The following is a 227,155-nucleotide window of genomic DNA, read 5'->3' on the forward strand; positions in this document are numbered from 1 at the left end:
CCCCTCCGTGCGCGTCAACGGCGGGACCATCCTCGACCTCATGCCGCTGAGCTACGCGGAACGCATGACGATGCTGCCCGGCTCCGCCGACAGCGCGGGGCACCCGGTCAACCACGTCTGCCTGTCGCTGCCCCGCGGCGACTTCGACGCCCTCCTCAGCCGTCTCGAAGAACGCGCGGTCCCGATGTCGGACCTCGCGCACGGCTCTTTCGGTGCCCAGGGCAAGGCAACGCGCAGCTTCTACTTCCGCGACCCGGACGGCAACGTCTTCGAGGCCCGGCACTACGACTGATCAAGCCGGAACCCATCGGCCTGCACAGGAGCGGCGGCTTCAGAAGAGCGGCTCGGGAAGCACTCCTTCCAGGGCGAGTAGCTTCCGCTTGGTCTCCAGGCCGCCCCCGAAGCCGCCGATGCCGCCGTCGCTCTCCACCACCCGGTGACAGGGCACCACCACCGGCAGCGGATTGGCGCCCATCGCCGTCCCCACGGCCTGGGCGGCACCCGGCTGACCGACGCGCCCGGCCAGGTCGCCGTATCCGACGACCTGGCCGTACGGCACGCCCGAGGCCAGTTCGCGCAGGACCGCCCGGTTGAAGCCGGAGATCAGCGACCAGTCCAGAGGCAGGTCGAAGTCGCGCCGCTCACCCGCGAAGTACGCCCCGAACTGACGTATCGCCTCGGCCAGCAGCGGGGAGCCGGGCGCCTCGACGGGCTCGGTGCCCAGCCGCGACGCCAGTCGCTCGACGGCCCGGTCCCGTACCGCGTCCGTGGCGTGGAACACGACGTTGACCAGCCCGCCCCGGCTCGTGGCCAGCAGCAACGGCCCGATCCCGCTGTCGACGACCGCCCACACGACGTGCGGCTCGACCTGCTCTCGGCTCTCCATGCGACCACAGTAGGACCCGCCACCGACAACGCCGCGAGAGCGGAACGCCGGATCAGCCGCCCACGGCCTTTCGCACCACGTCCGGCTTGTTCGTGATGACGCCGTCGACCCCGTAGCCGGCGACCCGCCGGGCCGTCTTCGCGTCGTCGACCGTCCAGGCGAAGACCTTCATCGGCTTGCCGTGCGGTCCGTCGAACGCCTGGACGGAGGACACGTATGCCGGGGTGAGCGAGCTGTAGGAGGGGTTGATCTGATCGACGAACTCGGCGCAGTCGAGCAGGTCCGGCACTCGTGGCGTCCCCAAGAGGCCGGTCTTCACCCCGGGCTTCAGCTCGTGCACCGTCCGCACGCTGTCCGCGCTGAAGCTCTGCACGATCAGCCGGCCCGTCAGATGCGACCGGTCGAGCCAGCCCTCGTTGCTGAGGACCTTCAGCGTCTGCCGCTCGATGCCCGGGTACAGCTCCGGATTCTTGATCTCCAGGAGCAGCTTCTGACGATGACGCTCCAGGCGGTGCACGAACTGCTCCAGCGTCGGCACGCGCACGCCCGCGTACGCGGGACCGAACCAGCTGCCCGCGTCCAGACGGGCGATCTCCGCGGCGGTGAAGTCCGACACCCTCCACGGGGCCCGGTCGGGAAACACCTCCTCGGCGTCGGTGGTGCGCCGGAGGTTGTCGTCGTGGATGACGACCAGCTCTCCGTCCTTTGTCCGCTGCACGTCGTTCTCCACCCAGCGGATGCCCAGCTCCGCAGCTCTGTCGAGGGAGGCCAGGGTGTTCTCGGGGGCGTACGCGGAGGCCCCCCGGTGCCCGATGACCAGCGGGGGCGTGCCATCACCCGCGGCGTGGGCGGGGGAGACGGGGAACAGGAGAGCGGCGGTCCCCAGGAGTGCGGTGGTCGAGGCGGCAACAGCGCGCGCGTGCATGCGTACTCCTCGCGACGAGCGGACGGCAACATCACAGACAGCACAACTGTGACAGCAGAGGGTCAACGCGAGAGGGGTGCAGGATGGCCACACGCTGAACGGAGATCGCCCAACTCCGCTCACTGGTACCGCACAACTGCGGCAAGCCCGTGTTTCTTTGCCGGAAAGTCGTTCGACCATTCCGGTGGGGGTCATACTCTCTGCGTCAACCCTGACCGCTCGTGCGGTCCTGGGAGGGGGCGCACATCAGGAATTCCGGGACGTACGAGGGCGGGAAGGGCAGCCGCGCATGCAGGGCACGGTCAACGGATTCAGCTACGGCCTGGTCACACCCCTGGTGGCCTACTTCATGGCCTGCCTCGGCGGCGCGCTGGGCCTGCGGTGCACCACGAGATCCATGCTCGTCGCCCAGTCCTGGCGCCCCGGCTGGCTCGCCCTCGGCTCCGCCGCCATCGGCTCCGGCATATGGACCATGCACTTCGTCGCCATGATGGGGTTCACGGTCCGCGGCACCCCGATCCACTACGACAAGGCGATGACCTTCGCGAGCCTGGCCGTCGCGATCATCATGGTGGGCATCGGGATCTTCATCGTCGGCTACAGGGGCGCGCGCGGTACGGCCCTGTTCACCGGCGGCACCATCACCGGCCTGGGCATCGCGTCGATGCACTACCTGGGCATGGCCAGCATGAGCCTGGACGGACAGCTGGAGTACAACACCGTCACCGTGGGCATATCCGTCGCCATCGCCATGGGCGCCGCGACCGCCGCCCTGTGGGCCGCAGGCCAGGTCAGGGGCTTCCTGTGGAGCGTGGGCGCCAGCCTCGTCATGGGGCTCGCCGTCAGCGGCATGCACTACACGGGCATGGCCGCCCTCAGCGTCCACCTGCACGGCACGGCCCAACCCGCCACGGGGGACTCGCCCGCGACACTGCTCGCGCCCATGCTGATCGGCCCGCTCGCCTTCCTGCTCCTCGCGGGGGTGGTGGTGATGTTCGACCCGCTGATGGTCATGGGGAAGCCCACCGTCGTCCCCGCCGAGCACAAGCCCGGCATCCCCGCCCACACCCACGTCCGCCACTCCGCCCACCGCCTGCGGTTCCGCCCCCGCCGCACCGTGGAGCACCGGGGGTCCCGCACCCCGCAGAACCGCTGATCAGAGCCCGCTGTCAGTGCGGGGTCGTACGGTGGAACCCATGCGGCCCGTTTCAAAGATCGAACGCACGGTGGCGCCCTTCGAGGTCGTCAGCCCCTACCAGCCGAACGGCGACCAGCCGACAGCCATCGCCGACCTCGCCCGGCGTATCGAGGCGGGTGAGAAGGACGTCGTGCTGCTCGGCGCGACCGGCACCGGCAAGTCCGCCACCACCGCGTGGATGATCGAGAAGCTCCAGCGCCCCACGCTCGTGATGGCACCGAACAAGACGCTGGCCGCCCAGTTGGCCAACGAGTTCCGCGAGCTGCTGCCGAACAACGCCGTCGAGTACTTCGTCTCGTACTACGACTACTACCAGCCCGAGGCCTACGTCCCGCAGTCGGACACCTACATCGAGAAGGACTCCTCGATCAACGAGGAGGTCGAGCGCCTGCGCCACTCCGCGACGAACTCGCTGCTCACCCGCCGTGACGTCGTCGTGGTCGCCTCGGTCTCCTGCATCTACGGCCTCGGCACCCCGCAGGAGTACGTGGACCGCATGGTCCCCCTCAAGGTCGGCGAGGAGATCGACCGCGACGAGCTGCTGCGCCGCTTCGTGGACATCCAGTACACGCGCAACGACATGGCCTTCACCCGCGGCACCTTCCGCGTGCGCGGCGACACGATCGAGATCTTCCCGGTCTACGAGGAGCTGGCCGTCCGCATCGAGATGTTCGGCGACGAGATCGAGGCGCTGTCCACCCTGCACCCGCTCACCGGCGAGATCATCAGCGACGACGAGCATCTCTACGTCTTCCCGGCCTCCCACTACGTCGCGGGACCCGAGCGTCTGGAGCGGGCCGTCAACGACATCGAGAAGGAACTGGCCGAGCGCCTGACGGAGCTGGAGAAGCAGGGCAAGCTGCTGGAGGCCCAGCGCCTGCGCATGCGGACCACCTACGACATCGAGATGCTGCGCCAGATCGGCAGCTGCTCCGGCGTGGAGAACTACTCGATGCACTTCGACGGCCGCTCGCCCGGCTCCCCGCCCAACACCCTGCTGGACTACTTCCCGGACGACTTCCTCCTCGTCATCGACGAGTCGCACGTCACCGTCCCGCAGATCGGCGCCATGTACGAGGGCGACGCCTCCCGCAAGCGCACCCTCGTCGACCACGGCTTCCGGCTGCCCTCCGCCCTGGACAACCGCCCCCTGAAGTGGGAGGAGTTCCAGGAGCGCATCGGCCAGACGGTCTACCTGTCGGCCACCCCGGGCACCTACGAGATGTCCCGCTCGGACGGCTTCGTCGAGCAGATCATCCGCCCCACCGGCCTCGTCGACCCCGAGGTCGTCGTCAAGCCCACCGAGGGCCAGATCGACGACCTGGTGCACGAGATCCGGCTGCGCACCGAGAAGGACGAGCGTGTCCTGGTCACCACGCTCACCAAGAAGATGGCCGAGGACCTCACGGACTACTTCCTGGAGCTGGGCATCCAGGTGCGCTATCTGCACAGCGACGTCGACACCCTGCGCCGCGTCGAACTGCTGCGTGAACTGCGCGCCGGCGAGTACGACGTGCTGGTCGGCATCAACCTCCTGCGCGAGGGCCTCGACCTGCCCGAGGTGTCCCTGGTGGCGATCCTGGACGCCGACAAGGAGGGCTTCCTCCGCTCCGGCACGTCCCTGATCCAGACCATCGGCCGCGCCGCGCGCAACGTCTCCGGTCAGGTCCACATGTACGCCGACAGGATCACCCCGGCGATGGAGAAGGCCATCGAGGAGACCAACCGGCGCCGCGAGAAGCAGATCGCGTACAACACGGAGCGGGGCATCGACCCCCAGCCGCTGCGCAAGAAGATCAACGACATCGTCGCCCAGATCGCCCGCGAGGACATCGACACCGAGCAGCTGCTCGGCTCCGGTTACCGCAAGGCCAAGAAGGACGGTGGGGGCACCAAGGCGCCGGTGCCGTCCCTCGGCAAGGCGGCCGGGAGCGCCAAGTCCGCCAAGGGCAAGGGCAAGGCCGCGGAGACCGTGCCGACCGACCGCCCCGCGGCCGAACTGGCCGGGCAGATCGAGGAGCTGACCGCGCGGATGCGGGCCGCCGCCGCGGAGCTCCAGTTCGAGATCGCGGCCCGGCTGCGTGACGAGGTCTCCGAGATGAAGAAGGAACTGCGCCAGATGAAGGAGGCGGGTCTGGCCTGACAGCGTGCCGCGTACGCGCAGTGTTGCAAGACCGACACAAAGTGCGGACCGGGGTACGTCGCTGTCAGTGCCTCTGCGTAGGGTTCTGGTCAACCGCGACCACGCGGCAACAGGGGACGTTGAGAGGGGAATCAGCGCGTGACCGTCAACATGACCAAGGGTCAGGCCATCAGTCTGCAGAAGAACGACGGTGGCAGCCTGACCGCGGTTCGCATGGGTCTCGGCTGGCAGGCGGCTCCCCGGCGCGGCCTGTTCGGCTCGCGCACGCGGGAGATCGACCTCGACGCCTCCGCCGTCCTCTTCGCGGACAAGCAGCCGGTCGACGTCGTCTTCTTCCGCCACCTGGTGAGCGACGACGGCTCGGTGCGCCACACCGGTGACAACCTCGTCGGCGGTGTCGGCCAGGGCGGCGACGACGAGGCGATCCTCGTCGACCTCGCGCGGGTCCCGGTCCACATCGACCAGATCGTCTTCACCGTGAACTCCTTCACGGGCCAGACCTTCCAGGAAGTGCAGAACGCGTTCTGCCGTCTGGTCGACGAGACCAACGGCCAGGAGCTCGCCCGCTACACGCTCGCCGGCGGCGGCCAGTACACGGCCCAGATCATGGCCAAGGTCCACCGCTCCGGCCAGGGCTGGACGATGACGGCCCTCGGCAACCCGGCCAACGGCCGCACGTTCCAGGACCTGATGCCGGCGATCCTGCCGGTGCTCTGAGCGCACCCGGGCCCCGGAGTCGCGGGGCCCGGCGAGCAGCACACGACTCCACACAACGACACAGGGGGACCAAGGCGATGACGGCCGAGCTGGTGCGGGGGCAGAACCACCCGCTCTCCCAGGCCCGTCTAGAGATCCGGATCTCGGCCGGTACGCCGATCGTGGCCGTGGCCGCACTCGGCGACGACAACGGCCGGATCCACGGCGTGGAGTGGGTGGCCCACCCGGGCGCACCCACCCAGCCGGGTCTCGAGGTCCCCCGGCAGGCCGCCGCCGACCACCGCCTCGCGGTGGACCTGGACGCCGTGCCGGAGGCCGTCCACCGTGTCAGCGTGCTGCTCGCCCTGCCCGTCGGAGGGACCGGACCGGCCCGTTTCGGCGCCGTGGCGGCCCCCTTCGTCGCCGTCACCGGTCTCGACGGCGGGGAGGTCGCCAGCTACACCATCACCGGCCTGGAGGCCGAGTCGGCCGTCGTCGCCCTGGAGCTCTACCGCCGGCAGGGCGCCTGGAAGGTGCGCGCCGTCGGCCAGGGCTACGCGGGCGGCCTCGCCGAACTCCTCACCGACCAGGGCCTGCCGCAGGCCCACCAGCTCGCCGGCAACATCAACGACGCGGTGGCCCAAGGGCTGGCCCGCTCGGTGCAGGCGCCCCTGCCCCGCACGGCGGACGGCGACCGCTCCCGGCAGGCAGCCGCCCCCGCCCTCGGCCCGGACCAGGGCGGCACCGCGCCTCAGCCCGGCCCCGTCCCACCGATGTCCCCGTACGGCGGTCAAGCGCCCGGCGGTCCCGGGCAGCCAGGCCCTCAGCAGCCGTCGTATCCCGGCGCCGCGCCGGACCCCAACGCCGTCACCCAGCCGTCCGCGTCCACGGCCGGCGCCCCGATCGACTACAGCCACCCGCGCCGCCAGAACGCCGCTCCGCCGCCGCCCCCGCCGACCGCGCCTCCGGCCGCACCCGGGCAGCCCGCGCAGCCCGTGGCGGGCGACGCGACCGGCTGGTCCATGGAAGAGCGGCTCTACAACCAGGTGTGGGGCATGTTCGAGGACCTGGCCCGCACCACCGCCGCCTACCGCAGCGCCGTCGACTTCGCCGAGTCACGCATGGACAAGGAGCTGGAGCAGGTCCTGTCCGACCCGCGCAGCCGGATCGGCGGGCAGGGCGACGCCGCCCGCGAGGCTGCCCGGACCCGCCACGCCGAGCTCGTCGCCCAGGCCCGGGAGGCCCTCGACCGGGATCTGACCCAGCTCGCCGCCGAGGCCGACGTCGTGGAACCGGCCCTGCCGCCGGCCTACGCCCGCTGGGACAACCCGGTGTGGCACGCCTACCGGGTGCCGATGGAGATCCCCATGGCCCTGCGCCTGGGCGACCTCCACCTTCCCGAGGCCGACCGGATCCGCATCCCGATGCTGGTCCGGCTGCCGCTGGAGCGGGGCCTGTGGATCGACAGCGGAGCGGCCGGAGTGTCCGACGGCTCGTTCACCGATTCCCACGCCATGAGCCGTCTCGCCATGGAGACGGCTGTCGCGCACGCGGCCCGGCTGCTCGCCGTCTACCCGGCGGGCGAGTTCACCGTCCACGTCATCGACCCGGCAGGCTCGGGGGCGCAGTCTCTGGCGCCCCTCGTGCAGGCGGGCGTGCTCGCGGCTCCGCCGGCGGGTGGAGCCGCCGGCGTGGCGGACGTGCTGGGCCGGCTCACGCAGCGGGTCGACCTGGTGCAGATGGCGGTCCGGGGTGGCGCCGCCGACTCCCTCCCGCCCGGCTTCGACACCTCCCAGCAGCTCCTGATCGTCAACGACTTCCCGCACGGCTTCGACGACCGGGCCGTGAACCAGTTGCGCTACCTCGCCGACGAGGGCCCCGCCTTCGGCGTCCACCTGATGATGGTGGCCGACCGTGAGGAGTCCTCCGGCTACGGGCCTTTGCTCGACCCCTTGTGGCGTTCGCTGCTGCGACTGACGCCGGTGGCAGACGATCACCTCGCCGACCCGTGGGTCGGTCATGCGTGGACGTACGAGCCGGCGCTCCTTCCGCCCGGCAGCCAGGTCCTCCAGCAGGTGCTCAGCCAGGTGGCCGCCGCCCGTACCAAGTTCATGTAAAGGACCCTGATCAGGGATTTTGGCCTTTCTTTTGCCAAGCGCTTTACCTTCTCTTGGTGATTGGGTACTGTTGACGGCACGGAGGGGAGTACTCCCTGTCTGCTGCGGCGTACCCGTCAATACGGATCAGGCCAGATCCCGGGGCGTCGGCCCATCTTGGGTGGAAGAGACCTCCGGCAGCGACGACGCTGACATTTGCCGTTACGACTGCCGGAGGCGCAGTGGATGTTTCCGTGACCCTATGGGTCCTGACGATCGTGGGCCTCGCCGCCCTCATCGCGGTCGACTTCTTCATCGGCCGCAAGCCGCACGACGTTTCGATCAAGGAAGCCGGAATCTGGACGGTCGTCTGGATCGTGCTGGCCGCGCTCTTCGGGGTCGGCCTGCTCCTGTTCGCGGGTGGTCAGCCCGCCGGTGAGTTCTTCGCCGGCTTCATCACCGAGAAGTCGCTCAGCGTCGACAACCTCTTCGTCTTCGTCCTGATCATGGCGAAGTTCGCGGTGCCGTCGCAGTACCAGCAGCGAGTGCTGCTGATCGGTGTTCTCATCGCCCTGGTCCTGCGAGCGATCTTCATCGCGGCCGGTGCGGCGATCCTCGCCAGCTTCGCGTGGGTGTTCTACATCTTCGGCGCGTTCCTCATCTACACCGCCTGGAAGCTCATCCAGGAGGCCCGGGCCGACGAGGAAGAGGAGGAGTTCGAGGAGAACAAGCTCCTCAAGGCCGCCGAGCGCCGCTTCGGTGTGGCCGACCGCTACCACGGCACCAAGCTGTGGATCGAGGAGAACGGCAAGCGGGTCATGACCCCGATGCTGGTCGTGATGCTGGCCATCGGCACCACCGATGTGCTCTTCGCCCTCGACTCCATCCCCGCGATCTTCGGCCTGACGCAGGACCCGTACATCGTCTTCACGGCCAACGCGTTCGCCCTGATGGGTCTGCGCCAGCTGTACTTCCTCATCGGTGGCCTGCTGAAGAAGTTGGTCCACCTCAGCTACGGCCTGTCGATCATCCTGGGCTTCATCGGGGTGAAGCTGGTGCTGCACGCCCTGCACGAGTCCGGGGTGCATGTCCCCGAGATCAGCATTCCGGTCTCGCTCGGCGTGATCTGCGCCGTCCTGATCGTCACCACGATCACCAGCCTGCGAGCGTCCAAGAAGCAGGCGGCGGCCGAGGCGGCGCAGGGCGGCAGCGGAAGCGCTCCGAAGGACAGCATCGACGTCTGACCTCGTCGGGCGGAGGAACAACCATCACCGGGACCGGTCTCGGCGAATTGCCGACCGCCGGTCCCGGTGCTTGCTTGTTTCCTGAGCGCGTTCCCCGGCCCGGGGGCGCCGTGGCCGGCTGGAGTGCCATGAAATTCGTGCAGATCATCGAGTTCGAGACCGAGCGTCTGGAAGAGATGCAGCAGGTGCTCGAAGAGGCGGGCCGGCGCAACGCCGACCGCACGAACGGCCCGACCCACAGCATGCTGCTGAAGGACCGGGACAAGCCCAGCCGTTATCTGGCGCTGATCGAGTTCGAGTCGTACGAGGAGGCCATGCTCAACAATGACGACCCCGAAACAAGCGCGATGGCGGGGCGGCTGGACGCGCTCAGCACGGGCGAGCGGGTGTTCACCAACTGCGACCTCCTGGACGCGCGTGACCTCAGGTAGCTCCTCAGGGTGCTCCCTGGGGCCCGGCACGACCGGAGTGCGGGGCCCCTGCCCGTCTGCGACGATCGCGTCATGATCGCTCGGCTCAGGCGGCTCGCGGCACGGTGGACGACCCTGGTGCCCCTGCTGGCGGTCGTGCTGCTGGTCCTGACCTGGGGGCGGGATCTGCCGGTCGCGGTCGTCGCCCTGGTGACCCTGGTCCTCGCGGGAGCCGTCCTGGCCGCTGTGCACCACGCCGAAGTGGTGGCTCATCGAGTCGGTGAACCGTTCGGCTCCCTCGTGCTCGCCGTCGCCGTCACGATCATCGAGGTCGCCCTCATCGTCACCCTCATGGCCGACGGCGGGGACAAGAGCTCGACCCTGGCCCGGGACACGGTCTTCGCGGCCGTGATGATCACCTGCAACGGCATCGTCGGCCTGTGCCTGCTCGTCGCCTCACTGCGGCACGGCACGGCCGTCTTCAACCCGGAAGGCACCGGCGCCGCACTCGCCACCGTCGCGACCCTGGCCACGCTCAGCCTGGTTCTGCCCACGTTCACCACGAGCAAGCCGGGACCGGAGTTCTCCACCGTCCAGCTGACCTTCGCGGCGCTGTCCTCGCTCGTCCTGTACGGCCTGTTCGTCACCACGCAGACCGTGCGGCACCGGGACTACTTCCTGCCGATCACCCGGCACGGCGAGGTCATCACCACCGAGGAGCACGCCGAGGCGCCGACCACCCTCACCGCCCGGATCAGCCTGGCCCTGCTCGGCCTGGCCCTGGTGGGCGTGGTCGGCCTGGCCAAGGGCGTCTCGCCCACCATCGAGTCGGGGGTGGAGGCCGCCGGGCTCCACCATGCCGTCGTCGGCGTGATCATCGCCCTGCTGGTGCTGCTCCCGGAGACCATCGCCGCGCTGCGTTCCGCCCGCCGCGATCGCGTGCAGACCAGCCTGAACCTCGCCCTCGGCTCGGCCATGGCCAGCATCGGCCTGACCATCCCCGCCGTGGCACTCGCGTCGTTGTGGCTCTCCGGCCCGCTCGTCCTCGGCCTCGGCGCCACGCACATGGTGCTGCTCGCCCTGACCGTGGTGGTGGCCTCGCTGACAGTGGTGCCGGGCCGGGCCACGCCGCTCCAGGGCGGAGTCCATCTGGTGCTGTTCGCGGCCTACCTGGAGCTGGCGATCAACCCGTGAGTACGCGCACCCGCTCAGGCACGCGTGTGTGTCTGAGCGGGTACGGCGACGGCACCAACGCGGCATCCGGCAGCACCGTCCGCGGCCGTGCGGGACAACGGCACCAACGCGGCATCCGGCAGCGCCGTCCGCGGCCGTGCGGGACAACGGCGCCAACGCGGCATCCGGCAGCGCCGTCCGCGGCCGTGCGGGACAACGGCACTACCGATTCACCCCGCAGCGGCCTCCGCGGCCCTGCCCACACGCACTGGGCGCGTCTCCGGCAACAACGCGAAGCACCCCAGGCTGAACAGCGCGATCACCGTCAGATACGCGGCCACACCCCACGGCACCCGCCCGCCGTGCTCGGCGAGCGTCGTCGCCACGATCGGTGTGAGCGCTCCTCCGAGGACCCCGCCGAGGTTGTAGCCGACGGCGGCGCCGGTGCAGCGCACCCGCGGCTCGTACAGTTCCGGCAGATAGGCGGCGATCACGGCGAACATCGTGATGAACGCGAGCATCGCCCCGAGGAAGCCGAGGAACATCGGCAGCGGCGCCCCGGTGGCGAGGAGCGCGACCATCGGGAACATCCACAGGGCTGCGGCCGCACACCCGGCCAGGCACAGCGGGCGCCTGCCGTAGCGGTCACCGAGCAGCGCCACCAGCGGCGTGAGAGCACCCTTCACGAGCACCGCGCCCATGATGCAGGTCAGCATGACGCTGCGGCTCACCCCGAGCCGCTCCGTGCCGTAGGAGAGGGACCAGGTCGTCACGGCGTAGAAGATCGCGTAGCCGATCGCGAGGCCGCCGCCGGTCAGCAGGAGGAGCCGCCAGTGGTTGCGGACGACCTCGGCGAGCGGCACGCGCGCGTGGTCCTCGATCTCGAGGAAGCTCGGGCTCTCGGTGAGGGACGATCGCAGCCACAGCCCCGCGACGGCCAGCACCCCCGCGGCCCAGAACGGCACCCGCCACCCCCAGGCGGCGAACTGCGCCTCGGTCAGCGTCGAGGACAGACCCAGCACCACACCGTTGGCGAGCAGGAACCCCAGCGCGGGCCCGACCTGCGGGAAGCTCGACCACAGCACCCGCCGTCGGGCCGGCGCATGCTCCACGGCCAGCAGCACCGCTCCGCCCCACTCCCCGCCGAGCCCCAGCCCCTGAAGGAAGCGCAGCACCAGGAGCAGCAGGGGAGCGGCCACGCCGATCGATTCGTACGTCGGCACGCATCCGACGGCGACCGTGGAGGCCCCGGTCAGCAGCAGGGAGGCGACGAGGACCGGCCGCCGCCCGCGCCGGTCCCCGATGTGCCCGAACAGGATCGATCCGAGCGGCCGGGCCACGAAGCCGACACCGAAGGTGGCGAAGGCGGCCAGTGTCCCGGCCATCGGAGAGAAGGTCGGGAAGAACAACGGCCCCAGGATCAGGGCCGCCGCAGTGCCGTAGACGAAGAAGTCGTAGAACTCGATGGCCGTGCCGGCGAGCGAGGCGGCCGCGAGGCGCGGCATGGAAGGTGCCCTTACGGTGCGTACGTCGTGCATGCCGCGTCAACTACCCACCGTGATCGCCGGTTACGGGGGCGCGTGGAGGGCCCGGGGGGCCTCAGCACGTGACCGTGATGCGCCGAGCAGGTCCGTCCACGGGATGAGGATCTCCCTATGGTCCCGGGTGACAGGGCCGCGCGCAGATTCGTGGTGTCGCTCACCCCGAAGAACGGCTTCGGGCCGGCCCGGATCAACTCCCGGTCCGGACACGGCAGCACGGTGATCTCAGCGGAGCGAGAGCGGCAGGCGCACACGGCCACGCGATCGGCGTGCTCAGGGGGGAGAGACCGGTGCGCGCGCCGTGATAAACCGGCTGTGAGCAGCGGTCCACCACGGGCCGCGCGACCCTCGACGGACCGGAGGAACCGTGCCCCGCACCCTGGCCCACGCCCCGATCATGATCCTCAACGGCCCGAATCTGAACCTGCTCGGCCAGCGCCAGCCGGAGATCTACGGCTCCGACACCCTCGCCGACGTCGAGGCCATGTGTGCCAAGGCCGCGGCCGCGCACGGCGGTACCGTCGACTTCCGCCAGTCCAACCACGAGGGCGAACTGGTCGACTGGATTCACGAGGCGCGGCTGAACCACTGCGGGATCGTGATCAACCCGGGTGCCTACTCGCACACCTCGGTCGCCATCCTGGACGCCCTCAACACCTGTGACGGCCTGCCGGTGCTGGAGGTCCACATCTCCAACATCCACCAGCGCGAGTCGTTCCGGCACCACTCCTACGTCTCGCTGCGCGCCGACGGGGTCATCGCGGGCTGCGGCGTGCAGGGGTACGTGTTCGGCGTGGAGCGCGTCGCGGCACTGGCCGGGGCGGGCAAGGCGGACGCGTGAGCCGTCGCCGGTAAGCCCCGCCGACCAGGGCGGACGTGTGCCCCGTCGCCGGTGAGCCCCGCCGACCATGGCGGGCGCCCCTTACCTCCCCGTTCCTACAGTCGCCCCGCCTCCACGATCCGCCGCAGGAAGCGCCGGGTGCGCTCCTGCCGCGGATCCCCGAAGACCTGCTCGGCGGTGCCGCGCTCCAGCACCACGCCGCCCTCCAGGAAGCACACCTGGTCGGCGACCTCCCGGGCGAAGCCCATCTCGTGCGTGGCCAGGACCATGGTCATGCCCTCGTCCTTCAGCCCCCGGACCACGGTGAGGACCTCGCCCACCAGCTCGGGGTCGAGGGCGGCGGTGATCTCGTCGAGCAGCAGCAGCCGGGGCCGTACGGCCAGGGCGCGGACGATCGCGACGCGCTGCTGCTGGCCGCCGCTCAGCCGGTCCGGGTACTCGCCGGCCTTCTCACCGAGCCCCAGCCGCTCCAGCAGCTCACGCGCGCGTGCCTCGGCCTCGGCCCGGGGCACACCGTGCACGCGGCGCGGGGCGAGCGTGATGTTGTCCAGGACCGTCATGTGCGGGAACAGGTTGTACGCCTGGAAGACCACGCCGATCCGGCGGCGCACGGCGTCCTGGTCGACGCGCGGGTCGGTGATCTCCTCGTCGTCGAGCCATATCGCCCCGTCGTCGATCTCCTCCAGCAGGTTCGCGCACCGCAGCAGGGTGGACTTGCCGGAGCCGGAGGCGCCGATCAACGCGGTCACCGTGTGCGGGGCGACCTCCAGGTCGACGTCCCGCAGGACGACCGAGCCGCCGAAGGTCTTGCGGACGGACTCCATGCGCAGCACGGGCGCCTCGCTCATGCGGTTCCTCCCTGGGCCTGCCGGCGGTCCATCCGTGCCGTCACCCAGTCCGTGAAGCGGGTCATGGGAATGGTCAGTGCGACGAAGACCAGCCCGGCGACGATGTACGGCGTGTAGTTGAGACTGCGGCCCACGATGATGTCGGCGGCCCGTACGGCGTCCACCGCACCGCCGATCGAGACCAGCCCGGTGTCCTTCTGCAGCGACACCAGGTCGTTCAGCAGCGGCGGCACCTGACGGCGCACCGCCTGAGGCAGCACCACGTACCGCAGCGCCTGGCGGTTGCTCAGCCCCAGCGAGCGGGCCGCGGCGCGCTGCGAGGGGTGCACGGACTCGATGCCGGCGCGGAACACCTCGGCGACGTACGCCGAGTACGTCAGGGTGAGCGCGGTGCCGCCGAGCAGCACCGGATCGACGGTCACCCCCTGGAGCCGCAGCGCGGGGACGCCCAGCACCACGATCATCAGGTTGATGATGAGCGGCAGCCCCCGGAAGAAGTCCGTGTACGCGGCGGCCAGGAAGCGCAGTGGGAAGAACACCGGCCCGCGCAGCGTGCGGGCCACGGCGATCAGCATGCCGAGGACGAGCACCGCGACCCCGCAGACCAGCAGCAGCCGGACGTTCAGCCACAGCCCTTCGAGAACCTTCGGGAACGCCTCGCGCGCGTATCCCGGGTCGAAAAAGGTCTCTTTGGTACGCGGCCAGCCCGGTGCGCCCACGACGACCAGGTAGAGGACGACCGCGGTGACGAGGGTCGAGAGCGCGCCGATCGCCGTCGCGCGCCGGGCGCGAACGCGCTTGTGGCGTTCCCGGTCCAGGCGCCGCTGCGACGGGACGTAGCCGTCTGCCGCATCGTGCTCGCCGGAGCCCAGTTCCTCCTTGTGCACGGTCACTTGAGCACCGGCGCGTCGACGGCGTCCGACAGCCACTGCTGCTCGATCTTCGCGAGCGTGCCGTCCTCGCGCAGGGCGTCCACCGCCCGTGAGACACAGGAGGTGAGTGCGCTGCCCTTGTCGAGCACGAGACCGAACTGCTCCGTGGTGCCGCCCTGGTTCTCGAACTGGCCGACGATCGTCGCGTCGGTGATCTCGGCGCCGGTGATGTAGAAGGCGGTCGGCAGGTCGACGACGATGGCGTCGACCTGGCCGTTCTTCAGGGCGGACTTGGCCTGGTCGTTCTTGCCGTAGACGGCCGCGGCCTGCTCGGGCTTCACCACGTCGTCGATGTAGTCGAGGCTGGTGGTGCCGACCTGCGCGCCGAGCTTCACGCCCCTCAGGTCCGCGATGCTCTTCGCCTTCGCGGCCTTGGAGCCCTTCAGCGCGACGACGGCCTGGCGTACGTCGTAGTAGCCGGTGGAGAAGTCCACGGCCTTCTTGCGCTCCTGGCTGATGGACACCTGGTTGATGTCGAAGTCGAAGGTCTTCTCGCCGGGCGCGAAGGCCTTGTTGAAGGGGACGGTCTGCCAGGCGACCTTGTCCTTGCCGTAGCCGAGCCGTTGGGCGGCGGCGTAGGCGACCGCCGACTCGTAGCCCTTGCCGTTGGCGGGCTTGTCGTCCTTGAACCAGGGCTCGTAGGCGGGCTCGTCGGTGGCGATCGTCAGCTTGCCCGAGGTTCGAGTGGCCAACTTTCCCTTCTCGCACGCGTCTCCGGCGGACGACGACGGCTTGCCCGCTTCCTCCGGCTGCGGAGCGCAGCCCACGGCGGCGGCGGTGAGGAGGACGACGGCGACGGCTGCGCGGCGCAGAGCACGCGGGGCGGGTTGCATGGCGGGAGATTGGCAGTCGAGGGCCTCGTTTGTCGAGGTCACGGCAACACATGTCCGGATAGTGGGAACGGGTGTTGCGGTGGTGTGAACGGGCACCGCTCGCCGTCGTGTCGGCATGCGCCGGGGCCGCCGGCCGAGGGCGGGGATCGACAGGCCGGCGGCCCATCCGCCCAGGAGCCGTCATCCTGTGCGGGGCTGAGACCAGTTGACTGCGCAACTACGTACGGGGGGAGCGCGCGTGCGACACCGGCGCGTGCGAACGATTCACACGGGGCGCGTGCGCGGCGCACCACTCAACGCGAGGGCGCCCGACTCGGAACGCCGAGCGCCCCACTCACTCCGAAGGTGCCCGCGCAACACTCAGGTCTCAACGCGCGTGCCTCACCACCCGCGCGCGTGCCACTCCGGCAGGTGCGGACGCTCCGCGCCCAGCGACGTGTCGTTGCCGTGTCCCGGGTAGACCCACGTCTCGTCCGGGAGGGCGTCGAAGATCTTGGTCTCGACGTCGTGAATGAGGCTGGCGAACGCCTTGGGGTCCTGGTGGGTGTTGCCCACACCGCCGGGGAACCCGATGTCGCCGGAGAAGGTCGCGCTGTCGAACCAGCGCCCTGGAAGGTCACGGAACCGAACTCGGCGTCGCCCTGGAAGGTTGCCGAATCGAACCTGAACAGCTGTCGTGTCTCCGTCCAGAGTGCCCGACTCTCCCGGTAGGGCCTGGTGTTGGCGCCTGGGTGAGTGCTCCTGGGCATGACCATGTCTTAAGCCTCCGGAGTGGAGTGCCGCTGTCACGGATTCTGGTGACGACAGCCTGGGCTGTCCGGGCATACGAGCTGCCGCATCTCCGTGCGAGCGGTTTCAACACCTGTGCGTGAACCCTCCTGGCCGCTTCGGACAACAGGGGGTGGAATGCAATCCACTCCTATTGCACGAAGAAGCGAGGGCCTCGTGGGGGAGCCACCCACCGACGACGCGCTGGTCATCCAGGAATCCCTGGAGCGGCCGGAGATATTCGCCAGGCTTTACGACAGACACGCCGCCGAGATCCACCGGTATGTGATGCGCCGGCTGGGCGACAGCCACGCCGACGACATCACGGCGCAGACCTTCCTCATCGCCTTCCGCAACCGCGCCCGTTACGACGTCGCGCGCGCCAGTGCCCGGCCGTGGCTCTACGGCATCGCGGGTAACCTCATCGGCAGCCACCGCCGCTCCGAGGTGCGGGCGCTGCGGGCGCTGGCCCGTACCGGCGTCGACTCGGTGGCCGAGTCCTGGTCGGAACGGGCCGACGAGCGGGTGACGGCCGAGGCCTCGCAGCAGGCGCTGGCCGGGGCGATCGCGGCCTTGCCCGGGAAGGACCGGCATGTGCTGCTGCTGGTCGCCTGGGCGGACCTCACCTACCAGGAGTGTGCCGACGCCCTCGGGGTGCCGGTCGGCACGGTCCGCTCCCGGCTGAACCGGGCGCGGCGCAAGATGCGGAAGGCGCTCGGCGCCGACCCCACCCTCGTAAGCGACCACAACGGGGCGGTAACCCATGGATGACATGACCAAGCTGCACGAGTGGCGCGCCGATGCGCCGACGCCGGACCGGGCGCGGTTGGTTCCCGGCCGCCAGAAGCTGCTGGGAGCAGCGCAGCAGGGCTCTGCCCGCAAGGTGCGGCTGGATTGGCGCGTGACGGCTGCGGGAGGTGCCGCGACGGTGATCACCATCGCGGTGATGGTGGCCATGCTCGTCGGTGGCGGTGGACCCGAGCGCGGCGTGCAGCCTGCCGGCCCCGACCTGACGTCCGCGACGGCACTCCTGAGGCAGGCGGCGGAAGTGGTGTCGCAGCAGCCGGATCTGCATCCGCGCGACGGCCAGTGGGTCTACCTGAAGACCGCGCAGTGCCGATCCGGAGCGTCGGACGCGGCGCCCGATGCCAAGCCCGAGGTGAGCGAGGAGTGGGTCCAGTACGACAGCCCCGTGAGGGAGGACGACAAGGACGGCGACACCGAGCCCTCGCAGCGGCGGCTGTATCGTCTGCTCGCCTCGCTGCCGGACGATCCCGCCGAGATCCGGAAGCAGGCGGCGGACATGTTCCCCATGGGCAAGGACACCGGCTTGACGCGTGAGCAGGTCGAGACCTTCGCGCTCCTGGCGACCCTCGACGAGGCCTATCCCGTGCATCCGCAGGGGATGGCCAAGCTGTACCGGGCCCTCGCCGCGGACCCCGGGATCGAGGTGGTGCCGCACCTGGTGAAGGACCCCATGGGGCATGACGCCATCGCCATATACCCGGACCTGGGCAGCAAGGCCGTTCAGCGCCGGGAGTACCTCCTCGACCCCGACACCTTCCAGTACCAGGGAACCCAGTCGGTCGCGGTGCGCGACTACGAGGAGAAGTATGAGGACGGCTCGTCGGCCGGGCGCTCGTACAAGAAGGGCGAGGTCACATTCTGCGAGATGAAGATGACCCAGTCCCTCGTCGACCGTGACGGTGAGAAGCCCTGAACCCGACCGGGCGGCAGTGGCCCAGTGCCCGTGAGCCTTGCGGCGGGCCGATCCGGCGGCGCCGAGCGGCACAGCCGCTGCGCAGAGGCGGAGGGGCCGCCTGGCCCGGCCCGCTCCGCCATCGCGAGCTCGCTGACCGGGCTGAAACCCTGGCGGCAGTCAGACACCTGCTCGTTGTTCTGGTCTTTGTCCAGCGCGCCGTCATGGAGCGGCGGCCCATGGCCACCAGCGCGTGCGGCCCGCCGTGGACGGGCCGCTGTGTTGGTGGGTGTATGGGGGGGCGTTCCCCTGCGTTCATGGGTGGCGGGCCACGGGGCTGGGATCCGCTCCAGGTCTCGGTTGGTGCTGAATGAGACGGAAGCGTCCCCGACGGCCCACTTCCTCCGTGCAGCAGGCCGGGCTGACCGTGGCCACGGCGGTGACCCTGGGCTCGGGTCCGGTACTGGTCACCATCGGAGCCCGGCTCACACTGGGCGAGCGCAGCGGCGCCGCCGGAACCGTCGTGGTGGCGAGCGGCGTCGCCGGTCTGGTGCTGCTGATGGGGGTGCGAACGGGAGCACCGGCGGCCCCGCCCCCCTCCTGGGTATCGGATACGCGCTGCTCTCCGCCGCCGGCTACGCGGGCGTGACGTTGCTGGGCCGCTTCGCCGGCCGAGAGAACGCGGGTGGCGCGTTCGAGTCCACGGTGACCGGCTTCGCGGTGGGCACGGTGTGCCTTCTGCCGATGGCTCTGCTGGAAGGCCTCCTGCCCGACATGGAGCGTCCGGCATGGACTGCGGGCCTGATCCTCTACCTGGGGGCCGTGCCGACGGCGCTGGCGTACCCGTTGTTCTTCGTCGGCCTCTGCGTCGTACGGGCGACCACGGCCTCCGTCGTCGCCTTGGTGGAACCGCTCACCGCGGCGGTCGTCGGCAGCCTGGTCTTCGGTGAGCGGCTCAACGCGATCGTTCTCACCGGCAGGGTTCTTCTGCCGCTCGCCGTGCTGTTCCGCGCCGCCGACGAGCGGGTCGGCCGAGCGGCTTCCCGAAGGGCGCCGAGTGCTGACCACGGCCAGCGCACGTGGCCTCCGGCCATACGGGCCGGGGACTGACGTCGAAGTGCCATGCACAGGGCGGGCGATGGGCCAGCGGCTTCTCGTGATCGCATCAAACCGGTGCGGATGCGCTCTGCCTCTGCCTCTGCCGGGGTGAGGCTGGCGGCATGGCTTCCGCCCGTGTTCGTACCCGCCCGACGAGGACGGCGGGCGGCGGGCCGGAAGAGCGGGGCTACCACCAGGGAGACAACCATGACTATCCGTACCTACGTCTCGACGACTGTGCGGAACGACCGTGTCGACGACGTTCTCCACGCGCTGGAGGATGTGGATCCGGATGCGATCGTAGCCTCTGTCAACCGATCGGAGGCCCCTGACGTCCCCGCCGGCGTATCGGTTTCGCTGACCGGCGATGTCCGTGAGGCGGTGAAGAACCAGCTCGATGTTATTGCCGATCTGGAGTGCGAGATTGACGTGCGGGACACTGCGGATCTGTGAGCCGGAGATGCGGATGGTCCCCCGCCCGGTCTTGGTGACCAAGCGGGGGCCATCCATCTGTGCGCCCGCCGGCAGACCCGGAGCTCTGGACGCAACCGTCCGTGGAGCATGGCGCTCATCGAGCGCCGACGGGCCTGAACGCGCGACCGCCCCCTCTTCGGTTCGAAACGGGGGCGGTTACCAGCCTCGTGCGCGCCACTCCGCGAGGTGGGGCCGCTCCGTGCCGATCGTGGTGTCGTTGCCGTGGCCGGGGTAGACCCACGTCTCGTCGGGCAGGATGTCGAAGACCTTGGTCTCCAGGCCGTCCATGAGGGAGTTGAACTCTTCCGGACGTGTTGTCCTGCCGGGACCGCCGGGGAACAGGCAGTCCCCGGTGAACACATGGGGGTGTCCGTGCGGATCGTCGTAGACGAGGGCGATCGAACCGGGCGTGTGCCCGACCAGGTGGCGCGCGGTCAGTTCCACGCGCCCCACCCGGACGGTGTCGCCGTCGTCGACCGGCACGTCGGTCCGTACGGGGATGCCGTCGGCGTCCTCCCGGCCCGCATAGGTGCGGGCGCCGGTGGCCGCCACGACCTCGGCGAGCGCCTGCCAGTGGTCGCCGTGCCGGTGGGTGGTGACGACGGACGCGATGCCGTCGCCACCGATCATGCCGAGCAGTGTGTCCGCCTCGTTCGCGGCGTCGATCAGCAACTGCTCGTCCGTGGCCCGGCAGCGCAGCAGATAGGCGTTGTTGTTCATCGGACCCACCGCGATCTTGGTGATCATCAGGTCCTTGAGCTCGTGCACATCGGCCGGTCCGCCGACCGTCACCTCTCCGCTGTACGTCATGTCGGCCAGCCTATAGCGGCGGCAGCGCCGGAAGCGGGCCGCCGGCCGAGGCCAGCGCGGATCCGTCGCGGCGGCCCGCGAGCCAGCCCAGCAGGTCGGCCGGGGGACCCGTGACGGTCACGTCGGGCCCCTGCCCGCCGGGCTTGCGTCCGGTGCTCCACGCGCGTGTGCCGTCCGTGACGCGGGTGGCGGGGACGTCGGGGTGCCCGGTGAACCGGTCGGCCAGGAAGTCGATCTCCCGCTCGGTGAAGTCCCCTGGGAGATCCTCCAGCTCATATCCGATCCCCAGGTCCACGTGGTGCAGCTCCACCTCCACCCACCGCCGGAACGGCACCCGGGAAGCGGAGTCCGTGACCCCGTTGCGCAGCTCCACCGTGCGCGACCAGTCCGCCGGAGCGTCCCCGGCCTCCTGGAAGCGGGCGGCGCTCTCGCGCAGGTCGGCGAGCTGGCCATCGAGGGCGCGCGGGGCGTCCCGCTCGATGTCGGCGTCCCGGGCCTCGCCGGACACGTACATGGGGCGCCCCTCGAGCACGTTCACGAGGGCGTCCGCGTTCCGGGCGAGGTGGGCCAGGACATGGCCGCGGCTCCAGCCGGGCAGCCGTGACGGCTCCGTCACAGAGGCGTTGTCCAGTTTGCCGACTGCGGTCAGCAGCCGCTCCGTCGCGTCACGTACAGACGCCAGGTCATGAGCGTGATCAATCATGGTGCTGACCCTAGCTGCGCCACTCCTTCGGGTGAAGGTGGTGAAGCAGTGCCGTAAATCGAAAGCACGTGCTATATGGTCGGACGTGGCGTCGGGCATGCTGGAGAGCCGGGGTTTTGTTGGCAACCCGTGAATCCGACCGGCGTTGTCAGTGGCTCCCCCTAGTCTGGGAAAGACGGGGGCCCCGCCCCTGTCACTTCTCTCAAGAAAGGTGCGGACCGGCGTGGCCGACCGTCTCATCGTTCGTGGAGCGCGCGAGCACAACCTCAAGAACGTCTCGCTCGACCTCCCGCGCGACTCGCTCATCGTCTTCACGGGCCTGTCGGGGTCGGGCAAGTCCTCGCTGGCCTTCGACACCATCTTCGCGGAGGGCCAGCGGCGCTACGTGGAGTCCCTCTCCTCGTACGCCCGGCAGTTCCTCGGCCAGATGGACAAGCCGGACGTCGACTTCATCGAGGGCCTGTCCCCGGCGGTCTCCATCGACCAGAAGTCGACCTCGCGCAACCCGCGCTCCACGGTCGGCACCATCACCGAGGTCTACGACTACCTGCGTCTGCTCTTCGCGCGCATCGGTAAGCCGCACTGCCCCGAGTGCCGCCGTCCGATCTCGCGCCAGTCGCCCCAGGCCATCGTCGACAGGGTCCTGGAGCTCCCGGAGGGCAGCCGCTTCCAGGTGCTCTCGCCGCTGGTGCGCGAGCGCAAGGGCGAGTTCGTCGACCTCTTCGCCGACCTCCAGACCAAGGGCTACTCCCGCGCGCGGGTGGACGGCGAGACGATCCAGCTGTCGAGCCCGCCCACGCTGAAGAAGCAGGAGAAGCACACCATCGAGGTGGTCGTCGACCGCCTCACGGTCAAGGACGGCGCCAAGCGCCGCCTCACCGACTCCGTGGAGACCGCCCTCGGCCTGTCCGGCGGCATGGTCGTGCTCGACTTCGTCGACCTCCCCGAGGACGACCCCGAGCGCGAGCGCATGTTCTCGGAGCACCTGTACTGCCCGTACGACGACCTGTCCTTCGAGGAGCTGGAGCCCCGCTCCTTCTCCTTCAACTCGCCCTTCGGCGCCTGCCCGGACTGCACCGGCATCGGCACGCGCATGGAGGTCGACCCCGAGCTGATCGTCCCCGACCCGGACAAGAGCCTCGACGAAGGCGCCATCCACCCCTGGTCGCACGGCCACACCAAGGACTACTTCGGCCGCCTGATCGGCGCCCTCGCCGACGCGCTGGGCTTCCGCACGGACATCCCCTTCGCGGGCCTGCCGCAGCGCGCCAAGAAGGCCCTCCTCCACGGCCACAAGACCCAGGTCGAGGTCCGCTACCGCAACCGCTACGGCCGCGAGCGCCGGTACACGACGGCCTTCGAGGGCGCCGTCCCCTTCGTCAAGCGTCGGCACAGCGAGGCGGAGAGCGACTCCAGCCGCGAGCGCTTCGAGGGCTACATGCGCGAGGTGCCCTGCCCGACCTGTGAGGGCACACGCCTGAAGCCGATCGTCCTCGCGGTCACGATCATGGACAGGTCCATCGCCGAGGTCTCCGCGATGTCGATCAGCGACTGCGCGGACTTCCTGGGCGAACTGAAGCTCACCGCCCGAGACAAGAAGATCGCCGAGCGCGTGCTGAAGGAGGTCAACGAGCGGCTGCGGTTCCTGGTCGACGTCGGCCTGGACTACCTCTCGCTGAACCGCGCGGCCGGCACCCTGTCCGGCGGCGAGGCCCAGCGCATCCGCCTGGCCACCCAGATCGGCTCCGGCCTCGTCGGTGTCCTGTACGTCCTCGACGAGCCGTCCATCGGTCTGCACCAGCGCGACAACCACCGGCTGATCGAGACCCTGGTCCGGCTGCGCGACATGGGCAACACGCTCATCGTCGTCGAGCACGACGAGGACACGATCAAAATGGCCGACTGGATCGTCGACATCGGCCCCGGCGCCGGTGAGCACGGCGGCAAGGTCGTGCACAGCGGTTCCCTGAAGGAGCTGCTCGCCAACACCGAGTCGCAGACCGGTCAGTACCTGTCGGGCAAGAAGGCCATCCCGCTGCCCGACATCCGCCGCCCCCTGGACCCGTCCCGGCAGCTCACGGTGCACGGCGCCCGGGAGAACAACCTCCAGGACATCGACGTCTCGTTCCCCCTGGGCGTGTTCACCGCCGTCACCGGCGTCTCCGGCTCCGGCAAGTCGACGCTGGTCAACGACATCCTCTACACGCACCTGGCCCGCGAGCTGAACGGCGCGCGGAGCGTACCCGGGCGGCACACGCGCGTGGACGGCGACGACCTCGTCGACAAGGTCGTGCACGTGGACCAGTCGCCCATCGGCCGCACCCCCCGCTCCAACCCGGCCACGTACACCGGCGTCTTCGACCACATCCGCAAGCTGTTCGCCGAGACCACCGAGGCGAAGGTCCGCGGCTACCTGCCCGGCCGCTTCTCCTTCAACGTCAAGGGCGGCCGCTGCGAGAACTGCGCGGGCGACGGCACCATCAAGATCGAGATGAACTTCCTGCCGGACGTCTACGTCCCGTGCGAGGTCTGCCACGGCGCCCGGTACAACCGGGAGACCCTGGAGGTCCACTACAAGGGCAAGTCCATCGCCGAGGTCCTGAACATGCCGATCGAGGAGGCCACCTCCTTCTTCGAGGCCGTCCCGGCGATCGCCCGGCACCTGAACACGCTGAAGGACGTCGGCCTCGGCTACGTCCGCCTCGGCCAGGCCGCGACCACCCTGTCCGGCGGTGAGGCGCAGCGCGTCAAGCTCGCCAGCGAACTGCAGAAGCGCTCCACCGGCCGCACGGTCTACGTCCTGGACGAGCCGACCACCGGTCTGCACTTCGAGGACATCAGCAAGCTGCTCACGGTCCTGTCCGGACTGGTCGACAAGGGCAACACGGTCATCGTCATCGAGCACAACCTCGACGTGATCAAGACCGCCGACTGGATCGTCGACATGGGCCCCGAAGGCGGCGCCGGCGGCGGTCTGGTCGTCGCCGAGGGCACGCCCGAGCAGGTGGCCGGGGTCCCGGCCAGCCACACCGGCAAGTTCCTGCGGGAGGTCCTCGGCGCCGACCGCGTCAGCGACGCGTCCTCGGTGAAGGCGCCGCGCAAGACGGCGGCCCGCAAGACGGTCGCGGCCAAGACCGCCTCGGCACGCAAGACCGCCACCAAGACGGTCACCGGCACGGCCGCCGCCAAGAAGACGGCGGCCAAGACCACCAAGGCCGCCGCGAAGAAGACGACCCGGTCCAGCAAGGGCTGAGGTATCCCGCCGAACGCGCCGAAAGACGCGCCGAACACGCCGAAACGCGCCGGGCCCCACAGGCAACGTCCTGTGGGGCCCGGCGCGTTCGCTGCCCGGTCAGGTGGTCTTCTTCGGCTCCACGAACTGCATGTCCAGCTGGATCTTGACCACCTCGCCGAGCAGCCCGGGGGCGAAGTCCAGCCCGAAGTCCCCGCGCCGGATCTCGCCCGTCGCCTCGAATCCGGCGTGCCGGCTGCCGTCCATGGGCACCTCGACCAGCCCGCCGAACTCCACGGCGAGCGTCACCGGACGGGTCACGTCACCGATCGTCAGCTCACCCTCCATGGTCCAGTCCTCGCCCTGGCCCGAAACTCGCGTCGAGCGGTACGTCATCGTCGGGCGCTTCGCCACGTCCAGCAGGTCGGAGGCGCGGACGTGCGCGTCCCGGTCGGCGTTGCCCGTGTTGATCGAGGCCAGGTCGACGGTCGCGGAGATCCGCACGTCCTCGACCCGCTGACCGACGAACAGTCCGGCCTCCAACCGCTCGAAGCGCCCCCGCACCTTGGCGATGCCCAGGTGCCGGATGGTGAAGTTCACGGAGGAGTGGAAGGGATCGAGGGCCCACTGACCGGGGGCCAGCGGCAGGGCGGTGAGAGCGGTGTCATTCGTCATGCCCTCCACCCTGAGGGCCGGGCCGTCCGCGAGGGAGACCGGCCGGAGCCTGGTAGTGACGGGGCCACCCTCCGCGCCCGCGCGCCCTGTACGTTCGGCGGGTGAGCGACAACGAGTTGGGCACGTTCCTGCGCACCTGGCGCGAAGCCGTCACCCCGGCCGAGGCGGGCCTGCCCGCAGGCCCCCGGCGCCGTACGCCGGGACTGCGGCGTGCCGAGCTGGCCACGCTCGCGGGCGTCAGCGTCGAGTACCTCACCCGGCTGGAACAGGGCCGCGACCGCAACCCGTCCGCCCAGGTGCTCGGCGCCCTGGCCGACGCCCTGAACCTCTCCCTCACCGACCGGATGCTGCTGCGCCGCCTGACCAAGGAGGCGGACGGCGGTGACCCGCTGGTCTGTGCGGCGGCCCCGCCGCTCAGCCGCGCGGCGCGCCCCACCGTACGGGCCGTGCTGGACCGCCTGGAGCCGACTCCCGCGCTGGTGGTCAACTGGATCGGCGACGTCCTCGCCCACACGGCCGGCTACGAACGGCTGGTCGGCCCGCTGGGCGTGCTCGACGGCGAGCGGCCCAACCTGCTCCGCTATCTGTTCACCGACGAGCGGGCACGCAGCGCCTACCGCGACTGGGACCGCGTGGCCGACGACCTCGTCGCCCGGCTCCGGCACGGCGTCCCCCTGCGGGACCCCTACCTCGCCGAGCTGGCCGACGAGCTGGCGGTGACGGCCGGTGCGGACTTCACCGACCGGTTCGCCGACCTGGCCGCGACACCGCGGCGGACGGGATCCCAGCACATCGAGCACCCGCAGGCCGGTTCCCTGCGGCTGCTGAACGAGACGCTCGCGCTTCCCGACGAGGGGCAGCACCTCGTCATCCACCTGCCCGCGGACGACGCCACGGCAACCGCCCTGGACCGCCTCAACGGCCGCCGTCCCGGAGCACTGCGGGCGGTGGCGGTGGGGGAGACCGGCTGAAGCGCCCGGCGGGGCACCCCGGGCGCCCCGCGTCAGCTCTCCAGCTCGTGCCCGTACGGCGGTTCCGCCCCGGCCCGTGAGCAGGTGATCGCCGCCGCGCGGGCCGCGAAGCCCAGCAGTTCCGTCCAGCCGTCGGAGCCCAGTTCGGCCAGGCCCCGGGTGCTGAGGGCGTCGCGCACCGCGAGCCCGTGCAGCAGAGCCGCGTTGACCGTGTCGCCCGCGCCGATCGTGTCCACGACCTCGATGCGTTCGCCCGGCACCGTGTACTCCCCGGCGGCGGTGAAGGCGGTCAGCCCGTCGCCGCCACGGGTGATCACGACCGCCGCCGGGCCGGACGCCAGCCATTCGCGGGGCGTGCCCCCGAGCCACTTAGCGTCCTCCACGGACAGCTTGAGCAGCGACACCGAGGGCAGCCAGCTCTTGAACCGCGCCCGATAGGCGTCCGCGTCCGGGATCAGCCCGGCCCGGATGTTGGGATCCAGCGCGGTGAACACACCCTGCGCCGCCGCCCGGCGCATCATCTCCTCGTACGCGCTCGCGCCCGGCTCCAGCACCAGCGAGCAGGTGCCGAAGGACACCGCCCGAGTGCCGGACGGCAGCGTGGAGGGCGCCTCGAAGAGCCGGTCGGCCGTCCCGTCGACGTAGAAGGAGTACGCCGCGGAGCCGTCCGCGCCGACCGTGGCGACGGCGAGCGTCGTCGGCTCGGTGCCCCGCTGCACCGCGGACACGTCGACCCCCGTCGCGCTCAGCCGGTCCAGCAGCGCCTGTCCGAAGGCGTCGGACGACACCCGGGAGCAGAAGGCGGCGGGGGATCCGAGGCGGCCCAGCGCCACGGCCGTGTTGTACGGGCCGCCGCCGAGTGCGGGCCGCAGCGCCGCCAGGGCACCCGTGCCCTGCGGTACCAGGTCGATCAGTGCCTCACCGGCGACGACGATCACGACGGGGTTCCTTCCTCGGACGGGCTGGGGCAGCCGCACGATGTGCGGTGGACGAAGGTGCAGGGCAGACGCACCGTCCGGACGGGCCGGTGCGGCTCGGCGAGACGCTCCAGGAGCACGCGGACGGCCCCGGCGCCGATGTCCTTGCCGGGCTGGGCGATCGCGGTGAGCCGGGGCGAGAACAGATCCGCCCAGGCGAAGTCGTCGAAGCAGCACAGGGCGATGTCGTCCGGGACGGACAGGCCGTGCCTGCCCAGGGCACGCAGCACCCCGATGGTCATGGCGTTGTTGCCGGTGACCAGTGCGGTGGGCGGCACCCCCAGCGACAGCAGGGCCTCGGTCGCCTGCTCGGCACCCGCGGACTCCGAGTCGCCGTGCACCAGCAGCCGCTCGTCGTACGCAAGCCCCGCGAACGCCAGGCCGCTGCGGTAGCCGGTGATCCGCTCGTTCGTGGTGCTGAGCCCCGGCCGCCCCGCCACCAGTCCGATCCGCCGGTGGCCGAGCCCGGCGAGATGGGTGACCAGCCGGGACGTCGGTTCGGCGTTGTCGGCGCACACCTGGTCGAAGAGCGGACCGCCGTCCTTGCCGGGCGCGTCCACCAGCCGGTCCAGGAACACCGCCGGTACGTCATGCCGCCCGAGGTAGTCGAGCAGCCCGCGCGGATCCGCGGAGGGCGCGACGATCATGCCGTCGACCCGGCGCTCGTGCAGCAGCCGGACGACCTTGCGCTCGTGCTCCGGGTCGTCGTGCGGATCTGCGATCAGCAGGCTGTATCCGGCGTCCAGAGCGGCGGCCTCGACGCCTTGCAGGATCTCCGTGAAGTACGGGTTGCTGATCGCCGACACCGCCAGCCCGATGGACCGGGTACGGGCCGTCACCAGGGAACGGGCCAGCGTGTTCGTGGTGTAGCCGAGCTCCTCCACGGCGTCCAGCACCGCCTGGCGGGTGTGCGGCAGTACCGGCCGGGTGCCGTTCAGGACATGCGAGACCGTGGCCACGGAGACACCGGCACTCCGCGCGACGTCGGCCATGGTCGCCATGAACGTTCCCCTCCTCCGCTTCCGGCGGGGAACGTACCGCATTCGGCGGCGCGCGTAAACGTTTGCGCAATCGCTTACGTCAGACACCGACCCGGGCTGCCACGGGACACCCCGGGCGGCTGCCATCGGACACCCCGGGCGGCTGCCACGGGACACACCGGGCGGCTGCCACGGGACACACCGGGCCCGGCCGGCTACTCCCAGTCCCAGCCGATCCCCAGGAACCCCGCCCGTACCCGAGGCTCGACCAGGTGCACCGACCGGTGTCGGCCGCTCAGCGCCAGGTCCTGGCATCCGCTGCGCGGCGCCGCCGCCGAGTGCTGGGCGAAGCGGTGGCACCGCACCGGCAGGGCCGCCGCGTCGAAGCGCACCTGGAGGGCGTACTGGCCGCCGGGGCAGTCGAAGCCGCGCACGTACTCGCGTGACAGCCCCGCCGTGCCGTCCTCGACGCCGTAACGGAAGAGGAAGGTGTCGCCGGCCCGCAGCCGGGTGTCGAAGAGCAGCTCGGCCGCGAGAATTCCGGTGTCACGGTGCCAACGGACCCGTCCGATGCGGCAGTTCTCCAGGGCGTGCACCCGCATGCGCTCCGGTGCGGCCCCCCGGTCGCCGTGGTGGACGGCCACGAAACGGTCGATGCCGTCCCGGTGGGCGCGCACGATGTGGTGCGACTCGCGCTCGGCCAGCTCGCGCCGCGCCCCGATCCGCAGCCGCTCGTGGTGGCCCAGGGAGTGCAGGCCCCCGTCCGGCGGGCAGTCCAGCTCCGCCAGCAACTGGTCCAGGACGCCGGACGCCTCGACGAGGGAGCGGTAGGAGCGGGCGGCGGACCGCGGTCCCGACGGGCTCTCCCCGGACTCGGCGAGCAGCCGGATCAGCGACTCCTCGGGAAGCTCCAGGATCTCCTCCAGCGCGCGCACGGCCCGCAGCGACTCGGGGCGCTGCGGACGCCGGGCCCCCTGCTGCCAGTAACTCAGGCTCGTGACGCCGACCTTCACACCGTGGCGGGACAGATGGTGCTGCACACGCTGCAGGGGCAGGCCGCGGGCGGCGATCGCGGCCCGCAGGGCGACGTGGAAGGGGCCGCCCCGCAGGGCCGAGTCCAGTTCCGCGGTGGCGACGTCCGCGTGCTGTGGGGCGTGCGGCATGCAGGGGCCTCTTCTCCGAGTCGGCAACGGCTGGTCAGACCGCTTGCGCGGGGCCCTCCGACCGGCGCGGGGCAGGTCTTCACATCCGTACGCCGTCGTTCAGGGCCCGAGTTCCCCCGCATTGAAGCGTGTTGACCCGGTCCCGACAACACCTGATGCCGGACAGTGGCTCACGTCCTGCCGGCCGGTCCGGTTCCGGACATGCGAACGCCCGGGGCGTGCGCCCCGGGCGTTCGCGGTGGACGTGTGCTGCTACGAGTGGTCGCTTCCGCCCTGTTCCCTCAGAGCCAGGCGCTTGGCCCGCACGATGTCGGGATCGCGCGGGTCCAGGGCGTCGGGCAGCGCGAACGGCTCGTCCGCGTACCGGCGGGCACGGACCGTCCGCCGGGTTTTCTCGATCCGCATCCGCTTCATCTGCGCAGCCCTCCGACCCGTGGCCCGCCCGCTCCCCACCGGAAACAGCCGGTCCGCACCGACAACCTGTGCCTGCACCGGCACGGACTCCGCCCGCCGGGCGTCGCCGTGTGCCGTGGGTGAGCCACATTCCCGCTACCGGTGGGCCGTAACCCCCGGGCGGCCCATGCCGTTGGAAACTGCCTGCCGCCGGGCCCCTGATCCTGCCCCTCCACCGCGCCTGACTGTCGGTGCTCGCCAGTAGGGTGTGAGACATGGCCGACCCCTCCAGCTACCGCCCCAAACCGGGTGAGATCCCCGACTCGCCGGGGGTCTACAGGTTCCGTGACGAGCACCGCCGGGTGATCTACGTCGGAAAGGCGAAAAGCCTGCGCCAGCGCCTGGCGAACTACTTCCAGGACCTGGCGGGCCTGCACCCGCGCACCCGTTCCATGGTCACCACGGCCGCGTCCGTGGAGTGGACGGTGGTGTCCACGGAGGTCGAGGCGCTCCAGCTGGAGTACTCGTGGATCAAGGAGTACGACCCCCGGTTCAACGTCAAGTACCGCGACGACAAGAGCTACCCCTACCTCGCCGTGACGATGAACGAGGAGTACCCGCGCGTGCAGGTGATGCGCGGTCACAAGAAGAAGGGCGTGCGCTACTTCGGGCCCTACGCGCACGCGTGGGCGATCCGCGACACCGTCGACCTGCTGCTGCGCGTCTTCCCCGTACGCACCTGTTCCGCGGGCGTGTTCAAGAACGCCGCCCGCACCGGCCGCCCCTGCCTCCTCGGCTACATCGGCAAGTGCTCGGCCCCCTGCGTAGACCGGGTCTCCGCCGAGGAGCACCGCGAACTGGCCGACGAGTTCTGCGACTTCATGACCGGCCGTACGAACACGTACATCCGCCGGCTGGAGAAGCAGATGGCGGAAGCGGCCGACGAGATGGAGTACGAGCGGGCGGCCCGGCTGCGCGACGACATCGGGGCCCTGAAGAAGGCCATGGAGAAGAACGCGGTCGTGCTCGCCGACGCGACCGACGCCGACCTGATCGCGGTCGCCGAGGACGAGCTGGAGGCGGCCGTCCAGATCTTCCACGTGCGCGGCGGACGCGTGCGCGGCCAGCGAGGCTGGGTCACCGACAAGGTGGAGGAGATCACCACCGGCGCCCTCGTCGAGCACGCCCTGCAGCAGCTGTACGGGGAGGAGACGGGCGACGCCGTCCCCAAGGAGGTCCTCGTCCCCGCCCTGCCCGACCCCGTGGAGCCGGTCCAGGAGTGGCTCACCGGGCGGCGCGGCTCCGGCGTCTCCCTGCGTATCCCGCAGCGCGGTGACAAGAAGGCCCTGATGGAGACCGTGGAGCGCAACGCCCAGCAGGCGCTCGTGCTGCACAAGACGAAGCGCGCCTCCGACCTGACCACGCGCTCACGCGCCCTGGAGGAGATCGCCGACGCCCTCGACCTGGACAGCGCCCCGCTCAGGATCGAGTGCTACGACATCTCCCACCTCCAGGGAGACGACGTCGTGGCCTCCATGGTCGTCTTCGAGGACGGGCTGGCCCGCAAGAGCGAGTACCGCCGCTTCCAGATCAAGGGCTTCGCCGGGCAGGACGACGTCCGCTCCATGCACGAGGTGATCACCCGCCGCTTCCGGCGCTACCTTGCCGAGAAGGAGAAGACGGGGGAGTGGGCCGACGGCGAGAACACCGCGGCTCCCGTGACGGACGACGAGAACACCGCGGCTCCCGTGACCGACGGCGAGAACACCGCGGCTCCCGTGACGGACGGCGCGGACGCCACGGCTCCCATGACCGACGGCAACGGCGAGATCGTCGGGACCGGTCCCACCGAGGACGACGGCCGTCCCAAGAAGTTCGCCTACCCGCCCCAGCTCGTGGTCGTCGACGGCGGTGCCCCGCAGGTCGCGGCGGCCCGGCGGGCCCTGGACGAGCTCGGCATCGACGACATCGCCGTGTGCGGCCTCGCCAAGCGCCTGGAGGAGGTCTGGCTGCCCGGCGACGACGACCCGGTGGTCCTGCCCCGCACCAGCGAGGGCCTGTATCTGCTCCAGCGCGTCCGTGACGAGGCCCACAGGTTCGCGATCACCTACCAGCGCACCAAGCGGTCCAAGCGCTTCCGCTCCAGCCCCCTGGACGACGTCCCCGGCCTCGGGGACACGCGCAAGCAGGCACTTCTGAAGCACTTCGGTTCGTTGAAGAAACTGCGATCCGCCACGATCGACCAGATCTGCGAGGTCCCCGGCATAGGCCGCAAGACGGCCGAAACGATCGCCGTGGCCCTCGCCCGCTCGGTCCCGGCCGCACCCGCCGTCAACACGGCGACCGGGGAGATCATGGAAGAGGAACCGGGCACCATGGGTTCCAGTGGGGAACCCGTGGCAGCGGGCGCCCCGGACGAACGACGGGGGCAGGAGACATGAATGTGAACGAGCACGACGGGCAACACGAGCAAGCCGGAGACGGAGCACAAGTGAGTACGGGCACGCCCAACGACAAGGCCCAGGTCCCGGACGCGGCCATCCCCGAGCTGGTGATCATCTCCGGCATGTCCGGAGCCGGGCGCTCCACGGCCGCGAAGTGCCTGGAGGACCTCGGCTGGTTCGTCGTCGACAACCTGCCGCCCGCGCTGATCCCCACCATGGTGGAGCTCGGCGCCCGCTCCCAGGGCAACGTGGCGAGGATCGCCGTCGTCGTCGACGTCCGCGGGCGCCGCTTCTTCGACAACCTCCGCGAGTCCCTCGCCGACCTGGAGGCGAAGAACGTCACACGGCGGATCGTCTTCCTGGAGTCCTCCGACGAGGCCCTGGTCCGCCGCTTCGAGTCGGTGCGCCGCCCGCACCCCCTCCAGGGCGACGGCCGCATCGTCGACGGCATCGCCGCAGAACGCGAGCTGCTGCGCGAGCTGCGCGGCGACGCCGACCTGGTCATCGACACCTCCAGCCTGAACGTGCACGAGCTGCGCGCCAAGATGGACGCCCAGTTCGCCGGCGAGGAGGAGCCGGAGCTGCGGGCGACGGTCATGTCGTTCGGCTACAAGTACGGCCTCCCGGTCGACGCCGACCTCGTCGTCGACTGCCGCTTCCTGCCGAACCCGCACTGGGTCCCGGAGCTGCGCCCCTTCACGGGCCTCAACGAGGAGGTCTCCGGGTACGTCTTCAACCAGCCCGGAGCCAAGGAGTTCCTCGATCGCTACACCGAGCTCCTCCAGCTCGTCGCCACCGGCTACCGCCGTGAGGGCAAGCGCTACGTGACCATCGCCGTGGGCTGCACGGGTGGCAAGCACCGCTCGGTCGCCATGTCGGAGAAGCTCGCGGCCCGGCTCGCGGCCGAGGGCGTGGAGACGGTGGTCGTCCACCGGGACATGGGACGCGAATGACACGACGTACTCCCCGGCTGAGCCGGCTGCGCCGGGTGGTGCCCGAAGGCAACGGCGACAAGGGCACCACCGGCCAAAAGGGCAGCCGGCCCGCCGAGGCCCGGGGCGGCAGACCGCGACGCCGGGGCACCCAGCCCAAGGTCGTCGCCCTCGGCGGCGGCATGGGGCTGTCCGCCTCGCTCGCCGCGCTGCGCCGGATCACGGGCGACCTCACCGCCGTCGTCACCGTGGCCGACGACGGCGGCTCCAGCGGCCGGCTGCGCGACGAGCTGGGCGTGCTGCCGCCCGGGGACCTGCGCAAGGCGCTGGCCGCCCTGTGCGGCGACGACGACTGGGGCCAGACCTGGGCCCGGGTCATCCAGCACCGCTTCCAGTCCCAGGGCGACCTGCACGAGCACGCGGTCGGAAACCTGCTGATCGTCGCCCTGTGGGAGCAGCTCGGCGACCATGTCCAGGCCCTCGACCTGGTCGGGCGCCTGCTGGGCGCCCAGGGCCGGGTGCTGCCGATGTCCGCCGTGCCGCTGGAGCTCCAGGCCCTGGTCAAGGGCCATGACCCGGAGCGCCCGGAGGAGGTCGACACGGTGCGCGGCCAGGCGACCGTCGCCCTCACCCCCGGCGAGGTGCAGTCCGTGCACCTCGTGCCGAACGACCCGCCGGCCGTGCCCGAGGCGGTCGAGGCCGTCCTGGACGCCGACTGGGTCGTGCTCGGCCCAGGCTCCTGGTTCTCCTCGGTCATTCCGCACCTGCTCGTGCCCGAGCTGCTGGACGCGCTCACGCAGACGAAGGCCCGCCGGGTACTCTCCCTGAACCTCGCGCCGCAACCCGGAGAAACAGAGGGCTTCTCCCCGCAGCGTCATTTGGAGGTTTTGGGACGACACGCCCCTAAACTCGCCCTGGACGTGGTGCTGGCCGACGAGGCCGCCGTGCCCGACCGTGACTCCCTGACCGATGCCGCCAAGCGGTTCGGGGCCGCGGTCGAGCTGGCGCCGGTGGCCAGACCCGACGGGACCCCGAGGCACGACCCGGAGCTGTTGGCCGCCGCGTACGACCGTATTTTTCGGATGCATGGAAGGATCGGCCCATGGCGATGACGGCAGCGGTGAAGGACGAGATCTCCCGGCTCCCCGTCACCCGGACCTGCTGCAGAAAGGCGGAGGTCTCCGCCATCCTGCGGTTCGCCGGCGGCCTCCACCTGGTGAGCGGTCGGATCGTGATCGAGGCGGAGCTGGACACGGCCATGGCGGCCCGCCGTCTCAAGCGGGACATCCTGGAGATCTTCGGCCACGGCTCCGAGCTGATCGTGATGGCTCCGGGCGGGCTGCGCCGCGGCTCGCGCTACGTGGTGCGGGTCGTGGCGGGCGGCGACCAGCTCGCCCGCCAGACCGGCTTGGTCGACGGGCGGGGCCGCCCGATCCGCGGCCTGCCCCCGCAGGTGGTCTCGGGGGCCACCTGCGACGCCGAGGCCGCCTGGCGTGGCGCGTTCCTGGCGCACGGCTCGCTCACCGAGCCGGGCCGCTCGTCCTCCCTGGAGGTGACCTGCCCGGGCCCCGAGGCCGCGCTCGCCCTGGTCGGCGCCGCCCGCCGGCTGTCGATCGCCGCCAAGGCCCGCGAGGTGCGCGGCGTGGACCGGGTCGTCGTCCGCGACGGTGACGCGATCGGCGCGCTGCTGACGCGCCTCGGCGCGCACGAGTCGGTGCTGGCCTGGGAGGAGCGCCGGATGCGCCGTGAGGTGCGCGCCACGGCGAACCGGCTCGCCAACTTCGACGACGCCAACCTGCGCCGCTCGGCCCGCGCGGCCGTCGCCGCCGGGGCGCGGGTACAGCGTGCCCTGGAGATCCTCGCCGACGACGTGCCCGAGCACCTCGCCGCCGCCGGCCGGCTGCGCATGGAGCACAAGCAGGCCTCCCTGGAGGAGCTGGGCGCGCTCGCCGACCCGCCGCTGACCAAGGACGCCGTCGCCGGCCGGATCCGCCGCCTGCTGGCCATGGCCGACAAGCGCGCCTCCGACCTCGGTATCCCGGGCACGGACGCCAACCTCAGCGACGAGCTGGCCGACAACCTGGTGGGCTGACCCCACACCACGTCAAAAAGCCGGTGCCGTTGCCCGTTTGGGTGACCGGCACCGGTTTTTGCGTGTCGCTGAGGCACCCTTGACTCGATCATGCTCTGTCATGAGCCTGGCATCTGTTCGCTGCTGTGGCGGACCCACGCTAGGGGGGTTCATGAGACGAAGAGCGAGATCGATCCTCGCCGTCGGCGCGCTCCTGATCGGCGGAGCGAGCTTCGCGCCCATCGCCCAGGCACAACCGGGGGGCTCGACCCCGTCCGACCCGGAGGAAGTCAAGGTCTTCCGCGCCGACGTCAACCAGAAGCAGGTACCCCTGCTGCTGGCGGCCGGCCAGGACGGCCACGAACTGAGCGAGCGGGTGCCCGAGAAAGGCACCGCGACCGTCGAGGTCTACCTGACGGACCAGCAGGCGAAGAAGCTGGAGAAACAGGGCGTCGAGCTCACCGAGCACGAACTCTCCACCCGGGCCGCGGCCCGGGTCGAGGACGCCGCCGAGGGCGTGTTCCGCCCGTACAGCGGCAAGGGCGGCCTGCGGGAGGAACTCCTGCGCACCGCCCAGGAGAACCCGGACCTCACCAAGGTCGTCTCCATCGGCAAGACGATCAAGGGCCAGGACATCCTCGCGCTGAAGCTCACCAAGGGCGCGAAGAAGACGAAGGACGGCTCCAAGCCCTCGGTCCTCTACATGTCCAACCAGCACGCCCGCGAGTGGATCACGCCGGAGATGACCCGGCGTCTGATGCACCACTACCTGGACAACTACAAGAAGGACCGGCGCGTCAAGAAGATCGTCGACTCCACCGAACTGTGGTTCCTGCTGTCGGCCAACCCCGACGGCTACGACTACACCTTCGCGGACCCCGCCAACCGCCAGTGGCGCAAGAACCTGCGCGACGTCAACGGCGACGGTGCCATCACCACCGGCGACGGCGTCGACCTCAACCGCAACTTCGCCTACAAGTGGGGCTACGACGACGAGGGCTCGTCCCCCAACCCCACCAGCCAGACCTACCGCGGCGCGGGCCCGGGCTCCGAGCCGGAGACGAAGGCCCTGGACGCCTTCCAGAAGCGGATCGGCTTCACGTACGGCATCAACTACCACTCCGCCGCCGAACTCCTCCTGTACGGGGTCGGCTGGCAGGTGGCCACCCAGACCCCGGACGACGTCCTGTACAAGGCGCTCGCCGGAACACCCGACAACTCCGCGATCCCGGGCTACCACCCGCAGATCTCCTCCGAGCTGTACACCACCAACGGTGAAGCGGACGGCCACGCGGCCAACGTCAACGGCCTGGCGATGTTCACCCCCGAGATGTCGACCTGCCAGACGGCCTCGGACCTCGACCCGAACGACGAGTGGAAGGCCTCCGACTGCCAGTCGGTCTTCACCTTCCCGGACGACGAGAAGCTGATCCAGCAGGAGTTCGCCAAGAACGTCCCGTTCGCGCTCTCCGTCGCCGAGTCCGCCGGCCACCCCGACCGGCCGTCCTCGTCGGTCGGTCTGAGCGCCGCCGACTTCACCCCGGCCGCGTTCACCACCTCGTACTCCCGCGGCGCCGACCAGGAGGTCTCCGTCGTCGTACGGAAGTCGGTGCGCGACAAGGAGCTCAAGTACCGCGTCAACGGCGGTCGCACCTGGGACATGGCGCTCAAGCCCTGGAAGGGCGGCGAGACCTACGGCGGTGAGGACAACCTCTACTTCGACGAGTACCGGGCCAAGGTCAAGGACGGCGAGCCGGGCGACAAGGTCGAGGTGTGGTTCACCGGCGAGGCGAAGAACGGAAAGAAGCTCTCCAGCGAGCACTTCACCTACACCGTCGCCGAGCGGCCCCGGGCGAACACCCTCGTGGTCGCCGAGGAGGGCGTCGCCGCCACGCAGGCGCAAACCTACGTGGACGCGCTCAAGGCGAGCGGCCGCAAGGCGGTCGTCTGGGACGTGGCCAGGCAGGGGGCACCGGACGCGCTGGGCGTGCTGGGCCACTTCGACACCGTTGTCCACTACACGGGCGCGAGCGTCCCGGGCAACGCCACCCAGCTCCAGCTGCGGGCCTACCTCAACGAGGGCGGCCGGCTGATCGAGGCCGGTGAGCAGGCCGGCGGCAACGTCGACCTCGGCGGCGGTGCGCTGTCGAACGACTTCAGCCAGTACTACCTGGGCGCCTACACCCGCACCGCCACCCCCGGGGCCACCGGCTTCACCGGCTCCGGCGACCTGAGCGGCGTCACCAGCCCGCTGGGCGCCGCCCCGGGCAACCCGCTGGACAAGGCCGGCACCTACGGCGTCACCTCCGACGAGCTGCGCACCGACACGTTCCCGCAGTTCGCGAGCAAGGGCGCCGGGCAGTTCGCGGGTACGGCCAGCCCGTACGGTCCGTACGCGGGCACCGCGATGGCCGCCGCCGTCCACACCGACGACGCCTACAAGCGGCTCACCCGCACCGTGGACCTCACCGGTACCACCGCGGCCGAGCAGCCGACCCTGCGCACCCAGCTCCTCTGGGACACCGAGCCCGGCTACGACCACGCCATCGTCGAGGCCCGCACCACGGGCGGCGACGACTGGACGACCCTTCCCGAGGCGGGCGGCGCCACCAAAACCGCCGTGCCGACGGAGTGCCAGGGCGGCTTCTACGTGGGCGAGCACCCCTGGCTGAAGCACTACCTGACCGTGGCGGCCGACGGCTGCACCCCGACCGGCACCACCGGCACGTGGAACAGCCTCACCGGCGCCTCCAACGGCTGGCAGCGGGTGAACTTCGACCTGAGCGCCTACGCCGGCAAGACGGTCGAGCTCTCCATCAGCTACGTCACCGACCCGGGCAGCGGCGGTCACGGCGTCCTCGCCGACGACGCCTCGCTCGTCGTCGGGGGCACGGCGAAGGAGACCGAGGGCTTCGAGACCTCGCTCGGCGCCTGGAAGGTGGCCGGACCGCCCGCGGGCAGCCCGGCCGTCCTCAAGGACTGGGCGCGCACCGGCGCCCTGTTCCAGACCTACGGCGCGGTCACCACGGACGACACCGTGCTGCTGGGCTTCGGTCTGGAGCACGTCACCGCCACGGCCGACCGGGCGGCGCTGATGAGGAAGGCACTCGCTTCTCTCGACGGGTGAGTTCCCTGGTCAACAGGGAACCCGTGAGGTAGCGAAATCGAGTGATCTTGCTCGCGGCGGTGGGCGGTCCGTACCCCTACTGGCGGGTACGGACCGCCCTGCCGTGTATGAGGCATCTGGATGTCACCACCAGCCCTTCAGGGAGGTAGGGTCGTAGGCGGTCGGGGACATCCCAAACAGAGCTCGCCGGCACTTCATGGCCGGCGTACCAACGAGGAGATCGGTTCGTGACGATCCGCGTAGGCATCAACGGCTTCGGCCGCATCGGTCGTAACTACTTCCGCGCGCTCCTGGAGCAGGGTGCAGACATCGAGATCGTGGCTGTCAACGACCTGGGTGACACCGCGACCACCGCTCACCTGCTGAAGTACGACACGATCCTGGGCCGCCTCAAGCAGGAGGTCACCCACACCGCCGACACGATCACCGTCGACGGCAAGACGATCAAGGTCCTGGCCGAGCGCAACCCCGCCGACATCCCGTGGGGCGAGCTGGGCGTCGACATCGTCATCGAGTCGACCGGCATCTTCACCAAGAAGGCCGACGCCGAGAAGCACATCGCCGGTGGCGCGAAGAAGGTCCTCATCTCGGCTCCGGCCAAGGACGAGGACGTCACCATCGTGATGGGCGTCAACCAGGACAAGTACGACCTGGCGAACCACCACGTCATCTCCAACGCCTCGTGCACCACCAACTGTGTGGCGCCGATGGCGAAGGTCCTCGACGAGAACTTCGGCATCGTCAAGGGTCTGATGACGACGGTGCACGCGTACACCAACGACCAGCGCATCCTGGACTTCCCGCACAAGGACCTGCGTCGCGCGCGTGCCGCCGCCGAGAACATCATCCCGACCACCACGGGCGCCGCCAAGGCCACCGCGCTGGTCCTGCCGCAGCTCAAGGGCAAGCTGGACGGCATCGCGATGCGCGTCCCGGTCCCGACCGGCTCGGTCACCGACCTGGTCCTGGAGCTCGGGCGCGAGGTCACCAAGGAAGAGGTCAACGCCGCCTTCCAGAAGGCCGCGGAGGGGGAGCTCAAGGGCATCCTGGAGTACACCGAGGACCCGATCGTCTCCTCCGACATCGTGAACGCCCCGGCGTCCTGCACCTTCGACTCCTCCCTGACCATGGTCCAGGAGGGCAAGAGCGTGAAGGTCATCGGCTGGTACGACAACGAGTGGGGCTACTCCAACCGCCTCGTGGACCTTACGGTCTTCGTCGGCAACCAGCTCTGATCAACCCAGCAGGCACGTCCATGTGAGAGCAGGGCTCGGGCGGCGCGCGGACGCGCCGTCCGAGCCCTGACTCACGTACAGATCAGAGCTGTTCGATCACGAGCGCTTACGAGCGATCACGAGCTCTTTCAGGAGTCCCCTTCATGAAGACGATCGACGAACTCCTCTCCGAGGGAGTGGCGGGCAAGCGGGTCTTCGTCCGCGCCGACCTGAACGTGCCGCTGGACGGCACGCGCATCACCGACGACGGCCGCATCCGCGCCGTGCTGCCCACGGTCAAGGCCCTCGCCGACGCGGGCGCCCGGGTCGTCGTGGCCTCCCACCTGGGCCGCCCCAAGGGTGCCCCGGACCCGGCCTTCTCCCTCGCCCCGGCCGCCGCGCGCCTCGGTGAGCTCCTCGGTTCGGACGTGGCCTTCGCGACCGACACGGTCGGCGAGTCCGCCCGGGCCACCGTCGCCGGCCTCGCCGACGGCCAGGTCGCCGTCGTCGAGAACCTGCGCTTCAACGCCGGTGAGACGAGCAAGGACGACGCCGAGCGCGGCGCCTTCGCCGACCAGCTCGCCGCCCTCGCGGACGTCTACGTCGGCGACGGCTTCGGCGCGGTGCACCGTAAGCACGCCTCGGTCTTCGACCTTCCGGCCCGCCTGCCGCACTACGCCGGCTACCTCATCGCCACCGAGGTCGGCGTCCTGAAGAAGCTCACCGACGACGTCAAGCGGCCCTACGCCGTCGTTCTGGGCGGCGCCAAGGTGTCCGACAAGCTCGCCGTGATCGACCAGCTGCTCGGCAAGGCCGACCGCCTGCTCATCGGCGGCGGCATGGTCTTCACCTTCCTCAAGGCCAAGGGCCACGAGATCGGCTCGTCCCTGGTCCAGGAAGACCAGCTCCCGGTCGTCCAGGAGTACATCGAGCGCGCCGAGAAGAGCGGCGTCGAGCTGGTCCTGCCCGTGGACGTCGTGGTCGCGCCGGAGTTCCCGGATCTCAAGACCAAGGCCCCTGCCCGGCCCAGCACGGTGGCCGCGGACGCCATGCCGGCCGGCCAGATGGGCCTGGACATCGGCCCCGAGTCCCGCAAGCTGTACGCCTCGAAGATCGTCGACGCGGCCACCGTCTTCTGGAACGGCCCCATGGGCGTCTTCGAGCACCCCGATTTCGCCGAGGGCACCAAGGCCGTCGCCCAGGCTCTCCTCGACTCGAAGGCCTTCACGGTGGTCGGTGGTGGCGACTCCGCCGCCGCCGTCCGCATCCTGGGCTTCGACGAGAACGCATTCGGCCACATCTCGACCGGTGGCGGCGCCTCCCTCGAATACCTCGAGGGCAAGACGCTCCCCGGCCTCGCCGCACTGGAGGACTGACCCCATATGAGCACGCGCACGCCGCTGATGGCGGGCAACTGGAAGATGAACCTCAACCACCTCGAGGCCATCGCGCACGTCCAGAAGCTCGCCTTCGCCCTGGCCGACAAGGACTACGAGGCCGTCGAGGTCGCCGTCCTGCCGCCCTTCACCGACCTGCGCTCCGTGCAGACCCTGGTCGACGGCGACAAGCTCAAGATCAAGTACGGCGCCCAGGACATCTCGGCGCACGACAGCGGTGCCTTCACCGGCGAGATCTCCGGCCCCATGCTGGCCAAGCTGAAGTGCACGTACGTCGCCATCGGCCACAGCGAGCGCCGGCAGTACCACGCCGAGACCGACGAGCTGGTGAACGCCAAGGTCAAGGCCGCGTACAAGCACGGCCTGACCCCGATCCTGTGCGTCGGCGAGGAGCTGGAGGTCCGCGAGGCGGGCAACCACGTCTCCCACACCCTCGCCCAGGTCGAGGGCGGTCTGAAGGACCTCCCCGCCGAGCAGGCCGAGACCGTCGTGATCGCCTACGAGCCCGTCTGGGCCATCGGCACCGGCAAGGTCTGCGGCGCCGAGGACGCCCAGGAGGTCTGCGCGGCGATCCGCGGCAAGATCGCCGACCTGTACTCGCAGGACCTGGCCGACAAGGTCCGCATCCAGTACGGCGGCTCGGTCAAGGCCGGCAACGTCGCGGAGATCATGGCCCAGGCCGACATCGACGGCGCCCTGGTCGGCGGCGCCTCGCTGGACGCCGACGAGTTCGTCAAGATCGTGCGCTTCCGCGACCAGTGAGTATGCGGTAGCGGCGATCCGTCGTACCCTTGCGGGGTCCAGCGCTGTGCTGGGCCCCGCGTCGTCCATCCGAATCCGAGGAAGTTGGTCCAGCCGTGGTTTTGGGGTTCTCGATCGCCCTGATCGTCTTCAGCCTGCTGCTGATGCTGCTGGTGCTGATGCACAAGGGGAAGGGCGGCGGCCTCTCCGACATGTTCGGTGGCGGCATGCAGTCCTCCGTCGGCGGCTCCTCGGTCGCCGAGCGCAACCTCGACCGGATCACCGTCGTGATCGGTCTGGGATGGTTCGCGTGCATCGTCGTGCTCGGCATCCTGATGAAGGTGAACAACTGACCGAGCCGCAATCCGCACGGAACTCGTACGTAGGGCCCCATGTCCGGTACGCGCAGCTGAGCGCGGCCTATCATGGGGCTTGCGTCTAGGTGTGAGGGTTGTAACTCCAATCACTGGACGCGCGTTGGGCCTTACGTAGACTGAGGCGCTCGCAGCGAAGCGGAACGCCGACTCGCTTCGCGGCACCATCACGCAGGGAGTTACGACCGTGGCAAGTGGCAACGCGATCCGGGGGAGCCGGGTCGGGGCGGGGCCGATGGGCGAGGCCGAGCGCGGCGAGTCCGCGCCGCGGCTGCGCATCTCCTTCTGGTGCTCCAACGGACACGAGACCCAGCCGAGCTTCGCCAGCGACGCGCAGGTGCCCGACACCTGGGACTGTCCTCGCTGCGGCTTCCCGGCGGGCCAGGACCAGGACAATCCGCCGGACCCGCCGCGCACCGAGCCCTACAAGACCCACCTGGCGTATGTGCGGGAGCGGCGCAGCGACGCGGACGGCGAGGCGATCCTCGCCGAGGCGCTCGCCAAACTGCGGGGCGAGATCTAGAAGTCGAGACCGGCCGGGCACCAGCGGGTGCCCGGCCGGAACTGCCTTCTCGGACACCGGCGTGTGCACGGCCGGGAATGCTTTCTCGGGTAGCGGCGATCGCCCGGCCCGTCTCGACTTCCCGGGCAGGAGCGATCGCCCGGGCCGTCTCGACTTCCCGGGCAGCAGCGATTGCCCGGCCCGTCTCGACTTCTCGGGTAGCACCGATTGCCCGGCCGGTCTTGACTTCTCGGGTAGCACCGATTGCCCGGCCGGTCTTGACTTCCCGGGCAGCAGCCGGTGCCCGGCCGTCAGTGCCTTCTCGCCGTCACCGCCGACCGATTGTCAGTGGTGCCCTCTACGGTTTGTGCATCGGACGAACCATGAGGGGGAGCGGTGGCGACGGTCGAGGTGGGGAGGGGGCGCGCGCCCGCGTGGCGCGGTGGCTTCGGGCGGCTGTGGGGTGCCGCCGTGCTCTCCAGCTTCGGCGACGCGCTGCGCACGGCCGCGCTGCCCCTGCTGGCCGTCACCCTGACCCACGATCCCATGCTCATCGCGTCCGTCACGGCGTGCGGCTATCTGCCCTGGATCGTCTTCGGCCTGCTCGGCGGGGCCGTCGCCGACCGGGTGGACCAGCGGCGGGCCATGTGGACGGTGGATATGCTGCGCGGGCTGCTGGTGGCCGCCTTCGCGCTGGCCGTCGCGCTCGGACACGCCTCGATCGGCCTGCTCATCGCGCTGGCCGTCGCGCTGACCACCCTCCAGACCCTCTTCGACAACGCTGCCACGGCGCTGTTGCCCGCCCTGGTCCACCGGGATGCGCTCGGCAGCGCCAACGCCCGGCTGATGACCGGTCAGCGCATCGCCGGCGGACTGCTCGGCGGCCCCGTCGTGCTCCTGCTGCTCGCAGCCGGGACCGCCGTGCCGTTCGCGGCCGACGCCGTGACCTTCCTCGCGGCCGCCGCACTGATCGCCTCCCTGCAGGCCGCCGGGCCCGACCGCGAGGCGAGACCCGCGGGCAGCACACTGCGCCGGGAGATCGCCGAGGGGCTGCGCACCCTGTGGCGCGACCGCGCCCTGCGCGCCCTGTGCACCGCCACGGCCCTGTGCAACATCGGCATGGGCACACAGCTCGCCATGCTGGTCGTCCTCGTCACCGACTGGCTCCGCGCGGGCCCCGCGGGATACGCGGCGGTGGGCACCGCCTTCACCCTGGGCAGTATGGCCGGGGGAGTGCTGAACGGCCGACTGGTGGCGCGGCTCGGCCGGCTGAGGTCGCTGCTGCTCGCCGGCTCGGTGCAGACCGCGCTGCTCGTCGTCATGGGCACCGTGCGCAGCCTCGCCGTGCTCGTGGGCGCGCTGGCCGTGTTCGGGCTCCTCGGCATGGTGTGGAACGTCAACACGACGACACTCATGCAGGAGCGCAGCCCCGCCGGGCTGCTGGGCCGGGTCGGTTCGGCCTTCCGGACCCTGGCCTTCGCCGGAGTGCCCCTCGGTGCCCTGCTGGGCGGGGCCGTCGCCGCCGCCTGGGGGCCCAGCACCCCGCCCCTGCTCACGGCCGCCTTCTTCGTCCTCGCCGTCATCGCGCTGATACCCGTGCGCACGGTGAACGTATCTGTTGTCGAGCCGGAGGACGGCGCCACGCCGGCCGACGTCACGCGCTGATCAACTAGGTTGGAATGGCAGCGGGGCAAGGTACGCAGGCAGGACAGGAAAGAAGGCTGAAGTCCGAGATGAACGCAGACGGCCGTACCAGACTCAACCAGACACCCGAGTGGACGGCACTGGCCAAGCACCGCGAGGAACTCGGCGACGTCGGGTTGCGCGAGCTGTTCGCCGCCCACGCCGGCCGCGGCACCGGGTACACCCTCCGGGTCGGCGACCTGTACGTCGACTACTCCAAGCACCTCGTCACCGACGACACCCTGCGCCTGCTGCGCGAACTGGCCGCCGCCACCGACGTCTTCGGGCTGCGTGACGCCATGTTCCGCGGCGAGAAGATCAACACCACCGAGGACCGGGCCGTGCTGCACACCGCGCTGCGTGCCCCGCGGGACGCGGTGATCGAGGTCGACGGCGAGAACGTGGTGCCCGATGTGCACGCGGTGCTCGACAAGATGGCGGACTTCGCGAACCGGGTGCGGTCGGGCGAGTGGACCGGCCACACCGGCCGGCGGATCCGGAACATCGTCAACGTCGGCATCGGCGGCTCCGACCTCGGCCCCGCCATGGCCTACGAGGTGCTGCGCGCCTTCACGGACCGCTCGCTGACGGTGCGTTTCGTGTCCAACGTGGACGGCGCCGACCTGCACGAGGCGGTCCGGGACCTGGACCCGGCACAGACGCTGTTCGTCATCGCCTCCAAGACCTTCACCACCATCGAGACGGTCACCAACGCCACATCCGCGCGCTCCTGGCTGCTGGACGCGCTCGGTGACGACGCCGCCGTCGCCAAGCACTTCGTGGCGCTGTCGACGAACGCCGAGAAGGTCGCCGAGTTCGGCATCGACACGGCCAACATGTTCGAGTTCTGGGACTGGGTCGGCGGCCGCTACTCCTACGACTCGGCGATCGGCCTGGCCCTGATGATCGCCATCGGCCCGGACCGCTTCCGCGAGATGCTCGACGGGTTCCGCATCGTCGACGAGCACTTCCGGACCGCGCCCGCCGAGTCCAACGTGCCGCTGCTGCTGGGCCTGCTGGGCATCTGGTACGGCAACTTCCACGACGCCCAGTCGCACGCGGTGCTGCCCTACAGCCACTACCTGTCCAGGTTCACCGCCTACCTCCAGCAGCTCGACATGGAGTCCAACGGCAAGTACGTCGGCCGGGACGGGCGCGAGGTCGAGTGGCAGACGGGGCCGGTCGTGTGGGGCACGCCGGGCACCAACGGGCAGCACGCCTACCACCAGCTCATCCACCAGGGCACGAAGCTGATCCCCGCGGACTTCATCGGTTTCGCGAGGCCCGTCGCCGAGCTGAGCGGGCAGCTGAAGGCACAGCACGACCTGCTGATGGCCAACTTCTTCGCCCAGACGCAGGCGCTCGCCTTCGGCAAGACCCCCGAGGAGGTGCGGGCCGAGGGAGTGCCGGAGGAACTGGTGCCGCACAAGACGTTCCAGGGCAACCACCCGACGACCACGATCCTCGCCCCCGAGCTGACGCCGTCCGTGCTCGGCCAGTTGGTCGCCCTCTACGAGCACAAGGTGTTCGTACAGGGCGCCGTCTGGGACATCGACTCCTTCGACCAGTGGGGCGTGGAGCTGGGCAAGGTCCTCGCCAAGCGCGTCGAGCCCGCGCTGACCGGGGGCGCCGAGGTCGAGGGCCTGGACGCCTCCACACAGGCGCTGGTCGCCACGTACCGGGAGCTGCGCGGCCGGCGGTGACCACCGCTTCACGGGAAGGCGGGCGGCGCCGCGCCGTCCGCCTCCCGTAGACTCCCGGACGATCATCACGGCGAGTGCTCGGGGGAGCGCGAAGTGGCACGCACACGCGGCAGTTGGACCGGCGGCACCCTGACGGCGGGGTCCGTCCTGAAACCCCAGGACGTGGCCCGGGCGGTGTTCCACCCCGCCTGGATCCCGCAGCCGCTCGACCCGTCCGTGGAGCGCCTGAAGCGGTTCCGTGTCATCGCCGGGGCGGTCGCCTCGCTCGGTGTCTACACCTTCCTCGAGGGCGGTTTCGACTTCACCGAGCTGCTGGAGAACGCGATGACGGCCTCCGTCGTCCTGCTCTTCCTCACCCCGTTGACGGTCGGGGTGATGCTGTGGGTCTGGCGGCGCGGCGGCACGGTGCGGCAGTTGCGGACGCCGCTGCTCAAGTCCCTCGCTCTGCTCGTGCTGTTCGTCGGCTGCGTGGCCGCCGTGCTGCTGCTCGTGCGGACGGTGAACGCGTCCGCGAACGTCGCCGTGATCATCGGTTTCGGCATGACGATGCTGTGGCTGCTCGCCTTCACCGCTTACGGAGCCGTGCGGGTCTCGGGCAACTTCTTCGGCACGGCCGCCGTGCACCGCTGTCTGCCGCCGCTGCTCGCCATGGTGACCAGCTGGCTGGTGGCCGTCCCGGACCTCGTGACCGGTGATCTGCACGGGCTCAGTCTCACCCTGGGCATCGTCTTCATCCTGGGCGCGCCGGTGACGGTCACCGCCATCGCGCTGCTGGAGATGCGGCGGCTGAAGCGGCGGTACGGAATCCGGCTGAACGCCCATCCGGCGACACACCCTCCCGTGCCCGGGCCGGTTCCGCCGATGCCCCCGGCGGGCTCGCCGTACCTGCCGCCGCAGGGGAACCCGTACGCGCACGGGCATCCCTACGCGCCGAGCGGGCAGCACCCGTACGCCCCGCACCCCCGGCCCCCGTACCCCCCCGCAGCAGCCCTACGGGGGCTGACCCCCGGGCGGTACCGGCGTCCGGCGGCGTCAGGCGACCGCGCTCAGCGTGTCCGCGAGGCGCCGTCGGGCCGCCCGGGCCGCGGGCAGGGCGGCCAGCGCGCCGGCGCAGAGCACCGCCGCCGCGCCGAGCAGCACCATGAGGATCGCGGAGGGCCCCTGGGCGATCCCGGAGCCGATGCCGCTGGACCTGCCCTGGGCGTCGATCAGCCACCGGGCGAGGGGCAGGCCGAGGGCGATGGCGGCGAGGACGGCCACCAGGGCCGTGAGGCCGGTGGCCGTGACGGTGATCGCCGTGATCTGCCGAGGGGACAGTCCGATGGCCTTCAGCGCCAGCAGGTCCCGTTCGCTCTCCCGGACGGTGCCGCCGATCGCGGTCAGCAATTCGATGAGCCCGATAAGGGCCAGGACGGCGATCAGCCAGGCGACGACCGCGCGCAGCGGGGACAGTCCGTCCGCCGGGTTGGCCACCCGGTGCACGTCCAGATGGCCGCGCCCCGCCGCGGCGAGCCGGTCGGCGACCTCCTGCGGGTCGGCGCCGGGGTCCAGGCGGAGCTCGTAGAGGGTCGGGCGGAGCCCCGGGTTGTTCTCGCGGAGGGTGTCGAGGGAGGTGGAGATGACCCGGCCGGCGTTCTCCGGCTCGATGCTGCGGCCCACGATGTGCAGGATCTGCGGCTGGTCACCGACGGTCATCCGGACCCAGTCACCCACGCGCACGTCCAGCAGGTCGAGCAGCCCCTGCCCGGCCACGGCCTCGTCGGCGCCGAGGGCCGGACGGCCCTCGGCGAGGGTGTAGGGGTAGGGGTCCTGCCGGGTGCCGAGGCCGCGCAGCGCGATCGTCGCGGTCTGGCTCGGACCCAGGGAGGCCGTCTCGACGCCCGGGTAGGCGGCGGCCACCTCCGGGTCGCTCTCCAGGAGGGAGCGGGCCTGCCGTTCGCCCACACCGGCGTCGGCGCGGACGCTGAGCGTGGTGGGCAGCCCGATCTGCTCGGGCTCGCTGTGGAAGCGGTCGAGAGTGGTCCAGGCGCTCATCGCCACGACGATCAGCAGCAGGGGCAGTGTGAGCCGGGCGACGGTGGCCAGGGACCGGGGGCGGCGGGTGAACGCCCGGTGCCATCCGAGCACCAGCGCGGGCGGAATCCGCATGCCGAGGGCCCGGCGCGCCACGCCGGACAGCCGTCCCCCCGAGGTCGCGGCGGATCTCGGCACCGGTACCGGCGGTACGCGCCCGGCCCGCCAGGCGGCCAGCCCGGTGGTCGCGCCGATGAACAGCACCGCGCCCACCGGCACCACGAGCAGCGCCGCGGTGTGGCCGGGCAGCCCCTGCCACACGCCGACCGCGTCCCCGAGCCGCCCGGGGATCCTGCTGCCCAGGGCCTCGGCCAGAGCGGCGGCGGCCAAGGCGCCCAGCAGGGCGTAAGCGAGGTGCTGGAGCAGGAAGATGCGGACCACCTGGCCGGGGGTGAAGCCGATGGCCTTCAGGACGGACAGGTCGCGCAGGTGTCCGCGGATGCGGGTGCCGATCGCCCCGTGCACGGCGAGTCCGGCCGCGACCAGAGCACCCAGCCCGAACAGGCCCAGCACCTGACCGAGCAGCCGGTTGTCGCCCTGCGCCTCGGCCCGCGCCTGCTGCCAGGTGGAGACCTCGCCGATCGCCCCGGAGCCCAGCACCGTCACCGCGCGCTGGACGATGTACGACGTGTCGCCCGGGTCCGTCAGCCGCAGCCCGATCACCTGGCCGCCGGGGTCCGGCACGGCCGACGGCAGTGCCCACACCAGGCCCGGCTGCTCACCGGGCCGGTAGCGCGGCTCGGCGCTGTCGGCGAGACCCACTACGGTCAGCTCGCGGGCGGTGCCGGGCACGTCGAGGGTGTCGCCGGGCCCGGCCAGCAGGGCACGGGCGAGGCGGCTCTCCAGGACCACACCGTTCGGATGCGCCGGGGCCGGCCAGTGCCCGGAGACCAGCGGCGGGCGGCCGTCGGATGATCCTTCCGGCATGCCCCGCAGCTCGACGGCGGCGCGGCTGCCACGCGCGGAGACGGTGGTGGCGGCGCTGGGGTAGGGGCCGACGACGGATGCCACGCCGTCCAGATCGGCCAGCTTCCCGGTGTCGGCCGCCGTGTCGGTGTGCAGCCACACGTGCGCGCCGTGCGACTGCGTGAAGACGCGCTGCCAGGGGTTGGTCGCGTAGCCGAACAGGGCCGTGGCCAGCAGCAGGGAGGCGACGATGCCGGCGGTGGCGAGGACGAGGAACAGCGCCTCGCCGCGGTGCGTGCGCAGATCGGAGTGGGCCCAGCGCAGGGTGGCTCGCATACGGGTCAGCCCTTCCGGGGATCGTCGTGCACCCGCATGTCAGTCCTTCAGCTCCAGCACACCGGATATGCCGGAGCGGCGCGGCGGGGTGGTGCCGCCGTCGAGCGCCGCGTCGTCGGCGATCTTGCCGTCGAAGAAGCTGATGACCCGGTCCGCTGCGCTCGCCAGCCGGGCGTCATGGGTGACCAGCACGATCGTCTGGCCGCGCTGGTGGAAGCGGGACAGCAGCCGCATCACCTCACGGGTGCCCTTGCTGTCGAGGCTGCCCGCGGGCTCGTCGGCCAGCAACAGCGGCGGGTGGTTGACCAGGGCCCGGGCCAGGGCGACGCGCTGCTGCTCACCGCCGGACAGCTCGCCCGGCATGCTGCGCTCCTTGCCCGTCAGGCCCAGCTCGGCCAGCAGCGCCTCGCGCTCGGTGCGCGCCTGCTTCGGCGGGGTCCCGGCGAGCAGGGCGGGCAGCTCCACGTTGTCGGCGACGGACAGGTTCGAGACGAGGTTGAAGAACTGGAAGACGATGCCGATGCGCTTCCTGCGCTCCACCGCCCAGCGGGCCTCGCCGTAGGTGTCGGTCGGCTCGCCGTCGAGCCACAGGTGGCCCGCGTCCGGCCGCTGGAGTCCGCCGAGCAGATGCAGCAGCGTCGACTTGCCCGCGCCGGACGGGCCGGTGATCGCCACGAACTCGCCCTGCCGTACGCACAGGTCGACCCCGCGCACGGCGTGGGCCGGGGCACCCTCGCCGTGGTGGGTCTTCACCAGCCCCTCGGCGCGCAGCACAGGAGCGGGACGCTCGTCGCTCACTCCAGCTCCTCCAGCTCTTCCTGGCACCGCTCCAGCCAGTCGAGGTCGGCCTGCAGGTGCAGCATCGCGCCCTCGATCAGCAGATGGGCGATGCGGTTGTCGCGGTCTTCGGCGGCGGCCAGCTTCGACATCTGCCGCATGGTGTTCAGGTACTGGCGCCGCTGCTGGTTGATCAGGGTGATCTGCTCGGCGAGGCCGGTCTGCGGAGCGAGCGCCAGCTTCATGAAGAACTCGTCCCGCACCCGCGGCTCGTCCTCGGGCTCCTCGAACCAGGCGCGCAGCGCCTCCCGCCCGGCGTCGGTGAGGTGGTAGACCTTTTTATTGGGCCGGCTGGACTGCGCCACATCCTCGCCCTCGATCAGTCCCGACTTCTCGAGGCGACCGAGGGTCACATAGATCTGGCCGACATTCGGCTGAGGGTACGCGGAGCCCAGCAGTTGCTCAAGGTCCTGCTTGAGCTCGTAGCCGTGGGCGGGTCCGCGGGCGAGGAGGGCCAGGAGGGGCAGGCGCACGCGTGCAGTCCTCCTGTCCGGTCCAATGTGCTCCAGGCCCTAGTATCGCCCATACCTAACAGGTATACATGGCCTCTGATTCCGGGCAAGGGTGCCCAGCGCCGGTGTACAGGGAGGAACCTATGCGGTGGATCCATGCCGCGGGTAGGGGCCTCCTCGTTCTCGTCGTGGTCCTGACCGGCTACGTCGCCGCCGGAGCGCAGGCGGGCGAGCCCTCCCGGGGCGGCCGCGGGCCGCTCACCCTGGCCACCGCGGGGGACCTCACCGGCTATCTCGGCCCTCTGCTGCAGGGCTGGAATCGTACCCACCCCGGTGAGAAGGTGACCCTCGTCGAGCTGCCGGACTCGGCCGACGAGACCCAGGCCCAGATGATCACCGATCTGCGCGACGGCGACCGCAGCCGGTTCGACGTGCTCAACATCGACGTCAACTGGACCCCGGAGTTCGCCGCGGCGGGCTGGATCAGGCCGCTGCCCCGGGACCGTTTCCCCCTGAAGACCTTTCTCCAGCCGGTCGTGGACACGGCGACCTACGACGGGCAGCTCTACGCCGTCCCGTACGTCACCAACGCCGGCCTGCTGCTGTACCGCAAGGACGTCCTCGCGAAGGAGGGCGTCGCACCGCCGCGCACCTGGGCGGAGCTGGAGCGGTACGCGAAGACCATCGCACCGAAGCACGGCCTCGACGGCTACGCCGGGCAGTTCCTGCCCTACGAGGGCCTCACCGTGAACGCGGCCGAGGCCGTCTACTCGGCGGGCGGCTCGATCCTCGGCGACGAGGGCGAGCGCGTCACCGTCGACTCGGCGGCGGCCCGCGAGGGCATCGGGTTCCTCGCGCGCGGGGTGCGCGAGGGCTGGATCCCCAAGGAAGCGCTGACGTACAAGGAGGAGGAGTCCAAGCAGGCCTTCCAGGACGGCCGGCTGCTCTTCCTGCGGAACTGGCCGTACGCCTACGTCGGTGCCTCCGCCCCCGGTTCGAAGGTCGCCGGGAAGGTCGGTGCCGTACCCCTGCCCGGGCCCGACGGGCCGGGGACCAGTGTCCTCGGCGGCTCCAACCTGGCCGTCAGCGCGCATGCGCGCCACCCGGACTCGGCGGCCCGCCTGATCGCTTACCTCACCAGTGAGCGCGTCCAGCGGCAGGTCCTCACGCGCGGCGCGCTGCCGCCGGTGCGGGCCGATCTCTACCGGGATCCCGCGCTGATCCGCAGGTTCCCCTACCTGCCGACCCTGCGGACGAGCGTCCTCGCGGCCGAGCCGCGCCCCAAGAGCCCCCGGTACGGCCAGGTGAGCCTGGTGGTGCAGGCGGTCGTGCACGACGCGATGACGGGGCACCAGACGCCCGCCGCGGCGGTGCGACGACTGGCGCGAGAGCTCGCCGTGATCTCGCGCGGCTAGCGCTTTCTACGACCCTTCCTACTTACTTGTTAGGTAACGCGGGCATCTCATCTCACTGATAATTGCCCCGGTATGCCCATATTTGGGCACCCCAACCGCTCGATATCTGCTGTCTTTTCATTGACACCCTCTCGACACGTCTACTTAACATGCATGCATAACCGCTGCCCTCCTCAGAGACAGGTCGATCGGTTGAACAGGCACCACTGGTGGCGTGACGCAGTGATCTATCAGGTGTACGTCCGCAGCTTCCTCGACAGCACCGGCGACGGCATCGGCGACCTCGCCGGCGTCCGGGCCGGACTGCCGTACCTCAAGAAGCTCGGCGTCGACGGAATCTGGCTGAGCCCCTTCTATCCCTCGCCGCAGCACGACCACGGCTACGACGTGGCCGACTACTGCGACGTCGACCCGCTCTTCGGCGACCTCGACGAGTTCGACCGGCTGGTGGGGGCCGCGCGGCGGCTGGGCATCAAGGTGCTGCTCGACATCGTCCCGAACCACTGCTCCAGCGAGCACCCCTGGTTCCGCGAGGCGCTCGCCGCCCCCGCCGGCAGCCCGGCCCGGGCCCGCTTCCACTTCGCCGACGGCCGCGGTCCGGACGGCGCCGAGCCGCCCAACAACTGGCACGCCATGTTCGGCGGCCCGGCGTGGAGCCGGGTCACCGAGCCGGACGGGACGCCCGGCCAGTGGTACCTGCACATGTTCACGCCCGAGCAGCCCGACTGGAACTGGCGCGACCCAAAGGTCGCCGCCGAGTTCGACCGGGTGCTGCGTTTCTGGCTCGACCGGGGGGTCGACGGCTTCCGCATCGACGTCGCCGCCGGCCTCTACAAGCACCCCGAGCTGCCCGACTCCGACGACCCGGAGGCCGACGCCCGCACCCGCGACTCGGTCAACCCGCTCGCCTGGAACCAGCCCGAGGTGCACGACGTGTGGCGCCGCTGGCGCTCCATATGCGAGGAGTACACCCAGCGCGACGACCGCGAACGCCTCCTCGTCGGCGAGGTGTCCGTCCCGACCGCCCGCGAGCACGCACGGTACGTCCGCCCCGACGAACTGCACCAGGCGTTCTTCTTCGACCTGCTCAGCGCCTCCTGGGACGCCGACGCCTTCCGCAAGGTCATCTCGGAGGCCATGCAGGACATCGCCGGAACCGGCTCGACCGTCACCTGGGTCCTCAACAACCACGACCAGGTCCGCACCGTCACCCGCTACGGCGAGGCCGCCACCGAGGGCAGTGGCCTCGGCGCCGCCCGCGCCCGCGCCGCCGCGCTGCTCATGCTGGCCCTGCCCGGCGCCGCCTACATCTACCAGGGCGAGGAGCTCGGGCTGCCGGAGGTCGTCGACCTGCCCGACGACGTGCTCACCGACCCGATCTTCCGCCGCACCGGCAGCCGCGCCCGTATCCGCGACGGCTGCCGTGTGCCCCTGCCCTGGTCGGGCCAGGCCTCACCGTTCGGCTTCACGCCCGGCGTGGAGAGCGCCAAGCCCTGGCTGCCACAGCCGGAGTACTTCGCCGAGTACGCCACCGACCGCGCCCTCGCCGACACCCGCTCCTTCTGGCACCTGTACCGCGACGGCCTCCAACTGCGCGCCGCACTGCCCCAGTTGGGTGAGGGCGCACTGCGCTGGCTGGACGCCCCGCCCGGCGTCCTGGCCTTCGAACGCGGCGACCTGGTGTGCGCCGTCAACTTCGGTACGGCCCCCACCCCCGCGCCGGTCCCCGGCGCCCCCCTGCTCGCCAGCGGCCCCTGCCCGCCCGGAGTGCTCTCCGGCTCGACGGCCGCCTGGTGGATCCGTTCCTGAACGACCCACGAGAGCACGTCCCGCAAGCGAACGCTTCGCAAGTCAACTCCCCGAAGGGACATCAACGATGATGCGACGACGTACCACCCTGCTCACCGGCTGCACCGCCCTCTCCCTGGCGCTCGGCGCGACCGCCTGCGGCGGCGGACCCGTCTCGGCCGGCGGTGGCGACAAGGCGCTCAGCGGCCAGTCGGTCACCGTGGCCGGCGTCTGGTCCGGCACCGAGCAGAAGAACTTCCAGAAGGTGCTCGACGCCTTCACCGAGAAGACCGGCGCCAAGACGCAGTTCACGTCCACCGGCGACAACGTCTCCACCGTCGTCGGCAGCAAGATCGAGGGCGGCAACGCCCCCGACGTCGTGATGGTCCCGCAGGTCGGCGTCCTCAAGCAGTTCGCCCAGAAGGGCTGGCTCAAGCCGCTGTCGAAGAAGACCGAGCAGGCCGTCGACGCCGGGTACGCCCCCGTGTGGAAGAAGTACGGCAGCGTCGACGGCACCCTCTACGGCCTGTACTTCAAGGCCGCTCACAAGTCGACCGTCTGGTACAGCCCCGACGCCCTCCAGCAGGCCGGTGTGAAGCCCCCGAAGAGCTACGACGACATGCTCAAGGCCGGGCAGACCGTGTCCGACTCCGGCCTCGCCGCGTTCTCCGTCGCCGGGCAGGACGGCTGGACCCTCACCGACTGGTTCGAGAACGTCTACCTCTCCCAGGCCGGCCCCGAGAAGTACGACGCCCTCGCCGCCCACAAGCTGAAGTGGACCGACGCGTCCGTCGTCGACGCCCTCACCACGCTCGGCAAGCTCTTCAAGGACAAGCAGCTCATCGCGGGCGGCCAGAAGGGCGCCCTGAACACCGACTTCCCCGGCTCGGTCGAGAAGGTGTTCGGCCCGGAGCCCGAGGCCGGCATGGTCTATGAGGGCGACTTCGTCGCCGGTGTGGCCAAGGACCAGTTCGGCAAGAAGGTCGGCCAGGACGCGAACTTCTTCCCGTTCCCGGCCGTCGGCGGCGGTGAGGCGCCGGTCGTCAGCGGCGGTGACGCAGCCGTCGTCCTCAAGGACGGCAAGAACCAGAAGGCCGCCCAGGCCCTCCTGGAGTACCTGTCGACACCCGAGGCCTCCGCGGTGTGGGCCGAGGCGGGCGGCTTCCTCTCCCCGAACAAGAAGGTCGACCTCGCCTCCTACGGCGACGATGTCACCCGCGCCACCGCCAAGTCCCTCGTCCAGGCCGGGGACTCGGTCCGCTTCGACATGTCCGACCAGGCCCCTGCTGCCTTCGGCGGCACGAAGGGCGCCGGCGAGTGGAAGCTCCTCCAGGACTTCCTGCGCGACCCGTCCGACCCGAAGGGCACCGCGGCGAAGCTGGAGGCCGCGGCGGCCAAGGCGTACCAGGACTGATACGCGATGACAGCGACCCTCGTGAAAGAGACGAGTTCCCCACCGCCCGGCCCGGTCGCCGACCGCACCCGGCGACTGCGTCGGCGGGGGAAGATCATCGCCCTGCTGTTCGTGCTGCCCGCACTGCTGCTGCTCGGCGCGCTCGTCGTCTACCCCGTGCTGTTCAGCATCGGCCGCAGCTTCTTCGACGCCTCGGGGACGAGCTTCGTCGGCGGCGACAACTACGCCGAGATGTTCCGTGATCCGGCGACCCTCAAGGCCGTCCGCAACACGGCCATCTGGGTCGTCATCGCCCCGGCCCTGCTCACCGGCCTCGGGCTGATCCTCGCCGTGCTGGTGGAGAAGGTCCGCTGGGCCACGGCCTTCAAGCTGCTCCTCTTCATGCCGATGGCCGTCTCCTTCCTCGCCGCCGGCATCATCTTCCGGCTCGCCTACGACGAGGACCCCGACAAGGGCGTGCTCAACGCCGCGGTCGTCTCCGTCCACGACGCCTTCAAGGGGGAGTCCTCCTACCCGACGGCCCGGGCGCGCGACGCCCACGGCCTGACGAAGGAGAAGGACGGCTCGTACCGCACGAGCACGAGCGTGGCGCCCGGGGACGCGGTGGCGCTGGGCCTGGTCGGCGTGCAGCCCGACGATCTGCCGGGCGGGGCCGAGTCGGCGTACGCGGCGGCGGGGCGCAAGGCCGGCCCCGACGAACTGCGCGGTGTCGTCTACCTGGACTTCACGCCCGGCGGCGGAGGGGAGCAGGGCAAGGTCGACCGGCGGGAGAGCGGACTGCCCGAGATGAAGGTCGAGGCGGTCCGCGACGGCGAGACGATCGCCACGACCACCACGGCCGCCGACGGCTCCTTCCGCTTCCAGGGCCTCGCATCGGGCTCCTACGAGGTGAGACTGCCGTCGTCGAACTTCGCCCAGCCCTACGAGGGCGTCTCCTGGCTCGGGCCGGCGCTCGTCACCCCGGCGATCATCGGCGCCTACCTGTGGATCTGGACCGGCTTCGCCATGGTGCTGATCGGGGCGGGCCTGTCGACGCTGCCGCGGGACGCCCTGGAGGCGGCGCGGATGGACGGCGCGAACGAGTGGCAGATCTTCCGGCGTATCACCGTGCCGCTGCTGGCGCCGGTGCTGTCGGTCGTGTTCATCACCCTCGTCATCAACGTGATGAAGGTCTTCGACCTCGTCTACATCATCGCGCCCGGCCCCGTGCAGGAGGACGCGACCGTCCTCGCGACGCAGATGTGGCTGGTGTCGTTCGGCGGCGGCAACAACCAGGGGCTCGGCAGCGCCCTCGGCGTACTCCTGCTGCTGCTGGTCGTCCCGGCCATGGTGTTCAACGTCCGCCGCTTCCGAAGGAGTCAACGATGAACGCGGTTCGGCGCGGGTTGGGCAACGGGGCCGTCCAAGCCTTTCTGGTGCTGATCGGCCTGGTGTGGATGACGCCCCTGGCCGGGCTGTTCCTGTCCTCGCTGCGGTCCGCCGAGGACACGGCCAAAGGCGGCTGGTGGACGGTGTTCTCCAGCCCCGGGCAGCTGTCCTTCGACAACTACTCGTCGCTGCTGGGGAACGCCGGGATCACGCAGGCGTTCTGGAACACGGTGCTGATATCGGTGCCGACGACGGTTCTGGTCGTGGTGATCGCGGCACTCGCGGGGTACGCCTTCGCGTGGCTGGACTTCCCCGGGCGGGAGACGGTCTTCCTGGTCGTCGTCGCGCTGCTGGTGGTGCCCGTGCAGATCGGACTGCTGCCGGTCGCGAAACTCTTCGGGCAGCTGGGCCTGTTCGGCACGATCCCCGGTGTCGTCCTCTTCCACGTGGCCTACGGCCTGCCGTTCGCGGTGTTCCTGCTGCGGAACTACTTCGCCGAGATGCCGAAGGAGATGCTGGAGGCGGCGCGCATGGACGGGGGCAGCGAGTGGCGTATCTTCACGCGGCTGGTCCTGCCCGTCGGGCGGCCGGCGATCGCTTCCCTGGCCATCTTCCAGTTCCTGTGGGTGTGGAACGACATGCTGGTGGCGCTGCTGTTCGCGGACAGCGCCTCCCAGCCGCTGACCGTGGAACTCCAGTCCCAGATACGCCAGTTCGGAAGCAACATCGATGTTCTGGCGCCCGGGGCGTTCGTGTCCCTGGTCGTCCCTGTCGTCGTGTTCTTCGCGTTCCAGAGGCACTTCGTGCAGGGCGTGATGGCCGGGTCGGTGAAGTAGCACATGCGTTCCGGGCCCCCACTCCGCTACGGAGTGGGGGCCCGAGGACGTTCACGGTGATGCCGGCGGATACAGCGAACGCGGCAGTTGGGAAGCCGCCGCGCCGTCCAGCAGCCACAGGGTCCGGCTCCTGCCGTACGCCCCCGCCGCCGGTGCCTGGATCTCCCCGGCTCCCGAGAGGGCGATCGCCGCGGCCTGGGCCTTGTCCTCACCCGCGGCCAGGAGCCATACCTCCCGCGCCGCCCGGATCGCCGGCAGGGTCAGCGTCACACGGGTCGGCGGGGGCTTCGGCGCGCCGTGGACGCCGACGACCGTACGCTCCGTCTCACGTACCGCCGGCAGCTCCGGGAACAGCGACGCCACATGCGTGTCCGGGCCGACGCCCAGCATCAGCACGTCGAACGTGGGCACGGGCCCGTGGTTCTCCGGGCCCGCCGCCGATGCCAGCTCCTCCGCGTAGGCGGCAGCCGCCGCGTCCACGTCGGTGCCGTGCGGCCCGTCCGACGCGGGCATCGCGTGCACCCGCTTCGGATCGAGCGGCACCGAGTCGAGGAGAGCCTCCCTCGCCTGGGTGACGTTGCGCTCGGGGTCGCCCTCGGGCAGGAACCTCTCGTCACCCCACCACAGGTCGAGCCGGCTCCAGTCGATGGCGTCCCGGGCGGGCGCGGCGGCCAGCGCGGCCAGCAGGCCGTTGCCGTTGCGGCCGCCCGTCAGGACCACGGACGCCGAACCCCGGGAGGCCTGCGCGTCCACGATCCTGGTGATCAGCCGGGCCGCCGCGGCCTGCGCCATCAGCTCCTTGTCGCGGTGGACGACCAGCTGCGGTGCCGTACTCACTTCGTCGTCGCCTTCCGTACCGGTTCCAGTGCGGGCGGTTCCTGCCTCACCGGTTCCTCCGCCGCCGCTTGTGAAGCGGGTGCTTTCGCAGCCGCTTCAACGGGAGCGGGGAGGGCGAGTCGTGCTCGCCCGTCACTTTTGGGCTCTCCGCGTTCTCCTTTGGCGACCGAGTCCCCGGGGACCCGCGGCGCCGGAGCCGACCAGGACGACTTCAGCCGGTCCACCCCGTACCGCAGCGCCGACGCGTACGTGTCGTCCGGGTCCAGCCGCCGCAGCTCCTCCGCCATCAGCTCGGCGGTCTCCCTGCGCTTGAGCGCGACGGCCCGGTCCGGCTGGCCCTCGATGGAGAGCGTCGCGAGCGAGCCGTCGGCCCGGTCCAGCTTGATCGGCCCGCAGTTGGTGTCCATCCGGACCGCCGTCAGACCGGGGCCGCTGGACAGCGAGCGCTTCACGGGCACGTCCAGCCGGTCCGCGAGCCACATCGCCAGCAGCTCACAACTGGGGTTGAACTCCTCGCCCTCCACCTCGACGGCCCGCACCTCGCAGGTGACCTGGTCGAGGGCCGCCGCCAGCATGGAACGCCAGGGCGTGATGCGGGTCCAGGACAGGTCCGTGTCGCCGGGGGTGTAGGCCCGGGACCGGGTCGCCAGGTCCCGTACCGGCTGCTCGGAGGCGTACGTGTCGGTGACGCGGCGCTGCGCGAGGGCACCCAGGGGGTCCTTCGCCGGGTCGAGTGGCGCGTTCACCGGCCACCACACCACCACCGGGGCGTCCGGCAGCAGCAGCGGCAGCACCACCGACTGGGCGTGGTCCGCGACCTCGCCGTACAGCCGGAGCACGACCGTCTCGCCGGTGCCCGCGTCCGCGCCGACCCGGACCTCCGCGTCCAGACGGGACTGCGTGCGGTCGCGGGGCGAGCGGGAGACGCGCTTGATGACCACGAGCGTGCGCGAGGGATGCTCGTGCGCGGCGTCGCTCGCGGCCCTCAGCGCGTCGTAGGCGTTCTCCTCGTCCGTCACGATGACCAGCGTGAGGACCATGCCGACCGCCGGAGTGCCGATCGCCCGGCGGCCCTGCACGAGCGCCTTGTTGACCTTGCTGGCCGTGGTGTCCGTGAGGTCTGTCTTCATGGCCGGCGCCAGCTCCGTCCGTGTCGCTCGAGCATTTCGTCCGCCTCTACGGGCCCCCAGGTACCGGCCGCGTACTGGGCTGGCTTGCCGTTCTTGTCCCAGTACTCCTCGATCGGGTCGAGGATCTTCCAGGACAGCTCGACCTCCTCGGTGCGCGGGAAGAGGTTCGAGTCACCGAGCAGAACGTCCAGGATCAGACGCTCGTACGCCTCCGGGCTGGACTCCGTGAAGGACTCGCCGTACGCGAAGTCCATCGACACGTCCCGGATCTCCATCGAGGTGCCCGGCACCTTCGAGCCGAAGCGGACCGTGACGCCCTCGTCCGGCTGGACGCGGATGACGATCGCGTTGGAGCCGAGCTCCTCGGTGGCCGTGGAGTCGAAGGGGGAGTGCGGGGCCCGCTGGAAGACGACCGCGATCTCCGTCACGCGGCGGCCCAGCCGCTTGCCGGTGCGCAGGTAGAAGGGGACGCCCGCCCAGCGGCGGTTGTCGATCTCCAGCTTGATCGCGGCGTAGGTGTCGGTCTTCGAGGAGGCGTCGATACCGTCCTCGTCGAGATAGCCGATCACCTTCTCGCCGCCCTGCCAGCCGGCCGAGTACTGGCCGCGCACGGTGTCGCGGCCCATGTCCTTCGGCAGCCGCACGGCGCCGAGCACCTTCGTCTTCTCGGCGGCCAGCGCGTCCGCGTCGAAGGATGCCGGCTCCTCCATGGCCGTCAGGGCCAGCAGCTGGAGCAGGTGGTTCTGGATGACGTCACGGGCGGCGCCGATGCCGTCGTAGTAGCCGGCCCGGCCGCCGATGCCGATGTCCTCGGCCATGGTGATCTGCACGTGGTCCACGAGGGACCGGTTCCAGATCGGCTCGAACATCGTGTTGGCGAAGCGCAGCGCCAGGATGTTCTGGACGGTCTCCTTGCCCAGGTAGTGGTCGATGCGGAAGACCTGGTCCGGGGCGAAGACCTCGTGGACGACCTTGTTGAGCTCCTCGGCCGAGGCGAGGTTGTGACCGAACGGCTTCTCGATGACCGCGCGCCGCCAGGATCCGCCCGTCTGGTCGGCCAGCTGGTGCTTCTTCAGCTGCTGGATGACCACGGGGAAGGCCGACGGCGGCACCGACAGATAGAAGGCGAAGTTGCCACCCGTGCCCTGTGCCTTGTCGAGCTCCTCGATCGTGGAGCGCAGCCGCTCGAACGCGTCGTCGTCGTCGAACGTGCCCTGCACGAAGCGCATGCCCTGGATGAGCTGCTGCCAGACCTCTTCGCGGAAGGGCGTGCGGGCGTGTTCCTTGACCGCGTCGTGCACCTCCTGAGCGAAGTCCTCGTGCGCCCACTCACGGCGGGCGAAGCCCACCAGGGAGAAGCCCGGCGGCAGCAGACCCCGGTTGGCGAGGTCGTACACGGCGGGCATGAGCTTCTTGCGGGACAGGTCGCCCGTGACGCCGAAGATGACCAGGCCCGACGGCCCCGCGATACGCGGGAGCCGTCGGTCCGCGGGGTCACGCAGCGGGTTGCTGCTCGACACCTGTTCAGCCCTCCGAGGGGGCGAGGCGCTTGAGCTCGGCCTCGGTCGACTTCAGCAGGTCGGTCCAGGACGCCTCGAACTTCTCGACGCCCTCCTCCTCCAGCAGCCGGACCACGTCGTCGTACTTGATCCCGAGCTTCTCGACCGCGTCGAGGTCGGCGCGGGCCTGCTCGTACGTGCCGGCGACGGCGTTGCCGCGGATCTCGCCCTGCTCCTCCGTGGCGAACAGCGTCGCCTCCGGCATGGTGTTCACCGTGTTGGGAGCGACCAGCTCGTCGACGTAAAGGGTGGCCTTGTACGCCTTGTCCTTCACGCCGGTGGACGCCCACAGCGGACGCTGCTTGTTGGCGCCCGCCTTCTCCAGGGCGCTCCAGCGGTCCGAGGAGAAGACCTCCTCGTACGCCTGGTAGGCCAGCCGGGCGTTGGCGACGCCGGCCTTGCCGCGCGCGGCCTTGGCCTCGTCGGTGCCCAGCGCGTCGATCCGCTTGTCGATCTCGGTGTCCACGCGGGACACGAAGAACGACGCCACGGAGTGGATCTGCGACAGGTCCAGGCCGCGCTCCTTGGCCTTCTCCAGACCGGTCAGGAACGCGTCCATGACCAGGCGGTAGCGCTCCAGGGAGAAGATCAGCGTGACGTTGACGCTGATGCCCAGGCCGATGGTCTCGGCGATGGCCGGGATGCCCGCCTCGGTCGCCGGGATCTTGATGAGGGTGTTGGGCCGGTCCACCAGCCAGGCGAGCTGCTTGGCCTCGGCGACCGTCGCCCGCGTGTTGTGCGCCAGGCGCGGGTCGACCTCGATCGAGACCCGGCCGTCCTGGCCACCGGTGGCGTCGAAGACCGGGCGCAGGATGTCGGCGGCGTCACGGACGTCCGCCGTCGTGATCATGCGGATGGCCTCTTCGACCGTCACCTTGCGGGCGGCGAGGTCGGTCAGCTGCGTGTCGTAGCCGTCGCCCTGCGAGATCGCCTTCTGGAAGATCGACGGGTTGGTGGTGACGCCCACGACGTGCTGCTGGTCGATCAGCTCGGCGAGGTTGCCGGACGTGATCCGCTTGCGCGACAGGTCGTCCAGCCAGATCGCCACGCCTTCCTCGGAGAGGCGCTTCAGTGCGTCTGTCATGGAAATTCCATCTCCTACGTGTCGTATATGAGCGTCAGCGCTGAGCTGCGGCGATCGATTCCCGCGCGGCGGCGGCCACGTTCTCGGGAGTGAAGCCGAATTCGCGGAAAAGGACCTTGCCGTCGGCCGAAGCACCGAAGTGCTCCAGGGAAACGATGCGGCCGGCGTCCCCCACGTACTTGTGCCACGTGAGACCGATACCGGCCTCCACCGCGACACGGGCCCGGACGGACGGCGGCAGGACGCTGTCCCGGTACCCCTGGTCCTGCTGCTCGAACCACTCCACCGACGGCATGGACACGACGCGCGTGGGCACGCCGGCGCCCTGGAGCTGCTCGCGCGCCTCGACGGCGACGTGCACCTCCGAGCCGGTGGCGATCAGGATGACCTCGGGCTCGCCGCCGTCGGCCTCGAACAGCACGTAACCGCCGCGCGCGGCATCCTCGTTGGGCTCGTACGTCGGCACACCCTGACGCGTCAGCGCCAGGCCGTGCGGCTGCCCCTTGCCGAACTCCTTCGTCCAGCGCTTGAGAATCTCGCGCCAGGCGATGGCGGTCTCGTTGGCGTCGGCCGGGCGCACGACGTTCAGGCCCGGGATCGCGCGCAGCGCGGCCAGGTGCTCGACCGGCTGGTGGGTCGGGCCGTCCTCGCCGAGGCCGATGGAGTCGTGCGTCCACACGTACGTCACCGGCAGGTGCATCAGCGCCGACAGCCGCACCGCGTTGCGCATGTAGTCCGAGAAGACCAGGAACGTGCCGCCGTAGATCCGGGTGTTGCCGTGCAGCGCGATGCCGTTCATCTCGGCGGCCATCGCGTGCTCGCGGATGCCGAAGTGGATCGTGCGGCCGTACGGGTCCGCCTCCGGCAGCGGGTTGTCCGCCGGGAGGAAGGAGCTGGTCTTGTCGATCGTGGTGTTGTTGGAGCCGGCCAGGTCCGCCGAGCCGCCCCACAGCTCGGGGATGACCCCGCCGAGGGCCTGCAGCACCTTGCCGGAGGCGGCACGCGTGGCCACGCCCTTGCCGACCTCGAAGACCGGGATCTTCTCCTCCCAGCCCTTGGGCAGCTCACCCTTGGCGACGCGGTCGTACTCGGCCGCACGCTCGGGATTGTTGTCCCGCCACTGCTGGTAGGCCTTCTCCCACACCGCGCGGGCCGCCTGGCCCCGCTCCAGAGCCTTGCGGGTGTGCGTGATGACCTCGTCGGAGACCTCGAAGGACTGCTCCGGGTCGAAGCCCAGGACGCGCTTGGTCGCCGCGACCTCGTCGTCGCCGAGCGCCGAGCCGTGCGCGGCCTCGGTGTTCTGCGCGTTCGGGGCCGGCCAGGCGATGATCGAGCGCATCGCGATGAACGACGGCTTGTCCGTGACGGCCTTGGCCTTCTGGATCGCCTCGAAGATCGCGGCCGGGTCCAGGTCGCCGTCGGCCTTCGGCTCGACGCGCTGCACGTGCCAGCCGTAGGCCTCGTACCGCTTTGCCGTGTCCTCGGAGACGGCCGTCTCGGTGTCGCCCTCGATCGAGATGTGGTTGTCGTCCCACAGCAGGATCAGGTTGCCGAGCTTCTGGTGGCCCGCGAGGGACGAGGCCTCGGAGGAGATGCCCTCCTGAAGGCAGCCGTCACCGGCGATGCAGTAGATGAAGTGGTCGAACGGCGACTCGCCCTCGGCGGCCTCCGGGTCGAACAGACCGCGCTCGTAGCGGGCGGCCATCGCCATGCCCACCGCGTTGGCGACACCCTGGCCGAGCGGCCCGGTCGTCGTCTCCACACCGGTCGTGTGCCCGTACTCGGGGTGGCCGGGGGTCTTCGAGCCCCAGGTCCGGAAGGACTTCAGATCGTCCAGCTCCAGGCCGAAGCCGGCCAGGTACAGCTGGGTGTAGAGGGTCAGGGACGAGTGGCCGGCGGACAGCACGAAGCGGTCCCGTCCGACCCAGTCGGCGTCCGCCGGGTCGTGCCGCATCACCTTCTGGAAGAGGGTGTAGGCGGCAGGCGCCAGGCTCATCGCCGTACCCGGATGGCCGTTACCGACCTTCTGTACGGCATCGGCGGCCAGGACACGCGCGGTGTCGACGGACCGCTGGTCCAACTCGGTCCACTCGAGGTCTGTGGTGGTCGGCTTGGTGCTCACCCTGGGTCAGGGCTCCTCTCCACATGTCGGATGCCGGTGTATCGGGGCGCCCACCGGCCGCAGCCGAGCCTACCCCCGTGGGACGTGCGTTTTTTCGAGTCACTCCAGAGTGCCGGGACGGATCCCGATCCGCTTCCTGACTGGGCCGTAGCGCATTCGACAGGTGAATACGGAGCCGCTCATCCGGGCGCTCAATCGAGCTTCGGCGCGCCCTTCGGAAGGCGCCCGCCAACACGAGTCGACCCCCGCGAATGTCCGAGTCTGGGCAACGTCTAAAGTGGCGTGGTACGCGCGAGCCTTTACCGGGACTTCACAGCGGTGAGGCTTGCTGGGATGTCTCTGTAGGGGTGTGCGTGACGGCCGTTGAATCCCGTCCAGCGGGGATGACCGGGACGGACCAGAGCCCGGCCCACCGGCCGCTCGGGGCCCGTGTCATGGCATTCGTGGCTCTCACCAAGCCGCGGATCATCGAGCTGCTGCTGATCACGACGGTGCCGGTGATGTTCCTGGCGCAGCAGGGCGTGCCCGACCTGACGCTGGTGCTGCTGACGTGTCTCGGCGGCTACATGTCCGCGGGCGGCGCCAACGCGCTCAACATGTACATCGACCGCGACATCGACGCGCTCATGGACCGCACCTCGCAGCGCCCGCTGGTCACCGGAATGGTCAGCCCGCGCGAGTGCCTGGCCTTCGGCATCACGCTGGCCGTCGCCTCGACGCTGCTCTTCGGCCTCACCGTGAACTGGCTGAGCGCCTGGCTCGCGCTCGGCGCGCTCCTCTTCTACGTCGTCGTCTACACGATGATCCTCAAGCGCCGTACCTCGCAGAACATCGTGTGGGGCGGCATCGCCGGCTGCCTGCCGGTGCTGATCGGCTGGTCCTCGGTCACGAACTCGATGTCGTGGGCGCCGGTCATCCTCTTCATGGTCATGTTCTTCTGGACGCCGCCGCACTACTGGCCACTGTCCATGAAGGTCAAGGAGGACTACGCGCGCGTGGGTGTGCCGATGCTGCCGGTGGTCGCCTCCAACAAGGTGGTCGCCAAGCAGATCGTGATCTACAGCTGGGTCATGGTCGGCGTCTCGCTCCTGCTGACCGCGCTGGGCTACACCGGCTGGTTCTACACCTCGGTCGCGCTGCTGGCGGGCGGCTTCTGGCTCTGGGAGGCGCACGGTCTGCAGAACCGCGCGAAGGCGGAGGTGACGGGCGTGAAGCTGAAGGAGATGCGCCTGTTCCACTGGTCGATCACCTACGTGTCGCTGCTCTTCGTGGCGGTCGCGGTCGATCCCTTCCTGCGCTGACACCCTGACGTACGTCACAGGCCCCTGCCCTCGCCAGTCGATCTACCGATGAGTAGCATCCTGGCCATGGCAGACACGCAGCAGGTTGACCCGAAGGCCGAGCGCAAGGTGGCCCGGCTGGCCAAGCAGATCTCCTCCTTCTCGAAGGCCCACGGCGGCGCCGAGGGCCAGGTCGCCTACCTCGGCGAGCGTGGCGCCCGCATCGTCCTGGTCGGCGAGGACGGCAACTGGGGCGACCTGGTCGCCCCGTCCCACGAGATCGCCGAGAAGGCCGTGGAGAAGTCGGGCATCACCCGCCACGAGTCCTTCGACGGCGAATTCGCCGCGAAGGTCAAGACGGGCCGCTACGAGTGGACGCGCATGGCGGGCATCCAGGTAGGCGGCCCGAAGAACGGCTGAGCGACTGGCCTTTTGTTTCTCGGGGGCGCGGGGCTGTATCGATGTGCGGCTCCGCCGCGTGGGCGCGATCAGCCACGGGCAACCCGCGGCCGCCCGCACACCCGCAGCCCTCACCGGGACCGCGACCTCGAACCCGGTTCACCCGTTAGGACCCGTGAGAGCAACAGGGTCCACACCGGGAGGCCCGGATGATCGAAACGCCGTCCTTAGTGGACCAGTACTGCCACGGAGTGCTGCGCACGGAACTGGGCCTCGGCACCTTCGAGGCCCACCTCAGCCGCACCGAGGGCCCACCCGCCCCCGGCACCACCCTCTTCGACACCCAGACCGGCTTCGCCGTGCGGCGCTGGTGCCCGCCCCTGCTCGGCCTCGAACCCCACTGCGCGCCCGCCCGCTACCTGGCCCGACGCCGGGAACTGGGCGTCCTGGAGTCCGGCCGCCGCCTCCTGCGCGGCAGCGGCATCACGACGTACCTGGTCGACACCGGCCTCCCCGGTGATCTGACCGAACCCGGCGAGCTGGCCGGCGTGGGAGCGGCGGAGGCCCGCGAGATCGTGCGCCTGGAACTCCTCGCCGAGCAGGTCGCCGACACCTCCGGAACCGTCGAGTCCTTCCTCGCCAATCTCGCCGAGTCGGTGCACACGGCCGCCGCGAACGCCGTCGCCTTCACCTCGGTCGCCGGCGTAGGGCACGGCCTCGCGCTCGCGCCGGAGCCGCCCGGCCCGGGGGAGGTGCGCGGCGCGGCGGGCCGCTGGCTCGCCGGGCGAGGCGTCGGCGGGGAGCTGAGCGACCCGGTGCTGCTACGGCATCTGCTGTGGAGCGCCGTCGCCTCGGGGCTGCCGCTCCAGCTGCACGCGGGGCTGGGCGGGCCGGGGCTGCGGATCGACCGTACGGACCCGGTGCTGCTGACGGACTTCGTACGGGCCACCGCCGGTCTCGGCACGGACCTGGTGCTGCTGCACGGCTATCCGTACCACCGGCAGGCCGCCCATCTCGCCGGGGTCTTCCCGCACGTCCACGTCGACTGCGGCGCCGCCCTGGTCCGCACGGGCGCCCGGGCCGCGACCGTCCTCGCGGAGATCCTGGAGCTGGCCCCCTTCGGCAAGATCCTCTTCTCCACCGGCGCGCAGGGGCTGCCCGAACTGCACGTGGTGGGGGCCCGGCTGTTCCGTGAGGCCCTCGGGCGGGTGCTCGGTACCTGGGTCGCCGAGGGCGCCTGGTCACTGGCCGACGCACAGCGAGTGGCGGGCATGCTGGCGTCGGGGAACGCACGCAGGGTGTACGGGCTCGACTAGGGGCTGTTCGTCCGGCTCAGGCCGCAGGAAACGGACAGACCCTAGGCCTTGGTCAGGGTGGCCTCGGCGGTGGGCCCGGGCAGGTCCACAGCGGCCTCCGGCCGCTCGCGCAGCGACAGCACCACCCGCAGCACCCAGATCCACATCACGGCCGACCCCAGCATGTGCAGGCCGACCAGGACCTCGGGCAGGTCCGTGAAGTACTGGACGTATCCGATGACGCCCTGCGCGAGCAGGATCAGGAACAGTTCGCGGGTGCGGTTCAGCGGGTTCCCCGGCGCGTCGACCGCCTTGAGGACGAACCACAGGGCGAACGTCAGCGTCACCACGATCCACGCCAGCACGGCGTGCAGCTTGCTCACCGTCTCCCAGTCGACCGGCATCCGCTCGACCTCGCTGGAGTCGCCCGCGTGCGGGCCCGCGCCGGTGACGACCGTGCCGACCAGGATGAGCAGGACGGCCGCCGCGACCAGGAACCACACCAGCTGCTGCACGGCCTTGCCGACCAGCGGTCGCGGCGCCGCGTCACCCTCCCGGGTGCGCTGCCACATCACCGTGGCCACCGCGATCAGCGCCGACGTCGCCACGAAGTGGGCCGCGACCGTGTACGGGTTGAGTCCGACCAGCACCACGATGCCGCCGAGCACGGCGTTGCTCATCACGATCCAGAACTGCGCCCAGCCCAGCCGCACGAGGCCTCGCCGGTAAGGCTTCTGCGAGCGCGCGGCGATGATCGCCCAGCCGACGGCCGCGCACAGCACGTACGTCAGCATGCGGTTGCCGAACTCGATGGCGCCGTGGAAGCCCATCGCACTGGTGGCGGTGAGCGAGTCGTCGGTGCACTTGGGCCAGGTCGGGCAGCCCAGGCCCGAGCCGGTCAGGCGTACGGCGCCGCCGGTGACGACGATGATCACCGACATCAGCAGTGCGGTCAGCGCCGCGCGCCGGACCGTCCGGGGTTCCGGGGTCCAGCGCTCGGCGATGAAGGCGAGCGGGTTGCGCAGGGCGGCCTGGGCGTCGGCGCGGGTCACGTGTGGCACGCGAACCATCGTAGGCCGCCGCTTGTGCATGCGTTCACGAGGGTCCGTCACAGGGCACCGTCCTACTCCCAGCGGAAGAACTTCCCGGCCGCCGCCAGGCCCACGACCGCCCACACGGCCAGGATCCCGAGGTCGCCCCAGGGCATCCCGGCGCCGTGCTGGAGCACGTCCCGCAGCCCGTCGGACAGCGCCGCGATGGGCAGCAGGCCGAGGACGTCCTGCGCGCCGGAGGGGAACTTGTCGAGCGGCACGACGACCCCGCCGCCCACGAGCAGCAGCAGGAACACCAGGTTGGCCGCGGCGAGCGTCGCCTCGGCCTTCAGCGTCCCGGCCATCAGCAGGCCCAGCCCCGAGAAGGCCGCCGTACCGAGGACCAGGAGCAGCGCGACGGCGACCGGATTGCCCCGCGGCGACCAGCCGAGGGCGAAGGCGATCACCGTCAGCAGGATCACCTGGAGGATCTCGGTGACCAGGACGGACAGCGTCTTCGCCATCATCAGGCCCCAGCGGGGCAGGGGCGAGGACGCGAGCCGCTTCAGCACGCCGTAGCGGCGCTCGAAGCCGGTGGCGATGGCCTGGCCCGTGAACGCGGTCGACATCACGGCGAGGGCGAGGATGCCCGGCGCGAGGAAGTCGACCGCCTCGCCGGCGCCGGTGTCGACGATGTCCACGGTGCTGAAGAGCACCAGGAGCAGGGTCGGGATGACGACGGTCAGCAGCAGCTGCTCGCCGTTGCGCAGCAGCATCTTCGTCTCGAGGGCGGCCTGGGCCGCGATCATGCGGGGGAGTGGCGCCGCGCCGGGCTTCGGCGTGTACGTCCCCGTGCCGGTGGCGGTCATGAGCGCGGCTCCTTGCCGGTCAGCTCCAGGCTGTGCTTTCCCGGGGGGCGACGCCCGGGCCCCCGGCCGACCTCCGTGTGAGGCGGAATCATGCGCGCAGCTCCTTGCCGGTCAGCTCCAGGCTGTGCTTTCCCGGGGGGCGACTCCCGGGCCCCCGGCCGACCTCCGTGTGAGGCGGAATCATGTGCGCAGCTCCTTGCCGGTCAGCTCCAGGCTGTGCTTTCCCGGGGGGCGACCCCCGGGCCCCCGGCCGACCTCCGTGTGAGGCGGAATCATGAGCGCAGCTCCTTGCCGGTCAGCTCCAGGAAGACGTCCTCCAGGGTGTGCCGCTCCACCGAGATCTTCTCCGGCATGACACCGTGCTGGGCGCACCAGGAGGTGACCGTGGCGAGCAGCTGGGGGTCGACCTTGCCGGCGACCCGGTAGGAGCCCGGTGTCAGCTCGGCGGCCGAGCAGTCGGCGGGCAGGGCCTTCAGCAGCGAACCGACGTCGAGGCCCGGCCGGCCCGTGAAGCGGAGTGTGTTCTCGGCGCCGCCGCGGCACAGCTCCTCGGGGGAGCCCTGGGCGATGACCCGGCCGGCGTCGATGATCGCCACGTCGTCCGCGAGCTGCTCGGCCTCGTCCATGTAGTGGGTGGTGAGGACGACGGAGACACCGTCGGCGCGCAGGTCGCGCACGAGGTCCCAGGTGGCGTGGCGGGCCTGCGGGTCGAGTCCGGCGGTCGGCTCGTCGAGGAAGACCAGTTCCGGCCGTCCGACCACGGCCATGGCCAGCGCGAGCCGCTGCTGTTGCCCGCCGGACAGCCGGCGGTACGTCGTACGGCCGCAGGAGCCGAGGCCCAGCCGCTCGATCAGCGCGTCCACGTCCAGGGGGTGCGCGTGCAGTCGGGCCACGTGGCGGAGCATCTCGTCGGCCCGGGAGCCCGAGTAGACGCCGCCGGACTGGAGCATCACGCCGACGCGGGGCCGCAGCTCCCCGGACTGCCTCACCGGGTCGAGGCCCAGGACGCGCACCGTGCCGGAATCCGGCTTCCGGTACCCCTCGCAGGTCTCGACCGTGGTCGTCTTGCCCGCCCCGTTGGGACCGAGCACGGCGGTCACACCCGTCCGGGCCACCAGGTCGAGCCCGTCCACCGCGGTCTTCGTGCCGTACCGCTTCACCAGGGCCTGGACCTGGATCACGGGCTCACTTCGCATGGGTCCAAAGTCTAGGGAGGCGGGCCGGAGCTCAGACCGGCGGGTGGCGGAATTCCTCATCACGGGGCCGGTGGACCGCCAGCCACTGCTCGGCGTAGGCCACCGCGTCCGCCACCGGGAACAGCCGCGCCTCGGCCGCGCCGACCTTTCCGCGCACCACGGGGCGGTCCCGTTCGAAGTCGTAGCCCAGCTCGTCGAAACGGTCCGAGCTGATCGACACCTCGGTGACCGTTTCCCAGCCCTCCGGCCCCGGCCGGCCCACGGCGACGCGCGGGGACGGTATCCGGTACTCGGCGAGGTGGAAGCTCGTGCAGGAGGCGTAACCGGCGCCGAGCAGCAGCACCCGGGCGCCCATCGCCTCCAGCTTCGCCAGCGGGCTGCGCTCACCGAGCCGGCAGTCGGGCGCATGCCCGTCGAGCACCTCCGCCGCGCGGGGGCCGAGCGCCGCGAACGAGGTCTGCGGATGCGCGCTGCGCAGGGCGCCGGGCCAGGTGCGCACGGTCTCGGGGACCACGCCGACCCCGCGGCTGGGTGTGATCCGCGGGTCGTAGGCGGGCATGGTGGCCCGGATGGCCGCCCACCATTCCGGGGGCACGGGCGGGTTGCTCCACAGGGCCGGGTCGGACAGGTCGCCGGTCTGGGTGGGGACCACGAGCGTGCCCTCCGGGCCGAGCGCGTCGAGCAGTCCCTGTACCACCGCGACGGCGCCGCCGTTGACCCAGCCGAGGGCGCTGAGCGAGGAGTGCGCGAGGAGGGTCTCGCCGGGGCTTACCCCGAGTTCGCCGAGCTGCGTCCGGAGCGTCTCGCGCGTGACAAGAGGGCCGGTCGGAGGGGGTGTGGGCATGGTTGTGGAGTGTCCCCGATGCGGCTGCCCCATGCCACCGGTTTGATCGATCAGAGATCGTTTCCGCAGGTCGGATTAGGTTTACCTAAGTGACGCAGGGCACCGCCGGGTGCCGTATGTGCGGCTTGCCCGGTCCGGAGGAATTACGCAACAATGGCGTTGTGAAAAACGTCGGCGAGGCACCCCACGAGGAGCTGGCGACCGGGGAGCGGTCCACCCGCAACCGAGTCGCCCGGTCCATCCTGGACCACGGCCCCTCGACCGTCGCCGAGCTCGCCGAGCGGCTGAGCCTCACCCAGGCGGCCGTGCGCCGGCACCTCGACGCCCTCACGGGCGACGGTGTCGTGGAGGCGCGCGAGCAGCGGGTGTACGGCGCGCGGACCCGCGGCCGGCCGGCCAAGGTGTTCGCCCTGACGGACTGCGGCCGGGACGCCTTCGACCAGTCGTACGACACGCTCGCCGCGGACGCCCTGCGCTGGATCGCCGACCGCGAGGGCGGCAACGAGGCGATCGCCGCCTTCGCCCGCGCCAGGATCGCCGCGCAGGCGGGCGCCTACCGCCGCGCCGTCGAGGGCGTGCCGCCCGAGAAGCGGACCGAAGCGCTGGCCAAGGCCCTGAGCGCCGACGGGTACGCTGCTACGGCGCGCAGCGCGCCCCACCCGCAGCAGGGTGAGCAGCTCTGTCAGCACCACTGCCCGGTCGCCCACGTCGCCGAGCAGTTCCCGCAACTGTGCGAGGCGGAGACGGAATTTTTCGCCGAGCTGCTCGGTACGCACGTACAGCGGCTCGCCACCATCGCGCACGGCGACGGCGTCTGCACGACGTTCATCCCCAAGATTTCCCACAACGCATCTGCAAGCACGGCCGGGAGGAACCCCGCATGACTCTCCCCACGGAGACTGCCCACCCCGAGCTCGAGGGCCTGGGCAAGTACGAGTACGGCTGGGCCGACTCCGACACGGCCGGCGCCTCTGCCAAGCGCGGCATCAACGAGGACGTCGTCCGGGACATCTCCTCCAAGAAGAGCGAGCCGGAGTGGATGACCAAGCTCCGCCTCAAGGGCCTGCGCCTGTTCGAGAAGAAGCCCATGCCGAACTGGGGCTCGGACCTCTCCGGCATCGACTTCGACAACATCAAGTACTTCGTGCGCTCCACGGAGAAGCAGGCGGAGTCCTGGGAGGACCTGCCCGAGGACATCAAGGCCACCTACGACAAGCTCGGCATCCCCGAGGCGGAGAAGCAGCGCCTCGTCGCCGGCGTCGCCGCGCAGTACGAGTCGGAGGTCGTCTACCACCAGATCCGCGAGGACCTGGAGGAGCAGGGCGTCATCTTCCTGGACACCGACACCGCGCTGAAGGAGCACCCGGAGCTCTTCAAGGAGTACTTCGGGACCGTCATCCCCGTCGGTGACAACAAGTTCGCGTCGCTCAACTCCGCCGTGTGGTCGGGCGGCTCCTTCATCTACGTGCCGCCGGGCGTCCACGTGGAGATCCCGCTCCAGGCCTACTTCCGCATCAACACGGAGAACATGGGCCAGTTCGAGCGGACTCTGATCATCGTCGACGAGGGTGCCTACGTGCACTACGTCGAGGGCTGCACCGCCCCGATCTACAAGTCGGACTCGCTGCACTCCGCGGTCGTCGAGATCATCGTCAAGAAGAACGCCCGCTGTCGCTACACGACCATCCAGAACTGGTCGAACAACGTCTACAACCTGGTCACCAAGCGCGCCGTCGCCTACGAGGGCGCGACCATGGAGTGGGTCGACGGCAACATCGGCTCCAAGGTGACGATGAAGTACCCGGCCGTCTACCTGATGGGCGAGCACGCCAAGGGCGAGACCCTGTCCATCGCCTTCGCGGGCGAGGGCCAGCACCAGGACGCCGGCGCCAAGATGGTCCACATGGCGCCGAACACGTCGTCCAACATCGTCTCGAAGTCCGTCGCGCGCGGCGGTGGCCGCACCTCCTACCGCGGTCTCATCGAGATCGGCGAGGGCGCCCCGGGCTCCAAGTCGAACGTGCTCTGCGACGCACTGCTCGTCGACACCATCTCCCGCTCGGACACCTACCCCTACGTGGACGTCCGCGAGGACGACGTGTCCATGGGCCACGAGGCGACCGTCTCCAAGGTTTCCGAGGACCAGCTCTTCTACCTCATGAGCCGCGGCCTGAGCGAGGACGAGGCCATGGCGATGATCGTGCGCGGCTTCGTCGAGCCCATCGCCAAGGAGCTCCCCATGGAGTACGCGCTGGAGCTCAACCGGCTGATCGAGCTGCAGATGGAGGGCGCGGTCGGCTGATCCCACCGCGGTCCATCAAGCCCTTACGTAACCGAAAGCGAGCACTACGACAGCCATGGCTGAGGCCCAGAACATCCCCGTGGGATCCACCACCGCGGGCTCGATCGCGGTCGCCGCGGAGTCGACCGTCGCCACCCGCATGAGCGCGCCCCCCTCGTTCGACGTGGCGGACTTCCCCGTCCCGCACGGCCGTGAGGAGGAGTGGCGGTTCACCCCGCTGGAGCGCCTGCGCGGCCTGCACGACGGCACCGCCGTCGCCACCGGCAACGGCGTGAAGGTCGAGGTCAAGGCTCCCGAGGGCGTCACCGTCGAGGCGGTCGGCCGCGACGACGCGCGGCTCGGCAAGGCCGGTACCCCGGTGGACCGCGTCGCCGCCCAGGCCTACTCGGCGTTCGAGAAGGCCGGGGTCGTGACCGTCCCCAAGGAGACCGTCCTCACCGAGCCCATCCGCATCTCGGTGCACGGCGAGGGCGGCACCGCCTTCGGCCACCAGGTGATCGAGCTGGGCGCCTTCGCCGAGGCCGTCGTGGTCATCGACCACACCGGTGACGCGGTGCTCGCCGCCAACGTCGACTACCTCCTGGGCGACGGCGCCAAGCTCACCGTCGTCTCCGTCCAGGACTGGGACGAGAAGGCCGTCCACGTCGCCCAGCACAACGCGCTCGTGGGCCGCGACGCCTCCTTCAAGTCGGTCGTCGTCACCTTCGGCGGCGACGTCGTCCGGCTGCACCCGCGCGTGAGGTACGCCGGCCCCGGCGGCGAGGCCGAGCTGTTCGGCCTGTACTTCACGGACCAGGGCCAGCACCAGGAGCACCGCCTCCTGGTCGACCACAACGTCCCGCACTGCAAGTCCAACGTCGTCTACAAGGGCGCGCTCCAGGGCGAGGACGCGCACGCGGTGTGGATCGGTGACGTGCTCATCGAGGCCAAGGCCGAGGGTACGGACACGTACGAGATGAACCGCAACCTGGTCCTCACGGACGGGGCGCGCGTGGACTCCGTACCGAACCTCGAGATCGAGACCGGCGAGATCGTCGGCGCCGGCCACGCCTCGGCGACCGGCCGCTTCGACGACGAGCAGCTCTTCTACCTCATGGCCCGCGGCATCCCGGAGCACGAGGCCCGGCGCCTCGTGGTCCGCGGCTTCTTCGCCGAGCTGGTCCAGCAGATCGGCCTCCCCGACATCGAGGAGCGCCTGATCGCCAAGATCGAGGAAGAGCTGGAGGCGGCGGTCGCATGACCTTCGTACGCGCCTGTGGACTGGGCGAGCTGGAGGAGGACACCCCGAAACGGGTGGAGCTCGACGGCACGCCCCTGTCCATCGTGCAGACCGAGGGCGAGGTGTTCGCGATCCACGACATCTGCTCGCACGCGAACGTCTCCCTGGCCGAGGGCGAGGTCGACGACTGCCACATCGAGTGCTGGCTGCACGGCTCGCGCTTCGACCTCCGCTCCGGCAAGCCCGACGCCCTACCGGCGACGCGCCCCGTCCCCGTATACCCCGTAAAGATCGAAGGGGACGACGTGCTCGTCTCCCTCACCCAGGAGTCCTGAGGCACCCATGGCAACGCTTGAAATCCGAGACCTGCACGTCACCGTCGAGGCCGACAACGCCACGAAGGAGATCCTCAAGGGCGTCGACCTCACCGTGAAGCAGGGCGAGACGCACGCCATCATGGGCCCCAACGGCTCCGGCAAGTCGACCCTCGCCTACTCCCTCGCGGGTCACCCGAAGTACACGATCACCGGCGGCACCGTCACCCTCGACGGCGAGGACGTCCTGGAGATGTCCGTCGACGAGCGCGCCCGCGCCGGCCTGTTCCTCGCGATGCAGTACCCGGTCGAGGTGCCGGGCGTGTCCGTGTCGAACTTCCTGCGCACCTCCGCCACCGCCATCCGCGGCGAGGCCCCCAAGCTGCGCACCTGGGTGAAGGAGGTCAGGGAGGCCATGGAGCGCCTCAACATGGACCCGGCCTTCGCCGAGCGCAACGTCAACGAGGGCTTCTCCGGCGGTGAGAAGAAGCGCCACGAGATCCTCCAGCTGGAGCTCCTCAAGCCCAAGATGGCGATCCTCGACGAGACGGACTCCGGTCTGGACGTCGACGCCCTGCGCGTCGTGTCCGAGGGCGTGAACCGCGTCCGCGAGACGGGCGAGGTCGGCACCCTGCTGATCACGCACTACACGCGCATCCTGCGCTACATCAAGCCCGACTTCGTCCACGTGTTCTCCGCCGGCCGGATCGTCGAGTCCGGCGGCGCCGAGCTCGCCGACAAGCTGGAGAACGAGGGCTACGAGGCTTATGCGAAGCTCGACGGAGTCGACACGAAGGGTGGCGTATCCGCGTGACACTGCTGCCGGGCCTCCTCGACACCGAGGCGATCCGCAAGGACTTCCCCATCCTGGACCGCCAGGTCCACGACGGTCAGAAGCTCGTGTACCTGGACAACGCGGCGACCAGCCAGAAGCCGCGCCAGGTGCTGGACGCCCTGAGCGAGTACTACGAGCGCTACAACGCCAACGTCCACCGCGGTGTGCATGTGCTCGCCGAGGAGGCCACGGCGCTGTACGAGGGTGCGCGCGACAAGGTCGCGGAGTTCATCAACGCGCCCTCGCGTGACGAGGTGATCTTCACCAAGAACGCCTCGGAGTCGCTCAACCTCGTGGCGAACATGCTGGGCTGGGCCGACGAGCCCTACCGCGTGGACTCCGAGACCGAGATCGTCATCACGGAGATGGAGCACCACTCCAACATCGTGCCGTGGCAGCTGCTCGCGCAGCGCACGGGCGCGAAGCTGAAGTGGTTCGGCCTGACCGACGACGGCCGCCTCGACCTGTCGAACATCGAGGAGGTCATCACGGAGAAGACGAAGATCGTCTCCTTCGTGCTGGTCTCCAACATCCTCGGCACCCAGAACCCCGTCGAGGCGATCGTGCGCCGCGCCCAGGAGGTCGGTGCGCTGGTCTGCATCGACGCCTCCCAGGCCGCGCCGCACATGCCGCTGGACGTCCAGGCCCTGCAGGCCGACTTCGTCGCCTTCACCGGCCACAAGATGTGCGGCCCGACCGGCATAGGCGTCCTGTGGGGCCGCCAGGAGCTGCTGGAGGACCTGCCCCCGTTCCTCGGCGGCGGCGAGATGATCGAGACGGTGTCGATGCACTCCTCGACCTACGCCCCGGCGCCCCACAAGTTCGAGGCGGGCACGCCCCCGATCGCCCAGGCGGTCGGTCTCGGCGCGGCGATCGACTACCTCAACTCGATCGGCATGGACAAGATCCTCGCCCACGAGCACGCCCTCACCGAGTACGCGGTGAAGCGGCTGCTGGAGGTTCCCGACCTGCGCATCATCGGCCCCACCACGGCTGAGGAGCGCGGCGCGGCGATCTCCTTCACCCTCGGCGACATCCATCCGCACGACGTGGGCCAGGTCCTCGACGAGCAGGGCATCGCGGTCCGGGTCGGTCATCACTGCGCGCGACCGGTCTGCCTGCGCTACGGAATTCCTGCGACCACGCGAGCGTCGTTCTATCTGTACTCCACGCCGGCCGAGATCGACGCACTGGTCGACGGCCTGGAGCACGTACGGAACTTCTTCGGCTGAGGGGCGTGCTAGACGGTGAAACTGGACTCCATGTACCAGGAAGTCATCCTGGACCACTACAAGAACCCGCACGGGCGGGGCTTGCGGGATGGCGACGCCGAGGTGCACCACGTCAACCCGACGTGCGGTGACGAGATCACGCTTCGCGTGAAGTACGACGGAACCACCATCGAGGACGTCTCGTACGAGGGCCAGGGCTGTTCGATCAGCCAGGCGAGCGCGTCCGTCCTGAACGAACTCCTCGTCGGCAAGGACCTCTCCGACGCGCGGAAGATCCAGGAGACCTTCCTGGAGCTGATGCAGTCCAAGGGGAAGCTCGAACCCGACGACGCGATGGAGGACATCCTGGAGGACGCGGTCGCGTTCGCCGGGGTGTCCAAGTACCCGGCCCGGGTGAAGTGCGCCCTGCTGAGCTGGATGGCCTGGAAGGACGCGACGGCCCAGGTACTGGGCGGAGCCGACGCCGAGAAGGAGACGACGGCATGAGCGAGACCGTTGAGATGAAGCCGGCCTCGGAGGAAGAGGTCCGTGAGGCGCTGTACGACGTCGTCGACCCGGAACTGGGCATCGACGTCGTCAACCTCGGCCTGATCTACGGCATCCACATCGACGACGCGAACATCGCGACGCTCGACATGACCCTGACCTCGGCGGCCTGCCCGCTGACGGACGTCATCGAGGACCAGGCGAAGTCCGCCACGGACGGCCTCGTGAGCGAGCTGCGCATCAACTGGGTCTGGATGCCGCCGTGGGGCCCCGACAAGATCACGGACGACGGACGCGAGCAGCTTCGGGCTCTCGGCTTCAACGTCTGAGAACCGCTGACGCGGCGGAGGGCGGCACCCTGTACGGGGGTGTCGCCCTTACGCATGCTCAGCCCAGTCCGGACACGATCTGGAACGACGCGTCCGAGTAGTACTGGCGACTGTTCTCGAAGGGGTCCAGGCGGAGCTGGAAGTTGCGGTGGCGCAGGAAGCGCCCCGGGTAGTTGACCGACTCCAGCGTGAGCGTTCCCGAGCGGGACCAGACGCGGGGGCAGAACGTGGCGTCCTGGCGGAAGAGGGACGAGCCGTCGTCGCTGTTCGCGACCAGGACGAAGCTGCGGTGGCGCAGGTAGCGGCCGTCCGCGGTGGTGAAGGAGTAGCAGGAGGAGTCGGAGAGACCGGCGACGCGCTTGAAGGTGGCGTCGTCGCGCTGCCCGGAGCCGATCTGGTCCAGCCGTACATAGCCGTCGCTGACCCGCCAGTAGCGGTCGGGGAAGTTGACCGAGCGTATGGATATGCCGGTGGAGGCCGGGGGCTTCGGGTGCTTCGAAGGGGTGGGGGACGCCTTCGGCGGCTTCGGGGCCTTCTTCTCGGGCTTCGGGCTCGGGGTGGCCGTGGAGGCGCTGGGGGTGGGGGACGGGTGGGGGCGGTCCGCGCCGGGCTCGGGGGTGCCGGTCGCGGAGGGGGTCGCGAAGGAGATCAGGCCGCCCGGGGCCGAGCTGCTGAGGGTGGTCGGCTCCGCCGCGCGGGATTCGGCCTCCTCGGCCTCGCTGTTCATCACGGTGATGGCCGTGGCACACGCGGTGATCGTCGCGAGGGCCAGCGCACCCGCCAGCCAGAGCCTTCGCGTCCCCGGTGCCCGGGTGGTGTCCGGGGCCCAGCCGCTCTCCCAGGGGCGGTCCTGTGGCGGCCGGGACTTGTCTTCTGACATGCGCTGTTCCTCCGGCGGGGCACCCTTGACGGCGGCGCAGTTGTGGTGGCCCGGTGTGTGATCGGTGACACCGTAGTGGACGTCCGGTGCGCCCGTGACTCGTTTGATGAGAGCGGTTTCTCTCCGTTGCGAGAGCGGTTCCCCGTCGTGATCGAGTTGTCGTTGTGTACGGGTGTACAGATGGTTGTGTACGCTCGTACATATGGGATATCTGCTGCTGGCCGGGGCCATAGCCGCCGAAGTCGGCGCGACCACCGCCATGAAGTACAGCGACGGATTCAGCAGGCTCGGGCCGTCGCTGCTCACGGTCCTCGGATACGTCGTCTCCTTCGCGCTGCTCGCGCAGACCCTCAAAACCGTCTCGGTCGGCACGGCCTACGCGATCTGGGCCGGGGTCGGCACCGCCGCCATCGCCACGATCGGGTTCGCGTTCCTGGGAGAGGGGATGACCGTCGCCAAGGCCGCCGGGATCGCGCTGATCATCGGCGGGGTCGTGGTGCTGAACCTGGGCGGGGCCCACTGATGGCCCGGCGCCACGACCCCGAGCGGCGGCAGCGGATCATCGACGCGGCGATCCGGGTCGTCGGGGCCAAGGGGATCGCCGGGCTGAGCCACCGCAGTGCGGCCGCCGAGGCCGATGTGCCGCTCGGTTCGACGACGTACCACTTCAAGACCCTCGACGAGCTGCTGGTCGCCGCGTTGCGGCAGGCCAACGAGGGCTTCGCCAGGGTGATCGCCTCGCGCGGCGGCCTGGAGGACCCCCGCACCGATCTGGCCGCCGAACTCGCCGGCTGGATGGGGGAGTGGCTCGCCGGTGACCGCACCGGGGTGGTGCTGGAGTACGAGCTGTACCTGGCCGCCCTGCGACGGCCCGCCCTGCGGCCCGTCGCCGCCGAGTGGGCCGCGGGCGTCGCCGAGCTGCTGTCCCGGCGTACCGACCCGGTGACCGCCCGGGCGCTGGTGGCGGTCGTCGACGGCATCTGCCTCCAGGTCCTGCTGACGGGGGTGCCCTACGACGAGGAGTACGCACGGGAGGTGCTGGCCCGGGTGCTGGCGGGCCCGGGGGTGAGGCCGACGGGGGGCCGAGGAGGGAATCCGTGGCGAAGCGCGCCGTGGACGGGTGCTTGCGCGGGTGCCACCGGCCCGGGGTGAGGCCGACAGGGGGGCCGTGGGGGGGCGTCCAGCGAGAAGTCGCGCCGTGGACGGGGTGCTTGCCGGGTGCCGGCGGGGCCCGTGGAGGGGATGGTGGGGAGTGCGTCCATGGGGCCGTCCGTGCTGCTGAGGGACGTCTTCGCCGAGCGGATACCGCCCGTCCCGTGAGACGCCCTCGCACCGGTTCGCATCGATCGGTGTCCGCCGGTTAGGTTGCCCTCATGACCGACACGACTGCTCCTCGCACCACCGGCGCCGTGGCCGCCGGCCTCGCCACGATCGCCGCCGACGGCACCGTTCTCGACACCTGGTTCCCCGCGCCCGAGCTGGCCGACCAGCCCGGCCCGTCCGGCACCGAGCGGCTGTCCGCCGAACGCGCCGCGGAGCTGCTCGGCGGTGGCGCGACGGCGGCGATCGGCCCGGACGCCCGCCGCGGCGTCGAGGTGGTCGCGGTCCGCACGGTCATCGCCTCGCTCGACGAGAAGCCGATCGACGCGCACGACGCCTACCTGCGCCTGCACCTGCTCTCCCACCGTCTGGTCAAGCCGCACGGCCAGAGCCTGGACGGCATCTTCGGCTTCCTCGCCAACGTCGCCTGGACCTCGCTCGGCCCGGTCGCCGTCGACGACCTCGAGAAGGTCCGGCTGAACGCCCGCGCCGAGGGCCTGCACCTGCAGGTGACCTCGGTCGACAAGTTCCCGCGCATGACGGACTACGTGGCCCCCAAGGGCGTCCGGATCGCCGACGCCGACCGGGTCCGCCTCGGCGCGCACCTCGCCGAGGGCACCACCGTCATGCACGAGGGCTTCGTCAACTTCAACGCCGGCACGCTCGGCACGTCGATGGTCGAGGGCCGCATCTCCGCCGGAGTCGTGATCGGCGACGGCTCGGACATCGGCGGCGGTGCCTCCACCATGGGCACCCTCTCCGGCGGCGGCAACGTCATCATCTCCATCGGCGAGCGCTGCCTGATCGGCGCCGAGGCGGGCGTGGGCATCGCCCTCGGCGACGAGTGCGTCGTCGAGGCCGGCCTCTACGTCACCGCGGGCACCCGCGTCACCATGCCCGACGGCCAGATCGTCAAGGCCCGCGAGCTGTCCGGCGCCTCCAACATCCTCTTCCGCCGCAACTCGGTCACCGGCACCGTCGAGGCCCGGCCGAACAACGCGGTGTGGGGCGGGCTGAACGAGATCCTGCACAGCCACAACTGACGGCCCCGGCACGATCCCGTACGGATGACCCTGCGTGACCTCGCGGTGGTTTCGGCAGATGAACGGGTGGACGCAGTGTCCTATCAGACGCCGAACCGACGAAACGAGGACCGGGGCATGAGGAACGAGCGGGGGCGGGCCGTGGTGCGCGGGCTGGCCGGGGTGATCGCGGCGCTGGCGGTGTGCTGGCTGCCGACGGGGGCCGCGCACGCCGACGAGACCAACACCGGCTCGCACAACGGCCACCGGGTCGGTCTGATCAACGTCAACACCGGTCAGATCGACGACCCGGCAGAGGACGTGCTGGAGCACACGCTGCTGTTCGGTGACGGGTACGCCTGGAACTGACCGCGCAGAGCAGACGGGGCGGCCCGTACCGCAGGTGACACTGCGGTACGGGCCGCCCCGTTTTCGTTCCCCGTGGGTGGCATAGCGGGGCGTGCCCGCACGCGTCACAGGGAGTACGGGGGGCGGGCACCGGGCCTGCCCCGGGGGAGAGCGAAGGTGACGATGGATGCCGAAGCGCAGGAGAGTTTCCGGGAGTTCGTGGCGAACCGGTCGTCCGCGCTGCTGAAGACCGCCGTCCTGCTGAGCGGCGGCGACCGGCACGCGGGCGAGGACCTGCTCCAGAACGCGCTGATCAAGGCCGCGGGCCGCTGGCACCGCATCGACGAACCCGAGGCCTACGTCCGGCAGGTCCTCTACCGGCAGCAGGTCAGCCGCTGGCGGCTGAAGTGGCCGAGGCGCGAACTGACCGTCGCCGAACTCCCGGAGACCGGCACCGCCCCGGACGCCTCCGGCGCCGCCGAACTGCGCCTGGTGATGCGCGGCGCGCTCGCCCGGCTGACCGCGCGGCAGCGCACCGTGCTCGTGCTCCGCTACTTCGAGGACCTGCCCGAGGGGGAGGTGGCCCGCATCCTGGGCTGCTCCGTCGGCACCGTACGGTCCGCCACCCACCGTTCCCTCGCCCGGCTGCGTGCCCTCGCGCCCGAGCTGGCCGCGCTCGGACCGGCCGCCGCCGAACAGCGGCCCGCCCGTGACTACTCGCCCGTGGAGGTGCGTCAGTGAACGTCGACGAACTCGTGCGTGACGCCCTGCGCGACCAGGCAGACGGGCAGCCGCCCGCGGCCCCCGGCTTCGCCGACCGGGTACTGGCGGTGCGCCTGCGCCGGCGCAGCCGCCGGCTCGCCACCGCGGCCGTCGCGGCCGTCGCCGTGGTCGCCGTGGTCGTGGCCGTGCCGGTGCTCGACTCCGGCAAGCAGGACGTACGGCCCTCGGGAGGGGTGGAACAGACCGGCATCACCGCCCACCCCGACCAGTCGCCGCCGCGCGACCTGATCGCGGCCGGGCGGGTCGCGCTGGCCGCGTACTACACCACCAGGAACGTCGAGCAGTCCGCCGACCGGGCCGTCTCGGAGCGCACGTACTGGCTCGTGAACCCCGGCACGAAGAAGTACGTCAAGGACGACCGGTGGTCGTACGTCGCGGTCGCCCCCGGGCTGCGGACCGCCGCCGTCCTGGAGCGGGAGCTGCCCGTGCCGCGGATCGGGCTGCTCGATCTGGCGAGCGGCCAGGTCAAGCGGTGGATCCCGGTGGACCGGCCGGTGGCGGGGGTGGAGTTCTCCGCCGACGGCAGGAAGCTCGTCGCGACGGCGTACAGCAAGAATCCCGACCGCCGGGTGAAGATCGACGGGTCGCAGGGCTGGGACGCCCCGTTCATGGAGTCGGACCGAACCGGGTTCCATGTCATCGACGTGGCCTCCGGGAGCAGTTCCTGGGCCGGGGTGGAGCTCGGTGGGGGCGCGCACAACCCCGATGCGTTCCTCAACTCCCGCCAGGACTTCGGGTTCACCCATGACGGTCGGCTCGCCTGGTCCGGGATGGCCACCGAACCGGGTAAGAAGTTCTACGACTTCACCGGCAAGGAAGTCCCCGCGCCCGCGCTGGAGAGGTACCGGGACTGGTTCGTCGACGCCGGGGTGTCGCCGGACGGGCAGCTCGTCGCCGGTCAGTTCGCGGGGCGGAAGTGGAAGACGTCCTCCTTCGTCCTCGACGCCCGCACCGGCAAGCAGCGCGAGGTGCGCGGCCAGCAGCTGCTGGCCTGGGCGGACGGCAACTCGCTCGTCGCCTGGGACATCGGGCAGGACGGGAACGAGTACCACCAGCGGCTGGTCCTGGTGACCATCGGCGGCGAGAAGACCACCCCGCTCAGTGACTTCAGGTCGCCCAAGGACAACACGAAGGGGCGGTGGGAGCCGGTGTTCGCGGAGCGGTGATCATGCGCTGACGCCGATCAGGTCGTCGTGAAGCGCGAGCAGCTCGCCGGTCCTCCCGGTGTCGGCCGGCCGGAGGGGGCTGCGGACCGGGCCTGCCGGGAGGGCCAGGGCGTTCAGGAGCGCCTTCGCCGTGACGGTGCCCGGCAGGCCCGCCGACATGATCGCCTCGATGAGGGGGGTGGCGTGCTGCTGGAGGCGGGCCGCCCGGGTCGTGTCGCCCGCGTCGAACGCGTCCAGGACCGCCCGCAGGTGGTCAGGGATCACGTTCGCGACCGTGCTGACGTAACCGGCGCCGCCCACGGCGTACAGCGCGAGGTTGTGTTCGTCGCAGCCCGCGTAGTAGGCCAGGTCGGTCCGGGCCAGTACCTTCTGGGCGCCCAGGAAGTCGTTGGAGCAGTCCTTGACCGCGACGATCCTGGGGTGCTCGGCGAGGCGGAGGAGCGTCTCCGGTTCGATGCGGGTACCGGTGCGGACGGGGATGTCGTAGAGCATGAGCGGGAGGCCGCAGGCGTCCGCGATCTCCCGGAAGTGGGCCTCGATCGCGTCCTGTGGGGGTCTGCTGTAGTACGGCGACACCAGCAGCAGACCGTCCGCGCCCGCCTTCTCGGCCTGCCGGGCCAGTTCGGTGGTGTGCAGGGTGTCGGGGGTGCCGATGCCGGTGATGACCTTCGCGCGGGCACCGACCGCCTCGCGGACGGCTCGGACGAGGTCGGACTTCTCGGCGTCCGTGGTGGTGGGTGATTCGCCCGTGGTGCCGGAGAGGACCAGGCCGTCGCAGCCGTTCGCCACCAGGTGGGCGGCGAGGCGCTGGGCGCCGTCGAGGTCCAGGGCGCCGGACGAGGTGAAGGGAGTGATCATGGCGCAGAGGCTGCGGCCCAGGGGTGGCGGTGTGGTCATGGGGGTAGTCTCGGCCGGGCTTTCATGTAGCTCCACTTAATTTTGCTACCAGACTTTCCTAAGCAACACTTCACAATGGGACGGGTGGTGAGGGTGCTGCCGCGCCGACGGGCCCGGAGCCGGCTGGGTAGCAGCGGGGCCGTCCGGGTACTCGGGTGTTCCTGACGTCGAGAGGAGGCACCGTGACCGAGACCATGGATCATCGGGCCGTGCACGACGAGCGCCGCTCCGTGGGCGAACTCGTCGGGCAGGCCACGGAGCAGCTCTCCACGCTCATGCGGCAGGAAGTGGCGCTCGCCAAGGAGGAGCTTGCCGAGAAGGGGCGGCGTGCGGGGCGTGGCGGTGGGTTGCTCGGGGCGGCGGGCGCCGTCGCGTACGCCGGGCTGCTCGTGCTGTCCGGTGCGGGTGTCGCCGCGCTCTCCCTGGTGCTGCCCGTCTGGGCCGCGGCGCTGATCGTGACCGGGGTGTTGTTCGTGATCGCGGCCGTGCTGGCGGCGACCGGGCGGGCGCAGCTGCGGAAGGCCGCTCCGCCCACGCCCGAGCAGGCGCTCGGCAGCGTCAGGGCGGACGTGGAGGAGATCAAGGAGAGGGCGCATCGATGACGGACGCGACGGGTGGGGCGAAGGGCCCCGATGAGCTGCGGCGGCAGATCGAGCGGACCCGTACCGCACTCGGCAACACGGTGGAGGAGTTGGCCGGGAAGGCGGATGTGAAGGGACGTGCGCGGGCGCGGGCCGCTGATCTGCGGGACAAGGCCGGGGCGATGACGGTGCAGTTGCGCAGCAGTGCCGCGCAGGCGGGGCACACCGTGCACGATCGGGCGACGCATGCGGGGCCTCGTCCGGTGCGCACCGTTGTGCAGGCGGGGATGCGGCATCCGAAGCCGGTGCTGGTGGCCGGGGCGGCGGGGGCCGTGGTGGCTGTCGGGGTGTTGCGGTGGAGGCATGCGCACGGGCATCACTGAGCGGCCCGTCTCGCCTGCCCGGCCCCGACCTGCCTCCGGCGGTCGGGGCCGGGCTGTCGTCTGCGGCGGCCCTGTGCGGTGCGCGGCGACTGACTGTTCCGTCGGCGTGTCAACTGCCGTGAGGCATGCGGGGATTGCCTCGGTGGCGATCGTTCTGAGGTGCGCCCCTCTCGCATGATGAGGCCGGAGAGTGCGGCAAAGGTTTGCCGGTGATCCGAGCAAGGCCGGCATGACCTGCTCGTTTGCATGGCCTCAACGCCCTGTCGGGTCCTTGGTGATCTTCGTCACCGGGGTATGAGTGGGTGACTGCTTGTAGTGCCCACGTACCCGAGGTCGATCTCCGGGTGCTTCAGTCACAACGGGGTGGCTGCGGTGTGCGAAAGGCCCCGTTCCCCTCCGATGTCACTGGAGGACCTCGTGCATGGAAGTGCACAGGGGCCGGCCGGGCGTTTCGCCCGGCCGGCCCCTGTTCGCGTCGTGTCACGGGCGGAAACGCAGCACCTGTGGGTCGTGGTCGCTGATCTGGTCGTTGAACTCCGCGTTGATGTGCACGCTGTCGTACTCGAAGTCGCAGTCGCGGCGGATCGACGGGCTGATCAGGATCTGGTCGAGGACCTGGCTGTTGCCCTGGTAGACGTACGAGTAACGCTCGTTGCGGGGCAGCGACTTGATCGCGGACCAGAGTTCGCCACGGCCCTCGAGGAGCGTCGCCGTCTGCGAGAACTCGAAGTCGTTGATGTCGCCCAGCGTGACGACGTCCGCGTTCTTCTGGGTGTCGAGGATGTCCTTGACGAAGGCGTTCACCAGGGTGGCCTGCCGGTGGCGCTGCGTCTCGGAGCTGCGGGACGGCGGCTGGTACTGGGCGGTCAGGCCCTGGTCGCCGCCCTTGGAGTTGAAGTGGTTGGCGATCACGAAGACCGTGCGGCCGCGGAAGACGAATTCGCCGGCCAGTGGCTTGCGGCTGCTCTTCCAGGCCTCGTCGGCGGGGGCGATGCGGCCGGGGCTGAGCGTCAGGTGCGCCTTGCCGCGGATCTTCGTCACATCGGTGGCCGTGGTGGCGTCGCCGCCCGCGCGGTCCGTGAAGGAGACGCGCTCGGGGTTGAACAGGAACGCCTGGCGGATGTTGCCGCCCGGCTCGCCGCCGTCGGCACCGTCGGCCGGGTCGATCGAGCGCCAGTCGTACTTCGGGCCGCCCGCCGCGACGATCGCGTCGATCAGCTTGGTCAGCGTCTGGTCGGCGGCGACCGTGCCGTCGTTCTTCGCGCCGTTGTTGTCCTGGATCTCCTCCAGAGACACGACGTCGGGCGACTTCAGGTTGTTCACGATCGCGGCGGCGTGGGCGGCGAAGGTGTCGTCGGTCGGGTCGAGGTTCTCGACGTTGTACGTGGCGACCGCGAGCTCGGAGGAGCGCTGCTTGCGGGTCGTCTCGCGCTCCAGGTCCGCGCTCCTCAGCGTGCCCAGTTCGCTCGCGACCAGGGTGTAGCCGCCGAACTGGTTGTAGTCCAGGGGGCCCGCGGTGGTGCCGGTCAGGGTGTCGCCCACGTTGGCTTTCGGGAAGTCCGCCGTCGCGCCGAGGGACTGGATCTGCAGGCGGCCGGTGTTCTGGTCGTCGTAGGAGCCGTAGACCGTCCCGCCGTGACGGTTGCGGTTCTCGTGCGGCTTCACCGTCACCCAGAGCTCGGTGTACGGGTCGGTGGCCCCGACGACGCGGGTGTCGGAGACCCGGACGGACATGCCCTCCAGCGCCTCGTAGTAGTCCAGCGCGTACTTCGAGGGCTTCAGGGGCAGCGCGTTGACCGAGCCGTTCGCGGCGGTGTCGCCGGCGGGCGCGTAGGCGGCGGGGACCGAGCGCGAGGTGATCGCCGTGGCGGCGGGCAGCGCGTTGCCGCTGGAGACGACCGTGGTCGTCGGCTTGGTGATCTCCGTAACCGACTGGTTGCCGGAGGTCGCTCCGCCGGGGACGTACTCCGTGACCGTGCCGCCGACCGTGACGGAGTCACCGACGGCGACCCCCTTCGGGGCGGAGCTGGTGAAGACGAAGACGCCCTCGCTGGTCGCCGGGTCGGCGTCCGGGGTCGGGTCCTGGATCCAGAAACCGCGGGACGAGCCGTAGGCCCGGATGCCGGTGACGATTCCGGCCACGTCCGTGACCTGCTTCCCGGCGTACGGGGAGGTCCGGGTGCTGCCCTGGATGTCGTGAATGCGGACCGACTCCGCGTGGGCGGGGCTGGTGAGGACGATCGTGGAGGCCGCGGAACACGCGGCGGCGACGGTGAGCGCGGCGAGACGCGCGGACGACTTGCTCGGCAACGGGATTCCCTCCGGGGACGTGACAGGGCGCCGGGACGAGGGCGGAGACGTGTGGAACGGCTGACTGCCGCTACCTGTGGGGCGGATGCGGTGACGCGCGTAGACCGCGGTGGACGGGTGGGCCTGGTGGGGCCGGCCCGGTGAACAAGTGTCCGCCGACTTCTACGCGCGTCAATCTCCAGCCTGGCCACGGCACTTGTCAAGGTTTCGGCCATGTACGGCGGCTGACGGGGAGATGAAGTGGGCGGCATGGGTGGAAATCCGTCTAGGCTGAGCGGTTGAGTCACCTGAGGCGCGCTAGGAGAAACAGCCGATGTCAGACCGCTCCCCCCTGCCGCCGGTGCGGCTGCACCCCGAAGCGGAGCTGGCGCGCGACGCGCTGTCCACGCCATTGCTGTCCCGGGCCGCCCGGCTCGCCCGCTGGGCCGGGCCGGACACCCGCGTCGACGCCGGGGGTGGGCTCGTCGAGGAGCAGCTGCCCGCGGCCGCGCAGGCGCTCGGGCTGAGCGGGGACGACGCCGCCGCCGACGCGAGCGAGGCGTGGCGGGTCGCCGTCGACGCCGGGCTCGTCGAGGTCGTCGACGAGGAGCAGGGCACCGTGACGGCCGGTGCGGACCTGGCCCTGCTCACCGGCGGCTCGCCGCAGGACGTGCTCGCCGTGTGGCTCGCCGCGCTGGAGACCGTGCTCGCCGACGCGAGCGTGCCCGACCTGGACGGGCTCGTGGACGAGGACGGCGAGGTCGACCTCTCCGCCCTCGACTGGGACCCCGAGGGCGAGGCCGAGTTCCTCGACGGCGTGCTCGGCAACCTCTATCTGCTGACCGCCGGCGAGGACGCGCCCGACGGCGCCCCGGTGCCGCTGCCGGCGCTGGCCGCCTCGGTGATCGTGCCCAGCGGCATGGGCGAGCCCACCAACGACGTCCTGGAGCAGGTCTCCGACGCGATGATGCGGCTGGACGACCAGTTCCGGATGCTGGAGCCGGTGGGATTCGTCGCCTACCAGCCGGTGGACGAGGCGCTCATGGCCGACGCCGACGAGGAGCCCGCGGCGCCCGTCGACGACACCGACGTCTCCCGGTACGGCATGGTCCGGCTCACCCCGCTCGGGGTGTACGGCATGCGTGCACGGCTGCTGGAGGCCGGGTTCGAGGCGCCGGCCGTCGGGGACCTCGCGGACAAGGGGGCCGACGCGCTGCTCGACGGCACGGCCGAGTTCCCGCCCCGTGCCGCGCAGGCCGAGACCGAGCAGTGGCTCCAGCGGCGGGAATCGCTGGCCGCGGCACGGGAGTTGCTGTCGGCGGCCCGGGGGTCGGACGCCGGGGCGCCGTTGCGGCGGTTGCGGTGTCAGCAGGCCCTGTCGCTGGTGGGGGCCTCGGCCGAGCCCGCGCTGCGGGAGGTGCTCGACGATTCCGAGCTGGGCGGGCTCGCGCGGGTGTGGCTGACCGAGCACGGTGCGGTGGACGTGCCCGCGCCGTCCGAGGCGATGGTGTACTGGCTGACCATCGACACGGTGGCCGCGCAGTTGGCCGCGGAGGGCAATTCCGAGGAGCTGCGCGCGCTGGTGGAGGGGCTCGCGCGGCAGCACGGTGGGTTCTTCGAGGCCGTGTGGCGGGTCGATCATCCGGCGACCGCCGATGTGCTGGAGGCGATGGGGCGGTTGCATCCCGACAAGAAGGTGGCGAAGGAAGCGCGGAAGGCTGCGTTCAAGGCGCGGTCGCAGCAGGGGGGCTGAGCTTTCCCGGGCTCGGTCGCACCAGGGGTGAGCATTCCGGGGCGCGGTCGCTGCAGGGGTGAGCATTCCGGGGCGCGGTCGCTGCAGGGGGTGAGCTTCCCCGGGCTCGGTCGCTGCATGGGGGGCCGAGCTTTCGCGGCGGGTGCGGCGCCGTCTCGGCTTGTCGCGCAGTTCCCCGCGCCCCCAGGGTGTTGTTCAACTGGTGTTCACGGATGAGCGGGACGGTTTCGGCGAACGAGGTCCGCCACCTCCCACGGCATTCTCACCGTCACAGGAGACACCATGTCGCTCACCCGTAGGGACTTCGCCAGGAACTCCGCGATCACCGGTGCCGGTGTCGCGCTGGCGGGCAGTGTCGGCGCCCTCGCCACCGCGCCGAACGCCCTCGCCTCCGACGACACCGTCAGAGCGGGGGGCGAGGAGGCGGCCCGGCACGGAGTCGGCTACGGGCCGCTCGTCCCGGACCCCAAGGGCCTCCTCGCCCTGCCCGCCGGCTTCACCTACAAGATCATCACGTACAGCGGCAGGACCCGGCTGGAATCCGGCGAGTTCACGCCCTCCAACCACGACGGCACCGCCACCTTCGACGGCCCCCGCGGCACCACCCTGCTCGTCAACAACCACGAGCTGAAGGGCCCGCGCGCCAACTGGGAGCACCCGGTGCCGCTCACCGAGGGCCTCGTCTACGACCCGGCCGCAGCCGGTGGCTGCACGGTCGTCGAAGTGCGCCCCGACGGACGCGTCGCCGAGTGGGTGGGCATCGCCGGCACCTCCACCAACTGCGCCGGTGGCCGCACCCCCTGGGGCACCTGGCTCACCTGCGAGGAGAACTCCGACAAGGCCGGCGTCAACGGCATGACCAAGGACCACGGCTACGTCTTCGAGGTCGACCCCTGCGACCGGCGCGCCAACCGTGCCCCCAAGCCGCTGAAGTTCTTCGGCCGCTACGACCACGAGGCCGTCGTCATCGACCCCAAGCGCGGCCACGCCTACCTCACCGAGGACGCCGCAGGACCCAACGGCCTCTTCTTCCGCTGGACCCCGCCCAAGGGCTTCGAGTACGGCCCCGGGAAGTTCCGCGAGCTCGCCGACGACGCCGGGATCCTTCAGGCGCCCAAGTGCTTCGACTCCGGGGGCAAGTTCGTCGACGACCTGTCCCGCGCCGCGAAGATCGGCACCGTCTACGGCGTCGACTGGGTGGACGTCCCCGACCGCGACGCCCGCACCACGCCCGTGCGCAAGCAGTTCAAGGACGACGAGGTCACCCGGGCCCGCAAGCTGGAGGGCATGTGGTGGGGCGACGGCGGCGCCTACATCGTCTCCTCCTACGCCCGTGAGGAGAGCCCCGTCCAGCACGACGGGCAGGTCTGGTTCTACGACCCCAAGCGCCGCACCCTGACGCTGAAGGTCCTGCTCGGGGTGAACCCCGACCCGTCCAAGGACGGCGCCTTCGACGGCCCCGACAACATCACCGTCTCCCCGTACGGCGGCCTCGTCATCGCCGAGGACGGGGAAGGCGTACAGCACCTGTTCGGCGCCACCGACAGCGGACGCACCTACCCGATCGCCCGCAACGAGCTGAACATCGGCACCGCACAGGAGCCGGAGTACAGCGAGTTCACCGGAGTCACCTTCTCGCCCGACGGGCGGACCCTCTACGCCAACATCCAGACGCCCGGCATCATGCTCGCCATCACCGGCCCCTGGAAGCGCCAGAAGCGGTAGAACACCGAGTCACCCGTATGAGTGGGGGCGTCCTATTCGGCGGACGCCCCCTGCTGCTGACGCGCTGGAGCGGGCACTCGGCCACTCGCTGGCCAACGCGCCCGCGCTGCCCGGCCGGACGCTGGTGCTCGTCGACCGCTCGGGATCGATGTTCTGGTCGCGGCTGTCCGACCGCTCGGAGCTCAACCGCGCCGACGCGGCGGCGATCTTCGGTACGGCGCTGGCCCTGCGGGCCGAAAGCGCGGACCTCGTCGAGTTCGGTTCTACGAGCGACCGCGTGACGTTCCGCCGGGGCGAGTCGGTGCTGAAGGTCCTCGACCGCTTCGGTGACCTGGGTGGCACCGACACCACGGAGGCGGTACGCCGGCACTACAAGAGGCACGACCGGGTGCTGATCGTCACCGACGAGCAGTACACGCACCACCACCGGGGCGACCCGGTCGAGCAGATCCCGGCCGACGTGCCGGTCTACACCTGGAACCTCGCCGGACACCGGGCGGGCCACGGACCGTTGGGCTCCGGGAACAGGCACACCTTCGGAGGCCTCTCGGACGCGGCTTTCCGGATGGTTCCGCTGATCGAGGCCTCCCGGAACGCCGACTGGCCCTGGGTGGGCTGAGGGGCTGTGGCCCGCACTGCGGTGGGGAGTTCGGGCCACGGTCCAGCGGGTCAAGGTCCTGTGCGGGTCAAGGTCCTGTGCGGGCCGCGGTTCAACGTGGGCCGCGTCCTGTGCGCACCCTTGTGGGGCCGAGGGCTGACATCTAACATTTCAGTTCATGGAAGCCATCCGGCCCGTGCCCCGCACCCTGCTCCGCGACCGGGCGTACGCGGCGATCCGGGACGCCATCGTGGCCGGGGAGATCGAACCCGGTGCGGTGGTGCGGGACGCCGACCTCGCGGAGCGGCTCGGGCTGTCCCGGGCGCCGGTGCGGGAGGCGTTCTCCCGGCTGGTGGACGACGGGCTGCTGGAGAGCAAGCCGCAGAGCTACACCCGGGTGACCCCGCTGGTGGCCGCCGACGTACGGGACGCCGCCGCCGTGGTCGGCGCCCTGCACGAGCTGGTGACGCGGGTGGCCGTGCCCCGGCTGGGCGCCGCGCACATCACGGCGATGCGGGCCGCCAACGAGCGGTTCGCCGCCGCCGTGGGCTGCGGGGACGTGGACGGGGCCCTGCGGGCCGACGACGAACTGCACGACGTCCTCGTCCGGGTGAGCGGCAACCGCGCCGCCGCCGCGACCGTCGCCCGTTACACGCCGCTCATCCGCCGCCTGGAGCGGCGGCGCTTCGGTGAGGGCGGCAGCTGCCGCTCCGCCGGGCTGCACGAGCGCTTGATCGAGGCCTGCGCGGCCGGTGACACGGCCGCGGCGGTCCTCGTCACGGCGGAGATCTGGCGGGGGCTCGAGGAGCTCGCCGACTGAGAACGACCCCCACCCCGGGAGGACGACCCATGTCCCTTGCCTCGTATGAGCGATACCCCCTGCTCTTCGGACCCTCGCCCGTCCACCCCCTGGAGCGGCTCACCGCGCACCTCGGTGGCGCCTCCCTCTGGGCCAAGCGTGAGGACTGCAACTCCGGTGTCGCCTACGGCGGCAACAAGACCCGCAAACTGGAGTATCTGGTCGCCGACGCCCTCGCCCAGGGCTGCGACACCCTCGTGTCGATCGGGGGCGTGCAGTCCAACCACACCCGCCAGGTCGCGGCCGTCGCCGCCCGGGCGGGGCTCAAGTGCGTTCTGGTGCAGGAGAGTTGGGTGGACTGGCCCGACGCGGTGTACGACAAGGTCGGCAACATCCTGATCAGCCGGCTCGCCGGGGCCGACGTGCGGCTGGTGAGGGCCGGGTTCGGCATCGGCTTCAAGGAGAGCTGGGAGCAGGCGCTCAGGGAGGTCGAGGAGGCCGGCGGGAAGCCGTACGCCATCCCGGCCGGCGCCTCCGACCACCCGCTCGGCGGGCTCGGCTTCGCCGGGTGGGCGTACGAGGTCGCCGAGCAGGAGCGGCAGCTGGGCGTCTTCTTCGACACCGTCGTGGTGTGCTCGGTGACCGGGTCGACCCAGGCCGGCATGGTCGCCGGGTTCGCCGCACTGGAGGAGGCGGGCGGGCGGCCCCGGCGCGTGCTCGGCATCGACGCCTCGGCGAAACCGGCCGCGACCCGCACCCAGATCGCCCGGATCGCGCACGGCACCGGGCAGCTGATCGGCGTCCGGCGTGAGTTGACCGAGGCGGACGTCGAACTCGACGAGCGGTACCACGCGGGCGTCTACGGCATTCCCGACGAACCCACCCTGGCGGCGATGCGGCTCGCGGCCCGCACGGAGGGGATGGTCACCGACCCCGTCTACGAGGGCAAGTCGATGGCCGGGATGATCGACCTCGTGTCGAGCGGCGAGATCGGCCGCGACGCCACGGTGCTCTACGCCCATCTGGGCGGGCAGCCGGCGCTGAACGCGTACAGCGCGCTGTTCTGACGGTCGGGCTGCCGGGTGCGCAGGGGAATGATCCGTCGGGCCGTCGGGTTGTCCCGGTCAATCGACACCCTGGAGGAGCCGCCATGTCCGACGAGCCCGCCGTTCGCGAACTCCGCCTCGTGGTCACCGCCGAGGACTACGACGCCGCGCTGCACTTCTACCGGGACGTGCTGGGCCTGCCCGAGCGGGGGGCCTTCGCCTCAAAGGACGGGCGGGTCACGATCCTGGAGGCCGGGCGGGCCACTCTGGAGCTGACCGATCCGAACCACGCGGCGTTCATCGACGAGGTCTAGGTGGGGCGGCGGGTCGCCGGGCACGTCCGGGTCGCCTTCGAGGTGGACGACTCCGCCGCCACGACGGCGAAGCTGGCCGCCGCCGGAGCGGAGGTCGTCGCCGAGCCGACGCGCACTCCCTGGAACTCCCTGAACTCCCGGCTCGAAGCGCCGGGCGCTCTCCAGCTGACGCTGTTCACCGAGCTGAGTGACTGACGGGGGGATGCCGGGAGTGGTGGATGCCGGGCCGGGGTGATCGGCCGGCTGCGGCGGTGTTCCGTGCGGCTCCAGCTCCCCTCCGTCGTTCCCCCTGGCGATGAGGCATCGGCAGGGGGAACGAGGGCGCCGTCGCCGGGTGGTGGGTCGGGGCCGCGCCGGGGGGCGTCCTCGGAACGGCGCGATGGAAGCACATACCGACTGACTGGCGTCCGCCCGCACCGAACGCTGCGGGCGGACGCCCCCCGACACGGCGCCTTCTCGCCGTACGCGGGTGCCGACCGGTGGGGGTGCCCGTCCGGCTGCCCTGCCGGGTCGGCTCTCGTGCCGGATACAGTGCTGAGCGTGCGGACGGACAATCAGCGTGCGGAGCCGAGTGCGGAGCGGCCCGACGATGCCCGGCGCCGGGCCACGATCCACGACGTCGCCCGCCTGGCCGGGGTGTCACGCCAGACGGTCTCCCGGGCGGTCAACGACAAGGGTGAGATCGATCCCGGCACCAAGGAACGGGTCCTGGAGGCGGCGCGGCTCCTGGACTACCGGCCGAGCCGGTTCGCGCGCGGACTCGTCCGCAAGGGCGCGGTGACAACGGGCCTGGTCATCCCGGACCTGCGCAACCCGTTCTTCCCCGAAGTGGCCGCCGGGGTGCTGGAGGCGGCCGAGCAGCGCGGCTGGCAGGTCGTGGTGTGGGACTCCCGGATCGACGAGGCCCGGGAGCGGGAGGCGCTCGACGTGCTCTCCCATCAGGCGGACGCGGTCGTCGGCTACTTCAAGGACCCGGACGACGTGCTCACCCGGCACCTCGGCGGCGTGCCGCTGGTGCTGCTGGAGCGCGACCCGAGGCAGACCCGGTTCGCGGCCGTGAGCATCGACGCCGCAGCCGGTGTCGAGCAGGGCATAAACCATCTGTTCCGCGCGGGGCACCGCAGGATCGGCATGCTGGACGGCCTGCACGGCCCGAGCCCCCGCAGGCAGGCCTTCCTCGAGCAGGCGCGGCGGCTCGGCCTGCCCGTGGCCGAGGACTGGGTCGTGGTGTGCCCCGAGCACAGCGTTGCGGGCGGCGAGTCGGGCATGGAGGCGCTGCTGACCGCGCGGCCCGAGATCACCGCGGTGTTCGGCTTCAACGACCTGATCGCGATCGGGGCGATGCGCACCGCTCGCCGCCGCGGCCGGAGCGTCCCGGACGACCTGGCCGTGCTGGGCTTCGACGGCCTGGCCCTGGGCGAGCTGGTGGACCCCGCCCTGACCACCCTGCACATCGACAAGCGGCGACTCGGGCGGCTCGCCGTGGAACAGGTGGCCCGGCTGCGCGCGGGTGAGGAGCCGCTGCGGGGCGCCGACGCGTGGGTGACACCCGAACTCGTGGTGCGCGACTCCGCCTGACGTCCCGGTCGCCCGGCCTCCAGGCGGATCGGCACCGCCGGACGGGCGTGGGCGTGTGGTGCCGCCCGGCACAGGGGGCGTCGGGGGCGGACGCGGTGCCCGTCTCGCGGGACGTCAGGGGGATCGGGCCGTTCTCGGTAAGGTGCGCGGAGAGTCCCCGGTGGTGAGGAGTGGTCGCGTGGTGCGGGCCAGGCCCATGCGGGCGGATGCCCGGCGCAACTACGAGCGGCTGCTGACGGTCGCCGTGGAGGCGTTCGCCGAGCACGGGGAGGGTGCGTCCCTCGACGACATCGCCAAGCGGGCCGGGGTCGGCTCCGGCACGCTCTACCGGCACTTCCCGACGCGGCAGGCGCTGCTGGAGGCCGCCTATCTGGACCGTATCGAGGCGATCGCGGCCCGGGCCGGTGTGCTCGCGGTCGAACTGCCGCCGGGCGAGGCGCTGACGGAGTGGCTGTACGAACTGGGCGCCGGGATGATCCGGATGCGGGGGCTGAAGGCGCTGCTCGGACCGGCCGTCACCGACTCCGGCTCCCTCGTGACCACGGCGTGCGGCGACGCGGTCAAGGTCGCTGCAGGGCGGCTGGTCCGGGCGGCGCAGGACGAGGGCACACTCCGGGCGGACGTCGAGCCGATCGACGTGCTGCGGCTGGCGCACGGGATGGCGACGGCGTCGGAACTGGCGGACGGGGAGGGCCGGCACCTCCGGCGCTACCTGACGCTGCTGACGGAGGGGCTGATGGCGGGGCGCCGCTGACGCGGTGAGCCGGACGCCCCCTGGTGAGGGGGCGTCCCCCAGGGCCGGTTCGGTGGGTTACAGGGCCTGTGCCGCCGGCTTCACCATGCCCCTGACCGTGCGGGACTTCACGAAGTCGCCCATGGCCGTCATCTCCCACTCGCCGGAGAACTGGCGGATCAGCTTGGCCATCAGCACGCCCGTCTGCGGCTCGGCGCTGGTGAGGTCGAAGCGGACCAGTTCCTCACCGGTCGTGCCGTCCAGGAGGCGGCAGTAGGCCTTGGCGACCTCCGTGAACTTCTGGCCGGAGAAGGAGTTCACCGTGAAGACCAGGCCGGTGACCTCCTGGGGCAGACGGCCGAGGTCGACCATGATGGTCTCGTCGTCGCCGCCGCCCTCGCCCGTGAGGTTGTCGCCGGAGTGCCGGATGGCGCCGCCCACGATCTGGAGCTTGCCGAAGTAGCAGCTGTCGATGTGGTTGCGCTGCGGCCCGTAGGCGATGACCGAGGCGTCCAGGTCGATGTCCTTGCCGCGGTACGCCGGCTCCCAGCCGAGGCCCATCCTGACCTGGGAGAGCAGGGGGAGGCCGCCCTTGATCAGGGAGACCGTCTGGTTCTTCTGGAGGCTGACGCGGCCCTTGTCGAGGTTGATCTTCCCGGCGCCGGGCGCGGGCGGGGGAGGTGTGGCCGGGGCCGGGGGAGCGGCGGGCGCGGCGACCGGCGGGGCCACGGGCGGCTGCACCGGGGCCGGCGGCGGGGTGACCTGCTGGGGCGGGGCGGCGGCGGCCGGCTCCTCCACCGTCACTCCGAAGTCCGTGGCGATGCCGGCGAGGCCGTTGGCGTATCCCTGGCCGACGGCGCGGGCCTTCCACTGGCCGTTGCGCTGGTAGACCTCCACGATCACCAGGGCCGTTTCGCCGCCGAGCTGCGGCGGGGTGAACGTGGCCAGGACGGAGCTGTCGTCCGCGTTGCGGATCGTGGCCGTCGGCTCGATGCCCTGGAAGGTCTGGCCCGCGGCGTCCGGGCTGGCCGTGACGACGATCTTCTCGATGCCGGGCGGGAGGGCCGTCGTGTCCACCACGATCGCGTCGGGCGCACTGCCGCCGCCCGAGCGGTACGTCACGCCCGGGCCCGACGGCTGGTTGTAGAAGATGAAGTCGTCGTCGGAGCGCACCTTGCCGTCGGCGGTGAGCAGCAGGCCCGATACGTCGAGCCGCACCGGGGCGGCGACGTCCACCGTCACGCGGGCGGCGGACAGGGGGATGTTCGAGCCGGGGGTCATAGCTGTCATGCCGGGTGAACGAGCGAGGCGGTTTTGCCGTTCCCTTACCTTCAGGCCAATCGGGTCACCGGCGATTGCGGGGGTGGTCCCGGGCGGTGCGTTCGTTGCCGCGCTTGTAGTTGCCGGTCCAGCGGGCCATGACCAGCTGGGGTTCTGAGGCTTCGACCTCGGCGAGGAACTGGGCGGCACGGGGGCCGTTCAGGGTGGTGGCGGGGCGGCCGTGGTGGCTGATGCGGACGGTTCCGCCCGCGTGCTGCTCATAGGTGAATCCGTGGGGTCGTGGCATGCCGTGAGCGTAGGGGGGCGGGGGCGGACGCCCCACCGAATTTCGGCTGCTCCCGCCCCCCCGGCGCGGTAGGCCTACGGCACGACCACGATCTTCCGGCCGACCCCCGCCGCGAACTGTTCCAGCGCCTGCGGGTACCGCTCCAGCGGGATGCGGTCGCTGATGAAGACCTCCGGGTCGAGAACACCGCCCGCGAAGAGTTCCGCCGCCCGTTCGAAGCTGTGCAGCACCGCCATCGAACCCGTGATGGTGATCTCCTGGTTGTAGATGCGGTACGGGTCGATCGTCACGCGGGTGGCGTAGTCGGCCACGCCGAACTGCAGGAACGTGCCCGCCTTCGCCACCCGGTCCAGCCCGTCCTGGATCGCCGCCGCGTTGCCCGTGGCGTCGACGACCAGGTCCCAGCCCTGCGGGCGGTCCAGTTCGTCGGGGGTCGCCGCCGACGCCGAGACGCCGAGGCGGCGGGCCGTCTCCAGCCGGGCGGGGTTCACGTCGACGACGTCCACGCTCGCCGCGCCCGTGCGCTTGGCCAGCTCCAGCATCATCAAGCCCATGGTGCCGGAGCCGTAGACCAGGACGTGTGCGCCGAGGCGGGAGCGCAGCACGTCGTAGCCGCGCACCGCGCAGGACAGCGGCTCGACGAGCGCAGCGTCCGCGGTGCGGACGTGCTCGGGGAGCTTCACGCAGTTCGCCACCGGCGCGACCGCGTACTGCGCCGCCCCTCCGGCCGTCGTCACGCCGATCGCCGCCCAGCGTTCGCAGAGGTTGTTGTGGCCGGTGCGGCAGTAGCGGCACTCGTAGCAGTAGAGGGACGGGTCGACGGCGACCCGGTCGCCCACCGCCACCTCCGTGACCCGGGTGCCGACGCCGACCACCTCGCCCGCGAACTCGTGCCCGGGCACGATCGGCAGCTTCGGGGCGAACTCGCCCTGGAGGATGTGCAGGTCGGTTCCGCACAGCCCGCAGGCGGCGACCTCGACGACGACCTCGCGCGGCCCTGGCGTCGGGTCCGGGACCTCGGCGACGACGGCCTTGCCCACGGACTCGATGACGGCGGCCTTCATTTCACGGCTCCCAACGACAGGCCCTGGACCAGCTTGTCCTGGGCGGCGAACCCCGCGGCGAGCACCGGCAGGGAGATGACGAGCGACGCGGCGCACACCTTCGCCAGGAACAGGCCCTGGCTGGTGATGAAGCCGGTCAGGAAGACGGGGGCGGTCTCGGCGACCACACCCGTGAGCACCCGGGCGAACAGCAGCTCGTTCCAGCTGAAGATGAAGCAGATCAGCGCCGTCGCGGCGATACCGGGGAGGGAGATCGGGGCGACCACGCGCGCGAGGATCGTGGGAAGCCGGGCCCCGTCCACCTTCGCCGCCTCGATCACCGCGACCGGGATCTCGGCGAGGAAGGACTGCATCATCCACACCGCGATCGGCAGGTTCATGGAGGTGTAGAGGATGACCAGCAGCAAGATGTTGTCGAGCATCCCGGCGTTCCTGGCGAACAGATAGATCGGCAGCAGGCCCGCCACGGCCGGCAGCATCTTCGTGGAGAGGAAGAAGAACAGCACGTCCGTCCACTTGCGCACCCGGTTGACCGACAGCGCGTACGCCGCGGGGAAGGCCAGCAGCAGGACCAGCAGCGTCGAGGCCACGGACGCGACGGTGGAGTTGATCAGGGCCGGCCAGGGACTCGCGCCGCCGCCCGCGCCGAAGAAGTCGCGGTAGCCGTCCAGCGTGAGGGCGGCGGCGAAGGACGGCGGGTTGGTCGCGGCGTCGGACTCCGAGTGGAACGACGTCAGTGCCATCCACGCGATGGGCAGGAAGAACACGATCCCGGACAGCCAGGCCAGCAGGCCCAGGCCGTTACGGCGTACGACGTTCATGCGCGGGACGCCTCCTCGCGGAACAGGGACGACACCACGCGCAGGGCGAAGGTCGCGATGACGATCGAGCCGATGACCACCAGGACGCCCGCGGCCGAGGCGAGACCGTTCTCGTGGGCCTGGTAGAAGCTCTGGTAGACGGTGTAGGGCAGGTTGGCGGTGCCGAGGCCACCGGACGTGATCGTGAAGACCGCGTCGAAGTTCTGGACGATGTAGATCGAGCCCAGCAGGGCGCCCAGTTCGAGGTAGCGGCGCAGGTGCGGCAGCGTCAGGTGGACGAAGATCTGCCAGTCGCTCGCGCCGTCGACCCGGGCCGCCTCGATCTGCTCGTGGTCGCGGCTCTGCAGGCCGGCGAGCAGGATCAGCATCATGAACGGCGTCCACTGCCAGACGAGGGACGCCTCGACCGCGAGCAGCGGGGTGGTGGAGATCCAGTCGGGCTGGGGACCGCCCACATAGTGCAACAACCCATTGAACAGGCCGTATTCAGGGTTGTAGAGCACATGCTTCCAGAGCAGGGCCGCCGCGACCGGCACCACCAGGAACGGCGCGATCAGCAGCGTCCGTACGATGCCCCGGCCGCGGAACCTCCGGTCCAGCAGCAGGGCCAGGACCAGCCCCAGGACCAGGCTCGCCAGCACCACCGCCACCGTCAGCAGCACCGTCGTCCCAACCGAGTGGCGCAGGTCCGGGTCGGTGAGGACCTCCTGGTAGTTGTCGACGCCGGTGAAGTGCCGGGCGTCGGGATAGAGGGAGTTCCAGTCGAAGAAGGAGATCACCAGCGTGGCCACGAAGGGCAGCTGGGTGACGACGATCATGAAGATCAGGGCGGGCAGCAGCGGGGCCCGGGTCGCCCAGGCGCGCAGCCGGGCGGAGGGCCGGCGGGCCGGGGCGGGTATCCCGGGAGAGGCCACGGGAGCCGTTGTCGTGGCGGTCATCGTCCCTCGTACTCCTCGGAGATCTTCTCGGCGAGCGCCTGTGACTTCTTCAGGGCCGACTCGACGGACTGGCGTCCGGCGATGGCCGCGCTGATTTCCTGGGAGACCTTGGTGCCGAGGTCGGTGAACTCGGGGATGCCGACGAACTGGATGCCGGGCGCGGGCCGCGGCTGCACGCCGGGATCGGTCGGGCGGGCCTGCTCGATGGCCTCCTTGGTCATCTCCTGGAAGGCCCCGGCCTCCTTGCGGTAGTCGGCGTTGGCGTACGTCGACGCCCGCTTGCCGGCGGGGACGTTCGACCAGCCGGCCTTGTCGCCGACCAGCTGCTCGTAGCCCTTGCCGGAGGCCCAGGAGACGAATTTCCAGGCGTCGTCCGGGTTGCGGGAGGCCTTCTGGATGCCCCAGGCCCAGGTGTAGAGCCAGCCGGAGGACTTCGTCTTCTCGACGGGGGCGGGGACGTAGCCGATCTTGCCCTTGACCGGGGACTTCGCCGCCTCCAGGGAGCCGGCCGCGGAGGTGGCGTCGTACCACATGGCGACCTTGCCCTGGGTCATGTTGTTGAGGCACTCGGCGAAGCCGGACTGGGCGGCGCCGGACTCGCCGTGGGCGCGCACCAGACCGACGTAGAACTTCGTCGCCTTCTCGAAGGCGGGGGAGTCGAGTCGCGCCTTCCAGTCCTTGTCGAACCAGGTGCCGCCGAAGGTGTTGACGACCGTGGTGAGCGGGGCCATCACCTCACCCCAGCCGGGCAGGCCGCGCAGGCAGATGCCCTTCATGCCGGGCTCGGCGCCGTCGGCCCGGGCCGCGAGGTCCGCCACCTGCCGCCAGGTGGGGTGCGCGGGCATCGCCAGGCCCTTCTTGTCGAACACGTCCTTGCGGTACATCAGGAACGACGACTCGCCGTAGAAGGGCTGGCCGTAGAGCTTGCCGTCGTCCGCGGTGAGGGACTGGCGCATCGGCTTGAGCACGTCCTGCTCGTCGTAGGCAGGGTCCTTCGCGACGTAGCCGTTCATCTCGTGCAGCCAGCCGTTGCGGGCGTAGATCGGTATCTCGTAGTTGGACAGGGTGGCGACGTCGTACTGGCCGGCCTGGTTGGCGAAGTCCTGGCTGATCTTGTCGCGGACGTCGTTCTCGGGCAGGACCGTGAAGTTGACCTTGATGCCCGTCTCCTCGGTGAAGTGGGCACGGGTCAGCTTCTGCAGCTCGACCATCTGGGGGTTGTTGACCATCAGGACGTTGATGGCGTCACCGCCGGATCCGGCCCCGCCCGCGCCGACCCAGCAGCCGGACAGCAGCGGGGCGAGCAGCGTCCCTGCGGCGGCCAGGGCGAGCGGGGCTCGCGGTGGCCGTCGTCGGCTCTGGGTTCGCATGGATCGCTCCTGGGATGTATGGGGAGATAAAGGGCATGGAGGGGCGCGGCTGCGCCCGGTGGACGCGAGGGGGGTGGGTCAGACGCGGAGGACCTGCGGTCCGAGCAGCGAGTAGCGGTGGGCCTCGGCGGCCGGGAGCAGGGTGCTCGTCACGATCGTCTCCAGCGTGCCGACCTCGGCGAACCGGCAGAAGCTGACCGCTCCGAACTTGGTGTGCACGCCTGCGAAGACCACGCGTCGAGCGGCCCGGATCGCCTGTGCCTTGACCTCGCTGACGGCCGGGTCGGGGGTGGTGAGGCCGTGTTCGCGGGAGATGCCGTTGGCGCCGACGAACGCCAGGTCGACGACGAAGCCCGACAGCATCTTCGTCGTCCAGTGGTCGACGGTGGCGAGGGTGCCGCGCCGCACCCGGCCGCCGAGCAGCAGTACGCAGACGTGCTCGGCCTCGGCGAGGGCGCCGGCGACCGGCAGGGACGCGGTGACCACGGTCAGCGGCCGGTTCCGGGGGAGTGCCTCGGCGATGAGCTGCGGGGTGTAGCCCTCGTCGACGAAGACGGTCTCGGCGTCGCCGAGCAGTTCGGCCGCGGCGGCCGCGACCCGGCGCTTCTCCGGGACGTGGCTCGTGGCGCGGAAGGCGAGCGTCGTCTCGAAGCCGGCGCTCTCCACGGGGTAGGCGCCGCCATGGGTGCGGCGGAGCAGGCCGTGGTCCTCCAGGACGCGCAGGTCCCGCCGTACGGTCTCCTTGGCCACGCCCAGTTCAAAGGCGAGGGCGTTGACGTCGACCGAGCCGTCACGCCGTGCGGCCAGCACGATGTCGCGCCGGCGTTCTTCCGCGGTCCTGTTCATGGCCGTCACCCGCCTTCCTGCTGCGCTGCCCGTTCGGGCCCTCGGTCGGGCCTTGGGGGAAGTTCTACAGCGGGTGGAGTGTGGTGACCAGGCCTGACCCGGGCCCGATGCTGCCCGCGTGTGCCCGTTCGGGCGGGACGGGCCCACTGGCTCGGGGGGTGCGGTGGTGTGGCGGCCGCGGGTTCGTCGTGGCTGGTCGCGTGGTTCCCCGCGCCCCTGGGCGTGGCGCTGTCGCGCCTACGACCAGGGCACGGTTCGTGCCCGGACATGCCTGCGGGCGGGCCCGTTTGCTGCCCGCCCGCCCTGGTGACGACTGTTTCCGGTCAGTACGGCCAGATCGGCGGGTCCGTCACGAACTGGCCGCCCAGGTAGGCGTGGGCCTCGTTGCCGTCCCGCAGCTCGCCCTGCTCGGCGATGAGCTTCTCGGCGTAGGGCTCGGAGTCGTCCTGCGGCTCGTAGCCGAGCGCCCGGGCGCTCGTGAGGTCCCACCACAGCCGGGTGTTGGCGGAGGAGCCGTGGACGACGGTGTGGCCGACGTGCTCGGCCGTCAGGGCCGCGTGGAAGAGGCGGGCGCCGTCGGCGGGGCTCATCCACACCGAGAGCATGCGCACGCTGGTCGGCTCGGGGAAGCAGGAGCCGATCCGTACCGAGACGGTCTCCAGGCCGTGCTTGTCCCAGTAGAGCTGTGCCAGGTCCTCGCCGAAGCACTTGGACAGGCCGTAGAAGGTGTCCGGGCGGCGCGGGGTGTCGATCGGGATGAGGGGGTCGTCGCCCTGGGGGCGCGGGGTGTAGCCGACGGCGTGGTTGGAGGAGGCGAACACGATCCGGCCGACGCCCTCCTCGCGGGCGGCCTCGTACAGGTGGTAGGTGCCCTCGATGTTCGCCTTGAGGATCTTCTCGAAGGGGGCTTCCAGGGAGATGCCCGCGAGGTGGAGGATCGCGTCGACGCCCCGGACCGCCTCGCGCACGGCGTCCCGGTCGGCGAGGTCGGCGGTGATGGCGTCGGGCTCGCCCTCGATCGGGCGCAGGTCCAGCAGGCGCAGGTCGTAGCCGTAGGCCGGGAGCAGGTCCCGCATGAGGGTGCCGAGGCCGCCGGCGGCGCCGGTGAGCAGGACGGTGCGGGGAGCGGGCATCCTCGGGTCTCCTTGATCGCCAACCGTGCTGTGCGCCAAGCGTGCACATGAGCGCACGGCATTCATATGCGTGGACACGCTAAGGATCCGGGGCGGAACCCGTCAAGTATGCCGCGGAGGGGATGAATCCGCAGGTGCGTCGCGGGTGTGCGCGCTTGACCGGCGCCAAGGCGGCGCCTTAGCGTGGAGTCGTTCAGAAATATAGACGCCAATCATGAATATGGAACCGGGAGAGCTTGTGACGCCAGCCCCTCTCGCCGCTCGACTCGACATCCCCAGCGGGCCGCTGTTCTTCCCGGTCACCGCCTACGGCCCCGACGGCTCCGTGGACCTCGACACCTTCCGCACCCACGTCCGGCGCGGGGTGCAGGCCGGAGCCGCCGCCGTGTTCGCCTGCTGCGGCACCGGCGAGTTCCACGCCCTGACGCCCGAGGAGTTCGAGGCCTGCGTACGGGCCGCCGTCGAGGCCGTCGACGGACGGGTGCCGGTCGTCGCCGGCGCCGGGTACGGCACCGCGCTCGCCGTGCGCTACGCCCGCCTCGCCGAGGCCGCCGGGGCGGACGGCCTGCTCGCCATGCCGCCGTACCTCGTCGTCGCCGGGCAGGAGGGGCTGCTGCGGCACTACCGCGAGGTGGCCGCCGCGACCGCCCTGCCGGTCATCGTCTACCAGCGCGACAACGCCGTGTTCACCCCCGAGACGGTCGTCCGGCTCGCCCGTACGGAAGGGATCATCGGCCTCAAGGACGGGCTCGGCGACCTCGACCGCATGCAGCGCGTCGTCAGCGCCGTCCGCTCCGAGGCCCCGGGCGACTTCCTCTACTTCAACGGCCTGCCGACCGCCGAGCAGACCCAGCTCGCCTACCGCGCCCTCGGCGTCACGCTCTACTCCTCCGCCGTGTTCTGCTTCGCGCCGGAGCTCGCCCTCGCCTTCCACCAGGCACTCAGGACCGGCGACGACGCCACCGTGGAGAAGCTGCTGGACGGCTTCTACCGCCCGTTCGTCGAACTGCGCGCCCAGGGCCGCGGCTACGCGGTGGCGCTGGTCAAGGCCGGTGTACGGCTGCGCGGCCTCGACGTGGGGGAGGTGCGGCCACCGCTGCACGAGCCGAGCGAGGATCATGTGAAGCAGCTCGCCGACGTGATCGAGCGCGGCTACGCGCTGCTGGAGGAGACCAAGTGAAGGCGTCGACATTCGTCTACCCCTGGGACGTCAACGGGGACCCGGAGGCACCCGCCCGGATCGCCGCGCTCGGCGTGGAGCAGGTGACGCTCGCCGCCGCCTACCACTCCACCCGCGCCCTCACGCCCCGCCACCCGCGCCACCGCATCGTCACCGCCGAGCACGCCGCCGTGCTCTACCCGGCGGACGACTGCTGGGCCGGGCGCGAACTGCGCCCCTACGCGGCCGGCGCCTGGGCCCCCGGGGACGCCTTCGGCGAGGCCGCCACCGCCCTCGCCGGGGCGGGCCTGGAGGTGCACACCTGGGTCGTCCTCGCGCACAACTCCCGCCTGGGCGCCGAGCACCCCGGCACCTCGGTCGTCAACGCCTACGGCGACCGCTATCCCTGGGCGCCGTGCATCGCGCAGCCCGCCACGCGCGCGTACCTCATCGACCTGGCGGCCGAGGCGGCCGTCCGGCCCGGGGCGAGCGGCACCGAGCTGGAGTCCCTCGGCTGGTACGGCCTGGAACATCTGCACGCCCACGACAAGACCGGCGGCGTCGGCCTCGGGGAGGCCGGGCAGTACCTCATGGCGTTGTGCTTCTGCCCGTCCTGCCGCGAGGGCTACGGCCGGCACGGCCTGGACGCAGACGAGCTGGCGGCCGCCGTACGGACCGCGCTGGAGCCGGTCTGGCAGGGGGCGCCCTCCGACGGAGGCTGGGCGGGCATCGAGAAGCTCCTCGGCGAGACCCTCGCGAACACCACGCGCGCGTACCGCGACGAAACCGCCCGCAGCCTCCAGGAACAGGCCGTCGCGGCGGTCAGGGCGGCGGCGCACGACGGCTTCCAGGTCCTCCTGCACGCGGATCCCGTGTCGTACCACGTCGGCGCCAACCCGGGGGTCGACCCGGCGCACATCCTGTCCGTCGCGGACGGCGTGGTCGTACCGTGCGCGGGCGGCACCGGCACGCTGACGCCCTTCGCACGCCAGGACCGCGAGGGCGCCGTCGTCGCCGCCAACTTCCCCGTCGTCTCCGGGATGGGCGGCAGCCCCGCCACCCTCGCCCCCGACGCCGCCGAGGCACGCCGGCTGGGCGCCACCGAACTGCGGCTGTATCACGCCGGGCTGGCGTCCGACGACGACCTGGAGAGGGTCCGCTCCGCCCTCGCCGGGCTCTGACACAGCGCTGCAGCCGTCACCAGCAGGACCACGCCCAGGGCCACCAGCACCAGCCGGTGGCTCACCAGCTCCACCAGGGCCGCTCCGGCGGCCAGCCCGACCACGTTCGGTGTGAACACCAGCGTGTTGGCGGTGGCCGTGACCCTGCCCAGCAGCGCACCGGGCGTCTCGCGCTGCACGGACGTCAGCGCGGCGATCAGCACCGCGGGCAACCCCATGCCGATCGCCGCGCTGCACACCAGGGCCACCGGGTCGGACGGCACCGCCCGAAACGCCACAGCGGGAGCCAGCAGCGCGATGCCGGACGCCGCGAAGCGCCTCGTCCCCAGCCGGCGCAGGGCGGGACCGCAGAGCAGACCGGCCGCGACCGAACCGGCACCCTGCACGGCGTACAGCACACCGGTGTACGCGGGGGAGTGGCCGAGGTCGTCGACCACGGCGTACACCATCGCCCCGTTCAGGCCGGCACACAGCATCGTGGCCCCGCCCGCCAGGACCAGCGGGCGCAGCACGGGGTGCGCCCACAGGTGCCGGGCGCCCTCGGCGGTCCGCTGCCGCCCGCTGCCGGTGGGGGGCGCGGGCCTCTCCTCCCGCACCCGCAGCAGCGCATACAGCCCCGCGGCCAGCACGAACGTCGCCGCGTCCAGGAGGGCGACGCTCGCGCCGCCGTACGCCGCGCAGAGGCCCGCGCCCGCCAGCGGAGCCACGAGCTTCATGCCCTCGGTGGCGGTCGTGCGCAGGCCGTTGAAGTCGCCCAGCAGTCCCGGGTCGACCGCCCGCGCCACGAGCGCCGACTCGGCCGCGTCGTGGACGACGCCCGCCGCGCCGTACACCAACAGCACCGCGTACAGCAGCCACAGGTCGCCCGGGCCGTCGACACTCACGAGGGTGAGCAGCAGGGCGGCCGGCAGCAGGTTCACGCCCGTCAGCAGCGGTTTGCGGCGGCCCCGGTCGGCGAGGGTGCCCAGCAGCGGACCGGCCAGGGTCGGCAGCCACATGGCGAGCACGCACAGCGCGGCCAGGCCGTCCGAGCCGGTCAGGTCCTTGACCCACATGCCGGACGCCAGCCACAGGGCCGAGGTGCCGAAGCCGGAGACCACCACACCGGAGAGGCAGAGCCCGGCGTCACGGTCGCGCAGGACACGCACGAGGGGCCAGGTCGTCTTGGTCGTCATGCCTGGCCATCGTGGGACTAAGGACCGTGCGGAGGGATCGGGAGAGTGCCTTAATCAGTGGGGGACAGTGATCAGTCCCATTGTGAGGCGAGCATTTCCCCGAGCTTGCCGAGGCCCCGGCTCCAGCCTTCCTCGTGGAGAGCCCGCCGCCGCTCAGTGGCGAAGGCGCCTTGGTCGAGAGTGAGCTGGGACCGGTGGACGTCGGTGTCGTACAGCGACAGCGTCACCACCGTCTCCCGGTCCTCGGGGTCGGGATCCTCCCAACGGAAGGTGTACGACAGGCCTACCGGGGGATCGACGTCGATGTACTCGCCCACCAGGTAGAACAGCCCGCCTTCCGGGGGCTGCATCGCTATCCGGTAGGCCCCACCCGGGCGGAGGTCGATCTCCACACTCGGGGTGCTGAAGCCGTCCGGGCCCCACCAGCGGGCCACTTCCCGGGGGTCGGTCAGTTCTCGGAACACGGCCGGGGGCAGATCCTCCAGCTCGTACTCCAGATGCAGTCTCAGGTCGCCGTCCTGTGTCATCACGCACCACCTGCCACTGAAGGTGCCTGGAATGACCTTTATGTACATATTAGGCTTCGGTCCACTCAGGAGCGGACTCCCAGGAGGGCGGCGGCCGGGCGATGAGTTCCGCGGCCGGTGTCGGTCCACCTCCCAGGCCCACACTTCCGAGGAGCACGCATGACCGACACCACCGGCACGACCCTCGACCTCGTACCCCAGACGGAGGCCCTGGCGCAGCTCGTCGCCGGCGTCACCGACGAGCAGCTGACCGGCCCGACTCCCTGCCCCGAGTACGCGGTGCGCCACCTGCTCGGCCACCTGGCGGGACTGTCCGCCGCCTTCCGTGACGCCGCCCGCAAGGACCTCGGCGCCACGACCGACACCAGCCCGGACTCCGCACGCCCCGACCTCGCGCCCGGCTGGCGCGAGGACCTGCCCAAGGTCCTCGCCGAACTGGCGGAGGCCTGGCGCGACCCGGCCGCCTGGACGGGCATGACCCGGGCCGGGGGCGTCGACCTGCCCGGCGAGATCGCGGGCCTGGTCGCCGTCGACGAGCTGGTGATCCACGGCTGGGACCTGGCCCGCGCCACGGGGCAGCCGTACCGCCCCGACCCGGCCGCCCTCCGCGCCTGCCACGACTTCCTCGCCGCTTCCGCCGACGACCCCCAGCGCGGTGCCATCTTCGGGCCGATCGTCACCGTCGACGCGGCCGCGTCCCCGCTGGACCGCGCGGTGGGACTGAGCGGGCGGGATCCGGGGTGGGCACGCGCCGTCTAGGACGTATCCCGTCAGAACGCCCCCGCCCGGACGGCACTTCGTAGAAAGCGATTGCACCTTCCTCTGTCGAAAGCATTGACGAACCCCACGCGCCCTCCTACCGTCATCGCGTCGTACTTCGTACGTCATATATGAGACGCGATACGCGAGATCCGATACGCGATCCCCCGAGACGCGAGATCCGAGAGGCGCGCATGACCTCTGTGCCCACGCCGATCCCCTCCCGCACGCAGTACGTGCTGGAGGGGATCAAACACCGCATCCTCACCGGGCAGCTGACGCCCGGGCAGGCGCTGGTCGAGACCGAGCTCGCCGCGCAGTTCGGGGTGTCGAAGACCCCCGTGCGCGAGGCGCTCAAGACCCTCGCGGGCACCGGGCTGGTCGTGATGAGCCAGTACAAGGGCGTCACCGTGCGCCTGGTGGACGCGGACATGGCGCGCGAGGTCTACGACGTACGGCTGCTGCTGGAGCCCGAGGCGCTGCGGCGGGCGGTGCAGCGCGGGGCGTCCCTGGACGCCGCCCGTGACGCACTGACCCGCGCCGACGTCGCCACCGACACCGCCGAACGCTCCCTCGCCAACCGGGAGTTCCACCGCTCCCTGTACCTGCCGTGCGGCAACCCGCTGCTCGGGCGGATGCTCGACGAGGTCCGCGACCAGGCCGCCCTGGTCTCCGCCGTCGCCTGGGCCGCCTCGCCCTCCTGGGAGCGGGAGGCCGGCGAGCACCGGGAGATCCTGCGGCTCGCCCTCGACGGCGACGCCGACGGTGCGGCCCGTGCCCTGCACGCCCACATCGCGTCCTTCGTGCAGCGCGCTTTCCCCGAGGCGGCACTGGAACAGGAAGGTCAGCAATGAGCAGCGTGGCGTTCGAGACCCAGCGGGCGGCCCTGGCCGACGTGGTGGCGATCCCGGTGACCCCGTTCGCCGAGGACGGCTCCGTCGCCCAGGACACCCACCGGGCCCTGCTGCGCCGCCTGCTCGACGGCGGCATCACGACCCTCACCCCGAACGGCAACACCGGCGAGTTCTACGCCCTGACCCCTGAAGAGCGGCGGCTCGTCACGGAGCTGACGATCGACGAGGCCGGCGAGCGGGCCGTCGTGCTGGTCGGTGTGGGGCACGACGTCCCGACCGCCGTCGCCTCCGCCCGGCACGCCCGGGAGCTCGGCGCGCAGATGGTGATGGTCCACCAGCCCGTGCACCCCTACGTCTCGCAGGCCGGCTGGGTCGACTACCACCGCGCCATCGCCGAGGCCGTGCCCGAGCTGGGGGTCGTCCCGTACATCCGCAACCCGCAGCTCACCGGGGCCCGGCTCGCCGAACTCGCCGACGCCTGCCCGAACGTCATCGGCGTGAAGTACGCCGTCCCCGACGCGGCCAAGTTCGCCGCGTTCGCCCGGGACGCGGGTCTCGAGCGGTTCGTGTGGGTGGCCGGGCTCGCCGAGCCGTACGCCCCCTCCTACTTCTCCGCCGGTGCCACCGGCTTCACCTCGGGGCTGGTGAACGTCGCCCCGGCGGTCTCCCTGAACATGATCGAGGCGCTGCGCTGCGGTGACTACCCGGCCGCGATGAAGGTCTGGGAGCAGATCCGACGCTTCGAGGAACTGCGCGCCGCGAACGGCTCCGCCGACAACGTCACCGTCGTCAAGGAGGCCCTCGCCTCCCTCGGGCTGTGCCGCCGCGAGGTCCGTCCGCCGAGCAGGGCGCTGCCCGAGGGCGAGCGCGCCGAGGTCGCCGCGATCGCGGCGGGGTGGTCGATATGACCGGCAGGCTGCGTCCCGAGGAGCTCAGGAGCCACCAGTGGTACGGCGCCGAGGGGCAGTTGCGTACCTGGTCCCACAACGCCCGGATGCGCCAGCTCGGTTACGAGGCGGAGGAGTACCGGGGCCGCCCGGTGATCGCCGTCCTGAACACCTGGTCCGACATCAACCCCTGCCACGTCCATCTGCGCGAGCGCGCCGAGGCGGTCAAGCGGGGGGTGTGGCAGGCCGGCGGTTTCCCGCTGGAGTTCCCGGTCGCCACGCTCTCCGAGACGTACCAGAAGCCGACCCCGATGCTCTACCGCAACCTGCTCGCGATGGAGACCGAGGAGTTGCTGCGGTCGTACCCGATCGACGCGGCGGTGCTGCTGGGCGGCTGCGACAAGTCGACGCCCGCGCTGCTCATGGGCGCGGCCTCGGCCGATGTGCCGTCCCTCTTCGTGCCCGCGGGGCCGATGCTGCCCGGCCACTGGCGCGGGGAGACCCTCGGGTCCGGCACCGACATGTGGAAGTACTGGGACGAGCATCGCGCGGGCAACCTGACCGACTGCGAACTGCGGGAGCTGCAGGGTGGGTTGGCCCGGTCGCCCGGTCACTGCATGACCATGGGGACCGCGTCGACCATGACCGCGGCGGCGGAAGTCCTCGGTATGACGCTGCCGGGCGCCTCCTCGATCCCGGCCGTCGACTCCGGGCACGAGCGGATGGCCGCCGCCTCGGGACGCCGTGCCGTGGAACTCGCCTGGACCGCGCTCAAGCCGTCCCGCATCCTCACCCGTGAGGCCTTCGAGGACGCCGTGACCACGGTGCTCGGGCTCGGCGGCTCCACCAACGCCGTCATCCACCTGATCGCGATGGCGGGGCGCTGCCGGGTCGAGCTCACCCTCGACGACTTCGACCGCATCGCCCGCACCGTGCCGGTGCTGGCCAACGTCCGGCCCGGCGGACGGACCTACCTCATGGAGGACTTCTACTTCGCCGGTGGTCTGCCCGCCTTCCTCTCCCGGATCACCGACCTGCTGCACCTGGACCGGCCCACCGTCAACGGGACCCTGCGCGAGCAGATCGAGAGCGCCGTCGTCCACGACGACGACGTCATCCGGACCCGGGACAACCCGGTCGCGCCGGAGGGCGGAGTCGCCGTACTGCGCGGCAACCTCTGCCCGGACGGTGCGGTCATCAAGCACATCTCCGCGGAGCCGCACCTGCTCAAGCACACCGGGCCCGCGGTCGTCTTCGACGACTACAAGACCATGCAGCGCACCATCAACGACCCGACGTTGAACATCACGGCCGACAGCGTCCTGGTGCTGCGCAACGCCGGTCCCAAGGGCGGCCCGGGCATGCCCGAGTACGGCATGCTCCCCATCCCCGACCACCTGCTCAAGCAGGGCGTGCGGGACATGGTCCGGATCTCCGACGCCCGGATGAGCGGCACGAGTTACGGCGCGTGTGTGCTGCACGTCGCACCCGAGTCGTATGTGGGCGGCCCGCTCGCCCTGGTCCGCACCGGCGACTCGATCACCCTGGACGTCGAGGCCCGCGCCCTCCAACTCAATGTGAGTGAGCAGGAGTTGGAGAGCCGCCGCAAGGACTGGGCTCCGCCGCCCACCCGCTACGAACGCGGCTACGGCGCCCTGTACAACGACCAGATCACCCAGGCCGACACAGGCTGCGACTTCGAGTTCCTGGCCAGGCAAGGCAAGGTCCCAGATCCGTATGCAGGGTGACTGGTCCCACCTTTAGGGGCGCGGGGCTGTAACGACATGCGGCTCCGCCGCGTGGGCGCGACGAGCCACAACGCACCCGTACCCGCCACGCAACCTCAAGTGGCACGCACGCACAGCGAGAAAGCGCTTTCCGCACCACGAACGCAAGCCGTACCCAGATCGGAGACCCTGTCATGGCCCAAGCCGCAGCCGTGGCGAAACCGCCCGCGCCACCCCGGCGGCGCCGGGCCTCCGCCACGCCGCGCAGGCTCCCGTACCTGCTGATCGCGCCGGCCGCCCTGCTGATGCTGGGGTTCATCGCCTACCCGGTCATCAGCGTCTTCTACTACAGCCTGCAGAACTACAACCCCACCAAGCCCTGGCGGAACGGCTACGCGGGTTTCGACAACTTCGTCCACGCCTTCACCAAGGACCCGGTCTTCTGGGACACCCTGGTCTTCAGCGCCAAGTGGGTCGTCGTCGAGGTCGGCCTCCAGCTGCTGTTCGGCCTCGCCCTGGCCCTGATCGTCAACCAGACCTTCGTGGGCCGGGGCCTGGGACGCGCCCTGGTGTTCTCCCCGTGGGCCGTCTCCGGCGTGCTGACCTCCGCGATCTGGGTGCTGCTCTACAACTCCCAGACGGGCATCACCCGTTACCTCGCGGACATGGGCATCGGCTCCTACGGCACGAGCTGGCTGTCGGACACCTCGACGGTGTTCCCGGCGGCGGTCGTGGCCGACCTGTGGCGCGGGGTGCCGTTCTTCGCGATCCTCATCCTCGCCGACCTCCAGTCCGTCTCGAAGGACCTCTACGAGGCCGCCGAGGTCGACGGCGCGAGCCGCATCAAGCAGTTCTGGCACATCACGCTGCCGCACCTGAAGGACGCGATCATCCTGTCCACCCTGCTGCGCGCGGTCTGGGAGTTCAACAACGTCGACCTGCTCTACACCCTGACCGGCGGCGGCCCCGCGGGTGAGACGACCACGCTGCCGCTGTACATCGCCAACACATCCGTCGACGCCCACAACTTCGGCTACGCGTCGGCCCTGACCACGGTGGCGTTCGTGATCCTGCTCTTCTGCTCGATGGTCTACCTGCGCCTGAGCAAGTTCGGAGGCGAGAGCAAGTGAGCGTCAAGGAAGCCACCAAGACGGTGCCCGTCCCCGCGCCCGCCACCCCCGGGCCCCCGCACCCCGCCAAGGGCAAGCGCGCCTGGGACGAGGCGCCCCGCTGGCAGATCTACCTGCCCCTGGGCATCTACCTGGTTTTCACCCTCATCCCCTTCTACTGGATCCTGCTCTTCTCGCTGCGCCCGGCCGGCTCGACCTCGCTCGTGCCCTGGCCGATGACCTTGGACCACTTCGAGAAGGTCTGGACGGACCGCAGCTTCGGCACCTACTTCACCAACAGCGTGCTCGTCGGCGTCGCCACCCTGCTCATGACCACGCTCGTCGCGCTGGCCGGCGGCTACGCCCTGGCCCGGTTCGACTTCAAGGTCAAGCGGGCGTTCATGCTGGCCCTGCTGTGCTCGCAGTTCGTGCCGGGCGCGCTGCTGCTGGTCCCGCTGTTCGAGATCTTCGCCGAGCTCCAGATGATCAACTCGCTGGGCAGCGTCATCCTCGCCGAGACGGTCTTCCAGCTGCCGCTGTCGATGATCCTGATCAGCAACTTCATCAAGAACGTGCCGTACTCCCTGGAGGAGGCGGCCTGGGTCGACGGCTGCAACCGTATGACGGCCTTCCGGATCGTGGTGCTGCCGTTGTTGCGGCCCGGTCTGATCGCCGTCGGCTCCTTCGCCTTCGTCCACTCCTGGAATCATTTCCTGTTCGCCCTGATGTTCCTGAACAACCAGGACAAGCAGACGATCCCGGTCGGCCTGAACAGTCTGATGAGTGCCGACAGCGTCGACCTGGGCGCACTCGCCGCGGGCGGCATCATCGCCGCCGTGCCGGTGGTGATCGTGTTCGCCTTCATCCAGAAGTGGCTGATCACCGGGTTCAGCGCGGGGGCGGTGAAGGGATGAGGGGCAGACACCTGGCGGTCGCGGCCGGGCTGCTCGGGGTGCTCTGCGTGCCCGCACACGCCGAGGCCCGGGACATCGGCCGCGACCCCCTCCCGGCGAACGACGGCTGGGCCGCCGAAGGGGCGGGCACCACCGGGGGAGCGGCCGCCGACGCCGACCACGTCCACACGGTCACCGACCGGGCCGGACTGGTCCGCGCCCTCGACGGCGGCAGCGACACCCCGAAGATCATCAAGATCGCCGGGACGATCGACGCCAACACCGACGACGACGGCGACCGCCTGGACTGCGCCGACTACACCACCGGCGGGTACGCCCTGAAGAAGTACCTGGCCGCCTACGACCCCCGCACCTGGGGCTCGGCCAAGCCCAGTGGCCCCCAGGAGGAGGCCCGCCAGGCCTCCGCCGCGCGGCAGGCCGAGCGGATCGTGCTGCCCGTCGGCTCCAACACCACGATCGTCGGCCTCGGCGACTCGGCCGTCCTCAAGGGCGCGAGCCTGACGGTGAGGAACGCGGACAACGTGATCATCCGCAACCTGGACGTGCGCGACGCCTACGACTGCTTCCCCGTCTGGCAGCCCAACACCGGCGGCCTCGGCGACTGGAAGACGGCGTACGACAACATCTGGCTGACCGGAGCCACCCATGTGTGGGTGGACCACGTGACGCTGAGCGACAAGGGCCACCCCGACGCGAAGGAACCGACCCACTTCGCCCGCAACTACCTGCGCCACGACGGCCTGCTGGACATCACCAACGGATCCGACCTCGTCACCGTCTCCTGGAGCCGCTTCACGGGTCACGACAAGGCGATGCTCATCGGCAGCGGCGACGCCGCCACCGGCGACCGCGGCAAGCTCCGCGTCACCCTGCACCACAACGCCTTCGAGTCCGTCGTCCAGCGCGCCCCGCGCGTCCGCTTCGGCCAGGTCCACGTCTACAACAACCGCTACGACATCACCGGCGACGACCACCGCTACTCCCTCGGCGTCTCCACCGAGTCGAGGATGTTCGCCGAGAACAACGCCTTCCACGCGCCCGGCCACGTGGAGGTCGCGGACCTGGTCAAGAGCTGGAACGGCAGCGCCCTGCACCAGAGCGGCACGCTCTTCAACGGCTTCCCGGTCGACCTGCTCGCCATATACAACGCCTACAACTCGGGCAGCGAGCGCGATCTGACGGCCGACGTCGGCTGGACGCCCACCCTGCACGGGCGGATCGACAGCGCCGCGGCAGCCGACCGGGCGGTGGCCCGCGGCGCGGGTGCCGGGAGGATCCGGTGACCGGCCGCATGATCGAAGCCATGAACACACCACTGCCCGTCGTCCTCGCCGGCGCCAGGGGCCACGGCCGCTGGCACGTCGAGAACATCCGCCGGCTCCAGAAGCAGGGCCTCGTGCGGCTCGCCGGCGTCTGCGAACTGACCCCGCTGACCGAGGAGGAGCTCGGCGACCTCGGTACGCCCGAGCAGTCCGCCGACTTCGGCGCCCTGCTGGACTCCACCGGCGCGCGGATCGCCGTGATCTGCACCCCGATCCCGACCCACACCGACCTCGCCCTCACGGCGGCCGAACGCGGCGTGCACCTCCTCCTGGAGAAGCCGCCCGCACCCTCCTACGCCGAGTTCCGCCGGATGGCCGACGGGGTCGCCGCGGCCGGAGTCGTCTGCCAGATCGGCTTCCAGTCGCTGGGCTCGCACGCCCTGACGGCCATCCGCGAGCTGATCGAGAAGGGCGCGATCGGCAAGCTCGTCGGGCTCGGCGGCGCCGGTGCCTGGGTGCGCGACGAGGACTACTTCCGCCGGGCGCCCTGGGCGGGCAAGCGGCGGCTGAACGGCGTCGACGTGATCGACGGGGCGCTGACCAACCCCCTCGCCCACGCCGTCGCCACCGCCCTCGCCCTGGGCGGCAGCACCCGCGCCGAGGACGTCACCGGCATCGAGACCGAACTGCTGCGGGCCAACGCCATCGAGTCCGACGACACCTCCTGCGTCCGGGTCACCACCGCGCAGGGCCACCCGGTCACGGTCGCTGCGACCCTGTGCGCCGAGGAGGCGGACGAGCCGTACGTGCTCGTGCACGGCAGCACCGGCCGGATCACCTTCTGGTACAAGCAGGACCGCGTGCTGCTCCAGCGCGCGGGACACGGCCCGCAGGAGTTTGAGCACGGCCGCACCGACCTGCTGGAGAACCTCGTCGACCACCTCACCACCGGCGCGGACCTGCTCGTTGCGCCGGACGAGACCGGCGCCTTCATGAAGGTCGTCGAGGCCATCCGCACCGCACCCGACCCGGCGCCCCTGCCGGACTCCGCCTGGCACCGGATCCCCGAGGAGAACCGCCGTGTGGTGCCCGGCATCGACGGGCTCGTCGCGGCCGCCGCCGACACCCTCTCCCTCTACTCCGAGCTCGGCGCCCCCTGGGCGCACCTGTCGAACGAGGTGAGCACCCGATGACCAGCAACGGCACAGCGGTCCTGCGCGTCGCGGGCCGGCCGGTGGGACGGTACGTCACCCGGCCCGAACTGCCGGCCCGGCTCTCCCCACGCCCCTACCTGCACCCCGTCACCACCCTCTCCGGCACGGCCGTGACCGAACTGACCCCGGCCGACCACGCACACCACCTCGGCGTCGGTGTCGCCGTTCCCGACGTCGAGGGGTTCAACTTCTGGGGCGGACGCACCTACGTCCGCGACCAGGGCCCGACCGAGCTCGACAACCACGGCTCGCAGCGGCACGTCGCCTTCCAGCTGCGCGACCCGGACGGCTTCGTCGAGGAGCTGCGCTGGGTGGCCGCGGGCGGCGAACTGCTGCGCGAACGCCGTACCGTCGCGGCCACCGAACTCACCGACCGGGCCTGGGCGCTGGACCTCACGTTCTCCCTCACCAACGTCACCGGGAGCCCGCTGTCGATCGGCAGCCCGGCGACCAACGGACGCCCGGGCGCGGCCTACGGCGGCTTCTTCTGGCGGGCCCGCAAGGAGTCCTTGGCGCCGGAGGTGTTCACGGCCGGAGCCGACGGGGAGGAGAAGGTCCACGCCCGCCCCGCCGACTGGCTCGCTCTGCGGGGCGGCACCTGGACGCTGGTCTTCGCCGGCGCCACCGAACAGACCCGACGCGACCCGTGGTTCGTGCGCACCGAGGAGTACCCGGGCGTCGGCTCCTCGCTCGCCCACGACGAGCGGATACCGGTCCCGCCCGGTGAGACCGTGGTGCGCCGGGTGGTCACCGTCGTCGCCGACGGCCGTCTCGACCGGGACGGCGCGGCGGCCCTCGTCCGCAAGGCGGTGAGCCCGTGACCCCCGAGACATACCGCAACCCGATCCTGAACGCCGACTGGTCCGACCCGGACGTCGTCCGGGTCGGCGACGACTTCTACCTGACCGCCTCCAGCTTCGGCCGTGCCCCCGGCCTGCCGCTGCTGCACTCCCGGGACCTCGTCAACTGGACCCTGGTCGGCCACGCCCTCGACCGCCTGGAACCGGCCGAGGAGTTCGCCACGCCGAGGCACGACTGCGGCGTCTGGGCCCCGTCCCTCCGGTATCACGACGAACGCTTCTGGATCTTCTGGGGCGACCCCGACCAGGGCGTCTTCCAGGTCAACGCCCCGCAGATCAGGGGCCCCTGGACCCGGCCGCACCTGCTGAAGGCGGGCAAGGGGCTGATCGACCCCTGCCCCCTGTGGGACGACGAGACCGGCGAGGCCTATCTGGTCCACGCCTGGGCCAAGTCCCGCTCGGGCGTCAAGAACCGCCTCACCGGCCACCGCATGCGCCCCGATGGCACCGGCCTCCTCGACGAGGGCAAGGTGATCGTCGACGGCGACCGCATACCCGGCTGGTTCACCCTCGAAGGCCCCAAGCTCTACCGCCACGACGGCTGGTTCTGGATCTTCGCCCCCGCCGGCGGCGTCGAGACCGGCTGGCAGGGCGCCTTCCGCTCGCGCGGCTTCTTCGGGCCGTACGAGGAGAGGATCGTCCTGGAGCAGAAGGACACCGACGTCAACGGCCCCCACCAGGGCGGCTGGGTGCGCACCCCGTCCGGCGAGGACTGGTTCCTGCACTTCCAGCAGCGCGGCGCCCATGGCCGGGTGGTGCACCTCCAGCCGATGCGCTGGGGTCCGGACGGATGGCCCGTGCTCGGGGACGACGGCGCCCCCGTCACCGAACACCGGCGCCCCGCCCTGCCGCCGCAGCCGCCCGCCGCGCCCGCCACCGACGACGACTTCCCCGGCGGACGGTACGGCCGCCAGTGGCAGTGGACGGCCAACCGGCGGGACGGCTGGGCCACCCAGCACTCCGGGGACGGGCTGCGGCTCACCTGCGTCCGCTCGACGGACGCCCACGACCTGCGCAAACTCCCGAACCTCCTGACCCAGCGGCTGCCCGGCAACCCCTCCGCCGCCGAGGTGGAGCTGCGTCTGCACAGTGAGGAGCCGGGAGCGCGCGCCGGACTCGCGGTCCTGGGGGACGCGTTCAGCTGGATCGGCCTCCAGCGCGGGGCCGACGGCACGGTCCACCTCGTGCACCGGTTCGCCGAGGGCGTCGCCGAGCGGGAGCGCGACGCGGCCCACCCGTGCCTCGCACCCGAAGGGCGCGTCAGGCTCCGCATCGAGATCGGCGTCGGAGCCCGCTGCCGCTTCTCCTACGACCTCGGCGACGGCCCGATCCCCTCGGGTCCCGTCTTCGCAGCCACCCCCTGGCGCTGGGTCGGCGCCCTGCTCGGCCTCTTCGCCTTGGCGCCCGTCGGACCGGGGCACGCGGGCGCCGCCACGTTCACGCAGTTCCGGATCACCGACCTGTAACCCACCGCACTTCTGTACGCCCCTCACGCCTGTTGGGAGCCGCAATGACGCACCTCCGTAGCAAGCGCTTGCCCAGACCGGGTGTCGCCCTGGCCGCCGTAGCCGGCCTGGTCGCCGCCCTGGGACTGGGCGCGACCGGTGAGGCGAGGGCCGCCGAACCCGCCCGCGTCGCGACGTACACGCCGGATGCCTCGCGCTGGGCCGACCGGGCCCACGGCTTCGCCTCGCTGGCGGGTGGCACCACGGGCGGGGCCGGCGGCAAGGTCGTCACGGTCACCGACCAGGCGTCGCTGGCCAGGTACGCGGCCGCCGAGGAGCCGTACGTCATCCGGGTGGCGGGAACGGTGGCCGTCGAGCCCTTCGGCTCGGACATCGTCGTCGCCTCGAACAAGACGATCATCGGCGTCGGCGACACCGGTGAGATCGTCCACGGCGAACTGCACCTGAACCCCGGCACGCACAACGTCATCATCCGCAACCTGACGATCCGCGACTCCTACGTCCAGGGCGACTGGGACGGCAAGACCACCGACTTCGACGCCATCCAGATGGACGCCGTCCACCACGTCTGGATCGACCACAACCGCTTCACCCACATGGGCGATGGCCTGCTCGACATCCGCAAGGACAGCCAGTACGTCACCGTCTCCTACAACCAGTTCAGCGACCACAACAAGGCGTTCGGGATCGGCTGGACGAACAATGTCCGGACCCAGATCACCATCGACCACAACTGGTTCACCGGCACGAAGCAGCGCAATCCCTCGGCGGACAACTGCGCCTACGCGCACCTCTACAACAACTACGTCTCGGCACAGGTGGCCGACGGCGACCCCGTGTGGACGTACGGGAACTGGTCCCGGGGCCGCACCAAGATGGTCATCGAGAACAGCTACTACGACCGGGTCCAGCACCCCTACCAGGCCGACGCCACCGCGGAGTTGGTGGAGCGGGGGTCGATCCTCAGGAAGACGAGCGGGCGGACCGACGAATGGGGTGCCGCCTTCGCCCCGCGCGACTTCTACGACTACCGGCTGGACCCCGCTGCGGCCGTCCCCGCCCTGGTGAAGAAGTTCTCCGGTCCGCAGCAGCGGATCGGTGTGACCCTCCACGTCCCGGGCGCCTACCCGACCGTGCAGGCCGCCGTGGACGCGGTCCCCGACGGCAACGGCGTGCCGGTGACGATCGCGGTCGCACCGGGCACCTACCGGGAGAAGGTGTTCATCCCGGCGGCCAAGCCGAAGATCGTGCTCCGGGGGACCGGACACCACCGCTCCGACACCGTCATCGTCTTCGACACGCCCGCCGAGTACGGGGGCTCGACCGGAAGCGCCACCGTCCGGATCGCCGCGAACGACGTCACCGCACGCAACCTCACCTTCAGCAACGACTTCGACGAGGCCTCCGTCGAGCTGAAGGGCGAGCAGGCCCTGGCGATGAAGACGACCGGCGACCGGATCGTCTTCGAGGACACCGCGTTCCTCGGCAACCAGGACACCCTGATGACCGACAGCCCCAAGCTGAACGTGATCAGCCGGGTCTACGTCCGCGACTCGTACATCGAGGGCGACGTCGACTTCATCTACGGGCGCGCCACGACCGTGATCGAACGGTCCGTGATCAAGGCGCTCAGCCGCGGGTCGACGACCAACAACGGGTGGATCACCGCCGCTTCGACGTGGACGGGCAACCCGTACGGGTTCCTGATCACCCGCTCGAAGATCGTGAGCGACGCACCGGCCGGGAGCTTCCACCTCGGCAGGCCGTGGCACCCGGGCGGCGAGCCGAACGCGGTGGCCCAGGTGCTGATCCGCGACACCCGGCTGCCCGCCGCGATCAAGTCCTCGCCGTGGACCGACATGAGCGGCTTCTCGTGGAAGGACGCCCGCTTCACGGAGTACCAGAACTACGGCCCTGGGGCCGGGGTCACCGAGGACCGGCCGCAGATGAGCGACGAGGACGCGAGGACGCACACCGTCACCGCTTACCTCAAGGGCAACGACAACTGGGCGCCCCACGCCCGCCGCTGACCGCCACAGCTTCATATCTCCGTTTGATCCAGAAGAGAGAGCCGACCAATGAAGAGCAGCATTCGCAGAAGCAGGCGCGTGGCCACAGCCGTCGCCCTGGGCTCCGTCCTCGCCCTGACCGCGACCGCCTGTGGTGACGACGGCAGCGGCGCCGGGGGCGACAAGGGGGCCGAGGGCAGCGGCAAGGGCAAGATCGTCTTCTGGGACAACAACGGCGGTGTCCGCACGGACATCTGGAAGCAGATCATCGCCGACTTCGAGAAGGCGAACCCGTCCGTCAAGGTCGAATACGTGGGCATCTCCGCCACCGAGTACCAGTCCAAGGTCGACACCGCCATCCAGGGTGGCGGCCTGCCGGACGTCGGCGGTGTCGGCGCGGCGATGGCCGCCGGGTTCGCGGCCCAGAACGCGCTGGACCCCCTGGACGGCCGGCTCGGCAAGTCAACGCTCAAGGGCAAGCTCAACGAGGGCATGGTCGAGTCGCTGAAGTCCGCCGGTGGCGGCGACGTGCTGTATTCGATCCCGACCTCCGCGAACAACGGCACCCTCTACTACCGCACCGACCTGTTCAAGAAGGCGGGCCTGGAAGCGCCCACCACGTGGGAGAACTTCTACGAGGCCGCCGCGAAGCTCACCAACGCCAAGAAGAACGAGTTCGGCTACACCATCCGCGGCGGCGCGGGCTCCATCGCACAGGCTCTGGACGCGATGTACGGGCAGTCCGGCATCACGTCCTTCTGGGACGCCGGTGGTAAGAAGACCACGGTCAACGACCCGAAGAACGTCGAGGCGCTGGAGAAGTACGCCGGTCTGTACAAGAAGTACACGCCGGCCGCCGACCTCAACAACGACTTCACCAAGATGGTCGCGCAGTGGGACTCCGGCACGATCGGGATGCTCAACCACAACCTGGGCTCCTACCAGGACCATGTGAAGGCGCTCGGTACCGACAAGTTCCGCGGCATCCCGCAGCCCACCGGCCCCGGCGGAAAGCGCGTCCAGGTCTCCAACCCGGTCGACGGCCTCGGCCTGTTCAAGAGCTCCAAGAACAAGGAGGCCGCCTGGAAGTTCATCGAGTTCGCCGCCGCGCACGAGTCCAACTCCAAGTGGAACGAGTCGGCCGGCGCCATCCCGTCCAACACGGAGGCCGCGAAGGACGCTTGGATTTCCAAGGCCGAGCCGACCAAGCTCGCCGCCGGGGCCCTCAACGACGGCTCCACCACCATCGTCCAGCTGCCGTACTACCTGCCGGACTGGAACACCATCTCCAAGGCCGACAACGAGCCCAGCTTCCAGAAGGTCCTGCTCGGCGACATGAGCGCCGAGGACTTCCTGGACAAGATGGCCGATCAGCTGAACGAGGCCCAGGCGGAGTGGGACCAGCAGAAGGGCTGAGGCTGCAAGGTCTCGCCCCGGGGCGGCCTGCGCTGTGCAGGCTGCAGGCCGCCCCGGTCTGGTCGCACCCGTTGCGGAGCCGAGTACGGAAAACACCCCCGTGCCCCTGAGGGCCCGTTGAAAGAAGGGTATGTCGTGTCACTGAGCCGTAGACAGGTCACCGCGGCCGCTGTCGCCGCCGTTCCTCTCACCTTCGCCGCGACCGGTACCGCACAAGCCACCGGCCGCCGCGCCCGAACCCTCTACATCGCCGGTGATTCCACCGCCGCGCAGAAGTACGCCGACGCGGCGCCCGAGACCGGGTGGGGAATGGCGCTTCCGTTCTTCCTCAACAAGGATCGGCCGGTCGCCAACCACGCCGTCAACGGCCGGAGTTCCAAGAGCTTCTTCGATGAAGGACGACTCGCTGTCATCCTCCGGCAGATCCAGTCGGGCGACGTCCTGCTCATCCAGTTCGGACACAACGACGAGAAGGCGGAGGACCCCACGCGGTACACCCAGCCCTGGTCGACGTACCAGCAGTACCTGCGGCAGTACATCGACGGGGCCCGGGCGCGTGGGGCGCGGCCCGTGCTCGCCACGTCCGTCGAGCGGCGCAAGTTCGACGCGGCCGGCAAGGCTCTGCCGACGCACGGCGACTACCCGGCGGCGATGCGGGCGCTCGCCAAGCAGGAGCAGGTGACGCTGCTCGACATCCAGGCGCTGTCGATCGCGCTGTGGCAGCGGCTCGGGGTCGAGGAGACCAAGAAGTACTTCAACTGGACCGCGACCGAGCAGGACAACACGCACTTCAACCCGCCGGGGGCCATCGAGGTGGCCCGGCTCGTGGCGCGGGAGCTGCTGCGGACCCGGGTGCTCGCGCCGAGCGAGGTGCGCCGGCTGGACGAGACAGTTCCCGAGTCCTGGATCACCTGGCCGAAGGCCACCGTGTAGCACCCCCGGCCCCTCGAAAAGGAGATCCGCATCATGAACGCACTCGTATGGCATGGGCATGCCATAAAGAAGACCGCCGCCCTCGCCGGCTGCACCGCACTGGCGCTGTCCCTCACCGGCACCGCCACCGCCCAGGCCGACTCCCGCGATCTCACCCGACAGACGCTCGGGGCGAAGGACGGGTGGGGGTCACACGGCACCGAGACCACCGGCGGTTCCGCCGCCGACGCCGAGCACGTGTACACCGTGACCACCTGGGCCCAGTTCAAGTCCGCCCTCGCCGCGGGCGGCAGCGCGCCGAAGATCATCAAGGTGAAGGGGACCGTCGACGCGGTCTCCGAGGGGTGCGACGCCTTCGCCGCGCCCGGTTACGACTTCGACGCCTATCTGAAGAAGTACGCCCCCGAGACGTGGGGGCTGGACAAGGACCTGAGCGGAGAGCCGGCCGACAGCCCCGAGGGCCTGCGCCGCGCCTCCGCCGACAACCAGGACCAGACCATCAAGGCCAACGTGCCCGCCAACACCACCATCATCGGGGTCGGGAAGAACGCGGGCTTCAAGGGCGCCAGCCTCCAGATCAAGGGCGTGGACAACGTCATCGTCCGCAACCTCACCTTCGAGAGCCCCCTCGACTGCTTCCCGCAGTGGGACCCGACCGACACCTCCACAGGCGCCTGGAACTCCGAGTACGACACCGCCGTCGTCTACGGCTCCACCCATGTCTGGATGGACCACAACACCTTCACCGACGGCAGCCACCCCGACAGCAAGGCACCGACGTACTTCGGTGCGCTGTACCAGCAGCACGACGGCGAGCTGGACATCGTCCGGGGATCCGACTACGTCACCGCTTCGTGGAACGTGTTCGCCGACCACGACAAGACGCTCATGATCGGCAACAGCGACAGCGAGTCGACGGCCGTCGGCGACCGGGGCAAGCTCAAGGTGACGCTCCACCACAACCTGTTCCGGAACGTGATCGAGCGCGCGCCGCGCGTCCGCTTCGGGCAGGTCGACGCGTACAACAACCACTTCGTGGCCGGCCAGGACTACGTCTACAGCTTCGGCATCGGCAAGGAGTCCCGGCTCGTCGCCGAGCACAACGCCTTCACGCTGCCGAACGGGGTCAGCCCGGCGAAGATCCTCAAGAAGTGGATGGAGGCCCCGGTCACGGCCGCGGACAACTACGTCAACGGCAAGAAGACCGACCTGATCGCCGTGCACAACGCGGAGATCCCCGAGGAGACCCTCCAGGCGGACGCCGGCTGGACGCCGACCCTGCGCACCAAGGTCGATTCGGCGAAGGCCCTCCCCGGCATCGTCGACCACCGCGCGGGTGCCGGCCGCATCTGCTGACGCCCCCGAGAACCGGCCGGGCCGGGCGCACGCCACGAGGTGTGCCCGGCCCGGCCCCCGACCGGACCAACCCCCCGCACAGCCGCACCGTGAAGTGAAGGGACAGCCGCATGTCCTCGCACGTCCACCGTTCCCTCTCCCGCAGGGGATTCCTCGTCGCGAGTGCCGGGGTGGCCCCCGCTCTCGCCCTCGCGCCGGTGCCCGCACGGGCCTCCGGGCGGCAGCGCCCGTTCGGCCGGTACGGTTCACCGGCCGCCCGCCTCGACCTCAGGACGCTGTACGTCGATCCGCAGGGCCGCGGCGACCACCGCTCCGTCCGTGCCGCCGTCGCCGCCACCACCGGCAGCGGCTGGACGCTCGTCCTCGCCCCGGGCGTCCACCGGGAAACCGTGGCCGTCGACCGCACCCGCACCGAGATGACCTGGATCGGGGCGAGCGAGAACCCCCGCGACGTCGTCATCGTGTACGACAACGCGGCCGGGACCCCCAAGCCCGGCGGGGGCACCCACGGCACAACCGGCTCGGCCACCACCACCGTGCAGGCCGACGGGTTCACCGCCCGCTGGATCACGTTCGCCAACGACTGGCTGCGCGCCGACCACCCGGAGATCACCGGCACCCAGGCCGTCGCCCTCAAGGTCCAGGGCGACCGGTCCGCGTTCCACCACTGCCGGTTCCTCGGCCACCAGGACACCCTGTACGCCGACTCCATGGCGCTGGGCACCTTCGCCCGCCAGTACTTCGGCCACCGCTACGCCGAGGGCGACGTCGACTTCGTCTTCGGACGGGCGACCGCCGTCTTCGAGCGGTGCCACTTCCGGACCCTCACCCGGACCGACCTGGCCGGCGCCCCCTACGGGTTCGTCTTCGCGCCGTCGACCGCCGGCGCCAACCCGCTCGGCTACCTGGTGACCCGCAGCAGCGTCAGCAGCGCGGCACCCGACGGCTACTACAAGCTGGCCCGGCCCTGGGTGCCCAGCTCCGACACCACCGCCCGCCCCATGCTCACCGTGCGGGACACCCGGCTCGGCCCGGGCATCGACGTGGTCGCCCCCTACGCCAACATGTCGGACTCCTACCCGTGGCAGGCCCAGCGCTTCGCCGAGTACCGCAACACCGGCCCGGGCGCGGCCATCACGGTCCCCGCCGACCGCCCCCAGCTCACCCTCGCCCAGGCCCGGTCGCACACCAGGCAGACCTACCTCGGCGACTGGCGGCCGTATGCGTAGGGCCGCCGTGCTCCTCCTCGGTCTCTGCCTGCTCTGGCCGGGCACCCCGGCCTCCGCCGCCGACCGAGCCCCTGCCGAACGCGCCCCGACCGGCTGGGCCTCGACCGGCCCCGGCACGACCGGCGGGGCGGGCGGGCGGACCTGGACGGTGGACACGCGCGCCGAGCTCAAGGCGGCCCTGGCGAACGACGGCGAGCCGACCGCGCCCAAGGTGATCCGGGTCGTCGGTGACGTCGACGGCCATGAGAGCGACGACGGTTCGCTGCTCGGCGAGCAGGACTACGCACCCGGATACGACCTCCGCCGGTACATGTCCTGCTTCGGCGAGGACGGCTCCGCCTGGTCCGACACCCGCTTCGAGTACTGCAAGCGGCAGCGGCAGCTGCGGCAGACCGGGTCGAACAAGGAGAAGGCGCAGATCCAGCTCACCGTGCCCAGCAACACCACCCTCGTCGGCGCCGGACGTGACGCCCGGCTGCTCGGGGTGTTCCTGACCGTCAACACCGGCAGCAACATCATCGTGCGCGACCTGCGCCTGGAGGCGCCCGTCGACCACTTCACCAGCTGGTCCCCGGGCGACGGCGCCCGGGGCAGCTGGAACGCCCGCTTCGACGCACTGACCGTGATCACCGGCAGGAACATCCGGATCGACCACTGCACCTTCACCGACGGCCGCTTCCCGGACGGCGCGGCCCCCCTCGGCTTCCACGGTGAGCGTGTGCAGCGGCACGACGGGCTGCTGGACATCGAGGACGGCTCCGACCTGATCACCGTCTCCGACAGCCGGTTCGAGGACCACGACAAGGCGATCCTCGTCGGGTCGGGCGACGGGCGCGGCGACCGCGACCGCGGGCACCTGAAAGTGACCTTCGCCCGCAACCTGTTCACCGGCATCGTGCAGCGCGCCCCGCGCGTCCGCTTCGGGCAGGTGCACGTCGTCAACAACGTCCACCGGGGGCGGGACCCGCTCTATGCCCTCGGCGTCGGCGTGGAGTCCGCGATCTTCTCGGAGCGCAACGTCTTCCGGTACCCCGGGGGCAGGCCGTCGCTCGCCGTCGCCGCCTACGGGGGCACGCAGTTCCACGACGCCGGCTCCTGGTTCAACGGCCGGCCCGCCCGCCTGAACGCCGTGGCGAACGCTCTCGGCCTGGGGAACGACGTCGGCTGGGACCCCGCCGACGCGTACCGCCACCGCGCCCTGACCTCCCCGGCGGCCGTCGAGCGGTACGTACTGCGGCACGCCGGAGCGGGGAGGCCCCATGGACGCCCATGAAACCCTGGGACGGCGGGGGTTCGTCGTCGGGGCGGGGGCCTCGCTGCTGGGCGCGGGAGCGGTGGGCGCGGCGGAGGCAGCGGTCGTGGACGGGTCGCTGCCGGACTTCCACCCGGCGCTGAAGGAGGCACTGACCTTCCCGCTCGCCTGGGGCAGGTCCCCGATCCGCGACATCCGCGCCTGGCGGCGTGCCGCCCGCGCCACCGTGGAGGAGCACCTCCTCGTCGAGCGGCAGGACGGGACGCCGTACGCGCCGGAGTTCACCGGCCGTTCCCGGACCGGGGACTACACCCGCGAGCGGGTGACCGTCTCCCTCACCCGCTACGAACGGGTGCGCGGCGCCCTGCTCACCCCGCACGGCCGCGGGCCCTTCCCGGCGGTGCTGCTCCTGCACGACCACGGCGCCAGGTTCGACATCGGCAAGGAGAAGCTCGTCCGGCCCTGGTACGACGACGTGCGGCTCGCCTCCGCGCAGGCGTGGGCCGACAAGTACTTCAGTGGACGGTTCGTCGGTGACGAACTGGCCCGGCGCGGCTATGTGGTGCTCTGCCTGGACGCGCTCGGCTGGGGCGACCGCGGTCCGCTCGCCTATGAGCAGCAGCAGGCCCTGGCGTCCAACTTCCTCAACCTCGGCTCCTCACTCGCCGGGCTCATGGCCCGGGAGGACCAGCGGGCCGCGGCCTTCCTGGCCGAGCTCGACCGGGTGGACGCCCGGCGGGTCGCGGCCGTCGGCTTCTCCATGGGCGCCTACCGCGCCTGGCAGACCGCCGCCCTCGGCGACCACGTCGCGGCCGCCGCGAGCGTGTGCTGGATGACCGGCCTGAAGGAGATGATGGTGCCCGGCAACAACACCCTGCGCGGGCAGTCCGCCTACTACATGCTCCACCCCGGCCTCGCCCGGCACCTCGACATCCCCGACGTGGCGAGCATCGCCGCACCCAAGCCGATGCTGTTCCTCGACGGTGGCCTCGACACGCTGTTCCCGGCCGAGGGGGTGCGGGTCGCCTACGACAAGCTGCGTGCCGTCTGGCGCTCGCATCACGCCGGGGAGCGGATACGGACGAAGACGTGGCCGGAGCTCGGCCACGTCTTCACCGCACCCATGCAGGACGAGGTCGTCAGCTGGCTCGACGACGTCCTGTGAGGCTCACCGCCGTACCGGCTTGATCCCCTCCAGGGTCGGCACCACGGGCTTGATGCTGCCGTCGGCCGCGAACTCCATGCGGTCGACGGTCGTCTCGCGGTGCATGCCGTCGCCGCCCGGCAGGCCGGGGCCGTTGAGGGCGAAGCGGTGGTAGACCATGTACCAGTCGTCGGTGCCGGGGGTGTTCACCACCGAGTGGTGACCGGTGCCGAGGATGCCGTACTCGGGCCGCTTCTGAAGGATCGTCCCGCGCTTGGTCCACGGGCCGAGCGGGGACGGCCCCGTCGCGTACGCCACGTGGTAGTTCTCGCTGCGGGTGTCGTCCTCCGACCACATGAAGTAGTACGTGCCCTTCCGCTTGATCACGAAGGAGCCCTCGCGGAAGTTGTCCGGGGTGATGTCCTTCACCTTCGAGGCGTCGAAGGACACCATGTCGTCGTTCAGCGGCACGACGTACCCGTGGCCGTTGCCCCAGTACAGGTAGGCCTGGCCGTCGTCGTCCGTGAAGACCGCCGGGTCGATCATCTGGCCCTTGAGCGAACCGCCCTTGGCGACCAGCGGCTTGCCGAGCGCGTCCTTGAAGGGGCCCGCGGGGGAGTCGGCCACCGCCACGCCGATCTGCTGCTCGGCGCAGTAGTAGAAGTAGTACTTGCCGTTCCGTTCGGCGATCGCGGGGGCCCAGGCGTTGTTGTCGGCCCAGCTCACGTCGGGACCGAGGTCGAGGATGACGCCGTGGTCCTTCCAGTTCACCAGGTCCTTCGACGAGTAGGCCTTGAACCTGGTGCCGCTCCAGCCCTGGAAGCCGTCCGTCGTCGGGTAGATCCAGTACCGGCCGTTCAGGTAGTGCACGTCGGGGTCGGCGTTCAGGCCGGGCAGCAGGGGGCTGCGGGTGGGCACCGCCTCGACCGTCCAGGTGCGCCTGGTGCCGTCGGCGGCCGTGACCGTGTACTTCTGCGGTGTGCGGAAGTCGCGCCGGGTACCGGACTTCGGGCTGAGTTTCGCGCCCTCACCGACCCACAGCTTCGGGGCGAGGCCCCGCAGATCGGCGTCCGGCCGCATGGGCAGGACGACCTTGGAGGCGCTGTCCGTGACGATCGCGTAGCCCTTCTGGTGCTTCGCCGTCGCGTCCACGACCGAGGTGGAGGTGGAGGGGTAGGCGGCCAGCAGGCGGTCGTACTCCTGCTGCGTCACCGGGAGCACCGTGCCGTGCCGGGGGCTCGCCGGGAGCTGGTAGTTCGTCGACGGGGTCCACTTGCCGGAGGCGAGGTCGGTGGTCTCGAAGGGCACGTAACCGCGGCCGCCGTACTCGTCGATGAACAGGTACCACTTCTTCTCGGTGTTCGACTTGAACACCGTCGGGCCCTCACCGCGGTCCATCGCGCCCTTGCCGATGCAGTCGGCCACGAGGTCGTACTTCGTGGACGTCAGCGAGGTCGACTTCTCGCCGGTGACGAACTTCGAGCAGGGGCTGGAGGAGCTGGGGTCCCGCTCGTCCTTGGTGTAGCGGTAGTACTCGTCCTCGTACTTCACGACGGTGGAGTCGATCACCGAGTAGCCCGGGTCGTTCCAGATCTTCGGCTCGCTGAAGGTGCGGAAGTCCTTCGTGGTCGCGTACAGCATCTTGTTGTACGTGTCGCCCTTGTGGTCCGGGTCGTCGTCGGCGTACAGCTTCGACGCCCAGAAGACGACGTACTCACCGAGCTTGTCGTCCCAGTAGGCCTCCGGGGCCCAGGTGTTGCCCGCGCTGTCCGGCGAGACCTTCACCAGGCGCTGGTCGGTCCAGTGGACGAGGTCCGTGGACTCCCAGACCATGATCGACTTGCTGCCGTGCCGCTGGACGTCGTCCCAGCTGCCGCTGGAGTTCTGGTACATCCGCAGGTCGGTGGCGATCAGGTAGAACTTGTCGCCCTGGGGGGAGCGGATCACGAACGGGTCGCGCAGGCCCTTCTCGCCGGTCGTGGACGTCAGGACCGGCTTGCCGGCGTTCAGCTCACGCCAGTGCAGCGGGTCGTTGCCGCGGCTGAGGGCGTAGCGGATCTGTTCGCCGTCGGCGGTGCCCTCACCGGTGAAGTAGGCGAAGAGATAGCCGGCGTACGTGCTGTGCTTCACGGGTGGGGCTCCGGGGTCGGCGGTGCTGGGCGGCGCGGCGAGGAGGGTCAGGAGCAGGCCGGTGAGGGCCAGGAAGGGGAGCAGGAGCGTGCGGGCGATGCGGGGGCGCATGACACTTCCTGTCGGAGTGTGGGGGATTCTGTTGGGTAACAGCCTTCGGAGTTTCACTGGAGCGACGCAGGGCGTCAACGGGTGTGCGTGAGGCCGGCGTTTCCGAAACTTTCGGAACACCGGGAACCCGGCGCACGTGACGGCGGCAACCCTTTCCCGGGCGGCGGCGACTGGTGGACGGAAACGGGCCGGAGCGGGCCCCTCAGAGCCGTTTCCGTCCCGACCCCCAGGAGAAAGGAACGCTCTGTGCTGCCGAGCGCCGGACGCCATCGCAGGACGCGCACGCTCTCCATCGCCGCAGCCGTGGCCTGTGCCGCGGGGGCCGGCGGCGTCTACCTCGGGCTGTCGACCGGCGGCGCGGGGGCCGCCTCGACGACGGTCACCGTCACCGGCACGGCCCAGCTCGAACGAGCCGTCCGCAACGCCACCGCCGGCACCGTGATCCAGGTCCGCGGCGGCACCTACCACCCGTCCGCCACCCTCACGTCCAGGGCGAACGGCACCCGTTCGGCGCCCATCACCCTGCGGGCGTACGACGGTGAGAAGGTGCGGATCGACGGCTCGAAGCTGCCCGCCGGCTCCTGGCTGGCCGCGATCCACGGCGACCACTGGACCGTCGAGGGTCTGGCCTTCGTCAACTCCCCGGCCCAGGGCCTGGTCGTCACGTCCTCGGTGGGCGGGGTCTTCAGGAACCTGGTCACCGCCGGCAACGGCGACTCCGGCTTCACCCTCCGCGGCGACGGCACCACCGGCAACCTTGTGCAGAACCTGGACAGCCACGGCAACTACGACCCGGGCGGCCACGGCCAGAACGCCGACGGCATCGCGGTCAAGTTCGGCTCCGGGACCGGGAACCGGATCACCGGAGCCCGGCTGTACGACAACTCCGACGACGGCCTCGACCTGTGGCAGTTCTCCTCGCCGGTCACCATCGAGCACTCCTGGGCCTTCGGCAACGGCGAGAACCGGTGGAACGACACGGCCTTCGAGGGTGACGGCAACGGTTTCAAGCTGGGCGGCGGGGGAGCGTCAGCCGCCCACCTCGTCACCGACAACGCGGCCTGGGACAACACGCTGCACGGCTTCACCGAGAACTCCAACACCGGCGCCGTCGCACTGGACCACAACACCGCCTACGCCAACGCCGGGAGCGGCTTCTTCTTCGCGACCGGCACGGCCCGCCTCGGCAAGAACCTCGCCGTCGGCGACCAGGGCGGAGCGGCGAAGCTCGGTCCCTCGACGGTCTCCGCCGGCAACAACTGGGACGGCGGCATCACCACCCCACCCTTCAGGTCGACGGACACGGCCGGCGCGTACGGAGCCCGGCGGGAGGACGGCTCCCTGCCCGCGACGGCGTTCCTGACGACCGGCTCCTCGATCATCGGCTCGACGATGGACTAGGTTCTGTCCGGCGGATCGTGTGACTGCCGGACCCTTGCTCGTTGTGCCCTGCATGAGGCGGGGTGATCTGACCAATGCCGCATGGTTTCGGCTGGAGCCGCACTTGCCGGTGCCGGGACGGCGTGGCGGACGGTGGAACGATCACCGCAGGTGCCTGTTGCGGAAGTGCACGGCTGGGTAGCTGAATCCTGTGGGTCGGTACAGTCGCGTGCATGCTGAAGCCAGTGCTGCGTGTAGTTGAAGCCGGTGGTCGTACCGTGGACGATCCGACCGAGGAAGCCCTGGGTGACCTGCTGTCTGAAATGAACCTGTCGCACCGGTTTGTGATCTTGGAAAGGCTCGATCTGGAGCCTGTGGATCAGCACTACATTCAGGTGTACCTGAACGACGACCGCAGCTACCAGGTCGAGTACCGCGAAGGCAGTGCAGACAAGCACTACCAGGCCCACGTTCCAAGGCTCCATGAAGTGTTCGGCCCGGAAGAGTCGACCGCCAAGGTGATGATGGACTGGGCTCACGATCGGCAGGGATGGCGGGAGGCGTTGCCGTGGACCCCCATGCCCTTCCAGTGAAGGATTACATCCACTCGTTGATCGCCGCGACCAGTACGGTCGCCTCGTAGCGGACGGCGAGCTTGTCGTAGCGCGTGGCGACCGCAGAGCGATGTCCGCCGCAGGTGATGGTGCCGTCCTGGCCTCGTGCCAGCCGCGCGTCTCAAGGGTGTCTGGCACCTTGGGAATTCCGTTGCCGGAACAGCAGCATTTTCGATCGAATGCCTCCATGACTCATGACGGCCCGGCGGACCATGTGGAGCAGAACCGACGCTTTTGGGATGACCAGGCGGCTGCGTGGCACGGGCCGCTCGCCCGTGATCACTGGGCGCAGGTGGAACCGTCCTGGGGATTGTGGGCCACCCCTGAGTCGCAGGTTTCCCTGCTTCCCGACGGCATCGACGGGATGCGCACCATTGAGTTGGGCTGCGGTACTGCCTACGTTTCCGCTTGGCTGGCCAGAGCAGGAGCCCACCCGGTCGGGATCGACCTCTCGGAGAAGCAGCTCGCCACTGCTCGCGCGATGCAGGCGGAGTTCGGCATCGACTTCCCCCTTGTCCTGGGCAATGCCGAGAAGGTGCCCTACGAGGACAACACGTTCGGCCTGGCGATCAGCGAGTACGGCGCCTCGTTGTGGTGCGACCCCTACCAGTGGATCCCGGAGGCAGCCCGGCTTCTCGTTCCTGGAGGCCGGCTGGTGTTCTCGCGCTACTCATCGCTGTTCGCGCTGTGTGTACCGTCCGAGGGTCCGGTGTCCACCACTCTGTCCCGGACCCAATTCGGCCTGACGCAGCTGAACCGGGGCGATCACGTGGAGTTCGTCCTGCCGCACGGTGAGATGCTCCGTCTGCTGCGGGCCTGCGGCTTCGTCGTTGAAGACCTGATTGAGATTCAGGCGCCCCAGCCTGCGCGGGACTACGCAGAAGTTTCCGCCGACTGGGCCCAGCAATGGCCCAGCGAGGAGATCTGGAAAGCTCGGCTGGCAGGCTGACAGCTCCGCAGGCACCGTGTATCGACTTGAGCCCGGTCACCTGGGCAGCTTCGCGGTTCGCTCCGGGTAGGCGGTGCCGACATAACGCATGGCGGTCTGTTCAGTGATGCCAAAGAGCCTCATGAGTTTGAGCGGGTCACCGGTGGCGAAAGCCTCGTCGAGGATCCGGTCTTGGCGCAGCCTGTCGAGGGTGGGTCCGTTGGGTAGGACGACCTGGCTGAAGGTGACCCTCTGCACGGCCGGGTGGCCCGGGTCGAGGGCGGTTTTCTGGCTGACCAGCAGGTAGGGATTGACGGAGGCGGGGCAGCGTTGGTGGCGGTAAGCCAACCAGTCGGCGGCAAGCCGGTGAGTGAGCTCCTCCAGGTAGAGGGTGTGTCGCAGCAGGCCTCGGCGCAGTTCGAGGGTTCCGCGGGCGAGGTTCAGGTCGGCCGGTTCGCGCGGTGCGGAGCTCGGCGGCAGGGACGGCGTGGACGGCGGTCAAGGCGATGGTGAGCGGCGCGAATGGGGTCTCGGCACGGTCGAGCAGGCCAGCCGGCAGGTCGGAGGGAACCGGCCGTGGAATGCCCGTCAAATCGCCCACGGCAAGGTCGCGGAAGATCACCCGCTTGCGCTTGAGAGTCAACGAGTGAACGACCTGCACAGGGCGATCTACCAGCTGAGATGCCGATCCACGCCCACCGGGTGGCCCCCGGGAACCCGCGCGCACTCCAAATATCTCCGCGGCGAGCGCAGCGACCGCGGCGTCGAGGTTCTTGTCCGTGGCCGGGGTGGTCCGGTCTGTGGTGTGCGGTGAGGTCGGTGCCTGCATGCGGGGAGGTCCTTTCGCGGTCAGACCGCCAGGGCGTGGCCGGGCGGACCAGCAGCTCGGCGCCGTGGCGGTCGAGTTCCGCCGACGCGGGCATGACGATCACCACGCGAGTGGTGAAGACTGGATAGATGCGACCTCACGCCCCCGGCGGACTCCTGTTCGTAGCGCTCGGTCTCATCCTTGTCGCCGCCGGCTACGTCTGGAGGGGACGTGTCCTGCGTCCCCTCTCGGCGAAACGGGCCCAGGCAGCCGTGATCCGGGACCGTTCCAGAAACCTGCTGCGCTCTGCGGACATGGCAATCGCCGGAGCGCGTCGCCGGGCCGCACACGACGAACCGGCCATCGTCACGGTCGGAGACGTGACCAGGGTGGCGCGCCGGCACTACGGGTACCTCTTCGTGGAGCGCGAAGAAGCAGCTGCCGCTCTCCGCCAGCGCTATGAGGCCTCCGACTGCCGGGTGGACTGCATGACCGACGCCTTCAACTGACTGCCTCCTCGGCAAGTGCTCGACGCCAGGGTGCCAGAGCTGTCACCTGAGAGTTGGTCACGCTGAAAAGGCGCCGTGATAGGACGCTGGGCCTGGTGGGAGTGGTGCCAGGCTCAGCGTGGGGGTGTGCTCGGAGGCGGCAAAGGTGATCAGCGCTGCTTGCGGCTGGCGACGTAGTCGAGCCAGTCCCGCTTGGCGTACCCAGTCCAGCGGGTGGAGTTGCTGATGCTGGTGGCGGTGAAGTCGGCAAGGACAGATGCCGGCAGGTCGGTGGCCAGCGCGAGACGAGCACTGTTTCGGCTGGCGAGGGTGCAGGACCAATGGGCGAAGGGAGTGAGGTACTTGCGGTGGGGGGAGTGGTGCCTGGGCAAGGAAGGCGTCTGCCCAGCGAGGCAGAGCCTCCAACCGGTCGTCCCGCGGCGGCAGCACCGCGGCGGCAACGAGGACGTCACGAACGTAGCGAGTGGTTGGCGTGTTGGGCAGATCCTCGAGCTGTTGGTTAGGCGGCCTTCGCCGTGGCGGACACGGCGACGCCCCCGTCGGCGCGAAGCGACGGGGGCGTCCTGCCGACCGGCCGAGGGGGGCTCGGCCGGTACCGTCCGGCCGTCCGGAGGGGGGCTCCGGAGGGCCGAGGTGCCGGGACGTCCGGCTGGGGGGCCGGACACCCGGCGTCCCGGTCGGCCCAAGGGGGGACGAGGGCCGACCGGAGTCACTGGGGCGAAGGACCTACTGGTAGCTGATGTCGGAGGCCTTGAACTTGCAGCTCTTGCCGTCCGGGCCGGGCGGGGTCAGCTCCTTGGGCTCCTTGCCGGTGTTGTTGCCCTCGAAGCGCACACAGGTCTTGATCTTCTTCTTGCTGTCGCCGTGGACACGGATCCTCGACAGCGTCGCCGTGTCGCCGTAGTTGGCGTTGACCCCGACGATGGAGTTCATCGGGGCGGTCACGTCGATGTCGCTGAGCACGATCGTGCGCTTGTACTGCGTCTTGCAGTTGCCGCAGGAGCGGACCAGCTTGCCGGCGTTGTGCACCTGGAAGCCGGACACGTTCAGTGTGCCGGCGCCGTTGAACTGCAGCACCTTGTCGTCGGCGTTCTTCGCGCCGCCGCCGATCACCTTGTACACCGCGGAGGAGGACTTGCCCTTGAAGCTGGCCGCGTCCTCGCCGACGTCCGTCCACCACACGTTCTGCAGCGTGCAACTGCCCTTGCAGTGGACACCGTCCGCCGCCGGGGTGCCGATGATGACGTTCTTGAGGACCGCGCCGTCGGCCAGCTCGAAGAGCGGGTCCTGGCCCTCGTCCTGGCTGCCGCCGCCGAGCGCGCCGGTGCCGTAGAACATCTTCATCCCGCCGTCGCGTACACCGGAGACCGGGATCGTCTCGGAGACGGGCGTCTTGCCCTTGTCCGTGGGCCAGGAGGACGCGGCGCCCGCCGTCGACAGCATCGACGTGGTGACGATCGCCGCACCCGTGATGCCGAATGCCGACACCGCGGCGATCACCGCCCGCCGCTTGGTGACACTGCGGCGATGGCGGACGCGCTGTTCTGCTGGTGCAGTCATGTACGGATTCCTCGGATGGGGGGTGGCTCTTGCGCGTAGTGGTCGCCACCGGTGAGGAAAGGGTTGCCGCCTCTTCACGAATCTTCACGAGTCGCCGTCGCCGTCGTCCACGGCGGCGAAACCACCGCCCACCGACAACTGCCGCGAACCGGCCGTGGCCGTCACGGCGTAATCGTCCCCGCCCGCGTCGCGACCGCCGCGGGCGTGGCCGAACTGGCCGGCGAACACCCACTCGCCCACCGGGACCGTGCGGCCCTCCTTGAGGGTCCAGGTGTAGACGAGGAAGCCGTCCCGCTCGGCGACCGCGAGGCTGAAGTCGTCCTCGGGCAGGGAGCGCCAGGCACCCGCGTCGGATACCCCGCCGGTCTGGGCGACCCGCAACCGCACGGTCAGCGCGGTCAGTTGCTCGCGGGTCTTGAGCGTGACGTTGCTCTGCGCCCAGAAGTCGTTGCTGTGCGGGTCGACCGAGCCGTCCGACCACAGGGGGCCGTCCTCCGCTGTGGTGCGCGGCCGCTCGGCGGCCGGGGCACTCGGCGTCCCCGACGGCGGGTGCCCGGACTCGCGGCGCTCGGGCGGGCGGCTCGGTGCCGGCTTCACCGTCACCGGGGGTTCGGTGGCCCGGCTCGTCGCCTCCGGGGACGGCGTGGGCGCCGGACTCGGCGTGGTCGCCACCTCCCGCTGCTGCGGAGCGGTCTCCTCCTTCACCGCGGACGCCACCGCGTAGCCGCCCACCGCCAGGACGCCGGCGACCGCGGCGGTCGCCCCCGCCACCCGCATCCAGCCGAACACCGGCGGACGCGCCGTGCGATGGCCGGAGCCGGCCGGACCGGCCATGCCCCGTTCGACCCGGGCCAGCATGCGCTCCCGGTCGGGCTCGTGCGCCCCGGCCGCCTCGTGCAACCGGGCGCGCACCTCCTCGTGCACGTCCCGCCGCATGCTCATCGGTCCCTCCCTCCGCCCTCACCGGTGCGCACACCCTCCACAGCCGGTGAGCAGCGGGGAGCGCCCAGCGTCGCGTGCATCCGCTGCGGCACGCCCTGCGTCCCCAGCAGCCGCTGGAGTTCGGCCATTCCCTTCGAGGTCTGGCTCTTCACCGTACCCACCGACACACCGAGCGCCAGGGCGGTGTCCTTCTCCGACAGGTCGAACGCGTGCCGCAGCACCACACAGGCCCGCTTGCGGAACGGCAGCCGGCGCAGCGCCTCCTGCACGTCGACCACGCCCGCGACGTCCGGGTTCTCGGTGTTCTCCTCGCGCTGCGACCAGAACAGGGCGATGCGCCGCCGCTCGCGCACCGCGCTGCGGATCCGGGTGCGGGCCAGGTTGGCGACCACTCCGCGCGCGTACGCCGCCGGATGGTCGGCCGCGCGCACCCGGTCCCAGCGGTGCCACAGCGCCAGCAAGGCGTCCGCCGCCAGGTCGTCGGCGGTGTCCGACTCGCCGGTCAGCAGGTGGGCGAGGCGGGAGAGTTCGGCGTAGTGACGCTCGAAGAAGGCGTGGAATTCCACGGAGGCGGCGTCGTCGACGACCGTGCCCACGGGCGACCTCTCCTCCCAGCGGCTACGGGCGCTCCCGGCCGGGGCGCCCTGTGGCTGTCATGTAGATGACATGTGATCATCCGGGGGAGGCCCGGACGAGATCGGGAAGCGTAGCAGCGATCGTCGAACAGTTCGTACGGGGCTTCGAACAGTGTATGGCGGGCCGGACTTCGATTTCGTAACACGAAGAAAACCTGAACGTGGTTCAACGCGACGACAATCCAGCCAGCATCCGCACACCGATCACCCAGGCATCAAGGAGTACGCGCCATGTCCGAATCGCAGAAGGTGGCCGACCGGTCCGACGCCGCGCCACCAGCGGCGAACAGCGTCGACCGGTTCTTCAAGATCTCCGAGCGGGGCTCCACCTTCGGCCGGGAGATCCGCGGCGGCTTCGCCACCTTCTTCACGATGGCCTACATCCTTGTCCTGAATCCCATCATCCTGGGCAGCGCGAAGGACAAGTTCGGGCACCAGCTGGACGCCGTCCAACTCACCACCGCCACCGCCCTGGTGGCCGCGGTGATGACGATCATCATGGGTGTCGGCGGCAACCTGCCCCTCGCGCTCGCCGCCGGACTCGGTCTGAACGCCGTGGTCGCCTTCCAGATCGCCCCGCTGATGAGCTGGGACGACGCGATGGGCCTGATCGTCCTCGAAGGCCTGCTGATCTGCGTGCTGGTGGTGACCGGACTGCGCGAGGCCGTCATGCACGCGATACCCCAGCCGCTCAAGCAGGCCATCAGCGTCGGCATCGGCCTGTTCATCGCCTTCATCGGCTTCGTCGACGCCGGTTTCGTCAGCCGCATCCCGGACGCCGCGAACACCACCGTCCCCGTTCAGCTGGGCGGCACCGGCACCCTCGCCGGCTGGCCGATGCTGGTCTTCTGCCTCGGCGTGCTGCTGACGATCGGACTGCTCGCCCGCAAGGTCAAGGGCGCCATCCTGATCAGCATCGTCACCATGACCGCGCTGGCGATCGTGATCAACTCCCTCGCCGACATCAAGTCCTGGGGCCTGACCACCCCCGCCTGGCCGGGCAACCTCGTCGACGCGCCCGACTTCGGGCTCATCGGCCACTTCGACCTGTTCGGTGCCTTCAGCGCCCCCGGCGTCGGCGTCATCACCGTCGTCCTGCTGATCTTCACGCTGATCCTGTCCGACTTCTTCGACACCATGGGCACGGTCGTCGGCATCAGTGCCGAGGCCGGCCTGCTCGACGAGGAGGGCAAGGTCCCGAACCTCGGCCGGGTGCTGCTCATCGACGGTGCCGCCGCGGTCGCGGGCGGCGCGGCCTCCGCCTCCTCGGCGACCTCCTACATCGAGTCCGCGGCCGGTGTCGGCGAGGGCTCGCGCACCGGCTTCTCCAACCTCGTCACCGGCGGCCTGTTCGCTCTCGCGCTGTTTTTGACCCCGCTGCTCACCATCGTCCCGCTCCAGGCGGCCGCCCCGGCCCTGGTCGCCGTCGGCTTCCTGATGATGACCCAGGTCAAGCACATCGACTGGGACCGCTACGACATCGCCATCCCGGCGTTCCTCACCATCGCGGTGATGCCGTTCACCTACTCCATCACCAACGGCATCGGCGCCGGCTTCCTCGCCTACGTCGTCATCAAGACCGTGCTCGGCAAGGCCAAGGAGGTGCACTGGCTGCTGTGGGGGACCTCGGCGCTGTTCCTCGTGTACTTCGCCATCGACCCGATCGAGCAGCTCCTGGGAGCGAAGTGACACCGGGCCCGCGATGACATGAGGACGGGCCGCCCCCGGGGGGAAGGGGGCGGCCCGTCTCGTCTGTACAGACGGCTCATCGGCGGCGGAGGTTCACTGGCGAAGGCTCAGTCCTTCAGCGCCGCTTGCATCATCGCCTTGGCGACCGGCGCCGCGAGCCCGTTGCCGCTGACCTCCGAGCGGGCCGCGTTCGACTGCTCCACGACGACCGCCACGGCGACCTCCTTGCCCGAGGAGTCGGACTTGCCGTACGAGGTGAACCAGGCGTACGGCACCTGGCTGTTGTTCTCGCCGTGCTGGGCCGTACCCGTCTTGCCGCCGACGGTCGCGCCCGGGACCTTGGCGTTCGTGCCCGTGCCCTGGTTCACGACCGTCTCCATCGCCGACTGCAACTGCTCGGCGGTCGAGGAACTGACGATCTCCTTCGTGCCGGCGTCGTCGTCGTAGTCCTGCAGCACATCACCACCGCTGTCGGTGATCTGCGAGACCATGTGCGGCGACACCAGCTTGCCGCCGTTGGCAATCGCCGCCGACACCATGGCCATCTGGAGAGGGGTGGCCGTGACGTCGAACTGGCCGATGCCCGTCAGGGCCGTCTGCGACGGGTACATGTCCGACGGGTACACGCTCGTGTAGGCCCGGACCGGCACGTCCAGCTTGTCGTCGTTGAAGCCGAACTTGTCGGCCATCGCCTTCACCTTGTCCTGGCCGAGCTTCACGGCCATCTTGGCGAAGACGTTGTTGCAGGAGTACTCCAACGCCGTGCGGATGGTCGCGTTCGTGCAGGGCGCGTTCGGGTTCTCGTTGGTCAGGTCCCGGCTGGTGCCCGGCAGCGTGTACGGGTCCGGGCTGTCCGTCCGCTCGTCCACCGACGAGTACAGCCCGTCCTCCAGCGCGGCCGCCGCCACCACCAGCTTGAACGTCGAGCCGGGCGGCAGCGGCTGCCGCAGCGCACGGTTGACCAGCGGCTTCTCCGGGTCCGTGGTGAGCTTCTTCCAGGCCGCCCCCGCGGTGTTGGCGTCGGTCAGCGAGGAAGGGTCGTACGACGGCGTCGACACGACCGCGAGGACCTTCCCGGTCTTCGGGTCGATGGCGACGGCACCGCCCTTCTTGTCGCCGAGCGCGTCGTAGGCGGCCTTCTGCACGACCGGGTCGATGGTCGTGACCACGTTTCCCGGTTCGGCTCGCTGGTTGGTGAGTGTGTCCATCACGGACTTGAGCCGGCTGTCCGTGCCGTTGAGCAGGTCGGTGTAGATGCCCTCCAGCTGAGTCGGGGCGTACGCCTGCGACGCGTAACCCGTCACCGCCGCGTACAGCGGGCCGTCCGTGTACGTCCGCTTGTACTTCAGGTCGCCCGTCTTCGTCGGCGTCGAGCCGGTGACCGACCGGCCGCCCACGATGATGTTCCCGAGCGGCGCCGAGTACGTCTCGATCGCGTTCCGCCGGTTGTCCTTGTCGTCTGCCAGCGCCTGGCCCTCGTAGAACTGCACCCAGGTCGCCCTGACCAGCAGAGCCAACACCAGGAGCAGCGAGAAGACCGAAGCGCGCCTGATCGTCTTGTTCATTCCGAACAGGAGGACGAGCCACGCGGGGCGGATCGTTCCCGTCCGTCCTGGTTTCTCATCCGACGGGCCGGTTTTCTCATCCGCCGTTCAGAATCCCGGCCTCGTACGCGGCGATCACCGCCTGCGTGCGGTCGCGGGTGCCGGTCTTCGCCAGGACCGCCGCGACGTGGGACTTCACCGTGGCCGGGCCGACCTCCATCAGGCGGGCGATCTCCGCGTTGGTCAGGCCCCGCGCCATGTGCCGCAGCACCTCCCCCTCGCGTCCGGTGAGCTTCGCCACCCAGGCGGGTGGCGCCGGGAGCGCGCGGGCGTGCTCGGTCGCCAGGGCGCGCACGGCCGCCGGGAACAGCAGGCTGTCGCTGCGCGCCACCAGCCGGACCGCCTGCACCAGCGCGTCGGCGTCCGCCCGTTTCAGCAGGAACCCGGCGGCTCCGGCGCGCAGCGCGTCGTACACGTAGGAGTCGTTCTCGAAGGTCGTCACGACGACGATCCGGGGCGGCTCGTCCAGCGTGGCGAGGATCCGCTCGGTGGCGCGGATCCCGTCGGTCTGCGGCATCCGGACGTCCATGAGGACGACGTCCGGCCGCAGTTCCCGTACGACCGACACCGCCTCCGCGCCGGTGGCGGCCTCGCCCACCACGTCCAGGTCCGGCTCGGCGGAGAGGATGGCGCGCAGCGCGGTGCGCACCATGCGCTCGTCGTCGGCGAGGACGACACGGATCGGGGCCGGGCGGGTCATGCGGGTCCTCTCATCGGCATGGGTGTCATCGGCAGTCGGGCGTGCAGCCGCCAGGTCTGTGCCGGGGTCGGTCCCGCCGTCGCGGTCCCGCCGAGCAGCCTGGCCCGGTCGGCGATGCCCCGCAGTCCGTGGCCGCCGCCGGTGCGGGAGGGCGCGGGGCCGGTCACCGGATTCTCCACGGTGATCTCCAGGTCCCCGCCCGCGACCGCGATCCGCACCTCCACGGCGGCCCGCTCACCGGCGTGCTTGAGGGCGTTGCTCAGGCCCTCCTGCACGATCCGGTAGGCCTCCCGGGACAGCAGCGGGGGCAGCGCCTTTGGGTCGGTGTCCACGGCGGCGCTCACCCGCTGTCCGCCCGCCCGGGTACGCCGCAACAGCCCGTCGAGGTCGGCGGCGAGGGTGGGCGCGGCGGCCGTGCCGGGGGCGTCGCCCTCGCGCAACACGCCCAGCGCGGCGTCGAGTTCACCGACCGTGCGCCGGGTCGTGTCCTCGATCGCGGCGAGGGCCTCCCGGACGAACTCCGGGTCGGAGTCCAGGACCCGGCGGGCGGCGCTCGCCTGAAGGGTGACCGCGCTCAGGGCGTGGCCGACGGAGTCGTGCAGCTCCCGCGCCAGCCGGTTGCGCACGGCGAGGTCGGCCGCCCGTGCCTCGGCGGCGGCGAGCCGCTCCCGGTGCGTGGGACCGAGCAGCAGGGGCGCCCAGCGGGCCAGCAGCGCCCCGCAGCCGGCCGCGCAGCCGGCGAGGGCGACGAGCGATGCCGCGCCCGCGACCGGGGCGAGCGCCAGGACCCAGGCGTCGTCGAGGACTTCGGGCAGCCCGAGCCGGTCGCCGCGCACCGCCGCCAGGACCGGCAGCGCGATCAGCGTGACGGCGAACGGCGGCAGCGCCAGCGACATCCCCGCGATGATCCCGCCGAACCCGAGATGCAGCGTGAACCATGCAGCCGTACGGCCCTTCTCGCCCCGCGTGCCCGCGGGCCCGAGGGCGAGCCGGTCCGCGTCCACACCGCACAGCCAGCGCACGGCGGCCGACTCCAGGGGCCGGGTGAGCGGGAACAGCGAGGTGACGGCCGCGAGTGGCAGACCCAGGCCGAACGAGGCGAGTTGGAGGGGTAAGGAGCCGAAGACGTCCTCGGCACCGGTGGCCGGACCGACGACCACCGAGCCGACCAGGACATAGGGCACGGCCAGCGCACCGCCGAGGATCAGATGGATCCAGCGCAGCCGCGCCCGCCGGCCGAACAGCAGCCGGGCGACACCGCTCACGCCGAACGCCGCGCGGCCCCGGCCGAGCGCTCCGCGACGTGGCGGACGCCGATGGCGGCGACGAGCAGACCGACGCGCATCCGGCCGACGCAGGCGAGGCGCCGCGACGGCAGGGGCGGGTCGGCGAGGTCCGCCGCGCCGACGGCGGAGGCAGCGGCAGCCACCCGCTGCATCAAAGGAGTGGGAGGAGCGATCGACCGGGTCATGCGAGCAGGCTCCCGCGTGGAAGGCCGCGAGCGCATCCTGCCCGGCGACGATCCGCCTCCACCGGGCGGGGGAGGGCGCCGGAGCGTCTCAGCCCTCCAGGATGAGCACCGTCTCGTCGATCTCGGCACCCCGGGCCGGGGCGTACCCGCGGGCCGCCGCCGTCACCCGGAACCCGCACTTCTCCAGCACGCGCAGCGACCCCGCGTTGTCCGACGCCGCACGCGCGTACAGCGGGCGCTCGGGCACCTCGGCGAGCAGCGCCCGCAGCGCCTGCGTGGCGATGCCCTTGCCCCAGTAGGCGCGGTCGACCCAGTACGTCACCTCGCGCTCGCCCGGCACCCCGTACACCCCCGCGCTGCCGACCACGTCCCCGTCGGCCAGGACCGTACGGACGACGACGTCGGGCGAGGAGCGCATCCGGGACCAGCGGGTGTCGAAGGCGACCCGGTCGGCCGGATCCTCCGGAGTGAAGGCCGCCATGCTCAGGGACTCGGGGTCGTTCATCTGCCGGAAGAAGACCGGCAGATCACTGTCGTGGACCTGGCGCAGCTCGACGTTCATGTCTCAGAGCCTACGGGTGGCCAGTGTCAGCCGGTCCCGCGCGTCGAAGAGCGCGTCCTTCACCAGCTGCTCGTGCGCCGGGGTCAGCCGCGCCACCGGCACCGAGCAGCTGATCGCGTCCCGCGCCGGGGTGCGGTACGGGATCGCCACGCCGAAGCAGCGCAGGCCCAGCGTGTTCTCCTCGCGGTCCACCGCGAAGCCCTGGTCCCGCACTTGGCGCAGCTCCTCGATGAGCTTCTCCCGGTCGGTGATCGTGTGCTCGGTCAGCGCGGGCAGCGTCTCCGGGAGCATCTTGCGCACCTGTTCGTCCGAGTACGTGCTCAGCAGCGCCTTGCCCAGGGACGTGGAGTGCGCGGGCAGCCGGCGGCCGACCCGGGTGAAGGGGCGCAGGTAGTGCTGGGACTGGCGGGTGGCCAGATAGACGACGTTGGTGCCGTCGAGGCGGGCGAGGTGGATCGTCTCGGTCGTGTCGTCCGAGAGCCGGTCCAGGGTCGGGCGGGCCGCCGCGACGACCTCGTCACCGTCGATGTACGACGTGCCGACCAGCAGGGCCCGCACACCGATGCCGTACCGCGTGCCCGTCGCGTCGGTCTCCACCCAGCCCAGCTCGACCAGGGTGCGCAGCAGCATGTAGAGGCTGGACTTGGGATACCCGACGGCCTCCTGGACCGCCGCGAGGGAGTGCATGCCGGGGCGTCCGGCGAAGTATTCGAGCAGTTCAACCGTTCGTACCGCGGACTTGACCTGCGCCCCGCCGCCCGTCTCGCCAGCCGACATCGCCCTTGACCCCTTCGTTGGCCGGGAAATAGTCTCCACAGCATATTCATCATCAGAGACAGCGTTCAGTATATCGAACGTCCCTGGTGGATGACCCAGTACTGCGGCATTACATGTGTGGAGGGACCCGCGGTGGCAACAGCACCAGTCTGGAGTGTCGACCCCCGAACCGGGAAGCAGCGTGAACAGGTTGCGGTGGAGGCCACAGCCCAGGAGGTGGACGCCGCCGTCCGCGCCGCGCACGAGGCCCGGGGCGCCCTGGCCGACCGCACGGTCCGGGCGGCCTTCCTGCGCACCGCCGCCGACGAGCTCCAGGCGGCCAAGGACTCCCTCGTCGAGACCGCAGACGCCGAGACCGCGCTCGGCCCGGTCCGGCTGACCGGCGAGCTCGCCCGCACCTGCTACCAGCTGCGTGCCTTCGCCGACATCGTCGACGAGGGCGCCTTCCTCGACGTCGTCATCAACCACCCCGACGACACCGCGACCCCGCCGATCCCGGATTTGCGCCGCTACAAAGTGGCGCTGGGCGTCGTCGCCGTCTACTCGGCCTCGAACTTCCCCTTCGCCTTCTCGGTCGCGGGCGGCGACACCGCGAGCGCCCTCGCGGCCGGCTGCCCGGTCGTCGTCAAGTCCCACCCGGACCACCCGGCCCTGTCCGAGTACGTCGCCAAGGTGCTGCGTCGCGCCGCCGCCCGGCACGACATCCCCGAGGGCGTCGTGGGCCTGGTCCACGGCTTCGAGGCGGGCATCGAGCTGATCAAGCACCCGCTGGTCGCGGCGGCCGGCTTCACCGGCTCCGTGCGCGGCGGCCGTGCGCTCTTCGACGCGGCGGCGGCCCGCCCGGTCCCGATCCCCTTCCACGGCGAGCTGGGCTCCCTGAACCCGGTCGTCGTCACCGAGGCCGCGGCCGCCGAGCGGGCCGAGGCGATCGGCGCCGGTCTCGCCGGTTCCATGACGCTGGGCGTCGGCCAGTTCTGTGTGAAGCCGGGCCTCGTCCTCGCGCCGGCCGGAGCCGCGGGCGACGCCCTGCTGAAGTCCCTGACGGACGCCGTCAGCGACACCGACGCCGGTGTCCTGCTCGACCACCGCATGCGCGACAACTTCGTGGCCGGCGTCGCCGAGCGGGCCGGGCTGCCCGACGTCGACTCCCCGGTCACCCCGGGCGCGGGCGGCGAGCACACCGTCAGCGCGGGCTTCCTCACGGTGCCGGCGAGCAGGCTGGCCGCGGAGGGCGAGCACGACCTGCTCCTGGAGGAGTGCTTCGGGCCGGTCACCGTGGTGGCCCGCTACGAGGACGATGCCGAGGTGAAGGCGGTGCTCTCGCGCCTGCCGGGGAACCTCACGGCGACGGTGCAGCTGTCGGAGGAGGAGGCGGCGGGCCAGGGTCGCGGCGCCGAGATCCTCGCGGAGCTGACGCCGCTGGCGGGGCGTGTGTTGGTCAACGGCTGGCCGACGGGTGTCGCCGTCGCGGCGGCCCAGCACCACGGTGGGCCGTACCCGGCCACGACGTCGACGTCCACGTCGGTGGGCGGGACGGCGATCGAGCGGTGGATGCGGCCTGTTGCCTATCAGAACGCCCCCGAGGCGTTGCTGCCGCAGGAGCTGCGGGACGACAACCCCTTGGGGCTGCCTCGCAGGTTCAACGGGCGTTTGGAGCGTTAGCGCCGTAGGGGTGCGGTGAGCCGCGGGCTGCGGGTCGTTCGTGATTGATCGCGCAGTTCCCCGCGCCCCTTGCGGTCGGAGCTGGAAGAGTGGGCCGAATGGATCTGGAATTTCCCGAACTCCCTTTCGGCCTGCGCACCTACGGGCCCGACGGTCATTGGTCCTACGAGGACGGTGTGCTCACCGGGTGGGCCGGGGGGCGGCAGGATCGGTTCGTGCCGCCCACCGGGGAAGGGCTGGACCCCGCTTCCGACGCGCCCCGGCTGCTCGGGGCGCCCGAAGGGGACTTCCAGCTGATCGCCAAGGTCACCGTCGGGTTCGGCGCGGCCTTCGACGCCGGGGTGCTCTACGTCCACGTGGGGGAGCGGGCCTGGGCCAAGCTCTGCCTGGAGTACTCCCCGGACGAGCCCACCGTCTGCACGGTGGTCACCCGGGGGCACTCCGACGACGCCAACTCCTTCACCGTGGACGGCAGTTCCGTCTGGCTCCGGGTGAGCCGGACCGGTCGTGCCTTCGCCTTCCACGCCTCCCGTGACGGTGAACGCTGGACCTTCGTCCGGCTCTTCACCCTCGGCGACGAGAAGGAGACCGGCGCGGCCCTGGTCGGCTTCATGGCCCAGTCCCCGATGGGAGAGGGCTGCGTGGTGACGTACGACCACATCGAGTTCAGGCCGAGCTGGCCGGACGACCTGCGCGACGGCAGCTGAGGGTCGGCCGGGAACCGCGTCCCGGCCCGGCCTCGTCCTCCGTTCCATGATCAGCAACCGAGTGGTTCCGGGCCGTGTGATCCGTACCGCCCTGCCCGCCGAGGTGGCGGACGTCGTCGCGCTGCACGCGCGGGCCCGGGCGACGTACTACCCCGGCGGGGTGCCGCAGGACGGCACCGACTGGACCGAGGCCTGGCGCGGCGCCCTCACGCGGCCGGACGGGCGGGTGCTGTGCCTCGTCGAGGCGGGGCGCATCGTCGGCCTGGCCTCTTTCCGCACCCCCGAGGACGTCCCGGCGGACACGGTGAAGCTGTTCCAGTTCCACGTCGATCCCGACCACTGGCGCGCAGGCGTCGGCACCGCCCTGCACGCGGCCTGTGTGGAGGAGTGGCGGGCCGACGGCAGGCGGACGGCCCTCCTGGAGGTGCACGTCGACAACCGGCGGGCGCAGGAGTTCTACCGGCGGCAGGGATGGATCCCGGAACCGGGCGAGCCGGGGGCCCACCATCTGCGGATGCGGCTCGTCCTGCCCGGGGAATGAAGCCCGCTGCTTGAACGTTCATCCACTCGGCGGAGGGAGTCTCTCCGTACCCGTACGACCTGGAGAGAGCCGAGACATGCGCGTCGAGATCTGGAGCGACATCGCCTGCCCCTGGTGCTATGTGGGCAAGGCCCGCTTCGAGAAGGCGCTGCGGGACTTCCCGCACCGCGACGACGTCGAGGTGGTGCACCGCTCCTTCGAGCTGGACCCGGGCCGCGCCAAGGGCGACATCCAGCCCGTGATCACGATGCTCACCAAGAAGTACGGGATGAGTGCCGCGCAGGCCGAGGCCGGCGAGGACAACCTCGGGGCCCAGGCAGCTGCCGAAGGCCTCGACTACCGCACCCGCGGCCGCGACCACGGCAGCACCTTCGACATGCACCGTCTCCTGCACCTCGCCAAGGAGCAGGGCCGTCAGGAGCAGCTGCTCGACCTGCTCTACCGGGCCAACTTCGCCGAGGAGCGCTCCGTCTTCGACGACGACGAGCGGCTGGTGGAGCTCGCCGCGGCCGCCGGGCTGGACGCCGAGGCCGTGCGCGCGGTGCTCGCCGACCCGGACGCCTACGCCGACGAGGTCCGCGCCGACGAGCGCGAGGCCGCGCAGCTCGGCGCGAACGGCGTGCCCTTCTTCGTCTTGGACCGGAAGTACGGCGTCTCCGGCGCCCAGCCGGCCGAGGTCTTCACCCAGGCCCTGACCCAGGCGTACGGCGAGCGCTCACCCCTGAAGATCGTCGACGGCGGCGAGGACGCGGAGGCCTGCGGCCCGGACGGCTGTGCCGTGCCCCAGCACTGAAACGCCCAGGTCGGAGCGCACTCATAAGCGCTCCTTAGCGGCATCACGCAGAAATCGGCAATGGACGGGGAGATCCCTGGGACGCAGAGTGGTCCCATGGAGACCTTCGAGAACCTCGTCCGTGCCGAGTTCACCCCGAAGCACACCTACCTCAACACCGCGAGCAACGGGCTCCTGCCCGCCCGTACCGTCAGCGCCGTGCAGCAGGCGGTGCGGATGCGTGCCGAGGGCACGCCCCTGGGTCCCCTGTACGAGGACGTGGAGGTCGCCCGCGCGTCATTCGCCCGGCTGGCCGGCGTTCCCGTCGAGCGGGTCGCGACCGGTGCCTCGGTCGCCGAGTACGGCGGGCTGATCGCCGCCTCGCTGCCCGCCGGCGCCGAAGTCCTCACCGCGGAGGCCGACTTCTCGTCCCTGGTGAACCCGTTCCACGCGCGCGGCGACCTCAAGGTGCGCGCGGTGCCCCTGGAGCGGGTCGCCGAATCCGTCCGTCCCGGCACCGCGCTCGTCGCGGTCAGCGCCGCACAGTCCGCAGACGGCCGTCTCGCCGACCTGCCCGCGGTGCGCGAGGCGGCCCGGGCACACGGCGCCCGCACCTACGTCGACGCCTCCCAGTCGGCCGGCTGGCTGCCGATGGAGGCCGACGCCGACGACTTCCTCGCCGCCGTCGGATTCAAATGGCTCATGGGCCCGCACGGGGCCGCGTTCTTCGTCGCCCCGCGGGACTTCGGCGGGCTCACACCGCTGCTCGCCGGCTGGGTCGCCGGGGAACGCCCCTGGGACAGCTGCTACGGCCCCGTCGAGGAACTCGCCCACTCCGCACGGCGGTTCGACGTCAGCCCCGCCCTCTTCACCTACGCGGGACTGCGCGCGTCCCTGGAACTGCTGGAGGAGATCGGCGTCGATGTCGTGCACGCCCACGACGTCGGCCTCGCGGACCGCTTCCGTGCCGGGCTCGCGGAGCTGGGCCACGAGCCGGTCGCCGCGCCCGGCTCGGCGATCGTGTCGGTGCCGGGGCTCGGCCACCGGCAGGGCGAACTGAGCCGGGCGGGCATCGAGGTCTCCGACCGGGCCGGGAACCTGCGGGCCGCGTTCCACCTCTACAACACGCCCGCGGACGTCGACCGGCTCCTCCAGGTGCTCTCGGCATGACAGAACCGGGTGGGGCCTCCCGTCCCACACGAGGAGGCCCCACCCGGCAGCTCTGTCACACGGCCGTCTCACCGCAGACGGCGGTCACTTCGACCGGTCACCGCAGAGTGCGGTCACCGCACCGGCGTGAAGTCGCGCGCTCCGATGAACTCCGGCCGCCGTACCGGCGCCGCGAACGGTTCCACCGCCGTGTTCTCCACGCTGTTGAACACGATGAACACGTTGCTGCGCGGGAACGGCGTGATGTTGTCGCCGGAACCGTGCATGGCGTTGCAGTCGAACCAGGTCGCAGAACCGGCCTTGCCCGTGAACAGCTTGATGCCGTGCTCGGTGGCGAACCGGGTCAGCGCCTCGTCCGACGGCGTGCCCGCGTCCTGCATCTGCAGCGACTTCTTGTAGTTGTCCTTCGGCGTCTCACCCGCGCACCCGAGGAACGTCTTGTGCGACCCCGGCATGATCATGAGCCCGCCGTTGGTGTCGTAGTTCTCGGTCAGCGCGATCGAGACCGACACCGTGCGCATCCGCGGCAGACCGTCCTCGGCATGCCACGTCTCGAAGTCCGAGTGCCAGTAGAAGCCACTGGCGCCGAACCCCGGCTTGACGTTGATCCGCGACTGGTGGACGTACACGTCCGAGCCGAGGATCTGCCGCGCCCGACCGACGACCCGCTCGTCGCGGACCAGCCGGGCGAACACCTCGCTGATCTTGTGCACCTCGAAGACCGTGCGGATCTCCTTGGACTGCGGCTCGACGATCGACCGCTCGTCGGCCCGCATGTCCGGGTCGTTCACCAGCCGGTTCAGCTCGTTCCGGTAGACCGCGACCTCGTCCTCGGTGATGAGCTCGTCGATGGCCAGGAAGCCGTCACGCTCGAAGGACAGCAGATCGGCCGGGGCGACCGGGCCCGGGGCGTCGGGTGCGCCCCAGACGACCGGGTCCTGGCGCGGGGTGAGCGCCTCGACGGCACCGCGACTGGGATAGAGGTCCGGGATACCGGTGGTGGTGGTGTCGGTGGTGGCGGTCATGGAAACGTCACACCTCCTCGGTGAGCAGCGGGTAGACGCCGTTCTCGTCGTGGTCCTCCCGTCCGGTCACGGGCGGGTTGAACACGCAGAGGCAGCGGAAGTCCTGCTTGACCCGCAGCGTGTGCCTCTCGTGCCCGTCCAGGAGGTACATCGTGCCGGGCGTGATCGTGTGCGTCAGCCCGGTCTCGTGGTCGGTCAGCTCGGCCTCGCCCTCCGTGCAGACGACGGCCTCGATGTGGTTCGCGTACCACATCGACGTCTCCGTACCCGCGTAGAGGACCGTCTCGTGCAGGGAGAAGCCGACCTTCTCCTTGGCGAGGACGATGCGCTTGCTCTCCCACGTACCGGACGCCGCCTTCACGTGCCGGTCGGTACCTTCGATCTCCTTGAACGAACGGACAATCACGGTGCTGCGATGCCTCCTAGGTGAGTGGTGCTCTTGGTTCGGTGTCAGGCGGTCTCGCGGACGGCACGGGCCAGCGTGCTCAGGCCCTCGTCCAGTTCCTCGGGTGTGATGGTGAGCGCGGGGAGCATCTTGACGACCTCGCTCTCGGGGCCGGACGTCTCGATGAGGAGTCCGAGCTCGAAGGCGCGCTTGGCGACCTTGCCGGCGCGCTCCTTGTCGTGGAACTCCAGGCCCCACACCAGGCCGCGGCCCCGGTACTCCTTCACGTCGGCCAGGTTCTCCTCGGTGATGGAGATCAGCGCCTGCTCGACCTGCTCGCCGCGCTTGCGGGTCTGCTTCTCCATCGCGGAACCGTCGGCCCAGTAGGTCTCCAGGGTCGCGGTGGCCGTGACGAACGCGGGGTTGTTGCCGCGGAAGGTGCCGTTGTGCTCGCCGGGCTCCCAGACGTCGAGCTCGGGCTTGAACAGGCACAGCGACATGGGCAGGCCGTAGCCGCTGATCGACTTGGAGACGGTGACGATGTCCGGCACGATGCCCGCCTCCTCGAAGGAGAAGAAGGCGCCGGTACGGCCGCAGCCCATCTGGATGTCGTCGACGATCAGCAGCATGTCCTGCCGCTCGCACAGCTCGGACAGGGCGCGCAGCCACTCGGGCCGGGCCACGTTGATGCCGCCCTCGCCCTGCACGGTCTCGACGATCACGGCGGCGGGCTTGTTGAGGCCCGAGCCCTGGTCCTCCAGCAGTCGCTCGAACCACAGGAAGTCCTCGACCGTGCCGTCGAAGTAGTTGTCGAACGGCATGGGGGTGCCGTGGACCAGCGGGATGCCGGCGCCGGCGCGCTTGAAGGCGTTGCCGGTCACGGCCAGCGAGCCCAGCGACATGCCGTGGAAGGCGTTGGTGAACGACACGATCGACTCGCGCCCCTTCACCTTCCGCGCCAGCTTCAGCGCGGCCTCCACGGCGTTGGTGCCGGTCGGGCCGGGGAACATGACCTTGTACGGCAGGTCGCGAGGGCGCAGCAGCAGGTTCTGGAAGGCCTCCAGGAACGTGCGCTTGGCCGTGGTCGACATGTCGAGCCCGTGCGTGACGCCGTCCCGCTCCAGGTAGTCGATCAGCGCGCGTTTCAGGACCGGGTTGTTGTGCCCGTAGTTCAGTGACCCGGCTCCGGCGAAGAAGTCGAGGTACTCATGGCCGTCCTCGTCGTACATGCGGCTGCCCACCGCACGGTCGAAGACGGTGGGCCAGCCGCGGCAGTAGCTGCGCACCTCGGACTCGACGGTCTCGAAGACGCTCAGGTCGGGCTGGGTGATGGTCACGACGGATCGCTCCTCGGTACGTGGGGAAAGTCTGCGGGAGTGGGGTGGGGCGGGAAGTCTCAGTGGGGCAGCGGGCCGATGCGGTACAGGACCTCGGGGTCGTGCGGCCCGTCGGGGAACACGGCCGTGTCGAACAGCACCTCGCGCTCCAGCCGCGCGCCGTGACGCTCGGCGAACGACGTGAACAGGCGCTCCGAGGCGGTGTTGCCCGGGGTGATGGTGGTCTCCACCGTCGTCACCCCGAGGTCGGCCACGGTCCGCGCGACCAGGCCGTCGAGCAGCGCGGCGGCCAGTCCGCGCCCGCGGTGGGCCTCGTCCACCGCCACCTGCCACACCAGCAGGGTGCGCGGGCTGTCCGGCCGCACGTACCCGGTGATGAAACCCATCGGCTCGCCCTGCTCGTCGCGGGCGACGGCCGAGGTGGCGGCGAAGTCCCGGCACCACAGCAGATAGCTGTAGGACGAGTTCAGGTCGAGAACCTTCGAGTCCTTCGCCATCCGCCAGAGTGCGGCTCCGTCAGCCACGGTGGGGCGGTCGATTTGCGGATCTGCTTGTACGGCAGTCATGCAAATTGAATTTACCCAGCGAAATTCAAAATTGCATCGTCGATCGGGGTTACATATCGACCTCGTCTGTGTTATCACGCGGGCGCGAGGGATCACACACAAGGGCGGCGAGATGCCCGATATTGTCCGGGTAATACCGGGCAAAGCAGTCACAGTGTGTAACGCGTCACAGCCGTGTAAGCCTGGCGAGGTCTGCCAGAATTTCCCCTCCGGGTGTCCTCAAAATCTGCGCGTTTAGGACCGGGAAAAGCGGGCAGAAGGATACGGGAAGCTTTTCTTGAGGAAATTCTTAATTGTGTGCCAGCTTACATGTGGGATGTTACGGAAAGCACGTGGAATTCAGGCCCCGGTCACTCCGTCGATGCGTTCCCGCAGGAGATCGGCGTGACCGTTGTGCCGTGCGTACTCCTCGATCATGTGGATGAGCACCCAGCGCAGGCTGACCTCCATCCCGGGCACCGGCCCCTCGGCCACCCGCCCGATGTGGTCCAGCGGCAGCACGGAGCACAGCTCCCGGCCCCGCGCGATCTCGCCCCGCCAGATCCCGAGCGCCTCGTCCAGTCCACGCGCCGGATCCAGCGTGTAACCGGTCGCGTCCTCGAACAGCGGCGGTACGGCGAGCCCGCCGGCCACCCGCTGGAACCAGTTCCGCTCGACCTCGGCGAGGTGCTGCACCAGCCCGAGCAGGCTCAGCGACGACGGCTCGGCCGCGGCGATCCGCACCTGCGCGTCGTCCAGCCCCGCGCACTTCAGCTCCAGCGTGGCCCGGTGGAAGTCCAGCCAGCTCTCGAGCATGGCCCGCTCATCACCCGTGAGGCGAGGGACGGGGCGGCCGTCGGGGAGGGCGGGAGGGGTCTCGGCAGGTGTGTCGGTGGTCATACGGGGAGCATGGCACGGGGCACCGACAGCGGTGCCCCGGTGCGTCCCCGCCGACGACTACCGCCACGCCTCCTCGGCGGCCCGCAGCGCGCCCTCCACGTCCACCGGCAGACCCTGCTCGGACAACGCGGCACCCAGGGCCGCCAGGCTCGCCCGCACCCCACCCGGCGTCGCGTCCGCGCCGTAGTGGTTGACCCGGATCATCTCCTTGGACAGCGCACCCCCGCCGGCGGCGAGCGGCACCGCGGGATCCGCCTCCAGCGCCCGCCGGACCAGCTCCGACGCCACCACCTGGGACGGCGCCCGCAGCGTCGTGGCGACGGGCGCCGCGTCCCGAGCCTCGTACACGTACGGCTCCAGTCCGCCACCGAGCGCGACCGCCCCGGCCCGGGTGGCCGCCGCGGCGGACGCGTGCCGGGCCATCACGGTGTCGAGACCGGCCGCCTCGATCCGCTCCACACAGGCCTCCAGCGCCAGCATCTCCAGCTGTGCCGGCGCGTGCAGCAGCGCCTTGCGGCCGCCGTCGATCCACCGCTCCTTCCAGTCGAGCAGCGACAGGTACGACCGGCGCGGCGCCTTCGGGTTGGCGGCCATCCGCGTCCAGGCCCGCTCGCTCACCGACACCGCCGACACCCCGGCCGGGCCGCCCATCGCCTTCTGCGCCCCGATCACGCACAGGTCCACACCCCACGCGTCCGGCAGCACCGGCTCGGCCCCGATGGACGCCACGGCGTCCAGGTAGAACAGCGCCCCGTGCGCCCGTACGACCTCGCCGATCTCCGCGACCGGGTTGGTGTTGCCGGTCGCCGCCTCGGCGTGCACCAGGGACACGAAGTCGATCTCCGGGTGCTCGGTGAGGGCCTGCCGGATCCGCTCGGCCGTGACCGCCGTGTGGAAGGGCACCGCCAGGTCGATCACCGTGGCCCCGCAGTCCCGGAGCCAGTCGCCGAAGGTCTGGCCGTACGGGCCCGTGATGACGTTCAGCGCCGTCGTGCCCGGACCGGCCGTGGCACGGATCGCGCCCTCCAGCGGCAGCAGCGCCTCGCCCTGCATGATCACGACGTCCTGGCCGGTGCTCAGCAGCCGCGCCACACGGTCCTCGATCGCGGCGAAGCGGTCCGCGCCGAGCGGGGCCAGGTCCAGAAACGGATGCGTCACGGCAAAGCTCTCTTCTCACAGCAGGTTCGGCCGCATCGAGGGTAACCGGCGCCCCACGGCCGCCTGCGCGGCGAGTCCCGCGGACACCGGCCCCCGTCGATGCGGCGCTGTCGGCTGATTAAGGTGCGGTGCATGAGCGATCAGGTGGTGCTGCACGTGAAGGGGCGGGTGCTCGTCGGTCCGGAGGACGTCCGGGACGAGCTGTGGGTGGTCGACGGCCGCGTCTCCTACGACCGTCCCGCCGGCGCCCGCGACGTCCGCACGGTCGTCGGCTGGGCCCTGCCCGGCCTCGTCGACGCGCACTGCCACGTCGGGCTCGACCGGCACGGCCCGGTCCCCGAGGACGTCGCCGAGAAGCAGGCCCTGACGGACCGGGACGCCGGCACCCTGCTCATCCGCGACGCCGGCTCGCCCTCCGACACCCGCTGGATCGACGACCGCGAGGACCTGCCGAAGATCATCCGCGCGGGGCGGCACATCGCCCGCACCCGCCGCTACATCCGCAACTACGCCTGGGAGATCGAGCCGGAGGACCTGGTCGCCTACGTCGCCCAGGAGGCCCGCCGCGGCGACGGCTGGGTCAAGCTGGTCGGCGACTGGATCGACCGCGACCTCGGCGACCTGTCGGCCTGCTGGCCCCGCGAAGCCGTCGAGGCGGCCATCGCCGAGGCCCACCGCCTGGGCGCGCGCGTGACCGCGCACTGCTTCTCGGAGGACTCCCTCCAGGACCTCGTCGAGGCGGGCATCGACTGCATCGAACACGCGACGGGCCTGACCGAGGACCTCATCCCGCTGTTCGCCGAACGCGGCGTCGCCATCGTCCCGACCCTGGTCAACATCGCCACCTTCCCGCAGCTCGCCGACGGCGGCGAGAGCAAGTTCCCCCGCTGGTCGGCCCATATGCGCCGGCTCCACGAGAACCGTTACGACACCGTGCGGAACGCCTACGACGCCGGCGTCCCCGTCTACGTCGGCACCGATGCCGGCGGCGGCCTCGCCCACGGCCTGGCCGCGGCCGAGGTGGGTGAACTCGTCACCGCCGGCATCCCGCCCGTCCAGGCCCTCGCCGCCGGCACCTGGACCGCCCGCACCTGGCTCGGCCGCCCCGGCCTGGACGAGGGCGCCCCGGCCGACCTCGTCGTCTACGACGAGGACCCGCGGGCCGACGTACGGGTGCTCACAGCGCCGCGCCGGGTGGTGCTGAACGGGCGCGTGGTCGGGTAGGGCCGGGGCCCCGGGCCCGGGCGCCGATCGCGGTGTCGGCCCCGAGAGTGGCGGCGGGGAACGCCTGTGGCGTGGCAGCCGATCGGTTCCACGGTCTCGCCACATCGGGGGAGCGGTGGCCCTGGCTCGCCACCGCGGCCGACCCCGCCCGTAGCGGGCGACGGCGGGTGCCCTCAGAGCTCCAGCGCCCGCCCCAGCGCCTCCAGAAAGGCGTCGGTCGTCCTGCGGTCCCGTACCGCCAGTCGCAGCCACTCCTCGTCCAGTCCGGGGAAGGTGTCCCCGCGGCGCACGGCCCAGCCGAGGTCGCGCAGGCGTCGGCGGACGGTGGACGCCCGGGGCAGGCGGACAAGGACGAACGGGCCCTGTGCGGGGCCGGCGACCCGCAGCCCGGCCGGGCCGAAGCGGGCGAGGCCGGTCAGCAGATGAGTGCGGTCCGCGGCGATGCGGTGCGCCGCGTGGGCCGCCTCCGCCACCGCCCGCGGCCCCACGCACGCCTCGGCCGCGGCCAGCGCCGGGGTCGACACCGGCCACAGCGGCTGTGCCCGCTCGAGGTCCTCGATCGTCTCCGGCGCCGCCAGCACGTACCCGATCCGCAGCCCGGCCAGCCCCCACGTCTTGGTCAGGCTGCGCAGCACCACGAGGCCGGGCACGTCGACTCGGCCGGCCAGGGCCTCGCGCTCGCCCGGCACCGCGTCCATGAACGCCTCGTCCACCACCAGCACCCGCCCGGGCCGGGCGAGTCCTGCGATCGCGTCCGCCGGGTGCAGCACCGACGTCGGGTTCGTCGGGTTGCCGATCACCACCAGGTCCGCGTCCTCGGGCACGGCCGCCGCTTCCAGCCGGAAGCCGTCCGTCTCCCGCAGGAGCACCCGGCCGACCGTGTGCCCCGCGTCCCGCAGCGCCGCCTCCGGCTCCGTGAACTGGGGATGCACGACGACCGGCCGCCGCACCTTCAGTGCCCGCGCCAGCAGCACGAACGCCTCCGCCGCCCCGGCCGTCAGCAGCACCCGCTCCACCGGCAGCCCGTGCCGCGCGGCCACCGCCGCCCGCGCGGCCCGCCCGTCCGGGTAGGCCGCGAGCCCGCCCAGCGAGGCGGCGATGTGCTCCCGCAGCCACACCGGAGGCGTGTCCGCGCGGACGTTCACGGCGAGGTCGACGAGCGAACCGCCGTCGTCCCGGACCTCCGCGTCCCCGTGGTGACGCAGATCGTGGCCGTTGTCAGTGCGCATGCGAGTGAGCGCCGTGGTGGTGCCCGTGACCGTGCCCGTGGTGGTGGTCGTCGTCGTCCGGGTGGAAGTGCGGCTGCTGCGGCATGCCCACCTTGTCCTCGAAGCCCGGCAGCGCGATGCGGTACACGCACGAGTCGCAGTTCATCCGCAGATCGCCCTTGACGGCCTCCTCGTACCGCTCCCACACCAGATCCAGCAGCTCCGGCTCCGGCCCGATGACGTCGGCCGACAGCACCTCCACCTCCGGGTGCGCGGCCGCCCAGCCCTCCGTCTGGTGCCGCACCCTCTCCGGCAGGATGCCCGTGAACAGGAAGTAGGGCAGGACCACGATCCGGCGGGCGCCCAGCCGGACGCAGCGGTCCAGCCCGCTCGGCACGTCGGGCGCCGCCAGCGACACGAACGCCGTCTCGACGCCCGCGTAGCCGCGCCCCTCCCACAGCAGCCGGGCCGCCTTGTGCACCTCGGCGTTGGCGTCCGGGTCCGTGGACCCGCGCCCCACCAGCAGCACCGTCACGTCGGCCCGGTCGCCGGGCGTGCGGCCCGCCGACCCCAGGGCCTCGTCCAGCCGCCGCTCCAGCACGTTCAGCAGCGCCGGGTGCGGGCCGAGCGGACGCCCGTACGTGTACGAGATGCCGGGGTGCCGCTCCTTCTCGCGGGCCAGGGCCGCCGGGATGTCGCCCTTGGCGTGCCCGGCGGACACCAGCATCAGCGGGACGGCTGCGAAACGTCGCACGCCCTGCTCGACCAGCTCGGTGACGGCCTCGCCCAGCGGCGGCGGGGACAGCTCGATGAAGCCGCCCGCGACGGGCAGTTCGGGGTGCCGGGCCCCCAGCTGCCGTACGAAGTCGCGGAACGCCTCGGCTCCGGCGTCGTCCCGGGTGCCGTGGCCGGCGATGAGCAGGGCGGGCGGGGTGGTCACAGTTTCTCCTCGGCGGAAGTGGGGTGGTACAGCAGGGCGTTGAGCGCGGCGGCGGCGACCGCCGACCCGCCCTTCTCGGACACGTTGCTCACGGCGGGCAGGCCGCTCTCGCGCAGCGCGGCCTTCGATTCGACGGCTCCGACGAAACCGACGGGCAGTCCGATGACGAGCGCGGGATCGGCGTCGAGCGTCAGCAGCTCCTCCAGCGCGGTCGGCGCGTTGCCGATCACCCAGAGAGCGCCGGGCCCGACCTGCTCGTAGGCGAGCCGGATGGCGTGCGCGGACCGGGTCAGGCCGGGACCGGCCTGGGCGTCCTTCAGGCGGCAGACGGTCTCGCGCCGGGTGATGCCTGCGCCGACCATCGCCACGTCAACGACCACGGGCGCCCCGGCGTGCAGCGCCGCGTGCGCCTTCTCCAGGTCCGCCTCGTCCATGACGAGGTCGCCGGCGTAGTCGAGGTCGGCGGCGGAGTGGACGACCCGCTCCACGACCGCCCGGGTCAGCGGCGGGAAGTGGGAGGTGTCCAGCCGGGCGCGCAGGCGCCGGTAGGACTCCTCCTCGATCGGATGAACGACGCGGTTCACTCGGCGCCCCCCTGCGCTGCCTGCCAGCGGTAGCCGCGCGGCGTCACCATGCGGCCCGCGATGTCCCGGGTCGCCGTGTTGCCCACGGTCACGACCGTCATCATGTCGACCGTGGCCGGGTCGAGCGCGCCCAGGGTGGTGAGCCGGCTGGACTCGTCCGGCCGCGAGGCGTTGCGCACGACACCGACCGGCGTCTGCGGTGTCCGGTGCTCGGCGAGGATGCCCAGCGCCTTGGGGAGCTGCCAGTCACGGCCGCGCGAACGGGGGTTGTAGAAGGTGACCACGATGTCCGCCTCGGCCGCCGCCCGCACCCGCCGCTCGATGACCTCCCACGGCGTGTGCAGGTCGGACAGGCTGATCGACACGTGGTCGTGGCCCAGCGGGGCGCCCAGGATCGCACCGGCCGCGAGCGCCGCCGTCACCCCGGGCACACCGACCACGTCGATGTCGTCGGAGGCCTCGGCCAGCGCGGGCGAGGCCATGGCGTAGACGCCCGCGTCCCCGCTGCCGATCAGCGCGACGGCCTGCCCCTTGCGGGCCTCCTCGACCGCCGTGCGCGCCCGCTCCTCCTCGGCCCCGAGCCCCGACTCCAGGATCCGGGTGCCGGGCCGCAGCAGATCACGGATCTGGTCGACGTACTGGTCGAGCCCCACGAGCACGGAAGCGCGCCGAAGTTCGGCCTTCGCGCGGGGCGTGAGCAGGTCCCGCGCGCCGGGCCCGAGCCCGACCACCGCGAGCCGCCCGCGCCCCGGCCGCCGTACGACGGCACAGGTCGCCATCGCCGGGCTGGCGGCCGACTTCCGCTTGGGGACGAGGAGTTCACCCCCGCCGACGAGCGCGGCGGCCTCCGCCACGGACGGGGTGCCGACGGCCGCGAGCGGCGCGTCGGACGGATTGGGCACGTCGACCCCGGCCAGGTCCTCGGCGGAGTAGGTCACCAGCGGCACCCCGAGCCGCCGCGCGGCCTCGACGATGCCGGCCTCCTCGGCCTTGGCGTCGACGGTGGCGAGTTCGGCGACGGACGCCACCGACAGCCCGGCCTCCCGCAGGGCGTCCCCGACCAGCCCGAGGACCTCCTCCACGGGGGCGCCCTTCGACGCCCCGACCCCGACGACCAGGGTCGGCGGACGCAGCACGGCCTCGCGCTCGGCCGCCGCCACGAGCCGGTCGGTGAGCCGGATCGTGTACGGCCCCTCCTGCGTCACCGGCAGCGGCGGCAGCGGCCAGGCCACCTCGGCCCGCAGCGCCACCGCCTCGCCGTCCAGCAGCGCCCGCGACACCCCGGCGACATCGCCCTCCACGGGCAGACCGAGGGTGTCCAGACCCGCCAGGTCCACGGCGTCCGTGGCCGTCGTCACGACCGGCTCGGAACCCAGCAGGTCACCCACCTCACGGGCCAGTTCGTTGGCTCCGCCCGCGTGCCCGCCCAGCAGGGACACGGCGAACCGCCCGCCCTCGTCGACGCACACCACGCCCGGGTCCTCGGTCTTGCCGGACAGCAGCGGTGCCACCAGCCGCACCACCGCGCCCGTCGCCAGGAAGCACACGAGCTGCTCGCACTGCGCGAACGCGGTCCGTACGGCGTCCCCGACGGGACCCTCGTACACCCGGGTGCGGTCCGGCCACGCGGCGGCCAGCCGGTCCCGGGCAGCCGCTCCCGCCGCCGTGGCGGAAATGAGGCCGATCACTGAGCGACTCCTTCTTCGACAGCTGCCGGAGGCCGGACGCCCCACAGCAGGAAAACGGGGTTGGTCGCCGCGAGCCGGGTCACGTCCCCGGGCAGCGGCGCGAGCCGCGACGACTGCAACAGCACGCCGTCGCAGGAGAGACCGGCACTCGTCAGGGCCTCGCGTGCGGCCGGCACCCGGTCGAGCGCCGCCATCGCGACGACCACCGTGCGCCGGGCCCGCCGCGCGCACGCGGCGACGATCGCGGGCAGTTCGCGCCCGCCACCCCCCACGAACACGGCGTCGGGTTCCTCGGCGAGATCCGCCAGCGCGTCCGGTGCCGCGCCCCGCACCACGTTCACGTCCACACCGTGCGCGGCGGCGTTGGCCCGGACCCGTTCCACCCCGTCCGCGGCCTTCTCCACGGCGGTCACGGCCGCACCCAGCCGCGCGCACTCCACGGCCACGGACCCCGAGCCCGCGCCCACGTCCCACACCAGGTCACCCGGGCGGGGCCCCAACCGGGCCAGGGCCAGCGCCCGCACCTCGAACTTGGTGATCATCGAGTCCCGGTGGGCGAACTCCGCCTCGTCCAGAGCCCATCCGGCGGGCCGCTCACCGGGCCCCGCGACTGTCCGCACGGGGCCGAGCGAGCGCGCCTCATCCAGGCACAGCACCACGTTCACCGCCGTGCCCCAGTCCCGGGCGGCGGCCTCGGCGGGCGTCACCCGCTCCACGCGCTCCGCGTCCGAGCCGATCCCGGACGCGACGACCAGCACCCTCGCGGCGTCCCGCAACGCGGCACCCAGCTCCGCCGGACCCGCGCCCGGACCGGTCAGCACGGCCGTCTTCGCCTGCGCCCGGCACACGTTGACGGCCGTCCGCAGCTCCCGCCCGTGGGCGCTCACCACCACGGCGTCGTCCCACGGCAGCCCGATCCGCGCGAAGGCGGCCGCGACGGACGACACCCCGGGCCGCACATCCAGCCGCTCCGGCCCGAACCGCTCCGCCAGCACCCGCACGATCCCGAAGAACCCGGGGTCGCCGGAGGCCAGCACCAGAACGGGACGGTCCTTCGCGACGTACTCGCCGATGGTGTCCAGGGCCGGCGCGAGGGGCCCGAGCACGACCCGCTCCGCCGTCTCGGGCAACCGGGCGGCGTCGAGATGCCGCCGCCCGCCCACGACCAGCTCGGCACCGGCGAGGACGTCGTCGGAAGGCGCCGCCCCCGTCCCCGTGCCGACCACCGTGATCACGTACTCGCCCCCCGCTCGCGCAGCGCCCTGCGGGCCTCCGGGTCGGCCTTGCGGTAGCCGTGGAAGTGACCCGGGTGGTACAGGTGCGAGCGCGTGCCGTGCGCGTCGAGCGCCGGGCCGACCAGGAACAGGGTGTGCTTCCAGAGCTTGTGCTCCTTGACCGTCTCCTCCAGCGTGCCGATCGTGCACTTCACGATCAGCTCCTCCGGCCAGGTCGCCTGGTACGCCACCACGACGGGCGTCGTCGTCGGGTAGCCGCCCTCCAGCAGCTCCCGCACGAGCTGCCCGCTGCGGGCGGCGGAGAGGAACACGGCCATGGTCGTGCCGTGCTTGGCGAACTCCCGGACCTCCTCCCCGGGCGGCATGGGCGTCTTGCCGCCGCCGAGCCGGGTCAGCACGACCGACTGCGCGACCTCCGGGATGGTCAGCTCGCGCTGCGCGAGCGCCGCGACGGCCGAGAAGGAGGACACCCCGGGCACGATCTCGGTCGCGATGCCGACCTCGGCACAGCGGTCGACCTGCTCCTGCGTGCCGCCCCACAGGGCCGGGTCGCCGGAATGGATCCTGGCGACCTTCAGCCCCTCGTCGCGGGCCCGCTCGTACACGGCGACGACGTCCTCCAGGGACATGGTCGCCGAGTCGAGGATCTCCGCGTCCTCGCGGGCGTGTTCGAGGACCTCCTCCTGGACCAGGCTGGCCGCCCAGATCACGACGTCGGCCTCGGCGATGGCGCGCGCGGCGCGGAACGTCAGCAGGTCGGCGGCGCCGGGGCCGGCACCGACGAAGGTCACTTTGCCGGCGGGGGCGTCGGCCATGGGTGGGGTCCTCTCGTACAGGGGGTGGAACGGGGGTGGGGCGAGGGGGCGGGGCGCGTCAGAGCTTTCCGCCGCGTCCGCCGTCACGCCGGGCGGGTGCGATGAGCGTCGACAGATAGGGCAGGGGCGTGTCGTCGAGCTCGGCGGCCCGGCGTACGGACTCCTCCGGCAGGCCGAGCGCCGACCCCCAGACGGCGTCGCCGAGCCGCCCGGTCTCGCGCAGCGCCTCGGCGACCTCGTGCGCCTGCCGCCCGAACTTGTAGGCGACCACGGTCCCGGGCCCGGCCAACGCGTCCTTCAGCACGGCCGATCCGGCGGTGACGGGCACGAGCGTGAGCGGCTCGGTCCCCTCGGTCAGTACGGCACCCGACCGGGCGGCGAGGTCCTGCATGGCGGTGATGCCGGGCACCGTCTCGACGACGGTCCCCGGCACGAGCTCGGCGACGGTCTGCGCGAGGTAGGTGAACGTCGAGTAGACGTTGGGGTCGCCGATGGTCGCGAAGGCCACCGACGGGTGCCGCCGCAGCAACTCGGCGACCCGCTCGCCGGCCGCGTCCCAGGCTGCCTCGCGCCGCTCCCGGTCGCTGCGCTCGTTCAGCGCGAACACGACCCGGACGACCTTCTCCTCGGGCACGTAGTGCAACACGGTCGCCTCGGCCCGCCCGCGCTCCCCGCCGTCCTTTCCGTCGGGCGCGGCCATCACGGGCACCACCACGACCTCGGCCTCCCGCAGGGCGTTGACGCCCTTGACGGTCACCAGTTCCGGATCCCCGGGCCCGACCCCGACTCCGACCAGCCTGCTGCTCATGACGTCCGGCACCTCTCCACGAACCGACGGGCGACACCGGGCTCGGACGCCCAGTGCGTGTGCAGATAGCTCGCGTGCACACCGCGCTGTACAAAACCTTCGACCCGCGGCCGGGGCCCTCGGATCCCCCAGGCGGGCTCCGCCCCCGAGCCGGGCTCCACGACGGTCCGGTGGAACTCGTGCCCCCGCATCCGCGTCCCGGCCGCCGCGAGCACACTGTCGCCCACGGCCACGGCGTCCCGGTAGCCCAGCGTGAGCCGCTCGGTCATCCGCGCCCGGGCATCCAGCACCCCGCACATCGGCAGCCCGTCCAGCTCCCGGGACAGATACAGCAGCCCCGCGCACTCGGCGGCGACGGGAGCGCCGCTCGCCGCGAGTTCGGCAACGGCCTTGCGCAGGGGTTCGTTGGCGGACAGCTCGGCGGCGTACACCTCGGGGAACCCGCCCCCGATCACCAGCCCGGCGGTCCCCTCGGGCAGTTCCTCGTCCCGCAGCGGATCGAAGGTGACGACCTCGGCACCGGCGGCGGCGAGGAGTTCGGTGTGTTCGGCGTAGGAGAAGGTGAAGGCCTCCCCGCCGGCAACAGCGACAACCAGCCTGTCCGGCGTTCGAGGACGAGGCCGTTCAGGCCGACCGGGGGTCCGGGGGGCGGAGCCCTCCGGTGGGGTCGAAGGGGCGGAGCCCCTGGAGGACGGGAAGGGCAGGGGCGGCGGGGGCGAGGAAACGGCCTCGGCCGCATCCCAGGCCGGCCCTGGCAACGCACCCGCACTGCGTGCCAGCCCGGCCAACGCGTCCAGATCACAACCGTCGGAGACCTGCGCCCCCATCGCCGCCACGGCCTCCACCGCGGCAGCGCGCCGCTCGGCGACCGGCACCAGCCCCAGATGCCGTGACGGCGTGTCCACCTGCGGCACCCGCCGCAACACCCCCAGCACCGGCACCCCGGCCTGCTCCAACGCCTCCCGCAACAGCTCCTCGTGCCGGTCCGAGGCGACCTTGTTCAGGATCACGCCCCCGACCCGCACCTCCGGGTCCCAGGAGACGAACCCGTGCACCAGCGCCGCCACCGACCGGGACTGCGACGACGCGTCCACGACCAGCACCACCGGCGCCCGCAGCAGCTTGGCGACATGCGCCGTGGAGGCGAGCTCACCCTCGCCCGCGGCCCCGTCGTACAGCCCCATCACGCCCTCGACGACGGCGATGTCACACCCTCGCGCCCCGTGCAGGAACAGCGGCCCGACCAGCTCGGGCCCGCACAGGTACGCGTCGAGGTTCCGTCCCACCCGCCCGGTCGCGAGCGCGTGGTACCCGGGGTCGATGTAGTCCGGCCCGACCTTGTGCGGGGACACGGCGAGCCCCCGCGCGGCGAACGCGGCCATCAACCCCGTGGCGACGGTGGTCTTGCCGCTGCCCGAGGAGGGCGCGGCGATGACCAGCCGTGGGACGGAAGCACTCACCACTCGATGCCCCTCTGGCCCTTCTGCCCCACGTCCATGGGGTGCTTGACCTTGGACATGTCGGTCACGAGGTCGGCGAAGTCCACGAGCTTCTCCGGCGCGTTCCGACCGGTGACGACGACGTGCTGGGTCCCGGGCCGGTCCCGCAGCACGGAGATCACCTCGTCCGTGTCGACCCAGCCCCAGTGCATCGGGTAGGCGAACTCATCGAGCACGTACAGCTTGTACGTCTCGGCCGCCAGGTCCCGCTTGACCTGCTCCCAGCCCTCCCGGGCCTTCTCCTCGTTGTCCATCTGCTGATCGCGCTGCACCCACGACCAGCCCTCGCCCATCTTGTGCCAGTCGACGGACCCGCCCTCACCGGAGGCGCCGAGCACCCGCAGCGCGTTCTCCTCGCCGACCTTCCACTTCGCCGACTTGACGAACTGGAACACCCCGATCGGCCACCCCTGGTTCCAGGCCCGCAGCGCGAGCCCGAAGGCGGCGGTGGACTTGCCCTTGCCGACGCCCGTGTGCACCACGACCAGCGGCCGGTTCCGGCGCTGGCGTGTCGTCAGCCCGTCGTCCGGCACCACACTCGGCTGTCCCTGCGGCATTACGCGGCCCTCCTCTGCACGTCCTTCACGAGCCCGGCGATGCTGTCCGCCCGAAGCTCGTCCAATGTCACTGCCGTGCCACCCAGTTCACCGGCGAGCTGACCGGCGAGCCCCAGCCGCACCGGCCCCGACTCGCAGTCCACGACGACCGAGGCCACCCCGTCGGCAGCGAACAGCCGCGCCGCCCGCCCGGCCAGGGCGACCGGCTCCGGGCCACCCGTGGCCCGCCCGTCCGTCACCAGCACGACCAGCGGCCGCCGCGCGGGATCGCGCAGCCGCTCCACGCGCAGCACGTCGTGCGCGCGCAACAGCCCCGCGGCGAGCGGCGTACGCCCGCCCGTCGGCAGCGTCTCCAGCCGGGCCGCCGCCGCGTCCACGGACGAGGTCGGCGGCAGCGCGACGTCCGCGGCCGTGCCGCGGAAGGTCACCAGGCCCACCTTGTCGCGCCGCTGGTAGGCGTCCAGCAGCAGCGACAGCACGGCGCCCTTCACGGCGCTCATCCGCTGCCGTGCCGCCATCGACCCGGAGGCGTCGACGACGAACAGCACGAGGTTGCCCTCGCGCCCCTCGCGGGTGGCCTGCCGCAGGTCGTCCCGGCGCACGACCAGGCCCGGCCCGGACCGTCCGCGTGCCCGCTGGTGCGGGGCCGCGGCCTGCACGGTCGCCGCCAGGTGCAGCTTGGTGAGTGCGCCCCGGGGCCGCCGGGCCCCGGTCGTCCGCCCGTGCTCGGTCCGCGCCCGGGACCGCCGCCCGGCGGCCCCCTCGCCGATGCCGGGCACGCTCAGCACCTTGGTGCGGAACGGCTCCGACGCCCGTGCGGCCGACTGCTCGCCGGCGCCCGAGGGCTGCGGCTGCCCGTCCTCGCCGGCCTCGGGCCGGGCCGCGGCGTCGTCGCCGCCCTGGGGCGCGTCGTCGGGTTCCGGCTGTCCGCCGCCGCCCCCGCCGGGCCCGTCCGGGCCGGGGTCCGGATCCGGGTCGTCGTCGTCCGAGCCGCCGAACTCCTCCAGGGTCTCGTCGAGCTTGTCCTCGTCGAGCCCCGGCGCGTCGAAGGGGTTGCGCCGCCGCCGGTGCGGCAGCGCGAGCAGCGCCGCCTGGCGGACGTCCTCGGCGAGCACGTCCGTGCGCCCGGCCCAGGCGGCCAGCGCGGTGGCGGTCCGCGCCATCACGATGTCGGCGCGCATGCCGTCGACCTCGAACGCCGCACAGGTCGCCGCGATCTGCCGCAGCGCCCCGTCGCCCAGCCGCACGGACGGCAGCAGCTCCCGCGCGGCGACGATCCGGGCCCGGACGGCGGCCTCCTCCTCTGCCCAGCGCGCGGCGAACCCGGTCGGGTCGTCGTCGTAGGCCAGGCGCCGCCTGACGACCTCCACCCGCTGGTCCGGCTCCCGCGAGGCCGCGACCTCCACGGTCAGACCGAACCGGTCGAGCAGCTGCGGCCGCAGCTCGCCCTCCTCGGGGTTCATGGTGCCGACGAGCAGGAAACGGGCGGCGTGCCGCACCGAGACGCCCTCGCGCTCGACGTACGAGGCGCCCATCGCGGCCGCGTCCAGCAGCAGGTCGACCAGGTGGTCGTGGAGGAGGTTGACCTCGTCGACGTAGAGGATCCCGCGGTGCGCGTCGGCCAGCAGGCCCGGCTCGAAGGCCTTCACGCCCTCCGACAGGGCCCGCTCGATGTCCAGTGCGCCGACCAGCCGGTCCTCGGAGGCGCCGACGGGCAGTTCGACCATGCGCGCGGCCCGGGTCTCGAACGCCCCCGGCTCGTGCGGCCCGTCCGGGCAGCCGGGGTCGGGGGAGCCGGGGTCGCAGGAGAAGCGGCAGCCGGAGACGACGTCCAGCGTGGGCATGAGCGCCGACAGCGCCCGCACGGCCGTCGACTTGGCCGTGCCCTTCTCGCCGCGCACCAGCACACCGCCGACCGCCGGGGACACGGCGTTCAGCAGCAGCGCGAGCCGCAGGTCGTCCTGGCCGACGACGGCCGTGAACGGAAAGGGGGTGGTCACTTCTCGTCGCCCTCCAGGTCGCCTTCGAGTTCCAGATAGGTGGCGCGCAGCCGCTCAAGCGTCTCCGCGTCCGGTTCGGCCCACAGTCCGCGCTCTGCGGCCTCCAGCAGCCGTTCGGTGATGCCGCGCAGCGCCCAGGGGTTGGACTTCTTCATGAAGTCCCGGTTCTCCGGGTCGAAGACGTACTCCGCGCTGAGCTTCTCGTACATCCAGTCGTCCACGACCCCGGCCGTGGCGTCGTACCCGAACAGGTAGTCCACGGTCGCCGCCATCTCGAAGGCGCCCTTGTAGCCGTGCCGCCGCATGGCCGCCATCCAGCGCGGGTTGACCACCCGGGCGCGGAAGACGCGGTGCGTCTCCTCGCCGAGCGTGCGGGTCTTCACCTGGTCCGGGGTGGCCGAGTCGCCGACGTACGCCTCGGGGCTCGCGCCCGTCAGGTGCCGCACCATGGCGACCATGCCGCCGTGGTACTGGAAGTAGTCGTCGGCGTCGACCAGGTCGTGCTCACGGGTGTCGACGTTCTTCGCGGCGACGGCGATCCGCTTGAACGCCGTCTCCATGTCCCCGCGCGCGGCCCGCCCGTCGAGTCCCCGCCCGTAGGCGTAGCCGCCCCATACCGCGTACACCTCGGCGAGGTCCGCGTCGGAGCGCCAGTTGCGGGCGTCGATCAGTGGCAGCAGACCGGCCCCGTACGCGCCCGGCTTGGAGCCGAAGATGCGGGCCGTGGCCCGGCGGCGGTCGCCGTGCTCGGCGGTGTCCTGGTCGGCGTGGGCCCGGACGAAGTTGGACTCCGCGGGCTCGTCCAGCTCGGCCACCGTGCGGACGGCGTCGTCGATCAGGCCCACGACGTGCGGGAAGGCGTCCCGGAAGAAGCCCGAGATGCGGACCGTCACGTCGATGCGCGGCCGGCCGAGCTCCGCCGGCGGGACCACCTCGAACCCGGTCACGCGCCGCGAGGCGTCGTCCCACACCGGCCGGCAGCCCAGCAGCGCAAGGATCTCGGCGATGTCGTCGCCCTGGGTGCGCATCGCCGAGGTGCCCCACACCGTCAGGCCGACGGACGTCGGGTACTCCCCGGTGTCCTGGAGGTACCGCTGCACCAGCGAGTCCGCGAGCGACTGCCCGACCTCCCAGCTCAGCCGGGACGGAATGGCCTTGGGGTCGACGGAGTAGAAGTTCCGGCCCGTCGGCAGGACGTTGACGAGCCCGCGGGTCGGCGAACCGGAGGGGCCCGCCGGGACGTAACCGCCCCGCAGCGCCCGCAGGATGTGCCCGATCTCGTCGGTGGTCTTCTCCAGCCGGGGCACGACCTCCGTGCAGGCGAACTCCAGCACGGCGACGGCCTCGGGCAGTTCGGTGCCGAGGACCTCCCGGACCAGCGGCGCGCTCTCGGCGACCGCCCAGCCGCGCTCCTCCATGCCCTCCGCGATCCGCCGGCACAGCTGCTCCAGCAGGTCGATCGCGTCGGCGGCGCTGCGGGCCGGTCCGTCCACCAGGTCCGTCAGCTCGACGGGCACCTTCACCGGGGCGCCCGGCTCGGCGAGCAGCTCCTTCTCCACCAGCCCGAAGTGCTGAGCCAGCGACGCCCGCAGCCCCGGCAGCGCGTTGGCCTGCCCGCCCCACACCTGCGAGGCGCGCAGCACGGCGAGCACCAGGTTGACGCGCGGCTCACCGACCGGACCGCCGCCCAGGATGTGCAGTCCGTCGCGGATCTGCACGTCCTTGATCTCGCACAGATAGCCGTCGATGTGCATGACGAACTCGTCGAACGCCGCGTCGTCCGGCTGCTCGTCGACGTGCAGGTCGTGGTGGAGCTCGGCGGCCTTGACCAGCGTCCAGATCTGGGCGCGCACGGTCGGGGCCTTCGTCGGATCCAGGTCGGAGACGAGCGCGTACTCGTCGAGGAGCTGCTCCAGCTTGGCCAGGTCGCCGTAGGTGTCGGCACGGGCCATCGGCGGCACGAGGTGGTCGACGACCGTGGCGTGGCCGCGCCGCTTGGCCTGGGTGCCCTCGCCCGGGTCGTTGACGATGAACGGGTAGATCAGCGGCAGGTCGCCGAGGACCGCGTCCGGGGCGCAGCCCCCGCTGAGCCCGAGGCCCTTGCCCGGCAGCCACTCCATGGTGCCGTGCTTGCCCATGTGCACGATGGCGTCGGCGCCGAAGCTGTTCTCCAGCCAGCGGTAGGCCGCCATGTAGTGGTGGGACGGCGGCATGTCCGGGTCGTGGTAGATCGCGATCGGGTTCTCGCCGAAACCGCGCGGCGGCTGGATCATCACCACGACGTTCCCGAACTGGAGCGACGCCAGCACGATGTCGTCGCCGTCGACGTAGAGGCCGCCCGGCGGCTCGCCCCACGCCTCGGTCATGGCGTCCTTCAGCTCCGGGTCGAGCTTGTCGAACCAGGCCCGGTAGTCGGCCAGTGGCACCCGCGCGGGCGCGGCGGCCAGCTGCTCCTCCGTCAGCCACTCCACGTCGTGCCCGCCGGCGTTGATGAGCCGGTGGATCAGCTCGTCACCCTCGTCCGGATGCCCCTCGACGACGTACCCGGCGTCCCGCAGCGCGTCCAGCACCCGCACCGCCGAGGCGGGGGTGTCGAGCCCGACCGCGTTGCCGACCCGCGAGTGCTTGGTCGGGTACGCGGTGAAGACCAGCGCCAGCTTCTTCTCGGCGTTCTCCTTGTGCCGCAGCCGCGCGTGCCGTACGGCGATGCCGGCGACACGCCCCGCACGCTCCGGGTCGGCGACGTACACCGGCACGTCGTCCGGGCCCTGCTCCTTGAAGGAGAACGGCACGGTGATGAGCCGTCCGTCGAACTCCGGGATGGCCACCTGCATCGCGGCGTCCATGGGGGACAGGGCGGCGTCCGAGTCCGCCCAGGCCTGCCGCGAGGACGTCAGGCACAGGCCCTGCAGCACGGGGATGTCCAGCTCGGCGAGAGCGCCGATGTCCCAGGCCTCCTCGTCACCGCCCGCCGAGGCCTGCGAGGCGTGGGTACCGCCCGCGGCGAGGACGGTGGCGACCAGGGTGTCCGCCTGCCCGAGGATCTCGTACAGCCCCTCGTCCGCCCCGCGCAGCGAACCGCAGTACACGGGCAGCGCGTTGGCGCCCCGCGCCTCGATCGCGTCGCACAGGGTGTCCACGAAGGCGGTGTTGCCGCTCAGCTCATGAGCCCGATAGAAGAGCACGCCGACGGTCGGACGGCCCTCCACCCGGGCACGCTCGCCGTGGACGCCGTACTCGGGCATCTTCCGCGGCTCGACGAACCCCTCACCCGTCAGCAGCACGGTGTCGGAGAGGAACCGGGCGAGTTCGGTGAGGTTGTCCGGCCCGCCCTCCACGAGGTACTTCAGCGCCTCGGCCACGACACCGGCCGGCACGGACGACTCGGCCATCAACTCCGCGTCCGGTACGGCCTCGCCGCCCAGCAGCACGGTCGGGATGCCGGAGGCCTTCAGCGCGGCGAGACCGTCCTCCCAGGCCCGCTTGCCGCCGAGCAGCCGGACGACGGCGATACCGGCTCCGTCCAGCAGGGCCGGAAGCTCCTCCCGGACGTCCACGCGGGTCGGGTTGCCGATCCGGTAGTCGGCACCGGAGGCGGCCCGGGCCGCCAGCAGGTCCGTGTCGGCGGTCGACAACAACAACACTGTGCTCATGCGGGTGCTCCCGGTGGAATGAAGGGCAGTCCTTGCGGCGCGCCGGACTCGATGAGCCGCCACAGCGCGTCGGTGTCCGCGTGCTGTTCGATCAGGTCGCCGAGCCGGTCGAGCTGCTCCTCGCGCAGCGCGGCGAACGAGGTGTCCGGCGCGGGCACGAAGCGGCGGCCCGCGGCGGCGGCCACCTCGCGCAGGAAGGCCCGCCGGAAGCCGTCCGACTCCAGCGAGCCGTGCCAATGCGTGCCCCAGGTCTGGCCGACCCGGCAGCCGTCCAGGAAGGGAGTCCCTCCCGTGACGTCGGCGACACCGTGGTGGATCTCGTAGCCCTCGACGTGCTCCCCGAGGGCCTTTCCGGACGGCCGGGTGAGGGTCTTCTCGCGGGCGAACCGCACCCGCACGGGCAGGATCCCGAGCCCGTCGACGTGTCCTCGGCGGCTCTCGACGTCGTCCTCGATGTGCGCGCCGAGGATCTGGAAACCGCCGCAGATGCCGAGGACGGGCCGCTGCTCGGCGGCCCTGCGGACCAGGGCCTCGGCCAGCCCGCGTTCCCGCAGCCACTCCAGCGCCCGGACCGTGCCCCGGGTGCCGGGCACGATGACGAGGTCGGCGTCGGACAGTTCCTCCGGCCGGTCCACGAACCGCACCACGACGCCCGGTTCGGCGGCCAGGGCGTCCACGTCGGTGAAGTTGGACATCAGCGGCACGGCGCAGACCGCGACGCGCAGCACGTCCTCGCCGACGGGCGGGGCGACGACGGACTCCCGGACGGCTCCGCGCATCGATACCCGCAGCCCGTCCTCCTCGTCGATGCCGAGCCCGTGCCGGAACGGCAGCACGCCGTAGGTACGCCGTCCCGTCAGCCCGTGCAGCATGTCCAGGCCCGGTTCCAGCAGGGAGACGTCCCCGCGGAACTTGTTGACGAGGAACCCGGCGACGCAACGCTGGTCCTCCGGCGACAGCAGCGCCACCGTCCCGAAGAACGAGGCGAACACCCCGCCCCGGTCGATGTCGCCGACGACGAGCACGGGCAGCCCGGCGTTCCGGGCGATCCCCATGTTCACGATGTCCGTCCGCCGCAGATTGATCTCGGCGGGAGAGCCGGCCCCCTCACAGATCACCGCGTCATACGTGCCCCGCAACTGCTCCAGGCAGTCCAGCACCGTCCCGAGCAGCCGCTGTTGCCGACCACCGTGGTAGCCGCGCGCACTCATCTCCCCGACCGGCTTGCCCAGTAGCACGACCTGACTGCTCTGCTCGCCACCGGGCTTGAGCAGCACCGGATTCATCAGCGCGGTCGGCTCGACCCGGCAGGCCTGCGCCTGCATGGCCTGCGCCCGCCCGATCTCGGCCCCTGCCGTGGTCACGAAGGAGTTCAGGGACATGTTCTGCGCCTTGAAGGGCGCGACCTTGACGCCTTGGCGCACCAGCCACCGGCAGATCCCGGCGGTCACGACGCTCTTGCCGGCATCGCTGGTCGTCCCGGCGACGAGAAGCCCACCGCTCATGTCATTTCCCCCTCTTCAGCGACTGCGCGCCCTTGAGCGACGGCGCACTCCCGAGCGACCGGACGCTCCTGGACAACCGCGCACTCGTCAGCAACCGCGCGCCCGCGCACACCCCGAGCGCGAGCCAGGTGACGCGCTTCGACAGCCGCACGGCCCGTTCGACGTCCCGCGTGCCGACGGCCCGCCCCTGCGTGTTCAGCACGGGCCGGTGCTCCACCCGCCCGCCGTAGGAGAGCGTCCCGCCGAGCCGCACCCCCAGCGCCCCCGCGAACGAGGCCTCCACGGGCCCGGCGTTGGGGCTCGGATGCTTGGCCGCATCGGCCCGCCAGGCCCGCACGGCTCCCCGCGGGTCCGGCCCGGCCAGGGTGGCGAGCACGGCGGTCAGCCGCGCTCCCGGCCACCCGGCGAGGTCGTCCAGCCGCGCGGAGGCCCACCCGTAGCGGCGGTAGCGGGCCGACTTGTGCCCGACCATGGCGTCCAGGGTGTTGACGGCCCGGAACCCGAGCAGCCCCGGCACTCCTCCGACGGCCCCCCACACCAGCGCCCCCACCACCGCGTCGGAGGTGTTCTCGGCGACGGACTCGACCACGGCCCGGGCCATGCCGTCGGCGTCGAGGGCCTGCGGATCCCGGCCGCACAGATGCGGCAGCCGGGCCCGGGCCGCCTCGACGTCCCCGGCCTCCAGCGCACGGCCGATGGTCCGTGCCTCCCGGGCGAGTGAAGTCCCCCCGACGACGGCCCAGGTGGCGGCTCCGGTCAGCGCGACGGACGCGACGGGGGACGTCCGCACGGCACGCGCGGCGAGGCACCCCACGGCGACGGCTCCTCCGGCGCACACGGCGGTGTGCAGCGCGCCCCACCCGCGGTGGTCCCGCCACAGCACCTGTTCCACGGCACCCGCGGCCCGTCCGAACGCGGCGACCGGATGCCCCCGGCGAGGATCACCGAGCAGCAGGTCACCGATCAGACCGGCGGCGGCGCCGTACGCGAAGACGCGACCGGCACCCATGGGCTCAGCCGGCCAGGAGGGCGGGCAGGGGTGGGGTGTTGAACCTCGATCGGCAGCCGCGCATGGCGATATGTGTCCTCACTCAGGGTGTCCACGCCCTGGTTCGACGAGACCGGCGGTGAGAGTTCCTGGCTCCCGGGGATTGCTACCCCGGTGACAGTGGCGGGACCGCGCCGGACTCGCACCGGCTTCCTCTCCTGCCGCCGTACTGGCCCCGGCAGTCCACCATGGCCGGGAACCGCCGTCAACTTGCCGTTGACCTGCGCGGGGAGAGTGTGGACAACCCCACATCGTCCCTGCCCCCACACGACGACCGGGCGGCACGGGAGCGAAGTCCCGTGCCGCCCGGTGGACACGACGTACGGTCGATCGGGCCCTCAGGCCACGATCAGATAGATCCCGTACCCCACGGCCGCCGCACACGCCGCGAAGCACGCGTACGCGCCGGTGACCGCGAGTCCCGCGGACCCGCCCTGCGCCACCGCCCGTTCGCGGCGCGACAGGCCGGTGATGCCGAGGGTGAACAGGCCGACGAGGGCCACGGTGACCACGAGGCTGACGCCGAAGACGGAGCCGAGGGCCGCCCAGTCGATCTTCATATCGGAGACTCTTCCTTGTAACCGGTGGCGGGTCAGACCGCGGTGGGCGTGGTCGGCGTTCGCTCGGCGGTGGCCTGCGACGGGAATGAGGGGACCGGGCCCTCCGACGCCGTGGCCGTGCCACCCGCCGGGGGCGGCGTGACCGCGGCCATCGCCGTGGTCACCACTCCGGCCGGCTCCGCCTCCGCGGGGTCCTCGGTGTCGCAGACGTTGGTGTGGTCGACGACCTCACGCCGCGAGAGCTTCCAGATCGCCGCGCTGGAGGCGACGAGGAAGATTGCCACCACGGCGGTGCCCCAGCTGCCGAAGCCGGTGACGTACTCGGCGAGAGCGCCCACCAGGGCCGCCGCCGGCAGCGTCAGACCCCAGGCGACGAACATCCGTGTCGCGGTGGACCAGCGGACCACGCCGCCCTTGCGGCCGAGCCCGGCACCCATCACCGAACCGGACACGGAGTGCGTCGTGGAGAGGGAGAAACCGAGGTGCGAGGAGGCCAGGATGACCGTGGCCGCGGAGGTCTGGGCGGCGAAGCCCTGCTGCGGCTGGAGGTCGGTCAGTCCCTTGCCCATGGTGCGGATGATGCGCCAGCCGCCCAGGTAGGTGCCGAGCGCGATGGCGAGACCCGCCGAGAGGATGACCCACATGGGCGGGTCGGAGTCGGGCGCGACGGCACCGCCGGCGACCAGGGCGAGGGTGATGACACCCATGGTCTTCTGCGCGTCGTTGGTGCCGTGGGCCAGGGAGACCAGGCCCGCGGAGGCGATCTGGCCGGCCCGGTAGCCCTTCTTGGACGCCTTGCCGTCGGCCTTGCTGCCGAGGGAGTAGGTCAGCCGCGTGGCGAGCATCGCCGCGATGCCCGCGACCAGCGGGGCGGCGATCGCCGGGAGCAGCACCTTGGTGACCAGCACGTCCCCGTGCACCGCGCCGACGCCCGCCGAGGCGATCGTGGCGCCGATCAGACCGCCCATGAGGGCGTGGGAGGAGCTGGAGGGCAGACCGACCAGCCAGGTCAGCAGGTTCCAGAGGATCGCGCCGACCAGGGCGGCGAAGATGACCTCGGGACGGATGCCGGCCTCGTCGACGAGGCCTTTGGAGATCGTGTTGGCGACTTCGACGGACAGGAAGGCGCCGACCAGGTTGAGGACCGCGGACATGGCCACCGCAACCTTGGGCCTCATGGCGCCCGTGGAAATGGTTGTGGCCATCGCGTTCGCGGTGTCGTGGAAACCGTTCGTGAAATCGAACGCGAGTGCGGTTACCACCACAATCGCGAGGATCAGCGAGAAGCTTTCCATTTACCCAGGCAATCGTTCGAGGTTGTTGGCTCGATGAACGTAGGGAACCTGGGTGAACGGAAGATGAACTGGGAGGGGCGCAGGGGTGACCGCAACGGGGGGTCGGTATTCCGCCCGGGTACGGCGTCCCGGTGCCCCGGCGCCCGGCCGCCGGGGGCGCACCGCTTCAGCCGGTCGAGTGACCCGTCGAGGGGGTTCCGGTCACCCGGCGGGGTGCCGCCGCCGTTGTGTACGAAGTGCCCCCGCTTCTGCGGCGCTTCGAAGCGCCGCCTGGCAGGATCGCGGCATGGCTGAGCAGCGAGACGACGAGCGGCGCACGGCGGACCTACAGCGGCGCACGGCGGACGTCCGGGGGAGTGCGGCGGACGCACGGGGTAGTGCGGCGGGTGCGGGGGAGCCGCGCCGTGGGACCGCGCGCCGCGAGGAGGCCCGCGCCTGGGACGACCTCGTCACGACGGCCCGCCGGACGGTCTCGGACGGACTCGTCGTGGGCACGTCCGGCAACGTCTCGGTGCGCGTCGGGGACACCGTCCTGGTCACGCCGTCCGGCGTCCCCTACGACCGGCTGACGCCGGACGACGTGACCGGCGTCGACCTCGACGGCCGGCAGGTCCTCGGCACCCTCGTCCCGACCAGCGAGCTGCCCATGCACCTCGCCGTGTACCGCACGACCGGCGCGCTGGCCGTCGTCCACACCCACGCCGTGCACGCCACGGCCGTCTCGACGCTCGTGACCGAGCTCCCGTTGATCCACTACATGGCCGCCGCGCTCGGCGGCCCCGTCCGGGTCGCCCCCTACGCCCCCTACGGCAGCGACGAGTTGGCCGAGAACATGCTCCGCGCCCTCACCGGCCGCTCCGGCTGCCTGCTCCAGAACCACGGCACCCTCACCCACGGCAGCACCCTCGCCCAGGCCTACGACCGCACCGCCCAGCTGGAGTGGATGTGCCGCCTGTGGCTCACCGCCTCCTCGGTGCCCGGCCTGACCCCGAGCCTGCTGTCCCGGGAGCAGCTGACGGAGGTGGAGGAGCGCCTGCGCGGCTACGGCCAGCGCGGCTGAGCCGTCCGCACGACCGCCGCGGTGCTCACCTCAGCCTCCCTCCCGCTTGGTCGCCCGCGCCGTGAGCCGGGACGGCGGGGATCACTCCCCGGCTCCTTCCGGACTGGTCCCGCGCTGTGAGCCGGGACGGCGGGGATCACTCCCCGGCTCCTTCCGGACTGGTCCCGCGCCGTGAGCCGGGACGGCGGGGCTCACTCCCCGGCTCCTTCCGGACTGGTCCCGCGCCGTGAGCCGGGACGGCGGGGCTCACTCCCCGGCTCCCTCCCACTGGTCGCCCACGCCGTCCGCCGGGACACTGGAGCCGTGCGCACTGTCAAAGCGACGGCCGCAGCCGTCACCGCCGTGATCGGGGCCGGTGCCGCCGCGGTGGCCGCCGGCCGGCTCGCCAGCGACGCCGCGCTCAAGGCGCCCCCCGGCAGGCCCCTGCCCACCGAACCCCGGCTCACCGTGCACGGCACCGCCGCCGGGCAGATCAGCCTCACCCGGGACCTCGCCGCCCTGCGCCCCGGCCGTTACGGCCTCTCCGGCGACGGCTCCCACGCCGTCGTCGGCCCCGTCCTGACCGGCGCCCAGCACCCCGCCGACACCGTCGTGCGCCGCCTGGAGAGCGTCACGCACGGCACGCTGAGCTCCGGGGACAAGGTCTGGCTCACGCCGAACGTGTACGTCGGCGACCCCGGCTCCGCCCTCGGACTCGAACACGCCGACGTCGACGTCCCCGGCGAACTCGGCGCCCTGCCCGCGTGGTTCGTGCCGGGCAAGCGCACCACCTGGGTGATCGCCGTGCACGGCCTGGGCACCACCCGGGAACTCGCCCTGAACGTCATGGGGTTCCTGCACCGCAGCCACTTCCCGGTGCTCGCCCTCGCCTACCGCGGCGACCTGGGCGCACCGCGCCCGCCCGACGGCCTGAACCACCTCGGCGAGACCGAGTGGCGCGACCTCGACGCGGCCATCCGCTACGCCGTGCGCTACGGAGCCCGGCAGGTCGTCCTGCTCGGCTGGTCCACCGGCGCCACCATGGCCCTGCACGCCGCCGCGCACTCGGGGCTGCGCGACCGCGTCGCCGGGCTCGTCCTGGACTCCCCGGTGCTCGACTGGGAGACCACCCTGCGCGCCCTCGCCTCGGCCCGCCGCACCCCGGGCCCACTGCTGCCCCTCGCGGTCCGCGCCGCCCAGGGCCGCACCGGCCTGACCGGCGACCGCGTCGCGGGCACGGTCCCGACCGACGGGCTGCGCGTCCCGGCGCTCGTGCTCCACGGACCGGACGACACCGTCGCCCCCTGGCAGCCGTCGCGCCGGCTCGCCGACGCCCGCCCCGACCTGGTCGCCCTCCGCACCGTCGCCGGCGCCCCCCACGGCGCCATGTGGAACGCCGACCCGGAAGGCTACGAGGAGGCGCTCCGGCGCTTCCTGACGCCCCTTGTCTGACCCCTCTCCGGCCCACCCGCCGCCGCGCCTCTCCCGGCGGTCCCTCACACACCCCCCGTTCACGCCCCCTTCGCCCCGTCGCAACCACGTCTCTTCCCGTTCCCCACGGACCGGTCGCCACGATTCCGTTTAGCGTCGTACCACTGGCCGGTTCCCGGCCCTCGACCACTCCCGCGAGCCGGTGCGTTGGCCATCCCCGTCGCCCGCCGTGACATTCCGTTTGGGTTTTCGGACCGTCAACCGGAAGACTGCCCCCGTGACGTCCCGTATCCCGCGCGACTCCAGGCTCCGACTCGTCCGCCCGCGACCCCTGGCCGCCGCACCCCCAGCGATGAACCAGCGGCGCTCGCGCCGCCCCGCGCCGCGCCCCCCGGAGGGCACCCCGGCACCGGCGGAGCTGGCCAGAATGGCTCGCTCAGGTCTTGCCGACGCGGCCCGTGTCGCCCGCTGGGCGGACGCCGCGCTCGGCCCCGGCCGGGACAGCGCCACCGACGACGGCAAGGCCACCCTCTCCGACGCGACCGCCGAACGGGCCGCCCGTGATCTGGGCCTGACCCCGGCTCAGGTCAGAGCCGACTGGGACACCGCCCGCCTCGCCGGCCTCGTCGAGGTGCACGGCGACAGCGCCCGCCCCGGCTGGCGGCTGCGCGCCTGGGACCGCGACGACAGTGCCGTGCTGCGCGGCTGGGTCGCGCTCTTCGACGCCTGGTCGCTCGCCCACCCGGAGCCCGCGGAGCACGAGCCCGCCGCCGTCGCCGAGGTCGTCTCGGCCATGCCGCAGGCGCTCTCCTTCCTCCAGCTGTCCGCCGGGCCCGTCCCCGTGGAGCAGCTCCTCGACCTCCTGGAGCAGCGGGTCACCGAGCTGCGGACCGCCCGCTGCGAGATCCCTTACGGCCCCCAGCCCGAGCCGTCGGCCGAACCGGAGCCCACCGACGCCCCCCTCGCCCCGCTGCTCGACTGGGCCCTGCGCGCCCTCGCCTCCGTCGGCGCCCTCACCTACGGCGACGGCCAGGCCACCCTCACCCCCCTCGGCAGCTGGGCCGTCTGGGTCAAGCTGGAGCAGATCTGCGTCGCCGCGCAGAGCCCCGCCGGGAACATCGAGCAGGCCGCCGACGACATGCTCCGCGGCTGCGCCCAGCTGCGGCCGAACGCGGCCCGCGCCGAGTACCGCGCCTGGCTCGCCGCCCGCCCGGTCGGCAGCGCCGTCACCGAACTCCTCGGTGCCGCCCGCGGCGAGGACGCCCTGCTGCGCGGCCTCGCCTTCGAGGCGCTGCGCGTGGTCGGCGCCCCCGCCGAGCCGGACGTCCGCGGCGTGCTGGACGAGCCCACCCTCAGGCCGTACGCGCTGCTGTGGCTGGCCGAGCACGACGGCGCCGACCCCGAGGACGCCCACGAGGTCCTCACCCGCGAGGAGGCGACCTGGCTGTGGGTGGACACCGCCGCCGCCGTCGCCGACCACGGTGAGGCGCCGCTGCTGGTGCGCCATCTGGAGTCGGCGGTGCAGCCGACCATCCCGAGGCTCCTGGACGAGGTACGCGCGGTGGGGCACCCGCGCACCGTGCAGGTGCTGGTCGCCCTCGCCGCCGCACACCCCGACCCGGCCCTGGCCAAGGCGGTCCGCAGGGCCGCCTTCCAGGTACACACCGGCGGCAGCTAGGGCCCGTCGTTCGGATCAGGCCGCAGGGAATCGACGGTGCCTCTCGACGCCGCGGATGCGCGTGCCGGCCCCGCGTCTGCGACCTGATCCGAACGACAGGCCCGAGGGCGGGGACGTCAGCCCGTCGTGATCTCCGGCGCGTACGTCCCGAAGCTCCACACATTGCCCTCGAGGTCGCGGGCCATGTAGTCCCGCGAGCCGTAGTCCTGGTCCGTCGGGGACATCAGCACCTCCACGCCGTGCTCCACGGCGTGGCGGTGGTGCCCGTCCACGTCGTCCACGACCACGTACACCCCCGTGGTGCCCGCGTTCTTCATGGCCGTGTCGAACAGGCCGCCCCGGCCCTTGCTGCCGACCATCACCGCGCCGTTGCCCTGGGCCAGCTCGGCGTGCAGCACCGAGCCGTCCTCGCCCTCGTACACCGACAGCTCCGTGAAGCCGAAGGCCTCCGTGAGCTGCCGGATCGCCGCCTTCGCGTCCGCGTACAGCAGCGTCGGGTAGATGCTCGGACGCCCGCCGGACGTGCCTGCCATGGCGATCACTTCCTCGTGTCTCGCGGGGCTGTCCCCCTCAGTGTTCCATCGGCCACCGGCAACGGCCCCGCGTCCGGCCGCCGGTGATCGAACACCCGCACACAGAAAAAGTGGTTGCACGCCCCCGTTAGACTGTCCCCCATGGCCATTCTCCTCGCGCATTAGACGGCGGGAACGTCCTCAGCCGTCCATCCCGCCCCCGTATCCGCCCTGGAGTCTGTCCGTGATCTCCGCCTCCGGTATCGAGCTGCGCGCCGGTGCCCGCGTCCTCATCGAAAACGCCTCGTTCCGCATCGCCAAGGGCGACCGCATCGGCCTGGTCGGCCGCAACGGCGCGGGGAAGACCACCCTCACCAAGTGCCTGGCGGGCGAGGGCATGCCCGCCGGTGGCACCATCACCCGCTCCGGCGAGGTCGGCTACCTCCCGCAGGACCCCCGCACCGGGGACCTCGACATCCTCGCCCGCGACCGCGTCCTGTCCGCGCGCGGCCTGGACGTGCTGCTCCGCAAGATGCGCGACAACGAACAGCGCATCGCCACCGGCCAGGGCGCCACCCGCGAGAAGGCGCTCAAGCAGTACGAGCGCCAGGAGACCGAGTTCCTCACCAAGGGCGGGTACGCCGCCGAGGCCGAGGCCGCCACCATCGCCGCCGCGCTCAACCTGCCCGACCGGGTGCTCGGCCAGCCCCTGCACACCCTGTCCGGCGGTCAGCGCCGCCGTATCGAGCTGGCCCGGATCCTCTTCTCCGACGCGGACACCCTGCTGCTCGACGAGCCCACGAACCACCTCGACGCCGACTCGATCGTCTGGCTGCGCGACTACCTGCGGACCTACCGCGGCGGCTTCATCGTGATCTCCCACGACGTCGACCTCGTCGAGACGGTCGTCAACAAGGTGTTCTACCTGGACGCCAACCGCGCCCAGATCGACATCTACAACATGGGCTGGAAGCTCTACCAGCAGCAGCGCGAGGCCGACGAGAAGCGCCGCAAGCGCGAGCGGCAGAACGCCGAGAAGAAGGCCTCCGCGCTGCACTCGCAGGCCGACAAGATGCGGGCCAAGGCCACCAAGACCGTCGCCGCGCAGAACATGGCCCGCCGGGCGGACAAGCTGCTGGCCGGCCTGGAGGCCGAGCGGAAGTCCGACAAGGTCGCCAAGCTGCGCTTCCCCGAGCCCTCCCCGTGCGGCAAGACTCCCCTCATGGCCGAGGGCCTGTCGAAGTCCTACGGATCGCTGGAGATCTTCACCGACGTCGACCTGGCCATCGACAAGGGCTCACGCGTCGTCATCCTCGGCCTCAACGGCGCCGGCAAGACGACCCTGCTCCGCCTCCTCGGCGGGGCGGAGCAGCCCGACACCGGCAAGGTCATCGAGGGCCACGGCCTCAAGCTCGGCTACTACGCCCAGGAGCACGAGACCCTCGACCCGGAGCGCACGGTCCTGGAGAACATGCGCTCGGCCGCCCCCGACCTGGACCTGGTGGAGGTCCGCAAGACGCTCGGCTCGTTCCTGTTCTCCGGCGACGACGTCGACAAGCCGGCCGGGGTCCTCTCCGGCGGCGAGAAGACCCGCCTCGCCCTCGCCACCCTCGTGGTGTCCTCGGCCAACGTGCTGCTCCTCGACGAGCCGACCAACAACCTCGACCCCGCCAGCCGCGAGGAGATCCTCGGCGCGCTGCGCACCTACAAGGGCGCGGTCGTCCTCGTCACGCACGACGAGGGCGCGGTCGAGGCGCTCCAGCCGGAGCGGATCATCCTGCTGCCGGACGGCGTCGAGGACCTGTGGGGCGCCGACTACGCGGATCTCGTCGCCCTGGCCTGAGCCACACCGGCGCTTGATCGAATGTGTGATCAACGGCGTATGGATCATTCGGCCCAGCGGTGATCCATCATCTGTGTGAGATCTCCTCGTACCGAGGTGTGTCCTACATCGATTTCGCGGCCGAGCCCCCGATTCTTCCGGGCTCGGCCGCGCGGCCTTTCTGACCTGGCATTTTCCTCCACCATCTGTTCGGCCGTACGGACACCACTCTTCGGAATTCTGCATTCCGGATGTGGGGATGTGCTCCCGTCGTCACAACCTTGTCTCACGGACCTTGCCGAATGGGTGGCCAGGAAGGCCCGGAGGGGTGATCATGAGGAGACCAGAGCGCACTTCCCATGAGGAGGCACGGGTGGCCGAGACTCTGAAGAAGGGCAGCCGGGTGACCGGCGCCGCGCGCGACAAGCTCGCGGCAGACCTGAAGAAGAAGTACGACGCCGGTGCGAGCATCCGGGCGTTGGCCGAGGAGACCGGCCGCTCGTATGGCTTTGTGCACCGCATGCTCAGTGAGTCGGGCGTCACGCTGCGAGGGCGTGGCGGGGCGACCCGGGGCAAAAAGGCCACGGCCTGACCCCGGGTGGCCCCACGGCTCCGATGGTGGCCACCCGGTCGGTCGACTGATCGGCCGGGTGGTTACTGTGCAGTCACTTAAGCGTGGCCTGCCTCGACGGCGCAGCCGTCGTACGGGCTCGTAAGACCGCACACATCGGAGGCGTCCCATGGCTTCGCCCGACAAGGACCTCGTTCCCGTACTCGACAAGGACGGCGTACGGCTCACCGTCGACGACGCGATCGCCACGGTGACGCTGACCAACCCGGACAAGCGCAACGCGCAGAGCCCCGCTCTGTGGCGTGCGCTGACCGAGGCCGGGCGGCGGCTGCCGGGCTCCGTCCGCGTTGTGGTGCTGCGGGCCGAGGGCAAGTCCTTCTCGGCCGGGCTCGACCGGCAGGCGTTCACGCCCGAGGGCTTCGACGGCGAACCGTCGTTCATCGACCTCGCGCGCGGCGCCGACGCCGAGCTGGACGCGACCATCGCCGAATACCAGGAGGCGTTCACCTGGTGGCGGCGCAGCGACATCGTCTCCGTCGCCGCTGTCCAGGGGCATGCCATCGGGGCGGGCTTCCAGCTCGCCCTCGCCTGCGATCTGCGCGTCGTCGCCGACGACGTGCAGTTCGCCATGCGTGAGACCAGCCTCGGACTCGTGCCCGACCTGACGGGCACGCACCCGCTGGTGGGACTCGTCGGATACGCCCGCGCGCTGGAGATCTGCGTGACCGGGCGCTTCGTCACGGCCGAGGAGGCCGTGAACACCGGCCTGGCCAACCTCGCCGTGCCCACCGGCCAGCTGGACGACACGGTCCGCGACCTCGTCTCGGCCGTGCTCGCCGCCCCCCGCGACGCGGTCATCGAGACCAAGGCCCTGCTGCGGGGCGCCCAGGACCGCACGTACGAGGAGCAGCGCGCCGCCGAGCGCCAGTCCCAGGCCCGCAGGCTGCGGGACCTCGCGGGCGTCGAGGACTGAGCCGCGCCGGGGGCCCGGGCCTCGCCGGGTGAGCGATCGGCCCTGGCCGTCCGCCGCAGGTGTCCCGTCCACCGGCGGCCTGCGCGCGGGCAGGCCGCCGCCACCGGGCCGCGTGGCACGGCCGGCGGGGGAGCACGGTCAGCCGATCGCGCTCACCACGACCGCCACCGTCGGGTGATCCGGCAGCGTCCGCCTGACCGCCGTGCGGACCTCGCGGGCCACGTCCCTGGCCCGCCGGTCCGAGCTCACCGCCACCTCCAGCCGGACATGGCGGTGGGGCAGCGCCGCGCCCTCGGGGAACAGCAGCTCGATGTGCACGGGGTGGCCCAGCGTGCCGGTCAGATGGAGGACACCCGGGACGCCGAGCGCGGCGGCGGCCACCCGGGTCTCGTCGGAGCCCTCGGCCCGCGCGGCACCCGGCGGCTCGGGAAGGCCCGCGGCCGCGCGTTCCGCGGGCCCCTCGGCGTCCTCCTCCAGCAGCCCCGTCACCCGCAGGTCCACCTCCGTCACCGTCAGGCCGAGCCGCCCGTTCGCCGCGGCCGCCAGCGTGTGCCGCAGCAGGGTCGCCGTCGCCGGCAGCGGCTGCGAGGCCGTCGCGGCGAACTCCGCCGTCACCCGTAGCGGCCCGGGCGGCAGCGCACTCGGCGGAGCCGGTACGGCCGGCTCGGCGGTGTCCGCCGCGTCGGCGACCGCGACCCGGAGCGCGTCGAGGCGCACCCCTGGCGCGTCCCACGCCGCACTCCGCAGCACCGCCTCCGCTGCCCGCTCCGCGATCCACGCGCCGTCCCGCGCGTCACCCAACGGCAGAAGCCTGCCGATTCCCAGCTGATGTCTCACTGCCTGCGCCCATCGGTCGGCCGTCATTCCACCAGCCTGCCGCATCAGAGGCGCGCTCCCACGCAACCGTGCTTACGGTGGTCCAAGGACGACGACCGAAAGGACGTACGGCGATGACTGACACGACCGAGACCCGGGGCGGGGAGTCCGATACGCCGGCGGCGCGCAGGAGCCCGCTGGTCAAGCGCGAGGGAGGAGACCCGGGCTCCCGGGGCCGGACGACCATCGCGGACGGCGTCGTGGAGAAGATCGCCGGGCTCGCCGCACGCGACGTCGACGGCGTGCACGCCATGGGCAGCGGTATGTCCCGGACCTTCGGCGCCGTGCGCGACCGGGTGCCCGGCGGCGCCAAGTCGGTGACGCGCGGAGTGAAGGCCGAGGTCGGTGAGGTGCAGGCCGCCCTCGACCTGGAGATCGTCGTGGAGTACGGCGTGTCGATCGCCGATGTGGCCCGGGGCGTACGGGAGAACGTCATCAACGCCGTGGAGCGGATGACCGGTCTCGAGGTCGTCGAGGTCAACATCGCGGTGAGCGACGTGAAGCTGCCGGACGAGGAGGAAGAGGAACCGGAGCGCCGGATCCAGTGAGGCACGGGCCATCGGACAACACAAGCGGCTGAGGAGCTGAGGAGCGCATGAGCATGGCCGTGGTCGGCATGATCGCCGGCATGGCGCTGGCGTTCGCCGGATATTTCGGCGGATTCGGTGCCTTCGTGCTGGTGGCGGCGCTGGGCGCCGTCGGCTTCGTCGTCGGCCGGTTCCTGGACGGGGACATGGACTTCGGCGACTTCTTCCGTGTCCGTGAACGGCGGCGGTGACGCCCGTGGGTACGGGGGCCGGTGAGCTCGACAGACCCCTGAGCGTCGTCCTGCCGGGCGAGCGCGGCGGGACGCGGATCGCTGACCGGGTCGTCGCGAAGATCGCCTCGCAGGCGGCCCGCGAGGCGGTCGGCACGCTGCCGCCCGACGCCGGACGGCCCTCCGCGTCCGTCGTCGTCCACCGCGACGTCGCCCACGTCCGGGTCCACCTCGAACTCGACTACCCCTGCGACATCGGCGCCCGCTGCCGCACCGTGCGTCGCCACGTGGTCGAGCGGGTGGAGGCCCTGGTGGGCATGCAGGTGCCGGATGTCGTCGTCCAGGTGGAGCAGCTGCACCTGGTCGCGGGACCCGGCGCGGCACAGGGGAGGATGCGATGAGCGAACCCCACGACCAGGAACAACCACCCGAGGGCAGCACGCAGCGCCTGCCGGTCCTCGACGAGCAGGAGAGGCGCAACGGCGACGGGCCCGACCGGTCCGATGCGTCGGACGCCCACGAGCCACCGGCCGAACCCGGGGAGGGCGGCGGCCGCGAGGGCCGCTTCTGGTCGGCGCGCCGCGTCCCCGCGGGCATCGTCGCCCTGCTGCTCCTGGGCCTGACCGGGCTGTTCCTCTACGACATCGTCTCCGTGCGCGCCGGCCGGCCCGGCATGTACTGGCGGCGGGAACTGGCCCGGCAGCTCGCCGAACGGCCCCTCGACGACACGTGGGTGCTCGTCGGCGCCGGGGTCGCCGCCGTCCTCGGCCTGTGGCTGCTGACTCTGGCCGCCACACCCGGCCTGCGGTCCGTGCTCCCGATGCGGCGCGCCCACACCGAGGTCCGTGCCGGACTGCACCGGGACGCCGCCGCCATCGCGCTGCGGGACCGGGCCATGGAGGTGGCCGGCGTGCAGTCGGCCCGGGTACGGGTCCGCCGGAGGCGGGCCGACGTGCGCGCGATGGCGCACTTCCGGGAAGTGGACGACGTAAGGACCGATCTGGACGCCGTGCTCGCCGACGCGGTCCGCGGACTGGGGCTGTCCCGGCCGCCCTCGCTGTCGGTGCGCGTCCGGCGGCCCGGCCGGAAGGGGTGAGCGACGGTGCTCAGGACCGTCAACCGCGTGTTCCTCGGCCTGATGGGCCTCATTCTGCTGGTGCTGGGCGGCTCCGTCCTCGCCGTCGGCCTGGGCGCCCCGGTGCCCTCGTGGTGGATCCACGACAGTGAGCACGACGTGCTGCTGAGCAACGCCGAGCGCACCCGCTGGCGTGACGAGGGCTGGTGGTGGCCGGTCGTCATCGCCGCCCTCGCCGTATCGCTGCTGCTCGCCCTGTGGTGGCTCGTCGCGGTCCTGCGCCGGCGCCGCCTCGCCGAGGTCCTCGTCGACACCGGCGACGGTGACGGCGCGCTGGTGCGGGGCAGGGCCCTGGAGAACGTCCTCACCCAGGAGTCGGCCCACGTCGACGGGGTGGACGCGGCCCACGCCCGACTGAAGGGCGGCCGCAGCACCCCCGAGGCCCACGTACGCCTCGCACTGGAGCCGCACGTGGACCCGGGGACGGCCTTGACCGACTTCACGACCGGCGCCTTGGCCCATGCGAGGACATCGGCGGGTCTTGAGTCACTTCCGGCAGAGGTACGCCTGCGGGGCGTCAAGCACGGCGCGCAGAGAGTGAGTTGACGACGCACTCCAGGGGTGCGCCCCAAGGGGTGCGGGGCTGGAGTGATGTGCGGCTCCACCGCGTGGGCGCGACCACCCCCACGACCCGCGGACGGCACCGGTCAGAACCCGTGGCGCGCTCCCCCGTCGACGGGCACCATCACACCGGTCAGGTAAGAGGCGGCCGGCGACAACAAGAACGCCGCCACCCGCCCGAACTCTTCGGGCGCCCCGTACCGGCGCAGTGGAATCCGCGACTCCGACGCGGCACGGGTCGCCTCGGGATCCGCCGACAGCGCGTCCAGCTGCCGTACCCGGTCGGTGTCGATCCGCCCGGGTAGGACACCGACCACCCGGATGCCCCGTGGCCCCAGCTCGTCGGAGAGCGACTTGGCGAATCCCGCGAGCCCCGGCCGCAGCCCGTTCGAGATGGTCAGCCCCGGGATCGGCTCGTACACGGACCCGGACAGCACGAAGCCGATGACGCCCCCGGCCTCCATCTCGGCGGCCGCGGCCCGGGCCAGCCGCACCGCACCGAGGAACACCGACTCGAACGCCGTCTGCCACTGCTCGTCCGTGTTGTCCGCGACGAACCCGGCCGGCGGGCCGCCCACGCTGACGAGGACACCGTTGAAACGGCCGAAGTTCTCCCGCGCGGCCGCGATCAGCCGGGCCGCCGCCTCCGGGTCGGCGTTGTCGACGGCCACCCCGACCGCGTTCGGTCCCAGCTCGGCGGCCGCCTCGGCGACACTCTTCTCGTCGCGCCCCGAGACGATCACCTTCGCCCCGTCCGCGACGAGCTCACGCGCGGTGGCGTTGCCGAGGCCTCGCGTGGCCCCGGTGACGACGTACACCCGGTCCTTCAGTCCAAGATCCATGGTCCCTATCCTGCCCCGTCCTCACCGAACAGGGCGAGGGCGGTGTTCACCAGCCCGATGTGGCTGAACGCCTGCGGGAAGTTGCCGAGATGCCGACCGGTCACCGGGTCGAACTCCTCGGACAGCAGCCCGACGTCGTTGGCGAGCCCCGCCAGCCGCTCGAACAGCTCCCGGGCCTCCTTCGTGCGGCCCGTCATGTGCAGGGCGTCCGCGAGCCAGAACGAGCACACCAGGAAGGCGCCCTCGCCGCCGGGCAGCCCGTCGACGCCGGCGTCGTCCGTGCTGTAGCGGCGCAGGAAGCCGTTGTGGGCGAGCTCCTCGCGGACCGCGTCGATCGTGCCGATCACCCGCGGATCGTCCGGCGGCAGGAACCCGACGCGCGGGATGAGCAGCAGCGCGGCGTCCAGTTCGCGTGAGCCGTAGGACTGCGTGAAGGTGTTGCGTTCCGCGTCGTAGCCCTTCTCGCACACCTCCTCGTGCACCTCGTCGCGCAGCGCCCGCCAGCCGTCCAGATCGCCGTCCAGCTCCGGATGGCGCTCCAGGGTGCCTACGGCACGGTCGGCCGCCACCCACACCATCACCTTCGAGTGCACGAACTGGCGCCGGCCGCCGCGCACCTCCCACAGCCCCTCGTCCGGCTGCTGCCAGTGGGTGCGCAGGAAGTCCAGCAGGGCCGTCTGCAGCGCCCACACGTCCGGCTGCGGGGACAGGCCCGACTCGCGGGCGAGCGACAGGGAGTCCATGACCTCGCCGTAGACGTCCAGCTGGAGCTGGGTCACGGCGTCGTTGCCGACGCGTACCGGCGCGGACTCGGCGAAGCCGGACAGCCACGGCAGCTCGAACTCGGGCAGCCGGCGTTCACCCGCCAGGCCGTACATGATCTGCAGGTCCGCCGGGTCGCCCGCGACCGCGCGCAGCAGCCAGTTCCGCCAGGCCTCCGCCTCCTCCTGGTAGCCCGCGGCGAGCAGCGCGTTCAGGGTGAGGGTGGAGTCGCGCAGCCAGCAGTAGCGGTAGTCCCAGTTGCGCACCCCGCCCGGTTCCTCGGGCAGCGAGGTGGTGGGGGCGGCGACGATGCCGCCCGTGGGGGCGTAGGTGAGCGCCTTGAGGGTGATCAGGGAGCGGACGACGGCATCCCGGTACGGGCCGTCGTAGCGGCAGCGCGACGCCCAGGCGCGCCAGTCCTCCACGCTGTGGCGCAGTGCGTCGTACGGGTCGACGAGCGGCGGGCGCTCCTCGTGGGAGGGGTGCCAGGTCAGGACGAAGGCGACCTTTTCCCCCTGCTTGACGGTGAACTCGGCGTGCGTGCCGAAGTCCTCGCCCCAGCTGGTCACCTCCGGCTCGCTGCGCAGCCAGGTCGAGTCGGGTCCCGCCACCGCGACGCGGTGGCCGTCGGCCTTGCGCACCCAGGGGACGATCGAGCCGTAGTCGAAGCGCAGCTTGAGGGCGCTGTGCAGCGTCACCTCGCCGTCGAGGCCCTCGACGACGCGCACCAGGTCGGGTGCGCGGTCGCGTTGGGGCATCAGGTCGGTGACCCGGACGGATCCCTGCTCCGTCTCCCACTCGGTGTCCAGGACGAGGGTGTCGCGGCGGTAGGCGCGCCGGGTGCAGCGGTCCGCCCCCACGGGGGCGATGCGCCAGTAGCCGTTGTCCTCGTCGCCGAGCATTCTGGCGAAGCAGGCGGCCGAGTCGAAGCGGGGCAGGCACAACCAGTCGACGGATCCGTCCGTACCGACCAGGGCCGCGGTCTGTTCGTCGCCGATGAGCGCGTAGTCCTCGATGCTGGGCACCCAGTGCGGGTTCCCGGCAAGTCGGCGCGGCAATCAGGGCGGGGGCCGGGGGAGTGACGTGTCCTGGCCGGCAGGCGCCGCCGGGCCGGGGCGGGGCGGCCGATGGCCACGCGGCCGTGGTCCGTGGCGGCGCGCGGGGCGTCGGGCCCCGCCTCGCGGTGATCGGTGGCGGTGTCTACACCGCTGCCGGCTCGGACTCGGCCGTGTCGGATTCCTCGGCCGCCTGCTGGGCCCGCTCACGGGCTTCGCGGCGGGCCAGGACCACCCAGCCGACCGGGACGGCCGCGGAGAACAGCCACCACTGGACGGCGTACGCGTAGTTCAGCGCCGCGTCCTCCTTGCCGGGGTTGCCCAGCAGCTCGGGGACGTCGCCCTTGGGTTCGGGGGCGGTCTGGGCGATGTAGCCGCCGAGCACGCGGGCGTCCAGGCGCCGGGCCTGCTGTTCGCTGTTGATCAGCATGATCTGCCGGTCGGGAAGGCCCTGGAGGTTCTTGATGCCGCTCGCCGCGGTCGTCTCGTCGGGCATCAGCCGCCCCTCGACGGTGACCTCGCCGCCCGGCGGCGCGGGAACCTTCGGGAACGTCGTCTGGCTCGGACCGTCGGAGGGGATCCAGCCCCGGTTGACCAGCAGCACCTTGCCGTCGTCGAGGACGAACGGGGTGAGCACGTGGTAGCCGACCTCGTCGTCGGAGTTGGTGCGGCGCCGGACGACGACCTCGCCCTCCGTGTCGAAGCGGCCCTTCGCCGTCACCGTGCGGTAGCGCTCGGCGCTGGTCACGGTGTGCCCGGGCGCGGTCAGTTTCTCCACGGGCACCGGATCGGCCGACAGCGCATCGGTGACCAGCTGGTTCCGGGCGGTGCGCTCCTCGTAGCGATGCATCTGCCAGATGCCCAGCCTGATCATCGTGGGGATGAGAAGCAGGGCGATCAGCGTGAGGATCACCCACTGCCGGGACATCAGGAAGCGGTACACCCCACGACCGTACAACTCGGTCGTGGGGTGCATTCGGTCGGGTACCGGTTCAGACCTTGTCGACAATTCCTGCCTTTCCCTCCGCTCGGGCGCAATGGGCGCCGCAGTACCAGTGGCCCTCGACCTCGACGCCCTGGCCGATGATCTGCACCCGGCAGTGCTCGCAGATCGGGGCCATGCGGTGGATCGCGCAGGAGAAGCAGTCGAAGACGTGCACCGCGCCCTGCGCGTGCACCTCGAAGGTCATTCCGTACTGATTGCCACATACCTCACAGGTCGCCATGCGCCACAGGGTGAGCCGTCGTCCCCGTGCGAGCGAGCGGGCGGCGGGCGAGTCGCCCGGCAATCACCCGTCCGTACGGTCACCCCTGCGGCGTGGGTCACCTCTGCGGCGTTCACCTCTGTGGCGTGGGCCACCCCCGCGACAAGGCTCACCTTGCCGGCGTGGGCCACCCCCGCGACACGGCTCACCCTTCCGGCGCCGGCTCCACATCCGCGAGGAGTTGCCCGAAGGCCGCCTCGTCCACGACCGGCGTGCCGAACTGCCGGGCCTTGACGACCTTGGAGGTGCCCGAGTCCGGGTCGTTCGTGACGAGCAGGCTGGTCAGGCGGGACAGGCTCGTGGCCACGTGCAGCCCGGCCTCGGTCGCGCGGTCCTCCAGCAGGTCCCGCTCGGTGGAGGTGTCACCGGAGAAGGCGACCCGCATGCCCTGCTTGAGCCGCCCGCCCGCCTCGTAGCGCCCGGGGTTGGGGTAGGGGCAGGCGGGGCGCTTGCGGGACGGGCGCCAACTGTTCGGCCGGTAACCGCCGTAGCCTCCGGGGCCGGCCTGCTGCCCGATGCGGGGTGCGGCGGGACGGTCCGCCCACTCGGTCAGCGGCCGGCACTCGTGCAGCGGCAGCCGTACGTTGTTCGCCGCCGCCGCCCGCAGGCTCGGCCGGAACGCCTCCGCCAGCACACGCGCGTCGTCCAGGGCGTGGTGCGCCCGCTGCTGGACGACGCCGAAGTGCGCCGCGAGGGACTCCAGCTTGTGGTTGGGCAACGGCAGCCCGAGTTCCTTGGAGAGCGCGATGGTGCACAGCCGCTGCCGCACCGGCGCCTCGCGCTCGGCGCGCGCGTACTCCCGGGCGATCATCTGCCAGTCGAAGACGGCGTTGTGGGCGACCAGCACCCGCCCCGCCAGCCGGGCCGTGAACTCCTCGGCGATGTCCGGGAAGAGGGGCGCCCCTTCGAGCGCCTCGCTCGTCAGTCCGTGGATCCACACGGGGCCCGGGTCGCGCTCGGGATTGACCGTCGTGTACCAGTGGTCCTCGACCTCGCCGCGCTCGTCCAGCCGGTAGACCGCCGCGGAGATGATGCGGTCGTCCCGGGCCAGGCCCGTGGTCTCCACGTCAACGACCGCGTACCCCTTGGGATACGCGGCCGGCCACGGCGTGGCCGAGAACACTGCGGTCGTCAGGTCTTCCAGCATGGTCACTGAGGATACGGGCCGCGACTGACACCGCCGTCCGTCAGGTGTGCCGGCCAGGCTCTTCCGACACCCCCTCAGGCGTGTTGTCCGGTCTGTCCGTTCGAGGGGTGTACGTCTGATCGGTCCTCAGTCGATCAGCCGGGCGCCTCCTCGCCCGATGTCTGAATCGGCCCCGTACCGGATTGGCGGAGATCACCAAGAAGCAAGCGCGTACCGTCGGTAATACTTGTGGGTAACAACGTCTGGCCGGGGCGGTACTCCGGTCCTACGGTGCTTGCATGCCGAACCTGCCCGATGTCGTGCTGTGGTCCGTCCCCGCCTTTGTGCTGCTCACCGTGGTCGAAATGGTGAGTTACCGCCTCCATCCCGACGAGGACGCGGAGGGCTACGAGGCGAAGGACGCCGCCACGAGTGTGGGCATGGGGCTCGGCAGCCTCGCCTTCGACTTCGTATGGAAGATCCCGATTCTGGCGATCTACACGGCCCTCTACGAACTCACGCCGCTGCGCGTGCCCGTGCTCTGGTGGACCGTCCCGCTGATGCTGCTCGGGCAGGACTTCTTCTACTACTGGTCCCACCGCGGCCACCACGTCATCCGCATCCTGTGGGCCTGCCACGTCGTCCACCACTCCAGCCGGAAGTTCAACCTCACCACCGCGCTGCGCCAGCCCTGGACGTCCCTGACCGTGTGGCCGTTCTACGTCCCCCTCATCGTCCTCGGCGTGCACCCCGCCGCGCTCGCGTTCTGCTCCTCGGCGAACCTCGTCTACCAGTTCTGGATCCACACCGAGCGCATCGACAAGATGCCCCGCTGGTTCGAGTTCGTCTTCAACACCCCCTCCCACCACCGCGTCCACCACGCCTCCCAGGGTGGCTATCTGGACCGCAACTTCGGCGGCATCCTCATCGTCTGGGACCGGCTGTTCGGGTCGTTCGTCGCGGAGACCGAGCGGCCCCGTTACGGACTGACCAAGAACATCACCACGTACAACCTGGTCAAGGTCGCCACGCACGAGTACGTGGCCATCGCCAAGGACCTGCGAGCGGCACGCAGTTGGCGCGAGCGCGCGGGACGCGTCTTCCGCGGACCGGGCTGGGGACCGGGACCGGCGGCCCCCACGCCGGCTTCGTCCCCGGCCGCCGCACCGGCTTCGTCCCCGGCCCCCACGCCGGCTTCGTCCCTGGCCGCCGCGACCACGCCGGGACCTGAGAGCACGTCGGTTTCCGGGAGGGCGCCGGTCGCCGATGTCACCCCCGGTGCCGGGACCGCCCCGGCCGGGAAGGGCACATCGGCGTGACCCCCTCGCGTCTCCTCCCGGCCGCCTTCGGCCTCGCCGTCGCCGTCGACCTGGTCTGCCTCGCGACCGGTGCCGACGCCGGGCACACCGTCGCCAAGCCCCTGCTGATGCCGCTCCTGGCCCTGTGGGCCGCCCTGCGCAAGGCGCCCCGACCGCTCCTGGCCGCCCTGCTGTTCGGCTGGGGCGGTGATGTCCTGCTGCTGTCGGACGCCGAGCCGGCCTTCCTCGCGGGCATGGCGTCCTTCGCGGCGGGCCACGTCTGCTACCTCGTGCTCTTCACGACGTACGGCAGCCGGAACGCCGTCTCACGCGCGCGTGCGGGCGTCCTGGCCCTGGGCTACGCCGCCGCCCTCGTGACGACAGTGGCGCTGCTCCGGCCGGACCTGCCCGCGGGCCTGCGCGTGCCGGTCGCCGGCTACAGCCTCCTGCTCACCGCCATGGCGTACCGGTCCGCCGTCCGGCTCGGTCTCCTCGCAGGGCTCGGCGGGGCGCTGTTCCTGCTGTCCGACACGCTCATCGCGACCGGTGTGGCCAAGTGGCCGCAACTGCCCGCACCGGACTTCTGGATCATGCTCACCTACGTCGCCGCGCAGAGCCTGCTGACGGTCGGCACGCTCGGGGCGCTCGACGCACGCAGGGCACCGGCAGCCACGTACGGCGAGATGCGCGCCGTCTGAGATCCGCTGGCGCAGGGCTGCGATACCGGTGAGATCCGCTAGCGCAGGGCTGCGATACCGGCGAGGAAGATGTCGACTCCGACGAGGAACTGTTCGCGGTCCTCGTCGTCCAGGAAGGAGAACCGCTCCGGCTCCGGCCGGGCCGGTTCCCCGGACACGCCTCTGTCACCAGCGGATGGGCACCGGGACCGCCGTCAGCACCCCGGACACCGCGACCGCCAGGCCCAGGGCGACGACCTCCGCCCGGGCCGGCTCACACGCGGTCAGCGGGTCGGCGGACCGGCGCAGCCGTCGCCGGGCCCACACCGCGAGGGCGGCGACGACCGCCACGAGCAGCACCTTGGCGAGCAGCGCGCGCCCGTACGCCGTCCCGGTCAGCTGCTCGAGGATCGTCTCCGGCGGCATCCGGCGCAGTGAACTGCACACACCCGTCGCGGTGACGGCGGCGAGCAGGACGGCCGCCACGCGCGCGTAGAGACCCAGCAGTGCCGCGCCGGCCGCCGCGTCGGGCCGGCCGCGCCACAGCCGCAGGACGCGCAGCGCGTGCACCAGGCCGCCCGCCCACAGCGCCGCGCAGGACAGGTGAACGAGCGTCAGCGCGGAGCCGGTCAGCGGGGTGTGCTCGGTCGTGGGGTGTGCGCGCAGCGCCTCGGCGACGACCACGGCGGCCAGCGGCCAGGCCTGCGAGGCGGGCCGGCGCGACGCGGCGCACAGTCCCGCCACCAGGAACGCGTTGACCTCCAGCAGGGCGAGCTTGCCGTCCCGGGAGGCGTAAAGCCCCCCGACATCGATGTCGGCCCCCTCGCCCGGCACGAGATTGCCGGTGGCCACGACCGCGGCGAGCCCGAGGGCGGCCAGGAAACCGGCGCCGGCCGCGAGCGGGGACCGACTGCGGGGCAGAACCGGGGGAGCGCCGCCCCGGCCGGGCAGCGAGCGCGCCAGCCGGTTCACGAACAGTTCACCGACGGGTATGCACAGCGCCCCGAACAGCACCGTGCGGAGCAGGGCTATGCCGCCGGCGCCGGGCGCTTCGGCCTCCCCGGTGCCGTGCAGCGCGGCGGACGGGCCGAGCAGCGGGATCAGCGCGGCCAGCGCCACCAGCACCAGGACGGCGACGGCCCGGCCCGCACCGGCGCGCCGCACGGACCCGTGCCGATCGGCCGGCCCGGGCGGGGGTTGTGTCAGGGTCACCCCAGGATCTTCACCAACCTTCACACGGCCGGGCAAGTCGGCACAGAGGCCTCAAGCAACCTTCGGTGCGGCCGACCACCACAGCCGCACCTCCTTGCGCTCGTCCGTGGGCCGCAGCTCCCACCCCTGGGCGAGGGCGACCTCGGCGACGTACCAACCGCCGACCCCCCGGTACTTCCGCAGCGGTATCGCACACTCCACGGGAGGCTTCGGCTTCTTCGGCACGACCGGCGCCGAGGCCCGGGCGGTCCACTTCGCCACGGCCTTGTCCACCCGCGCCTTGTAGTACGCGGCGTCGCCCTCGTGACGCAGCTCGGGCCAGGACACGCACCAGGAGGCCGTGCTCCCGATGCGGTCGAGGGTCCAGCCCATGGCCTTGAGGTAGCCGCGTTCGAGGGTGTTGCTGAACACCGTGACGACCTCCGCGAACATGCCGACGACGAGGAACACGGCCAGCACCGCCGCCCACAGCACACACACCACCGGGAACCACACCACACTGCCGGCGAACCGCAGGGCCAACTGCCACTGCGGCCGCACGGGTCGGGCCGTCCAGGTCGCCGGATTCACGTACACGTCCATGACGAGGAATCCTGCCGCAGACGCGGAGCGGGCCGGACGGGTGCTCCCGCCCGGCCCGATCACCTTCACACGAGCTCTACTTGGTGACCGCGTCCAGCGCGTCCGCGATGCCCCAGCCGTAGAAACCGTTCCGGTTCTTCGAGCCCTCGCACACCGCGTCGATCTTGCCGTCGGCGTCGATGTCGTACGGGTCCGTGCACGCCGTGGCGTCGGCCTCCGCGTACAGCAGGGCCTTCACCAAGGCCGGAGAGGCGTGCGGGTGCGTCGACCTGATGAGCGCGGCGACGCCCGCGACATGCGGGGACGCCATCGACGTACCGGCCATGTAGCCCCACTTGCCGCCCGGCAGCGTACCCAGGATCAGACCGCTCGTGGCCGGCGCCTCGGGCCTCTGGTAGGCGGTCGAGTCACCGCCCGGGGCGGCTATGTCGATGGTGCCCAGGCCGTAGTTGGAGAAGGACGACTTGATGCCCTTGGCGCCCGTCGAGGCGACCGTGACGACACCCGGCAGCTGGGTCGGGATGTCGAGGCACTTCGAGGGGTCGACGACCCGGTCGCCCGGCGTGCTGTCGTTGGGGGACGACGGGTCGGTGATCTCGTCGGAGGCGAGGTCGTAGTTCTCGTTGCCGCCCGCGGCGACGTTGACCGCGCCCTTCTTCTCCGCGTACCGCGAGGCCCGGGTGACGGCGTCCACCAGCGCCCTCTGGTCCGGGTCGTTGTCGCAGTTGAAGTACCAGGGGTCCGTGTAATAGCTGTTGTTCGTCACGTCGACCCCGTGCTCGGCCGCCCACACGAAGCCGCAGACCACGGCCTCCGTGTAGAAGAAGCCGTCCGGGTTGGACACCTTGATGCCGGAGACCTTCACGCCGGGCGCGACACCGGTCATGCCGACACCGTTCTTCGCGGCGGCGATCTCACCGGCGACGTGGGTGCCGTGCGGGCTCTCCGCGGCGCCCGGCCGCCAGGCCCCGTCGGCCGTGTCCGGCTTGCCCGACACGCAGTTGACCGACGCCTTGCGGTCGAAGTTGGGCGCGATGTCGGGGTGGGTGTCGTCCACACCGGTGTCGATCACGGCGACCGTGACCTTCTTGCTGCCCAGCGTCTTCTCGTGCGCCTTGTCCGCCTTGATGGCGGCCAGGTCCCACTGCTGGGGCTGCAACGGGTCCTGCCCGGCGGGCGCGTCGGCCGCGGCGACCTCGGCCGCGCTCAGCACCTTCGGCGCGCCCAGGTCACCCGTCGACGCCGAGGGCAGCGGCGCGGTACGGGTGGCCCCCGCCGACTGCACGCCGCGCACCGTGCGGATCGTCTTGGCGAAGTCGGCGTTCGAGGAGTGGACGACGAGGACGCCGATCTGGTCGTACGACGTCACGATCGTGCCGCCCGCCTTGGCGACGGCCTTCTTCACATGCGCCGAAGTGCCGTGCCCCGGCTTGACGTTGACGACGTAGCTGAACGACGCGGCCTCGGCCGCGGTGGGTGCCGGGACGTCCTCGGCGGCCGTGGCCACGGTGTTCGGCAGGAACGCGAGGGCCGTGGCCACGGCCATCCCGGCCGGTATCGCGACCGCGCGACGGTAGCGCGCGTACGGCGCAGTCATGCTGTCTCCAGTTCGTTCACAGTACGAGCTGATCTTGCGAAGGTCTCGATGGCGGGCCGGGTCACTCGACCGCGCGCAGCGCGTTGACGATGCCGTGGCCGTAGAAGCCGTTGACGCGCTTGCCGCCCTTGCAGACCGCGTCCTGCGTTCCGTCGCCGTCCTGGTCGTAGGAGGCGGGGCAGGCGGTCTTGTCGGCCTGCGCCTTCAGCAGCGCCTGCAGCTGGGCCGGAGACGCCCAGGGGTACGTGGACTTCAGCAGCGCGGCGACGCCGGAGGCGTGCGGCGAGGCCATCGAGGTGCCCTGCAGGAAGCCCCACGTGCCGTTCGGCAGGGTGGAGAGGATGCGGCCGTTCTTCGAGGGGGTGTCGGGTATCTGGTAGCGCCCGTCGCCGCCCGGCGCGGCGACGTCGACGACGCCCTTGCCGTACGTCGAGAAGTACGACTTGACGTTGTCGACGCCCGTCGAGCTCACCGTGACGACACCCGGCAGCTGGTTCGGCACGTCGAAGCACTCGTGCGGGTCGATGGTGCGCTCGACCGGGGTGGAGTCGTCGGGGCTGGAGTCGTCGACGATCGCGTCCGAGTCCAGGTCGTGGTTGGAGTTGCCCGCCGCGGCGACGTTCAGCGTGCCCTTCTTCTGGGCGTACAGCTGGGCCCGGTTGACCGCGTCGACGATGGCCCGCTGGTCCGGGTCGTCCATGCAGTTGTACAGCCACGGGTCGACGTAGTAGCTGTTGTTCGTGATCTCGACGCCGTGGTCGGCGGCGAACACGAACGCGCACACGACGCTCTCCGGGTAGAAGAGGCCGTTCGCCCGGTCGGTCACGTTGATGCTGGACACCTTCACGCCGGGAGCGACGCCCGCGACGCCGACGCCGTTGCGGGCGGCGGCTATCTCACCCGCGACGTGCGTGCCGTGGTAGTCCTCGGCGGTGTACGGCCGCCAGGCGCCCTCACTGGTGTCGGGCTTGCCGCCGGCGCAGTTGGCGGACTGGGAGGCGGAGAAGTTCGGGGCTATGTCGGGGTGGGTGTCGTCCACGCCGGTGTCGATCACGGCGACGGTCACCTTGCGGCTGCCCGGATTGATCCGCGCGGCCTGGTCGGCGCCGATCGCGCGCAGGTCCCACTGGTCCGCTTCGAGGGGCTCGCTCTCGGGCGTCGTCGCCGAGGCGGCCTCGGTGCGCTTCGCCTGGGCGGCCGTCAGGTACTCGACCGCGCCCTCCTCCTTCGTCCCCGCGGGGGCCAGCGGCGTGGTCCGCGTCGCGCCGGCGGACCGGACCCCGCGGGCCTCGCGGATCGTCTTGGCGAAGTCGGGGTTCGAGGAGTGGACGACGAGCACGCCGATCCGCTCGTAGGCGGCCACGACCGAACCGTCGGCCTTCCCGATCGCCTTCTTCACCGAGGCGATCGTGTGGCGGTCCACCTTGGTGTTGACGACGTACGCCAGCTTCGGCCCGTCCGCCGTCCGGACGGCCGACTCCGCCTGCGGGGCCGCCGAGGCGGCGGCGGGCAGGAAGCCGAGCGAGGCGGTCAGGGACAGCACGACGGGCACGGCGAGAGCGAGCCGGCGTCTGGAACGCAAGTGAGACATGGGGTCTCCACATCCTCCGGAAACGAAACCGGCCCGAGACGAGCCGGCGTCTGGAACGCAAGTGAGACATGGGGTCTCCACATCCTCCGGAAACGAAACCGGCCCGAGACACAGGTGGTGCCCGGGCAGGTACATGACGTGGTGCAGGGTGAAGCTATCCCGGCCTCTCGCTGGCCAGCAACGCTTTGTCGAAACGACTTCGGAAACAACGCCGGGCGTTTGAACCGGTTCTCACGCGCCGCCGTGACGTTGAACAGGGAGCGCGAGGACACGCGCCTCCGCCCACGCTCACAACTGCTGCCGTCCTTGCGAGGAGACTTCGTGGCCACCGACGCACCGCCCCCCTCGAAAGAGCAACACAAGCTCCCCTCACCCGAGGAGTTCGCCGAGGTGCACGAGAGCGCGGAGTTCGTTGAACTGCGCCGCTCCTACCGCTCCTTCGCCTTCCCGCTGACCATCGGCTTCATCGCCTGGTACCTGCTGTACGTCCTGCTCTCGAACTACGCGGGCGGCTTCATGGGCACCAAGCTGTTCGGCAACATCAACGTCGCCCTCCTCCTCGGCGTCGCCCAGTTCGTCACCACGTTCCTCATCGCCTGGTGGTACTCGCGGCACGCCGCCGCGAAGCTCGACCCCAAGGCCGAGGCCATCAAGACCCGGATGGAGAGCGGCGCATGAGCCCCGTACAGCACACCTTCCTCGCCGCGAACGAGGCCAGCGAGCACCGCCCGCTGATCATCACCCTGTTCGCACTGTTCGTCCTCGCGACCCTCGGCATCACCATCTGGGCGGGCCGCCAGACCAAGGACGCCGCCGACTTCTACGCCGGCGGCCGCCAGTTCAGCGCCTTCCAGAACGGGCTCGCCGTCTCCGGCGACTACATGTCCGCCGCGTCGTTCCTCGGCATCGCGGGCGCCATCGCCCTCTTCGGCTACGACGGCTTCCTCTACTCCATCGGCTTCCTGGTCGCCTGGCTGGTCGCCCTGCTCCTGGTGGCCGAGCCGCTGCGGAACTCCGGCCGCTACACCATGGGCGACGTCCTCGCGTACCGCATGCGCCAGCGCCCGGTCCGCACCGCCGCCGGCACCTCCACCATCGTGGTGTCGATCTTCTACCTGCTGGCCCAGATGGCCGGCGCGGGCGTCCTCGTCTCGCTGCTGCTCGGCATCACCTCCGACGCCGGCAAGATCCTCATCGTGGCCCTGGTCGGTCTCCTGATGATCGTCTACGTCTCGATCGGCGGCATGAAGGGCACCACCTGGGTGCAGATGGTCAAGGCCGTGCTGCTCATCGGCGGCACCATCCTGATCACCTTCCTGGTGCTGCTGAAGTTCAACTTCAACATCTCCGACCTGCTCGGCCAGGCCGCCGAGAACAGCGGCAAGGGCGCCGCCTTCCTGGAGCCCGGCCTGCAGTACGGCGCGACCGGCACCTCCAAGCTGGACTTCATCTCCCTGGGCATCGCCCTGGTCCTCGGCACCGCCGGCCTGCCGCACATCCTGATCCGCTTCTACACGGTGCCCGACGCCAAGGCCGCCCGTAAGTCCGTGAACTGGGCCATCGGCATCATCGGCGGCTTCTACCTGATGACCATCGCCCTCGGCTTCGGCGCCGCCGCACTGATCTCCCAGGACGAGATCATCGCGTCCAACCCGTCCGGAAACACGGCCGCACCCCTGCTCGCCCTGCATCTGGGCGGTGTCGACTCGACCTGGGGCGCGATCCTGCTCGCCACGATCTCGGCGGTGGCCTTCGCGACGATCCTGGCCGTCGTCGCGGGCCTCACCCTCGCCTCGTCGTCGTCCTTCGCGCACGACATCTACGCCAACGTCATCCGCAAGGGGAAGGCGTCCGGCGCCGAGGAGGTCCGCGCGGCCCGCTGGGCGACCGTCGCCATCGGCGTCGTCTCCATCGGCCTCGGCGCCCTCGCCCGCGACCTGAACGTGGCCGGCCTGGTCGCCCTCGCCTTCGCGGTCGCCGCCTCCGCCAACCTGCCGACGATCCTCTACAGCCTGTTCTGGAAGCGCTTCACCACCCAGGGCGCGCTGTGGTCGATCTACGGCGGTCTGATCGTCGCCGTCGGCCTGGTGCTGTTCTCGCCCGTCGTCTCCGGCGACCCCAAGGCGATGTTCCCCGAGGTCGACTTCGCCTGGTTCCCGCTGAAGAACCCGGGCATCATCTCCATCCCGTTCGGCTTCCTCATGGGCTGGCTCGGCACGGTCCTGTCCAAGGAGGAGCCCGACGCCAAGAAGTACGCGGAGCTGGAGGTCCGGTCCCTGACCGGCACCGGAGCCCACTGAGCACGACCCCTCCCGCGCGGCCGCGTCGTAGGAACCTCCAGGTCCCTGCGGCCCGGCCGCGCCGTGCGTCGTGGGATCGGGCCTGTGGCGTTGTCGGTGGGGTCACGTAGGCTCACAGGTGTCGGAGAAGCAGAGCCGCACGCATGATCCGCGACGAGGGAGGGGGCCCACGTGCTCATCGACACCTACGGCCGGGTGGCCACCGACCTGAGGGTCTCACTGACCGACAGGTGCAACCTGCGCTGTACGTACTGCATGCCCGAGGAGGGCCTGCAGTGGCTGGCCAAGCCGGACCTGCTCACCGACGACGAGATCGTCCGCCTGATCGACATCGCGGTGACGTCCCTCGGGATCGAGGAGGTCCGCTTCACCGGAGGCGAGCCCTTGCTGCGCCCGGGCCTGGCCGGCATCGTCGAGCGCGTCGCCGCGCTGGACCCCCGCCCCCAGATGTCGTTGACGACCAACGGCATCGGCCTCAAGCGCACGGCGGCGGCCCTGAAGGATGCGGGCCTGGACCGGGTCAATGTCTCCCTCGACACGCTGCGCCCGGACGTCTTCAAGACCCTCACCCGCCGCGACCGCCACAAGGACGTCATCGAGGGCCTGTACGCCGCCCGTGACGCGGGCCTGACCCCGGTCAAGGTCAACTCGGTCCTGATGCCGGGGCTCAACGACGACGAGGCCCCCGACCTGCTGGCCTGGGCCGTGGAGCACGACTACGAACTGCGCTTCATCGAGCAGATGCCCCTGGACGCCCAGCACGGCTGGAAGCGCGACGGCATGATCACCGCCGGCGACATCCTGGCCTCCCTGCGCACCCGCTTCGAGCTGACCGCCGAGGGCGAGGAGAAGCGCGGCTCGGCCCCCGCGGAGCGCTGGCTCGTCGACGGTGGCCCGCATGTGGTCGGCGTCATCGCCTCCGTCACGCGCCCCTTCTGCTCGGCGTGCGACCGCACCCGCCTCACGGCCGACGGACAGGTCCGCACCTGCCTGTTCGCCCAGGAGGAGACAGACCTGCGCGCCGCGCTGCGATCCGGCGCCCCGGACGAGGAGATCGCCCGCATCTGGCGCCTGGCGATGTGGGGCAAGAAGGCGGGAGCGGGCCTGGACGACCCGACGTTCGTACAGCCGACCAGGCCCATGTCCGCGATCGGTGGCTAGAGACACCTGGGGGCGCGGGGCCGTATCGATATGCGGCTCCGCCGCGTGAGCGCGAACAGCCGCAGGGCCCGCAGCCGGGGTCAGGCGTCCTTCGCTTCCCACTCCTCGAAGAGCACCACGTCCTTCAAGAATCCCCGCACCCCGAGGAACTGAGACAAGTGCTCGCGATGCTCCTCACAGGCCAGCCACGTCTTGCGCCGCTCCGGCGTGTGGATCTTCGGGTTGTTCCACGCCAGCACCCACACGGCGTCGACACGGCAGCCCTTCGCGGAACAGATGGGCGTCTCGTCACTCACAGCTTTCGTCTCACTGAAAAGGCGACGCCGAGCAGCCACGGGGGGAGCTGCCCGGCGTCGGTCCGTCGCTCCGACGGGGGATGCGGAGCGCGTACGAAGTATGTCACGGGTAACCCCGGCCCCGGCACTGGAACAACATGATTGATCTGAGCTTTTCTTGAGCTTGGCGGGAAGCTGACTTCCCTTCCCGCTCTCCCTCAAGGTCCGCGGAATTGCGCCGGGGCGCGCCTATCGCTCGTGCGATTCGCTCCGCGCACCCGCCCCCGGCCCGGGCGCGGCATCTTCCGCAACCGATTCCCCCGAGCCGTCCCTCGCATCCGGCGGGCCGATCATCGGACGCGACTGCGACACCACGAACGTCGACGGCAGAGACGGCGCATTCTCACGCCCCGCGTTGGCGATCACCACCGCGATGTACGGCAGCACCAGCCCGAGCACCAACGCCACGATGGCGACGTGCCGTTCGACGTTCCACAGGGTGGCCGCGAGGATCACGGAGATCGTGCGGACCGTCATCGAGATCACGTACCGGCGCTGCCGCCCGCGCACGTCCTCCTGCAGCCCTGTCCGGGCGCCGGTGATCCGGAAAACCTGGACGTTGCCGCCGCCATGCTGCTTCCGCATCGCATTCCACCATCCGCCCGTATCGGACTTTCACCCGCCCCGTGGCCGTCCCCGGCCGGCCGGGGAACCTGACCAGGACAGCTCTTACGTTACGCCGCGGCTGCGCCTGCCACGAGACCGGGTCGCGCGCCGTCGGGGCGAACGGCCTGCGCCGTCCCGCGTACGGTCCGCGTCGGCATGCGGCGTACGGCCACTGGGCCGACACTGGCCGTAGTGCTCACGTCGAGCCGCACGAGGAGGCAGCGATGGGCTGGTTGTGGGCGATCATCGTAGGACTGGTACTCGGTCTGATCGCGAAGGCGATCATTCCGGGCAAGCAACACCTTCCCCTGTGGCTGACCGTCATCCTGGGCATGATCGGCGGCATCGCCGGCAACGCCATCGCCCGGGCGGCCGGTGTCGACGCCACATCGGGAATCGACTGGTGGCGGCACGTCTTCCAGCTGGTGATGGCGATCATCCTCGTCGGTCTGGGCGACCGGGCCTGGACGGCGGCCAGAGGAGACAAGAGCAGGGCATGACGGGGCGGCACGGCGAAGGGGGCGGCCTCCGAAAACGGAGACCGCCCCCTTCGCCGTTGCGCTCTCAGCCGCCCGTGACCTCGACCGCGGCCAGGTTCTTCTTGCCCCGGCGCAGCACCAGCCAGCGGCCGTGCAGCAGGTCCTCCTTGGCGGGGACGGCATCCTCGCCGGCGACCTTGACGTTGTTCACGTAGGCGCCGCCCTCCTTGACCGTGCGGCGCGCGGCCGACTTGCTGGCCACCAGGCCGACCTCGGCGAAGAGGTCGACGGCCGGGCCGAGCTCGGCGACCTGGATGTGCGGCACCTCGGAGAGGGCCGCGGCCAGCGTCCTCTCGTCGAGCTCCGCCAGCTCGCCCTGCCCGAAGAGGGCCTTGGACGCGGCGATCACGGCGGCCGTCTGGTCGGCGCCGTGCACGAGCGTCGTCAGTTCCTCGGCGAGCGCCCGCTGCGCTGCCCGGGCCTGCGGACGCTCCTCGGTCTGCCGCTCCAGCTCCTCCAGCTCCTCGCGGGAGCGGAAGGACAGGATGCGCATGTACTTGGAGATGTCCCGGTCGTCCACGTTCAGCCAGAACTGGTAGAACGCGTACGGCGTGGTCATCTCCGGGTCGAGCCAGACGGCGCCGCCCTCGGTCTTGCCGAACTTGGTGCCGTCCGCCTTGGTCATCAGCGGCGTCGCCATCGCGTGCGCGCTCGCGTCGGGCTCCAGGCGGTGGATCAGGTCCAGGCCCGCCGTGAGGTTGCCCCACTGGTCGCTGCCGCCCTGCTGGAGGGTGCAGCCGTAGCGCCGGTAGAGCTGGAGGAAGTCCATGCCCTGCAACAGCTGGTAGCTGAACTCCGTGTAGCTGATGCCCTCGGAGGACTCCAGGCGCCGGGCCACGGAGTCCTTCGTCAGCATCTTGTTGACGCGGAAGTGCTTGCCGATGTCGCGGAGGAACTCGATCGCGGAGAGGTTCTCCGTCCAGTCGAGGTTGTTGACCATGACGGCCGCGTTCTCGCCCTCGAAGTCCAGGAACGGCTCGATCTGGGCGCGCAGCTTGGCGACCCAGCCGGTGACCGTCTCCGGGTCGTTCAGCGTGCGCTCCGCGGTCGGGCGCGGGTCGCCGATGAGGCCTGTGGCACCGCCGACCAGCGCCAGCGGCCGGTGACCGGCCTGCTGGAGCCGGCGCACGGTGAGCACCTGCACCAGGTGCCCCACGTGCAGCGACGGCGCCGTCGGGTCGAAGCCGCAATAGAACGTGACGGGACCGTCCGCGAGCGCCTTGCGCAAAGCGTCCTCGTCAGTGGACAGGGCGAACAGCCCGCGCCACTTCAGCTCGTCGACGATGTCCGTCACGGTTCTCGTGTCTCCTCGATGATCTTCGGGCAGTCGGGTGACAGCCGACTACGAGGTTATACGCCCTGGCTGACAGAGCTCATATTGAAATCCGGGACCCGCAGCGCGGGCATGGCCGCCCTGGTGAACCAGTCGCTCCACTCCCTGGGCAGCGTCTTCTCGGTCCGCCCGGCCTCCGTGGCCCGGCCCAGCACCCCGACCGGCGACTCGTTGAACCGGAAGTTGTTCACCTCGCCCGTCACCTCGCCGTTCTCGACGAGGTACACACCGTCCCGGGTCAGCCCGGTGAGCAGCAGCGTCGCCGGGTCGACCTCGCGGATGTACCACAGGCAGGTCAGCAGCAGCCCGCGCCCGGTGTTCGCGACCATCTCCTCCAGGGAACGGTCCTCGCCCCCGTCCAGGACGATGTTGTCGATGCCCGGCGCCACCGGCAGACCGGTCAGGCCCGCGCTGTGCCGGCTGGTCGTCAGGTGCCGCAGTTCGCCCTCGCGCATCCACTCGGTGGGGGCGAGCGGCAGCCCGTTGTCGAACACCGACTGGTCGCCGCCGGAGGAGTGCGCGATCACGAAGGGCGCCGACTCCAGGCCCGGCTCGTTCGGGTCGCTGCGCAGGGTCAGCGGCAGGTCGGTCAGCCTCTCGCCGACCCGCGTGCCCCCGCCCGGCTTGGAGAACACCGTGCGGCCCTCGACCGCGTCCCGGCCCGACGCCGACCACATCTGGTAGATCAGCAGGTCCGCCACGGCCGTCGGCGGCAGGAGCGTCTCGTAGCGCCCGGCGGGCAGCTCCACGCGCCGCTCGGCCCACCCGAGGCGCACCGCCAGCTCCGCGTCCAGGGCCGCCGGGTCGACGTCCTTGAAGTCCCGCGTGGAGCGGCCGGCCCACGCGGACCGGGTCCGGTCCGGCGACTTGGCGTTCAGCTCCAGCGTCCCGTTCGGCTGGTCGTGCCGCAGCCGCAGTCCGGTGGACGTGCCGACGTAGGACGACACCAGCTCGTGGTTGGCGAAGCCGTAGAGCTCGCGGCCGCCCGCCCGCGCGCGGGCGAAGGCCTCGCCGAGCGCGGGAGCGAAGTCGGCGAACACGGCCGAGGAGGTCTCGACGGGCGCCTCCGTGAACTCCGGCGACTGCGTCACGCCCGTGACCAGCGGCTGGGCGTCCTCGGCGGGCCCGGCGCCGCGCGCGGCGGCCTCGGCGGCCCGCACCAGGGGCTCCAGCTCGTCGGGGGTCACGGCGGACCGTGACACCACCCCGGAGGCGGTGCCCTCCTTGCCGTCGACGGTGGCGACGACGGTGAGCGTGCGCCCGCGCGTGACGCCGTTCGTGGTCAGCGCGTTGCCCGCCCAGCGCAGGTTGGCGGTGGACTGCTCGTCGGCGATGACGACACAGCCGTCCGCCCGGGACAGTTCGAGGGCCCGCTCGACCACTTCGTGCGGCTTGCTGGTGCGAGGGCTCATCGACCGGCCTCCTGGGTCGTGTTCAGACTGTGCTTACCCGGGGGGTAACCCCCGGACCCCCGGCCGATGCTGCAGCTGATGTTCATCGACCGGCCTCCTGGGTCGTGTTCAGAATGTTGACGCCCTTGAAGAGGGCCGAGGGGCAGCCGTGCGAGACGGCCGCGACCTGCCCCGGCTGGGCCTTGCCGCAGTTGAAGGCACCGCCGAGCACATAGGTCTGCGGCCCGCCCACCGCGGACATCGACCCCCAGAAGTCGGTGGTCGTCGCCTGGTAGGCGACATCGCGCAGCTGCCCGGCGAGCCGCCCGTTCTCGATGCGGTAGAAGCGCTGCCCGGTGAACTGGAAGTTGTAGCGCTGCATGTCGATCGACCAGGACCGGTCGCCGACGACATAGATGCCGCGCTCCACGCCACCGATCAGATCCTCGGTCGACATCCCCGCCGGGTCCGGCCGCAACGACACGTTGGCCATGCGCTGCACCGGCACGTGCCCGGGGGAGTCGGCGTAGGCGCAGCCGTTGGACCGTTCGAAGCCGGTCAGCTTCGCGATCCGCCGGTCCAGCTGGTAGCCGACGAGTGTGCCGTCCTTGACCAGATCCCAGGACTGGCCCGCGACGCCCTCGTCGTCGTACCCGATGGTGGCCAGGCCGTGCTCGGCGGTGCGGTCGCCGGTGACGTTCATCAGCTCGGAGCCGTAGCGCAGCTTGCCCAGCTGGTCGAAGGTGGCGAAGGAGGTGCCGGCGTAGGCGGCCTCGTAGCCGAGCGCCCGGTCGAGCTCGGTGGCGTGTCCGATCGACTCGTGGATGGTCAGCCACAGGTTGGACGGGTCGACGACCAGGTCGTACAGGCCGGGGCGCACGCTCGGGGCGCGCATCTTCTCGGCGAGCAGCTCCGGGATCCGCTCCAGCTCGCCCTCCCAGTCCCAGCCGGTGCCCGTCAGGTACTCCCAGCCGCGTCCCGCCGGCGGCGCGAGGGTGCGCATGGAGTCGAACTCGCCGCTCGACTCGTCCACCGACACGGCGTTGAACACCGGGTGCAGCCGCACCCGCTGCTGTGTGGTCACCGTCCCCGCGGTGTCGGCGTAGAACTTGTTCTCGTGGACCGTGAGCAGTGAGGAGTCGACGTGGTCGACACCGTCGGCCGCCAGCAGCCGGGCGCTCCACTGCGCGATCAGCCCGGCCTTCTCCTCGTCGGGCACGGAGAAGGGGTCGATCTCGTACGACGAGATCCACGTCTTGTCCGCGTGCACCGGCTCGTCGGCCAGCTCCACTCGCTCGTCCGACCCGGCGGCTTTGATCACCTGGGCGGACAGCTTGGCCATCGCCACCGCCTGCCCGGCGACCCTGGCCGCGGCGTCCAGGGTGAGGTCGACGCCGGAGGCGAAGCCCCACGTGCCGCCGTGCACCACCCGCACCGCGTACCCGAGGTCGGTGGTGTCCGACGACCCGGCGGGTTTGGCGTCCCGGAACCGCCAGGAGGCGCCCCGCACCCGCTCGAACCGGAAGTCCGCGTGCTCGGCGCCCAGCGCACGCGCGCGTGCGAGGGCGGCGTCGGCCAGGGGGCGTAGGGGGAGGGCCGTGAAGGCCTCGTCGATGGTATGAGGCACCGCCGTCTCTTTCTGTCGAGGGGAGCGTGGTCGCCGTGCGTCGTGACTGCTCCGATCATGTCCCCCATCCACCGCGCGGGCCACGAGTTTCCCGAGCCGGGTTCGCGGCTTTCTGTAGGGACCCGACAGGTAGTCCCCTACGCCACTGTCGGTGCCCGATTGTCCGCGGGCCTGCCGGGACCGATAGGTTTTCGAGGAAGCCGCCTGTCATCACCGCCTGTCGTCCAGGCGCCCGGGCGGGTATCCAGACCGCTATCGAAAGGGTGATCCGTTGAGCCGCTCGGTTCTCGTCACCGGAGGCAACCGGGGCATCGGCCTCGCCATCGCCCGCGCTTTCGCCGATGCCGGCGACAAGGTCGCCATCACGTACCGCTCGGGCGAGCCGCCGGCCGCCCTGACGGAATTGGGCTGCCTGGCCGTCAAGTGCGACATCACCGACGCCGAGCAGGTGGAGCAGGCCTACAAGGAGATCGAGGAGGCCCACGGCCCCGTCGAGGTCCTCATCGCCAACGCCGGCATCACCAAGGACCAGCTCCTGATGCGCATGTCCGAGGAGGACTTCACCTCGGTCATCGACACCAACCTCACCGGCACCTTCCGCGTCGTGAAGCGCGCCAACCGCGGCATGCTGCGCGCCAAGAAGGGCCGCGTGGTCCTCATCTCGTCGGTCGTCGGTCTGTACGGCGGTCCCGGCCAGGCGAACTACGCCGCCTCCAAGGCCGCCCTGGTCGGCTTCGCGCGCTCCCTCGCCCGTGAGCTGGGCTCGCGCAACCTCACCTTCAACGTCGTCGCACCCGGCTTCGTCGACACGGACATGACCAAGGCGCTCACCGACGAGCAGCGCGAGAACATCGTGAAGCAGGTTCCGCTCGGCCGGTACGCCCAGCCCGAGGAGGTCGCCGCGACGGTGCGGTTCCTCGCCTCCGACGACGCCTCGTACATCACTGGAGCCGTCATCCCCGTTGACGGCGGACTGGGAATGGGTCACTGATCACCATGAGCGGAATTCTCGAGGGCAAGCGCATCCTGATCACGGGTGTGCTGACGGAGTCCTCCATCGCCTTCCACACCGCCAAGCTGGCCCAGGAGCAGGGCGCCGAGATCATCCTCACGGCGTTCCCGCGGCCCACGCTGACCGAGCGCATCGCCAGGAAGCTCCCCAAGCCCACCAAGGTCATCGAGCTCGACGTCACCAACGACGAGCACCTCGGGCGGCTCGCCGACCTCGTCGGCGAGGAGCTGGGCGGCCTCGACGGTGTCGTGCACTCCATCGGCTTCGCCCCGCAGGACGCCCTCGGCGGCAACTTCCTCAACGCGCCGTTCGAGTCCGTCGCCACCGCCATGCACGTCTCGGCGTACTCCCTGAAGTCGCTGACCATGGCCTGCCTGCCGCTGATGCAGAACGGCGGTTCCGTCGTGGGCCTCACCTTCGACGCGCAGTTCGCGTGGCCGCAGTACGACTGGATGGGCCCGGCCAAGGCCGCGCTGGAGGCCACCAGCCGCTACATGGCCCGTGATCTGGGCAAGCAGAACATCCGCTGCAACCTGGTCTCGGCGGGCCCGATCGGTTCCATGGCCGCCAAGTCCATCCCGGGCTTCAGCGAGCTGGCCTCGGTGTGGGACAGCCGCTCCCCGCTGGAGTGGGACCTGAAGGACCCCGAGCCGGCCGGCCGCGGCATCGTCGCCCTGCTGAGCGACTGGTTCCCGAAGACCACCGGCGAGATCGTCCACGTGGACGGTGGTCTGCACGCCATCGGAGCCTGATCTCCCGCACGTCCTCGACGCCCCGTTCCCCGCAGCTCGCAGGGAGCGGGGCGTCACCCGTTCGGCTCAGTCGGCCGGGCGGGGGAGGCTCCCGACCTGGCACTCTTGAGTACGCGTTCACCACGCGAGCCCCTCCCCAGCACGGTCGAGGAGGTCCCCTTGTGCGCTTGTCCCGCCGAACGGCCTCAGTGTCCCTCGCCGTCGCGCTCGTGCTGACCCTGGCGTACGAGGCGGTGCCCCACGCGCGCGTGCCCGCCGGTGAGCGCGAGTCCCCGGATCCCTTCGGCGCGGCCTGCCGGATCCGCGTGACCGGCTCCAAGGTGATCGTGTACTGCCACAACCCCTACCCGGAGACCGACCGGGTGAGCCTGCACGTGGAATGCGCCCGATGGTGGGACATCGACACCGACAGCTCACCGATCGAGGTCGCCCCCGCGCAGACGGTGCGGCTGGCGGGACGGTGCTGGAAGGAAGTCGCCGACGTGTGGGTCGGTCACCGGCGCGTGAGCTGACCCCACCGGGCGGCTTCGGTCAGGCGGCGGGGGAGGGGACCGCGCCGGGCGGCTTCGGTCAGGCGGCGGGGGAGGGGACCCCGCCCAGGCGGCACAGGAACGGGTAGCGGGCGGCCTCCGCGGCGGCCGTGTCCGCCTCGCCCGCGCGGATCGCCTCCAGCAGCCGCCCGTGGTCCATGTACGTCTCCGGCGTCAGCCTCTCGCCGACGTCCTCGCGCAGCCAGTCCCGCAGCACCTCACCCAGGTCCGCGTACATGGCCGTCATGACGTCGTTGTGGGAGGCCGACACCACGGCCAGGTGGAAGGTCGCGTCCGCGGTCACGAACGCCTCCTTGTCACCGGACTCCCAGGCCTCCTCGCGCCGCAGCAGCAGTGCGCCGAGCTGCTTGAGGTCCTTCTCCGTACGCCGCTCGGCGGCCAGCCGGGCGGCGGCCGACTCCAGCGTGGAGCGCAGCTCGGCGATGTGCCGGGGGTCGGCCTCGGCGAACCGCCGCTGCATCACGCCCGCCAGCTCGCTCGTCGCCACGACGTACGTGCCGGAACCCTGTCGGATGTCCAGCAGCCCGTTGTGCGACAGGGCGCGGACGGCCTCCCGGACCGTGTTGCGGGCGACACCGAGCTGCTCGACCAGTTCCGGCTCGGTCGGGATCCGGGAGCCGACCGGCCACTCGCCCGAGGTGATCTGGGCCCGCAGTGCTGCGATGACCTGCTCGGACAGGGCCGAGCGACGGGGATGGCTCAAGGGCATGGCACACCTTCGCACGACCGGGGCGCCCGGGGGCAGCCGGAGAGTGGACAGTCAATCATCCTATGATTCTATGATGGGTCTCATGCCTCGTGAGGAAACCCGGACGACGACACCCCCGACCGTACGCAGCCAGACAGCGCACGAGCCCGGGACGCCGGGCGGCGCCTCCCCGCGCGCATGGACGATGCGACTGCTCGTCCTCGGCATCGTGCTGTCCGCGCTGAACCTCCGTCCCGCCATCACCAGCCTCGGCGCCCTCCTGGAAGAGGTCCGCGACGGGCTCGGCATGAGCGGCAGCGTGGCCGGGCTGCTCACCTCGGTGCCGCCGCTGTGTTTCGCCGTCTTCGGCGTCATGGCCCCGCGGCTCGCCCGCCGCTTCGGGTCCGGCGCGGTGGTGTGCGCCGGCATGGCCGCCATCGCCACCGGCCTGCTGATACGCCCGTTCGCGGGCGGCACGCCCGGCTTCCTGGCCGGGAGCGCCCTGGCCCTCATGGGCATCGCGGTCAGCAACGTCCTGATGCCGGTCATCGTCAAGCGCTGGTTCCCCGACCGCGTCGGCTCCATGACCGGCCTGTACTCGATGGCCCTCGCCCTCGGCACGGCCCTCGCGGCCGCCGTCACGGTGCCCCTGACCGACACCCTCGGCGGCAGCTGGCAGACCGGCCTGGCCCTGTGGGCGGGACTCGCCGCGGCGGCCGTCCTGCCGTGGCTGCCCTTCGCCCGGGGACACGTCACGCCGCCCGGGGCGGGGGAGAAGACCGCGGCGACGGCAGCACCGACGCGAGGCCCGGCTCCCGCTTCGACGGAGCACGCGCGCGTGGAGGCGCCTCGGCTGCGCATGGCACGGAGCCGGACCGCCTGGGCCCTGGCCGTCTTCTTCGGGCTCCAGGCCACCGCCGCCTACATCACGATGGGCTGGATGGCGCAGATCTTCCGCGACGCAGGTGTGCCCGCCGGCACCGCGGGGCTGCTGCTGGCGGTCACCATGGTGATGGGCGTGCCCCTCGCCTTCGTCATACCCCGCCTGGCCACCCGGCTGCCCCACCAGGGCCCGATCGTGCTCGCCCTGGGCCTGTGCGGCCTCGCCGGCTATGCCGGGCTGTACCTCGCGCCCGCGGCCGGCGCCTGGGCCTGGGCCCTGCTGCTCGGCGTCGCCAACTGCGCCTTCCCGCTCGCCCTGACCATGGTCGGCATGCGGGCCAGGACCGGCCCGGGCGTGGTCCAGCTGTCGGCGTTCGCACAGAGCACCGGCTACCTGATCTCCATCCCCGGACCGCTCCTGGTGGGCGTCCTCTACCAGCACAGCGGCGGCTGGGGCCTGCCGATCGCGCTGATGAGCGCCCTGATGATCCCGCAGATGGTCGTCGGCTTCCTGGCCGGCCGTGACCGCACGGTCGAGGAGGAGGCGGCACGCTGAGCCATGCCCCGGGAAGGGAGTGACCCCCCGGGCCTTCCGGCTGCACGGGGGTGCGACACTTTCCCCATGCCAGTGCTCGACCCGAATCCCCAGCACGGTCAGAAGAAGATGCTGCTCGTGTTCGGCGCCTTCTTCGCGATCTTCATCGTCATCGCCGTCATCGCGACCCTCGCCTCGCCATGACCGGCGCCCGCGCGGCCCGGGGTGGGGGTAACCCCCCAGTCCCCTAGGGGGTGAGGGTCAGGGTCAAGTGGGTGGATCACCGGATGGGTGGGCAGCCGCTGATTCCGTAGCTTCAAGTGTGTGACCGCGAGACGGTCACCGACCACTCGAAGAGCGGAGGCATCCATGTCGGCCCCTACGCACACCCGGCTCCACCCGGCGACCCGGGCCGGTGCCGCCGGCCGGCTGCCCTGGTGGGCTCTCGCCCTGCCCGTGCTCGCCTTCTCCGCACTGCTCGCCCTGATCCTGAACCCCTCCGACGCGCACGCGGCCGCCGGTGAGCCGGTGATCACCCACCTCTTCGAGCGTATCCAGCAGCTGACAGCCCGCTGATCACGGCCGAAGCCGGTGGTCAACTCCCTGCGCCAGGTGGCGTGTTTCGTGCGAAGCTGGATCTCATGAGCGTCGCAGAATCCCGCAGGATTGTCCTCTTCCGCCATGCGAAAGCCGACTGGCCACAGGTCACCGATCACGAGCGTCCCCTCGCCGACCGGGGCCGAATGGATGCGGCGGAGGCCGGGCGCAGGCTGACCGACACCGGTATCGCCTTCGACCTGGCGCTGTGCTCCACCGCGGTCCGGACCCGGGAGACATGGAAGCTCGCCGTCCAGGAGTTCCCGCAGCGGCCGAAAACCGTCTACGAGGAGCGGATCTACGAGGCCTCGCCGGGCGAGCTGATCGCCCTGCTCAACGAGACCTCCGACGACGCGCAGAACGTCCTCATGATCGGGCACAACCCGGGCATCCAGGGACTCGCCGACATCCTGGCGGGCTCGGGCGAGGACGAGGCCAGGGAGCGCATGGCCCGCCGCGGGTTCCCGGCCGCCGCCTTCGCCGTGCTGTCGTTCGGCGGCTCGTGGAAGAGCCTGGAGCCGGGTGTGGCCACGCTGCAGGACTACTGGGCGCCGGCCGAGTGACGGCCTCCGCGTGACCTCGTGACAGAGGGGCCCGGCGCCAGTGCGGCGCCGGGCCCCTACTGGTCGGACCGACGTTGCGGCGCCTGGCCTTTTCGGTCGGACCGACGAAGCGGAGCGGGCGGATCAGACGATGTCGAGGGTGTCCGCCGCCTCGACTTCCTCACGCGTGACGCCCAGCAGGTACAGGACCGTGTCCAGGAAGGGGAAGTTCACCGCGGCGTGCGCGGCCTCGCGCACCACCGGCTTGGCGTTGAAGGCGACACCGAGACCCGCCGCGTTCAGCATGTCCAGATCGTTGGCGCCGTCACCGATCGCCACCGTCTGCGACAGCGGCACGCCCGCCTCCGCCGCGAACCGGCGCAGCAGCCTGGCCTTGCCCGCACGGTCGACGATCTCGCCGGTGACCTTGCCCGTCAGCCTGCCGTCGACGATCTCCAAGGTGTTGGCGTGGGCGAAGTCCAGCCCGAGCCGCTCCTTCAGATCGTCCGTGACCTGGGTGAACCCACCCGACACGACGCCGACTTGGTAGCCGAGCCGCTTCAGCGTACGGATCAGGGTGCGGGCGCCCGGCGTCAACCGCACCTCGCTGCGCACCTTGTCCACGATCGAGGCGTCCAGCCCTTCCAGCAGTGCCACGCGCGCGTGCAGGGACTGCTCGAAGTCCAGCTCCCCGCGCATCGCGGCCGCCGTCACCTCGGCGACCTTGTCCTCGCAGCCGGCGTGCGCGGCGAACAGCTCGATGACCTCGTCCTGGATGAGCGTCGAGTCGACGTCCATGACGACCAGGCGCTGCGCGCGCCGGTACAGACCGGCGGCGACGACCGCCACGTCGATACCGAGCCGCGCGGCGTCGGTCACCAGGGCGGTGCGCAGCGGTTCGGTCTCCACGCCGGAAACGGCGAACTCGACGGCGGTCACGGGGTACTTGGCGAGCCGGAAGATACGGTCGATGTTGCCGCCGGTCTTCGTGATCCGCGCGGCGATCGCGGCCGTCGCCTCGGCGGTGAGCGGGTGCCCGAGGACGGTGACGAGGGAGCGGCCCAGACCGCGCGGCCGGTTGTCGCCGAGGCCGGAGATGATCTCCGCCTGCATCTTCATCGACTCGGCCCAGCTGTGGACGGTCGCCCGCAGATCTCCCTCGACGCCCGGGGGCGGCTCGGTCACGAGCGCGCACAGCACCATCCGGCCACGGGTGACGACCTGCTCGATGTCGACTACGTCGACGGAGTAGGCGGCCAAGGTGTCGAAGAGGCCGGCGGTGATGCCCGGCCTGTCCTTGCCGAAGATCTTCACAAGGAGGGTGGGGACGTCGGCAGGGACGTCGGAAGACGAGGTCTGCGAAGCGCTCATGGTGGTTCCACCGTATCCGGCGCGCGGCACCTGTCACCCCCGAGGTCCGTCTGGCGGACAGCGAACACTGCATGGCGCGTGGATGACGTGAATCCTGCGTACCGGTACGGTGCCCGGCGCCTTCACCGGTCACCTCCCGCCCCGCGGCTTCCGCGGGGGTGGCGGGGGTGGCGGGGGAGGCGGCGGGCCGTCCTCCGGACGGGCGGGCGGCCCGTTCCCGTTCCGCGGCCCGGGCGACTGCCGCGGGCCGCGCGGGGGCGGCCCGACCGGCCGTACGACGGTGGGGGCGCTGTAGACGTCGCCCGGGGCGGGGGGCTCGTCGTCCAGGACTGCGTCGTACCCGTGCCCGGGTGCGGCGCCGGAGGTGTGTTCCGCGCCGGGAGGCCGTGCGTCCTCCGGCTCGCGCAGTTCCTGCGGCACGCGGAGGTAGGGGTTGGTGCCCGGATCGGGCGGCCGGTACGGCGTTCCGGGCGCGTACGGCCCGGCCTCCGCACCCCGCGGCACCCACGCGCCCCGCTCCCCGGGCTGCCCGGGCCCGGCCCACACGGTGCCCAGCGACCCCGTTGCCTCACCGACCTCGGCCACCCCCTCCCCCCGGGCCGACGCCGCAGCCCTGCGCCCCGCTGCCCCGCACCCCCACGCGAGCAACGCCCCGGCCGCTCCGGCCCCCGCGCCCCACACCCCGCCCAGCAGCAGGGCCATGCCGAGACGGCCGTGCAGTTCGATGCCCGCGCCGAAGGCGTCGAAGCCGAGCACGGACAGGGACGCGGTCACGGACACGTCCGTGAGCCGGGCCAGCAGCGGCAGGGCGAGGGCGGTCGCGACACCCACCCCCAGCGCACACCGCCCCGCGAAACGAAGGGCACCGTCCCCCACCCCGACCGGCGTCCGTACCGCTGCCAGCACGCCCGCCAGCAGCATCATCAGCGCCGCCGCCACCCCCAGCAGCCACACCCGGCCGTCCAGTTCGGCCAGCCGTCCCAACGTCACCGACCGGTCGGACCCAGCGCCGAGCATCTCGTCCAGGGGGTCGGGCAGGAATCGGGTCGGTTCACCCGTCGCGCCACCGTCCCACGGCACGAACAGGCCGAGCGGCACCCCCAGCCACACGCCGTTCGGCGCCCCGAGCAGCGCCGCGCCCGCGATGCGCCGGGGATGGTCGTCGCCGACCGCCGCGTACGCCGCCGCCGCGCATCCCGCCGCCACCGCCACCAGCAGCACGGTCACCACCGCGGACACGACCGGCCGCACGACCCGGTGCACGGCCTCCCAGCCCCGCGGCAACGGCGTACGGCGCGAGGTCAGCAGCGCGACGAGGAGGATCCCGGCCGACCAGCCCGACCCGCCGAGCAGCGTCGGGGCGGTGTCCACCGTGAACCCGACCGCGGCCTGCGCGTCGACCAGGTCGCCGAGCCGGTCCGGCAGCAGCCCCCCGATGTCCCCGAGCCCCGGGATCTCCACGCTGCCGCTCCCACCGGTGACGTCGTCCAGCCCCAGCGACCCCCCGTCGATCGTGATGACGTCGTGCCCCGCCCACGCTAGCCCGCCCAGCATCGCCACGAACAGCACCACCACCGACCCCGCCCGCGCGAGCAGTTCGGACGGTGCGATCACAACTCCCGCCTCCCGCAGGGACCGCAGGAAGAACCACGACAGCAGCACCGCCCCGACCAGGCTCACCCCCAGTGGCGTGATCTCGATGGCCGCGTCCGCCTCGGCGCCCGACAGGCCGAACACCGACACATCCCCGGACGGCGTGACCGAACCACCCGCCCCGAGGGCCACCACCGCCGCGGTCATCGGTCCCAACGACCCCGTGGTGTCCGCCTGAAGCAGCCGCAGCCCCAGCGCCGCCGTCCCCGCCATTCCGATCAACGCCCAGCTCACGGCGGCCACGGCGGACATCAGCACGTCCCCCCACGGCACGCGCGCATGACCCTTCGCCGTCTCGACCCCTGTGGCAGCACTCATGGCAGACCCCCCGATCCGCTGCGCGACGGGAACACCACGCATGTCCCCCTCGCGTCGAAATACCACTCTCCGGCCCGGTTTCAACCCCGTCAACGGAATCGGCCGATGCGTCCGAACGCGGTCTTCACAAGGCCCGACTTTCGGTCAGGGGGCCGCTACTGAAATAGTTCCCCCCGATGTTCGACATCCCTAGACTCCCCATGTCGGGGGTAACTCGGGGGACAACTCAGTGGGGCATGGAGTGCCGGAACTCGTACTGGAATCAAACGGACGTACCTGGACGCTCGATCCGTCCAGGGCATACACCCTCGGACGTGATCCGCAGGGGGACGTCGTCTTCGACGACGCCAGGGTCTCCTGGCGTCACGCCACGGTCAGCTTCAACGGCCGCAGTTGGGTCATCGAGGACCATGGCAGCACCAACGGCACATTCGTGCAGGGCCAGCGCATCCATCAGATGGAGCTCGGTGCCGGCTCGGCCGTCAACCTGGGCAACGCGACCGACGGCCCGCGCCTGAACCTGTCCGGCGCCGCGGCCTCCGTCGCCACGCCGCAGGCCCAGCCTCAGCAGCAGCCGTACGCGGCGCAGGGCGCGAACCCCGGCTGGGGTCAGCAGGCTCCGGCCCAGCAGCCGCCGCAGCAGCAGGCCCCCCAGGCCGGCTGGCAGCAGCCGCAGCAGGCCGCCGCGCACATTCCGCAGCAGCAGGGTTCCGGCGGTGCCGCGGGGGCTCCGCCGGTCCACGGAGACCGCAGCCCGACCACGTTCCACCAGTTCTCCCTCGGCCGCGTGATGCGCATCGGCCGTGCCCTGGAGAACGAGCTGGTCGTCTCCGACCTGCAGGTCTCCCGGCACCACGCCGAGTTCCACGCGACGCCCGACGGGCGCATGGAGATCCGCGACCTCGGCTCCCACAACGGCACGTACGTCAACGGCCAGCCGATCGCCAAGGGCGGCTCGCAACTGCTCGGCCCGGCCGATGTCGTCGGCGTCGGCCACTCGACGTTCCGCATCGTCGGCGACCGGCTCGAGGAGTTCGTCGACACCGGTGAGGTGTCCTTCTCCGCACGTCACCTGACCGTCACGGTCGACAACGGCAAGCAGATCCTCAAGGACGTCTCCTTCGGCGTCCCGGAGAAGTCGCTGATCGCGGTCATCGGCCCGTCCGGCTCCGGCAAGTCGACCCTGCTCAAGGCACTCACCGGCTACCGCCCCGCCAACCAGGGCGAGGTGCTGTACGACAACCGGAACCTCTACAAGCAGTTCGCCGAGCTGCGCCAGCGCATCGGTCTGGTCCCGCAGGACGACATCCTGCACAAGGAGCTGACCGTCAAGAAGGCCCTCAAGTACGCGGCCAAACTGCGCTTCCCGGCGGACACCACGGCCGCCGAGCGCCAGGCCCGCATCGACGAGGTGCTGCGCGAGCTCAAGCTCGACATCCACAAGGACAAGAAGGTCACGTCCCTGTCCGGCGGCCAGCGCAAGCGCGTCTCGGTCGCCCTGGAACTGCTCACCAAGCCGTCGCTGATCTTCCTGGACGAGCCGACCTCCGGCCTCGACCCGGGCATGGACCGCGACGTCATGCAGCTGCTGCGGGGCCTGGCCGACGACGGCCGTACGGTCCTGGTCGTCACCCACTCGGTGGCCGAGCTGGCGATCTGCGACAAGCTGCTGGTGATGGCGCCGGGCGGCTCGGTCGCCTACTTCGGTCCGCCCGACGAGGCGCTGAACTTCTTCGGCTACGACACCTGGGCCGATGTCTTCTCCGCCTTCGAGAACTACCGCGACTACGACTGGGCGGGTCGCTGGAAGGGCTCGCAGCACTACCAGATGTACGCCGCGGACATCGACGCCGTTGCGCCGCAGTCCGTACAGGTTCCGCCGATGCAGGCGATGAAGCCGCCGAAGCCTCAGGGCTGGATGTCCCAGTTCGTCACGCTTGTTCGGCGCTACGTCTCGGTGATCGTCTCCGACAAGGGCTTCCTCGCCCTGATGGTGATCCTCCCGGCCGTGCTCGGCGCGGTCAGTCTGCTCATCGACGCCGACCGGGGTCTGCTGCCGAACCCGGCCAACCCGCAGACCGGCCGGATCATCCCGAACGGCACGGCGACCACCGTCCTGCTGATCCTCGCGGTCGGCGCCTGCTTCGCCGGTGCGGCGAACTCGGTCCGAGAGCTGATCAAGGAACGGGTCATCTACGAGCGGGAGCGCGCGACCGGCCTCTCGCGCTCGGCGTACCTGATGTCCAAGGTGTTCGTGCTCGGCATGATCACCGTGCTCCAGGGCCTGCTGGTCGGCGTGATCGGCTTCTCCAGCCGGGAGATCCCCGAGGAGGGCCTGGTCTTCGGCAGTGCCACGCTGCTGGAGCTCTCCGTGCCGATCATGGCGCTGGGCTTCACCTCGATGATGTTCGGCCTGATCATCTCCTCGCTGGTGAAGACCGCCGAGAAGACCATGCCGCTGCTGGTGATGTTCGCCATCATCCAGGTCGTCTTCACCGGCTGCCTGTTCACGCTGCACGGCTCGATCGGCGTCAACCAGTTCTCGTTCCTGATGCCGTCGCGCTGGGCGGTCGCCGCCTCCGGCGCCACGCTGGACTTCAACAAGATCAGCCCGCCCGAGACGGCCGGCGACAACGACCCGCTGTGGGAGCACACGGCAGGGGTCTGGGCCATGGACATGGGCGCCCTCCTCGTCCTCGGCGTGATCTGCGGCTTCTTCGTGGCCCGCTTCCTGCGCCGCCACGAGCCGGAGGTCATGCGCAAGTAGTCCCCGCTCCGCGATGCCCGAAGGGCGGCACCCCGTCAGGTGGGTGCCGCCCTTCGGCGTTCCGTTCAGCGAAGCAGAGAGGTCCGCGCCGACCTCAGTACGCGCTGTTGACGTTGTCCATCGAGCCGTACTTGTCGGCCGCGTAGTTGCAGGCGGCGGTGATGTTGGCGACCGGGTTGTAGATGTCCCACGAGGTGCCGGGGACGTGGTACGCCTTGAAGGTCGGCGGGATGACCTGGAGCAGACCCTTCGACGGGATGCCGTTGATGGCGTTGATGTCCCAGTTGTTGATCGCCTTCGGGTTACCCGAGGACTCCCGGATGATGTTGCGGTGGATGCCGTCGTAGGACGCCGGGATGTCGTGCTTCTTCAGGATGGCGAGCGACTCGCGGATCCAGCCGTCGAGGTTGTTCGGGTAGGTCTTGACGGCGGCCTTCTTGGCCTCGGCGCGCTTGGCGGCGCGGCTCGCGGCCTCCTTGGCCTGGCGCGCGGCCTCGGCCTTCTTCTTCGCCGCCTCGGCGGCGGCCTTCTTCTTGGCGGCGGCCGCGGCGTCGGCCTTCTTCTTCGCCGCGATCTGCTCGGCCTTCAGGGTGGCGCCGGCCATCTGGTCCGTGACGCTCGCCTTGACGTCCTTGATCTGCTGGTTGCTGTACGCCACCGCAGCCGGCTGAGCGGCCTCGGTCGTGGTCTTGGTCGAGGCACCGCTCGGCACCGCGGAGAACCCGATGGCGGCGGCACCGAGGGTGGCGACACCCGCCATGGCGATCTTGTGGTGACGGGTCAGGCTACGACTCTGAACACGGCTGAAGATGTTCTTGGGCATGCTGCGTGGACCTCTTCGAATAGCGCGGGAGTCGCTCGGCGTCCGGCGTTGGACTCGGTGTGTTTCCGACACAAACGCCGCGGAGGTGAACCCACGGCGCTGAGCGACGTCAGCAATTCTTAGCGGCCGCAAAATGGCGTGGCAAAGGTGTGACGTACGAAAGGAGATAGTGGATCAGGGAGGGTCAAATCGGGGCAGATTGGACCATCCGCGCCGCTCAAAAGGTGGGGCTTTGTCTCCTACGCACTTTCGTACGTGACGTGGGTCCTATGCGAGGGCTCACATCGCCCCTAGATCGGTCTCACCACGCGTTGCACAAGCGATGCTCTGTGTGAGGCCCTTTCAGGGCAGCACGAGGTGCACGTCCCCGAACTTGTGCCACAGATAGCGGCCTTGCAGCGCGGCCTCGTATCCCCGCTCGATCGCCACCCGCCCCGCGACCGCCTCCAGCATCAGCAGATGCGAGGCCTGCGGCTCGTGCAGCCCGGTCAGCAGCCCGTCCACCACCCGCACCCCGCGCTCCGGCGTCACGACGAGATCCGTCCACCCCGCACGCGCGCGTACGGCCCCGTCCGTGCCCACCGCCGACTCCACCGCCCGCACCGCGGTCGTCCCCACCGCCACCACCCGGCCCCCACCGGCCCTCGCGGCGTTGATCAGGCGCGCGGACGCCTCGGGCACCGCGAACCGCTCCGGGTAGGGCGGCTCGTGCGCCTCCGCCGAGGCCACCCCCGTGTGCAGGGTGACCGGCGCGAACTGCACCCCCCGGCTCACCAGCTCCGCCACCATCCGCGCCGTGAAGGGCCGCGCCGCGCTCGGCATCTCCGCGCTGCCCGTCCCGTCCGCCGACGGCAGCGCGAACACCGTCTGGTAGACGGAAAGAGGCTGGTCGCGCTCCGTGTAGGCGTAGCGAACGGGCCGCCCGTACTCCCGCAGCAGCCCCGGCACCCCGGCCCCGGAGACCCGCGCCCACCACAGCCGCTCGCTCCCCCCGCTCAGCGGCTCCTCCAGGACCAGCCACACACCCCCCGGCAGGCACACCACCCTGCCCGCGGGCCCACCCGCACGCGCGCGCGTGGTGCCCCGCCCGTCGGGCTCCCGCAGCTCCACCGCCCAGCGGCCGTCGTCCCCCCGGGTGGAGAAATGCACCACCACGCGCGTGTGGCCGGACCATCCGTCCACGGCCGCCGCCAGCGTCGCCGAGGTGTTGACCACGAGCAGATCCCCGGCCCGCAGCAGCCGCGGCAGCTCCGTGAACGTGTGATGCGCCACCTCGGCACCCCGCGACACCAGCATCCGTACGGCGTCCCGCTCCAGCCCCGGGCCCCGCTGCTCGACCGGCACCCGCGCCGACAGTTCCTCCGGCACCCGCACCCTCAGTGTCATCGGGCCTCGTCCAGCAGCGCCGGAGCCCCGTAACGCCCGCTCGCCGGACGCTCGTCCAGCAGCCGAAGGAACGCCGGCGCCACCGCCGCCGGCTCGGGCCGCGGCTCCCAATCGTCCGGTACGGCCGCCGCGTACAGATCCGTGGCCATGTCCCCGGGATCCACCGCCCAGACCCGCAGCTCCGGCTCCTCCACGGCGAGCACGGCCATCAGATGGTCCAGGGCCGCCTTGGACGCCCCATATCCGCCCCAGGTCTCGTACGCCTCGGCGGCCGCGTCCGAGCTCACGGCGATCACGGCGCCGGCCCGCGCGGCCCGCAGCAGCGGCAGCGCCTCCCGAACCAGGCCCAGCCCCGCGACCAGGTTCACCTCCAGCGCCCGGCGCAGCCCCTCCAGGGGCAGCTCCGCCAGCCTGACCAGCGGCTCGGCACCCAGCGCGCTCGCGTTGTGCACGAGCAGGTCGACGCCGCCCAGCCGCCAGGCCGCCGCCACCAGCTCCGCCCGGTGAGCGGCGTCCGTGACGTCCCCGGGCAGGGCGGTCACCCGCGTGCCGTGCGCGGAGACGGCTCCGGCGGTGTCCGCCAGCGCCTCGGCACCCCTGGCGTCGAGCACCAGGTCCCAGCCCCGCCCGGCCAGGGCCTCGGCCAGGGCACGGCCCAGGCCCTTCGAGGCCCCGGTGATGATCGCTACCGGCATGATCAGCTCCCTCGTCGTGATCGCGTGCCCTCAACCTAGGAACGGGCCGCCCGGACCGCCTCGGACGCGGGCCGTACTCCACCGGGTCCCTTCGCCCTACGCCGCGGGCCCGGCGCCCTGGGACCCGGACCTCGGAGTCCGGCCTCTAGGAGGTGTCCGCAAAGTCCCGCTTGTCCCGCGACGCCTGGCACGCTCCCCCGAGCTCTTCGAGCGGGGGTACCCCCACTCGCCGCACCGGACGAAGCCCCAGGTACGTCCAGTACGTGGGACTCCGCCCGGCACGCCGAGAGCACGCACCAGATGCCGCGGGGCCCGCCCTCCAGGGCGAACGACGGGACTTTGCGGACACGACCTGGGCCCCGCGACCTAGGCCCACCGACCGGGCGCCCCGCCGCCACCGGCCCGATCCCCGCTGTCACAGCCCGCCGGTACCGTGAGGTCATGAGTCACGGCCCCCGGTCCGGCCTCGCAGCGGTGAGTTCCGCGTTGCTGGCCATGAGCAGGCACCTCGAGGTGCGCGACGTCCTCAAGACGATCGTCGCCTCGGCCCGCGAGCTGCTCGACGCGCAGTACGCCGCCCTGGGCGTTCCGGACGACCACGGCGGCTTCGCCCAGTTCGTGGTCGACGGCGTCAGCGAGGAGCAGTGGAAGGCCATCGGCCCCCTCCCGCGCCAGCACGGCATCCTCGCCGCGATGCTGCACGAGGCCAGGTCCGAGCGCCTCGCGGACGTCCGCAAGGACCCCCGCTTCGAGGGCTGGCCGAAGGCCCACCCCGACCTGGTCGACTTCCTGGGCCTGCCGATCCGTGACGGCGACGAGGTCATCGGAGCGCTGTTCCTGGCCAACAAGAACTGCGAGCGGCCCGAAGGCGGCTGCGGCTTCACCGAGGACGACGAGGAACTGCTCGGCATCCTCGCCCAGCACGCCGCGATCGCCCTCACCAATGCCCGCCTGTACGAACGCAGCCGCGAACTCACCATCGCCGAGGAGCGCTCCCGCCTCGCCCACGAACTGCACGACGCGGTCAGCCAGAAGCTGTTCTCCCTGCGCCTGACCGCCCAGGCCGCGGCCCGACTGGTGGACCGCGACCCCTCCCGCGCCAAGGGCGAACTCCAGCAGGTGGCCGCCTTGGCCGCCGAGGCCGCCGACGAACTGCGCGCGGCGGTCGTGGAGTTGCGCCCCGCCGCCCTCGACGAGGACGGCCTCGTCGCGACCCTCCGCACGCAGATCCAGGTCCTGGACCGGGCCCACAGCGCCCGCGTCACCTTCGCCGGTCACGGGGTGAAGGCCCTGCCCGCCTCCCAGGAGGAAGCCCTCCTGCGCGTGGCCCAGGAAGCCCTGCACAATGCCCTTCGCCACTCCGGCGCCGACCACGTCGACGTGACCCTGGACCGCCGCGGCAGCGGAGCCGTCCTGCGGATCACGGACGACGGCAGCGGCTTCGACCCGAGCGCGGTCCGCCGCGCGGGACGCCACCTCGGCCTGGTCTCGATGCGGGACCGGGCGAGCGGTGCCGGCGGCACGTTGACCGTGGAATCGGCGCCCGGCAAGGGCACCGTGATCGAGATGGAGGTCCCCGGTGGCTGACGCAATCAGGGTGCTGCTCGTCGACGACCACCAGGTCGTCCGCCGGGGCCTGCGCACCTTCCTCGAAGTGCAGGACGACATCGAGGTCGTCGGAGAGGCGGCGGACGGCGCCGAAGGGGTGGACCGCGCCGAGGAGTTGAAGCCCGACATCATCCTCATGGACGTCAAGATGCCGGGCATGGACGGCGTCGACGCCCTGCGCAGACTCCGCGAGCTGAACAACCCCGCACGCGTGCTGGTCGTCACCAGCTTCACCGAACAGCGCACGGTGGTCCCGGCCCTGCGCGCGGGCGCCGCAGGGTACGTGTACAAGGACGTCGACCCCGACGCCCTCGCCGGAGCCATCCGCTCGGTCCACGCCGGGCACATCCTCCTCCAGCCGGAGGTCGCCGGCGCGCTGCTGGCGCAGGAGGAGACCAACACGAGCACCACGAGGGCCGGTTCGCTCACCGAGCGGGAGCGCGAGGTCCTCGGCCTCATAGCGGACGGCCGTTCCAACCGGGAGATCGCCCGCGCCCTGGTCCTGTCCGAGAAGACCGTCAAGACCCACGTGTCGAACATCCTGATGAAACTCGACCTGTCCGACCGAACGCAGGCCGCCCTGTGGGCCGTTCGCCATGGCGTGACCGGCTGACGCTCATCCCACGGCAACACGGAAGGTTGCGTTCCGGACCGAGATTCATACTGTCGTGGGAACGTCCCCCGGATGGCGCAACCTCGATGGATCTCCGCCGTTCTCCAGTACGTGCTGCGGCGCCTGCCGCGGCAATCGCTAGGAGGGCTCAGAAGTGAAGAACCTGAAGAAGGCAGCGGCCGTGACGATGGTGACGGGTGGCCTGCTCGCTGCCGGCGCGGGCATGGCCTCCGCCACCAGCGCGCACGCCGACGGCCAGGCCGTGGGCTCCCCGGGCGTCGGCTCGGGCAACGTCGTCCAGGCCCCGGTGCACGTCCCGGTCAACGTGTCCGGCAACAGCGTGAACGTCGTGGGCATCCTGAACCCGGCCTTCGGCAACCTCGCCGTCAACCACTGACACACCACCTCCGTCTCCGAGCCGGAGGTGACAACGGCCTCCCGGCCCCCACCGGGAGGCCGTTCGGCATTGCTACGTCCACGCGCGCCGCCCAGCCGCCCCAGCTGCGGGCATGCGTGCGCTAGGGGCGGCACGGGTGGGCGTGGGGGTTCCCCCTCTGCTCGAGCGAAGCCGAGAGCTTGGGGGAGGCACCCCGCTACGCCGGGCTGCGGACCCACCCTGCCTCAGCACCAACGCCGGGCACCCCCGCTGCGAAACCCGGCCCAAACCCTCACCGCACCCCCCGCTCCCGCTCCTCCACAACGGAGTTGTACGCCGCGACCTGCGCCCGCCGAGCCGTCCGCTCCACCGGCCGCAACGCCTCGCGCCGCGCGGAGATCTCGGACGAACTCACCGCACCCCCGTGCCCACTCTCCGTCGCCACGGCGATCAGCGTCCCCACCCGCTGCGCCAGCTCCAGCACCCGGACCGCCCGCGACGGATACCCCGGGGCCAGCATCTCCCGCCCCCGCTCGGCCCGCGCCCGGTACGCATCGATCGCCGCCTCCGCCACCGGTCCCGACCCGGCCACATCCAGCCGGGTCAACGCCTCGGTGGCCTCCCGCAGGGCCTCCGCCAGTTCCCGCTCCGCCTCACTCAGCGACGGCACATCCGCGGGCGGCGCCTCCCGTACGGGCAGCACATGCCACACCACCTCGACCTGCACGCCCACAGGCCCGGCCTCGTACACGTCCGGCACCAGGCCGTACGCGGCCCCGTGACAGACCACCGCCTCCTCGGCCTCCAGGGCCCGCGCGTTGAACTCCGGCGGCCCGCTCAGCCCCAGCGGATGCCCCGGCGCGGGCAACGCCACCCGCAGCCCGCTCACCCCGAGCGTCCGCAACCGCCCGAGCGCGAGTGTCAGCCCGACCTGCCCCGACTCACCCGGCAGCCCCTCCACCCGGTGCACCGCGTCCTCGCCGACGATGGCAAGAACGGCGTCGTCCGGCGAGACAAGTCCGGCCAAAAGTGCATTTCCCCAAGCTGCGAGACGTCCAGCGCGTGGTTCCGAGAGCATGCTTCCACCCTAGGTCCCTCCAAGGACCGGACCGAGGGAATGCCCCGGCCGACCGGTGGCGTAGATTTCATGGAGGGCTGCGCCCACCGGCGCGGCGGACCGAGCCACAGGCTTACGCGACAGCCGAGACCGGCCACACTGCAAGGGGAGACAACGCGCTCATGAGCGATGTTCTGGAGCTTCAGGACGTATCCGTGGTCCGTGAGGGCCGGGCTCTGGTGGACCAGGTCTCCTGGTCGGTCAAGGAGGGCGAGCGCTGGGTCATCCTCGGCCCGAACGGCGCCGGCAAGACCACCCTCCTCAACCTCGCTTCCACCTACCTCTTCCCCAGCTCGGGCACCACCGCCATCCTCGGCGAGACCCTCGGCAAGCCCGGCACCGACGTCTTCGAGCTGCGCCCCCGCATCGGCATGGCCGGCATCGCCATGACCGAGAAGCTCCCCAAGCGCCAGACGGTCCTGGAGACGGTCCTGACCGCCGCGTACGGCATGACCGCCACCTGGCACGAGGACTACGAGGAGATCGACGAGCAGCGCGCCCGCGCCTTCCTCGACCGCCTCGGCATGAGCGAGTACCTGGACCGCAGGTTCGGCACGCTCTCCGAGGGCGAGCGCAAGCGCACTCTGATCGCCCGCGCCCTGATGACCGACCCCGAGCTGCTCCTGCTCGACGAGCCCGCCGCCGGCCTCGACCTCGGCGGCCGCGAGGACCTGGTCCGCCGCCTCGGCCGCCTCGCCCTCGACCCGATCGCCCCCTCGATGCTCATGGTCACCCACCACGTCGAGGAGATCCCCCCGGGCTTCACCCACGTCCTCATGATCCGCCAGGGCAAGGTCCTCGCCGCAGGCCCGCTGGAGCTCGAACTCACCTCCCGCAACCTCTCCCTCTGCTTCGGCCTCCCGCTCGTCGTCGAACAGTCGGGCGAGCGCTGGACCGCCCAG

The 227,155-nt window shown here is 71.2% G+C and carries 211 protein-coding genes, 5 pseudogenes and 1 riboswitch (2 of these 217 running past the window's edge); of the genes and pseudogenes, 120 read left to right on the top strand and 96 right to left on the bottom strand.

All coding sequences use genetic code 11. The features are described 5' to 3' along the window. Positions 1-292, top strand: the 3' portion of a protein-coding gene (locus FDO69_RS10370) for a VOC family protein (RefSeq protein ID WP_104779475.1). The gene continues 137 nt to the left of window position 1, outside the view; 292 of the gene's 429 nt are visible here — the last part of the coding sequence; its start codon lies beyond the left edge, outside the window; it ends in the stop codon at positions 290-292. 39 nt (positions 293-331) lie between these two features. Here the strand turns inward: FDO69_RS10370 and FDO69_RS10375 are convergent, their stop codons facing one another. Together FDO69_RS10375 and FDO69_RS10380 are read right to left on the bottom strand one after the other, a co-directional pair. Then, complete coding sequence (locus FDO69_RS10375; protein ID WP_104779476.1) at positions 332-886, bottom strand: methylated-DNA--[protein]-cysteine S-methyltransferase; 555 nt, start codon at positions 884-886, stop codon at positions 332-334. 52 nt (positions 887-938) lie between these two features. After that, a complete protein-coding gene (locus tag FDO69_RS10380) occupies positions 939-1,811 on the bottom strand; it encodes a glycerophosphodiester phosphodiesterase (protein ID WP_104779477.1) in 873 nt (290 codons plus the stop codon). 289 nt (positions 1,812-2,100) lie between these two features. Here FDO69_RS10380 and FDO69_RS10385 point away from each other — a divergent pair, with 289 nt between their 5' ends. From FDO69_RS10385 to FDO69_RS10415, 7 genes are all read left to right on the top strand, one after another. Then, entirely contained in the window at positions 2,101-2,967 is an 867-nt protein-coding gene (locus FDO69_RS10385) for an MHYT domain-containing protein (RefSeq protein WP_104779478.1), read from the top strand. A 40-nt stretch (positions 2,968-3,007) separates the two neighbouring features. Further along, complete coding sequence (gene uvrB, locus FDO69_RS10390; protein ID WP_104779479.1) at positions 3,008-5,152, top strand: excinuclease ABC subunit UvrB; 2,145 nt, start codon at positions 3,008-3,010, stop codon at positions 5,150-5,152. Positions 5,153-5,290: 138 nt separating this feature from the next. Then, positions 5,291-5,869, top strand: a complete 579-nt coding sequence (locus FDO69_RS10395; RefSeq protein WP_104779480.1) for a TerD family protein — start codon at positions 5,291-5,293, stop codon at positions 5,867-5,869. Between the two features lie 77 nt (positions 5,870-5,946). Further along, positions 5,947-7,965 (top strand): TerD family protein, encoded by a 2,019-nt coding sequence (locus FDO69_RS10400; protein WP_104779481.1) that lies wholly within the window; start codon positions 5,947-5,949, stop codon positions 7,963-7,965. A 221-nt stretch (positions 7,966-8,186) separates the two neighbouring features. Next, a complete protein-coding gene (locus FDO69_RS10405) occupies positions 8,187-9,188 on the top strand; it encodes a TerC family protein (RefSeq protein ID WP_104779482.1) in 1,002 nt (333 codons plus the stop codon). A gap of 128 nt (positions 9,189-9,316) precedes the next feature. Next, a complete protein-coding gene (locus FDO69_RS10410; protein WP_104779483.1) occupies positions 9,317-9,619 on the top strand; it encodes a hypothetical protein in 303 nt (100 codons plus the stop codon). A gap of 72 nt (positions 9,620-9,691) precedes the next feature. Continuing rightward, positions 9,692-10,792, top strand: coding sequence for a calcium:cation antiporter (locus tag FDO69_RS10415; RefSeq protein WP_104779484.1), 1,101 nt, complete (start codon positions 9,692-9,694; stop codon positions 10,790-10,792). Positions 10,793-11,001: 209 nt separating this feature from the next. Here the strand turns inward: FDO69_RS10415 and FDO69_RS10420 are convergent, their stop codons facing one another. Continuing rightward, positions 11,002-12,276, bottom strand: a complete 1,275-nt coding sequence (locus FDO69_RS10420; RefSeq protein WP_104779485.1) for an MFS transporter — start codon at positions 12,274-12,276, stop codon at positions 11,002-11,004. Between the two features lie 403 nt (positions 12,277-12,679). Between FDO69_RS10420 and aroQ the strand changes: the two genes are divergently transcribed. Continuing rightward, complete coding sequence (aroQ, locus tag FDO69_RS10430) at positions 12,680-13,153, top strand: type II 3-dehydroquinate dehydratase (RefSeq protein WP_104779487.1); 474 nt, start codon at positions 12,680-12,682, stop codon at positions 13,151-13,153. A gap of 95 nt (positions 13,154-13,248) precedes the next feature. On the opposite strand, the gene FDO69_RS10435 is transcribed toward aroQ, so the two are convergent. The 4 genes and pseudogenes from FDO69_RS10435 to FDO69_RS10450 all read right to left on the bottom strand — a co-directional run. Further along, complete coding sequence (locus tag FDO69_RS10435; RefSeq protein ID WP_104779488.1) at positions 13,249-14,001, bottom strand: amino acid ABC transporter ATP-binding protein; 753 nt, start codon at positions 13,999-14,001, stop codon at positions 13,249-13,251. Next, positions 13,998-14,894, bottom strand: a complete 897-nt coding sequence (locus tag FDO69_RS10440) for an amino acid ABC transporter permease (protein ID WP_104779489.1) — start codon at positions 14,892-14,894, stop codon at positions 13,998-14,000. Before FDO69_RS10440 ends, FDO69_RS10435 begins: the two co-directional genes overlap by 4 nt. Beyond that, entirely contained in the window at positions 14,891-15,766 is an 876-nt protein-coding gene (locus FDO69_RS10445; protein WP_104779490.1) for an ABC transporter substrate-binding protein, read from the bottom strand. The genes FDO69_RS10440 and FDO69_RS10445 overlap by 4 nt, the downstream gene beginning before the upstream one ends. Positions 15,767-16,147: 381 nt before the next feature. Then, a pseudogene (locus FDO69_RS10450) lies at positions 16,148-16,351 on the bottom strand (MBL fold metallo-hydrolase); the annotation flags it as partial. Between the two features lie 360 nt (positions 16,352-16,711). On the opposite strand from FDO69_RS10450, the gene FDO69_RS10455 reads away from it, so the two are divergent. The 5 genes from FDO69_RS10455 to FDO69_RS10470 all read left to right on the top strand — a co-directional run bounded on the left by FDO69_RS10455 (position 16,712) and on the right by FDO69_RS10470 (position 19,784). After that, on the top strand, positions 16,712-17,305 hold the full coding sequence (locus tag FDO69_RS10455; RefSeq protein ID WP_104779491.1) for an RNA polymerase sigma factor: 594 nt from the start codon (positions 16,712-16,714) through the stop codon (positions 17,303-17,305). A gap of 1 nt (position 17,306) precedes the next feature. Continuing rightward, the gene (locus FDO69_RS10460; protein ID WP_234387888.1) at positions 17,307-18,254 is read left to right on the top strand and encodes a CU044_5270 family protein; all 948 of its coding nucleotides are present in this window, start codon (positions 17,307-17,309) and stop codon (positions 18,252-18,254) included. 385 nt (positions 18,255-18,639) lie between these two features. Beyond that, positions 18,640-18,882, top strand: a complete 243-nt coding sequence (locus FDO69_RS41860; RefSeq protein ID WP_234387889.1) for a hypothetical protein — start codon at positions 18,640-18,642, stop codon at positions 18,880-18,882. Next, a complete protein-coding gene (locus FDO69_RS41865) occupies positions 18,879-19,343 on the top strand; it encodes an EamA family transporter (RefSeq protein WP_234387890.1) in 465 nt (154 codons plus the stop codon). Before FDO69_RS41860 ends, FDO69_RS41865 begins: the two co-directional genes overlap by 4 nt. 195 nt (positions 19,344-19,538) lie before the next feature. Beyond that, positions 19,539-19,784: a hypothetical protein gene (locus tag FDO69_RS10470; protein ID WP_104779493.1), complete on the top strand. Its 246-nt coding sequence runs from the start codon at positions 19,539-19,541 to the stop codon at positions 19,782-19,784. A 177-nt stretch (positions 19,785-19,961) separates the two neighbouring features. On the opposite strand, the gene FDO69_RS10475 is transcribed toward FDO69_RS10470, so the two are convergent. Both FDO69_RS10475 and FDO69_RS10480 read right to left on the bottom strand, forming a co-directional pair. Beyond that, on the bottom strand, positions 19,962-20,615 hold the full coding sequence (locus FDO69_RS10475; protein ID WP_104779494.1) for an MBL fold metallo-hydrolase: 654 nt from the start codon (positions 20,613-20,615) through the stop codon (positions 19,962-19,964). A gap of 10 nt (positions 20,616-20,625) precedes the next feature. Next, positions 20,626-21,318 (bottom strand): maleylpyruvate isomerase family mycothiol-dependent enzyme, encoded by a 693-nt coding sequence (locus tag FDO69_RS10480; protein WP_104779495.1) that lies wholly within the window; start codon positions 21,316-21,318, stop codon positions 20,626-20,628. Positions 21,319-21,541: 223 nt separating this feature from the next. Here FDO69_RS10480 and uvrA point away from each other — a divergent pair, with 223 nt between their 5' ends. Continuing rightward, positions 21,542-24,571, top strand: coding sequence for an excinuclease ABC subunit UvrA (uvrA, locus tag FDO69_RS10485; RefSeq protein ID WP_104779496.1), 3,030 nt, complete (start codon positions 21,542-21,544; stop codon positions 24,569-24,571). Positions 24,572-24,670: 99 nt separating this feature from the next. Here uvrA and FDO69_RS10490 read toward each other — a convergent pair whose 3' ends face one another. Beyond that, positions 24,671-25,225, bottom strand: coding sequence for a YceI family protein (locus tag FDO69_RS10490; protein WP_104779497.1), 555 nt, complete (start codon positions 25,223-25,225; stop codon positions 24,671-24,673). A gap of 101 nt (positions 25,226-25,326) precedes the next feature. Between FDO69_RS10490 and FDO69_RS10495 the strand changes: the two genes are divergently transcribed. Then, on the top strand, positions 25,327-26,196 hold the full coding sequence (locus FDO69_RS10495; RefSeq protein ID WP_104779498.1) for a helix-turn-helix domain-containing protein: 870 nt from the start codon (positions 25,327-25,329) through the stop codon (positions 26,194-26,196). Positions 26,197-26,228: 32 nt separating this feature from the next. Here FDO69_RS10495 and FDO69_RS10500 read toward each other — a convergent pair whose 3' ends face one another. From FDO69_RS10500 to FDO69_RS41115, 4 genes are all read right to left on the bottom strand, one after another. Then, entirely contained in the window at positions 26,229-27,134 is a 906-nt protein-coding gene (locus tag FDO69_RS10500; protein ID WP_104779499.1) for a carbohydrate kinase family protein, read from the bottom strand. Continuing rightward, complete coding sequence (locus FDO69_RS10505; RefSeq protein WP_104779500.1) at positions 27,131-28,174, bottom strand: LacI family DNA-binding transcriptional regulator; 1,044 nt, start codon at positions 28,172-28,174, stop codon at positions 27,131-27,133. Before FDO69_RS10505 ends, FDO69_RS10500 begins: the two co-directional genes overlap by 4 nt. A 194-nt stretch (positions 28,175-28,368) precedes the next feature. Beyond that, entirely contained in the window at positions 28,369-29,316 is a 948-nt protein-coding gene (locus tag FDO69_RS10510; protein ID WP_104779501.1) for a hypothetical protein, read from the bottom strand. Between the two features lie 252 nt (positions 29,317-29,568). After that, a complete protein-coding gene (locus tag FDO69_RS41115; RefSeq protein ID WP_167526556.1) occupies positions 29,569-29,721 on the bottom strand; it encodes a hypothetical protein in 153 nt (50 codons plus the stop codon). 263 nt (positions 29,722-29,984) lie between these two features. Here FDO69_RS41115 and uvrC point away from each other — a divergent pair, with 263 nt between their 5' ends. The 12 genes from uvrC (at position 29,985) to pgi (ending at position 45,897) form a co-directional block, all read left to right on the top strand. Further along, the gene (gene uvrC / locus FDO69_RS10515; protein WP_104779502.1) at positions 29,985-32,150 is read left to right on the top strand and encodes an excinuclease ABC subunit UvrC; all 2,166 of its coding nucleotides are present in this window, start codon (positions 29,985-29,987) and stop codon (positions 32,148-32,150) included. Further along, positions 32,147-33,106 carry an RNase adapter RapZ gene (gene rapZ / locus FDO69_RS10520; protein WP_104779503.1) on the top strand — a complete coding sequence of 320 codons (960 nt, stop codon included), beginning with the start codon at positions 32,147-32,149 and terminating at the stop codon, positions 33,104-33,106. Before uvrC ends, rapZ begins: the two co-directional genes overlap by 4 nt. Further along, positions 33,103-34,197 carry a gluconeogenesis factor YvcK family protein gene (locus FDO69_RS10525; RefSeq protein WP_104779504.1) on the top strand — a complete coding sequence of 365 codons (1,095 nt, stop codon included), beginning with the start codon at positions 33,103-33,105 and terminating at the stop codon, positions 34,195-34,197. The genes rapZ and FDO69_RS10525 overlap by 4 nt, the downstream gene beginning before the upstream one ends. Further along, the gene (gene whiA / locus FDO69_RS10530) at positions 34,188-35,177 is read left to right on the top strand and encodes a DNA-binding protein WhiA (RefSeq protein ID WP_104779505.1); all 990 of its coding nucleotides are present in this window, start codon (positions 34,188-34,190) and stop codon (positions 35,175-35,177) included. The genes FDO69_RS10525 and whiA overlap by 10 nt, the downstream gene beginning before the upstream one ends. Positions 35,178-35,328: 151 nt before the next feature. Next, complete coding sequence (locus FDO69_RS10535; protein WP_104779506.1) at positions 35,329-38,283, top strand: M14 family metallopeptidase; 2,955 nt, start codon at positions 35,329-35,331, stop codon at positions 38,281-38,283. A 227-nt stretch (positions 38,284-38,510) separates the two neighbouring features. Further along, positions 38,511-39,518, top strand: coding sequence for a type I glyceraldehyde-3-phosphate dehydrogenase (gene gap / locus FDO69_RS10540; RefSeq protein WP_104779507.1), 1,008 nt, complete (start codon positions 38,511-38,513; stop codon positions 39,516-39,518). Between the two features lie 143 nt (positions 39,519-39,661). Continuing rightward, positions 39,662-40,873, top strand: coding sequence for a phosphoglycerate kinase (locus FDO69_RS10545; protein WP_104779508.1), 1,212 nt, complete (start codon positions 39,662-39,664; stop codon positions 40,871-40,873). Between the two features lie 6 nt (positions 40,874-40,879). Next, positions 40,880-41,656, top strand: a complete 777-nt coding sequence (gene tpiA / locus FDO69_RS10550) for a triose-phosphate isomerase (protein ID WP_104779509.1) — start codon at positions 40,880-40,882, stop codon at positions 41,654-41,656. A gap of 95 nt (positions 41,657-41,751) precedes the next feature. Next, positions 41,752-41,988, top strand: a complete 237-nt coding sequence (gene secG / locus FDO69_RS10555; protein WP_031108484.1) for a preprotein translocase subunit SecG — start codon at positions 41,752-41,754, stop codon at positions 41,986-41,988. Positions 41,989-42,196: 208 nt separating this feature from the next. Next, the gene (locus FDO69_RS10560; RefSeq protein WP_006349936.1) at positions 42,197-42,532 is read left to right on the top strand and encodes an RNA polymerase-binding protein RbpA; all 336 of its coding nucleotides are present in this window, start codon (positions 42,197-42,199) and stop codon (positions 42,530-42,532) included. 375 nt (positions 42,533-42,907) lie between these two features. Then, positions 42,908-44,176 (top strand): MFS transporter, encoded by a 1,269-nt coding sequence (locus tag FDO69_RS10565; protein WP_104779510.1) that lies wholly within the window; start codon positions 42,908-42,910, stop codon positions 44,174-44,176. A 68-nt stretch (positions 44,177-44,244) separates the two neighbouring features. Next, a complete protein-coding gene (pgi, locus tag FDO69_RS10570; RefSeq protein ID WP_104779511.1) occupies positions 44,245-45,897 on the top strand; it encodes a glucose-6-phosphate isomerase in 1,653 nt (550 codons plus the stop codon). A 272-nt stretch (positions 45,898-46,169) separates the two neighbouring features. Here the strand turns inward: pgi and FDO69_RS43010 are convergent, their stop codons facing one another. From FDO69_RS43010 to FDO69_RS10590, 4 genes are all read right to left on the bottom strand, one after another. After that, positions 46,170-46,439, bottom strand: a complete 270-nt coding sequence (locus tag FDO69_RS43010) for a hypothetical protein (protein WP_159030602.1) — start codon at positions 46,437-46,439, stop codon at positions 46,170-46,172. Between the two features lie 490 nt (positions 46,440-46,929). After that, positions 46,930-49,212, bottom strand: a complete 2,283-nt coding sequence (locus FDO69_RS10580; RefSeq protein WP_104779512.1) for an ABC transporter permease — start codon at positions 49,210-49,212, stop codon at positions 46,930-46,932. A 39-nt stretch (positions 49,213-49,251) separates the two neighbouring features. Continuing rightward, positions 49,252-50,010 (bottom strand): ABC transporter ATP-binding protein, encoded by a 759-nt coding sequence (locus tag FDO69_RS10585; RefSeq protein WP_104779513.1) that lies wholly within the window; start codon positions 50,008-50,010, stop codon positions 49,252-49,254. Beyond that, positions 50,007-50,522 (bottom strand): PadR family transcriptional regulator, encoded by a 516-nt coding sequence (locus FDO69_RS10590; RefSeq protein WP_104779514.1) that lies wholly within the window; start codon positions 50,520-50,522, stop codon positions 50,007-50,009. Before FDO69_RS10590 ends, FDO69_RS10585 begins: the two co-directional genes overlap by 4 nt. 122 nt (positions 50,523-50,644) lie before the next feature. Between FDO69_RS10590 and FDO69_RS10595 the strand changes: the two genes are divergently transcribed. From FDO69_RS10595 to FDO69_RS10615, 5 genes are all read left to right on the top strand, one after another. Continuing rightward, positions 50,645-51,916 carry an ABC transporter substrate-binding protein gene (locus FDO69_RS10595; protein ID WP_104779515.1) on the top strand — a complete coding sequence of 424 codons (1,272 nt, stop codon included), beginning with the start codon at positions 50,645-50,647 and terminating at the stop codon, positions 51,914-51,916. Between the two features lie 153 nt (positions 51,917-52,069). Next, positions 52,070-53,725 (top strand): glycoside hydrolase family 13 protein, encoded by a 1,656-nt coding sequence (locus tag FDO69_RS10600; RefSeq protein WP_170320862.1) that lies wholly within the window; start codon positions 52,070-52,072, stop codon positions 53,723-53,725. 67 nt (positions 53,726-53,792) lie between these two features. Next, the gene (locus FDO69_RS10605) at positions 53,793-55,118 is read left to right on the top strand and encodes an ABC transporter substrate-binding protein (protein ID WP_104779517.1); all 1,326 of its coding nucleotides are present in this window, start codon (positions 53,793-53,795) and stop codon (positions 55,116-55,118) included. 6 nt (positions 55,119-55,124) lie between these two features. Further along, on the top strand, positions 55,125-56,486 hold the full coding sequence (locus tag FDO69_RS10610; RefSeq protein WP_104779518.1) for a carbohydrate ABC transporter permease: 1,362 nt from the start codon (positions 55,125-55,127) through the stop codon (positions 56,484-56,486). Beyond that, on the top strand, positions 56,483-57,322 hold the full coding sequence (locus FDO69_RS10615; RefSeq protein ID WP_104779519.1) for a carbohydrate ABC transporter permease: 840 nt from the start codon (positions 56,483-56,485) through the stop codon (positions 57,320-57,322). The genes FDO69_RS10610 and FDO69_RS10615 overlap by 4 nt, the downstream gene beginning before the upstream one ends. Before the next feature lie 51 nt (positions 57,323-57,373). Here FDO69_RS10615 and pgl read toward each other — a convergent pair whose 3' ends face one another. From pgl to tkt, 5 genes are read right to left on the bottom strand one after another with little or no spacing between them, the layout of a single operon-like run. Further along, positions 57,374-58,159 carry a 6-phosphogluconolactonase gene (gene pgl, locus FDO69_RS10620; protein ID WP_104779520.1) on the bottom strand — a complete coding sequence of 262 codons (786 nt, stop codon included), beginning with the start codon at positions 58,157-58,159 and terminating at the stop codon, positions 57,374-57,376. Continuing rightward, on the bottom strand, positions 58,156-59,289 hold the full coding sequence (opcA, locus tag FDO69_RS10625) for a glucose-6-phosphate dehydrogenase assembly protein OpcA (RefSeq protein WP_104779521.1): 1,134 nt from the start codon (positions 59,287-59,289) through the stop codon (positions 58,156-58,158). The genes pgl and opcA overlap by 4 nt, the downstream gene beginning before the upstream one ends. Further along, positions 59,286-60,809 carry a glucose-6-phosphate dehydrogenase gene (zwf, locus tag FDO69_RS10630; RefSeq protein WP_104779522.1) on the bottom strand — a complete coding sequence of 508 codons (1,524 nt, stop codon included), beginning with the start codon at positions 60,807-60,809 and terminating at the stop codon, positions 59,286-59,288. Before zwf ends, opcA begins: the two co-directional genes overlap by 4 nt. Positions 60,810-60,813: 4 nt before the next feature. Further along, complete coding sequence (gene tal, locus FDO69_RS10635; protein WP_104779523.1) at positions 60,814-61,932, bottom strand: transaldolase; 1,119 nt, start codon at positions 61,930-61,932, stop codon at positions 60,814-60,816. 34 nt (positions 61,933-61,966) lie between these two features. Then, a complete protein-coding gene (gene tkt, locus FDO69_RS10640) occupies positions 61,967-64,054 on the bottom strand; it encodes a transketolase (protein WP_104779524.1) in 2,088 nt (695 codons plus the stop codon). A gap of 383 nt (positions 64,055-64,437) precedes the next feature. Between tkt and FDO69_RS10650 the strand changes: the two genes are divergently transcribed. The 3 genes from FDO69_RS10650 to FDO69_RS10660 all read left to right on the top strand — a co-directional run bounded on the left by FDO69_RS10650 (position 64,438) and on the right by FDO69_RS10660 (position 67,049). After that, positions 64,438-65,355, top strand: a complete 918-nt coding sequence (locus tag FDO69_RS10650) for a heme o synthase (protein ID WP_170320863.1) — start codon at positions 64,438-64,440, stop codon at positions 65,353-65,355. Between the two features lie 66 nt (positions 65,356-65,421). Then, positions 65,422-65,754 carry a hypothetical protein gene (locus FDO69_RS10655; RefSeq protein WP_104779526.1) on the top strand — a complete coding sequence of 111 codons (333 nt, stop codon included), beginning with the start codon at positions 65,422-65,424 and terminating at the stop codon, positions 65,752-65,754. Between the two features lie 188 nt (positions 65,755-65,942). Next, positions 65,943-67,049, top strand: a complete 1,107-nt coding sequence (locus FDO69_RS10660; protein WP_104779527.1) for an amidohydrolase family protein — start codon at positions 65,943-65,945, stop codon at positions 67,047-67,049. A gap of 41 nt (positions 67,050-67,090) precedes the next feature. Here FDO69_RS10660 and FDO69_RS10665 read toward each other — a convergent pair whose 3' ends face one another. From FDO69_RS10665 to FDO69_RS10680, 4 genes are all read right to left on the bottom strand, one after another. Next, positions 67,091-68,098, bottom strand: coding sequence for a COX15/CtaA family protein (locus FDO69_RS10665; RefSeq protein ID WP_104779528.1), 1,008 nt, complete (start codon positions 68,096-68,098; stop codon positions 67,091-67,093). Positions 68,099-68,151: 53 nt separating this feature from the next. Beyond that, positions 68,152-68,928: an ABC transporter permease gene (locus FDO69_RS10670; protein ID WP_104779529.1), complete on the bottom strand. Its 777-nt coding sequence runs from the start codon at positions 68,926-68,928 to the stop codon at positions 68,152-68,154. A gap of 272 nt (positions 68,929-69,200) precedes the next feature. Beyond that, positions 69,201-70,124, bottom strand: coding sequence for an ABC transporter ATP-binding protein (locus FDO69_RS10675; RefSeq protein WP_104779530.1), 924 nt, complete (start codon positions 70,122-70,124; stop codon positions 69,201-69,203). A gap of 31 nt (positions 70,125-70,155) precedes the next feature. Beyond that, complete coding sequence (locus FDO69_RS10680) at positions 70,156-70,968, bottom strand: AAC(3) family N-acetyltransferase (RefSeq protein WP_104779531.1); 813 nt, start codon at positions 70,966-70,968, stop codon at positions 70,156-70,158. A 161-nt stretch (positions 70,969-71,129) separates the two neighbouring features. Here FDO69_RS10680 and FDO69_RS10685 point away from each other — a divergent pair, with 161 nt between their 5' ends. Genes FDO69_RS10685 through FDO69_RS10720 form a run of 8 tightly spaced genes read left to right on the top strand, consistent with a single transcriptional unit; the run spans position 71,130 to position 77,685 of the window. Then, the gene (locus tag FDO69_RS10685; RefSeq protein WP_104779532.1) at positions 71,130-71,852 is read left to right on the top strand and encodes a helix-turn-helix transcriptional regulator; all 723 of its coding nucleotides are present in this window, start codon (positions 71,130-71,132) and stop codon (positions 71,850-71,852) included. Then, positions 71,849-73,270 carry a Fe-S cluster assembly protein SufB gene (gene sufB / locus FDO69_RS10690; protein ID WP_033310787.1) on the top strand — a complete coding sequence of 474 codons (1,422 nt, stop codon included), beginning with the start codon at positions 71,849-71,851 and terminating at the stop codon, positions 73,268-73,270. Before FDO69_RS10685 ends, sufB begins: the two co-directional genes overlap by 4 nt. 55 nt (positions 73,271-73,325) lie before the next feature. Further along, positions 73,326-74,510 carry a Fe-S cluster assembly protein SufD gene (gene sufD, locus FDO69_RS10695; protein WP_104779533.1) on the top strand — a complete coding sequence of 395 codons (1,185 nt, stop codon included), beginning with the start codon at positions 73,326-73,328 and terminating at the stop codon, positions 74,508-74,510. Continuing rightward, positions 74,507-74,824, top strand: a complete 318-nt coding sequence (locus tag FDO69_RS10700) for a non-heme iron oxygenase ferredoxin subunit (protein ID WP_053670666.1) — start codon at positions 74,507-74,509, stop codon at positions 74,822-74,824. The genes sufD and FDO69_RS10700 overlap by 4 nt, the downstream gene beginning before the upstream one ends. A 7-nt stretch (positions 74,825-74,831) precedes the next feature. Next, a complete protein-coding gene (gene sufC, locus FDO69_RS10705; RefSeq protein WP_104779534.1) occupies positions 74,832-75,617 on the top strand; it encodes a Fe-S cluster assembly ATPase SufC in 786 nt (261 codons plus the stop codon). Continuing rightward, a complete protein-coding gene (locus FDO69_RS10710) occupies positions 75,614-76,870 on the top strand; it encodes a cysteine desulfurase (RefSeq protein ID WP_104779535.1) in 1,257 nt (418 codons plus the stop codon). Before sufC ends, FDO69_RS10710 begins: the two co-directional genes overlap by 4 nt. A 15-nt stretch (positions 76,871-76,885) precedes the next feature. Continuing rightward, positions 76,886-77,356 carry a Fe-S cluster assembly sulfur transfer protein SufU gene (gene sufU / locus FDO69_RS10715; RefSeq protein WP_031143574.1) on the top strand — a complete coding sequence of 157 codons (471 nt, stop codon included), beginning with the start codon at positions 76,886-76,888 and terminating at the stop codon, positions 77,354-77,356. Beyond that, the gene (locus tag FDO69_RS10720) at positions 77,353-77,685 is read left to right on the top strand and encodes a metal-sulfur cluster assembly factor (protein ID WP_028809645.1); all 333 of its coding nucleotides are present in this window, start codon (positions 77,353-77,355) and stop codon (positions 77,683-77,685) included. Before sufU ends, FDO69_RS10720 begins: the two co-directional genes overlap by 4 nt. A gap of 58 nt (positions 77,686-77,743) precedes the next feature. On the opposite strand, the gene FDO69_RS10725 is transcribed toward FDO69_RS10720, so the two are convergent. Then, positions 77,744-78,565 carry an AbfB domain-containing protein gene (locus FDO69_RS10725; RefSeq protein ID WP_104779536.1) on the bottom strand — a complete coding sequence of 274 codons (822 nt, stop codon included), beginning with the start codon at positions 78,563-78,565 and terminating at the stop codon, positions 77,744-77,746. Between the two features lie 202 nt (positions 78,566-78,767). On the opposite strand from FDO69_RS10725, the gene FDO69_RS10730 reads away from it, so the two are divergent. The 6 genes and pseudogenes from FDO69_RS10730 to FDO69_RS10755 all read left to right on the top strand — a co-directional run bounded on the left by FDO69_RS10730 (position 78,768) and on the right by FDO69_RS10755 (position 83,204). Beyond that, complete coding sequence (locus tag FDO69_RS10730; RefSeq protein ID WP_104779537.1) at positions 78,768-79,088, top strand: DMT family transporter; 321 nt, start codon at positions 78,768-78,770, stop codon at positions 79,086-79,088. Beyond that, positions 79,088-79,624: pseudogene (locus tag FDO69_RS10735) on the top strand (TetR/AcrR family transcriptional regulator); the annotation flags it as partial. The gene FDO69_RS10730 and the pseudogene FDO69_RS10735, both read left to right, overlap by 1 nt. Positions 79,625-79,938: 314 nt before the next feature. Beyond that, a complete protein-coding gene (gene dapD, locus FDO69_RS10740; protein ID WP_031105872.1) occupies positions 79,939-80,928 on the top strand; it encodes a 2,3,4,5-tetrahydropyridine-2,6-dicarboxylate N-succinyltransferase in 990 nt (329 codons plus the stop codon). Positions 80,929-81,045: 117 nt separating this feature from the next. Next, positions 81,046-81,276: a hypothetical protein gene (locus FDO69_RS10745; protein WP_104779538.1), complete on the top strand. Its 231-nt coding sequence runs from the start codon at positions 81,046-81,048 to the stop codon at positions 81,274-81,276. A gap of 162 nt (positions 81,277-81,438) precedes the next feature. Further along, entirely contained in the window at positions 81,439-81,996 is a 558-nt protein-coding gene (locus FDO69_RS10750) for a SigE family RNA polymerase sigma factor (protein WP_104779539.1), read from the top strand. Further along, a complete protein-coding gene (locus tag FDO69_RS10755) occupies positions 81,993-83,204 on the top strand; it encodes a hypothetical protein (protein ID WP_104779540.1) in 1,212 nt (403 codons plus the stop codon). Before FDO69_RS10750 ends, FDO69_RS10755 begins: the two co-directional genes overlap by 4 nt. Here FDO69_RS10755 and dapA read toward each other — a convergent pair whose 3' ends face one another. Continuing rightward, a complete protein-coding gene (gene dapA / locus FDO69_RS10760) occupies positions 83,205-84,101 on the bottom strand; it encodes a 4-hydroxy-tetrahydrodipicolinate synthase (RefSeq protein ID WP_167526564.1) in 897 nt (298 codons plus the stop codon). A 194-nt stretch (positions 84,102-84,295) separates the two neighbouring features. Between dapA and FDO69_RS10765 the strand changes: the two genes are divergently transcribed. After that, on the top strand, positions 84,296-84,703 hold the full coding sequence (locus tag FDO69_RS10765; RefSeq protein ID WP_104779670.1) for a phage holin family protein: 408 nt from the start codon (positions 84,296-84,298) through the stop codon (positions 84,701-84,703). Continuing rightward, positions 84,700-85,065: a DUF3618 domain-containing protein gene (locus FDO69_RS10770; RefSeq protein WP_104779542.1), complete on the top strand. Its 366-nt coding sequence runs from the start codon at positions 84,700-84,702 to the stop codon at positions 85,063-85,065. The genes FDO69_RS10765 and FDO69_RS10770 overlap by 4 nt, the downstream gene beginning before the upstream one ends. A gap of 480 nt (positions 85,066-85,545) precedes the next feature. Here FDO69_RS10770 and FDO69_RS10775 read toward each other — a convergent pair whose 3' ends face one another. Then, positions 85,546-87,375 carry an endonuclease/exonuclease/phosphatase family protein gene (locus FDO69_RS10775; protein ID WP_104779543.1) on the bottom strand — a complete coding sequence of 610 codons (1,830 nt, stop codon included), beginning with the start codon at positions 87,373-87,375 and terminating at the stop codon, positions 85,546-85,548. Positions 87,376-87,688: 313 nt separating this feature from the next. On the opposite strand from FDO69_RS10775, the gene FDO69_RS10780 reads away from it, so the two are divergent. The 8 genes and pseudogenes from FDO69_RS10780 to FDO69_RS10815 all read left to right on the top strand — a co-directional run bounded on the left by FDO69_RS10780 (position 87,689) and on the right by FDO69_RS10815 (position 95,921). Then, complete coding sequence (locus FDO69_RS10780; RefSeq protein WP_104779544.1) at positions 87,689-89,107, top strand: hypothetical protein; 1,419 nt, start codon at positions 87,689-87,691, stop codon at positions 89,105-89,107. A gap of 282 nt (positions 89,108-89,389) precedes the next feature. After that, entirely contained in the window at positions 89,390-90,832 is a 1,443-nt protein-coding gene (locus FDO69_RS10785; protein ID WP_104779545.1) for an alkaline phosphatase PhoX, read from the top strand. 61 nt (positions 90,833-90,893) lie between these two features. Next, positions 90,894-91,451, top strand: a pseudogene (locus FDO69_RS10790) (TROVE domain-containing protein); the annotation flags it as partial. A 157-nt stretch (positions 91,452-91,608) separates the two neighbouring features. Further along, positions 91,609-92,250, top strand: coding sequence for a GntR family transcriptional regulator (locus tag FDO69_RS10795; protein WP_104779546.1), 642 nt, complete (start codon positions 91,609-91,611; stop codon positions 92,248-92,250). A gap of 29 nt (positions 92,251-92,279) precedes the next feature. After that, positions 92,280-93,296: a 1-aminocyclopropane-1-carboxylate deaminase gene (locus tag FDO69_RS10800; RefSeq protein ID WP_104779547.1), complete on the top strand. Its 1,017-nt coding sequence runs from the start codon at positions 92,280-92,282 to the stop codon at positions 93,294-93,296. A gap of 83 nt (positions 93,297-93,379) precedes the next feature. Next, positions 93,380-93,784: pseudogene (locus FDO69_RS10805) on the top strand (VOC family protein). A gap of 345 nt (positions 93,785-94,129) precedes the next feature. Next, positions 94,130-95,167, top strand: coding sequence for a LacI family DNA-binding transcriptional regulator (locus FDO69_RS10810; protein ID WP_104779671.1), 1,038 nt, complete (start codon positions 94,130-94,132; stop codon positions 95,165-95,167). A gap of 178 nt (positions 95,168-95,345) precedes the next feature. After that, on the top strand, positions 95,346-95,921 hold the full coding sequence (locus FDO69_RS10815) for a TetR/AcrR family transcriptional regulator (RefSeq protein ID WP_104779548.1): 576 nt from the start codon (positions 95,346-95,348) through the stop codon (positions 95,919-95,921). A 57-nt stretch (positions 95,922-95,978) separates the two neighbouring features. Here FDO69_RS10815 and FDO69_RS10820 read toward each other — a convergent pair whose 3' ends face one another. The 8 genes from FDO69_RS10820 to FDO69_RS10855 all read right to left on the bottom strand — a co-directional run bounded on the left by FDO69_RS10820 (position 95,979) and on the right by FDO69_RS10855 (position 103,639). Continuing rightward, positions 95,979-97,181: a TerD family protein gene (locus tag FDO69_RS10820; protein WP_104779549.1), complete on the bottom strand. Its 1,203-nt coding sequence runs from the start codon at positions 97,179-97,181 to the stop codon at positions 95,979-95,981. A gap of 64 nt (positions 97,182-97,245) precedes the next feature. Further along, positions 97,246-97,467, bottom strand: coding sequence for a hypothetical protein (locus FDO69_RS10825; protein WP_104779550.1), 222 nt, complete (start codon positions 97,465-97,467; stop codon positions 97,246-97,248). A 74-nt stretch (positions 97,468-97,541) separates the two neighbouring features. Next, the gene (locus FDO69_RS10830; RefSeq protein ID WP_104779551.1) at positions 97,542-98,531 is read right to left on the bottom strand and encodes a zinc-dependent alcohol dehydrogenase family protein; all 990 of its coding nucleotides are present in this window, start codon (positions 98,529-98,531) and stop codon (positions 97,542-97,544) included. Then, positions 98,528-99,352, bottom strand: coding sequence for a carbohydrate ABC transporter permease (locus tag FDO69_RS10835; RefSeq protein WP_104779552.1), 825 nt, complete (start codon positions 99,350-99,352; stop codon positions 98,528-98,530). The genes FDO69_RS10830 and FDO69_RS10835 overlap by 4 nt, the downstream gene beginning before the upstream one ends. After that, positions 99,349-100,290, bottom strand: a complete 942-nt coding sequence (locus FDO69_RS10840) for a carbohydrate ABC transporter permease (protein WP_104779553.1) — start codon at positions 100,288-100,290, stop codon at positions 99,349-99,351. Before FDO69_RS10840 ends, FDO69_RS10835 begins: the two co-directional genes overlap by 4 nt. Then, positions 100,287-101,660, bottom strand: a complete 1,374-nt coding sequence (locus FDO69_RS10845) for an ABC transporter substrate-binding protein (protein WP_104779554.1) — start codon at positions 101,658-101,660, stop codon at positions 100,287-100,289. The genes FDO69_RS10840 and FDO69_RS10845 overlap by 4 nt, the downstream gene beginning before the upstream one ends. A gap of 78 nt (positions 101,661-101,738) precedes the next feature. Then, positions 101,739-102,506, bottom strand: coding sequence for a DeoR/GlpR family DNA-binding transcription regulator (locus tag FDO69_RS10850; protein ID WP_104779672.1), 768 nt, complete (start codon positions 102,504-102,506; stop codon positions 101,739-101,741). Positions 102,507-102,829: 323 nt separating this feature from the next. Next, the gene (locus tag FDO69_RS10855) at positions 102,830-103,639 is read right to left on the bottom strand and encodes an NAD-dependent epimerase/dehydratase family protein (RefSeq protein WP_104779555.1); all 810 of its coding nucleotides are present in this window, start codon (positions 103,637-103,639) and stop codon (positions 102,830-102,832) included. Positions 103,640-103,877: 238 nt separating this feature from the next. Between FDO69_RS10855 and FDO69_RS10860 the strand changes: the two genes are divergently transcribed. Continuing rightward, the gene (locus tag FDO69_RS10860) at positions 103,878-104,819 is read left to right on the top strand and encodes a 5-dehydro-4-deoxyglucarate dehydratase (RefSeq protein ID WP_104779556.1); all 942 of its coding nucleotides are present in this window, start codon (positions 103,878-103,880) and stop codon (positions 104,817-104,819) included. Further along, positions 104,816-105,979 (top strand): hypothetical protein, encoded by a 1,164-nt coding sequence (locus FDO69_RS10865; protein WP_104779557.1) that lies wholly within the window; start codon positions 104,816-104,818, stop codon positions 105,977-105,979. The genes FDO69_RS10860 and FDO69_RS10865 overlap by 4 nt, the downstream gene beginning before the upstream one ends. Here FDO69_RS10865 and FDO69_RS10870 read toward each other — a convergent pair. Continuing rightward, positions 105,916-107,154 (bottom strand): MFS transporter, encoded by a 1,239-nt coding sequence (locus tag FDO69_RS10870; RefSeq protein WP_104779558.1) that lies wholly within the window; start codon positions 107,152-107,154, stop codon positions 105,916-105,918. The two genes, FDO69_RS10865 and FDO69_RS10870, sit on opposite strands and share 64 nt — an antisense overlap. A 71-nt stretch (positions 107,155-107,225) precedes the next feature. Further along, positions 107,226-107,681, bottom strand: a complete 456-nt coding sequence (locus FDO69_RS10875) for an SRPBCC family protein (protein WP_234387891.1) — start codon at positions 107,679-107,681, stop codon at positions 107,226-107,228. A 159-nt stretch (positions 107,682-107,840) separates the two neighbouring features. Here FDO69_RS10875 and FDO69_RS10880 point away from each other — a divergent pair, with 159 nt between their 5' ends. The 17 genes from FDO69_RS10880 (at position 107,841) to FDO69_RS10960 (ending at position 128,093) form a co-directional block, all read left to right on the top strand. Next, entirely contained in the window at positions 107,841-108,440 is a 600-nt protein-coding gene (locus FDO69_RS10880) for a TIGR03086 family metal-binding protein (RefSeq protein ID WP_104779559.1), read from the top strand. Between the two features lie 194 nt (positions 108,441-108,634). Then, positions 108,635-109,294: a GntR family transcriptional regulator gene (locus FDO69_RS10885; protein WP_104779560.1), complete on the top strand. Its 660-nt coding sequence runs from the start codon at positions 108,635-108,637 to the stop codon at positions 109,292-109,294. Then, positions 109,291-110,202 carry a dihydrodipicolinate synthase family protein gene (locus FDO69_RS10890; RefSeq protein ID WP_104779561.1) on the top strand — a complete coding sequence of 304 codons (912 nt, stop codon included), beginning with the start codon at positions 109,291-109,293 and terminating at the stop codon, positions 110,200-110,202. The genes FDO69_RS10885 and FDO69_RS10890 overlap by 4 nt, the downstream gene beginning before the upstream one ends. Continuing rightward, entirely contained in the window at positions 110,199-111,929 is a 1,731-nt protein-coding gene (gene araD, locus FDO69_RS10895) for an L-arabinonate dehydratase (RefSeq protein ID WP_104779562.1), read from the top strand. Before FDO69_RS10890 ends, araD begins: the two co-directional genes overlap by 4 nt. 173 nt (positions 111,930-112,102) lie before the next feature. Beyond that, positions 112,103-113,038: a carbohydrate ABC transporter permease gene (locus tag FDO69_RS10900; protein WP_033310841.1), complete on the top strand. Its 936-nt coding sequence runs from the start codon at positions 112,103-112,105 to the stop codon at positions 113,036-113,038. Continuing rightward, positions 113,035-113,931: a carbohydrate ABC transporter permease gene (locus FDO69_RS10905; RefSeq protein WP_104779563.1), complete on the top strand. Its 897-nt coding sequence runs from the start codon at positions 113,035-113,037 to the stop codon at positions 113,929-113,931. The genes FDO69_RS10900 and FDO69_RS10905 overlap by 4 nt, the downstream gene beginning before the upstream one ends. Further along, positions 113,928-115,214 carry a pectate lyase family protein gene (locus FDO69_RS10910; RefSeq protein WP_104779564.1) on the top strand — a complete coding sequence of 429 codons (1,287 nt, stop codon included), beginning with the start codon at positions 113,928-113,930 and terminating at the stop codon, positions 115,212-115,214. Before FDO69_RS10905 ends, FDO69_RS10910 begins: the two co-directional genes overlap by 4 nt. A gap of 20 nt (positions 115,215-115,234) precedes the next feature. Next, on the top strand, positions 115,235-116,386 hold the full coding sequence (locus FDO69_RS10915) for a Gfo/Idh/MocA family protein (RefSeq protein WP_104779674.1): 1,152 nt from the start codon (positions 115,235-115,237) through the stop codon (positions 116,384-116,386). Continuing rightward, positions 116,383-117,228, top strand: a complete 846-nt coding sequence (locus FDO69_RS10920) for a DUF6807 domain-containing protein (protein WP_104779565.1) — start codon at positions 116,383-116,385, stop codon at positions 117,226-117,228. Before FDO69_RS10915 ends, FDO69_RS10920 begins: the two co-directional genes overlap by 4 nt. After that, complete coding sequence (locus tag FDO69_RS10925) at positions 117,225-118,733, top strand: glycoside hydrolase family 43 protein (protein ID WP_104779566.1); 1,509 nt, start codon at positions 117,225-117,227, stop codon at positions 118,731-118,733. The genes FDO69_RS10920 and FDO69_RS10925 overlap by 4 nt, the downstream gene beginning before the upstream one ends. Positions 118,734-118,777: 44 nt before the next feature. After that, entirely contained in the window at positions 118,778-120,763 is a 1,986-nt protein-coding gene (locus FDO69_RS10930; RefSeq protein ID WP_104779567.1) for a pectinesterase family protein, read from the top strand. Between the two features lie 48 nt (positions 120,764-120,811). Beyond that, entirely contained in the window at positions 120,812-122,158 is a 1,347-nt protein-coding gene (locus tag FDO69_RS10935; RefSeq protein ID WP_104779568.1) for an ABC transporter substrate-binding protein, read from the top strand. A 135-nt stretch (positions 122,159-122,293) separates the two neighbouring features. Further along, positions 122,294-123,091: a rhamnogalacturonan acetylesterase gene (locus FDO69_RS10940; protein WP_104779569.1), complete on the top strand. Its 798-nt coding sequence runs from the start codon at positions 122,294-122,296 to the stop codon at positions 123,089-123,091. A gap of 33 nt (positions 123,092-123,124) precedes the next feature. After that, the gene (locus tag FDO69_RS10945; protein WP_104779570.1) at positions 123,125-124,447 is read left to right on the top strand and encodes a pectate lyase family protein; all 1,323 of its coding nucleotides are present in this window, start codon (positions 123,125-123,127) and stop codon (positions 124,445-124,447) included. Between the two features lie 110 nt (positions 124,448-124,557). After that, positions 124,558-125,676 carry a pectinesterase family protein gene (locus FDO69_RS10950; protein WP_104779571.1) on the top strand — a complete coding sequence of 373 codons (1,119 nt, stop codon included), beginning with the start codon at positions 124,558-124,560 and terminating at the stop codon, positions 125,674-125,676. Further along, complete coding sequence (locus FDO69_RS10955) at positions 125,669-126,949, top strand: pectate lyase family protein (RefSeq protein WP_104779572.1); 1,281 nt, start codon at positions 125,669-125,671, stop codon at positions 126,947-126,949. The genes FDO69_RS10950 and FDO69_RS10955 overlap by 8 nt, the downstream gene beginning before the upstream one ends. Beyond that, a complete protein-coding gene (locus tag FDO69_RS10960) occupies positions 126,936-128,093 on the top strand; it encodes a dienelactone hydrolase family protein (protein WP_104779573.1) in 1,158 nt (385 codons plus the stop codon). Before FDO69_RS10955 ends, FDO69_RS10960 begins: the two co-directional genes overlap by 14 nt. A gap of 3 nt (positions 128,094-128,096) precedes the next feature. Here the strand turns inward: FDO69_RS10960 and FDO69_RS10965 are convergent, their stop codons facing one another. Continuing rightward, positions 128,097-130,313, bottom strand: a complete 2,217-nt coding sequence (locus FDO69_RS10965; RefSeq protein ID WP_104779574.1) for a glycoside hydrolase family 43 protein — start codon at positions 130,311-130,313, stop codon at positions 128,097-128,099. 246 nt (positions 130,314-130,559) lie between these two features. On the opposite strand from FDO69_RS10965, the gene FDO69_RS10970 reads away from it, so the two are divergent. The 4 genes and pseudogenes from FDO69_RS10970 to FDO69_RS10985 all read left to right on the top strand — a co-directional run bounded on the left by FDO69_RS10970 (position 130,560) and on the right by FDO69_RS10985 (position 133,256). Beyond that, positions 130,560-131,714, top strand: a complete 1,155-nt coding sequence (locus tag FDO69_RS10970) for a right-handed parallel beta-helix repeat-containing protein (RefSeq protein WP_104779575.1) — start codon at positions 130,560-130,562, stop codon at positions 131,712-131,714. Positions 131,715-131,766: 52 nt separating this feature from the next. Next, a pseudogene (locus FDO69_RS10975) lies at positions 131,767-131,862 on the top strand (IS5/IS1182 family transposase); the annotation flags it as partial. 64 nt (positions 131,863-131,926) lie between these two features. Beyond that, on the top strand, positions 131,927-132,286 hold the full coding sequence (locus tag FDO69_RS10980) for a hypothetical protein (RefSeq protein WP_167526566.1): 360 nt from the start codon (positions 131,927-131,929) through the stop codon (positions 132,284-132,286). A 208-nt stretch (positions 132,287-132,494) separates the two neighbouring features. Further along, on the top strand, positions 132,495-133,256 hold the full coding sequence (locus FDO69_RS10985) for a class I SAM-dependent methyltransferase (protein WP_104779577.1): 762 nt from the start codon (positions 132,495-132,497) through the stop codon (positions 133,254-133,256). A 36-nt stretch (positions 133,257-133,292) separates the two neighbouring features. Here the strand turns inward: FDO69_RS10985 and FDO69_RS10990 are convergent, their stop codons facing one another. Beyond that, a complete protein-coding gene (locus FDO69_RS10990) occupies positions 133,293-133,583 on the bottom strand; it encodes a hypothetical protein (protein ID WP_234387892.1) in 291 nt (96 codons plus the stop codon). Positions 133,584-134,192: 609 nt separating this feature from the next. On the opposite strand from FDO69_RS10990, the gene FDO69_RS10995 reads away from it, so the two are divergent. Beyond that, positions 134,193-134,552 (top strand): hypothetical protein, encoded by a 360-nt coding sequence (locus FDO69_RS10995; protein WP_234387893.1) that lies wholly within the window; start codon positions 134,193-134,195, stop codon positions 134,550-134,552. 149 nt (positions 134,553-134,701) lie between these two features. Here FDO69_RS10995 and FDO69_RS41875 read toward each other — a convergent pair whose 3' ends face one another. The 4 genes from FDO69_RS41875 to FDO69_RS11015 form a co-directional block, all read right to left on the bottom strand. After that, positions 134,702-134,923, bottom strand: coding sequence for a hypothetical protein (locus tag FDO69_RS41875; protein WP_234387894.1), 222 nt, complete (start codon positions 134,921-134,923; stop codon positions 134,702-134,704). A gap of 355 nt (positions 134,924-135,278) precedes the next feature. Further along, positions 135,279-136,112, bottom strand: a complete 834-nt coding sequence (locus tag FDO69_RS11005) for a pectate lyase (RefSeq protein WP_104779578.1) — start codon at positions 136,110-136,112, stop codon at positions 135,279-135,281. An 84-nt stretch (positions 136,113-136,196) separates the two neighbouring features. Next, positions 136,197-137,054, bottom strand: a complete 858-nt coding sequence (locus FDO69_RS11010) for a hypothetical protein (protein WP_104779579.1) — start codon at positions 137,052-137,054, stop codon at positions 136,197-136,199. Next, positions 137,051-137,650, bottom strand: coding sequence for a SigE family RNA polymerase sigma factor (locus FDO69_RS11015; protein ID WP_104779580.1), 600 nt, complete (start codon positions 137,648-137,650; stop codon positions 137,051-137,053). The genes FDO69_RS11010 and FDO69_RS11015 overlap by 4 nt, the downstream gene beginning before the upstream one ends. A gap of 270 nt (positions 137,651-137,920) precedes the next feature. Here FDO69_RS11015 and FDO69_RS11020 point away from each other — a divergent pair, with 270 nt between their 5' ends. Beyond that, on the top strand, positions 137,921-139,378 hold the full coding sequence (locus FDO69_RS11020) for an NCS2 family permease (RefSeq protein WP_104779581.1): 1,458 nt from the start codon (positions 137,921-137,923) through the stop codon (positions 139,376-139,378). Positions 139,379-139,485: 107 nt separating this feature from the next. On the opposite strand, the gene FDO69_RS11025 is transcribed toward FDO69_RS11020, so the two are convergent. From FDO69_RS11025 to FDO69_RS11050, 6 genes are all read right to left on the bottom strand, one after another. After that, a complete protein-coding gene (locus FDO69_RS11025) occupies positions 139,486-140,943 on the bottom strand; it encodes a peptidoglycan D,D-transpeptidase FtsI family protein (RefSeq protein WP_104779582.1) in 1,458 nt (485 codons plus the stop codon). 76 nt (positions 140,944-141,019) lie between these two features. Then, the gene (locus tag FDO69_RS11030) at positions 141,020-141,682 is read right to left on the bottom strand and encodes a response regulator transcription factor (protein ID WP_104779583.1); all 663 of its coding nucleotides are present in this window, start codon (positions 141,680-141,682) and stop codon (positions 141,020-141,022) included. After that, positions 141,679-142,947 carry a sensor histidine kinase gene (locus FDO69_RS11035; protein WP_104779584.1) on the bottom strand — a complete coding sequence of 423 codons (1,269 nt, stop codon included), beginning with the start codon at positions 142,945-142,947 and terminating at the stop codon, positions 141,679-141,681. The genes FDO69_RS11030 and FDO69_RS11035 overlap by 4 nt, the downstream gene beginning before the upstream one ends. Next, complete coding sequence (locus tag FDO69_RS11040; protein ID WP_138430081.1) at positions 142,944-143,153, bottom strand: hypothetical protein; 210 nt, start codon at positions 143,151-143,153, stop codon at positions 142,944-142,946. Before FDO69_RS11040 ends, FDO69_RS11035 begins: the two co-directional genes overlap by 4 nt. Before the next feature lie 88 nt (positions 143,154-143,241). Then, entirely contained in the window at positions 143,242-143,715 is a 474-nt protein-coding gene (locus FDO69_RS11045; RefSeq protein WP_104779585.1) for a GNAT family N-acetyltransferase, read from the bottom strand. Positions 143,716-143,718: 3 nt separating this feature from the next. Further along, a complete protein-coding gene (locus tag FDO69_RS11050) occupies positions 143,719-144,492 on the bottom strand; it encodes an IclR family transcriptional regulator (RefSeq protein ID WP_030852502.1) in 774 nt (257 codons plus the stop codon). A 132-nt stretch (positions 144,493-144,624) separates the two neighbouring features. On the opposite strand from FDO69_RS11050, the gene FDO69_RS11055 reads away from it, so the two are divergent. From FDO69_RS11055 to FDO69_RS11075, 5 genes are all read left to right on the top strand, one after another. After that, positions 144,625-146,154 carry an aldehyde dehydrogenase (NADP(+)) gene (locus FDO69_RS11055; protein ID WP_104779586.1) on the top strand — a complete coding sequence of 510 codons (1,530 nt, stop codon included), beginning with the start codon at positions 144,625-144,627 and terminating at the stop codon, positions 146,152-146,154. A 98-nt stretch (positions 146,155-146,252) separates the two neighbouring features. Continuing rightward, positions 146,253-146,861, top strand: a complete 609-nt coding sequence (locus FDO69_RS11060) for a DUF1349 domain-containing protein (protein WP_104779587.1) — start codon at positions 146,253-146,255, stop codon at positions 146,859-146,861. A 46-nt stretch (positions 146,862-146,907) separates the two neighbouring features. Further along, positions 146,908-147,402: a GNAT family N-acetyltransferase gene (locus tag FDO69_RS11065; RefSeq protein ID WP_170320864.1), complete on the top strand. Its 495-nt coding sequence runs from the start codon at positions 146,908-146,910 to the stop codon at positions 147,400-147,402. A 76-nt stretch (positions 147,403-147,478) separates the two neighbouring features. Continuing rightward, positions 147,479-148,195 (top strand): DsbA family oxidoreductase, encoded by a 717-nt coding sequence (locus tag FDO69_RS11070; RefSeq protein WP_104779588.1) that lies wholly within the window; start codon positions 147,479-147,481, stop codon positions 148,193-148,195. 96 nt (positions 148,196-148,291) lie between these two features. Further along, positions 148,292-149,344 (top strand): aminotransferase class V-fold PLP-dependent enzyme, encoded by a 1,053-nt coding sequence (locus FDO69_RS11075; RefSeq protein ID WP_104779589.1) that lies wholly within the window; start codon positions 148,292-148,294, stop codon positions 149,342-149,344. A 113-nt stretch (positions 149,345-149,457) separates the two neighbouring features. Here FDO69_RS11075 and thpD read toward each other — a convergent pair whose 3' ends face one another. The 6 genes from thpD to FDO69_RS11105 all read right to left on the bottom strand — a co-directional run bounded on the left by thpD (position 149,458) and on the right by FDO69_RS11105 (position 154,694). Then, complete coding sequence (gene thpD, locus FDO69_RS11080; protein WP_104779590.1) at positions 149,458-150,369, bottom strand: ectoine hydroxylase; 912 nt, start codon at positions 150,367-150,369, stop codon at positions 149,458-149,460. Positions 150,370-150,376: 7 nt separating this feature from the next. Then, complete coding sequence (locus tag FDO69_RS11085) at positions 150,377-150,775, bottom strand: ectoine synthase (protein ID WP_003989364.1); 399 nt, start codon at positions 150,773-150,775, stop codon at positions 150,377-150,379. 44 nt (positions 150,776-150,819) lie between these two features. Further along, complete coding sequence (ectB, locus tag FDO69_RS11090) at positions 150,820-152,091, bottom strand: diaminobutyrate--2-oxoglutarate transaminase (protein ID WP_104779591.1); 1,272 nt, start codon at positions 152,089-152,091, stop codon at positions 150,820-150,822. A 59-nt stretch (positions 152,092-152,150) separates the two neighbouring features. Continuing rightward, positions 152,151-152,657 carry a diaminobutyrate acetyltransferase gene (gene ectA / locus FDO69_RS11095; protein WP_104779592.1) on the bottom strand — a complete coding sequence of 169 codons (507 nt, stop codon included), beginning with the start codon at positions 152,655-152,657 and terminating at the stop codon, positions 152,151-152,153. A 339-nt stretch (positions 152,658-152,996) separates the two neighbouring features. Beyond that, entirely contained in the window at positions 152,997-153,536 is a 540-nt protein-coding gene (locus tag FDO69_RS11100; protein ID WP_104779593.1) for a DinB family protein, read from the bottom strand. A 57-nt stretch (positions 153,537-153,593) separates the two neighbouring features. Continuing rightward, complete coding sequence (locus FDO69_RS11105) at positions 153,594-154,694, bottom strand: pyridoxal-phosphate-dependent aminotransferase family protein (RefSeq protein WP_104779594.1); 1,101 nt, start codon at positions 154,692-154,694, stop codon at positions 153,594-153,596. A 132-nt stretch (positions 154,695-154,826) separates the two neighbouring features. Here FDO69_RS11105 and FDO69_RS11110 point away from each other — a divergent pair, with 132 nt between their 5' ends. Beyond that, the gene (locus FDO69_RS11110) at positions 154,827-155,918 is read left to right on the top strand and encodes an amidohydrolase family protein (protein WP_104779595.1); all 1,092 of its coding nucleotides are present in this window, start codon (positions 154,827-154,829) and stop codon (positions 155,916-155,918) included. Between the two features lie 173 nt (positions 155,919-156,091). Here FDO69_RS11110 and cobC read toward each other — a convergent pair whose 3' ends face one another. The 15 genes from cobC to FDO69_RS11185 form a co-directional block, all read right to left on the bottom strand. Further along, on the bottom strand, positions 156,092-157,147 hold the full coding sequence (cobC, locus tag FDO69_RS11115) for an Rv2231c family histidinol phosphate aminotransferase CobC (protein ID WP_104779596.1): 1,056 nt from the start codon (positions 157,145-157,147) through the stop codon (positions 156,092-156,094). Then, entirely contained in the window at positions 157,137-158,066 is a 930-nt protein-coding gene (locus tag FDO69_RS11120; RefSeq protein ID WP_104779597.1) for a sirohydrochlorin chelatase, read from the bottom strand. Before FDO69_RS11120 ends, cobC begins: the two co-directional genes overlap by 11 nt. Next, positions 158,063-158,650, bottom strand: coding sequence for a precorrin-8X methylmutase (locus FDO69_RS11125; protein WP_104779598.1), 588 nt, complete (start codon positions 158,648-158,650; stop codon positions 158,063-158,065). The genes FDO69_RS11120 and FDO69_RS11125 overlap by 4 nt, the downstream gene beginning before the upstream one ends. Beyond that, a complete protein-coding gene (gene cobJ, locus FDO69_RS11130) occupies positions 158,647-160,338 on the bottom strand; it encodes a precorrin-3B C(17)-methyltransferase (protein ID WP_104779599.1) in 1,692 nt (563 codons plus the stop codon). The genes FDO69_RS11125 and cobJ overlap by 4 nt, the downstream gene beginning before the upstream one ends. After that, positions 160,335-161,573 carry a precorrin-6y C5,15-methyltransferase (decarboxylating) subunit CbiE gene (gene cbiE / locus FDO69_RS11135; RefSeq protein WP_167526567.1) on the bottom strand — a complete coding sequence of 413 codons (1,239 nt, stop codon included), beginning with the start codon at positions 161,571-161,573 and terminating at the stop codon, positions 160,335-160,337. The genes cobJ and cbiE overlap by 4 nt, the downstream gene beginning before the upstream one ends. After that, positions 161,570-162,388, bottom strand: coding sequence for a precorrin-4 C(11)-methyltransferase (gene cobM / locus FDO69_RS11140; protein ID WP_104779600.1), 819 nt, complete (start codon positions 162,386-162,388; stop codon positions 161,570-161,572). The genes cbiE and cobM overlap by 4 nt, the downstream gene beginning before the upstream one ends. A 58-nt stretch (positions 162,389-162,446) precedes the next feature. After that, positions 162,447-163,196 (bottom strand): precorrin-2 C(20)-methyltransferase, encoded by a 750-nt coding sequence (gene cobI / locus FDO69_RS11145; protein ID WP_104779678.1) that lies wholly within the window; start codon positions 163,194-163,196, stop codon positions 162,447-162,449. Next, positions 163,193-164,656, bottom strand: a complete 1,464-nt coding sequence (locus FDO69_RS11150; protein WP_167526568.1) for a cobyrinic acid a,c-diamide synthase CobB — start codon at positions 164,654-164,656, stop codon at positions 163,193-163,195. Before FDO69_RS11150 ends, cobI begins: the two co-directional genes overlap by 4 nt. Next, positions 164,653-165,252 (bottom strand): cob(I)yrinic acid a,c-diamide adenosyltransferase, encoded by a 600-nt coding sequence (gene cobO / locus FDO69_RS11155; RefSeq protein ID WP_104779602.1) that lies wholly within the window; start codon positions 165,250-165,252, stop codon positions 164,653-164,655. Before cobO ends, FDO69_RS11150 begins: the two co-directional genes overlap by 4 nt. Then, the gene (locus FDO69_RS11160; protein WP_104779603.1) at positions 165,252-167,252 is read right to left on the bottom strand and encodes a putative cobaltochelatase; all 2,001 of its coding nucleotides are present in this window, start codon (positions 167,250-167,252) and stop codon (positions 165,252-165,254) included. The genes cobO and FDO69_RS11160 overlap by 1 nt, the downstream gene beginning before the upstream one ends. Beyond that, complete coding sequence (cobN, locus tag FDO69_RS11165) at positions 167,249-170,905, bottom strand: cobaltochelatase subunit CobN (RefSeq protein ID WP_104779604.1); 3,657 nt, start codon at positions 170,903-170,905, stop codon at positions 167,249-167,251. Before cobN ends, FDO69_RS11160 begins: the two co-directional genes overlap by 4 nt. Next, the gene (locus FDO69_RS11170; RefSeq protein WP_104779605.1) at positions 170,902-172,410 is read right to left on the bottom strand and encodes a cobyric acid synthase; all 1,509 of its coding nucleotides are present in this window, start codon (positions 172,408-172,410) and stop codon (positions 170,902-170,904) included. The genes cobN and FDO69_RS11170 overlap by 4 nt, the downstream gene beginning before the upstream one ends. Before the next feature lies 1 nt (position 172,411). Then, the gene (locus FDO69_RS11175; protein WP_104779606.1) at positions 172,412-173,419 is read right to left on the bottom strand and encodes a cobalamin biosynthesis protein; all 1,008 of its coding nucleotides are present in this window, start codon (positions 173,417-173,419) and stop codon (positions 172,412-172,414) included. A gap of 100 nt (positions 173,420-173,519) precedes the next feature. Further along, positions 173,520-173,677, bottom strand: a riboswitch (cobalamin riboswitch). Positions 173,678-173,796: 119 nt separating this feature from the next. Then, a complete protein-coding gene (locus FDO69_RS11180; RefSeq protein WP_059422310.1) occupies positions 173,797-174,018 on the bottom strand; it encodes a hypothetical protein in 222 nt (73 codons plus the stop codon). A 32-nt stretch (positions 174,019-174,050) separates the two neighbouring features. Beyond that, positions 174,051-175,313 (bottom strand): inorganic phosphate transporter, encoded by a 1,263-nt coding sequence (locus tag FDO69_RS11185; protein WP_104779607.1) that lies wholly within the window; start codon positions 175,311-175,313, stop codon positions 174,051-174,053. 286 nt (positions 175,314-175,599) lie between these two features. Between FDO69_RS11185 and FDO69_RS11190 the strand changes: the two genes are divergently transcribed. The 3 genes from FDO69_RS11190 (at position 175,600) to FDO69_RS11200 (ending at position 179,461) form a co-directional block, all read left to right on the top strand. Then, the gene (locus FDO69_RS11190) at positions 175,600-176,373 is read left to right on the top strand and encodes a class II aldolase/adducin family protein (RefSeq protein WP_234387895.1); all 774 of its coding nucleotides are present in this window, start codon (positions 175,600-175,602) and stop codon (positions 176,371-176,373) included. Positions 176,374-176,676: 303 nt separating this feature from the next. Further along, positions 176,677-177,804, top strand: coding sequence for an alpha/beta hydrolase (locus FDO69_RS11195; RefSeq protein ID WP_104779608.1), 1,128 nt, complete (start codon positions 176,677-176,679; stop codon positions 177,802-177,804). A gap of 256 nt (positions 177,805-178,060) precedes the next feature. Then, positions 178,061-179,461, top strand: coding sequence for a hypothetical protein (locus tag FDO69_RS11200; protein ID WP_170320865.1), 1,401 nt, complete (start codon positions 178,061-178,063; stop codon positions 179,459-179,461). A 116-nt stretch (positions 179,462-179,577) separates the two neighbouring features. Here the strand turns inward: FDO69_RS11200 and FDO69_RS11205 are convergent, their stop codons facing one another. Continuing rightward, on the bottom strand, positions 179,578-179,994 hold the full coding sequence (locus FDO69_RS11205) for a VOC family protein (RefSeq protein ID WP_104779610.1): 417 nt from the start codon (positions 179,992-179,994) through the stop codon (positions 179,578-179,580). A gap of 223 nt (positions 179,995-180,217) precedes the next feature. Between FDO69_RS11205 and FDO69_RS11210 the strand changes: the two genes are divergently transcribed. The 3 genes from FDO69_RS11210 (at position 180,218) to FDO69_RS11220 (ending at position 183,339) form a co-directional block, all read left to right on the top strand. Beyond that, a complete protein-coding gene (locus FDO69_RS11210) occupies positions 180,218-181,816 on the top strand; it encodes an ABC-F family ATP-binding cassette domain-containing protein (RefSeq protein ID WP_104779611.1) in 1,599 nt (532 codons plus the stop codon). Between the two features lie 352 nt (positions 181,817-182,168). Next, on the top strand, positions 182,169-182,387 hold the full coding sequence (locus tag FDO69_RS11215) for a helix-turn-helix domain-containing protein (RefSeq protein ID WP_010037790.1): 219 nt from the start codon (positions 182,169-182,171) through the stop codon (positions 182,385-182,387). A gap of 148 nt (positions 182,388-182,535) precedes the next feature. Continuing rightward, positions 182,536-183,339: an enoyl-CoA hydratase/isomerase family protein gene (locus FDO69_RS11220; protein WP_104779612.1), complete on the top strand. Its 804-nt coding sequence runs from the start codon at positions 182,536-182,538 to the stop codon at positions 183,337-183,339. A gap of 138 nt (positions 183,340-183,477) precedes the next feature. Here FDO69_RS11220 and FDO69_RS11225 read toward each other — a convergent pair whose 3' ends face one another. Then, the gene (locus FDO69_RS11225; RefSeq protein WP_104779613.1) at positions 183,478-184,203 is read right to left on the bottom strand and encodes a nucleopolyhedrovirus P10 family protein; all 726 of its coding nucleotides are present in this window, start codon (positions 184,201-184,203) and stop codon (positions 183,478-183,480) included. A gap of 86 nt (positions 184,204-184,289) precedes the next feature. On the opposite strand from FDO69_RS11225, the gene FDO69_RS11230 reads away from it, so the two are divergent. The 5 genes from FDO69_RS11230 to amaP are packed head-to-tail and all read left to right on the top strand — an operon-like array spanning position 184,290 to position 186,653. Further along, complete coding sequence (locus tag FDO69_RS11230; protein WP_104779614.1) at positions 184,290-184,763, top strand: Asp23/Gls24 family envelope stress response protein; 474 nt, start codon at positions 184,290-184,292, stop codon at positions 184,761-184,763. A 47-nt stretch (positions 184,764-184,810) separates the two neighbouring features. Continuing rightward, a complete protein-coding gene (locus FDO69_RS11235; protein ID WP_033310926.1) occupies positions 184,811-184,993 on the top strand; it encodes a hypothetical protein in 183 nt (60 codons plus the stop codon). After that, positions 184,990-185,373: an Asp23/Gls24 family envelope stress response protein gene (locus tag FDO69_RS11240; RefSeq protein ID WP_104779615.1), complete on the top strand. Its 384-nt coding sequence runs from the start codon at positions 184,990-184,992 to the stop codon at positions 185,371-185,373. The genes FDO69_RS11235 and FDO69_RS11240 overlap by 4 nt, the downstream gene beginning before the upstream one ends. Next, positions 185,370-186,068, top strand: a complete 699-nt coding sequence (locus FDO69_RS11245; RefSeq protein WP_104779616.1) for a DUF6286 domain-containing protein — start codon at positions 185,370-185,372, stop codon at positions 186,066-186,068. Before FDO69_RS11240 ends, FDO69_RS11245 begins: the two co-directional genes overlap by 4 nt. A gap of 6 nt (positions 186,069-186,074) precedes the next feature. After that, positions 186,075-186,653, top strand: a complete 579-nt coding sequence (gene amaP / locus FDO69_RS11250) for an alkaline shock response membrane anchor protein AmaP (RefSeq protein ID WP_104779617.1) — start codon at positions 186,075-186,077, stop codon at positions 186,651-186,653. Positions 186,654-186,754: 101 nt separating this feature from the next. Here the strand turns inward: amaP and FDO69_RS11255 are convergent, their stop codons facing one another. From FDO69_RS11255 to FDO69_RS11275, 5 genes are all read right to left on the bottom strand, one after another. After that, on the bottom strand, positions 186,755-187,510 hold the full coding sequence (locus FDO69_RS11255) for an SDR family oxidoreductase (RefSeq protein ID WP_104779618.1): 756 nt from the start codon (positions 187,508-187,510) through the stop codon (positions 186,755-186,757). A 5-nt stretch (positions 187,511-187,515) separates the two neighbouring features. Next, positions 187,516-189,297, bottom strand: a complete 1,782-nt coding sequence (locus FDO69_RS11260; RefSeq protein ID WP_104779619.1) for a glycoside hydrolase family 15 protein — start codon at positions 189,295-189,297, stop codon at positions 187,516-187,518. Positions 189,298-189,472: 175 nt separating this feature from the next. After that, entirely contained in the window at positions 189,473-190,270 is a 798-nt protein-coding gene (locus tag FDO69_RS11265) for an SURF1 family cytochrome oxidase biogenesis protein (RefSeq protein WP_276616049.1), read from the bottom strand. A 49-nt stretch (positions 190,271-190,319) separates the two neighbouring features. Continuing rightward, positions 190,320-190,553 carry a hypothetical protein gene (locus tag FDO69_RS11270; RefSeq protein ID WP_078615365.1) on the bottom strand — a complete coding sequence of 78 codons (234 nt, stop codon included), beginning with the start codon at positions 190,551-190,553 and terminating at the stop codon, positions 190,320-190,322. Between the two features lie 184 nt (positions 190,554-190,737). Beyond that, positions 190,738-191,739: a DEDDh family exonuclease gene (locus FDO69_RS11275; RefSeq protein WP_104779679.1), complete on the bottom strand. Its 1,002-nt coding sequence runs from the start codon at positions 191,737-191,739 to the stop codon at positions 190,738-190,740. A 278-nt stretch (positions 191,740-192,017) separates the two neighbouring features. Here FDO69_RS11275 and FDO69_RS11280 point away from each other — a divergent pair, with 278 nt between their 5' ends. Together FDO69_RS11280 and FDO69_RS11285 are read left to right on the top strand one after the other, a co-directional pair. Beyond that, a complete protein-coding gene (locus FDO69_RS11280) occupies positions 192,018-193,037 on the top strand; it encodes a sterol desaturase family protein (protein WP_104779621.1) in 1,020 nt (339 codons plus the stop codon). Further along, complete coding sequence (locus tag FDO69_RS11285) at positions 193,034-193,714, top strand: lysoplasmalogenase (protein ID WP_104779622.1); 681 nt, start codon at positions 193,034-193,036, stop codon at positions 193,712-193,714. The genes FDO69_RS11280 and FDO69_RS11285 overlap by 4 nt, the downstream gene beginning before the upstream one ends. A 165-nt stretch (positions 193,715-193,879) precedes the next feature. On the opposite strand, the gene FDO69_RS11290 is transcribed toward FDO69_RS11285, so the two are convergent. The 4 genes from FDO69_RS11290 to FDO69_RS11305 all read right to left on the bottom strand — a co-directional run bounded on the left by FDO69_RS11290 (position 193,880) and on the right by FDO69_RS11305 (position 198,675). Next, a complete protein-coding gene (locus FDO69_RS11290) occupies positions 193,880-194,905 on the bottom strand; it encodes a CopD family protein (protein WP_104779623.1) in 1,026 nt (341 codons plus the stop codon). 51 nt (positions 194,906-194,956) lie between these two features. Continuing rightward, positions 194,957-195,487 carry a hypothetical protein gene (locus FDO69_RS11295; RefSeq protein ID WP_104779624.1) on the bottom strand — a complete coding sequence of 177 codons (531 nt, stop codon included), beginning with the start codon at positions 195,485-195,487 and terminating at the stop codon, positions 194,957-194,959. 76 nt (positions 195,488-195,563) lie between these two features. After that, positions 195,564-197,084, bottom strand: coding sequence for a S8 family serine peptidase (locus tag FDO69_RS11300; protein WP_104779625.1), 1,521 nt, complete (start codon positions 197,082-197,084; stop codon positions 195,564-195,566). 61 nt (positions 197,085-197,145) lie between these two features. Beyond that, positions 197,146-198,675: a S8 family peptidase gene (locus tag FDO69_RS11305; RefSeq protein WP_104779626.1), complete on the bottom strand. Its 1,530-nt coding sequence runs from the start codon at positions 198,673-198,675 to the stop codon at positions 197,146-197,148. A gap of 321 nt (positions 198,676-198,996) precedes the next feature. Here FDO69_RS11305 and FDO69_RS11310 point away from each other — a divergent pair, with 321 nt between their 5' ends. The 3 genes from FDO69_RS11310 (at position 198,997) to moaA (ending at position 202,136) form a co-directional block, all read left to right on the top strand. Beyond that, positions 198,997-199,353 (top strand): DUF485 domain-containing protein, encoded by a 357-nt coding sequence (locus FDO69_RS11310; protein WP_104779627.1) that lies wholly within the window; start codon positions 198,997-198,999, stop codon positions 199,351-199,353. Further along, on the top strand, positions 199,350-200,975 hold the full coding sequence (locus FDO69_RS11315; protein ID WP_104779628.1) for a solute symporter family protein: 1,626 nt from the start codon (positions 199,350-199,352) through the stop codon (positions 200,973-200,975). Before FDO69_RS11310 ends, FDO69_RS11315 begins: the two co-directional genes overlap by 4 nt. Before the next feature lie 171 nt (positions 200,976-201,146). Beyond that, positions 201,147-202,136 carry a GTP 3',8-cyclase MoaA gene (moaA, locus tag FDO69_RS11320; RefSeq protein ID WP_104779629.1) on the top strand — a complete coding sequence of 330 codons (990 nt, stop codon included), beginning with the start codon at positions 201,147-201,149 and terminating at the stop codon, positions 202,134-202,136. A gap of 80 nt (positions 202,137-202,216) precedes the next feature. Here moaA and FDO69_RS11325 read toward each other — a convergent pair whose 3' ends face one another. Continuing rightward, positions 202,217-202,432, bottom strand: coding sequence for a hypothetical protein (locus FDO69_RS11325; RefSeq protein WP_104779630.1), 216 nt, complete (start codon positions 202,430-202,432; stop codon positions 202,217-202,219). Between the two features lie 228 nt (positions 202,433-202,660). Then, positions 202,661-203,056, bottom strand: a complete 396-nt coding sequence (locus tag FDO69_RS11330; RefSeq protein ID WP_104779631.1) for a DUF3099 domain-containing protein — start codon at positions 203,054-203,056, stop codon at positions 202,661-202,663. 245 nt (positions 203,057-203,301) lie between these two features. Between FDO69_RS11330 and FDO69_RS11335 the strand changes: the two genes are divergently transcribed. Continuing rightward, positions 203,302-203,577: a GlsB/YeaQ/YmgE family stress response membrane protein gene (locus FDO69_RS11335; RefSeq protein WP_104779632.1), complete on the top strand. Its 276-nt coding sequence runs from the start codon at positions 203,302-203,304 to the stop codon at positions 203,575-203,577. A 64-nt stretch (positions 203,578-203,641) separates the two neighbouring features. Here the strand turns inward: FDO69_RS11335 and tyrS are convergent, their stop codons facing one another. The 3 genes from tyrS to FDO69_RS11350 form a co-directional block, all read right to left on the bottom strand. Beyond that, on the bottom strand, positions 203,642-204,910 hold the full coding sequence (gene tyrS, locus FDO69_RS11340; protein ID WP_104779633.1) for a tyrosine--tRNA ligase: 1,269 nt from the start codon (positions 204,908-204,910) through the stop codon (positions 203,642-203,644). A gap of 56 nt (positions 204,911-204,966) precedes the next feature. Continuing rightward, positions 204,967-206,361, bottom strand: coding sequence for a metallopeptidase TldD-related protein (locus tag FDO69_RS11345; RefSeq protein ID WP_104779634.1), 1,395 nt, complete (start codon positions 206,359-206,361; stop codon positions 204,967-204,969). An 82-nt stretch (positions 206,362-206,443) separates the two neighbouring features. Next, positions 206,444-207,967 carry a TldD/PmbA family protein gene (locus FDO69_RS11350; RefSeq protein WP_104779635.1) on the bottom strand — a complete coding sequence of 508 codons (1,524 nt, stop codon included), beginning with the start codon at positions 207,965-207,967 and terminating at the stop codon, positions 206,444-206,446. A gap of 271 nt (positions 207,968-208,238) precedes the next feature. Between FDO69_RS11350 and fabG the strand changes: the two genes are divergently transcribed. From fabG to FDO69_RS11365, 3 genes are all read left to right on the top strand, one after another. Beyond that, complete coding sequence (gene fabG / locus FDO69_RS11355) at positions 208,239-208,958, top strand: 3-oxoacyl-[acyl-carrier-protein] reductase (protein ID WP_104779636.1); 720 nt, start codon at positions 208,239-208,241, stop codon at positions 208,956-208,958. A gap of 5 nt (positions 208,959-208,963) precedes the next feature. Further along, positions 208,964-209,731, top strand: a complete 768-nt coding sequence (gene fabI, locus FDO69_RS11360) for an enoyl-ACP reductase FabI (RefSeq protein WP_104779637.1) — start codon at positions 208,964-208,966, stop codon at positions 209,729-209,731. A 161-nt stretch (positions 209,732-209,892) separates the two neighbouring features. Then, on the top strand, positions 209,893-210,243 hold the full coding sequence (locus FDO69_RS11365) for a hypothetical protein (RefSeq protein WP_104779638.1): 351 nt from the start codon (positions 209,893-209,895) through the stop codon (positions 210,241-210,243). A 58-nt stretch (positions 210,244-210,301) separates the two neighbouring features. Here FDO69_RS11365 and FDO69_RS11370 read toward each other — a convergent pair whose 3' ends face one another. After that, positions 210,302-210,991, bottom strand: a complete 690-nt coding sequence (locus tag FDO69_RS11370; protein WP_104779639.1) for a FadR/GntR family transcriptional regulator — start codon at positions 210,989-210,991, stop codon at positions 210,302-210,304. 73 nt (positions 210,992-211,064) lie between these two features. On the opposite strand from FDO69_RS11370, the gene FDO69_RS11375 reads away from it, so the two are divergent. The 4 genes from FDO69_RS11375 to FDO69_RS11390 all read left to right on the top strand — a co-directional run bounded on the left by FDO69_RS11375 (position 211,065) and on the right by FDO69_RS11390 (position 213,547). Further along, positions 211,065-212,408, top strand: coding sequence for a CynX/NimT family MFS transporter (locus FDO69_RS11375; RefSeq protein ID WP_420878499.1), 1,344 nt, complete (start codon positions 211,065-211,067; stop codon positions 212,406-212,408). Positions 212,409-212,474: 66 nt separating this feature from the next. Then, the gene (locus FDO69_RS42675) at positions 212,475-212,591 is read left to right on the top strand and encodes an SGM_5486 family transporter-associated protein (RefSeq protein WP_104779641.1); all 117 of its coding nucleotides are present in this window, start codon (positions 212,475-212,477) and stop codon (positions 212,589-212,591) included. A 165-nt stretch (positions 212,592-212,756) separates the two neighbouring features. Continuing rightward, a complete protein-coding gene (locus tag FDO69_RS11385) occupies positions 212,757-212,963 on the top strand; it encodes a hypothetical protein (protein WP_104779642.1) in 207 nt (68 codons plus the stop codon). Positions 212,964-213,028: 65 nt separating this feature from the next. Continuing rightward, on the top strand, positions 213,029-213,547 hold the full coding sequence (locus FDO69_RS11390) for a SixA phosphatase family protein (RefSeq protein WP_104779643.1): 519 nt from the start codon (positions 213,029-213,031) through the stop codon (positions 213,545-213,547). 123 nt (positions 213,548-213,670) lie between these two features. Here FDO69_RS11390 and serB read toward each other — a convergent pair whose 3' ends face one another. Next, a complete protein-coding gene (serB, locus tag FDO69_RS11395; RefSeq protein ID WP_104779644.1) occupies positions 213,671-214,897 on the bottom strand; it encodes a phosphoserine phosphatase SerB in 1,227 nt (408 codons plus the stop codon). Between the two features lie 129 nt (positions 214,898-215,026). Continuing rightward, entirely contained in the window at positions 215,027-216,868 is a 1,842-nt protein-coding gene (locus FDO69_RS11400) for a streptophobe family protein (RefSeq protein ID WP_167526570.1), read from the bottom strand. A gap of 241 nt (positions 216,869-217,109) precedes the next feature. On the opposite strand from FDO69_RS11400, the gene FDO69_RS11405 reads away from it, so the two are divergent. Beyond that, positions 217,110-219,635 (top strand): ABC transporter ATP-binding protein/permease, encoded by a 2,526-nt coding sequence (locus tag FDO69_RS11405; RefSeq protein WP_170320866.1) that lies wholly within the window; start codon positions 217,110-217,112, stop codon positions 219,633-219,635. A gap of 94 nt (positions 219,636-219,729) precedes the next feature. Here the strand turns inward: FDO69_RS11405 and FDO69_RS11410 are convergent, their stop codons facing one another. The 3 genes from FDO69_RS11410 to FDO69_RS11420 form a co-directional block, all read right to left on the bottom strand. Beyond that, entirely contained in the window at positions 219,730-220,458 is a 729-nt protein-coding gene (locus FDO69_RS11410) for a transglycosylase SLT domain-containing protein (protein ID WP_104779647.1), read from the bottom strand. A 342-nt stretch (positions 220,459-220,800) separates the two neighbouring features. Further along, a complete protein-coding gene (locus FDO69_RS11415; protein ID WP_104779648.1) occupies positions 220,801-221,844 on the bottom strand; it encodes an S-adenosylmethionine:tRNA ribosyltransferase-isomerase in 1,044 nt (347 codons plus the stop codon). Beyond that, positions 221,841-222,539, bottom strand: coding sequence for an SDR family NAD(P)-dependent oxidoreductase (locus tag FDO69_RS11420; RefSeq protein WP_104779649.1), 699 nt, complete (start codon positions 222,537-222,539; stop codon positions 221,841-221,843). Before FDO69_RS11420 ends, FDO69_RS11415 begins: the two co-directional genes overlap by 4 nt. Before the next feature lie 441 nt (positions 222,540-222,980). Between FDO69_RS11420 and FDO69_RS11430 the strand changes: the two genes are divergently transcribed. The 3 genes from FDO69_RS11430 (at position 222,981) to FDO69_RS11440 (ending at position 225,157) form a co-directional block, all read left to right on the top strand. Continuing rightward, positions 222,981-224,126 (top strand): GAF domain-containing sensor histidine kinase, encoded by a 1,146-nt coding sequence (locus tag FDO69_RS11430; RefSeq protein ID WP_104779651.1) that lies wholly within the window; start codon positions 222,981-222,983, stop codon positions 224,124-224,126. Further along, the gene (locus FDO69_RS11435) at positions 224,119-224,760 is read left to right on the top strand and encodes a response regulator (RefSeq protein WP_104779652.1); all 642 of its coding nucleotides are present in this window, start codon (positions 224,119-224,121) and stop codon (positions 224,758-224,760) included. Before FDO69_RS11430 ends, FDO69_RS11435 begins: the two co-directional genes overlap by 8 nt. Before the next feature lie 154 nt (positions 224,761-224,914). Next, on the top strand, positions 224,915-225,157 hold the full coding sequence (locus FDO69_RS11440; RefSeq protein WP_030852293.1) for a chaplin: 243 nt from the start codon (positions 224,915-224,917) through the stop codon (positions 225,155-225,157). A gap of 271 nt (positions 225,158-225,428) precedes the next feature. Here FDO69_RS11440 and FDO69_RS11445 read toward each other — a convergent pair whose 3' ends face one another. Further along, the gene (locus tag FDO69_RS11445) at positions 225,429-226,214 is read right to left on the bottom strand and encodes a hypothetical protein (protein WP_104779653.1); all 786 of its coding nucleotides are present in this window, start codon (positions 226,212-226,214) and stop codon (positions 225,429-225,431) included. A 161-nt stretch (positions 226,215-226,375) separates the two neighbouring features. Between FDO69_RS11445 and FDO69_RS11450 the strand changes: the two genes are divergently transcribed. Continuing rightward, on the top strand, positions 226,376-227,155 hold the 5' portion of the coding sequence (locus tag FDO69_RS11450; RefSeq protein ID WP_104779654.1) for an ABC transporter ATP-binding protein. Its footprint extends 18 nt past the window's final position; the window shows 780 of its 798 coding nt (coding positions 1-780); its start codon is at positions 226,376-226,378; its stop codon lies off the right edge, out of view.

This window comes from Streptomyces tibetensis, from assembly GCF_007655005.1.
Classification (GTDB): domain Bacteria; phylum Actinomycetota; class Actinomycetes; order Streptomycetales; family Streptomycetaceae; genus Streptomyces; species Streptomyces tibetensis.

What these genes read in the sequence shown, in the direction of transcription:
- FDO69_RS11385 (WP_104779642.1), top strand. Translation starts at nt 212,757, where the DNA reads ATGTCGGCCCCTACGCACACCCGGCTCCACCCGGCGACCCGGGCCGGT.
- FDO69_RS43010 (WP_159030602.1), bottom strand. Translation starts at nt 46,439, where the DNA reads ATGCCGAAACCGATGATCACGGCGACGTTCGCGGACGCGTTCACCGTC.
- sufB (WP_033310787.1), top strand. Translation starts at nt 71,849, where the DNA reads ATGACTCTCCCCACGGAGACTGCCCACCCCGAGCTCGAGGGCCTGGGC.
- FDO69_RS11305 (WP_104779626.1), bottom strand. Translation starts at nt 198,675, where the DNA reads ATGTCTCACTTGCGTTCCAGACGCCGGCTCGCTCTCGCCGTGCCCGTC.
- FDO69_RS10535 (WP_104779506.1), top strand. Translation starts at nt 35,329, where the DNA reads ATGAGACGAAGAGCGAGATCGATCCTCGCCGTCGGCGCGCTCCTGATC.
- FDO69_RS10525 (WP_104779504.1), top strand. Translation starts at nt 33,103, where the DNA reads ATGACACGACGTACTCCCCGGCTGAGCCGGCTGCGCCGGGTGGTGCCC.
- FDO69_RS10665 (WP_104779528.1), bottom strand. Translation starts at nt 68,098, where the DNA reads ATGGTTCGCGTGCCACACGTGACCCGCGCCGACGCCCAGGCCGCCCTG.
- FDO69_RS11445 (WP_104779653.1), bottom strand. Translation starts at nt 226,214, where the DNA reads ATGCTCTCGGAACCACGCGCTGGACGTCTCGCAGCTTGGGGAAATGCA.
- FDO69_RS10935 (WP_104779568.1), top strand. Translation starts at nt 120,812, where the DNA reads ATGAAGAGCAGCATTCGCAGAAGCAGGCGCGTGGCCACAGCCGTCGCC.
- uvrC (WP_104779502.1), top strand. Translation starts at nt 29,985, where the DNA reads ATGGCCGACCCCTCCAGCTACCGCCCCAAACCGGGTGAGATCCCCGAC.
- FDO69_RS11415 (WP_104779648.1), bottom strand. Translation starts at nt 221,844, where the DNA reads ATGACACTGAGGGTGCGGGTGCCGGAGGAACTGTCGGCGCGGGTGCCG.
- FDO69_RS11170 (WP_104779605.1), bottom strand. Translation starts at nt 172,410, where the DNA reads ATGAGCGGTGGGCTTCTCGTCGCCGGGACGACCAGCGATGCCGGCAAG.
- FDO69_RS11430 (WP_104779651.1), top strand. Translation starts at nt 222,981, where the DNA reads ATGAGTCACGGCCCCCGGTCCGGCCTCGCAGCGGTGAGTTCCGCGTTG.
- cobI (WP_104779678.1), bottom strand. Translation starts at nt 163,196, where the DNA reads ATGAGCAGCAGGCTGGTCGGAGTCGGGGTCGGGCCCGGGGATCCGGAA.
- FDO69_RS10415 (WP_104779484.1), top strand. Translation starts at nt 9,692, where the DNA reads ATGATCGCTCGGCTCAGGCGGCTCGCGGCACGGTGGACGACCCTGGTG.
- FDO69_RS11020 (WP_104779581.1), top strand. Translation starts at nt 137,921, where the DNA reads ATGTCCGAATCGCAGAAGGTGGCCGACCGGTCCGACGCCGCGCCACCA.
- FDO69_RS11045 (WP_104779585.1), bottom strand. Translation starts at nt 143,715, where the DNA reads ATGAACGTCGAGCTGCGCCAGGTCCACGACAGTGATCTGCCGGTCTTC.
- FDO69_RS10445 (WP_104779490.1), bottom strand. Translation starts at nt 15,766, where the DNA reads ATGCAACCCGCCCCGCGTGCTCTGCGCCGCGCAGCCGTCGCCGTCGTC.
- FDO69_RS10995 (WP_234387893.1), top strand. Translation starts at nt 134,193, where the DNA reads ATGCGACCTCACGCCCCCGGCGGACTCCTGTTCGTAGCGCTCGGTCTC.
- FDO69_RS10830 (WP_104779551.1), bottom strand. Translation starts at nt 98,531, where the DNA reads ATGAAGGCCGCCGTCATCGAGTCCGTGGGCAAGGCCGTCGTCGCCGAG.
- FDO69_RS11370 (WP_104779639.1), bottom strand. Translation starts at nt 210,991, where the DNA reads ATGCCCTTGAGCCATCCCCGTCGCTCGGCCCTGTCCGAGCAGGTCATC.
- FDO69_RS11330 (WP_104779631.1), bottom strand. Translation starts at nt 203,056, where the DNA reads ATGCGGAAGCAGCATGGCGGCGGCAACGTCCAGGTTTTCCGGATCACC.
- pgi (WP_104779511.1), top strand. Translation starts at nt 44,245, where the DNA reads ATGAACGCAGACGGCCGTACCAGACTCAACCAGACACCCGAGTGGACG.
- FDO69_RS10460 (WP_234387888.1), top strand. Translation starts at nt 17,307, where the DNA reads ATGACCAAGCTGCACGAGTGGCGCGCCGATGCGCCGACGCCGGACCGG.
- FDO69_RS10800 (WP_104779547.1), top strand. Translation starts at nt 92,280, where the DNA reads ATGTCCCTTGCCTCGTATGAGCGATACCCCCTGCTCTTCGGACCCTCG.
- FDO69_RS10750 (WP_104779539.1), top strand. Translation starts at nt 81,439, where the DNA reads ATGGATGCCGAAGCGCAGGAGAGTTTCCGGGAGTTCGTGGCGAACCGG.
- FDO69_RS11040 (WP_138430081.1), bottom strand. Translation starts at nt 143,153, where the DNA reads ATGACCCGGTCGATCGCTCCTCCCACTCCTTTGATGCAGCGGGTGGCT.
- FDO69_RS10920 (WP_104779565.1), top strand. Translation starts at nt 116,383, where the DNA reads ATGACCAGCAACGGCACAGCGGTCCTGCGCGTCGCGGGCCGGCCGGTG.
- FDO69_RS10890 (WP_104779561.1), top strand. Translation starts at nt 109,291, where the DNA reads ATGAGCAGCGTGGCGTTCGAGACCCAGCGGGCGGCCCTGGCCGACGTG.
- FDO69_RS10730 (WP_104779537.1), top strand. Translation starts at nt 78,768, where the DNA reads ATGGGATATCTGCTGCTGGCCGGGGCCATAGCCGCCGAAGTCGGCGCG.
- FDO69_RS10615 (WP_104779519.1), top strand. Translation starts at nt 56,483, where the DNA reads ATGAACGCGGTTCGGCGCGGGTTGGGCAACGGGGCCGTCCAAGCCTTT.
- cobO (WP_104779602.1), bottom strand. Translation starts at nt 165,252, where the DNA reads ATGCCGCAGGGACAGCCGAGTGTGGTGCCGGACGACGGGCTGACGACA.
- FDO69_RS10700 (WP_053670666.1), top strand. Translation starts at nt 74,507, where the DNA reads ATGACCTTCGTACGCGCCTGTGGACTGGGCGAGCTGGAGGAGGACACC.
- FDO69_RS10910 (WP_104779564.1), top strand. Translation starts at nt 113,928, where the DNA reads ATGAGGGGCAGACACCTGGCGGTCGCGGCCGGGCTGCTCGGGGTGCTC.
- FDO69_RS10845 (WP_104779554.1), bottom strand. Translation starts at nt 101,660, where the DNA reads ATGCGAACCCAGAGCCGACGACGGCCACCGCGAGCCCCGCTCGCCCTG.
- FDO69_RS11190 (WP_234387895.1), top strand. Translation starts at nt 175,600, where the DNA reads ATGGCTGAGCAGCGAGACGACGAGCGGCGCACGGCGGACCTACAGCGG.
- FDO69_RS10650 (WP_170320863.1), top strand. Translation starts at nt 64,438, where the DNA reads ATGACCGGGACGGACCAGAGCCCGGCCCACCGGCCGCTCGGGGCCCGT.
- FDO69_RS11205 (WP_104779610.1), bottom strand. Translation starts at nt 179,994, where the DNA reads ATGGCAGGCACGTCCGGCGGGCGTCCGAGCATCTACCCGACGCTGCTG.
- FDO69_RS11420 (WP_104779649.1), bottom strand. Translation starts at nt 222,539, where the DNA reads ATGCCGGTAGCGATCATCACCGGGGCCTCGAAGGGCCTGGGCCGTGCC.
- FDO69_RS10470 (WP_104779493.1), top strand. Translation starts at nt 19,539, where the DNA reads ATGACTATCCGTACCTACGTCTCGACGACTGTGCGGAACGACCGTGTC.
- ectA (WP_104779592.1), bottom strand. Translation starts at nt 152,657, where the DNA reads ATGACTGCCGTACAAGCAGATCCGCAAATCGACCGCCCCACCGTGGCT.
- FDO69_RS10655 (WP_104779526.1), top strand. Translation starts at nt 65,422, where the DNA reads ATGGCAGACACGCAGCAGGTTGACCCGAAGGCCGAGCGCAAGGTGGCC.
- FDO69_RS10835 (WP_104779552.1), bottom strand. Translation starts at nt 99,352, where the DNA reads ATGAACGTCGTACGCCGTAACGGCCTGGGCCTGCTGGCCTGGCTGTCC.
- cobN (WP_104779604.1), bottom strand. Translation starts at nt 170,905, where the DNA reads ATGAGCACAGTGTTGTTGTTGTCGACCGCCGACACGGACCTGCTGGCG.
- FDO69_RS11275 (WP_104779679.1), bottom strand. Translation starts at nt 191,739, where the DNA reads ATGCTGGAAGACCTGACGACCGCAGTGTTCTCGGCCACGCCGTGGCCG.
- FDO69_RS10875 (WP_234387891.1), bottom strand. Translation starts at nt 107,681, where the DNA reads ATGACACAGGACGGCGACCTGAGACTGCATCTGGAGTACGAGCTGGAG.
- opcA (WP_104779521.1), bottom strand. Translation starts at nt 59,289, where the DNA reads ATGAAGACAGACCTCACGGACACCACGGCCAGCAAGGTCAACAAGGCG.
- FDO69_RS10985 (WP_104779577.1), top strand. Translation starts at nt 132,495, where the DNA reads ATGACTCATGACGGCCCGGCGGACCATGTGGAGCAGAACCGACGCTTT.
- FDO69_RS11235 (WP_033310926.1), top strand. Translation starts at nt 184,811, where the DNA reads ATGAGCATGGCCGTGGTCGGCATGATCGCCGGCATGGCGCTGGCGTTC.
- FDO69_RS10930 (WP_104779567.1), top strand. Translation starts at nt 118,778, where the DNA reads ATGACGCACCTCCGTAGCAAGCGCTTGCCCAGACCGGGTGTCGCCCTG.
- FDO69_RS10475 (WP_104779494.1), bottom strand. Translation starts at nt 20,615, where the DNA reads ATGACGTACAGCGGAGAGGTGACGGTCGGCGGACCGGCCGATGTGCAC.
- FDO69_RS11100 (WP_104779593.1), bottom strand. Translation starts at nt 153,536, where the DNA reads ATGACCACCGACACACCTGCCGAGACCCCTCCCGCCCTCCCCGACGGC.
- cobM (WP_104779600.1), bottom strand. Translation starts at nt 162,388, where the DNA reads ATGGCCGACGCCCCCGCCGGCAAAGTGACCTTCGTCGGTGCCGGCCCC.
- FDO69_RS11230 (WP_104779614.1), top strand. Translation starts at nt 184,290, where the DNA reads ATGACTGACACGACCGAGACCCGGGGCGGGGAGTCCGATACGCCGGCG.
- FDO69_RS10965 (WP_104779574.1), bottom strand. Translation starts at nt 130,313, where the DNA reads ATGCGCCCCCGCATCGCCCGCACGCTCCTGCTCCCCTTCCTGGCCCTC.
- whiA (WP_104779505.1), top strand. Translation starts at nt 34,188, where the DNA reads ATGGCGATGACGGCAGCGGTGAAGGACGAGATCTCCCGGCTCCCCGTC.
- FDO69_RS10880 (WP_104779559.1), top strand. Translation starts at nt 107,841, where the DNA reads ATGACCGACACCACCGGCACGACCCTCGACCTCGTACCCCAGACGGAG.
- FDO69_RS10850 (WP_104779672.1), bottom strand. Translation starts at nt 102,506, where the DNA reads ATGAACAGGACCGCGGAAGAACGCCGGCGCGACATCGTGCTGGCCGCA.
- thpD (WP_104779590.1), bottom strand. Translation starts at nt 150,369, where the DNA reads ATGACCGCCACCACCGACACCACCACCACCGGTATCCCGGACCTCTAT.
- FDO69_RS41115 (WP_167526556.1), bottom strand. Translation starts at nt 29,721, where the DNA reads ATGCGGATCGAGAAAACCCGGCGGACGGTCCGTGCCCGCCGGTACGCG.
- FDO69_RS11345 (WP_104779634.1), bottom strand. Translation starts at nt 206,361, where the DNA reads ATGAGCCCTCGCACCAGCAAGCCGCACGAAGTGGTCGAGCGGGCCCTC.
- FDO69_RS10765 (WP_104779670.1), top strand. Translation starts at nt 84,296, where the DNA reads ATGGATCATCGGGCCGTGCACGACGAGCGCCGCTCCGTGGGCGAACTC.
- FDO69_RS10950 (WP_104779571.1), top strand. Translation starts at nt 124,558, where the DNA reads ATGTCCTCGCACGTCCACCGTTCCCTCTCCCGCAGGGGATTCCTCGTC.
- FDO69_RS11335 (WP_104779632.1), top strand. Translation starts at nt 203,302, where the DNA reads ATGGGCTGGTTGTGGGCGATCATCGTAGGACTGGTACTCGGTCTGATC.
- cobC (WP_104779596.1), bottom strand. Translation starts at nt 157,147, where the DNA reads ATGCGCACTGACAACGGCCACGATCTGCGTCACCACGGGGACGCGGAG.
- rapZ (WP_104779503.1), top strand. Translation starts at nt 32,147, where the DNA reads ATGAATGTGAACGAGCACGACGGGCAACACGAGCAAGCCGGAGACGGA.
- FDO69_RS10580 (WP_104779512.1), bottom strand. Translation starts at nt 49,212, where the DNA reads ATGCGAGCCACCCTGCGCTGGGCCCACTCCGATCTGCGCACGCACCGC.
- FDO69_RS11295 (WP_104779624.1), bottom strand. Translation starts at nt 195,487, where the DNA reads ATGGACGTGTACGTGAATCCGGCGACCTGGACGGCCCGACCCGTGCGG.
- FDO69_RS10725 (WP_104779536.1), bottom strand. Translation starts at nt 78,565, where the DNA reads ATGTCAGAAGACAAGTCCCGGCCGCCACAGGACCGCCCCTGGGAGAGC.
- FDO69_RS11030 (WP_104779583.1), bottom strand. Translation starts at nt 141,682, where the DNA reads ATGACCCGCCCGGCCCCGATCCGTGTCGTCCTCGCCGACGACGAGCGC.
- FDO69_RS11300 (WP_104779625.1), bottom strand. Translation starts at nt 197,084, where the DNA reads ATGACTGCGCCGTACGCGCGCTACCGTCGCGCGGTCGCGATACCGGCC.
- FDO69_RS10610 (WP_104779518.1), top strand. Translation starts at nt 55,125, where the DNA reads ATGACAGCGACCCTCGTGAAAGAGACGAGTTCCCCACCGCCCGGCCCG.
- FDO69_RS10840 (WP_104779553.1), bottom strand. Translation starts at nt 100,290, where the DNA reads ATGACCGCCACGACAACGGCTCCCGTGGCCTCTCCCGGGATACCCGCC.
- FDO69_RS11390 (WP_104779643.1), top strand. Translation starts at nt 213,029, where the DNA reads ATGAGCGTCGCAGAATCCCGCAGGATTGTCCTCTTCCGCCATGCGAAA.
- sufD (WP_104779533.1), top strand. Translation starts at nt 73,326, where the DNA reads ATGGCTGAGGCCCAGAACATCCCCGTGGGATCCACCACCGCGGGCTCG.
- FDO69_RS10420 (WP_104779485.1), bottom strand. Translation starts at nt 12,276, where the DNA reads ATGCCGCGCCTCGCGGCCGCCTCGCTCGCCGGCACGGCCATCGAGTTC.
- FDO69_RS11010 (WP_104779579.1), bottom strand. Translation starts at nt 137,054, where the DNA reads ATGAGCATGCGGCGGGACGTGCACGAGGAGGTGCGCGCCCGGTTGCAC.
- FDO69_RS11065 (WP_170320864.1), top strand. Translation starts at nt 146,908, where the DNA reads ATGATCAGCAACCGAGTGGTTCCGGGCCGTGTGATCCGTACCGCCCTG.
- FDO69_RS10945 (WP_104779570.1), top strand. Translation starts at nt 123,125, where the DNA reads ATGAACGCACTCGTATGGCATGGGCATGCCATAAAGAAGACCGCCGCC.
- FDO69_RS10490 (WP_104779497.1), bottom strand. Translation starts at nt 25,225, where the DNA reads ATGACGAATGACACCGCTCTCACCGCCCTGCCGCTGGCCCCCGGTCAG.
- FDO69_RS10385 (WP_104779478.1), top strand. Translation starts at nt 2,101, where the DNA reads ATGCAGGGCACGGTCAACGGATTCAGCTACGGCCTGGTCACACCCCTG.
- FDO69_RS11025 (WP_104779582.1), bottom strand. Translation starts at nt 140,943, where the DNA reads ATGAACAAGACGATCAGGCGCGCTTCGGTCTTCTCGCTGCTCCTGGTG.
- FDO69_RS11255 (WP_104779618.1), bottom strand. Translation starts at nt 187,510, where the DNA reads ATGGATCTTGGACTGAAGGACCGGGTGTACGTCGTCACCGGGGCCACG.
- FDO69_RS10410 (WP_104779483.1), top strand. Translation starts at nt 9,317, where the DNA reads ATGAAATTCGTGCAGATCATCGAGTTCGAGACCGAGCGTCTGGAAGAG.
- araD (WP_104779562.1), top strand. Translation starts at nt 110,199, where the DNA reads ATGACCGGCAGGCTGCGTCCCGAGGAGCTCAGGAGCCACCAGTGGTAC.
- FDO69_RS11245 (WP_104779616.1), top strand. Translation starts at nt 185,370, where the DNA reads ATGAGCGAACCCCACGACCAGGAACAACCACCCGAGGGCAGCACGCAG.
- serB (WP_104779644.1), bottom strand. Translation starts at nt 214,897, where the DNA reads ATGAGCGCTTCGCAGACCTCGTCTTCCGACGTCCCTGCCGACGTCCCC.
- tal (WP_104779523.1), bottom strand. Translation starts at nt 61,932, where the DNA reads ATGACAGACGCACTGAAGCGCCTCTCCGAGGAAGGCGTGGCGATCTGG.
- FDO69_RS11375 (WP_420878499.1), top strand. Translation starts at nt 211,065, where the DNA reads ATGGGTCTCATGCCTCGTGAGGAAACCCGGACGACGACACCCCCGACC.
- FDO69_RS10435 (WP_104779488.1), bottom strand. Translation starts at nt 14,001, where the DNA reads ATGAGCGAGGCGCCCGTGCTGCGCATGGAGTCCGTCCGCAAGACCTTC.
- FDO69_RS10660 (WP_104779527.1), top strand. Translation starts at nt 65,943, where the DNA reads ATGATCGAAACGCCGTCCTTAGTGGACCAGTACTGCCACGGAGTGCTG.
- FDO69_RS11180 (WP_059422310.1), bottom strand. Translation starts at nt 174,018, where the DNA reads ATGAAGATCGACTGGGCGGCCCTCGGCTCCGTCTTCGGCGTCAGCCTC.
- FDO69_RS11005 (WP_104779578.1), bottom strand. Translation starts at nt 136,112, where the DNA reads ATGACTGCACCAGCAGAACAGCGCGTCCGCCATCGCCGCAGTGTCACC.
- FDO69_RS10680 (WP_104779531.1), bottom strand. Translation starts at nt 70,968, where the DNA reads ATGCCCACACCCCCTCCGACCGGCCCTCTTGTCACGCGCGAGACGCTC.
- FDO69_RS10795 (WP_104779546.1), top strand. Translation starts at nt 91,609, where the DNA reads ATGGAAGCCATCCGGCCCGTGCCCCGCACCCTGCTCCGCGACCGGGCG.
- FDO69_RS10505 (WP_104779500.1), bottom strand. Translation starts at nt 28,174, where the DNA reads ATGGCGACCATGGCCGACGTCGCGCGGAGTGCCGGTGTCTCCGTGGCC.
- FDO69_RS11400 (WP_167526570.1), bottom strand. Translation starts at nt 216,868, where the DNA reads ATGAGTGCTGCCACAGGGGTCGAGACGGCGAAGGGTCATGCGCGCGTG.
- FDO69_RS11070 (WP_104779588.1), top strand. Translation starts at nt 147,479, where the DNA reads ATGCGCGTCGAGATCTGGAGCGACATCGCCTGCCCCTGGTGCTATGTG.
- FDO69_RS10595 (WP_104779515.1), top strand. Translation starts at nt 50,645, where the DNA reads ATGCGGTGGATCCATGCCGCGGGTAGGGGCCTCCTCGTTCTCGTCGTG.
- FDO69_RS10400 (WP_104779481.1), top strand. Translation starts at nt 5,947, where the DNA reads ATGACGGCCGAGCTGGTGCGGGGGCAGAACCACCCGCTCTCCCAGGCC.
- FDO69_RS10600 (WP_170320862.1), top strand. Translation starts at nt 52,070, where the DNA reads ATGCATAACCGCTGCCCTCCTCAGAGACAGGTCGATCGGTTGAACAGG.
- FDO69_RS42675 (WP_104779641.1), top strand. Translation starts at nt 212,475, where the DNA reads ATGCCAGTGCTCGACCCGAATCCCCAGCACGGTCAGAAGAAGATGCTG.
- FDO69_RS10675 (WP_104779530.1), bottom strand. Translation starts at nt 70,124, where the DNA reads ATGCGAAGTGAGCCCGTGATCCAGGTCCAGGCCCTGGTGAAGCGGTAC.
- FDO69_RS11410 (WP_104779647.1), bottom strand. Translation starts at nt 220,458, where the DNA reads ATGCCCAAGAACATCTTCAGCCGTGTTCAGAGTCGTAGCCTGACCCGT.
- FDO69_RS10605 (WP_104779517.1), top strand. Translation starts at nt 53,793, where the DNA reads ATGATGCGACGACGTACCACCCTGCTCACCGGCTGCACCGCCCTCTCC.
- FDO69_RS10855 (WP_104779555.1), bottom strand. Translation starts at nt 103,639, where the DNA reads ATGCCCGCTCCCCGCACCGTCCTGCTCACCGGCGCCGCCGGCGGCCTC.
- FDO69_RS10380 (WP_104779477.1), bottom strand. Translation starts at nt 1,811, where the DNA reads ATGCACGCGCGCGCTGTTGCCGCCTCGACCACCGCACTCCTGGGGACC.
- FDO69_RS10510 (WP_104779501.1), bottom strand. Translation starts at nt 29,316, where the DNA reads ATGCCGCACGCCCCACAGCACGCGGACGTCGCCACCGCGGAACTGGAC.
- fabI (WP_104779637.1), top strand. Translation starts at nt 208,964, where the DNA reads ATGAGCGGAATTCTCGAGGGCAAGCGCATCCTGATCACGGGTGTGCTG.
- FDO69_RS11280 (WP_104779621.1), top strand. Translation starts at nt 192,018, where the DNA reads ATGCCGAACCTGCCCGATGTCGTGCTGTGGTCCGTCCCCGCCTTTGTG.
- FDO69_RS10770 (WP_104779542.1), top strand. Translation starts at nt 84,700, where the DNA reads ATGACGGACGCGACGGGTGGGGCGAAGGGCCCCGATGAGCTGCGGCGG.
- FDO69_RS10785 (WP_104779545.1), top strand. Translation starts at nt 89,390, where the DNA reads ATGTCGCTCACCCGTAGGGACTTCGCCAGGAACTCCGCGATCACCGGT.
- FDO69_RS11050 (WP_030852502.1), bottom strand. Translation starts at nt 144,492, where the DNA reads ATGTCGGCTGGCGAGACGGGCGGCGGGGCGCAGGTCAAGTCCGCGGTA.
- FDO69_RS11315 (WP_104779628.1), top strand. Translation starts at nt 199,350, where the DNA reads ATGAGCCCCGTACAGCACACCTTCCTCGCCGCGAACGAGGCCAGCGAG.
- FDO69_RS10820 (WP_104779549.1), bottom strand. Translation starts at nt 97,181, where the DNA reads ATGACCCCCGGCTCGAACATCCCCCTGTCCGCCGCCCGCGTGACGGTG.
- uvrB (WP_104779479.1), top strand. Translation starts at nt 3,008, where the DNA reads ATGCGGCCCGTTTCAAAGATCGAACGCACGGTGGCGCCCTTCGAGGTC.
- FDO69_RS11220 (WP_104779612.1), top strand. Translation starts at nt 182,536, where the DNA reads ATGGCTTCGCCCGACAAGGACCTCGTTCCCGTACTCGACAAGGACGGC.
- FDO69_RS10545 (WP_104779508.1), top strand. Translation starts at nt 39,662, where the DNA reads ATGAAGACGATCGACGAACTCCTCTCCGAGGGAGTGGCGGGCAAGCGG.
- FDO69_RS10375 (WP_104779476.1), bottom strand. Translation starts at nt 886, where the DNA reads ATGGAGAGCCGAGAGCAGGTCGAGCCGCACGTCGTGTGGGCGGTCGTC.
- FDO69_RS10960 (WP_104779573.1), top strand. Translation starts at nt 126,936, where the DNA reads ATGGACGCCCATGAAACCCTGGGACGGCGGGGGTTCGTCGTCGGGGCG.
- FDO69_RS10915 (WP_104779674.1), top strand. Translation starts at nt 115,235, where the DNA reads ATGAACACACCACTGCCCGTCGTCCTCGCCGGCGCCAGGGGCCACGGC.
- FDO69_RS10720 (WP_028809645.1), top strand. Translation starts at nt 77,353, where the DNA reads ATGAGCGAGACCGTTGAGATGAAGCCGGCCTCGGAGGAAGAGGTCCGT.
- FDO69_RS10480 (WP_104779495.1), bottom strand. Translation starts at nt 21,318, where the DNA reads ATGATTGATCACGCTCATGACCTGGCGTCTGTACGTGACGCGACGGAG.
- FDO69_RS10885 (WP_104779560.1), top strand. Translation starts at nt 108,635, where the DNA reads ATGACCTCTGTGCCCACGCCGATCCCCTCCCGCACGCAGTACGTGCTG.
- sufC (WP_104779534.1), top strand. Translation starts at nt 74,832, where the DNA reads ATGGCAACGCTTGAAATCCGAGACCTGCACGTCACCGTCGAGGCCGAC.
- FDO69_RS10870 (WP_104779558.1), bottom strand. Translation starts at nt 107,154, where the DNA reads ATGACGACCAAGACGACCTGGCCCCTCGTGCGTGTCCTGCGCGACCGT.
- FDO69_RS11185 (WP_104779607.1), bottom strand. Translation starts at nt 175,313, where the DNA reads ATGGAAAGCTTCTCGCTGATCCTCGCGATTGTGGTGGTAACCGCACTC.
- FDO69_RS10825 (WP_104779550.1), bottom strand. Translation starts at nt 97,467, where the DNA reads ATGCCACGACCCCACGGATTCACCTATGAGCAGCACGCGGGCGGAACC.
- FDO69_RS11270 (WP_078615365.1), bottom strand. Translation starts at nt 190,553, where the DNA reads ATGGCGACCTGTGAGGTATGTGGCAATCAGTACGGAATGACCTTCGAG.
- dapA (WP_167526564.1), bottom strand. Translation starts at nt 84,101, where the DNA reads ATGACCACACCGCCACCCCTGGGCCGCAGCCTCTGCGCCATGATCACT.
- FDO69_RS10745 (WP_104779538.1), top strand. Translation starts at nt 81,046, where the DNA reads ATGAGGAACGAGCGGGGGCGGGCCGTGGTGCGCGGGCTGGCCGGGGTG.
- FDO69_RS11075 (WP_104779589.1), top strand. Translation starts at nt 148,292, where the DNA reads ATGGAGACCTTCGAGAACCTCGTCCGTGCCGAGTTCACCCCGAAGCAC.
- FDO69_RS11060 (WP_104779587.1), top strand. Translation starts at nt 146,253, where the DNA reads ATGGATCTGGAATTTCCCGAACTCCCTTTCGGCCTGCGCACCTACGGG.
- FDO69_RS10900 (WP_033310841.1), top strand. Translation starts at nt 112,103, where the DNA reads ATGGCCCAAGCCGCAGCCGTGGCGAAACCGCCCGCGCCACCCCGGCGG.
- FDO69_RS10670 (WP_104779529.1), bottom strand. Translation starts at nt 68,928, where the DNA reads ATGACCGCCACCGGCACGGGGACGTACACGCCGAAGCCCGGCGCGGCG.
- FDO69_RS11110 (WP_104779595.1), top strand. Translation starts at nt 154,827, where the DNA reads ATGAGCGATCAGGTGGTGCTGCACGTGAAGGGGCGGGTGCTCGTCGGT.
- FDO69_RS10980 (WP_167526566.1), top strand. Translation starts at nt 131,927, where the DNA reads ATGCTGAAGCCAGTGCTGCGTGTAGTTGAAGCCGGTGGTCGTACCGTG.
- FDO69_RS10955 (WP_104779572.1), top strand. Translation starts at nt 125,669, where the DNA reads ATGCGTAGGGCCGCCGTGCTCCTCCTCGGTCTCTGCCTGCTCTGGCCG.
- FDO69_RS10780 (WP_104779544.1), top strand. Translation starts at nt 87,689, where the DNA reads ATGTCAGACCGCTCCCCCCTGCCGCCGGTGCGGCTGCACCCCGAAGCG.
- dapD (WP_031105872.1), top strand. Translation starts at nt 79,939, where the DNA reads ATGACCGACACGACTGCTCCTCGCACCACCGGCGCCGTGGCCGCCGGC.
- FDO69_RS11175 (WP_104779606.1), bottom strand. Translation starts at nt 173,419, where the DNA reads ATGGGTGCCGGTCGCGTCTTCGCGTACGGCGCCGCCGCCGGTCTGATC.
- tpiA (WP_104779509.1), top strand. Translation starts at nt 40,880, where the DNA reads ATGAGCACGCGCACGCCGCTGATGGCGGGCAACTGGAAGATGAACCTC.
- FDO69_RS11225 (WP_104779613.1), bottom strand. Translation starts at nt 184,203, where the DNA reads ATGACGGCCGACCGATGGGCGCAGGCAGTGAGACATCAGCTGGGAATC.